The organism is Mycolicibacterium aurum, from assembly GCF_900637195.1.
Taxonomy (GTDB): domain Bacteria; phylum Actinomycetota; class Actinomycetes; order Mycobacteriales; family Mycobacteriaceae; genus Mycobacterium; species Mycobacterium aurum.
The window spans coordinates 5265269-5493958 of sequence record NZ_LR134356.1 but is presented as its reverse complement, the minus strand read 5'-3'; the positions used below and the strand labels follow the sequence as shown (position 1 = coordinate 5493958).

Here is a 228690-nt window from a genome sequence, read left to right as displayed (position 1 = left end):
ACAAGTCACTGAAATAAACCCGGGACTTTGTCGGTCTCCTCTGGAAGATGGGTACAGAGTCAGCGTCAGTTTCAGACCCGGAGGTGGTGGCCATGGCCCGCACCACGGCGTCGGGTAGTGCCGTCGAGGAACGTCTCGAGCCACTGCCCGGCGCGGAGGCCGCCGCGCAACACATCGTCGACGGCTGCCTGCGAGACGGGCCCGTCGGGTCCGTGGGGCTGGAGATCGAGGCCCACTGCTTCGACGTCGCCGATCCGCTCCGGCGACCCGATTGGGACGAACTGACCGAGGCCATTGCCGGCATCCCGCCGCTGCCGGGCGGTAGCCCGGTCACCATCGAGCCGGGCGGCGCGGTGGAACTCTCAGGACCGCCCTTCCCGGACCCGGGAGCGGCCATCGCCGCCATGGCGTCGGATCGGGCCGTACTGCGTGCCGCGTTCGCCCAGGCCGGGTTCGGGCTGGTGTCTCTGGGCGCCGACCCGCTGAGGCCGCAGGCCCGGGTCAATCCCGGTCCGCGGTACGGGGCGATGGAGCAGTTCTTCCGGGCCAGCGGCACCGCCGACGCCGGCGCGGCGATGATGACGTCCACAGCGTCGGTGCAGGTCAACCTGGAGGCCGGCCCGCGGGCCGGCTGGGCGGACCGGGTGAGGCTGGCGCATGCACTCGGGCCGACGATGGTCGCCATCGCCGCCAACTCGCCGGCACTCGGCCGCGAATTCACCGGCTGGCAGTCCACCCGGCAGCTGATCTGGAGCCAACTGGACTCGGCACGCTGCGGGCCGATCCTCGGCGCCGATGGCGACGACCCCGCCAGCGACTGGGCCCGTTACGCATTACGGGCTCCGGTCATGCTCGCTCACACCCCCACCCCCATGGCGGTCACCGAGTGGGTTCCGTTCGCAGACTGGGCCGACGGCCGCGTGCTGCTCGGCGATCGCAAACCCACGGTCACGGATCTGGAGTACCACCTGACCACGCTGTTCCCCCCGGTACGGCCGCGGGGATTCCTTGAGGTGCGCTATCTCGACAGCGTTCCCGACGCGGTGTGGCCCGCCGTGGTGTTCACACTGGCCACCCTCCTGGACGATGCCGCCGCCGCGGACATCGCGGCCGAGGCCACCGAGTCGGTGGCCACCGCATGGGACCGTGCAGCCCAGGTCGGTCTCAAGGACCGCAGGCTGCACGCCGCCGCCGTCCGCTGTGTGCAGGCCGCTGCCGAACGTGCGCCCGCCGCGCTCGAGGAATCGATGACGGTGCTCACGCGTTCGGTCGAACAAGGACGGAGCCCGGCTGACGACTTCGCCGACCGGGCAGAGAAGTATGGGATCGCGAACGCGGTGACCCAACTGGCGCAAGGATGAAGTGTGACTGATCGGGAGACGCTCGCCGGTGAATTGACCAGGGCGAGGAACCGCACCCTTGCACTGGTGGACTTCGACGACGCAGAGGTGCGGCGCCAGTACGACCCGCTGATGAGCCCGTTGATCTGGGATCTGGCCCACATCGGCCAGCAGGAGGAGCTGTGGCTGCTCCGCGGCGGTGACCCGGCGCGGCCCGGCATGCTCACCCCGCAGGTCGACCAGCTCTACGACGCGTTCGTCCACTCCCGCGCCAGCCGGGTGGACCTGCCGCTGCTTCCGCCGTCGGACGCGCGCAACTATTGCGCCACGGTGCGCGGCAAGGTGCTCGACGCGCTCGACGCGCTGCCCGACGGACATCCTGACGCGTTCACTTTCGGCCTGGTCATCAGCCACGAGAACCAGCACGACGAGACGATGCTGCAGGCGCTGAATCTGCGCTCCGGTGCACCGCTGCTCGATCGCGGGTCGCCACTGCCGCATGGCCGGCCCCAGCTGGCCGGGACGTCGGTGCTGGTTCCCGGCGGTGCGTTCGTCCTCGGTGTCGACGCCGCGGCGGAGCCGTACTCGCTGGACAACGAGCGGCCCGCCCATGTGGTCGACGTGCCCGCGTTTCGCATCGGGCGGGTGCCGGTCACCAACTCCGAGTGGCGACAATTCATCGACGACGGTGGCTACGACCGGCCGCTCTGGTGGTCGGATGTGGGCTGGGAGCACCGGCAGCAGGCCGGCCTGACGGCTCCTCTGTTCTGGAATGGCGGTGCGCTGGCGGGTACCCGGACGCGATTCGGCCACATCGAGGACATCCCCGGTGACGAGCCCGTGCAGCATGTCACCTACTACGAAGCCGAGGCCTACGCGGCGTGGGCAGGTGCTCGGCTGCCCACCGAAGCGGAATGGGAGAAGGCCTGCTCCTGGGACCCGGACACCCGATCCCGGCGTCGATACCCCTGGGGTGCAAGCGAACTCACCGATACGAAGGCCAACCTCGGTGGTGCGGCCTTACGCCCCGCGCCGGTCGGGGCGTACCCGGCGGGTGCATCGGCGTACGGGGCGGAACAGATGCTCGGCGATGTGTGGGAGTGGACCAGTTCGCCCCTGCGGCCGTGGCCGGGTTTCACCCCGATGGTCTACAAGCAGTATTCGGAGCCGTTCTTCGACGGTGTCGCGACCGGTGAGTATCGGGTGTTGCGCGGCGGTTCGTGGGCGGTGGCGCCGGGAATCCTGCGGCCGAGCTTCCGCAACTGGGACCACCCCATCCGCAGGCAGATCTTCTCGGGCGTTCGGCTGGCGTGGGATGTGTAGGCATCTGGCGTGGCTCGGGGCTCCCGTGTCGGTGGCTTCGCTCGTGCTCGATCCGCCCTCGGGGTTGCTGGTCCAGTCGTACTCGCCCCGACTGCAGAAGCACGGGCTGATGAACGCAGACGGTTGGGGCGTCGGCTTTTTCGACTCTGGGGTGACCCGCCGGTGGCGCAGCGCCGCACCGCTGTGGGGTGATGCGTCGTTCGCATCCGTGGCTCCCGCACTGGTCAGCGGGTGCGTGGTGGCGGCGGTGCGCTCGGCGAGCGTCGGCATGCCCATCGAGGCTTCAGCTTCGGCGCCGTTCACCGACGGGCACTGGCTGCTCTCCCACAACGGGGTGGTGGACCGCGCTGTCCTGCCCGCGGCCCGGCACGCCGAATCGACCAACGACAGCGCCCTGCTCGCGGCGCTGATCTTCGACCGCGACATGGACGCATTGGCCGACACCATCACCGGCGTCGCCGCCGACGATCCGAACGCGCGACTGAACATCCTGGCGGGCAACGGATCCCGACTCGTCGCCACCACCTGGGGCGACACTCTGTCGGCACTGACGCGCGACGACGGTGTCGTGCTGGCCAGCGAGCCCTACGACGATGACCCCGCCTGGGAAGAGATCCCGGATCGACACCTGGTCGAGGTCACCGAAGACCTGCGTGTGCACCTGACACCCTTGAGAGGATCGTGATGGCTTCGACGTCGTTGGCCCTGACCAACTACCTGGCTGAGGACGCAGCCGAAGAGGCGCTGCGCCGGGATGTGCGGCACGGGTTGGCGCAGACACCGAAAACGCTTCCGCCCAAATGGTTCTACGACTCCGTGGGCAGTGAGCTGTTCGACCAGATCACCCGGCTGCCCGAGTACTATCCGACACGCGCGGAGGCGCAGATCCTCAAGGCGCGCGCGGCCGAGATCGCGGCGGCGTCGGGGGCCGACACCCTGGTGGAACTGGGCAGTGGGACGTCGGAGAAGACGCGGATGCTGCTCGATGCTCTGCGGGACCAGGGCTCGCTGCGCCGCTTCATCCCGTTCGACGTGGACTCCACCGTGCTGCTGGCGGCCGGTGCGGCCATCGAGAAGGAGTATCCCGGCGTGGAGATCACGGCGGTGTGCGGAGATTTCGAGGAGCACCTCGGCAAGATCCCCACTGTGGGACGACGGCTGGTGGCGTTCCTCGGCTCGACGATCGGCAACCTGACGCCGGGCCCCCGTGCGCAGTTCCTGGCCTCTGTGTCGGAGTCCATGCAGCCCGGTGACACCCTGCTGCTGGGTACCGACCTGGTCAAGGACACCGACCGCCTGGTTCGCGCGTACGACGACGCCGCCGGGGTGACGGCGCGGTTCAACCGCAACGTGCTCGCCGTCGTGAACCGGGAACTGGCAGCGGACTTCGACCTGGACGCGTTCGACCATGTGGCGCGCTGGAACGCGGACGAGGAGCGCATCGAAATGTGGCTCAGATCGACGCGCGCGCAACGGGTCCACATCGCCGCCCTGGACCTGGAGGTCGAGTTCGCCGAGGGCGAGGAGATGATGACCGAGGTGTCGTCCAAGTTCCGCCGGTCCGGTGTCGACGAGGAGCTCGCGGCCGTCGGCCTGCGGCGCACCCACTGGTGGACCGACGAGGCGGGCGACTTCGGCCTGTCGCTGTCGGTGCGGTGATGCCGGGCGACGTGGAAACACTTGCCGGACAGTGGCGGTCGGCCCGGCCACCTGTGGCGGGGATCCACGCCGACAGCGCCGCGTGTTCACGGCAGAGCTTCGCCGTGATCGACGCGGCGTCGCGGCACGCCACCCACGAGGCGGAGGTCGGCGGCTACGTCGCCGCCGAGGCTGCCGCGCCCGCGCTGGACGCGGGACGGGCCGCAGTGCGGGCACTGACAGGAATGGTCGACGCCGAGGTCTACTTCACCACCGGCTCCAACCACGGCCTCGACATCCTGTTGAGCAGCTGGCCGGGGGAGCGGACGCTCGCCTGTCTGCCAGGAGAGTTCGGTCCGAACCTGAAGATCATGGCGCACCACGGATTCGAGATCCGCGAGCTTCCTGCCGACGAGTTCGGCCGCCTGGACCTGGGTGCGCTCGGCTCCGCGCTGACGTCCCATCTTCCGGCGCTCGTACACTTCACCGTGCTGGGGAGTCACAGCGGGATCGTGCAACCCGCGCACGCCGTCATCTCGGCCTGCCGGGCGCACGGCATTCCGGTGATCATCGACGCCGCGCAGGGCTTCGGACACCTCGATCTCGCTGATCTCGGTGCCGCCGACGCGGTGTACACATCATCGCGCAAGTGGACGGCAGGCCCGCGCGGCGTCGGCGTACTTGCGACACGGCCAGGGCTGCTGCCCGACTACCCACGGCAGCAGCTGGCCCACGCCGAAACCAATGTCGGCCTGCACGTGGGGTTTTCGGTCGCTCTCGGCGAGCATGTGGCCTTCGGGCCGGCTGCGATCCAGGCTCGGCTGCGCGAGGTGGGCGCCGCCACCCGCGCTGCGCTGGACCACGTCGCGGGCTGGCGGGTGCGCGAGCATGCCGACGAGCCCAGCGCCACCACCACACTGCGCCCACCCGACGGCGTCGACCCCATGCAGGTGCGGTCCCGGCTCCTCGCCGAGCACTCGATCCTCACGACGTACCTCGGGGTGGAGCGTGCGCCGCGCGAGATGCACCAACCGGCACTTCGGGTGTCGCCACACGTCGACGTCACCGACGAGGACCTGGCCGCGGTGGCCGCCGCGCTCGCCGCGGTTACGCGCTGACCGTCCTCGCGGACTTCCGCGGCTGAGCCGCTGCCACCAACCGGACCGGCATCTGTTTGACCCCGGGGACCATGGTCGCCTTCATGCGGGTGATCTCGCCGTCGAGCTCGATGCCGTCGAATCGCGCGAGCAACTCCTCGAACAACACCCGAGCTTCCAGACGGGCCAGTTGAGCGCCGAGGCAGGAATGCTCACCACAGCCGAACGTCAGGTGGGGGTTGGGATTACGCGTGATGTCGAGTTCCTCCGACGTCGGCCCGAAGACGTCCTCGTCGCGGTTGGCCGAGCCGTACAGCATCGTCACGTACTGGCCCTCCCGGATCGTGCGGCCCCGTATCTCGACGTCGCGCGTGGCGCACCGCGTCATGTTGGCGACCGGCGTGGTGAAGCGCAGCAGTTCTTCGACCGCCGACGGCATCAGCTCCGGTCGGTCGCGCAACAGCTGGAACTGATCCGGCCGTTCGATGAGGGCCAGTGTGCCCAGTGCGATCAGGTTGCGCGTCGTCTCGTTGCCCGCCACCAGAAGTAGCAGGCAGAACTGCAGCAGATCCTGGTCGTCGAGTCGCAGGCCGTCCACCTCCGCGGCGACGAGGATCGAGAGCAGGTCGTCGGCGTCGGTCATGCTGCCGTTGCGGCGCAACGCAATCAGTTCCTGAAAATACTGGAACAGCTCGCCCATCGCGGTGAACGTGTCCAGCTCGACGTCGGGGTCGTCCATGCCGACCGTGGCGTCCGACCATGTGCGGAACTGCTCCCAGTCGGTGTCGGGCGCGCCGAGTAGTTCGGCGATCATCCGCGTCGGCAGGGGCGCAGCGATCTGTTCGGCGAACTCGGTACCCGACGCCGGGTCGATCGCGTCGAGCGCGCTGCGGGCGAAGGCCCGCAGCTTCGGTTCCAGGATGGAGACCTGCCTGCGTGTGAAGCCGGCGTTGATCAGCTTGCGCAACTGGCGGTGCCGGGGCGGATCGGAGAAGATCAGGCTGCCGTCCATCACCGGGTTGCTGATGGCGGGGTCGGGGACGGTGATGCCCTTGGCCGACGAGAAGACGGCGGGATTGGTCGATACGTACCTGATGTCCTCGTATTTGAGCAGCGCCCAGAATTCGTGCTCGGCGTTCCAGGTCACCGGATCTGTGGCCCGCAGCTCCCGATACGCCGGATACGGGTCGCCCGCGTAAAAGTTCGGCGAATGCAGTGGATGGGCCACGGTGGTTCTCCTTCGGTCAGGTGGGCCGGCTGTGGCGCAGGCCGGTGAGGATCACCCGCAGCCCGCCCTGGAACAGCAGCTCGGCGTCCCGGTCGGCGCCGCTGAGGTTCAGGTGGTGCTGGAGCTGCACCGAGCCGAGCAGATGGATGTAGAGCACCACGTGAGCGGCGGCGACATCGTCGGCCGACCACCCTGATTCGGTGAGGATGTCCTTGGCGGTGCGGTCCATGGCATGGGCCGCACCGGTCAGCGGTCGCTGCTGCAGCAGCGCCGCGATTCCCGGCATCTGCACCATCACCTGCCAGGCGTTGGTGTAGAGCTCCGCGATGCGCTGTTCCCAGCCCCCGTCGGACGGGATCGCGATGCCGTCGAGCACCGACTCGGTCAGCAGGTCGAGCAGGGCCGCCTTGTCCTTGACGTGGTAGTAGACCGAGGACGCCGAGGTGCCCGCCTCCGCAGCCAGCCCGCGCATCGTGACGTTGTCCACGCCGACCCGGCGCGCCAGTTCGAGCAGGTGCTTGATCAGATGCTCGCGGTCGAGCGACCCGTACGGCAGTACCGAACCTGCCCTGCGGGTTCTCGCCATCCGCAGCCCTTTCGAACGCTGTTCGGATTCGAACGTTGTTCGGATCAAACCACCGCGACCATGCCGGGTCAAGGCCTGTGTGTGACCGGGCGCACGAACGGCTACTCCGCACTCACTTTGACCGGAGGGGGACGACCATGACGGCAGCCGAGGCCGAGCCACAGGACGCCGAGCCGAAGAAGGACAAGCGCGACCGCACCCACTGGCTCTACATCCTGGTGATCGTCGCGGTCGTGGCCGGCATCGTGGTGGGCCTGGTCGCACCGGAGACCGGATCGGCCCTCGGCGTCCTCGGCACGTTGTTCGTCAACCTGATCAAGATGATGATCAGCCCGGTCATCTTCTGCACCATCGTCATCGGTATCGGCTCGGTGCGCAAAGCTGCATCCGTCGGCAAGGTCGGCGGCCTGGCGCTGGGCTACTTCCTGGTGATGTCGACGTTCGCCCTGGCCATCGGCCTGGTGGTCGGCAACCTGATCAGTCCCGGAACAGGACTCAACCTTCGAGGAGATCCGGGCGCGGGGGCCGAGCTGGCCGGCGAGGCCGCGGCCGAGGGCGGGATGGTGGAGTTCTTCCAGAACATCATCCCGACATCGCTGCTGTCGTCGTTGACCGAGGGCAACGTGCTCCAGACCCTGTTCGTGGCGCTGCTGGTCGGATTCGCGATCCAGGCGATGGGCACCACCGGTGAGCCCCTGCTGCGCGGCGTCGCACTGATCCAGAAGCTCGTCTTCCGCATTCTGGCAGGCATCCTGTGGCTGGCGCCGATCGGTGCTTTCGGTGCCATCGCAAAGGTGGTGGGCGATACCGGATTCGACGCGGTCATCCAAATGGGTGTGTTGATGCTTGCCTTCTACATCACCTGCATCGTGTTCGTCTTCGGAGTGCTCGGCGCGTTGCTCCGCGTCGTGGCAAAGGTCTCGGTGTTCAAGCTCGCGCGCTACCTGGGCCGCGAATACCTGCTGATCGTCGCGACGTCGTCGTCGGAGTCGGCATTGCCGCGACTGATCGCCAAGATGGAGCACGCCGGCGTGCAGCCGGCCACGGTGGGCATCGTGGTGCCCACCGGATACTCGTTCAACCTCGACGGCACCGCGATCTACATGACGATGGCATCTCTGTTCATCGCCGACGCCATGGGCAATCCGCTGTCCATCACCGAGCAGCTCTCGCTGCTGGTGTTCATGATGGTCGCCTCCAAGGGTGCGGCCGGCGTCAGCGGCGCCGGATTGGCCACGCTGGCAGCGGGTCTGCAGAGCCACCGTCCTGAGCTGCTCGACGGTATCGGGTTGATCGTCGGCATCGACAAGTTCATGTCGGAGGCGCGCGCACTGACGAACTTCTCCGGTAACGCGGTCGCCACCGTGTTGATCGGGGCGTGGACCCAGACGCTGGAACACAAGCGACTGAACGAGGTGCTCGACGGGGACCGTCCGTTCGACGAGAGCACGATGGTCGACGACCACGCAGCCACCGGACCCGACGAGGCGGACCGCGAGCCCGCGAAGGCCTGAACATCCCCTGCATCAGCCCCACCTCTCCGATCGGGTAGGTCTCGCCCTGTCCGGTCGTGCGCAATCGCGCTACCCGACGATGCGGAAGTGACGCCAGGCTGTTCCCTGCGTCACACCGGCGTGCCTACGTTTGTGGCCGACACCGTGCCGCATCGCCGGAAGCACCCAGAGAGGACGCCACCATGAAGGTCGAGGACCTGCTCAAGCCCTTCCCCATCAAGGAGTTTCATCCGTTTCCCCGCGCGATGATGGGGCCGGGCGCCCACGAGATGGTCGGTCCGGAAGCTCTGAAGATGGGCTTCAAGCGGACGTTGTTGATGAGCTCGGGGCTGCGTGGCACCGACATCGTGCACAACATGGCCGAGTCGCTGAAGTGGCACGGTCTCGAGGTCGTCGTCTACGACAAGGTCGAGTCCAATCCCAAGGACTACAACGTCATGGACTCGGTGAAGCTCTACCAGGAGAACGAATGCGACAGCTTCGTCTCCATCGGCGGCGGGTCCACCCATGACGCCTGTAAGGGCGCGCGCATCTCGATTGCCCACGACGGCCGCAACGTCAACGACTTCGAGGGCTTCAACAAGAGCGAGAACCCCAAAAACCCTCCGCACATCGCGATTTCGACCACCGCGGGCACGGGTTCGGAGACGTCCTGGGCCTACGTCATCACCGACACCACAACCGATCCCGACAACCCGCACAAGTACGTCGCGTTCGACGACGCGTCGGTGGCGACGCTGGCCGTCGACGACCCGGTGCTGTACTTCGAGTGCCCCGTCGATTACACCGCCCAGTGCGGATTCGACGTTCTGGCACACGCTTCGGAGCCTTATGTGTCCCGGTTGAACTTCGAGCCCTCGCTCGGTAACGCCATCCGTGCCATCAAGCTGACCGCCGAGAACCTGCGCGAAGCCACCTGGAACGGAACAGATCTCAAGGGCCGTGAGGGCATGATGTACGCGCAGTACATCGCCGCCCAGGCGTTCAACTCCGGCGGTCTCGGCATCATCCACTCGATCTCGCACGCCGTGTCGGCGTTCTACGACACCCACCACGGGCTGAACAACGCCATCGCGTTGCCGCGGGTGTGGGCGTTCAACATGCCGGTGGCGTACAAGCGCTTCGCCGACATCGCCCAGGCCATGGGAGTGGACACCTACGGCATGACCGACGTGCAGGCCGCCGACGCCGCGCTGGCCGCCGCGATCCGGCTGCTGCGCGACGTGAACATCATCGAGAAGTTCGTCGACGTCAAGCAGGACAGCTACTCGAAGAACCGGCTGGGCCAGGGGCCGACCAAATTCTACGAGAACGCGCCGGTCATCAAGGGAGACAAGGCCGATGTCGACCGCATCACCAACCACGTGCTCGGTGATGCCTGCACGCCGGGCAACGCCAAGGAGTGCACGTTCGACACCGTCCGTCCTGTGGTCGAGCACTGCATGAACGGTGATCTCGACGAGCTGCTGCCCTGAGCTGATGTTCACTTCAGTAGAGGAGGTGCGCGAGGCGCTCGCCGGTGAAAGCTATATCGCCGACGAGCGGCTTGCGACAACAGTTTTCCTGCAGACCCGACTGGACAAGCCGCTGCTGATCGAAGGTCCGGCGGGCGTCGGGAAGACCGAGTTGGCCAAGGCGCTGGCAGCCGCCACCGGCCGCAGGCTGCTGCGCCTGCAGTGCTACGAGGGGCAGGACGAGACCAAGGCGCTCTACGAGTGGGATTACGGGAAGCAGCTGCTGTACACGCAGATCCTGCGCGAGAAGATCGGTCAGATCGTCGCCGATGCGAGCAGTCTTGACGAAGCGGTCGAGCGCATCGGTAAGCAGGAGAGCGTGTTCTTCTCCGACCGGTTCCTCGCGCCGCGGCCGCTGCTGGAGGCCGTGCGGTCCGAGGTTCCCGTAGTGCTGCTCATCGACGAGATCGACCGGGCCGACGAGTCATTGGAAGCCGTCCTGCTGGAACTGCTTGGCGAGTACCAGGTCTCGGTGCCGGAGATCGGCACCTTCACGGCCAAGCATGCGCCATACGTGATTCTCACGTCCAACAACACCCGCGACCTGGCCGCGGCGCTCAAACGCCGCTGCCTGCACATGTTCCTGGACTACCCGGCGGCCGAACGGGAGCTGGAGATCGTGCGCTCGAAGAACACCGGCCTGTCCGACGCGCTGGCCGCCCAGCTCGTCGACGTGGTACGCGGCCTTCGTGAGCTGGAACTGCGCAAGGCGCCCAGTATCTCGGAGACCATCGACTGGGCCCGCACCCTCGCTGTACTCGGCGTCGACGCATTGAACGCAAAGATTTTGTCGGACACGGTGTCCGTGGTGGTCAAATACGACAAGGACGTCCGCAGATCGCTGGACGCGTTGCCCCGGCTGGTGGATCCGAACGCGAAACTTCCTGACCGGGCGCACTCGTCGCACGGTCACGGTCACGGTCACGGGCACACCCACGACCACGATCACGGCCCACACGATCACGGTGATCATGACCACGGTGACGACGGTCGCGCGGTACGGGCGGCCAAGGACCAGCCCGGCCGCTTCACCGACGGGTACTACGGAACCCCGAAGAAGAGCGGGCAGACACCGGCTTCGACGCTCGGCCGGCGCCGGGCGCTGTAGGGAACACCGTGGAAGCGACACTGCACCGCTTCGTCCGGTTGCTGCGGCTGGCGGGGGTGCGCGTTTCGATCCCCGAGGCGCTCGACGCGATGCGGTGCGCAGGGCAGCCCGGTGTGTTGTCATCCCGGGCTGTCCTGCGCACCGCATTACGCGTCGCCCTGGTCAAAGACCAGCGTGACGAGCCGATATTCGACGAGATCTTCGACGCCTTCTTCGCGTTGGTGCGCGTCGGGCCCGGAGACGGAGCCGAGCACTCCCACTCCCACGCGCACGACGACCTCGTCGACACCGGCGAACTGGATTCGTTCACACTGTCCGAAGAGCCCAGCGAGACACCGGAACAGGGCCACGAGCACGGCAAGCCGTCCAGCATCCGGGAGTACTTCAAGCAGGAGGATCTGGCACAGCAGTACAACCTGCACCAGGAGGCCAACAAGATCGACCTCGCCGCGCTGACCGATGAGATCGCGTTCTCGAAGGACAGCCGTAACGGCGCGGACGATTCGTACCGGATTCAGCTGTCGACCGATCGCCTCAGCGGCGCGGGTACGGCGGGCGACCTTGCGACGTCGGCAGGCACCCCCGTCGACGCCGAGCTCACCATCGCCGAGCAGGAAGCGCTGCTGGGCTGGCTGGACGACGAACTGAACTCCGACGGGGACGAATCCGATGCGGCGGCGCTGCGCAAGCGGTTGGCCGGTGTGTTGGAGAACCTGCCGCAGGCGCTCAAGCGTCACCTCGAGGCACTGCTGGCGCTGGAGAACACGATCGTCGAGTCACGGGAGCAGCGGGAGGCGCGGGTCGATCGGATCGGGGAACACGAGCGCGCCGACCTCGAAGAATCGCTACGCCGGCTGGCGCACACGCTGCACGGCGCACTCACGCACCGGCGCCGGACCGCCGCCGCCGGGCGGGTGGACTCCGGCCAGACGATGCGGCGCAACATGCGCTTCGACGGGGTGCCGTTCATGCCCGTCACGGTGCGCCGGGCCGAGGATCGTCCGCGGCTGGTGGTGCTCGCCGACGTCAGCCTGTCGGTGCGGGCCACGTCGCGGTTCACGCTGAACCTGGTGCACGGTCTGCAGGACCTGTTCACCCAGGTGCGATCGTTCGCGTTCGTCGCCGCCATCGCCGAGACCACCGAGCTGTTCCGCGACCACCCGAGCGAGAAGGCGCTCGGGCTGATCTTCGGCGAGGGACGGTTCGCCGCCGAAATTGATCTAGCGGCGAACTCTGACTACGGCAGTGTGTTCGGCGAGTTCCTGGCCGAACACTCGTCGGCGGTGACCCGCAGGACCACGCTGCTGATCCTCGGCGACGGGCGCAACAACGCCAGGAGCCCGAACCTGCCCGCGTTCGAGGAGATCACCCGCCGCGCCCGCGAGACGGTGTGGCTGACGCCGGAGCCGCGCTACTCGTGGGGGCTCGGTAGCTGCGACCTGCCGTCGTACGCGGAGTTCTGCGACAGGGTGCGGGTGGTCCGGGATCTGTCCGGGCTGGAGTCCGCGGCGCACGATTTCGCGGCAGAAGCGGTCGGCCGGTAACTGTCATGACCCCCCGAAATGGAATTCCACGCGGCGAATCCCGGGCAGAGACCGCGGGGACTGCAATTTCGGCGGAAGGCGGTCGTACGCTGGACCGCATGGGAGCGCGGTATCCCACCCTCACCTCGGAGCACGACCGTGGATCCGCGGCGTCGGCGCCCCGGCTGCTGAAGTTCCACGCCCCCGAAATCGTGTTCGGCATCGACTCCATGGTCGAGGCGGCGCACGCGGCGATGCGGCTGGGGGCCCTGCGGCCGCTGCTGGTCACCGATCCCGGACTGATCGAAGCCGGATGGTCCGATGAGATGGTCGGGCACCTCGCTGGCGTCGGGGTTCAGGGTGCGATCTGGAGTGACCTGACGCCCAACCCGAAGGACCACGAGATCGCGGCCGGCTTCGAAAAGTACGCCGAACACGGCTGCGACGTGATCGTCGCCGTGGGCGGTGGCTCGGTGATCGACGCCGCCAAGGGGGTGGCGATCCTGGCCGCCAACGGTGGCGACATCCTCGACTACGAGGGCGTCGACAAGGCGCAGATGCCGATCCCGCCGCTGGTGGTGGTGCCGTCGACGTCGGGCACCGGTGCCGACGTGTCGCAGTTCTGCATCGTCACCGACACCACCCGCAACACCAAGATCACGATTCTCGGCCGCGCCCTGGTGCCCGACATCACCGTGATCGACCCGCGGCTCCTCACCACCATGCCGGAGTGGCTCAACGCCGCCACCGGGCTCGACGCGCTCACCCATGGCATCGAGGCGTTCGTGTCGCTCGGCCACAATCAGCTGACCGACCATCACGCCCTGCGCGCGGTGCAGATGGTGACCGACAACCTGGTCCACACGATGGAACGGCCCGGCGAGATGTCGGCGCGGGTGTTGATGGCCCAGGCCGCGCTGGAAGCGGGGCTGGCGTTCACCAACGCCATTCTCGGCGCCGCACACGCGATGAGCCATCAGGTCGGTGGTCTGCTCGACCTTCCGCACGGCGTGATCAACGGGATCCTGCTGCCGCACGTCATCCGATTCAACGCCGAGGCCGACCCCGAGCCCTTGACGAGACCGAAGGACCGCTTGACCGAGGTCAGGATGTCGCGGCGTTCCAGCACCAGGATCACCGGGGCGAACGTGAGGATGACGCCCACGTACACGAGCACCGCGATCCACAGGAGTACCAGCGGAGCGGCGACGAGGACCGCGATCGGCCCGTCGGCGACCGCGACGGCGAGAACCACGATGAGTGCCAGGATGCCGAACCACACCACGACCCCGAGCGTCTTGAGCACCGTGAAGCCGAGCAGCGCCCACAGTCGCGGGCGCAACCGCCGCCACGCCTCACCGATACCTATCCCGGCACCGAAGATCGAGCGTCCGATCACCACGGTGAGCAGCCCGCTGAGCAGCGTCGACGACAGCGCCGTGGTGATGCCCGCCGCCAGGGTCGAGCCCAGCCAGCTGACGATCATCCCGGCGGACGCCTCGTCGCCGCCGAGCGAGTCGGCGAACTCGCCGGTGAACGTCAGAGGCCACACCGACAACACCAGCGCAACGATCTGCGTGGCGACGACGACGATCGTCGTGAGGCCCAGTGTGGCCTTGGGATTGGCGCGGATGTAGGCCACCGCCCCGTTGAACATGTCCGACAGGGTCAGCGGACGCAGCGGGACGACGCCGGGCTTGTGAATCGGCGGGGAACCGTAGGGCGGTGGATATCCCGGTGCGCCGTACCCGGGACCGTAGCCCGGGGGCTGCCAGTACGGCGGCGCGCCGTATCCGGCGGGTGGTCCGCCCGGGTAACCCGGCGGGGGGTACCCAGGAGGTACCGGTCCGGGGGGTGGCGGCCCCGCCGGACCGTATCCGCCGGCGCTGTAGGTCATGCTCACCATCCTGTCGATCACCGTCGGAATTGACAACGTCGGCCGCTGCAGGACGGGCGACGTCGTGCCGGCACCGCACGGTCCGCGCAGTTCGCGGGCGTGGTCGTTTGTCCGCGGGGAGCCGGGGTATTCCGGAAGCATGACGCGTTTCGGCTACACCCTGATGACTGAACAGAACGGCCCCAAAGAGCTTGTCCACAACGCTGTTTCGGCAGAGCAGGTGGGCTTCGATTTCGAGGTGGCCAGCGACCACTACTCGCCCTGGCTCTCGTCCCAGGGGCACGCACCCTATGCGTGGTCGGTTCTCGGGGCGGTTGCGCACGCCACCGATCGCGTGGAGCTGATGACCTACGTCACCTGCCCCACCTTCCGGTATCACCCGGCGATCGTCGCGCAGAAGGCGGCCACGCTGCAGATTCTGGCCGACGGGCGCTTCACCCTTGGCCTGGGCAGCGGGGAGAACCTCAACGAGCACGTGGTGGGTGAAGGGTGGCCGACGGTCGCGCGGCGCCAGGACATGCTCGCGGAGGCGATTCAGATCATCCGTGAACTGCAGACCGGTGACATGGTCGATTGGAAGGGCGAGTACTTCGAGGTGGACTCCGCCCGACTCTGGGATGTACCGGAGGTTCCGCTGCCGATCGCGGCCGCGGTGTCCGGAGACCGCTCCGTGGAGCAGTTCGCCACGCTGGCCGACCACCTCATCGCCGTGGAGCCGAAGAAGGACCTTGTCGACGCGTGGCATGAGGCACGTCGGGGCACGGGATTGCCGGGTGAGGTGCGGGTTATCGGCCAGATCCCGATCTGCTGGGATCCGGACCGCGACGCCGCCGTCGACCGCGCCCACGATCAGTTCCGCTGGTTCGCGGGCGGATGGTCGGTGAATGCGGATCTGCCGACGACCGCCGGGTTCAGCGGCGCGACGCAATTCGTCCGCAAGGAGGATGTGGCCGAGTCCATCCCGTGCGGACCGGATCTCGATGCGATCGTCGACGCGGTGGCCGAATACTGGGAGGCAGGCTTCACCGACATCGCCCTGGTGCAGGTCGGTGGCGACAGCCAGGAGGCCTTCTTCAAAGAGGCAGCGGCGCCGCTGCTGGACAAACTTCGATCCGCATCGCAGTGAGAGAGATCAGATGACCAGCGGTACAGGCATTTACGACGACGACCAGGGTTCGGCAGCATCCAAGGAGGACGGTGCCGGGAAGGATCCGGAGCGGGAGACCCCGGACGTCGACAAGGACACCGAGGAGCCGACGGCCTGATCCGGCGTCACCGGGCGTTCACCCTGTCGCTGCGGCGTTTGGTTTCCAGCCGGTGCCACGTCCACCAGAACAGCAGCGCCGCGACGATCGAACCCGCTGCGGCCAGCCACTGCGCACTGAGGAACAGTTGCCACTCGGTGTCGGCGTTGATGCGCTGCGGCGGTGGCACCAGCGCCGTGAGACCCAGGACGAGGCTGACCACGCCTGCGGTAGCGACCAGCAGGACGAAGACGGTGCGGAGTGTGAAGCGGGCGGCACCGGGCGAGACCACGGCGCGAAGGCGGTCTGTGCGCGCGAGGAAATGCGATGCCGCACAGGCCACGAACAACGCAACCGCATCCGCTGCCAGCGTGTCCGACAATCGATGCCAGCGGGCGATGACGGTGTAGGCACCGATGCCCACCGCCCAGGTGAGCGTGAAGAACAGGGCGACCCCGCGGAACCGGTAGGGCATGACGATCACGGTGGCGAACAACACCGACATCGCCGCGGTGGTGTGGCCGCTGGGCAGCGTGTTCTCCAGGTACTCGCCGGTGTCGAGCAGCTCCGGGCGTTGCAGCACAACATATTTCATGATCTGTGTGAGCGCCTGGCTACCCAGGATGACACCGACCGCCGCGGCGGCGAGATTGACCTGGCGCCTCAGCAACCCGACGCCGCCGACGGCGAGGGTGGCCGCGGCCAACGACGAGTACGTGATGGTGTCCAGGGCGCGGTGGGCGACGACGAACGCTTGCGTGTCGACCTGCTCAGCGCCGTTGAGCGCCGCGTTCTCCACAGCCTGGCCCGTGTGGGTGCGCACCGCGAGTAGGTAGACGGCGACGAAGAACAGCGACGCGCCCGCGAGGATGAGTGTCCACCTGCGGCGCGCGCGCCCAAGTCTCAGGCGCGTCTCGTCCAGGTGGTTCGATTGGGGCTGCACGAGTGCACGATCCTCTCACGCCATCGCCGGTAGCGTGCGGGGGCCGCGACGGGCGAGTGCTACGCAGCGTCCTTGTCGGCTGCCGCGGCGCCCCTGGTTTTTCCGTGACCGGCAGAATCATCGCCGGGGCCGGCATCGGTGGCGGCACCGGAATCGGCTGACTGCCCGTCGCTTTCCGCGCCGTCGTCGGTCTCGGAGTCGTCCTCGGACGTCCCGGGCTCATCGCCGTCGACGACCGCGCCGTCGACCTCCGCGTCGTCGATCGCCGCCCCGGCGTCTGTCGCCGCGTCCTCGGCGTCGGAGGATTCGGTTCCGACGATGTCCGTCGTCACGTCTTCGGGAGCCGGATCGGCGACGGGTGCGGAGTCCGCCGTCAACGTGAAGATGGCCGCGTCCGGGTCCGGGACAGCGTCGAGCGCTCCCGACGATTCCCGCGGCGGTATGGCCGCACCCAACTCCTGGTCGAGATTGATGCCGACGGCGATGGGGCCGGCGGGAAGGTCGCTTTCCGGATCCGCCGGGCTCAGAAGTCCCGGCAGGTCGGCGAAAATTCCGAACGAGGCTCCTGGTACACCGTTGAGGACACCGTCAATGATGCGGGCAGGAATGTTCAGGACGGCGTTGACGGTACCGACGAGGTCGAGGCTGGTGAGCGCGTCGACCACCTCGCCGATCGCCTGCCCGGTCGCGACCAGGCCGCTGAGGACCGGGCTGATCGCGGTGATGAAGAAGCCTTCGAGGGCGAACGGCTGGCTGAGGATCGCGCCCAGATGGACCAGCGCCGCGCCCGCGCTCGCGCCGGGCTGCAGGACGATGTCGGCGGCCGCGGCGAAGAAATCGTCGACCCTGCCGGACTGCAACGCGGCCACGGCGTCGGCGAAAGCCACGGCCTGATTCTCCAGCGTTTTACCGATGATCGGGAACGGGTCGGCCAGGTACTGCTGCACCAGGGCTTCGGCGTTCGCTATCGACCGCAGCACCACCTGCGGGTAGAGCTGCAGCGGGCTGGGGACCGCGGCGAGTTGCACCGCGGAGTGAGCCGCGGGAGTGTCCGCGGCCAGGGGAGCGATCGGCGTCACCGCCACCAGGCCGGCCCCCACCAGGGCAACACCTGCAGTGACGTACGGACGCATGCCAGCCCTCATGATGATCCCCCTGTCGCGAGCCCCGTGTGATTGCTGAGAATGTACCGCACCAGCGGACGGGCGATGGGGGTTCTTTGTGGTGCGCGCCGGAATGTACCGGCATACAGCGATATTGACGGCCGCGACGGATTGTGCGCGGAGCACGCGGTGACACCGCGTGGGCGTTGCTCAGGGCAGGGGTGACGCGGTCTAACCGACCGCCTGGCTGCGCCGCAGGCGCGCCTCCTCGTGCTGTGTGATGTTCGAATTGTCGAACATGATCGTCAGCATCACCGCGAAAAATCGGGCCGGGCTCAGTTCGTCGGGCACCAGGTCGCTGCGCAGCGTCACCGTCGGCAGCGCAGCCAGCTGGGCCGACACATCGGTCGTCGGCTCCTCATCGACATCCTCGATGTCGACGTCGAAGAGGTCCAGGATCGCGTCGTCCGGTTCATGGACCGGGTCCGGGGGTGCGGCGCCATCCCATTCGGGGACGATGAGCGCGCAGGCGTCGTACGCGTCGTCTTCCCTGCCCAGCTTGATCAGCAGATCAACGATCCAGTCGAACTGTCGGCGCTCCTCGGTGTAGGCCGTCGACCGCAGCGAGTACATGAAGCCGAGGGCTGCCAGAGGGTGGCGCAGTGCGAGGTTCTTGGCGTCGCCGTAGGACTCTTCGACACGGTTGGCGGCGTTCTTGCCGAACGACGAGTCCATGCGCTTGGTCGAGATGAGCAGCTCGGGCCCCGTCTGCCAGGACGACATGATGACGTCGACCTGCTTGAAGTAGTTCTTGCCCGCGATGTTGGCCGATGCGGCACCGACGCCGCCCGTGCCCTTGGTGAGCCTCGACAGCAGCTCGTCGCGGCCTGCCGACTTCGGGATCGACCTCACGAACGCCAGCACGTCGCGGTCGACGACCCGTGGCGGCTCCGCGCGCGGCCACACCGCGTCCGGTTCCAGCCCGGCCCGCCGCAGTTCGTAGGCGACCCACACGTCGACAGCCAGCGCCGGAACGCCGGAACGGCTCTCGGCGCCCAGCAGGATCGGCACTGCCAGCAGCTTGCGGAGCGTGTCGTAGTCAGGGGCGAAGGACGCATCGGGCTGCCAGGGGTTGACGGCCGAGAGCGGGGACTGGTCGACGATTGCGTCGAACAGCGGCCACGCCAGTGCCTTCGCGCTGGGTTTACTTGGCACCGTTGGCTTTTCCCCTGGCGGTGCGACGCGCGGTCAGGCTGGCGTGGTCGCGGCGCACCGCGCGCAGCGCGCGTTCGGTCATGGTGGACGTGGCGGTGAGCAGCACGTCGTCGACGAGGGCGACCGCGTCGAGCAGCCGTCCTTCCCGTAACCGGGCCGCCACCGCGGGCCGTATCTGACGAAGCTGTTCGGCGTTGCGGCGCACCAGCTCCGGTGCGGGCACCGGCAGGACGTCGGCCTCTCGCGGCTCGATCTTCAGCATCCCGCCACCGTAGGCGCGACCGACGGTTTCCGCGCCGAGCAGGGTGACCGAGTTGAGGGCGGCCAGCGGCAGCAGGTTCATTCCGGTGTGCCGCAGGTCATCGCGCAGGTAGACCCCGTGCACCGAGTTGAGGTGGTGGGCGCGTGCGCGGTTGGTGGTCAGCCGCGGGGTATCGGCGTTCATGTAGGTGAGGAACAGGTCAGCCGGCCGCAAGTAGGGCACCCGCCACCACGGGTTGCGGACGCGGCACTTGTAGGCCTGGTGCACGTCGAGATCCTCGCCGGAGCGGATGTAGTGCCAGCCCGCCGGCGACGGTTCACCCGCCGGCCGGAACAGGTACGTCGACTGCCCGGCCGCCCCGAGGGCCTGCATGGCCTGGGCGGTGAGACCGAGGCCGCGCAGGTGGCGCGAGCCGGGCGGCGACAGCGCAACGACCTCGGAGTCGGTGAGCCCGAGCGCCTGGACCTTGGCGGGGGACAGCGTGAAGAAGCGGTTGCTGCCGGTGACCATGCCCAGGGTGGTGTCGCCCCAGGCTTCGAGGAACGTGAACGCGTCGCTGCGTACCACGCCGTCGAACGCCTGGAAACCGGAGGGCGACATCAGGCCTGCCGACCATTTGGCGCCGTTGCCGGGTGGGATCCACCGCCGCGACCCGGTCAGCTGGGCCAGCCCGTCGGCGTCGCGCACCTGGGACAACTGCATGTGTTCGGCGCCTCGGCCGCCCTCGGGGGCGTAGCCGTCGGCCAGCAGCAGCACGACTTCCTCCAGCACCCCGGGGAACACCCGCTCGTCGAAGAGCACCAGGCTGACTGCGCCGAAATGGTCCATCAGGAACTGCCGGACGCCGGCGGCGTAGTTGACGCTGAGCAGTTCGGCGGGGAGCACCAGGCCCAGCCGACCGCCAGGTCGCAGGTGCAGCGCCGAGTGCACGGTGAACGCCGCCCAGGAGGACGCCAGGTTGGACAGCGTGACGCCCGCCCGCAGCGCGGCCTCCCGGGCGCGGGCCCGCGATTCCCCGGCGAAGTCCTGGTAGCGGACGTAGGGCGGGTTGCCGACCACGGCGTCGTAGACGCCGAACTCGGCGTGGGAGAAAAAGTCCCTGGCGTGAATGGTGGCCTCGATGCCCCCCGCTCGGAGGCTGTTCTGGGCGTGCGCGGCGGACTCGGCGTGGATCTCGACCCCGACCAGCGGGCCGGCGTGACCGCCGCGGCGGCCGATCTCGTGCAGGAAGACGGCCTCGCCGCAGGACGGTTCGAGGACGGCGTGCTCGTGATGGCGGACCGCCCAGTCGGCCACGAAGCGCGCCACCGGTACCGGGGTGAAAAACGCCCCACGCGCCTTGCGCAGCGAGGAGGTGTCACCGGGGAGCATGCGCCAATCGTGCCGCAGCGCACCGACAGACCGAAGCTGACCCGCCGACCGTGAAATCTCCGCGCTCTACTGGTCCGCCGATCCCACAGAATGAACTCATGACGTACGGGCACGGTCTCGGGGAATCCTTCGAGCCGGTGGCCAGGGTTGCCGTGGTCGACCTGGAGTCGGTCTGCGAGCTGTACGGCCTCGACGTATTGCCGTTTCCCCTGGGCCGCAGCCGACCGGTGGGGTCGGTGTGGCTCGCCACCAGAGATGTAGCACCGATCGAGAGTCGGCTCGACGACGGGGATCTGCGTGACGTCCGGGGCTGGGTCGAAGCTCTTGTGCGGCCCGACGTGTGCATCGAATGCCACGTGCATCACCTCGACGGGAGCACGCCCGATCTTCGGTTGCACGGATTGCGGGCGGCGGAGGCAGGCTTTGCGGCGGTCCAGGAGAGAGATCGCGATGGCGTCGACGTGGTCGAGATCTACACTGTGCCGCCCGCGCTGCTAGGTGCGGTGGTAGCCGAATCGGTCGGGCTGGTCGGCGCCGGTGGTCATCCCCGCATCGCGGTGACGGGTGGCGGAGATCATCTTCCGGAGCCGCGCGGTGGTGCGGACGCGTACGACGACCTCGGTTTATCGATCACCCAGCTTGAGCCTCGACAGCCGGCAGTGCCTGTCGACGTCCGAGACATCGTGGCGACCGGGACCGTGCAGTCGCGGCACGAGCCGGCGCTGTACTGGGGTACCGATTCTGCGCGTCCGATCCTGCGGTGGGTCCAGGTTCGTGCCGATGGAGATTATCTCTATGAGGCTGACGACTCCGGATACCTTGAACCGCTGGATGTCCCGATGTTGAATGCCTGCATCGAGGGTCTGGTCGCCGACGTCAGTCGGTGGTGAACTGGTCGCTGAGACGTCTCAGGGCGCGGTCATCGACGAGCTCGTCTCGGTGCTCGGGGTGCTGCCAGTAGAATCTGACCCACTCGAGCAGGGCATCGCTGTCGTCGGTGACAGCGTCAGACATCAGTGTGGCGCTGCGTTTGCCGGCCAACACGAACACGACGACACCGTTGGGCGGCTTCCGGCCTCTGAGCGGCTGATCCAAGATCTGTTCGATGTCCTCCCATGAGCCGTGCCTGAAGGAGCCCCACTGGGCGTTCCAGACTTCAAAGCCGGCTGGACCGAGATGCAGATGCCCTGAGCCCCTGTGCTTGAGAGTCCGAAACAGGGTTGGCACCCCGAACAACAGCAGGACAATGCAACCGACGGGGGCACTTCGGCGTGGGGTCCCCGTCGGGACGTAGTCGATCATGCCGAGCGGAGAGAATATGAGATAGAGCGCCGCAACGATAGTTATCGCGACAGTTGAAACTATGAACACGGTGTCGACGAATGTGCCGGGACGAAGCAGAGTGCCTGCTTCGTCTACTTCTATCCGTGGCTTCGTTGCTCCCAAGGTCGTACAGAGAAAGAACAGGGCAAAACCGAACGCCCAAATAGCCAGCCCAAGAACGATCAATGCCGTTGGGTAGCTCCCGCGAAGTAGCCAAATGACGACCCACACGCTGGCGAAGGCCCCGAATCCCGCGAGTGCGACGGACAGAACGATGGGACGTGCAGAACGGTTCATCGCGGGCAAAACGTGTTGCCGATCCAGTTGCCGAGAGCCGTGCCGCCCTCGGAGGCACCAATGGCGGCCGTGATAGCCACCCACGGCCCCATCTCCGATGTTGCCAGGCCCGCAAGGGCGCCCGTCGTGAGAGACGTAACTCCCTCAGCTGTCGCGACACATCGCTGGAATCCGGAATCCGCAACGGCAACGTCCCACAGAGCGGTCGCAATGCCGAGGGCAGGGCCTCCGTACTTGGCGCCGATCCGCACACGCTCCGCCGCGTCGTCGCTGAGCATCGGAAAGCCTCTTGGGGCTTGCGACTCCAACCCCGTAATGGCAGCCTCGCCCGTCATAAGAGCAGGGTTGTCGAAGAGCTCCAGCGGGACGTCTGCTGGAGGACGACCCGGGACTTGGACGGTGGCACTTCTGCCGCCGCCCGGGTACTCGATAAGCGTGGTCACGGTGCCATTGGGAAACGTGACCGTGGTGACGTTCGCATTCTCCATCCCGTGGTCGCCGAAGTCGTTGAACGTGAACGAGCTGGTTTCCGAGATCTCGTCACCGTCTTTGTCGAAGTGGGTTTCGGTGGTGGTGGGCCCACGATCCGAGAAGGTGGGGCGGGCATTGACCGTCGTGACATGCCTGCTTCCGTCCTGCTTGTAAATCGTTGTCGTCGTGGATATCTCTTCGCCGGTAGCGGGGTCGTACTTCGTCTCGGTCTTGGTGTCGCGGACCGTCTGCGCCATGTCGGTATCTCGAATCACGGCCTGCTGCATCATGCCTACGGGGTTGGACGGATTGGGGACTTCGTCGCCCGGTCTCTGCGACCCCGACGTCGGAATGCGAAACGGGTCGTTGGGATCGGACGTGCCCGGCATGTCCACTCCGTACGGCATCGCCGCCGCGGCCAGACTGTCGGCTGTGTCGTCGTCGGCGGCGCCCACTTTCAGCAGCAGTCCGTTCACGGTCATCTGTTCGGCCTGGGCGCGCTTCTCCAGTGCGGCGGCCTCGTCGAGCGTCATCCTGGTACCGGCGATCAGGACCACCCACTGCTCGTTGACGTGCAGTTGGCCGGTCATGTCGATCTGATCGGCCCTGTCCAGCAGTGCCGTGCGGGCGTCGCCGATGGTGCCGGCACCCGCGATCAGGACGCCACTGAGCGCGGACGTGTACGCCGAGAATGCCTCCGTCTGTTTTGCTGCCCGGTCGAACATCGTGGTTGCCGCTGTGTGGGCATCGCCTGACCATGCCTTGGTATCCGGCATGGTTGTGACGTTGGTGCTCAGCGCGGTGACGGCATGGGCGACAGTCCGGCCACTGTCCTTCACCGCACGGCCGGTGAACCTCAGGGAGTCGGGATTCCAGCGTTCCAGCCGGGATCGGGTGGGCAACACTGTTCACAAGATCCCGTTGAAGCTGCCGGCCAGTTCCGAATCGGTCACCTCGTACGCGCTGCCCGCGCCACGCACCGCTGCGCCCATGGCGCCGACGCTGGTGGCGATCTCGTCGGCAACCGCTTTCACATGTGCGCCGACCAGTCGGGCCGCCCACTGCGTAGTCGCGCCGTCCAGATCGTCGGCGGCAGTGGCCACCGTGGTGCCGACATCAGCTTCGCGAATCAGCCCCGACGCGATATCCACCTGGCCGGCGAAGGCGCGCAGTATCTCGGGGTCAACGCGCACTGACAGGTCTCCATTCACGTGAGTGACCGGACATCGATGAAAAGCCTAAAGGAGGCACCGGGTGGGCCTGAGCACCAATTCGACGGCCGGCGACCAGCCGTGACCTCGGCGTCGACCTTGTGCGTTGAGTAGCATTTCCGCCGTTCACGCTCGAACAGGTGAACGCGGCTGCATGCTGATCGAGAAGCTTGTAGGTACCCGAAGTGGTGTTTTCAATGAGTCGAGTCCCGCGCTCAGTGACGTTGTACTTCGTGTTGCCCTTGGCGTATGCGCTTGCGACCGTTGCCGGTCGCGCCACCCGGCTGGGCGGCGGGGAGGTCGCGCTGGTGTGGCCCGCGGCCGCGGTGGCGGTGATCTGGTTGATCACCGTACGACCAGGTGGGACGCGCGAGCGCGCGGTTCATGTGTCGATGCTGGCCATCCTCACGTTCGTCATGAACATCCTGACGGGCGCGTCGCCGCTGCTCGGAGCTTGGTTCGTACTGGTCAACGTCACGCTGGCCGCGGTGGCGGTGGAGATACTGACATACCGCCGAGACGAGATCGTCCTTCGTGACCCCGCTGACCTGGCGCGCCTTGTCGCTGCGGTGACCGCCGGAAGTTGTTGCGCCGCAGTCCTGGCGACCGCCTTCCTCACAACGGTCACAGGAGCGCCCGTCTGGGAGACGTTCGCGCTCTTCGCTGTGCGCAACGGAGCGACGGCGCTTCTCGGAGTGGCGGTGTGGCTGCGGTTTCGCGACGTCAGATGGCGACGGCCACAGGTGTCGGCGCTGGGAGTCGTCGAAGCGCTGGTGGTGGGAAGCGGCACGGTGTTCGTCTACGTGTGGACCTTCTGGCTGAACATCGGTGTGCCGCTGGCCTTCCTCACCCTGGTTCCCGCAATGTGGCTGGCGCTGCGGTACAGCACCACGGTCAGCACGGTGTTCCTGACCGTGGCAGGCGCCTGGATCATTTTCGCAACCCTCTCGAACAGGGGGGTGTTCATCGTCCCCGACATTCAGGCGCGGGCGTTGCTGGCCCAAGCCATGGTGTGCAGCCTCACGCTGATCGTGTTGGCCCTCTCACTGTTTCGCGATTCTCGCGCGCGCCTGATCGCGCAGCTGGAGGACGCGCGTGATCAGGCGGACCAAGACTCCGAGCTTCTGGGCGCCGTGCTCGACAGCATCCATGACAGCGTGATCCTCGTCGACCCGGGCCGCGAGGTCGTCCTACAGAATGCGCGGGCCGCTGATTCGGGTGTGGCCCAACAGGTTGTCGCGGCGTCGCACGCGGACACGATGGTCGTCGGTGCCGGCGAGACGGCACCCAATCTGCCGCGCGACGTCGTCGTCGCCGACGAATCCCGCGTGGTGGAGCTCACCACGGCACCACTGTCACGCCATTCCAGATTCACCGTGATGGCGTTTCGCGACGTCACCGAGCAGCGCAAGAATGCGCAAGCACTTCGTCAGGCGCGCGACCTCTTTGCCGCAGTGCTGGAGGCGGCATCCGAGCAGGCGATCGTCGGGACCGACCCGGCAGGACACATCACGGTCTTCAACCACGGTGCGGAGCGACTGCTCGGGTGGACTGCGGCGGAGATGCTCGGCCGAACGCCGATGGATTTCCACTACTACCCCGAGGTGTGCGCCCGCGCGACGGAGATGGGCATACCCCCGGGCTTCGACGTCTTCGTCCGCGACGTCACCCCGGAGCGAGCTGAGATCAGCGAATGGACGTTCGTCCGACGCGACGGCACCCACGCGGCGGTGAGCCTTGCCGTCTCACAGATGACCGACGAGGACGGCGGATGCATCGGATACATCGAAGTGGCCATGGACATCACCGAGAGGAAGTCGGCCGAGAAAGCGTTGGCGGACAGTGAAGAGCGCTTCAGGCTCGCGTTCGACACCGCCCCGATGGGCATGTTCATGTTCGAGGTGATGCCCGGCCGCGCCGGCCGCATCACCCGCTGCAACCAGGCGCTGGGTGACCTCCTGGGTCGCGAGCCGACCGACGTGTTGGAGTTGGTTGTCACCGACCTGGGTAGCGACCAGGCGGGTGTGGGAGCAGGCGGATTACAACAGCTCCTCAGCCTCCAGATCGGCCAGCCCTGCGAAGCGGAGATGGCCTTCCAGCGCGCCGACGGCTGCACAGTCTGGGGTGCAGTGTCTGCGTCGATTGTCGCTCCGCCTGGGTCCAATCCCTACGGAATCTGTTTGGTCGAAGACATCACCGGTCGCAGGCGGGCCGAGGCCGAACTGCAGCATCTGGCCCTGCATGATCCACTGACGGGACTCGCCAATCGCGTGTTGCTGATGAACCGCATCGAGCACGCGCTCGCACACTCAGAGCGTGAAAAGTCCTGTGTGGGACTGATATTCCTCGACCTGGACGGTTTCAAAGCGGTCAACGACACCTGGGGGCATGCTCAAGGCGATGAGGTTCTGGCGATCGTCGCTCGGCGGATCCGGGATGCGATTCGACCTGGCGACACAGCAGCGCGGGTCGGCGGTGATGAGTTCGCCGTGCTCTGCCCTGGCGCCGCTGATGTCGCCCAGCTGCACAGCGTGGCCGAACGCATCCGCAGGGAAGTCCGTCGTCCGGTCACCCTGGCCGATGGGCGAACCTACGAACAACTCTCCATGAGCGCCGGGGTGGCCACGTCGCATCCAGGCACCACTGCGGAAGCTCTACTGCATCGCGCGGATCAGCTGATGTACCAGGCCAAGCGAGGCGGTAAGGACCAGGTGAACACTGGCAGGCCCTCGCAAGAGGCCGCCATGATGCGCGCGGTGCGGTTGGTCTCCGACTTGGATCGGGCGCTTGCCCGTGACGAGCTCGTCGTCCACGTCCAACCGATCGTGAATCTCTCGACCGGCGACTGCGTGGCAGCGGAAGCGCTTCTGCGCTGGGAACATCCGGAATGGGGGCTCCTGACCCCGGATCAGTTCTTGAATGTTGCCGAGGCGTCCCGACACATGCCGGCGATCGGACGTCATGTCCTCGTCGAAGCGTGCCGACAGGCCCGACATTGGACCGGCCCGTTGGCGACCGCTGCTGTGCACGTCAATGTGTCCTTCCGGCAACTGGAGGTAGGCGATCTCTACACCGATGTCCACGACGCACTGACCGCGACCGGGCTCGATCCCGGCAGGCTCGTGCTGGAAATGACCGAAACCTATGCGGGTCTGGTCGCGAATTCGGTCAAAGCCGACCTCGACCGGCTTCGTGACAAGGGCGTGCGCATCGCCATCGACGATGTCGGCACGGGGTTCAGCGGTCTGGTGAAGATCGTCGACCTCCCCGTCGACATCCTCAAGATCGACAAGCAGTTCATCGCCGGGTTGCAGCGGGATCCGCGCTGCGACGCAATAACAAAGGCGATCGTGAGTCTTGGTGCGAGTCTCGGCCTCACCGTCGTCGCCGAGGGGATCGAACGTGGCGACCAATGGGATCTTCTGGTCGAGTGGGGGTGCGAGCTCGGCCAAGGCTTCCTGTTCGGACGTGCCGTCAGCGAAGACCAGATGTCCACGACATTCGGCCGGGCCGACGGGAGTGGGTCCCGATCACCGGAGGGCGCCGGGCCCGAGTGATCCGCTGAATCGTCAGCCGCGACCGTCGGGCTGGTCGTTGTTCTTCTGCGCGCCCCACCCGTGCACGCGGTCGACCTCGATCAGCGCACTGACCCGCGGCCGGTCCCGCTGCGGGTACTCCTTGCCCTGATAGTGCTGGGAGAGGGCGTCGATGTCGGCCAGGCCCTCGTCGTCGTACATCTGCGTGACGCGTCCGATCACGGTGACGTGCGTGTACCAGTCGTCACCGTCGATGACCGTCAGGGAGACCCGCGGGTCCTTGCGGAGATGGTCGAGACGCTTGCGGGCGACGTCCATGTTCACGAGCACCTTGTCATCGCGCAGTAGGTACCACGTCGCCGCGGTGACGGGATGCCCGTCGCTGCGGACGGTGCTGATCACGGCGGGATTGGGCTTGGACAACATCTTCTTGGCGTCGTCGGACAATGGCGATGGCATCTGGTTCTCCTGAGTCTGGGGTGTCCGCGTGGGATGCCCAGGCTGCGCCGTCCCGAACCGCGCCCGTCGCAGCAAGAAGGCCCTGACCGAATCGATCGGATCAGGGCCTCTGCGAATCACTGCGAGTCGGGGTGGCGGGATTCGAACCCACGACCTCTTCGTCCCGAACCACGACACCAGCGCGTTTGATTGAGTCGGTTGCGTCGGACGAATGCATCCGCGCTGCTCAGGACTGTCGGCAGCGTTGGCTGCGTATGGGGTGCGGTTGTTCAACTGCGGACTGCGTGCGGACTGCCATCTTGAGAGTGATCAGGTGCGGCTAGACGGAAAACTGCGCCCCGCCGGCCACCTACGGCCAGACGGCCGCCGCGGCATCCACCGCCGCACCGACGAAGACGTACCTGAATACCGACTCTCCGACGTCCGGAAAGTAAGACGCTGCAACGACGAATCGCGAAGACTAGGCGCCTAGACTGTTCACTGCATCATGTTCCACGGATCCCACAGGTGTTCCAAGCCCGACGTAGGACCCATTGCCTCCAACCGCTCGGCTACTGATGAGCTGAACACATGCGGTAGGGCGTATTCGCGCCCCAAGATTGTTCCGGTAGCTGACACGCCCGCCATCCGGAAGTAGTCAGCGATAGGTCTAAGATCCCTGTCTTCCCAAGCGATTCGTTCGATCAGATCTGATACCAACACCGCGACCGGATTTGGCTCAGCCCCCGGTACCTGTTCAGTATTGTCGAGTCCCCAACGGCAAAAGCCAGTCATCGTGCCAGAATTCGGCGAATGCCCGCCAACAGCCCGTAGCTCCTGGATCTCAGCTGGATAGAGGTGCGGTACCTGCGTAAAGTGGTTCAACGTCCACGTTCCAAGGTCAGCGACGCACACAATGTTGATCAACTGAGACGGATGCTCAACGCTATCAACCGCCTCCAACATCTTCTTGTCGATGTTGTCTATCGGAGTCGACGCCACACCCTTCCAAGAATGGCTGTGCGCCAGCAGCCCATAGATCGGTAGCGAATGAAGTTCGTCGTAAGGTGTGCCGTAACGCTTCGCCGCTTTCGATTTCACCCACCGCGCAGTCTCCGTCGCGTCGGTGAAGTGGGCAGCTTTCAGGGTGTTCTTGCACTCAAAGGCGGCGATCACTCCCGTCGATAGGTAAAGCTTCTTGCTCACCAGTCTCGGAGGATACGTACCACGGAGCACCAAGATATCGACCTGCGGCGACGCCTCCTTGTCGGGAAAGATAATGCGGCCCTTGGTCACTACCTGATAATTCGGCGGCAACCAATTTCGTAGCAGGGCAGCCCAGTTCTCCTCGCCCTGATCGCCAGCAGTGCCCGGGTCCTCCGCGGTCCGCCGGTAAATCCGCTCATACTCAGCAGCGATCTCCGCGCGGTCCTGCGCAAGGAACTCTTGCAGCTCGTGCTGGACAGCATCATCGCTCGTCATCGAACCTAGACCTCCCCGTATCCCTTATCTCGGAGGATCTGGTCACCCATCTCAACAGTCTCAGCCATCCTCCGCGTATCGGCCGTTATGCCATTGTGCGCCGTTGTGGGCCGTCGAACCTTTTTGGGCTACGGAGATAAGTCACAGCCGAGGCACGGTACCGACCAGATCTTGGCCATAAGCTTCTCGAACGGCGTCCACAAACTCTCGAAGCAATAGGTTCTCGGCGTCTCTCCATAGAGTGGAACCATGGATTAAATTGTCCGGGTGCGAGACGCCAAGATATGCGCGCACATCCGGCGAAGATAACGGTATTCGATTGACAATCGACTGCATTTGCACCATCACGGACTCTTCGCCATGAAACAGATTAGTAAACTTCACCGCGGCTTCGACGACTTCCGTCGCTCCTACCATGTTGACAAATACGAGATCGTTTCTCACCTTTTGTAAGTTCTCAAGAAGATCGTATCGCAAAATTTCGAATTCTTTGATCAAGTACGTAGCTTCCGCGTGCGGATCCGACCACTGACTTTGCGGATCGGGAAGATCGCTGTGCACAAGAATAGAGAATTTTTGGTCCATCGATAAGAGTGCGCTGGCCGATGCGTGGAACGTCTGATATGCGAGCATCTGCTGGTCCCGCAGGAACGCGTCTCTTGCCTGGGTTGATGAGGCGTTATATCCCTGTTTCGCAATCACCCAAGCCGACAGGGGGCTTGCAATAGCGACTACGACGGATACGAGCAGGCTTCCAAACGCCAGCCGGTAACTTCGGTCCTTTCCCTTCGCCTCTGCCACCTTCGCGGTAGTCGCGTTAGGCAGCGTGGAACTTCCCGGCCTCAACCGCAGCCTCGCCCCCGACCGCGTCGGCCCCCTGGCCGGCACCTGACTCATGAGCGGAAATTATCAGCCCGCGACCCCCAGCGCACCGAGCACGCATCAAACTGTCCTGGCGAGCCAGGTGAACGTTGCGAACTCGAACAATCTCGTACCAGCGGACGCTGATCGCCTGTCGCTCACGGCGGCCGAAAGCTCAAACTTCGATCCGAATCGATGCATCAGATGCGACGCGGTGATGCTGGATCCTGATTTGGCTCCTCGACGCGGGCGTCCCCGCCGCTATCGTTCCGACACTTGCCGCAGGGATGCCTCGGCCGCGCGCACAGCCGCAGAGCGGTATGGAGAACCCATCCGCGTTGTAGAGGTCCCGCGCGCTGGCGCTGGCGGGGCAGAACCGCGCAACAAAACCGCGGTGCCTGCGCCAGACATCCGTTCCGCTTGCGATCCAGTCGAACTGGCTCTTCACAACGCCGACGCGATGAGAATTTTGTTGTCGAGTGTTGCTAAACGCGCTCGACGGAAAGAACTCGACCGCGCCACCTTCGAAGCTGCCCGAGACCTCGCGAAAGCCGTTTACCCGTATCGCGAATAGAGCCTCAGCGTGTGGGCTGGCCGATCCCGCTATCGGTGAAGTCGATGGTCGGGTCTTCAACGCGGCCGTCAAGCGTCTCCGGAGGAGGGACTCAGCGTTCCCCACCGTCACTCCACATCACCTTCGCCATACTGCGGCGTCCCTGTCGATTAGCGCGGGCGCCAACGTCAAGGCCGTTCAGACGATGCTCGGACACGCGTCGGCGGTCCTCACCCTGGACACCTACGCAGACTTGTTCCCGGACGACTTGGAGTATGTCTCTGCGGCCCTGGACGCCGCCCGAAGTAAGTCGCTCGCGAATTCGTCGAATCTGGTCGAATCTGCTGCGCACCAACTGCGGACTGAACAGCAAGAAGGCCCTGACCGAATCGATCGGATCAGGGCCTCTGCGAATCACTGCGAGTCGGGGTGGCGGGATTCGAACCCACGACCTCTTCGTCCCGAACGAAGCACGCTACCAAGCTGCGCCACACCCCGAGTGAAGCCACGACAGCCTATCGCACCGGGCACCGGTGAAGCCAAACGCGTAGCGGCCGCCAAATCCGTCCGGTGACACGCCGAGGGAAGGATCTGGGCTGTCGGTGGCGTTATGCACACTACAAAGACACATTCGAGCGAAATGAGGCGTGACATGACTGGGTTAGGCGCATCGATCTACCTGGGCTTCTTCGCGCTGGCCGCACTCTGGTTGTTCCTGACCTCCGACGGTCCGCTCACGCGGCGTTCCGACGGTCAGGACCAGCGTCCGGACCGTTCGAACTCGGCGAGTGAGCCGGCCGACTCCGTCGGCGCCAGGCCGTGGCTCGTCAGCCACTCGTCACAGAAGTAGGTGTCGGCGTAGCGGTCGCCACTGTCGGCCAGCAACGTCACCACCGAGCCGCTGCGCCCCTGGGCCACCATCTCGGCCAGAAGTCCGAACGCCCCCCAAATGTTGGTTCCGGTCGACGGTCCGACGCGTCGGCCCAGCACCTTGCTGACGTGATGCGCGACCGCCACCGAGGCGTTGTCCGGAACGCACATCATGCGGTCCACCACGCCGGGCAGGAACGACGGCTCGACACGCGGGCGCCCGATCCCCTCGATCCGCGAGGAGATACCCGTCACGACGTCGGAGTCGCCGCGTTCGTACGACGGGAAGAACGCCGAGTTCTCCGGGTCCACCACACATAGTCGCGTCGGGTAACGGCGATAGCGAAGGTAGCGGCCGATGGTCGCGCTCGTGCCGCCCGTGCCCGCTCCCACGACGATCCACTCCGGCACCGGATGGGTCTCCTCGGCAAGCTGATCGAAGATCGACTCGGCGATGTTGTTGTTGCCCCGCCAGTCGGTGGCGCGCTCGGCGTTGGTGAACTGATCCAGGTAATGGCCGCCGGTCTGCTCGGCCAGCCGCTGCGCCTCGTCGTAGACCTGAGCGGACTCGGTGACGAAATGGCAACGGCCGCCCTGGGATTCGATGAGAGCGATCTTGGACGGGCTGGTCGATGCCGGCATCACCGCGATGAACGGCAGGCCCAGCATCGCGGCGAAGTATGCCTCGGACACCGCTGTGGAACCCGACGAGGCCTCGATGACCGTGGTGTCCTCTGTGATCCACCCGTTGCACAGCGCGTACAGAAACAGCGACCGTGCCAACCGGTGCTTGAGGCTGCCGGTGATGTGGGTGGTCTCGTCCTTGAGGTAGAGCGCGACGTCGACATCGGTCGACCAGCTGGCCGGCAACGGATAGCGCAGCAGATGCGTGTCAGCGCTGCGGCGCGCGTCGGCCTCGATCAACCGAACCGCGTTGTCCACCCATGCCCGCGACTGGCGACACGGGCCCGACGAGTTCACCGCGCCGATACGGTCGGATGCGACTGCCCGGCCCGGAACTCCACCTCGGAGCCGCCGGTTGGCGCCGCAACCAACGTGAGCATGGTGGCCTCCGGCCTGCAGCAGAACCGCAGGGGGGCGAACGGCGAGGTGCCAAGGCCAGCCGACACGTGCAGCTGGGTGTGGGCGCCCCACCGCGAGGGTCCCTTGGCCCTGGACCTGTCGAGTTCGCAGTTGGTCACGAGTGCGCCGTAGAACGGCAGACACAGTTGCCCGCCGTGGGTGTGCCCGGCCATCACCAGCTGATAGCCGTCGGCGGCGAACCGGTCCAGCACCCGCGGCTCGGGGGAGTGGGTCAATCCCAGGGTGAGGTTCGCGGCCGGCGTCGCCGGCCCGGCGATCGTCTCGTAGCGGTCGCGCTTGAGGTGCGGATCGTCGACGCCCGCGGCCGCGATGTGCAGCCCGGCCACCTCGACCTCGCGCCGGGTATGGGTCATGTCCAGCCAGCCGCGCTCGGTGAACGCCGCCCGCAGGTCCTGCCACGGCAGGGGCTCGCCGTGGCTCCGGTGTGACGGATTCGTCAGGTAGTTGGCGGGGTTCTTCAGCTTCGGCGCGAAGTAGTCGTTGCTGCCGAAGACGAACATGCCCGGCACCGACAGCAGGTCACCGAGCGCCTGAATGACGGCCGGAACGGCCTTGGGATGAGCCAGGTTGTCGCCGGTGTTCACGACGAAGTCCGGCTCCCAGCCGGCCAGCTCGCGCAGCCACGCCTGCTTGCGGCGCTGCGAGGGGCGCATGTGGATGTCGCTGATGTGCAACACCTTCAGCGGAGACGACCCCGGAGAGAGCACCGGCATCGTCGTCTCGCGCACCACGAAGGCGTTGCGCTCGATCAGTGACGCATAACCGATCCCGGCAACCAGGGTGCCGGCCGAGGTGACGGCTGCCGTCTTGAGGATTGAACCGGGTGAACCAGAAGGCACAGCAGGCATCTGCCCAGCCTACTGCCACGACCTGTCGATCACAGGTCGTCGGGTCACCCCGGCGGCGGTGGTGGGGGAGGTGGCGGCGGCCCGAGCACCGGCACGGTGATCGGCGGCAGACCCGGAATCTGGATCACGGTCTCGCCCACTGGCGGTGGTGGCAGCCCCGGTGGCGGAGCGCCTGCCGGTGGTGGAGGTGGCGGCGGCGCGATGCCGTTGGAGATCTGGATCGTCACGATCGACCCCGGCACCGTCTGACCGGTCGGTGACGTCCCGACCACTGTGCCGTAGGACGACGAGCTGTTCACCGGTGTCGCCTGATCCGCGACCTGGAACCCGGCCTCGCGCAGCCGCTGCCGCGCGGTGTCCTGGTTCATACCCGCGACGCTTGGCACCCGCGAACCGGGTGCCCCCTCGACGTAGCGCGGGTCGGTCGGCGGCAGGGTGACGTCACCGAACGCCGTGGCGATCGGGCTCATCGCGGTGAACCACGTCCTGGCCGGCTCGTTGCCGCCGAACAGGTTTCCCGAACCACACTGACGCAGCGGGAACGAGCACAGCTCGGTCGGCGCCGTCGAGTCGTCATAGATGTAGCTGGCCGCGGCGTACCGGTTGGTGAAACCCAGGAACGCCGAGGAGCGGTTGGCTTCGGTGGTGCCGGTCTTGCCCGACATCGGCAGGCTCCATCCCACCGAACCCGCGGCGCCGGCCGCGGTTCCCGAACCGGTGTCGTCCTTACTCATCGCGTTGGCCAGCGTGTTGGCCAAACCCTCGGGAACCACCTGTTCGCACGTTTCGGTGGTGACCGACACCTGTTCGCCGTTGCGGTCCCACACCTCGGCGATCGGGTTCGGTGGACACCAGGTGCCGCCCGAGGCCAGCGTCGCGGCCACGTTGGACAGTTCCAACGCGTTGACCTCGATCGGTCCCAGCGTGAACGAACCGATGTTCTGGCGTTTCACGAAGTCGGCGAGGCTCTCGTTGCTTTCCGGGTCGTAGTCGCGCGCGGTGCCGGGCAGCGCGTAGGACCGCAGCCCCAGCCGCACCGCCATGTCCACCGTGCGCTGCACCCCGACCTGTGCGATCAGCTTCGCGAACGCCGTGTTCGGCGACGTCGCCAACGCGTCGGTGACGCTCATCGTGCCGCGGTAATTGCCGGCGTTCTGCACGCACCACGTCGCGGGCGGGCAGCCGCGGGCACCGCCGCTGCCCAGGCCCTTGGCCTCGAACCGCGATGGTGAATCGAGCTGGGCGTTGATGCCCATGCCCATCTCCATGGCCGCCGCGGTGGTGAAGATCTTGAACACCGAACCCGCACCGTTGCCGACCAGAGAGAACGGCTGCGGCTGCATCGTCTCGCCGGCGTCGAGGTTCAGGCCGTACGTGCGGTTGCTGGCCATCGCCAGCACCGGGTGGGACTCCTTGCCCGGCTTGATGACGCTCATGACGCTGGCCACGCCGGCGAGGTCCGGGCTTGCGAATTCGGTGATCGCGTTCTTCACCGACGCCTGTACGTCCGGCTCCAGCGTGGTCTTGATGAGGTAGCCACCCTTGGCGACCTGGTCCTTGCTGATCCCGGCGCGGGCCAGATAGTCCAGCGCATAGTCGCAGAAGAACGCGCGGTCACCGGCGGCGATGCAACCTCTGGGCAGTTCCTTGGGCTGGGGCAGTATCCCGAGCGGCTCCTGCTTGGCGGCGCGCAACTCGTCGGCGTACTCGGGCAGGTTGACGATCATGGTGTCGAGCACCACGTTGCGGCGGGCCAGGGCACCGTCGGGATTGGTGTACGGGTTCAGCGTGCTCGTCGACTGGACCATGCCCGCAAGGAGTGCGGCCTGCTGCCAGTTCAGCTCGGAGGCGTTGATGCCGAAGTACGTCTGTGAGGCGTCCTGCACCCCGAACGCGCCGTTGCCGAACGACACCAGGTTCAGATAGCGGGTGAGGATCTCCGGCTTGGTGAAAGTCTTGTCGAGCGTCAGCGCCATCCGGATCTCGCGCAGCTTGCGCGCCGGGGTGGTCTCGATGGCGGCCCGCTTCTCGGCATCGGTCTGCGCGATGACGAGCAATTGGTAGTTCTTCACGTACTGCTGCTCGATGGTCGAGCCGCCGCGGGTGTCGAGGTTGCCCGACAGGTAGCCGGAGAGACCGGTCAGTGTGCCCTGCCAGTCCACTCCGTTGTGGTCGGCAAATCTTTTGTCCTCGATGGAGACGATCGCCAGCTTCATCGTGTTGGCGATCTGGTCACTGGGAACTTCGAACCGTCGCTGGGAGTAGAGCCAGGCGATGATGTTGCCCTTCGCATCGACCATCGTCGACACCTGCGGTACTTCACCCTCGACGAGCTGGGCCGAGCCGTTGGCGACGACATCGGAGGCGCGGTTGGACATCAGGCCGAATCCGCCGACCACAGGGAACATCAGACCCGCGGCGACGACGCTGGCCAGAAGGCAGCACCAGACGAGCTTGATGACGGTGACCGCGCGGGGCGGCCGGATCGGGGGGTCCTCCGGCATGCGTACAGAGTAGCGACGACTTTCCGGCCAGCAGGTCTCGAGCAGCTCGAATGCGCTCGTGACAGGCCATGTCAAACGCCGGGGCTCGGCACTGTACCGGCCTGACGGCACGGTCGTCCCAAAAAAGTGGTCACGAACGTATTGCGCAGAACGCCCCTGACCACCTAAGTTGAGCTAGCAGTGCGATGCAGGTCACACCCAGTACTCGCAATGTGGCGTAGATCGCACTTGCAATCGACGCTTGAGTTAATAATCGTCTGCGTTGTCGGGGCGCGGCCAGAACGATAGGGGATCGCTGGTGTCATCAATCAAGCCCGCGGCTCGCAGTACCACCGCGAATGCATCGGACCATTCCATTGTGCAGGGTGCTGAAGCAGAAGCCCGTATTGCGTGGGTTTCTCAGGCCCGGTGTCGCCAAACGGACCCCGATGAACTCTTCGTCCGGGGGGCAGCTCAGCGCAAAGCCGCTGTGATCTGCCGCCATTGCCCCGTGATCGCCGAGTGCGGCGCCGACGCGCTGGACAACCGCGTCGAGTTCGGTGTGTGGGGAGGCATGACCGAACGGCAACGCCGGGCACTGCTCAAGCAGCATCCCGATGTGGTCTCTTGGGCCGACTTCTTCTCGGCCCAGCGCAAACACCGCACTGCCGGCTAACTCGTCTGACAGCTAAGTCGTCTGACAGCTGAGCCGCGATTGCCTGATTCGCGGGTTGGCTCCGACTAGCCCAAGCCGAGCAGCCCCTGTTGCGTGGTTACGCCGCGGTATCCCCGCCTGTGATCTGTTCTGCGATCGCGCGCAGCGCATCGAGGTCGGACACGTCGAACGGTAACGACGGCACACCGACGATCGCGACGCTCGGATTCGCGCCGGTGAACCGCGACAGCAGCCGCACCTCACGCTTCGCGGTGGACGCCCGCTCCGCGTGTATCTGCAACGCCGCGGCTGCCACCGAGCCGGGATCTTTCTCGGACAGCAGCTCCGCGGCCTCTGCTGCCTTGTCGGCGTGCAGGTCGCACAGGGTGGGATGGGTGCGGTTGAGGATCAGGCCGGCCAACGGCATGTGCTCGCCCGCCAGCCGGTCGACGAAGAACGAGGCCTCCCGCAGCGCATCGGGTTCGGCCGCCGACACCACGACGAATTGAGTGCCGCGCCGCTTGAGCAGCTCATAGGTGCGGTCGGCCTTCTCGCGGAATCCGCCGAACGTCGCATCGAGAGACTGGACGAAACCCGCTGCGTCGGAGAGCATCTGGGAGCCCAGAATCGTCGACATGCCCTTCATCGCGAGACCGACCGCGCCCGTCACCAGACGGCCGATGCCCCGTCCCGGCGCCAGAAGTATCCGCCAGAGCCGGCTGTCCATGAAACTGCCCAGGCGCTTCGGCGCATCGAGGAAGTCCAGGGCGTTGCGTGACGGTGGGGTGTCCACCACGATCAGATCCCATTTGTCTTCTGCCAGAAGCTGTCCCAGCTTCTCCATGGCCATGTACTCCTGCGTGCCCGCCAGTGACGTGGCCACGGTTTGGTAGAACTGGTTGTCCAGGATGGCGTCGGCGGCGCCGGGACCGGAGTACTGGAGCACCATTTCGTCGAAGGTGCGCCGCATGTCGAGCATCATCGCGTGCAACTCGCCGGTCACCTCGGGTGGCAGCGGCACCCGCTGGGGCGTGTTGCCCAGATCGCGAATACCCAGCGCCTGAGCCAGCCGCTTGGCGGGGTCGATCGTCAGGACGACGACGGTGCGCCCGTATTCTGCGGCGCGCAACGCCATCGCAGCAGCCGTCGTCGTCTTGCCGACACCGCCCGCCCCGCAGCAGACGATCACCCGGTTAGAGGTGTCGCGCAGGATCGTGGCCATGTCCAAGGCCGGGGGAGTGGTGCTCATCGTGTCCCTCCGCTCACCGCACGCCCTGATGGGCGAGCTCTTCCGCCAGTTCGTAGAGACTCCCGAGATCGACACCGTCCGCGATCGTGGGCAGGTCGAGGCGCGCCACGTCCAACTCGGCGAGTTGCTCGGCGCTCTCCGTGCGCGCCGCGATGCGGGTCGCATGCTGAATGGTCTCGGTCAGGAGGCCGGCCAAGTCGTCCTCCGACAGGGTGATTCCGGCGGTGGTCAACCCCGCCCGGACCGCGTCGGCGTCGATGACGCCGTCGGCCGCCTTGGCGAGGTCTTCCGCTGACAGATACGAGGGGATGTTGCGGTTGACGATCACGCTGCCGATCGGCAGGCCCATGTCGCGCAGCTCGTTGATCGCCTCCAGCGTCTCCTGGATCGGCAGTGCCTCCAACAGCGTCACCAGATGGATGGCGGTCAGATCGGAGTGCAGGAGCTTGACCACGCCGTCGGCCTGCGAATGTACCGGCCCGCCCTTGGCGAGATCGGACACCGCCTTGGTGACATCGAGGAAACGCGCGATCCGGCCGGTGGGCGGCGAATCGACGACCACCGCGTCGTACGTGCTTCCCCGGCCCTTCGGCTGACCCTTGTCGTTCCTGGTGACGATTTCCTTGATCTTGCCGGTGAGCAGCACGTCCCGCAGGCCCGGTGCGATCGTCGTCGCGAACTCGACAGCGCCGATCCGGCGCATCGCCCGGCCGGCCAGGCCGAGGTTGTAGAACATGTCCAGGTACTCCAGGAACGCGGCCTCGGTGTCGATGGCCAACGCGTTGACCACCCCGCCACGCTCGGCGGTCGCGATCTTGACCTCTTCGTACGGCAGTGGTGGCACATCGAATAGCTGCGCAATTCCTTGGCGCCCTTCGACTTCCACCAAAAGGACGCGTCGGCCGCCCGCAGCCAGCGCCAAGGCCAGCGCCGCGGCGATCGTCGACTTGCCGGTGCCGCCCTTGCCGGTGACGAAATGCAGACGCGCCTCGGTCAGCCGTGACGGCCAACCCAGAGGCTTGGGACCATCCGGTGCGCCGTCTGATCCAGATGAGGTGGTAGCCACCCCAGCATGCTAGCCATAGCGGGTCGACAGCCGGATAAGCTCAGCCGCATGAGCGAACCGACCCGCTGGGAGTACGCCACCGTCCCGCTGCTGACGCATGCCACCAAACAGATCCTCGATCAGTGGGGTGAGGACGGTTGGGAGCTGGTCTCGGTCCTGACCGGCCCGACGGGTGAGCAGCACGTCGCCTACCTGAAGCGGCCCAAATGACCTCAAGCTGGTCGGGCCGCCTGACCGAGCTCGGCATCGAGCTGCCGCAGGTCGTGGCGCCGCTGGCCGCCTACGTACCCGCCGTACGCACCGGGACCCTGGTCTACACGGCGGGGCAGCTGCCGATCAGCGAGGGTGAACTGCTGGCGACCGGCAAGGTCGGCGCCGAGGTGTCGGCCGACGAGGCCAAGACCCTGGCCCGCCAGTGCGCCCTGAACGCGTTGGCCGCGATCGACGCGCTCGTCGGCATCGACTCGGTGGTCAAGGTGGTCAAGGTCGTCGGCTTCGTGGCCTCGGCACCCGAGTTCGGCGGCCAGCCCGGCGTGATCAACGGCGCCTCGGAGTTGTTCGGGGAGGTGTTCGGCGATGCCGGCGCCCATGCGCGGTCCGCCGTCGGGGTCTCCGAGCTTCCGCGCAACGCGCCGGTGGAAGTGGAAGTCATCGTCGAGGTCGCGTAGGTGGAACACCCCGCGTACGGACTGCTGCGGCCGGTGACCGACGTCGCGTCGGTGCTGCTGTGCGAGAACCCGGGGTTGATGACACTGGACGGCACCAACACCTGGGTGCTGCGCGGCCCTGGCACCGACGAGATGGTGGTGATCGACCCCGGCCCCGATGACAAGGACGAGCACATCGAGCGCCTCGCGGCGCTCGGCCCGATACCGCTCGTGCTGATCAGCCACCGCCACAGCGACCACACCGGGGGCATCGACCGCCTCGTCGACCTCACCGGCGCCGTCGTCCGCTCGGTGGGCAGCGGCTTCCAGCGCGGCCTTGGCGGTTCACTGACCGACGGTGAGGTCATCGATGCCGCCGGCCTGAAGATCTCCGTCATGGCCACCCCCGGCCACACGGCCGACTCGGTGTCCTTCCTCGTCGACGACGCTGTGCTGACCGCCGACACCATCCTGGGACGCGGCACCACGGTGATCGACAAGGAGGACGGGTCGCTCGGGGACTACCTGGAGTCGCTTCGCCGGCTGCGCGGACTGGGTCACCGCACCGTTCTTCCGGGGCACGGTCCAGAACTCGACGACCTGGAAGGCGTCAGCGACACATACCTGGCCCACCGGGAAGACCGGCTGGAACAGGTGCGTGCGGCCGTCCGGGAGCTCGGAGAGGACGTGTCGGCTCGTCAGGTGGTCGAGCACGTCTATACCGACGTCGACGAAAAGCTTTGGGAGGCAGCCGAATCGTCGGTGCAGGCGCAGCTGGACTACCTGCGCCGCTGAGGCCTGGCGCGCTCGGCGCCGGATTCTCGCTCGTTACCTCGCTCGGCGCCGGATTCTCGCTCGTTACCTCGCTCGGCGCGCCAGCCGCTCGGAGTCCGAGATCAGCACGCTCTTGCCCTCCAGGCGGATCCAGCCGCGGTGGGCGAAGTCGGCGAGAGCCTTGTTGACGGTCTCGCGGGACGCCCCCACCAGCTGAGCGATCTCTTCCTGCGTCAGGTCGTGCGTCACACGCAGTGCGCCGCCCTCCTGGGTGCCGAAGCGCTGGGCCAGCTGCAGCAGCTGCTTGGCCACGCGACCGGGCACGTCGGTGAAGATGAGGTCGGCGAGATTGTTGTTGGTGCGCCGCAGGCGGCGGGCCAAGACCCGCAGCAGCTGCTCGGCGATCTCGGGACGGTCGGCGATCCACGCCCGCAGCGCCTCGCGATCCATCGAGACAGCGCGCACCTCAGTGATGGTGGTGGCGCTGGACGTTCGTGGGCCGGGATCGAAGATCGACAACTCGCCGAACATGTCCGAGGGGCCCATGATCGTGAGCAGATTCTCGCGACCGTCTGGTGACCGCCGCCCGATCTTCACCTTGCCGGAGATGATGATGTACAGGCGATCGCCAGGCTCACCCTCGGCGAACACGGTGTGTCCGCGGGGAAAGTCAACGGGCTGAAGCTGCTTGGTCAGCGCGGAAACAGCGCTGGGTTCGACCCCCTGGAAGATTCCGGCCCTGGCCAGGATCTCGTCCACGTTGCCCCTCTTGTTGCGTTCGGTGATCAGACATGCGTTAAGGCGACCTCTTCACGATCGTGAGATCAGTCTAGAGGTACGCCTTTTCGTGACCCGTTTACGCTACACACGATTGGCATGGCGGGTCTGCCGAAACTCAGTATTCGCCAGCTGCGCGAGGTACTCGCGTGTTGGCAAACCTGGCGCCGAGATGGCCTCGACGAGCGCCGCGGGTGGGGTGTCCTGCCCGCTGAGGCGCTGATGAATACCGTCCAGGGCGCCGTCCATCCCCACCCTCGCGAGGGTGTCGACGTCGCTGTCCTCGGCTTGCTCCAGGAACTCGTCGACGTCGGCGGTGGAGAGGCTCTCGCGGCCCAAGCTCGCCTCGAGGCGCTCCAAACCGAAGGTCGCCAACATGAGCAACCCCGGGATCAGCGCAACGAGCAACCACGACACAAGGCGAAGTAAACACGCCGAAGGTCTCAGCGGGATCACGAAAAGTCCACGTTAAGAACTGATCCACCATCCGGCGCGTCGGACCCCGTCAGTACGCTGGCCTGGTGACCGTGAGTGAAACGCCGACCGGCACTGCGGCCGCCGGTAAGCGGGCTGCGCGCGTGCCCGCGCGTAAATGGGACGAGGAAACCCACCGAGGCCTCGTCCGGCGCGCCCGCCGCATGAACCGCACTCTGGCACAAGCGTTTCCACACGTGTACTGCGAGCTCGACTTCACGAACCCCCTAGAGCTGGCGGTGGCCACCATCCTGTCGGCGCAGTGCACGGACGTTCGGGTCAACATGACGACACCGGCGCTGTTCGCCAAGTACCGCACGGCCCGGGACTACGCGACCGCCGATCGCACCGAGCTCGAAGAACTGATCCGTCCCACCGGCTTCTACCGGAACAAGACCAACTCGCTGATCGGCCTCGGGCAGGCGCTGGAGGAACGGTTCGACGGCGAGGTGCCCAACACGCTCGACGAGCTCGTCACGCTGCCGGGCATCGGCCGCAAGACCGCCAACGTCATCCTCGGCAACGCCTTCGACATCCCCGGCATCACCGTCGACACGCACTTCGGCAGGCTGGTGCGGCGTTGGCGCTGGACGGCCGAGGAAGACCCGGTCAAGGTCGAGCATGCCGTCGGCCAGCTGATCGAGCGCAAGGAGTGGACGCTGCTCAGCCACCGGGTCATCTTCCACGGCCGGCGTGTGTGCCACGCGCGCAAGCCGGCCTGCGGGGTCTGTGTCCTGGCCAAAGACTGCCCGTCCTACGGTGCCGGGCCCACCGACCCGCTGATCGCCGCACCGCTGGTCAAGGGCCCCGAGACCGAGCATCTGCTGGCGCTGGCCGGACTCTAGCCGCTGATGAGCGCGTCAGCCCGGTGGAGCGTCGTGGCGCTGGTGATCCTCGTCGCGCTCGGTGTCGCGCTGTGGTCGGAACTCGGCGCCCAGGACACCGGCGGTTCGGCGTACTCGGCGGGCCAGGAGACCGTGTCGGCGCGCGACCGGCGCGACGCCGACACTGCCGAGGCGCTGCAGGGTCCGCGCGCCGCCGCCGACCTCTCCCCGTGCCCTGTCCCCGGAGCGGGTCCGGGCCCCGAAGCACTGCGCGGGATCGTCCTCGAATGTGCCGGCGACGGCTCGCGGGTCGACGTCGCCGCCGCCCTGGCCGGCAGGCCGGCCGTGCTGAACCTCTGGGCGTACTGGTGCGGCCCCTGCGCCGATGAACTCCCGGCCATGGCCGAGTACCAGCGGCGTCTGGGGCCCGGGGTGGTCGTGCTGACCGTGCATCAGGACGAGAACGAGACCGCGGCGTTGCTCAGGCTCGCCGAGCTGGGCGTGCAACTGCCGACGGTGCAGGACGGACGCCGCAGCATCGCCGCAGCGCTGGGCGTTCCCAACGTGATGCCTGCGACGGTGGTGCTCCGCGCCGACGGTAGCGTTGCCGAGATCCTGCCCCGGTCGTTCGCGACCGCCGACGAGATCGCCGCCGCGGTCGACCCGAAGATTGGAGTGGCGTGAGCTGGGACAGCCGCGAGGGTGAGCTGACGCCGTCCGCCGCGCCGCCCTGGCTGGCGCCGCTGGTCGATCAGCCCGACGCCGTCAAGAAGGCCTACCGCCGCCGGATACCTGCCGAAGTGCTGGCCGCGTTGACGGCCGCCAACACGACGGCCGCCGTGTCGGGCACCCGGCGCGATGCTGCCGTGCTCGTGTTGTTCTCCGGTCCGCAGGGCGGTACAGAAGGCTCCCTGCCCGAGGACGCCGACCTCCTGGTCACCGTGCGCGCGTCGACGTTGCGCCACCACGCCGGCCAGGCGGCGTTTCCCGGTGGCGCGGCGGACCCCGGTGACCTGGGCCCGGTCCACACCGCGCTGCGCGAGGCCACTGAAGAGACCGGGCTCGAGCCAAGCAGGCTGCACCCACTGGCAACCCTGGAGAAGATGTTCATCCCGCCGTCGGGCTTCCACGTCGTCCCGGTCCTCGCCTACTCGCCCGACCCCGGTCCGGTGGCAGTGGTCGACGACGCCGAGACGGCGCTGGTGACCCGCGTGCCGGTACGGGCGTTCGTCAACCCGCAGAACCGGATCACGGTGTATCGCAGCCAGAACACCCGCCGCACGGCCGGGCCGGCGTTCCTGCTCAACGAGATGATGGTGTGGGGATTCACCGGCCAGATCATCTCGGCCATGCTCGACGTCGCAGGCTGGGCGGTGCCCTGGGAAAGCGACAAACTGTACGAACTCAACGACGCAATGGCGCTCCTGGACGCCCAGGGCAGTTACGGTGATGCGCAACAATGAACTCGTCACAATGGCTTGACATCGCGATTCTCGCTGTCGCCCTCCTCGCTGCCGTCTCGGGCTGGCGATCCGGTGCACCCGGATCTCTGCTGGCCCTGGTGGGCGTGGTCCTCGGCGCAGCGGCCGGTGTACTCCTGGCCCCCCACCTGGTCACCTACATCGACGGGCCGCGCACCAAGCTCTTCGCGACGCTGTTCCTGATCCTCGTGCTGGTGGTGATCGGTGAGATCGCCGGGGTGGTGCTGGGCAGGGCGGTTCGCGGGGCCATCCGTAATCCCGCCCTGCGTGTCGCCGACTCGGTCGTCGGCGTGGCTTTGCAGCTCGTACTCGTGCTCACGGCGTCATGGCTGCTGGGTACCGCGCTGATGTCCTCGCCGCAGCCCAATCTGGCGGCCGCCGTTGCCGGCTCGCGTGTGATCTCCGAGGTCGACACGGTGGCGCCGAGCTGGTTGCGGTCGGTGCCCGACCGGCTCTCGGCGCTGTGGGAGACCGCGGGCCTTCACGACGTCCTGAAACCGTTCGGCCCCACTCAGGTCGCCGATATCGAGGCGCCGGACCCCACGCTGGCCACCTCCGTCGTCGTCGGCACCACCCGGCCCAGCGTGGTCAAGGTCCGTGGCGTCGCCCAGAGCTGCCAGAAGGTGCTCGAAGGCACCGGCTTCGTCGTGGCCCCCAACCGGGTGATGTCCAACGCCCACGTCGTCGCCGGGTCCGACAGCGTGACCATCGAGGTCGACGGACAGTCCTACGAGGCAGGCGTGGTGTCCTACGACCCCGACGCCGACATCTCGATCCTCGACGTGCCGAACCTGCCCTCCGCGCCGTTGCAGTTCGTCGACACGGAGGCGCAGCCCGGCACCGACGGCATCGTCCTGGGCTACCCCGGCGGCGGCGACTTCACGGCGACGCCGGCGCGCATCCGGGAGGTCATCAAGCTCAACGGCCCCGACATCTACCGCAGCACCACCGTCACCCGCGAGGTGTACACCATCAGAGGGACTGTGCGGCAAGGTAATTCAGGTGGGCCGATGATCAACCGGCAGGGGAAAGTGCTCGGCGTGGTCTTCGGTGCCGCCGTCGACGACGTCGACACCGGGTTCGTGCTGACCGCCCAGGAGGTGGCCAGGCAGATGGCCAAGGTCGGCAACGTCGACCGCGTCCCGACCGGAACCTGCATCAGCGCCGGCTGATCACCCGTACACCTGCTTCAGGAAACGCAGCAGCTGCTCGTTGACCGCGTCGGGAGCTTCTTCGTGGGCGAAGTGCCCGGCAGCATCGATCGACACGTACCGTCCGTGCGGCGCGTAGCGCTGGGTTCGGTACACCGGGTCGGCCAGCACGTACGGATCCGCCTCGCCCCGCAGATGCAGCACCGGGACTCCCAGCGGGCCTTTCATCGATCGCATGAATCGTCGTCCCTCGCCGCGCAGTTGGCTGCGCGCCGCCCACCGCTGATACTCCAGTGCGCAGTGGGCCGCCGACGGAATCTGGATCGCGCGGCGCAGGTGCCCGATGGTCTCCGAGAAATCCTCACTGGCCTGCCATTTGGCGCTGGACCGGCTGCGCACCAGCCGCTCCAGCTCGGCGCCGTCATGACGGGTCAGCGAATGCTCCGGCCACACCGGCACCTGATAGCGCAGCATCCACGGCAGCAGCGCCCGGCCCTGATCCCGCCTCGTCAGCGCCGAGGACCGCAGCGCGGCGGGGTGCGGCGAGCTGACGACGGCGATCGCACGGACCACGCGGGGGTGCAGCACCGAGGTGGCCCAGCAGACCAGCCCGCCGTCGGCGTGGCCGACCAGCGTCGCGGTGCTGTGACCCAGCGCCCGCACCAGGCCTGCGGTGTCGCCTGCCAATGTCCAGCCGTCGTATCCGCGGGGCGGCTTGTCGCTGCCGCCGTAGCCACGCAGATCGACAGCCACCACTCGGGCCCCGGTCAGGCCTTTGAGCTGGTGGCGCCACGACCACCAGAACGAGCCGAAGCCATGCAGGAGGATGACCAGCGGACGATCCGTCAGAGGCCGCGACCGGTCGTCGGCACCGGCAGGTCCCTGGGCTTCGACAACGTGGAAGCGAATCCCGTTCGCGTGCACATCCAAGTGGCGCCACGGCCCGCCGATGCGCACAACCGACGGATCGGGTCGGCCCATTACCAGCCTGAAGGGTCTTTTTGCGCCACGGGTTCGCCGTTGGTGGTCGCGACGGCCTTGGTGTCCGGACCCGGGTTGAAGGCGCCCGGGATCTCCTTGACCGATTCGATCGTCTTCTGCGGTCCGCGGATCCGCCGGACCTTCAGGTAGCCGAACAACGCGAGCAACCCGGTGAGCACGACCATGATGCCGAACACGATGAGGTAGGCGGCCCACTTCCACAGCCAGGTGTCCAGCAGCTCCGCCACGAAGAAGAAGAAGAAGAACGTGGAGTAGAACAGCACGACCAGGGCCGCGATGAAGAAGATGCTGCCGGTCAGGCCCTTCTTGACGTCGCGGGTGATCTCCGCCTTCGCCAACTCGACCTCGGCACGTACGAGCGTCGAAACCTGGGCGGTGGCGTCCTTGACCAGATCGCCGATCGACGGATCCGGCTTCGGCGCGTGGGGGTCCACCAGCGGTATCGACGTAACGGTGCTCGGTACGCCGTTTCTGCGGTCGCTCACGGACTTCCTTCCCGACTCAGTGCTGGGTCGCGGTTGATATTCCGGTTCATGTTGCCACGTGGCGCGCCGTGAAACGATTCCGGCCGACGATAGACTGCCCGGGTTCCCTGCACGGCGGGTCGGGTGAGTCGATAGGAGTTTGATTCTTGAGGACCAGCGGCCTCTGCCTGGCAATTCGCGCCGTCATGTTCGGCGCCCTGATCATGGCCGGGCCGGTGGCCGTCGCGCACGCGCAGGCCCCGGTAGCCCTCGGCGGCGGTTCCGGCCTGGTGGTCGACGGTGAGACGCTGTGCACGCTGACCGCCATCGGCAACGACAACCAGGGCAACCTGATCGGTTTCACCTCCGCGCACTGCGGCGGCCCTGGCGCGGTCGTGGGCTCCGAAGCCGCTCAGAACGCCGGCGTGGTCGGCACGATGGTGGCAGGCAACGACTCGCTGGACTACGCGGTCATCAAGTTCGACCGTGCGAAGGTCACGCCCGTCAGCGAGGTCAACGGCTTCCGCATCGACGGGCTCGGCCCGGATCCCACGTTCGGCGAGGTCGCCTGCAAGCTCGGGCGCACCACCGGCTACTCGTGCGGTGTTACGTGGGGTCCCGGTGAGCAGCCGGGCACGATCGTCAACCAGGTCTGCGGCCAGCCCGGGGATTCCGGGGCGCCGGTGACCGTCAACAACCGCCTGGTCGGAATGATCCACGGCGCGTTCTCCGAGGAACTGCCGACGTGCGTGGTGAAGTTCATCCCGCTGCACACCCCGGCGGTGACGATGTCGATCAACACCCAGCTCGCCGACATCACCGCCAAGGGCAGGCCCGGCAGCGGATTCGTCCCCGTCGGGGCCTGACGCGCTACTTACTGGCCCGGATCGCTTCGAACACGCTCGGGTCCACCAGAGTCGACGTGTCGCCGAGCTCGCGCCCCTCGGCCACGTCGCGCAGCAGCCGGCGCATGATCTTGCCGCTGCGGGTCTTCGGTAGCTCGGGCACGACGTGGATCTCCCGCGGCTTGGCGATCGGCGAGATCTCCTTGGCCACCTCCGCGCGCAATTCGTCGATCATGTTCTCCTCGCCACCGTGGGCGCTGGACTTGAGGATGACGAACGCGCAGATCGCCTGACCGGTGTGCTCGTCGGTGGCACCGACGACCGCGGCCTCGGCCACGCCGGAATGGCCCACCAGGGCGGACTCCACCTCGGCAGTCGAGATGCGGTGGCCCGAGATGTTCATGACATCGTCGATACGCCCCAGCACCCAGATCTCGCCGTCGCTGCCGTACCGGGCGCCGTCACCGGCGAAGTACCAGCCCTGCTCGGCGAAGCGCGTCCAGTAGGTCTCCTTGAACCGTTCGTCGTCACCCCAGATGCCGCGCAGCATCGCCGGCCACGGCTTGTCGAGCACCAGGTAACCGGTGACGTGCTCGCCGTGGTCGGGGGTGTTCTCCAACTGGTTGCCGTCGTCGTCGACGATCTTGGCCGAGATTCCAGGAAGCGGGCGCATCGCCGAACCAGGCTTGCAGTCCGTCACCCCGGGAAGCGGGGAGATCATGATCGCACCGGTCTCGGTCTGCCACCAGGTGTCCACGATCGGCGTCTTGTCGCCGCCGAACGCCATCCGGTACCAACGCCACGCCTCGGGATTGATCGGCTCGCCGACCGATCCCAGCAGCCGCAGGCTGGACAGATCGTGCTCGGCCGGGATCTGGCGGCCCCACTTCATGAACGTGCGCACCAGTGTGGGAGCAGTGTAATAGATTGTGACGCCGTACTTTTCGATCACCTGGTAGTGGCGATGCTCGTCGGGTGAGGCGGGGGTGCCCTCGTAGACCACCTGGGTCACGCCGTTGGAGAGCGGCCCGTACACGATGTAGGTGTGGCCGGTGACCCAGCCGATATCCGCTGTGCACCAGTACACGTCGGTCTCGGGCTTGATGTCGAAGACGTTGAAGTGCGTATACGACGCCTGGGTGAGGTAGCCGCCCGAGGTGTGCATGATGCCCTTGGGCTTGCCCGTCGTGCCGGACGTGTACAGCAGGAAGAGTGGGTGCTCGGCGTCGAAGGCCTCCGGCGTGTGTTCGGTGGACGCCTTCGGGACCACCTCGTCCCACCACAGATCGCGGCCTTCGGTCCAGGGCGTGTCGATTCCGGTGCGGCGCACCACCAGAACGTGCTCGACGGGGCTGTCGTCCCCCAGTCCTTCGATGGCTTCGTCGACGCCGGTCTTCAGCGACACCGCCGACCCCCGCCGGTACTGGCCGTCGGTGGTGATGACGAGCTTGGCCTTGGCGTCATCGATGCGGGCCTTGAGTGCGGAGGCGGAGAAGCCGGCGAAAACCACGCTGTGCATGGCGCCCAAGCGGGCACACGCCAGCATCGCGACGATGGCCTCGGGCACCATCGGCATGTAGATCGCGACCCGGTCGCCGGACTCCAGGCCGAGCTCGGCCAACGCGTTGGCCGCCTGGGAGACCTCATCTTTGAGCTGCGAGTAGGTGATGTCGCGGGCATCACCGACCGGCTCACCCTCCCAGTGGATGGCGACGCGGTCACCGTTGCCCGCCTCGACATGGCGGTCCACGCAGTTGTAGGCCACGTTCAGCTTGCCGCCGACGAACCACTTGGCGAAGGGTGCCTCGGACCAGTCGAGCACCTCGGTGAACGGTGTCTCCCAGCTCAGCCGGTTGGCCTGCTCTCCCCAGAACGCGAGCCGGTCCGCCTCGGCCTGGTCGTAGAGTTCCGCCGTCGCGTTGGCGTTCTCGGCGAATTCGGGGGCCGGAGGATAGGACGAAGCGACGTCCACGTGCGTCTCGGTCATGGATGTGAGGGTAGTCACCCAACGTTGCATTGACGTTGGCAACTCACATCTCGGCTGCAGGCGGCGCCTACGACGCGACGAACGTAGTGGCTCGTGGGCCCAGCGGTATCTTCTCAGGCGTGACCGATCCACTCGCCCCGTTGGCCCAGCTGCCCGGAGTCGCCGCGGCCGGGGAGGAGGCGCGCGACGCGCTCGGCAGGGCGCACCGGCACCGCACCAATCTGCGCGGCTGGCCGAAGTCCGCCGCGGAGGCGTCGCTGCGTGCTGCGCGGGCGTCCTCGGTCCTCGACGGTGGACCGCTGCAATTCTCGACCGACGAGGGTGACCGTGATCCGGTGCTCGCCGGCGCGCTGCGCGTCGCCGAGGCACTCGAAGGTGGTGAGGGCGCGCTCGTGGGCGTGTGGCGCCGGGCGCCCCTGCAGGCGATCGCCCGACTGCACTCCCTCGCCGCCGCCGACCTGGTCGGTGACGACCTTCTGGGACGCCCCCGCGCCGACGAGGGTGTGGGCCGCCGACTCGAACTACTCGCCGACGTCGTGACCGGGTCCACGACAGTGCCCGCGGCGGTGCTGGCCGCGGTGGCCCACGGCGAGCTGCTGACGCTGGAGCCGTTCGGCAGCGCCGACGGAGTGGTGGCGCGCGCGGTGTCGCGTCTCATCACGATTGCCAGCGGCCTCGATCCACACGGGTTGGGCGTGCCGGAGGTGCACTGGATGCGACAGTCGGGCAGCTACCACGCGGCTGCGCGCGGGTTCGCGTCCGGCACTCCCGATGGCCTCGCGGCATGGCTGGTACTCAGTTGCGAGGCGTTGCATGCCGGTGCGCGGGAGGCCCTGTCCATCGCTCAGGCGGAATCGGCAGCAAAATGAAGCGGGCGGCGATCCGAGTGGTCTGTCGACCACATCGGCTCACCGCCCGCTAGCACGGACCTCCGGTTACCAAGCGTGCGTAAGGGGTTGCGTGGGTGACCTCGGCGTCCTTGCGATCCGCTGCGACCGTCGCCCTACCCAAAGGGCTCTCGTGGCCGCCCGATCTCCGCAATTACGCAGGCCCGCAACACTTCTACCTGTATGGCGGTATGTGCTCCGCGTGGGTACCGGGACCCGTGCTAGGGAGTCGAGATCGGGAGATCGAGCCTTCTCTTCCGGCTCGGCCTTGGCCTCACCCGACTTCCGTAGCTCCTTTGTACTCCGTGACTCCGGTCACATCAAGGGCCAATCGGCGCGCGTCCCGGATCGTTACCGAAGTCGCCCAGCAATCGATTCGGGCTACCCGTGGGTAGCGCCGGATCAGAATGCGAAGCGGCGCAGCAGCGAGTAGGTCAGGGCGCCGGCCGCCAGCGCACTCACGCCGACCGCCGCTGTCGTGGCGACAGCGGCGCCCGACGGGGCGGCGGGCAGTCGGTCGCGCAGTGAGACAGGGCGGGAGAACGTGCGGACCGGCCACCCGCGTTGGGACGCCTCCTTGCGCAGGGTGCGGTCCGGGTTGACGACGGTCGGGTGCCCGACGGCCTCGAGCATCGGAAGGTCGGTGATCGAGTCCGAGTAGGCGTAGCAATGTTCGAGGGCGTAACCCTCCCGGTCGGCGAGCGCGCGAATGGCTTCGACCTTGCCCTCGCCGAAGCAGTAGAACGCGATGTCTCCGGTGTACTTTCCGTCCTCGACGACCATCCGTGTCGCCATCGCGTGTGTCGCGCCGAGAGCGCGCGCGATGGGCGCAACGATCTCCTCGCCGGAGGCGGACACCACCACGACATCGCGGCCGCACAGCTTGTGGTCGGCGATGAGGTCGGCGGCCTCAGCGAACACCAGAGGGTTGACGATGTCGTGCAGAGTCTCGCCGACGATCGCTTTGACCTGCTCCACATCCCACCCGGTGCACATGTTGGCGATGTAGGTCCGCATCCGGTCCATCTGCTCGTGGTCGGCACCCGACATCAGGAAGAGGAACTGGGCATAGCTCGACTTCAGAACGGTCCGTCGGTTGATTAGACCTTGGCTGAAGAACGGTTTGCTGAAAGCCAATGTGCTTGATTTTGCGATGACTGTTTTGTCGAGATCGAAGAACGCTGCTGTGCGAATGGGGCGGTCCGGCGAGGCGGGCGCCGCAGGCGCGTAGCTACCCCCAGCCGCCGGGTCGGATGAGGTCACCCCGTCAGCATAGAGGCCGATCGCGTGACAGATCGTGGCCGATCGTACAAATTGGCAGATCACGACACGTGTCTGCGACTGTTATTTTTCCAGGTCTCGGCCAAGTTGTTCCCATTTCGATACTTGCGCTGGCCCAGTCCGCCGTGTGTATAGTGGGGATTACTCGGCTTATGCCGGGTGTGCATCAGCCCGACCCCCCGGGGCTGATACACGACGACCTCCGCCTCCTCCCCCCCTGGCGGGGGTCGTCCCTTTTCTGGGGTGTTTTCGTAAAGCGGATAGATTTCCTGCAAATCAATAAGTAGCGGAATGGTGTTTTCGTTGCCTCCGCGCCCGGATATCCACATATCCGAGTTGATCCCCAGATGCTTGCTGTGACTCTTCCGCCGTGCACAACTGCGCCGCACCCTGGCAGTCATGAACGCCACCGCGGGCATCCTCGCCCTCGTCGAGGACCCCGCCCTCAACTCTGATCTCGACCGCATCGCCGCGGCAGCCGGCCTGCAGATCGTGCGGACCAGCGACCCCTCCAGTCGCCGGGTCTGGACCAGCGCCGCGGCCATCCTGGTGGACGCGGCGGCTGCACTCCGGTGTGCCGCCCGCGGTCTACCGCGCCGCTCCCGCGTGCTGTTGATCAGCGGCGCTGTGCCAGGTCAAGCCGACTGGGAGGCTGCTGTTGCGGTCGGCGCGCAACAGATAGTGACGTTGCCGGCCCAGGCCCACGACCTGATGGCCGAGCTCGCCGATGCCGCCGAGGCCGGTCGCGAGACCGGCGCGCGCGGTCCCGTCGTGGCGGTGCTCGGCGGGCGTGGCGGTGCGGGAGCGTCGGTTTTCGCAACGGCGGTTGCCCAGGCGGCCCCCGAATCCCTACTCATAGACGGAGATCCGTGGGGAGGCGGACTGGATCTGGTGCTCGGCAGTGAGACCGAACCCGGTCTGCGGTGGCCGGATCTGTCGCTGGCTGGCGGACGCGTGAACTTCCCGGCGCTGCGTGACGCGTTGCCCCGTCGCCGCGGGGTCAGCGTCCTCTCGGGCAGTCGCGTGTTGTCTGGTGACGAAACCAGCAACGACGTCGACGCGGCTCCGCTCGGTGCCGTGATCGACGCCGGGAGCCGGGGCGGCGTGACGGTGGTGTGCGACGCGGCGCGGCGGCCGACGGCCGCAACCGAGTTGGCGCTCGCGGCGGCGGACCTCGTGGTCTTGGTCACGCCCGCCGATGTGCGGTCGTGCGCGGCGGCAGCGGCGACCGCCAAGTGGGTGACGGCGGGCAATCCGAACACCGGAGTCGTGGTGCGCGGACCGGCGCCCGGCGGTCTCCGGCCCGTCGACGTGGCGCGCATCGTGGGTCTGCCGGTGCTGGCAGCCATGCGGCCACAACCGGGGATCGAGACGCTGCTGGAGCGCGGCGGCCTGCCGTCACGGCCGCGGTCACCGCTGGCTCGTGCCGCGCGGGCGGTGCTCGCCGTACTCAGTCAGCACCCGCACCCCGAATACACCACAGGGACCGCGGCATGAACGCGCCGCTCATCGAGCGGGTGCGGGAAAGGCTGGCCGCCGAGGCGGCGCCGCTGAGGCCGAGCGTGGTTGCTGCGGCCATCCGCGCGGAGGCCGGTGGCGTGCTGGGCGATGCCGAGGTGCTGACAAGTCTGCGCGAGTTGCAGACCGAGCTTATCGGCGCCGGGATCCTCGAGCCGCTGCTGTCCGCACCGGGCACCACCGACGTGCTGGTGACCGCCCCGGACGAGGTGTGGGTCGATGACGGCAACGGTTTGCGAAGGACCTCGATACGGTTCGCCGACGACGCCGCCGTCCGCCGCCTCGCACAGCGCCTGGCGCTGAGCGCCGGGCGGCGCCTCGACGAGGCCCAGCCGTGGGTCGACGGGCATCTCAGCGGTCTCGATGCAGGTCGGCCGGGCGCACTGCTGACGGTCCGGCTGCACGCGGTCCTTCCGCCGATCGCGGCCGCGGGCACCTGCGTGTCGCTGCGGGTCCTGAGACCGGCAAACCAGAATCTGGACGCGCTGATCGCGGCGGGCGCTATCGGCCCCGACGCTGTCACCCTGGTTCGGGACGTCATCGCCGCCCGGGTGGCGTTCGTCGTGTCCGGCGGCACGGGTGCGGGCAAGACGACACTGCTCGCCGCCCTGCTCGCTGCGGTGCCCGGCACGGAGCGCATCGTCTGTGTGGAGGACGCGGCCGAGCTCGCCCCTGACCACCCGCACCTGGTCAAGCTGGTCGCCCGGTGCGCGAACGTCGAGGGTGCCGGCGAGGTCACCGTGCGTGATCTGGTCAGGCAGGCACTACGGATGCGACCCGATCGCATCGTGATCGGCGAGGTGCGCGGCGCCGAGGTGGTCGACCTGCTCGCCGCGCTCAACACCGGGCACGACGGAGGCGGCGGAACCGTCCACGCGAACAACCCCGCCGAGGTACCTGCGCGTTTCGAGGCGCTGGCCGCACTCGGCGGGCTTGACCGTGCCGCGTTGCACAGCCAGCTCGCCGCCGCCATCCAGGTGGTGCTGCACGTGTCCCGCGACCGCGCCGGACGGCGTCGGCTCAGCGAGATCGGGCTGCTCAGGAGGGCCGACGACGGCCGGGTGCGGGTGCTGCCGTGCTGGCACCACGACACCGGTTTCGGATGCGGTGCGGGCGAGCTGCACGACCTGGTGCGCACACGGAGCCGGTCATGATCGGCGCGGCGCTGGCACTGGCGCTGGCCGTGCTGGTCACCCCCGCCGACTCGCGCCGGCGCACGCGTGCGCTACGCGGTTCGCGCCCGAGGCGGCTGCGCATACCAGCTCCCGCGTGCGGAGTGTTTCTCTGCGCGGCTCTATCGGTGCTGCTCGGCCCAGCCGCAGGGGTCGCGAGCGGACTGCTGGTAGCCACGCTGCTGGCGCGACGGCGCATCGCGCGGCGGCGCCGCGTTCGTGTGGCGACCGCCGCCTCGTTGCAGGGCGCACTCGACGTTCTCGTCGGGGAACTCCGCGTCGGCGCACATCCGGTCGCCGCCATCAGCACCGCGGCGCACGAGTCAGACGATCGGGTGGCCCGATCCCTGGGCGCCGTGGCGGCGCGGGCACTGCTGGGCGCCGACGTCGCCGCAGGCCTGCGTGCAGAGGGGGCCCGGTCGCCGCTGCCTGGCCACTGGGAACGGCTGGCCGTGTGTTGGCATCTCGCCCAGGTGCACGGGCTGGCGATCGCCGCACTGATGCAGGCGGCCCAGCGCGACATCGCCGAACGTGAGCGTTTCGGCAGCCGCGTCGATGCGGGGATGGCCGGTGCGCGCGCCACGGCCACGATCCTGGCCGGCCTTCCGGTGCTCGGCGTTCTGCTCGGCCTCGCGATCGGCGCCGACCCGGTGCGCTTCCTGCTGTCCGGCGGCGCGGGTGGCTGGCTGCTTGTCGTGGGTACGGCGCTGGTCTGCTGCGGCCTGCTCTGGTCGGACCGCATCACCTCACAGGTCCTGACGTGATCTGGGCGGCGGTTCTTCTCGCGTGCGCGGTGCTCGCCGCGCCGCCTGCGTCATCGGGCCGGGTGCGGCATGGACCCGAGCCGATCGGTGAGCGACGTACGCGTGCGGGCGGCGACGAGGCGTTGGCCGTGGCAGCGAGCCTGGACGTCCTGGCCGCCTGCCTGCGTTCCGGGATGGCGGTGTCCACCGCGGCGTCGGCGGTGGCGGAGTCGGCTCCCGCCGGTTTGGCGGGCGTACTGCGGCGGGCCGCCGATCTTCTCGCGCTGGGAGCGGAACCGAGTCGCGCATGGTCGAGTCCTGTTGGCTCGCAGGACAGTTCGGCGCAGACCTTCCTGCGGATGGCGCGCCGCTCCGCGGCGTCGGGTGCAGCGTTGGCGCAGGGGGTCGAGGATCTCGCTGCTCACACGCGCAGCGAGGCCGCCGACGCGGCCAGTGCGCGGGCCGAACGCGCTTCGGTCCTGATGGCCGGCCCGCTGGGTCTGTGTTATCTCCCCGCGTTCCTGTGCCTGGGAATCGTGCCCGTCGTCGCCGGCCTCGCCGGTGAGGTCCTGCAGTCGGGACTTCTGTGAACACACAAGAAAGGGAAGAACGTCATGAGACAACGCCTCCGGGATCTTCGATTCCGGCTGACCCTCCTCGCCGTCGCCGAGGACGGTATGTCGACGGTCGAATACTCGAATGACTCGCTTTACACCGATGAGAGGATGCTCCTATGTCGTACCACTCCGAGGACCACGAGGTCGTCTCTGTGGCAGAGGCCGCCGCCGAGTTGGGCTTGTCGCTGAACGAGTTCATCGCGTTGCTTGTCCGTGACGGGATGCTCGTAGAGCACCCTGACGGCGGGTACGTCCCAAGTCCACACCCGGACATCACCGAACTCTGATGCGGGCTCTAATCGTCGTCAGACTGTCCCGCGTCACCGACGTCACGACGTCGCCCGAGCGTCAGCTACAGACTTGCCGGGAGCTATGCGCTCAGCGTGGTTACGAGGTCGTCGGGGTGGCCGAGGACCTGGACGTGTCGGCGGGGTCTACGGCCCCGTTCGACCGTCCGCAGCTCGGGAACTGGCTAGAGAACCGCCGCGGAGAGTTCGACGTCCTCGTCGTGTTCCGGATGGACCGTATCGTCCGCCGATTGTTGGATCTTGCGGACCTAATCCGTTGGTGCCAAGGTCATTCCGTCGCTCTGGTGAGCGCCACCGAGCAGTTTCTAGACCTCACAGCACCGTTCGGCGACATCATCGCCCTACTCGTCGCCAAGGTTGCCGAGATGGAGCTGTCCGCGATCTCGGAGCGCAACGCCTCGGCTGCCCGCTACAACATCCGGGCAGGTAAGTACCGGGGCGGACTGCCGCCGTGGGGTTATCTGCCAGAGCAGGACGAGACCGGGACTTGGAGGCTCGTCCAAGACCCCGAGCAGGTCCGGGTGATTACCGAGGTAGCCCGCCGCGTGTTGGACGGAGAGCCGCTCCGGGCTCTTGCCCACGAGCTGACAGAGCGCGGAGTCCCGACGCCAAAGGATCGGTTCGCGGCACATCAGGGCCGAGAGACCAAAGGCTATGGGTGGCACTCAGGACCGCTGAAACGGTCCCTGACGAGTCCGACGCTGCTCGGCCAGATAGTCGCCCGGGAGCCGCTGTTGGACGCTCTGGGGAGGCCACAGCACGACGCTAAAGGTAAGAAGCTCTACGGTCCGGAGACGGTCGTCAGAGCCGACGACGGTTCGCCCGTGGTCCGGGCTGACCCGATCCTCTCCCGAGAGGTATTCGAGCGGCTCGGCGCGGAGCTGGCCGACCGGGAGAACCGCAAGGAACCGACCAAGCGGAGCACGGGCCTGCTGCTTCAGGTGATCCACTGCGGGACGTGCGGTCGACCGGCCTACCGCCTGAAGGGCGGCAAGGGTCGGAACCCCCGCTACCGCTGTTCCTCGGCTCAGTACAAAGAGCCGTGTGGCAACAAGTCGATTCCGCTAGCGTTCGCCGACGACGCCATCGAACGGATGTTGCTGACGATGCTCGGAACGTCAGAACGCCTGGAACGCATGTGGGATTCGGGTTCGGACAACTCCGCTGAGCTGGCCGAGATCAACGAGACTCTGACCGACCTCACCGGCCTACTCGGCTCCGGCGTCTACCGCGCCGGTACTCCGCAGCGGCTCGCGCTCAACAAGCGAATAGCCGACCTCGCCGAACGACAAGCTGAGCTGTCCGCTGAGGCGGTGAAGCCTGCCGGGTGGACGTGGACCCCTACCGGGGAGCTGTTTGGCGACTGGTGGGATCGTCAGGACGTGACTGCGCGGAACGTGTGGCTCCGATCGATGGGAGTTCGACTCGATTACGAGTACACCCCCGGAGGCCAGGATCCTGCTATCCGCCTGGACCTCGGAGACCTGTTCGCACTCACCGAGCAGATGAACGCCAGCGGCCCGGTAGCCGACTGGCAGAAGGTTCTCCAGGCGATGAAACGGGAAGGCGTCCAGGGACTCGTCCTCGGCTCAGGTGAGCCCGAGATCGTCCGCAAGTAGTTCCAGCTTCCACTTCACGAGGTCTATCGCCGCCAGCTCGGCGGAGCTCAGGTCATCGTCCATACAGGGTAAGACGCAGCGAAGGTGGCAACGGTTCCGCCTCATCGAGATCCACCGGCTGGTCACCTCCCGGTTCGTGGAGTGAATAGAGAACGTCTCGCGCGTGTCGCGTCGCGATAGGGCTTAGGGATATAGCGCTACTCTGCGTTACGTGGCGGCAGACAATGCCCAGGGGAGCGTGACATTCCTCTCGCAGCGGCAACCGATCGACGAGCGAGGACGGGCGCTTTACGCCATTGCGCGTTCCATCTTGCGAGCCCAGCTCGACCAGCTCACGCAGGAGGATCTGGAGGATCTCCAGCGTGACCGGTCTGAGGTGACTCTCCGTCAGCTCTCGAAGCTTGCCCGACTGGACCGGGACAAGGGGATGCGGGGAGACGGCTTCGAGTGGGCGGTTCACGAGGCGGTGCTCGGCGAGGAACCATCGGTGATCGAACCCGTCGCCGACGCGATGACGCGTGCCTCGAAGAAGTTCGCTTCAATGAGCATGCCGACCTCGCTTCTGTTCGGCTACGAGCGCGCCAAATACCTCGGTTTCCTGGACGCGATAGTCGAGAACGCCGATTCGCAGGCCGTCCTGCTTCCGGACGGTAGTAGAGGACGTCCATACATCTTCGATGGTCCGTGGATGCGCCTTGCTGCCCGGGGACAGCGCTCAGAGCCGCTGCTCGGGGACCGAATAGCCAGAGTCTGGAAGACCGACCTATTCCTCTCCGATGAGTCGAGGCACCGTCACGTTGCTGCGACGATCAAGAGCAATCATCTGCTTTTGGAAAGCGGTCCCGGACTCAGGCTCGGGATAGTGCCGGAGGCGAAGGATCTTCCGGCAGGCGTCAGGTACAGAAATGGGCTATGGCTGGTGGTGCTCCCTGACCCGAACGGGTTTATGGGCCTGTTCAATGATGCCTACGAGAGCGTCGCCGAAGCGGTGTTCAAGCTCGGCAAGCACGATCGAGGGCTCTACATCTATAAGCCCACACCACAGGGCCAACGAATAACCGATCAACTCATCAAGTACGCGAACGTCAAGGTAGTCGAGATTGAGCACGCTCTGAACGAGGCGGCGCAGCAGGACCTGATAGGGATAACAACTCGGCTCGTTCCCGTTGATGCTCCGGGGTGGCTTCACCTGAACGCCGCACGCACTCCGGTGCTGGCGCCCAAGCCTGCGTTCGAGCGTCTAGACTAGCGAGAATGTGATCTCTATCACTATTGATTGACAGAACTTGACACTAGGTGTAATGACCCGTATCGTCAAGGTTAGGTCAAGTGTGCCCATGTGGCACCTGAGCCACCCCAGGCGGGTGGCAGGGCTGGACTGAGCAGCTACCTGACCCCGCGAGACCCTTACCGGGCTTGCAAAGCGCGCTCCGTGGTCGCGCTAGACAAATTTCCATTGCTCAGGAAACGCTGTGGGTAACCCCTACGCAAAATGTCGACCCGCTTGGACATCCGGTCCTGGCGGGTTTTTTGTTGTGCCGCAAAGAAATTGGAGCCAAACCATGCACGACGACTACCTATCGTCTCTCGGAGGCGATTACAAATCCGATGTTTCCCTGGTGGACGTCGAAGACGACTACACGGGAGAGGTGACGGCGAGGAAGTGGGTCGACGCCAAGACCGTCGACTACTCCGAACCAGACCAGATCCGCGTCAACCGCCCTCCGGACGCTGAACGCGTCCGCGCAGCCGAGGAGGTCCTAGGACTCACGCAGGCCGGACACGGGTTCGCGGTGCAGACAGTCACCCGCGATCCTGCCAAGACGGTCGTCACCCGGTGCAAGTATTGCGACCGCCCAATGGACAAGACGGCCACCGACTGGCTGTGCGAGCTGGGAGCCCAGCCCGGATCCCCCGATTGGGACACCTGCGGCTGCAACTGGTGCGTCTGCCGACGCCAGTACGAGGCAGGGACGTACCGGACCAAGGGCAGACCCCGTACGCAGTGCGGCTCCACGGCCTGCAAGCGCAAGCTCCGCAACGAACAGCAGCGAGAGCGCCGGGCGAAAGTGCTGGTAGCCGCCTGAGGCTTTTATTCACTAAGGGTGAGGACGTGCGGCTCCCGCCCTGGTTTGGCTCCCGGTCGTAGACGCCACCTCCGGGGTCGTCGTTTCAATCCTGCGGCGGCCCCCACAAACTTCCCGAAGGGCCGATGAGGCCCTGAGAGGTCAGTACCGCGATTACGCGGATACTTCCCGCGCCAGCGGGAGGCTCCCCGCCCAACCGGGCGCGGGAGAAGGAAACAACGCAGGGCGGTGGAGACCTAATGGGCCTCCCCGCTCCGTACAGTGTCAAGTCAACTCATTGACTGTGAAGTTGCTGATTTCCTTATCTCTGTTGTTGGTGGTTGAGAGCCCCCGGAGGCCGTGAGCCCCGGGGGTTTTCTCGTTGCACCCCAACCACGACCTTTGCCTCGGTGCTCTCACCGCCGGGGCTGTAGCCGGGGCTCCCCAAGTATGGGACCTCGCACCAAAACTATTGCTCGCCAATGAAAGTAGAACCAAATGAACGGACGCAGACACGGACGCTGCAAGACCGGGGAGCACGTCATCCGCTCGGGAGCGGACCTGAGAGGTAACGGACGCTGCGCCGAATGCTGCCGCAGGAACGAGCGGAACTATCGCCGGTCGTGCGTAGAGGCACGCCGCAAGCTGCGGGAGATGGAGAGCCAACCGGCGTAGCGCCGATAGGCGTTCTCCCTCAACCAAAGTCGGCCAGAAGGCCGACTGACAACACCCATAGGAAGGTGAAACACGCGATGATCGAAGACCAACGCGCAGAGCGCAGCGGGAAACCCGCTAGCGACATGACAGATCAGCACATGACGATCTACGAGCTGCCCGAGTTCTGGCAGGAGAAGATTAGGGGGCTGAAATCCGAGAATCGCAGCCTCCGAATGCGTCTCGGCAAGTTCAAGGGCTGCCACGAAGAGTTGCCGCCGAGCTGGGCAAAGAGGCTGGACACCCTGCGCCGCGAGAACGGTAAGTACCGGGCGCAGCGCAACGAGGCGAGAGCAGAAGTCGAGGCACTCCGCGCCGAGCTTGAGGCGCGTCGGTGACGAAGCGCAACAAGGTCAAGGATTGCGGAGACCTAGCGCTCTACGCCTCGGTGCCAGTGGCCCTCGCCCGGGATGGGGAGCTGTCGCACACGGCGCGCTCGGTGGCGCTCTACGTCTGGTCGCACGATGAGAGGTTCGGACAGTCACGAAATGACATTGCCGAGGCTCTGGGAGCCGGTCGCAACAACGTCGGCAGGGCGCTCGACGAGCTACAGCAGAGCGGATGGCTTGCCCGCAACACCGAGACTCGGACTTGGTACCGGCAGAGGTCGAACACGCCGTTCACCGATGACGAGATCCGGAGGCTATCCCGGGAGGAACCGGGTCCGGAGCGGACCCACTTGCCAGAATCCCAGGGGGGTACGGAACGGACCCACTTCGCACAAGGGGGGTACGGAACGGACCCACTTAGTGGGTCCGGAGCGGATCCAGTAACCGGGTCCGGAGCGGACCCCCGTAGTAGTACAGGGAGAAGTGCACCAGAAGTGCACTTCCCTAGAAGTGGAGCAGCGACCGGGTCCGGAATGGACCCGGGTCCGGAGCGGACCCAGTTCACCACACCGAGCCTTGAGGCTCGGAGTGGGTCTATGAACCAACCCACCGAAGACGAGTGCAGCTCGTCATCTGTCCAACCACCCACCGCAAGCGAAGCGTCTCCGAGTCTCACCGACGAGGAGATCGCAGAGCTGATGGATGAACTCCGCAACGAGGACGCCAGTCCAGAAGACCGGCTACTGGCAGCGATCCGCACCAACGGATCGGTACGCGCCAAGTCCGGGCTCGCCGCCCTGATGGGCGTCGACCAAGAAAACGTAAACGAAATCGTTCCGAGGCTCATCGCCCAGGGCGTCATCGTGCACGACAAGTCAGGAGAGCATCCGCTACTCACGCTCGCCTGACCACAACCGAATACCGATCACCGGGCCTCCAGCATCCGAGCTGGGGGCCTTTCGCATGTCCACACCGAAGGAGCCAACACATGCAACACGACCCACTCACAGAAGCTTTCGCGCGCTGCGCCGCGCAGGGAGGCGGCACCACCGAGACGTGGCACGCCGACCTTGACCACTCCACGGTCCTGCTCGGATTACCCGGGCTCTATGACGGACTCGTCCTGTCGCAGTGGAGCGACCGATGAGCGGCAAGACATTTGAGACATGGTGGGAGGAAAGCGGCCAGCATTGGGCCGCTGCCGTGGTCGAGAACGGCGGCACGCTCTGGACCGACGACATCGACGAGCGCCGCGAGTTGTTCGACAGGCGACACCAGCGGCCAGAGGCGCCCACCACGCCCACACTGACCCGCATCCCCCGGAGCCACGCCCCGGAGACAACCGCCGAGAGGACCGCAGAATGACCACAATCGACACCAACGCCACGGATACGGACGAAACCCCCGAGGGCGATACCTCGGGCACCCCGGACGCGGAGAACGGCTCTCAGGCCGATTCGCAGAATGCCGGTCTCGTGGAAGCGCGGGACCGCTACCGCACCGAGCGCGACACCGCACGCGAGGAGCTGCAGGCCGCTCAGACCCGGATTGACCGGATGCACCGCGCCGAGGTTGAACGGCTGGCCTCGGATGGCCTCAGCCATCCTGCCGACCTGTTCTCGCTGTCAGGCAACGACGTAGCCGACTACCTCGGAGACGACGGCATGGTTGACCCCGACAAAGTCGCCGCCGATGTCGTGGCGATCCTCGCTGAACGTCCCGGCCTCAAGCGGAACGTCCCGGCGTTCGACCAGTCGCAGGGCCGAGGTGGCGGCAAGCCTAAAGCACGCCCCGGTTGGGGCTCGATCCTCAACCCCGAGACCTGAGCATGGGCCGTCTGTGACGGCGCTCGCTCGCAGAAATGCGCCTGTGGCGCAACGTGACTCGGAGCCGGTGGCTTCGGGTCATTTTTGTATCTACATCTAGGAGAAATCGCATGACCATGCTCCACACCAACACCGCCGACGCCTTCACCCCCGAGGACTACGGCAACCTCGTTGACCTCGCAGTCAAGGCGCAGTCCGTCGCGGCCCGCACCGCGACTGTCGTCGCCACAAACAAGGTTGCGATCAACTTCCCGGTCTGGAAGGCCGACCCCGAGGTCGCTTGGTACAACGAGAACGACACCATCGCCGAAGACGACGGCGAGACCGAAGAGGTCTCGGTCACCCCGACCAAGACCGCTGGCATCGTCCCGCTGTCCAACGAGATCGCCTCGGACTCGACTCCCGACGTGGCCGACCTCGCAGGCAAGGGACTGGCGAACAAGATCATCCGCGCCACCGACGCGGCCTACCTCGGTAACACCACGCCGAAGGGACCGGACGGCCTGCTCAGCATCGCCTACACCGCCGTGGACACCGGCGCTGCGCTGACCAACCTCGATCCGTTCGTCGAAGCCCGGTTCGCCGCCGAGGCAGCCGGTTCCGAGCTGACCTCGTGGATCGTCTCCCCGGAGACCGCCGAGGCACTGAGCAAGCTCAAGGTCGGCAGCGGTTCCAACCAGTCGCTCATCCAGTTCGTGGAAGATGGACTCACCATCGCCGGCCTGCCGGTCGTTCGGTCCAACCAGGTGGACGCGGCAACCCTGTTCTGGGGCATCCCCAAGGATCACGTCGTGCTCGTCATGCGCGAAGGCACCCGCGTGGAGAAGTTCCCGAACGTCCACCAGGACGGCATCTGGCTGCGCGCCGTGTCCCGCCTGGGCGTCGGGTTCCTGAACGAGCCCGGTGTGGTGCGCGGCTACGACGCCACCTGATCGACAGTCCGAGGACGGGCTCCCGCGATTATCGCCACGGCGGGGGCCCACTCCCGGTCAGTCAGCGGTAGGCGAGTTCCTGACGACGTTCTCGATTGCGATCAGCACGCCCTTCCAGGTCGACCAGTTGGGCCAATCCGGCGCGGCGGGGTAGGTGTCGGGTTCGTCGTAGTCGGGGAGTTTCTCGCGGACGTCGGCCAGCAACACCTTCTTCTTATCCGCCTCATTCTGAATCCAGCTGAGCAGCATCTCTGACAGACGGGTGAGGCCGACAGCTACGGAGGCCAACCCGTCTGCATCGACGGACCCGCCAAACCTCTGAACCTGCTTCTTGACTTCCTCCAGGACCTCGGCTTGACCAAACTCGGGACCGTACTCCTCAGTCCCACCTTTCAGCTCTCGCACCACGTCGATCGCGGCAAGGGTGTAGTCGCGAGCGTCGCTGCTCCACGGCTGCTGTTGCTCGGTCGACTCAGAATCTTCCGACATCCCCGACCTCTTCTCTCGTGAACGATTCCCGTTCGTCGAACGACGGTATCCAGCCGCTCCGACAACCAACATATTAGGGACATCTCTCGCATGAATAGCCGTGGCAATTCCCGAAGCAGGGTGCAAGTCAGAGATTAGTGAGTCCGGGATGGGCGCTGCCGGTCCCACGCGTCAATCGTCTCCGGCAGCCATCCCCGCGTGGCGCCGATCATGGCGTCGGGCTCTGGCAGCTTGTACCGGCCCAGTGTGTCGGGCTTGACCCCGATACGTTCGGCGACCTCGGTACGCGATAGATAGCGGACGGCCATGCCTTGCAGTCTGCCAACGGGAAACGCCCCGCACGATGGCGGGGCGCTTGTGGGACAGGTGCGTAATCACTACGCACCCAAGCAGATGTCCTTGCACCAGGCGGGAACCTCGCTCAGCGCCCACGGGATGAGCACGCCGCCTTCGTCGTACTGACCAGCTGGTACACCGCGCGGATTGTCGGGTCCGCAGATGCGGTTCCCCATGTCGACGCAGCTCCATGCGTCGCTGTCCTCGGTGATGGGTTGAGCAAAGGCAGGAGCGGAAGCGCCTGCGACAGAAGCGAATGCGATGAGTGCCGATGCGGCGATGCGGGTGATGTTCATGTCGGCCAAAGTACACGCTTACCGTGTATAGCGCAAGCTATACCGCATGAGATGTGTTGATCTGCAACGTAACTGGACATAGGGAGTGAGGTAGGTAGGGGGTAGGTACCCCCTCCGGGGTAGGGAACCCCCTCCCCGGGTGCACACCCCCCTCCGCCGGGTGTGGGGCACCCCCGGCCTCACCTGGATGGCCTCCGGGGTGCGAGTTGGCAGGTGGCACGCCTGCCCGCGCTGGCCTGCCAGCCCCTCCCGGGTAGGTAGTCGCCCTCGCTCGCCCCTCCCCCTGCCTCGCCTGCGGGTAGGCACCCCGACTACCCCACGGGGGTTTACCCCTGCCCGGGGGCTCAGGACCGGCACGTAATGCGGTCGAGGGATCACACGCGACTTTCAGAACTTCAATTTTTCAGAGAGCCCCAGATCAGGGGCGATATTGCCCCGTCAGAAAGGGGGTCGAAATGCCCACGAAGCCACGCGGCCTCAAAGCCGCTGGAACACGGCTCTGGGAGACCGTGAACGACGAGTTCGACCTAGACAACGAGCCGCACAAGCTGGAGGTGCTTACGCACGCCTGCCGGGTCTCGGACGCCGTCGCCAAGCTGGAACGCGCAGCGGCCAAAGAGCCGCTGACCGCCAAGGGCAGCACCGGCCAGCTCGTAATCCATCCGCTCATCGGTGAGGTACGCGCTCAGCGGGCCCTACTCGCTCAACTCATCGCACGACTCAACTTCGAGGGACAGGAGGCCGACTGATGGCCCGAGGCACTGGCATGTCACCAACGCGACGGCGGAACCGTCGCTCTCAGACCATGAGCCCTGAGGCTCTGGCAGCCCGCCTCCCGAACGATTGCCGGTCGTTCGATGGATACGACACCCCGGCCGGATTCCAGGCCACAGCGGCCCGTGTTGCCGCGTGGCTGGACACCCAAGCACCCGGCACCGCAGAGACGCTCACCATCCCGGTGATGACCGCGGCGGGCGTTGGCCCCACCGATTGGTACCGGCCCGCTTTGGGGACGCAGTCCGACCGCAACTCTCCGGGCTGACCTGCGGCACCAACGGCAACATCCATCCGATACTCGAACTGTGGCGTGGGAATGGGTTAGTCCGGTCGCGACGGCGAGCGCTGGTGCCTTCGGCGTGTTCTTCACATGGCTATCGGGCAGGCAAGGCAGGACGCATGCGGAGACAGTAAGCAACAGTCAGCTCGCGAACTCGCGTCTACTTGCGACTGAGGCTCGTCAACAGCAACGCCTCGAAGCCGCCTACATTCAGGCTCTAGAGGAGGCGGAACGGGTAGGCAATTGGGCGCAGATGGCCTACCCAATTCTCGAAACAGAGCCGCCGCAACCTGAACCGGAACTGCCTTCCCTAGATGATCAGGCGAAGACCGCCGCTCTGGTGAACGCTTATGGATCCAATGAGGTCAAGACGAGATTAGAGGCTTGGCGCAAGATCGCATTGGCAATGACTGTTCAAGCACGGGTAATCGGAATGACCCAATCGGGTTCGGAGCAAAACATCAATGCACGTACGAAGCTGTACGAGCTGCGATCCAAGGAGAAGGAGGCGCGTTTGTTCGTCGCCGACCGGGTCGCTGTTGAACTGAAGGCTTCCGCCGGGCCGCTGACAATTGATCCAAGCAAATCCAGGATCCCGACGAAAGTGGGACAGGACGACTAGCCATCCGCGCCAAAGCCGGGCCGAGAATGTCCATATTAGCGAGCAGGGCACAGGCCCGAATGTGAAGCTTTGTCGGTGTGAGCTGCGATCATTTTGCTTATGACTCAGTGCCGGGTGCTGAAGTGCCCACACGAAGCAACTGAAAACCTCTCGGGCGCGGGACCTGTCTGCGCCGAACACAAACGCACTTTGCCTGACCAAGAATGGATTCTCATGGGCGGGGAAACAGGCGCGGACGGTGGGGTGGCCAATCCGCATGTCCTAGTGGGTGACTCCCTCATAGCGCTGGATGAATACATCCTGGTAGAAGTGCCGCACCGATGGGAGCGAGATGGTTCGCGCCAGTACAACCCGCCGGAGGCTATGTACTTCGCCGAAGACCGGGTCACGCTTAGCGTTCGTCGACGTGGTGACGCTGAGGAACGCGACTTCACATTGGTAGTTGCTCCGGACATGTTCGCCCCAATGGCTAAGTTCTTCGCGAGTCTGGCACCACCAGAGCAACCCGAGGACCCTTCGGTGTAATCTATGACTACCGAGTACGCCATCGGCACCATTGCCGCTGCCGCGTTCGGGGCCATCCTCTACACGGTTGTCACCGGCGACTCCATCGTCGGTGCGCTCACCAACATCATCAGCCGGGCGTTGACCACGAACATCTGAATGCCGAATCGGGATTCGCCACGGCGGAAGCGGCTTTCGCGATTGCCGCGCTGGTGGCGGTGCTCGCGGTCTGCGTGGCCGGGCTTGCCGCCGTGTCGATGCAGGTGCGCTGCATCGACGCCGCCAGGGAAGCCGCCAGGCTTGCCGCCCGAGGGGACGGCGGGTCCGCCACCGTCGCAGCGCGGGCGATCGCACCGGGGGAATCGGTCATCGACGTGCGACGCGACGGGCAGTTCGTCGTCGCACGGGTCACGACACGGTCGGTTCTTCTGCCCGGCCTCTCGATTGCCGGACAGGCGGTGGCCGTCGCCGAAGTCGACACGGGGTGAGCGCGGTTCGGCGACCGTGATCGCGGCCGCGATGTGCGGCGTGCTGGTCGCCGTGACCGTCGGTGGCGCCTATCTGGGTGCGGCCGTCATCGCGCGGCATCGGGCCCAGGCGTCGGCCGACCTCGCCGCGCTCGCCGCGGCCGCGTCCCTTGCCGGGGGCGCCGCCACGGCGTGCGCGCTGGCCACCGAGCTGGCTGCGGCGACGGGCACCACCGTGGTCGCCTGCTCGGTGCAGGACCTGGATGCCGTCGTCACCGTCGAGGCGGCGATCCGGCTGCGGGCCTTCGGGATGGGTGCGGCGCGCGCGGTGGCGCGCGCCGGGCCCGGCACCCCCTCGGGGTGACTCGGGACCAGCGGGCAGGACAATCGACGGGATGACCCGATCCGTCGCTGTTTACGCCGCTGCAAGTTCGGCTACGCAGACACAATGACCGGCCGCGAAATGCTTGCGGGCCGCTACGAGCTCAGAGATTTGCTGGGCTGTGGCGGCATGGCCGAGGTCCGCGACGGGTGGGACACGCGGTTGAGTCGCCCGGTAGCCGTCAAGCTGTTGCACCCTCACCTCGACAGTGACCCCGGCATCCGGGGCAGATTCGAGGACGAGGCGCGATCCGCCGCCGGACTATCGCATCCCAACATCGTGTCCGTGCACGACTCTGGTGTGCACGACGGCAGGCCGTTCATCATCATGGAACGCCTACCCGGACGCACTCTCGCCGACGTCATGGCGGACGGACCGATGCCTCCGGCGCAGGTTCGGTCCGTGCTCGACGACGTGCTGGCTGCCCTTTCCGCCGCGCACGCGGCGGGGGTGCTGCACCGCGACATCAAGCCGGCCAACATTCTGGTGTCGACGACCGGTGACTGCATGAAGGTCGCCGACTTCGGTATCGCCAAAACCGGCGGCGCTGCCCACACCACAACAGGACAAATAGTCGGCACGCTCTGTTACATGAGCCCGGAGCGGATCACCGGCGCTCCCGCGTCCGTCCGAGACGACCTCTACGCCGTCGGGATCATCGGCTACGAAGCGCTCTTGGGACGTCGGGCCTTCCCACAGGACAATCCCGCTGCGCTTGCGCGGGCGATCATCGATGCGCCACCGCCGCAGCCGGTCGGCGCGGTACGTAACGATGTCGATCCCGTCCTGGCCCAGGTCGTCGACCGCGCCATGAGCCGCGACCCCCGCCTACGCTTCGGCAGTGCCGCACAAATGCGTGCAGCGCTCGCCGGTGACGCCGTCGCGCTGCACGCGGGCATCGTCCCAGCGGCGCAGCCTCCACGTCCGGGGACGAAGGTGCTCGCGCAGCCATTGCCGCCATCGCGGGCATACCCGGCGCCGCCACCCGCACCCCCGCAGCGCAGGACACGTACACGCGGGTACCTGATCGCCGCCGCCGCGGTGGTCGCCTTCGTCGTCGCCGCGCTTGCGGTGGCCATGGATCCGTTCACGACGTCGCCGCCGCCGCAACCGGTCAGCACCAGCACGACCATGCCGCCACCCCCGCCGACCACGCCCCCGCCTCCTCCGCCATCGACCACCGTCGCCATCCCGGTGGTGCAGCCTCCGCCACCACCGGCGCCGGCGGAGAAGGGGCCGAAGGGCAACGGCAACGGTAAGGGCAACGGAAACGGGAAAAAACCGTGAGCACCCCGCAGTCAGGCTTGGGTGGCTTTGTCCTTGCGGGAGAACACTTTCCGGCCGGCCGGCGCCTTGGTGCCGTCGTCGAGATCCGCGGCGGTGAGCTCATCGGGGGTGGGTAACCGCAGCGACGCCAAGCCTGCGTAGATGCCGTTGCCGAGCTCGACGCGATGGACCGTGACATGCACCGGCGTCCACCCCCCATGGCGGGCGACCATGCGCAGCACACCGTGTGCGGCGCCGGACTCGAACGCTGCGGCCATGGCCTCCAGGGTCGGCTTGTCCTGCGGATGGGTGGCCAACCGGTTGACCACGCCGCCGCGCCAGTCGAAGAAGGGCGCGGGATCGTCGATCCACTTGAGCAAGGTCCAGTGCATCGGATCGACGAGCGCCCGGTGCACACCCGGCTCGGCCAGCCCGTCCAGAATCCGCTGTCCCAGCAGATCGTGCTGCAGACTCGCGCCGTCGCGCACGCTGCGCCAGTTCATCGCACGGCAGATCAGACGTTCGCTGCCGTCGTCCTGGATCTCCGGAAGCGACCGGGCGACGAACCCGACGGTGATCGGGTCGCCGCGATAGTCGGTGACATCCCAGGTGTTGCAGATGGTCATCCCCGCCTCGGGATTGATCACCATGCTGATCACCTCGGCCTCGTTGGGGTTGAGGTTGCGTCGCGGCAGATCGTCGGCGAAGACGCGGCCGTGGGTCGTCTGCTTGGCCGGATTCCACCCGCCGACCTGCAGCGACTCCGGGGTGTCGGTGGCCGTTCCCGCGGTGAGGTCCCACAGCAGCGGACCCACCATGGGCCTTTCCGGGGGTGTCTCGTCGGGCGCCCCCAGCCAGATCTGGACGCCGTGGATGCGGCCGTCGGACATCTGGACGACCTCGGTCTTGATCACCCGGTCGTTCTTCGGCGTGATGCTGCTCATCGCGCCCCCGGCGCGGACCGCTTCGCCGATCGCGGTCTGGATGGCCATCAGGTGGGGGTTGCGGCGCAGGTAGGCGCTGACGGGAACCAGGTCTTCGGTGCGGGAACCATGCGCGACCACGACGGGCTCGGTGCCAAGTGTTTCCACGAGCATCCAGTCGTGGGTCATGGCGATGATCCTACCGAGGGCGGGGCGACCCCCCGGACGGGAAGCCGGCGGTCAGCAGTCCGACGACCAGCCTCAACACCCGGACCGCGCCGTCTTTGTCCAGCGGATCGTTGCCGTTGCCGCATTTGGGGGACTGCACACACGACGGGCAGCCGCTGGGACATTCGCACGCCTCGATCGCCGACACGGTGGCGCCCCACCAGCGGTTCATGGTGCGGAATCCGCGGGCCGCGAAGCCCGCGCCACCCGGATAGCCGTCGTAGACGAAAATCGTGGGCAGGCCGCCCACCGGTCCGACCGCGGTGGACACCCCGCCGATGTCGCCGCGGTCGCAGCTGGCCACCAGGGGCAGCAGCCCGATGGCGGCGTGCTCGGCCGCGTGCAGCGATCCCGGAATCCGCAGCGGGTCGATTCCGCTGTCCTGCAGCGCTTCCGGCGTGATCGTGCACATCACCGCGACCGTGTCGAGTGTCCGGGTGGGCATGTCGAGTTCGACGAAATCGATGACCTCGCCGTCGAGCCGGCGACGCAGGTACCCGGTGACGGTGTTACTGACCGACACCGGCACCAGCCCCACCGTGACCGCGCCGTGCTCGGTGCGTTCGCCGTGGCCGGTGACGGCGATGTCGGTCAGCTCCCGCGCGAAGGTCGTGTATCCGGGATCCTCGGCGTGCACGAACGCGATCCCGTCCTCGAAGTCGAGCGAATCGACCACATACGTCTCACCCTGGTGCAGGTAGACCGCCCCGGGGTGTACCGACGCGGGCGCCTGCCCCGCCCCGGCGCTACCGAGCATACGGCCCGTGCCGTCCTCCAGGATCGCGATCTGACCACCCGTGGACCCCCGGATGTCCACGGCGGGGTGCGGATCGACGCCCGGGCTGGGGAAGTACCCGCTCGGCCTCCGGCGCAGCAGGCCGTCGTCGACCAGGGTCGCCGCCACCGATTCGGCGTCCCACATCCGCACTTCGGCCTCGGTCAGCGGCAATTCCGTTGCCGCACAAAGTAGCTGCGGTCCCAGCACATAGGGGTTCGCGGGGTCGATGACGACCCGTTCGATGGGGCGGTCCAGCAGCGCGGACGGGTGATGCACCAGATAGGTGTCCAGCGGATCGTCGCGCGCGATCAACACGATGAGCGCACCCTGCCCGCGCCGACCCGCCCGCCCGGCCTGCTGCCAGAACGACGCGACGGTGCCGGGGAATCCGGCCAGTACGACAGCGTCCAGGCCGGCGATGTCCACCCCGAGCTCGAGGGCGTTGGTGGTGGCCACGCCGCGCAGCTCGCCGTCGGCCAGCGCCCGTTCCAGCCTGCGCCGGTCCTCGGCGAGATAGCCGGCCCGGTAGGAGGCCACCTGCTGGGCCAGCTCGGGCGCGGTGTCGGCCAGCCGGGCCTGCGCACCCAGTGCCGTGAGCTCGGCGCCCCGCCGCGACCGCACGAAGGTCAGGGTGCGCGCACCCTCGGCCATCAGGTCGGCCATCACCCGCGAGGCCTCCGCGCCGGCCGACCTGCGCACCGGCGCTCCGTTCTCGCCGAGCAGATCGGGGATCAGCGCGGGTTCCCACAGCGCGACGGTCCGGGCGCCCTGCGGTGAGCCGTCGTCGGTGACCTCCACCACCGTCTGCCCTATCAGCTCCGACGCGGTCGCGGCGGCCTGCGAGGTGGTGGCGCTGGCGAAGATCACCGTCGGCCCGGCGAAGTCGGCGCCGTCCGGCGCGTATCTCGCGCACAGCCGGAGCAGCCGGCGGAGCACCATTGCCACGTTGGAGCCGAAAATCCCGCGGTAGTAGTGGCATTCGTCGACGACCAGATACCGCAGATTGCGCAGGAAGACGGCCCATCGGGCGTGGTTGCGCAGCATCGACAGGTGAATCATGTCGGGGTTGGAGAAGATCCAGCGCGAGCGTTCCCGCGCGAAGCGCCGCACTTCGGCGGGGCTGTCGCCGTCGTAGGCCGTCGGCCCGACATCCGAGAGTCCCGGCACCGCCGACGTGAGCGATGCGGCCGCACGCAGCTGATCGTGCCCGAGCGCCTTCGTGGGCGACAGGTACAGCATCCGGGACCGCGGATTCTCCTTGAGGGCGGTCAGTATCGGCAGCTGGTAGGCCAGCGACTTGCCCGAGGCGGTACCGGTGCTGAGGACCACATGCCGTCCGTCGTGCGCCAGATCGGCCGCCGCCAGCTGATGCGACCACAGCGATCCGACCCCGCGATCACCGAACGCGCGCACCACATCTGGGTCCGCCCAGTGCGGCCACGGGTGCGACCTGGCGCGCCGCGGCGCCAGGTCCGCCACATGGCGCAGCGGGTGCTCGTCGGCGGCGGTGCCCTCGACCGCGCAAGCGAGCAGCTCGCGGCCGAAATCCGGCACCGGATCTGTCACGTCGGACCCTCCCGGTCGACGCCTGGAGACTCCCGGGACCAGGCGCAGAAAACGTTGTGTGTGAATTGTTCACTACATGATGATTCGAAGGCCTTCTCGGACTGTCGCTGCAGCCCTGAACGTGATTGACTAATCGCGGTCGCAGCTTCTGTGTTCGCGTAACAGCACTCGCAGGAACGACGTTGCGGTCGCGGTTCCTGCGAGGGTTGTAGGTCGGGTCGAGTTCCGAGCACTCCACGAAGGTATGGCGGTCGGAACGGGCCCGGTCTGCCGAAGTGGCGGACCGCACCCGGTGAATTAAGAGAAGGAAAGTACGAAAGATGCCACAGGGAACTGTGAAGTGGTTCAACGCGGAGAAGGGCTTCGGCTTCATCGCACCCGAGGACGGATCCGCTGACGTTTTTGTCCACTACACGGAGATCCAGGGTTCCGGCTTCCGCACCCTGGAAGAGAACCAGAAGGTCGAGTTCGAGGTCGGCCAGAGCCCCAAGGGGCCTCAGGCCACCGGCGTCCGCGCCGTCTGAGCAGAACCACCAAGACCTCTGATCACCCCCGCGCCGTCCACCCCGGACGACGCGGGGGTGTTTCTTTTCCGGCGCGCGCGCCGATCGGGGCCTGCGGCCGGGTAACACGTCTGCGGGGTCGGGCTGGCTTAGTGTCAGGTGTGTGAGCCAGCTGTCCTTCTTCTCGGCGGAGTCGGTGCCCCCGGCGATCGCCGACCTGACGGGCATCCTGGCCGCCCACGGCCAGGTGGTGGTTGTCAGCGACGGCCAGCACCAGGGTGCCCGGTTGTCGGTGGTCGTCGACGCCCTGTGGCGGGCCGAGGCGCTCGCCGAGATGATCGACGACGCGGGGCTGGAACCGGAGATCGGCCGCACCGACGAGAACAACCCGCTGGTGCGCACCGCCGTGGACGCCCGTCTGGCCGTAATCGCCGCTCAGTGGACCAGGGGCGCCGTCAAGACGGTCCCGCCGCAGTGGCTGCCCGGCCCCCGTGAATTGCGGGCCTGGACGCTCGCGTCAGGCATGCCGGAGGCCGACCGCTACCTGCTCGGCCTCGACCCGCACGCTCCCGACACACATTCGGCGCTCGCATCGGCAATGATGAGGGTGGGGATCGCACCGACGCTGATCGGCACTCGGGGGTCGCACCCGGCTCTTCGGATCAGCGGACGACGACGGCTATCGCGCCTGGTAGAGAACGTGGGGGAACCCCCCGCGAGCGCCGACGCGTTGTCGCAGTGGCCGACGGTATAGAAGGTCTGCGACGCTCGGTCACGGGAGGCGCGGTTTGCGCTGGCAAGCCCAGAGTGCGAAATTGTCAGTTGCCGGAGCGGGTCGCGTGAGTAAATGCAAGCCGCAGGCAGCAGAAGAATGGTGGAGCTAGATCAGTGAATGGGTCACGTGGCTGACGACGACCGCGACAGCGGTGCAGACGGTGCGGAGTCCCGTGCGCGTAGGGCCAACGGCTCACCCGTGCGGCGGCTCGTCATAGTCGAGTCGCCCACCAAGGCGCGCAAAATCGCTGGTTACCTCGGGTCCAACTACGTCGTGGAGTCCTCCCGCGGCCACATCAGGGATCTGCCCCGCGCCGCCGCCGACGTCCCCGCCAAGTACAAGTCCGAGCCGTGGGCGCGCCTGGGCGTCAACGTCGACTCGGACTTCGAACCGCTCTATATCGTCAGCCCCGACAAGAAAAGCACCGTTGCCGAGCTGAAAGACCTGCTCAAGAACGTCGACGAGCTCTACCTGGCGACGGACGGTGACCGCGAGGGCGAGGCGATCGCCTGGCATCTGCTGGAGACGCTCAAGCCGCGCATCCCGGTCAAGCGGATGGTGTTCCACGAGATCACCGAGTCCGCGATCCGCGCCGCCGCCGAAGACCCCCGCGACCTCGACATCGACCTGGTCGACGCCCAGGAGACCCGCCGCATCCTGGACCGGCTGTACGGCTACGAGGTCAGCCCTGTGCTGTGGAAGAAGGTGGCGCCCAAGCTCTCGGCGGGCCGCGTGCAGTCGGTGGCGACGCGCATCATCGTCCAGCGCGAACGGGAACGGATGGCGTTCCGCAGCGCCGGGTACTGGGACGTCAGCGCCGAACTCGACGCCAGCGTCTCCGACGCCCAGGCCAGCCCGCCCACTTTCACCGCCAAGCTCAACTCCGTCGACGGACGGCGCGTGGCTGCCGGCCGTGACTTCGACTCCCTCGGCGCGGTCAAAAAGCCCGGCGAGGTGCTCGTGCTCGACGAGGCGGCGGCCAACACCCTGGCTGCGGGTCTGCGCGGTGCGCAACTGGCCGTGTCGTCGGTCGAGCAGAAGCCGTACACCCGCAAGCCCTACCCGCCGTTCATGACCTCGACGCTGCAGCAGGAGGCGGGCCGCAAGCTGCGGATGTCCTCCGAGCGCACGATGAGCATCGCGCAGCGGTTGTACGAGAACGGCTACATCACCTACATGCGCACCGACTCGACCACGCTGTCGCAGTCGGCGATCGACGCCGCGCGTAACCAGGCACGCCAGCTCTACGGCGAGGAGTACGTGCACCCGACGGCGCGCCAGTACACCCGCAAGGTCAAAAATGCCCAGGAGGCCCACGAGGCCATCCGCCCGTCCGGCGACGTGTTCCAGACCCCTGGCCAGCTGCACGCCCAGCTCGACACCGACGAGTTCCGGCTCTACGAACTGATCTGGCAGCGCACCGTCGCCTCCCAGATGGCCGACGCCCGCGGCACCACGCTCTCGCTGCGGATCGGCGGCGCCGCCTCCTCGGGCGAGCAGGTCGTGTTCAACGCCAGCGGCCGCACCATCACATTCGCCGGCTTCCTCAAGGCCTACGTCGAGAGCCTCGACGAGCAGGCAGGCGGAGAGGCCGACGACGCCGAGAGCCGGCTGCCGAACCTGACCGAAGGCCAGCGGGTCGACGCCAAGGACCTGACGGCCGACGGGCACACCACGTCGCCTCCGGCGCGCTACACCGAAGCCTCGCTGATCAAGGCGCTCGAAGAGCTCGGCATCGGCAGGCCGTCGACGTACTCGTCGATCATCAAGACCATCCAGGACCGCGGCTACGTGCACAAGAAGGGCAGCGCGCTGGTGCCCTCCTGGGTGGCGTTCGCCGTCATCGGACTGCTCGAACAGCACTTCGGCCGTCTGGTCGACTACGACTTCACCGCCGCGATGGAGGACGAACTCGACCAGATCGCGTCCGGCACCGAGCAGCGGACCAACTGGCTCAACAACTTCTACTTCGGCGGCGAGCACGGCGCCGACGGCTCGATCGCCCGTTCTGGCGGGCTGAAGAAGCTGGTCGGCGGCAACCTCGAAGAGATCGACGCCCGGCTTATCAACTCCATCAAGCTCTTTGACGACGCCGAAGGGCGTGCGGTCAACGTCCGCGTCGGCCGCAACGGTCCGTATCTCGAGCGGATGATCGTCGACCCGGACAGCCCCGACGGGGAACTGAAACCGCAGCGCGCCAACCTCAGTGACGATCTGACGCCAGATGAACTGACCCTGGAGCTTGCCGAAAAGGCTTTCGCCACACCGCAAGAGGGCCGTTCGCTGGGCGTGGACCCGGAGACGGGCCACGAGATCGTCGCCAAGGACGGACGGTACGGGCCCTACGTCACCGAGGTGCTGCCCGCGCCTCCCGACGAACCGGAAGACGGGGCTCCCGCCAAGAAGGGCAAGAAGCCGACCGGGCCCAAGCCGCGCACCGGCTCACTGCTGCGCACGATGGATCTCGAGACGATCACCCTCGAGGATGCGCTGCGGCTGCTGTCGCTGCCGCGCGTCGTCGGCGTCGACCCGGCCAACGGTGAGGAGATCACCGCGCAGAACGGTCGCTACGGCCCATACCTCAAGCGCGGCACCGACTCTCGCTCACTGGCCACCGAAGAGCAGATGTTCGACATCACCCTCGACGAGGCGCTGAAGATCTACGCGGAGCCCAAGCGGCGCGGCAGGCAGGGCGCCGCGACGCCGCCGCTGCGCGAGCTCGGCACCGACCCGGTGTCAGAGAAGCCGATGGTGATCAAGGACGGCCGCTTCGGGCCGTACGTCACCGATGGTGAGACCAACGCGAGCCTGCGCAAGGGCGACGACGTGCTGTCGATCACCGACGCGCGGGCCTCGGAGCTGCTCGCCGACCGCCGTGCCCGCGGCCCGGTGAAGAAGAAGGCCGCGAAGAAGACGCCCGCGAAGAAGGCGGCCAAGAAGACGCCCGCGAAGAAGGCGGCGAAGAAGGCCTAGCGGCCTTCCGAACTCATCCGCGGCACAGGCGCGCTTCCCTCCGCCGTCACCAGGTTGACCGGACGGCCGAGTTGGGTGGGCGCCGTCCGTCCCCGCAGCTCCACGACCTCACCGACGTCCCAGCACAGCGCTTCGGCGTCCAGTGCGTTCGACACGGCGATCGACGAGGCCAGCACGTGCCCGGGTTCCAGCTTGGCGAGCTCGGTCAGCCGGGCCGCCTCGTTGACCGGATCGCCGATCACGGTGTACTCGAAGCGGGCCTGTGCGCCGATGTGGCCCGCGATGGCACGACCCGCCGACACCCCGATGCCGAAGTCGGTTTCGCCGAGCACGTTGATCAGCTCGTCATGCAGTTCCCGCGAGGCGGCCAGCGCGGCGCCGGACGCGTCCGGGTGCTCGATGGGCGCGCCGAAGATCGCCAGCGCGGCGTCGCCCTGGAACTTGTTGACGAAGCCGCCGTGCCGGTTGACGGTGTCGACGACGACGCGGAAGAAGTCGTTGAGCAGGCTGACGACCTCGGAGGCGGGCCTGGTGGCCGCCAGATGCGTCGACCCGACGAGGTCGACGAACAGCACCGCGACGTCGCGTTCCTGCCCACCCAGCTCGGTGCCGCGCTCGAGCGCGCGCCGCGCCACGTCCTCGCCGACGTAGCGGCCGAACAGATCGCGAAGGCGTTGTCGTTCGGCCAGGTCGCGGACCATGTCGTTGAAACCGGCCTGCAGCAGCCCCAGCTCACTGGCGTCGTAGATCTGCATGTGGGCGTTGTAGTTGCCGCGTTGCACCTCGCCGAGGGCCCAGCGCAGCTGCCGCAGCGGGTCGGCGATGGACATCGCCACCAGGACGGTGCTGGACAGCCCGATCACCAGCCCGACGATCGCCAACAGCAGGATCGTGGTGATCAATCGGTCCGCCGGGGCGGTGAGCACTTCGAACATGCTGGCAACCAGTGCCAGCACGATGGCCAGCAGCGGCACTCCGGTGGCCAGTACCCAGGTCAGGACCTGGCGGAGGATGACCCCCGGGGCGCGGAAGTTCTCCGGCACGCCGCCGCGCAGCGCGGCCACGGCCACCGGCCGCAGTACCCGCTCGGACTGCAGATAGCCGATGATCGCGGTGGCGGTGGCACCGAGACCGGTCGCGACGGCGACCACCGGCGCGGACTTGCTGGCCACGGGCCAGCTGGCCACGATGAACACCACCGAGCCGAGCAGCCAGTTCGTGGCGCTGATCAGTGAGCGGTAGAAGGGCATCTTGAGCGCCCGCATGCGGGCGACCTCGGTGTCGGCGGGATCGCGGTCCCCGAGCAGCATGTCGCGACGCTGCCAGCGCATCACCGGGATCAGCATGCGCAGGGTGAAGTACGACGCGACGGTGAACGAGACGAACAGGTAGGTCAGGAAGACCGCCAGGTTGAAGGCGGGCAGGTCCTGCAGCTGGATGCGGTCCTCGGGCGGCAGCCCGAAGCGCAGAAAGCCGAGGACCAGCAGCGCGCCGATGATGTCGGCCTGCAGCATGCCCAGTGTGAACACCGGCCAAGGCGTGCGCGCGACCCAGCGGACGAATGCGCTGATTCGTCCGACCTCGATCGGTTCGGCGGCCATGGGATTACCGTATCGGGCTCTGCTGACGCGGAAGGGGCGTCTGAGACGGACGTGTCGGTTCGCAGCATTACTGTTATCGGCGATGTCCGGTGTTTTCTCGCGACTGGTGGGCCAGGACGCTGTCGAGAAGGAGCTGATCGCGGCCGCACGCGCGGCACGCGGTGATTCCGCTCACAGCGGGCCGTCCGCCGAGACGGGAATCATGACCCATGCCTGGCTGATCACCGGTCCGCCCGGGTCCGGGCGTTCGGTGGCGGCGCTCTGCTTCGCCGCGGCGCTGCAGTGTCTCGCCGACGGGACGCCGGGGTGCGGACAGTGCCGGGCCTGCACCACCACGATGGCGGGCACGCATGCCGATGTGCGGCGGATCATCCCCGAGGGCCTGTCCATCGGGGTCGACTCGATGCGCACCATCGTCCAGATCGCCTCCCGGCGGCCGGGCACCGGCCGCTGGCAGATCGTCGTGATCGAAGACGCCGACCGGCTCACCGAGGGTGCGGCCAACGCACTGCTGAAGGTCGTCGAGGAGCCGCCGCCGTCCACGGTGTTCCTGCTGTGCGCGCCGTCGGTGGATCCCGAGGACATCTCGATCACGCTGCGTTCGCGGTGCCGGCACGTCGCGCTGGTCACCCCGCCGGTGGACGCCATCGCCCGGGTGCTCATCGAATCGGACGGGTTACCGGAACGCGACGCCGTGTGGGCGGCCTCGGTCAGCGGGGGCCACGTGGGACGCGCCCGCAGGCTGGCCAACGACGAGCAGGCGCGGGAGCGTCGGCTGCGCGCGCTCGGGCTCGCGCGGGACGCCGCGACACCGTCCCGGGCGTATGCCGCCGCCGAGGAGCTGGTGGCCACCGCGGAAGCCGAGGCGAAGGCGCTGACCGGGGACCGCAACGAGGCCGAGGCCGAGGAGTTGCGCACGGCGATGGGCGCGGGCGGTACCGGCAAGGGCACGGCGGGCGCGGTGCGCGGTGCCGCCGGCGCGCTCAAGGACCTGGAGAAACGCCAGAAGTCCCGGCAGACGCGGGCCTCCCGCGACGCGCTGGACCGGGCACTGATCGACCTGGCCACGTACTTCCGCGACGCGCTCCTCGTGTCGTCGGGCGCCACCGGCGTCGTCCCCAACCATCCGGACATGGCCGACAAGGTGGCGGCGATGGCGGCCCACGCGCCGCCCGACAAGCTGCTGCGCTGCATCGAAGCCGTGCTGGAATGCCGCGAGGCGCTGGCGGTCAACGTCAAGCCCAAGTTTGCGGTCGACGCCATGGTCGGCACCGTCGGGCAGGCGCTGCGCGGCTGAGGTCCGGCGGGCTGGAGGAAGCGACCCGGGGATCAACTTGGGCCACCCGCGGGCCCTGTCGTAGACTCATGCCGCTGTTCGTCAGCACGCCGCCCTAGCTCAGTCGGTAGAGCATCTCACTCGTAATGAGAAGGTCAGGGGTTCGATTCCCCTGGGCGGCTCCGTTTTCTTTCCGTGGCGCCGGCCCGGTGCCCCCGCTAGCGCGGGGCGACGAAACCGACCGGCCCGGAGGCCACACACACCGACAGCGCCGAGGTGTTGGCGCTCACCGTGATCGCGTCCCCGGCGCCGGGCAGCCGCACATAGGTCCGGTTGAGTCCCGGCCGGACCGACACCTTGACCTCCTCGCCCTCGGACAGCGACATCGTCATCGAGCCGTCGCTGTTACCGAGGTAGTTGATCTCGACGGTCCAGTCGGCGGGCAGCAGCGGACCGTCCAACGGCATGCGCACGGGGAAGTCGGGCTGCACCAGGTATCCGCATCCCGGATCGGGACCCACCCGGATGCTGCGAACCCAGGTCACCAGGGCGTCCGTCAGCCTGCCCTGCACGTCGAGCATTCGCAGATCCGTTGTCGCTGAGGCAAATTCGGGCCGGTCGTCCAGCAGCGCGAACATGTGTGAGGCCAGGTTCTCCGGCCACGCCACCCGCTGCAGCACCAGCGGATCCACCTCTTGATCGAGCATCGGGGCGTCCGACGACGAGTGCGCCTGGGCGAGCCCCGCCTGCGCGTTCTGCAGGTACGTCTTGGTCGGGTTGTCGCGCCAACTGGTCAGGAACGTCGCCGTCGAGTACAGGCTGCTCGCCACGAAAGTGACTGCGAGAACGGCGGACACGGCCGTACGTCGCCTCGACGCGTTCAGCCACGCCGACCCGTCGCGGTTGGGTGCGCACAACCCGACCGCGGCCAGCAGCGCCAGCACGACGACAAGATCGGGCAGATACCGCAGGGTCTGCGCAAGTTCGAGCGCGGTGAACCGGGACGAGCGCATCAGGTAGATGGGAATCTGGCACGCCACCGCGTAGCCGAGGGCAGCCAGCCAGACCGGCCCGAGGCGTTCCTTGCGCGCCAGTGTCACCGCCAGCACACCCGCCAGCGCCACCCAGCCGAGGATCATCACGGCCGCGGGCGGAACCGCCCACGGCGAGGCAGGCGCCCATCGTTGCCACTCCCACGGACCGCCGACGAGGCCGGGGACGATGCCGTGGGTGACCGAGCGCCGCAACAGGTCCCACGTCATCGGCAGGTCGAAGCTCCACCGCTGCTGATCGACCACCAGCAGGTAGACGCCCACCCAGGCCGCGGTCAGGGCCAGGCTCGCTGTCCACAGCCGGACCCCTCGCCGCCACACCTGTGGCAGGCCTGCGCCGCCGGTGACGTAGCCGTGGAGCGCGACGACGGTGAACGCGACGACCGGGATGATCGCCGACTTCTCGAAGAACAGCAGCCCGCCGAAGTACGCCAGCGCGCCGGACAGTGCGTACCGCTGGTTGCCGGTGCGCACCATAAGGATCGCGTCGGCGCACACCCACGCCATCGCGGCCAGCATCGGCAGCGAATTCAATCCCGCAGCCCACCACGCGAATCCCGGCACCGCCAGCGGGCTGAACAACGCGAACGTCAACGGCACCAACAGGACCGGCCGCCAACCCAGAATCACGTGGAGTGCGCGCAGCAACGCCAGCGACGCCAGCAGGGCGAGCACGACCAGGCTCGCCGCGGGCCAGAACCAGTCCAGCGGGGCCAACCGGGTGATCGCGCCCGCGACCAGGAAGGCGCCCGGCATGACGTGCCCGTCGTGGTCGTCGAACAGGTACTCCGGCGACAGCAGGGATTGGGTGCCTGCCCGACCGACCAGAATCAGGTCGTCCCAATAGAAATAGCCGCCGAAGGCCAGCACCGCGCGGATGACCAGGTGCACGGCGATCAGTGCGACGGCGGCCCTGGCGACGGCAGATCTCACGGCACTAGCGGGGATAAGCGTCTCCGGCGTACTGGCGGGCGCGCCACGCAGAGGCCACCATCTCCTCAAGAGAGTGCCGGTTGTCCCAGTCCAGGTCGCGCGCCGCCAGGTCGCCGGTCGCCACGATCCTCGCGGAGTCGCCGGGCCGGCGCGGATTGACTGTGGGCTCGAAGTCGATGCCGGTGACCGTGCGGATCGTCGTCATGATCTCGCGCACCGACGTGCCCGCGCCGCTGCCCAGGTTGTAGACCGGTTCCATCGCGCCGCCGCTCTCCATCCGGCGCGCTGCCGCCACATGGGCGAGCGCGAGATCGGAGACGTGGACGTAGTCGCGGATGCACGTGCCGTCGTGGGTGGGGTAGTCGTCGCCGTTGATCTGTGGGGTTTCCCCGCGGTAGAGCATGTCGAACACTTTGGGGAACAGGTTGTGCGGGCTCACGTCGTAGATGTCGTCGAAGCCCGAACCCACGACGTTGAAGTAGCGCAGGCTGGTGTGCTCGAGGCCGGTGGCGCGACCGACGTCCCGCAGCAGCCATTCGCCGATGAGCTTGGACTCTCCGTAAGGAGACTCCGGCCGGGTCGCCGCCGCCTCGTCGACCACCTCGACCTGGGGTGCGCCGTAGGTGGCGGCGCTGGACGAGAAGACGAGCCGGCCGACCTCGGCGTCGGCCATCGCGTCGAGCAGCGACACCATGGCCGACACGTTCTCCCGGTAGGTGTGGACGGGTCGTTTCACCGATTCGCCGGCGTATTTGTACCCGGCGATGTGGATCACGCCGGTCACCGCGTGCTCTGTCAGTGCGCTCCGGACCACCGAGGTGTCGAGCAGATTCGCCTTGACCAGCGGCACGTCGGCGGGGACGAACTGCGTCAGCCCGGTCGAGAGATCGTCGATCACGACGACCGGTGTGCCCGCGTCGGCGAGTGCGCGAACGACGTGCGAACCGATGTAGCCGGCGCCGCCGGTCACCAGCCAGCTCATGTTGTCTCCTTTGTCATCGATCGCAGCATAGGTGGGGTCCGGCTCACCGCGGAGTCCTGGCAAGGGCCACCAGGTGGACGGCGATCCCGACCAGCGGCCCGCAGAGCAGAGCGACGACGGTGCGGACTTCGAGGTCGAGCGGCAACAACAGCAGCAGTGCCGCCGCCACCGTGGCGATGACCCAGCCCGTCGCGTAGGCACGGTGCAGCGCCGCGGCGACGGTCGCGGCGCCGGTCAGTGTCAGCAGCGCGATCGCCACCGCCGCGGCGGTGAGCCAGGCCAGCAGTTGGCCGTCGGCCCGATACTGCTCACCGAAGGCTTCCCGCAGCAGCCACGGTCCGAACACCCCGGCCAGCACCACCCCAATCACCCCGAGCGCACCCACCAGCGCAGACGGTGCGATGAGTGCCTTGAGCCGGTGGTGGCGCTGGTCGATGAAGTGCGCGATCAGATTGCCCTGCATGGCGGTCAGCGGCACCAGCAGCGGGGCACGCGTCAGCGTCACCGCGAGGATCACCACCCCGCCCGCGGCGCCGAGATCGTCGGAGGTCGCCTTGAGCAGTACGGGAAAGCCCATCACCAGCACGGCGCTGGCGCCCGCCGCCGCGATCGAATGGCCCGCGCCGCGCAGGAACGTCACGGTGTCTCCGGGGGTGACGACCCGGGCGGCCGCCCTGGCCGTCGGGGAGGCGACGATCATCAGCACCCAGGCCAGCGATCCCGCGACCGTCGCCCACAGGTAGCCGCCCAATCCCCAGCCGACGGCGAACGTCGCTGCGGCCACCGCGACCCGCAGGATGGCGTCGGCAACCATCAGCGCCCCGTACTCCGACCACCGGTTCATGCCGGCCAGCGCGCCCAGCAGCGTGGTGTGCAGGCAGAACCCGGCCAGCCCCGCGCAGAGCAGCGTGACGCTGAGCGCGCGGGCGTCGACGAACACGTGCGCCGACCACACCGGTGACGTCACGGCGATGACCGCAGCAGCGGTCAGACCGACCCCTGCCGCGACCCGCATCGGGTGCGTGCGGCCGGCACCCGGCCGTGCGGACGGGGTCCGCACCTCGCGGGTCGTCTCCTGCAACAGCCCGAAGGCGGCGCCGCTGGCCAGGCCGAACGCGCCCCAGAACACGCCGAACACCGAGAATCCCGCGGGTTCGAGGCCGCGGGCCGCCAGGTAGAGCACCGCGTAGCCGCACAGCGCCGTGATCGCCGTGGCCACTCCGACGCGGACCACGGTGGCCCGGGCGACCGCACCTGAGGGCCCCGCGGTCGCGTCGGTCACGGCCCGGCGTCCAGCCGGGGGACCCCGGGTGAGTACAGCCACGCTGCCCACAGCGGACGCAGCGAGTCGTCGGAGTACCGGGCGGCCAGATCGAGGAAGTCGTCGGTGACCACGCTGGCGTGGCGGTGGCGGTCGGTCCACTCCTTCAGCAGCGCGAAGAAATCGGTGTCGCCGAGGCGCTTGCGCAGCGCGTGCAGGGTGAGGGCGCCGCGTTTGTACACCCGGTCGTCGAACATGTCGCGCGGGCCCGGATCGGCGAGCACGAGGTTCTGCGGCGAGCCCGCCAGTCGCTGGTGGTAGTGCCGAGCCAGTTGGTCGGCGGTGCGCTCACCGCAGTGCTCCGACCAGAGCCACTCGGCGTAACAGGCGAAGCCCTCGTGCAGCCAGATGTGGCGCCAGCGTTGCGCTGTCACCGAATTGCCGAACCACTGGTGCGCCAGTTCGTGGGCGATCAGCCGCTCCGCTCCCCGCTTGCCATCGCAGTGGTTGGCTCCGAAGATCGAGATACCCTGTGCCTCAAGGGGAATCTCCAGGTCGTCATCGGTGACCACGACGGTGTAGCCGTCCGCGAGCGGGTAGGGGCCGAAAAGCTTGGTGAACAACTTCATCATCTGAGGCTGCCTGGCGAAGTCGTGGTCGAAGTTGTCGCGCAGCCGCTCCGGCAGGACCGCGAATATCTCGACGCCGTTCTTGGACATCCGGTGGCGCTGGTAGGCGCCGATCTGCAGCGTGATCAGATAGGTCGACGTGGGCTCGGACTGTTCGTACACCCAGGTGGTCATGCCCGCTCGCGCTCGGCGGGCCAGCAATCGTCCGTTGGCGAGGGCGAAATACGGACTCTCCGTGGAGATCTGGATGCGGAAGCTGGCCTTGGCGCTCGGGTGGTCGTCACAGGGGAACCACGACGCCGCACCGTTTGGTTGACCGGCGACCAGCACGCCCTCGGTGAGTTCCTCGAATCCGACCTCCCCCCAAAGGGATCGGATGGGTCGGGGAGTACCGCCGTAGCGCACCGCGATCGTCATCGCCGCGCCGGCAGGCAGTCGGTCCGCCAGCGTGATGTGCAGCTTGCCCGCCGCTGCCCGGTACTGGGCGGGACGTTTACCGTTGACCGTCACCTTCGTCACCGACAGGGCGTCGGACAGGTCGAGGGTGAATGTCTTGAGCTCGGCCAGGGTGGTGGCGGTGACGGTCGCCGCGCCGGCGAGCCGGTTGATCGCCACCTTGTACTCGAGCTCGAGTTCATAGCGCGACACCCGGTAGCCGAAGTTGCCGGTGCCCGGGAGGTACGGGTCGATGACGGGAGCGGAGGCCGACTTGGCCACCCTTTTGCGAGCGGTCACGCGGCGGCAGACTTCTTGCGCTTGGGATCCGATGTGTCACCGCGCTTTTTACGTGGCGGCAGCCACGGCGCGATCGGGTTGCCCTGCCACCGAGTGGACGCCGGGACCTCATCTCCGCGCATCACCAGCGATGCAGGCCCGATGGTGGCCGCCGCCCCGATCCGGGCCGCGGGCAGCGCCACACAGTGCGGACCGAGCGTCGCGCCCTTCTCCAGGACGACGGTGTCCATCCGCATGATCCGGTCGTGGAACAGGTGGGTCTGCACCACGCAGCCGCGGTTGACCGTGCTCGCCTCGTCGAGGGTCACCAGGTCGGCTTCGGGAAGCCAGTACGTCTCACACCACACACCGCGTCCGATCTTCGCGCCCAGGGCCCGCAGCCACAGGTTCATCACCGGCGTACCCGATGCGGCGCGCGCGAACCACGGTGCCGCGACGGTCTCGACGAACGTGTCGGACACCTCGTTGCGCCACACGAACGACGACCACAGCGGATGCTCGATCGCGGTGATACGGCCCACCACAAGCCATTTCGCGATCACTGCGATTCCGCCGGCGAGGGCTCCGGCGACCAGCAGAATCAGCCCGGCCGCCAGGGCGGCCCACACCCACCCGAACGCCACCGCCAGCGACTGGAGGCTGAACAGTACCGCCACCCCGATCGCGAAGGTCACCACGACGGGCACGAAGCGGAACGTTTCGACGGTGGCGCGCAACGCTTTCAGCCGCGGCGACGGGTGGAAGGTGCGCAGTACGTCGGCGGCGGTCGGCTGACGACGCAACCGCACCGGTGGGCTGCCCAGCCACGACGAGCCGGCTTTGGCCTTGTGCGGCGTGGCCGACAACACGGCCACCAGGCCGTCGTCGGGCACCCGCCGTCCGGGTTGGGTGATGCCCGAGTTGCCCAGGAAGGCACGCTTGCCGATGGTGGCGCGCGCGACGTGGATCCAGCCGCCGCCCAGCTCGTAGGACGCGACCATGGTGTCGTCGGCGAGGAACGCGCCGTCCTCCACCACGGTGAACTTGGGGATCAGCAACGCCGTGGAGATCTCGGTGCCGCGGCCCACCTTGGCGCCGAGAAGCCGCAACCACCACGGTGTCAGCAGCCCGGCGTAGATCGGGAAGAGGTAGTTGCGCGCGGCGTCCATCAGCCGCTCGGTGGCCCACAGCTGCCATCCGGACCGGCTGCGCACCGGGTGGTAGCCCTCGGTGAGACCGAGCGCGAGCACCCGGACGCCGAGCGCGGTGAGCAGCGCGTAGACGCCGAACGCCGCCGCGGTGGCAGGCACCAGCCACACCAGCGCGGGCACGATCGCCGAGGCCACCGACGCCGTGCCACGGATACCCCAGCCGATCACCGCCAGCCCGGTGGCCAGCGCTGCCAGCGGCAGCGCGCCCAGCAGCATGGACGTCAGGCCGTACACCGCCACCCATACCGGTGCCCGCGGCGGGCGGTGGTCCGGCCAGGGATGTTTGGCCTTGCCGGACTTCACCGCCGGTGAGCCCTTCCAGTACTGGCCGTTCTTGACCTTGCCGACCACCCCCGACCCGGGAGCCACGTCGGCGTTCTTGCCGACGATCGCCCCGGGCAGCAACGTCGTCCTGGCCCCGACGGTGGCGTCGTTGCCGACGGTGATCGGGCCGATGTGGAACGCATCGCCGTCGATCCAGTGCCCGGTCAGGTCGACTTCGGGTTCGATGGAGCAGCGGTGCCCGAGTGTCAGCATCCCGCTCACCGGAGGGGCCGAGTGCAGGTCGACGCCGTTGCCGACGTTGTTGCCGAGCGCGCGGGCGTAGTACACGAGCCATGGCGCTCCGGCCATGTTCTCGGCGCCACTCGCCTCGGCCAGGCGCTCGGCCAGCCACACCCTCAGGTGCACCGAACCGCCGCGTGGATAGGTCCCCGGCTGCAGGTCGCCGATCAGTACGCGGGCTCCGAACACCGCGATCCCCATGCGCCCGGGTGGCGTGACGAACATCAGGAAGCCGCCCAGGATCCACCACCAGCTGATCGGCGACACCCAGTCCACCAGCGACAGTTCGGAGGCGACGTTGTTGGCGATAGCCAGCCACACCACCCACTGCATTCCGGTCAGCATGGCCAGCGGCAGGGTCAGTGCGGTCTGGATCGCCTGCGTCAGCCGCGATACCGGCGCGACCACGCGGGTTTCCACCTCGGGCGGCGGGGCGAGTTCGTCGAGGTAGCCGGCGAGCGAGCCCAGGCGAGGGTGGTCGTACAGGTCGGCCACGGTCACCTGCGGATAGCGCTGCCGCAGCGCGGCGACCAGCTGGGCCGCCGACAGAGATCCGCCGCCGAGCGCATAGAAGTCGGCCTCCGGGCCGTCGATCTGTGCGGCGAGGACGTCGCGCCACAGTCCGGCCAGCCAGCCGAGGGTGCCGCCGAGGTCTGTCCCGTCGTCGGTGTCGTCGCCGGCTCCCCCCACCGGCCACGGGAGGGCGTCGCGGTCCACTTTCCCCGAGGTGCGGGTCGGCAGTTCCTCGACCACCACCAACCGGGGTACCAGGGCCGCGGGCAGCGCCTCCGAGAGCCGCGACCTGGCCTCGGACACGTCGAAGGTGGCTTCCGACCCGGGTGCGACGGCGATGTAGCCGACCAGCAGCGGGGTACCACTGGCGGTGCGCCGTACAGCCGCGGCGCCGCCACTGACGCCGGGCAGGTTCACCAGCGCGGTGTCCACCTCACCGAGCTCGATCCGGCGTCCGCCGACCTTGACCTGGTCGTCGGCGCGCCCCACGAAGTACAGGCCGTCGGACTCCAGCCGGACCAGGTCACCGCTTCGGTAGGCGCGGGTCCAGTGCGCGATGGCGCTCGGATAGGGCAGTGGGGCGTACTTCTCGGCGTCCTTCTCCGCATCGAGGTAGCGGGCCAGCCCGACTCCGCCGATCACGAGTTCGCCCACCTCGCCCAACCCCACCGGGCAGCCGTCCTTGTCGACGACGGCCAGATCCCAACCCGGCAGCGGCAACCCGATGCTGACCGCGGAGCGGCCGTCCAGGCGCGCTGCGCACGCCACCACGGTGGCCTCGGTGGGACCGTAGGTGTTCCACACTTCGCGGCCCGCGGAGTCAGGGCCGGCGGCCAGCCGTTCGGCCAGTTCGGGCGGGCAGGCCTCGCCGCCGAAGATCAGCAGCCGCACCGCCTCCAGCGCCTCGGCCGGCCACAGCGACGCCAGCGTCGGGACGGTGGAGACGACCGTGATGTCGCGGGAGACCAGCCACGGTCCCAGGTCCATCCCGCTGCGCACCAGCGACCGCGGGGCCGGCACCAGGCAGGCCCCGTGCCGCCAGGCCAGCCACATCTCCTCGCACGACGCGTCGAACGCCACCGACAGGCCCGCCAGCACCCGATCGCCGGGGCCGAGCGGATTGTCCTGCAGGAACATCTGGGCCTCGGCGTCGACGAACGCCGCCGCGTTGCGATGGGTGACGGCGACGCCCTTGGGTGTCCCCGTCGACCCGGAAGTGAAGATGATCCAGGCGTCGTCGCGGCTCAGCGGCGCGGCCGCGCGCCACCCGCGCGATGAGCCCGGCCCGCGCAGCAGACCCTTCTCGGTGATCACGGCGACGACGCCGGCCTCGGTGAAGACCAGTTCGGCCCGCTCCGGGGGATCGTCGGCGTCGACGGGGACATAGGCGGCCCCGGCTGCCAGGGTCGCCAGGATGGCGACATAGAGCGCGTAGCTGCCCGACGGCATCCGGATGCCGATGCGGTCGCCGCGGCCGATTCCGCGCGCGCCGAGCCAGGCGACGCTGTCCTCGACGTCGGAGAGAAGCTCGGCGTAGGTGAGCTGGACCGTGCCGTCGTCGAGCGCGGGCGCATCGGGATAGCGCCTGGCGGTGTCGGCGAGGATGTCGATCAGCGTGCGTGGCACGGGGGCCTGTGCCGAGAGCAGGAATTGGCTGGGGATCTCGGGGGTTCGATCCGCGGCTGTCACGGGTACAAACTACTCAGCGTCCGGACCTGCTTCTCGCCGTCGGCCGCTCATTTCGCGTGTCGGGCAGCCGACTGGCACAATGAGCGCCTTGGAGGGGAGTATTCCTTCGCCGCAGTGTCGTCATCACGTCGTCCGTCCTAGGACGACCGGTGCTGTGGGCCTACCGCCGGTGCGGTGGTGGAAGAGACCTCCGGCGTTGAATTGACGACCGGAGGTTTGATGAACGTAAGCGGACTCGAGTGGGGCATCACCCTCGGCGTGACGATCGGCATTCTGCTGTTCGACGTCCTGGTGATCGGCCGCCGGCCTCACGAACCGTCGAAGCGTGAAACCGGCACCGCGCTGACCATCTACGTCGGCCTCGCCGTCGCGTTCGGAGTCTGGACGTGGCTGTACCACGGCAGCCAGTTCGGCGTCGAGTTCTTTGCGGGCTGGCTCACCGAGTACAGCCTGTCGGTCGACAACCTGTTCATCTTCTTGATCATCATGGCCAGCTTCAAGGTGCCGCGGATCTATCAGCAGCAGGCGCTGCTCGTCGGCATCATCCTGGCGCTGATCTTCCGCGGCATCTTCATCGCGCTCGGCGCGGTGGCGATCGAGCAGTTCTCGTGGGTGTTCTACCTCTTCGGGGCGTTCCTGATCTACACGGCGGCCAAGCTGGTCAAGGACACCGACCACGACGACGACGCCGACAACGGCGTGGTCCGGTTCGCGCAGAAGCACCTCAAGTTCACCGATCAGTGGGACGGGCTGAGGCTGTGGGTGAAGGAGAACGGCAAGCGGGTGATGACCCCGATGTTCCTGGTCATCATCGCGCTGGGCACCACCGACCTGCTCTTCGCGCTGGACTCCATCCCGGCGATCTACGGTCTGACCCGCGAGCCGTATCTGGTGTTCACCGCCAACGTGTTCGCGCTGATGGGTCTGCGGCAGCTGTACTTCCTGCTGGGCGATCTGCTCAAGCGGCTCGTCTACCTGTCGCAGGGGCTGGCCTTCATCCTCGGCTTCATCGGCGTGAAGCTGCTGCTGCACGCGCTGCACGAGAACGAACTGCCGTTCATCAACGGCGGCGAGCCCGTGCCGGTGCCGGAGATCCCCACGCTGGCCAGCCTCGGCGTGATCATCGTCACGCTGCTGATCACGACGGCGGCCAGCCTCTACAAGACGCGGGTGCACGACGTGCGCAACGGCAGCGAGTCGAGCAGCGACAAAGCCGATCAGAAGGATGCGGCGCCGGACGAGACGCCGGCGGATCCGCAGAACGACCCGACCCGCTGAGCGGAATTCCCTTGCGCTCGCGCTGATCGCAACACTGCGCCGCACCCGGCACGCTCGATAGCGTGGCCGGGTGCGGCTTTTCGTGGCGGAAGACGGCGGAGTGAGTGAGCTCACGCACGGTGACCAGCAGATCGTGCGTGTCGCGGCGCCCGACCTGCAGCAGGCGCGGCGTGCGCGGGCGCGGATCAGGGCGGGTGCGGACGACGTGGCGGTGATTCTCGACGTCACGATCTCGGTGGCCGGTGACTTCCGTTCGGCTCGGGACCTGCCCGGGGGCTCTCGGGCTGAGGCCGACGCGGAGACGGTGCACTACGCAGGCACCGTTGACGGACTGGCCGGGCTGATCTCCGATATCGGCTCGGCGGAGGTGGCCGACGGCGTCACGCTGATCGCGGCATCGCCACGCCAGGACGTCGGGACGGTCGGTCGGGATGTCCTGGGCCGGCTCGCGCGCCGGGCTCAGCCTCGCGCGTCCTGAATTGCAGCGACGGGCCCGCGAACGTGGGCCTTGTGCACCGAATTCACCCGGCGGGTTCAAGGGATGGATGCAACACCCTTTGATTGAGGAGTGTTGCGATGGGGTCCCATGCGATTCAGCCGGCGACGGTGAAAGCGTTCTGGGCGCAGATTGGGTTGGGGCTCAATCCGGCTGAGGCTGCCTTCGCCGTCGGTGTGTCGCTGGGGGCGGCACGGAAGTGGCTGACCGACGCTGGTGGTGTGAAACAACGTGTGTACGAGGTGAAGATAGAGGGGCCCAAGCCCCGACTGACCCTCGAAGAGCGCATCCAAATTCAGGTCGGTGTGGGCCGTGATGAGTCACTGCGCTCGATCGGAGCGCGACTCGGGCGTGCGGCGTCGACGATCAAGCGTGAACTCGACAATAACGTCGAGAACCGCTACGACGGACGCAAGTCGGGTTACCGCCGCAAGAAGGCTTTCGGTGCGCGCCAGAGCGGTAGCACCTCGACGGTGCGCTATGACGCATTGGCTGGTGAGCGGTCGGCGGCGAGGCGGGCGCGACGCCCCAAGCGAGGAAAGCTCGCCGCCAATGACACCTTGCGCGACGAGGTGCAGACTCGGTTGAAGCTGCGTCATAGTCCGCGCCAGATCGCGCGCCGGTTGCGCAGCGACTTCCCCGACGATCTGGAGATGTGGGTGTCACACGAGGCCATCTACCAGTCCATCTACGTCCAAGGGCGCGGATCGCTGCGCCGTGAGCTGCACCAGTGCTTGCGGACCAAGCGGGCCATTCGCCGGCCTCGGCGCCAGCCCGAGACCCGCCGCGGTCGGATCCCGGGCATGGTTAACATCAGCGAACGCCCGGCCGAGGTCGCCGACCGTGCAGTGCCCGGGCACTGGGAGGGTGACCTGATCATCGGCAGCACCACATCCGGATCTGCGATCGGCACCTTGGTCGAGCGCGCCACCCGGTTCGTCATGCTGCTTCATCTGCCCGACAACCACGGTGCGGTCGCAGTCCAAGACGCCATCGTGGAGAAGATGACCGAGCTGCCAGAGCACCTACGGCGTTCTCTGACCTGGGATCAGGGCAAGGAAATGGCCAACCACATCGCCATCGCCGCCGCAGCCGATCTCGACATCTACTTCTGCGATCCGCACTCACCCTGGCAGCGTGGCACCAACGAGAACACCAATGGGCTACTGCGTCAGTACTTTCCGAAGGGGACCGACCTCTCGCTGCACGGTCCCGGCATCCTTGACAACGTCGCCGCCGAACTCAACGGCCGACCCCGCCAGACACTGAACTGGAGAACACCCGCCGAAGCCCTCAACGAACTACTCTCAAAACCGCCAGCTGTTGCATCCATCCCTTGAACCCGCCCCCGCATTCGCGTGCACAGCCCCCACGCTCGGCGTCCGGCTAGCTGCTGCTGTCCCAGCGTTCGTGCACCTTCGCCAGTCCGTCCGGGGTCAGCCGACCGAGCAACCGCAAGCGGGCCATGCCGCCGTCAGGGTAGATGTCCATGCGCGCCTCGGTGACCGGCCGGTCGCTCGTGAGCAGAAACCGGTGCCGTGTGTCGGGCTGCAACTCGGTCTGCTCCAGCAGGTCGAACCAGTCGCCGTCTCCGTCGCGGCCCCGCAGCCGCGCGGAACCCGGGGCGTTGCCGATGAAGTACGACGTGTCGAGTTCGGCAGCTGCCAGCACGCCCTGACCTGCCAAACGGACCTGGACCCAGTCGTTTCCGGTGTCGCGGCGGCGCGAGGTCTCCCAGCCGTCGCCCATCGTCCGCGGCGTTCCCGGCAGCAGCAGGTTGTTGGGTGAGCTGTAGAACATGTTGGAGCAGCCGGTGATTCGGCCGCCGTTCTCCAAAGCGGCCAGATCGAGCGGGAGTTCGGTGAACCGCGGATCCAGCAGCCCCTCGGCGTGGACGCGGAAGCGGGCCACCCCGCCGTCGGGATAAATGGACAGGCGCAGGTGCGTCCACCGCCGCGGCGAGTCGACCGAGCACGGATTCCGGGTGTCGCCGTTGATCGCATGGCGACCGACGATCGTCGTCCACTCGACTTTCTCGGCCAGCTCCTCGGGCGTCGGGTACCCCTCGACGAACGCGGCCTCCACCGACGCCTCGGGCGGGTAGTTGCCGGTGAACCAGGCGGTGTCGACGACCACCCCGCGGACGATGGCAGGGGCGCCGAGCCGCACGATGGCGAAGTCGTGGGAATCCGCTGTCGCGCCGCGCCTTCTGCGGGTCTCCCAGCCGTCGTAGATCTGACCCTTGTGGCCGAACGTGGCGGGCCGGTACTCGGCGGGGCCGGCCTTGATCAGGTTTTCCTTCTCGGCGAACACGTCGTCGTTGGCCCACAGCACCGCACCACCGGCGGACCTGGCTGCGAGGTCGGGGAGCGACAGGAAATGGGACTGGCCGGCCGGCCGGGTTGACGTGGTACTCACTCAGACGAGCCTAGGCGAGTGCGCCCGGACCCTCACCAGTTGTCGTATCCGCCTTCGGGTCCGAGCATCCGCTCGAGCCGGGTCCGGTTGATCCGGGCCAGCTCGTTGCGGACCACCTTGCGTTCGGTCTCGTAGTCGTTGTGCAGCCGGTCGCGCATCGACGCCAGCACGTCGTCGGCACAGTAGCCGTTGATGAACATCACGAAGCCGAAGCCGAAATGGTCCAGGTAGGCCTTGGACGCGGCGGCCAGCTCGGCCATCACGGCGGGCCGTTCGTCGACGATCGCGCACTGCTCGGCCTGGGACTTCTCGCTGCCGGGCCGCCGGCCGACGTCCGGGTAGGCCTGCAGGATCGAGTCGATGGACTCTTCGGCCAGCCCGAACAGCAGGGTGTCGGCGAAGCGGAACAGCCGGTCGTGGCTGTCGAACGGGCGGGCGCGCGCCAGGTCGGCGGCCAGCGGCACGCTGTAGCAGCACTCGAACACCGCGTGGACGGCGCGGCGCATCGGCATCGCGTTGAACGCGTCCAGTCCGATCCCTTGATGCAGCAGCACACCGTCATGATCGGTTCGTCAAGCGGCGCGCACGTTACGTCGTGTTACGGGCACGCTAAATCACGCCGACGGCGGCTAGTGCCCCTGCGTCTTCAACCGTTCGATCGACCGGTTCACCTCGGCCTCGGCCTCCTCGCGGCCCACCCAGTCGGCGGCCTTGACGAACTTGCCGGGCTCGAGGTCCTTGTAGTGCACGAAGAAGTGCTTGATCGCGTCCAGTTCGAACTCCGAGACGTCGCCGATGTCCTGGATGTGGTCCCAGCGCGGGTCTGCGAGCACGCAGAGCACCTTGTCGTCGCCGCCCTTCTCGTCGGTCATCCGGAACATGCCGACGGGGCGGGCCTCCACGATGCAACCGGGGAACACCGGCTCGGGCAGCAGCACCAGCGCGTCCAGCGGATCGCCGTCCTCGCCGAGCGTGTCCTCGATGTAGCCGTAATCCGTGGGGTAGCCGAACGCGGTGAACAGATAGCGATCCAGCTTCACCTTGCCGCTCTCGTGGTCCACCTCGTACTTGTTGCGTGAACCCTTTTGGATCTCGATGAGCACATCGAACTGCACGCCGTTACTCCTAGTGCGCTGGGACAGGGGCGTCGGCTGGCGACGCGGGTTAACCCTAAACGAGGGATACCCTGCTCTACAGGGGTGGCTCTGGGAAGTCGAGGGAGAGCGGGACATCATGCGGCCCAGCGGGTGGCGGCGATCCACGTACATCGTGGTGGGGGCGTCGGTGCTGCTGCTTGTCGTTGTCGTCGTCGCGGCCGCCGCGCTGGTCGCGGGCAGGCAGACCTCCGAGCAGCTGGCCGTCGAGCCTGCGCCCCCGCCCGCAACCGCCGCCCCGGCCGTGGTGCCCGTCTCGGATTCGGCGGACACCCCGACGCCCGACGGCCTCGCCGCGGCCCTGCGGGGGGTGGTCGCCGACCCCAACCTCGGACGGTTCACCGGACGCATCACCGACGCGCTGACCGGGCAGGAGCTGTGGGCGCAGGGGGCGGGTCTGCCGATGCAGCCGGCGTCGACGAACAAGGTGCTGACCGCCGCTGCTGCGTTGCTGACCCTCGACCGCGACGCCCGGTTGACGACGCGGGTGGTGTCCCCGTCGCCCGGCGTCGCCGTTCTGGTGGGCGGAGGGGACCAGACCCTGTCTGCGGCGCCGGCGAAGCAGGACACCTGGTACCGGGACGCGGCGCGGATCAGCGATCTGGCCGAGCAGATCCGTCGCAGCGGAGTCGCCGTGAAGACCGTGCAGGTGGACGTCAGCGCGTACTCGGGCCCGACGATGGCGCCGGGCTGGGATCCGCTCGACATCGACGGCGGCGACATCGCGCCGATGGAGGCGGTCATGCTCGACGGCGGCCGCACCCAGCCGGTGAGCGTGGAGTCGCGGCGGTCCAGGACGCCTGCACTGGACGCGGGCCGCGCACTCGCCGTCGCGCTGCGACTCGACCCGGCCAAGGTGACGGTGCGCCCGGGCGCGGCACGCGGGAAGGAGCTCGCGGCGGTGCAGTCGCCGCCGCTGATGCAGCGGCTGCGCGACATGATGAACGCCTCCGACAACGTGATGGCCGAATCGATCGGCCGCGAGGTCGCCGCGGCGCGGAACCGGCCGCAGAGTTTCGACGGCGCGTCGCGGGCCGTTCTTGGCGCCCTCGACGACGCGGGCATCGACACGGCCGGGGCGCGGATCTTCGACTCCAGCGGGTTGTCGGTCGACGACCGGCTGACGGCGGAAACCCTGGACGGCATCATGCAGGCCGCGGCAGGCGAGTCCATGCCTGCGCTGCGTCCGCTGGTCGATCTGCTGCCGATCGCCGGGGGCAGCGGCACCCTGTCCAATCGCTACCTCGACACCGACGGCGGACGCGCCGCCGCGGGCTATCTGCGCGCCAAGACCGGGTCCCTGACCGGAACCAACACGCTGGCCGGGATCGTCACCGACGAAAGCGGGAGAGTGCTGACCTTCGCCCTACTGTCCAACGACGCGGGCCCCACCGGGCGAACCTCGCTCGACGCCTTCGCCGCCACCCTCCGCAGCTGCGGGTGCAGTTCATGAGCGCCGCCGCCAAGCCCCGCTTCACCGTCGGCGGCGCGGTCGACTGGAATCTGGCCGCCACCCTCGGGGGCAAGCTGGCCCGCAAGGAGTCCCCGGTCACGCATTACACACGTGCCCAGGCGATCGACCAGCTCACCGAGTCGGCCCGGGCGTCCGAGCTGCCGGTGCGTGAGGTGACCGGGCTGATCGAGGGCGGTGAGATCCAAGAGGCCCGAATCGTCAACCGTCCGGACTGGATTCACGCAGCGGCCCGGTCGATGCGGGTGATGACCGGCGGCGGGGACGCCGAGGACGCAGCCAAGCCGCGCGCTGTCAGCGGACGCATCGCCGGCGCCCAGACCGGCGCGGTGCTGGCGTTCGTGTCGTCGGGCATCCTGGGCCAGTACGACCCGTTCGCCGACGGCGGCGGCGAGCTGCTGCTGGTGTACCCCAACGTGATCGCCGTCGAACGCCAGCTCAGGGTGGCGCCCAAGGACTTCCGGATGTGGGTGTGCCTGCACGAAGTCACCCACCGGGTGCAGTTCCGGGCCAATCCCTGGCTGGCCGGCCACATGAAGAATGCGCTGGCGGTCCTGACCGAGGATGCCGGCGACGACGTGACCAAGATGGTGGGCCGGCTGGCCGACTATGTGCGGGACCGTCAGGTGGTGGTGAAAAACGGTGTACCCGAGATTAATTCGACCGGTGTCGTCGGGTTGCTGCGGGCCATGCAGTCGGAACCGCAGCAGAAGGCACTCGATCAGTTGCTGGTGCTGGGCACCCTGCTCGAAGGTCATGCCGAGCATGTCATGGATGCGGTGGGACCCGCCGTGGTGCCGTCGGTGTCGTCGATCAGGCATCGGTTCGATCAACGGCGGCAACGTAAGCAGCCGCCGCTGCAGCGGCTTCTGCGGGCGCTGCTCGGGGTGGACGCCAAGATGAACCAGTACACGTTGGGCAAGGCGTTCGTCGACGACGTGGTGTCCAAGGTCGGCATGGAGCGTTTCAACACCATCTGGACCGATGCGCAGACTCTGCCTCTCCCAGCGGAAATCAACGAGCCGCAGCGATGGATCGACCGGGTGCTGTAGCGGCGTTGCGCGCCGCCGTCACCGACTTCGTCCGCGTTCATCCCGTCGGCGGGGACCCGTGGTGCGTGGCACTGTCCGGCGGGCCCGACTCGCTGGCCCTCGCAGCTGTGGCGGCCCCGCTGTTCCCGACGACCGCCCTGATCGTCGACCACGGCCTCCAGCCGGAGTCCCCGGCGGTGGCAGCCGCCGCACGGGAGCAGGCGCTCGCGCTGGGATGTTTTGCCGCAGAGGTGCTTTGCGTCGAGGTGGGATCTGTCGGAGGTCCGGAGGCAGCCGCCCGGGCAGCCCGATACCGGGCGCTCGACGAGGCACGCCGGGGCGCGCCGGTGCTGCTGGCGCACACACTCGACGACCAGGCCGAGACCGTGCTGCTCGGGCTGGGCCGCGGTTCCGGTGCCCGCTCGATCGCAGGTATGCGGCCGTACGCCCCCCCGTGGTGCCGGCCGCTGCTCGGGGTGCGGCGCGCGGTCACCCATCAGGCGTGCGCCGAGCTGGGGCTGACACCGTGGCACGACCCGCAGAACACCGATCCGCGCTTCACCCGGGTCCGGTTGCGCGCCGAAGTGCTGCCGTTGCTCGAAGACGTCCTCGGCGGCGGCGTGGCCGAGGCGCTGTCCCGCACGGCGGCAGCGCTGCGCGAGGACACCGATGCACTCGACGACACCGCCGCGCAGGTGCTGCCGGCGGGCGGTGAGCTGGATGTCGCCACCCTGGTGCCACTGCCCGACGCGGTGCGCCGCCGGGTCATCAGGGCCTGGCTGTTGGCCGGGGGAGCGTGCGCGCTGACCGACAGGCAGATCCGGGCGGTCGACGCGCTCGTCACCGACTGGCGGGGTCAGGGCGGGGTCGCCGTGCCCGGCGGGTTGGCGCGGGAGCGGCTGTTCGCCGGACGGCGGCGCGGTGTGCTGACGCTGTATCGCGAACCCGTCGGGGCGTAACGGTCGACTGTCCTACTAGGCTGGGCCCGTGCCAGCGCAGCCTGCGGACTTGTATCCCGGGGACATCAAATCGGTGTTGCTCTCCGAAGAACAGATCAAAGCCAAGACCGCCGAACTCGCCGCGGAGATCACCACCGCGTACCGGGACGCGCCGTCGGGGCAGGATCTGCTGCTCATCACCGTCCTCAAGGGCGCGGTCATGTTCGTCACCGACCTGGCCAGGGCCATCTCGGTGCCCACCCAGCTGGAGTTCATGGCGGTCAGCTCCTACGGGTCCTCGACCTCGTCGTCGGGTGTGGTGCGCATCCTCAAGGACCTCGACCGCGACATCAACGACCGTGACGTGCTGATCGTCGAGGACATCGTCGACTCCGGCCTCACGCTCAAGTGGCTGCTGCGCAACCTCGCCACCCGGCGGCCGCGGTCGCTGAAGGTGTGCACGCTGCTGCGCAAACCCGATGCGGTCCGCGTAGACCTGGACATCGACTACATCGGCTTCGACATCCCGAACGAGTTCGTCGTCGGCTACGGACTCGACTACGCCGAGCGCTACCGCGACCTGTCCTACATCGGCACGCTCGACCCCAAGGTGTACGAGGAGCAGTAAGCGGCGCATGATGCTGGCATGACCGAAACAGCCCTTCGGATCTGCCCGTTCTGCGAAGCCACCTGCGGTCTGACGCTGACCATCGACGTGAACATCGACGGTGGCCGCGTCACCGGCGCGCGCGGAGACCGCGACGACGTCTTCTCCGCCGGATTCATCTGCCCCAAAGGGGCGAGCTTCGGCGAACTCGACAACGATCCCGACCGGCTCACCGCGCCGCTGGTGCGCCGCGACGGGGTATTGACCGAGGCGACGTGGGACGAGGCGTTCGCCGCGATGGCAGCCGGCCTCGGTGCGACCCTCCGCGATCACGGCGGCGCGTCGGTCGGGGTGTACCTCGGCAACCCGAACGCGCACACCGTCGCCGGCGCGCTCTACCCGCCGCTGATCGTGCGCGGGCTCGGTACCCGTCAGGTGTTCTCGGCGAGCACGCTGGACCAGATGCCCAAGCACGTTGCGCTGGGGCTGATGTTCGGCAGCCCGATCGCGTTCTCGGTGCCGGACCTGGACCGCACCGACTACCTGGTGATCATCGGAGCCAATCCGGTGGTGTCCAACGGCAGCGTCACCACGGCCCCCGACTTCCCCGGCAAGCTGCGGAGCCTGCGCAAGCGCGGCGGCCGCCTCGTCGTCATCGACCCGGCCCGCACCCGCACCGCGGAACTGGCCGACCGCCATCTCGCACCGCGGCCGGGCACCGACGCCGCCCTGCTGTTCGCGATCGTGGCGGTGCTGTTCGAGGAAGGCCTTGTCGATCTCGGCTCGGTGTCCGAGTTGGTCGCCGGCGTCGACGAGGTACGCGACCTGGCGGCCGGGTTCACCCCTGACACCGTGGCCGCGTACTGCGGGATCGACGCGCAGGAGATCAGGACACTGGCTCGCGAGCTGGCCGCTGCCCCGTCGGCGGCGGTGTACGGGCGCATGGGCACCTCGACCGTGGAGTTCGGCACGCTGGGCAGCTGGCTCGTCGACGTGGTGAACATCCTGACCGGCAACCTGGACCGCCCCGGCGGGTCGATGTTTCCGTGCTCGCCGACCGCGCCGGCCTCCCGCGGGCATCGGCCCGGCCGCGGGTTCCGCACCGGACGGTGGCACAGCCGGGTCTCCGGCTACCCGGAGGCGCTCTCGGAACTGCCCACCGTCGCGCTCGCCGAGGAGATCGAGACGCCAGGCGACGGACAGATCAAGGCGCTGATCACCATCGCAGGCAACCCGGTGCTCTCGGCGCCGGACGGTGACCGGCTCGACCGCGCGCTGGCCGGCGTCGGCTTCATGGTGTCGGTGGACCCGTATCTCAACGAGACCACCCGGCACGCCGACGTCGTCCTGCCGCCCCCGCCGCCGTCGCGCAGCCCGCACTTCGACTTCGCGCTGAACAGCCTGGCGGTCCGCAACAACGCCCGCTACTCGCCGCCGGTGCTGCCCCTGCTGGGACGGCCCGACGAGGCCGAGATCCTGTCGCGAATCGCCCTGGTGATCTTCGGGATGGGCCACGACGCCGACGCCGCGCTCGTCGACGAACAGGTGATCGCGACGACGCTGACCAAAGAGACCGCCGACGACGGGTCCCCGGTGGCCGGGCGGGCGGTCGACGAGCTGATCGCGATGCTGCCCGCGGGTCCCGGCTACGAGCGCAGGCTCGACATGATGCTGCGCATCGGTGCCTACGGAGACGCGTTCGGCGCCAATCCGGACGGGCTGACGCTGGAGCGGCTCAAAGCCGCACCGCACGGCATCGACCTCGGCGAGCTGAAGCCGAGGCTGGCCGATGTGATGCGCACACCGTCGGGTCTGGTCGAGCTGGCACCGCCCCAGCTGGTTGCCGACGCGGAGCGGCTGCGCGACGCGCTCGGCCGGCCCGCCGAAGGATTCGTGCTGATCGGCCGTCGCCATCTGCGGTCGAACAACAGTTGGATGCACAACCTGCCCGCGCTGGCGGGCGGCACCAATCGGTGCACTCTGCAGATGCATCCCGCCGATGCGGCCGACCTCGGAGTCGAGGACACGGCGATCGTCAAGGGGCCCGGCGGCGAACTGGTGGTGCCCGTCGAGATGACCGAGGGCATCCGTCGTGGAGTCATGTCGCTGCCACACGGCTGGGGTCACGACCGGGGCGGCACCGGCCAGGTGCTCGCCGCCAGCTCACCGGGGGTGAACGCCAACCAGCTCAACGACGGTGCGCTGCTCGACCCGTTGTCGGGCACCGCCGTGCTCAACGGCATCCCCGTGGTGGTGAGCGGGGCGGTCGCCCCCGTCGCCGGCTAGGTGAGCTCCCAGATGACCGTCACCGAGAACGCGACGGTCTGCTGACCCGGCTCCAGCGGAACCGCGGCCTCCATGGCCCGTGGCGCCTGCATGGGGATCGGCGGGGGCAAGCCGGCCGATTCGGAGATCGAGATGACTTTGCCGAGGCCCAGTCCGGAGAGTTCGGCGTACTGTCCGGCACGGTCCTTGGCGTCCTCGAACGCCCGCGCCCTGGCGTCGCGGACCAGCTGTGAGTCGTCCTCGATGGAGTAGCTGATCGAGCCGATGCGTGTCGCGTTGCCGCCGGTGTTGACGATGAGGCCGATCGCGTCCGACGCCCGGTTGAGGTCGCGGATCTTCACATCGATCGAGTTCGTCGCCCGGTAGGCCGAGATCGCGGTGCCCGTGGCGCCGTACTGCGGCTGCAGATCCGCCGCGGTGGTGGCGATGTCGGAGCGGTCGATCCCGAGGCCGACCAGGCCGTCGATGACCGCCTGCTGACGTTCGTTTGTCTGGTTCATCGCCGACGTGGCATCGGGTTCGAGGAACTCCATCGATGCGTTGATCGTCAATGTGTCGGGGGTGCCCTGGACCTGGCCTTCGCCGACGACGGTCACCTGCCGGGTGTCGGCGCTCGGCTGCAACGTCGGACCGCTCTGTGCGTCGCAGGCGGTCAGCCCGGCGACCGTGACAACACCTGCGGCGACGGCGGCGAGCGTGTTCCGAAGTGTTCTGGCGCGCGCTGCGATCGGCATGCCTGGCACCCTAGCGCCTTCGCGTATTCGGTTGGCGCACATCGCCTGTCCCCGGTGTGTTCGTGATGACGAGGGGTGTCAGCGCAGAGGTGTGAGGAAGTCCACCAGTACCCGCGACACCTCGTCGGGCCGTTCCTCGGTCAGCCAGTGGCCGGCGCCGTCGATCATCACCTCGCGGTACTCGCCGGTGACGACCTCGCAGGCGCGGTCGCGCGGCGTGTACGCCAGCGTCGCGTCGTCGGTGCCGCCGATGAACAGCGCGGGCACCGTGATCGTCGGCGCGGGCGGGTTCGCGGTCAGCTCCCAGTTCAGGTCGAAGCAGCGGTACCAGTTCAGCGGCGCGGTGAATCCGCCGCGGGTGAACTCGTCGACGTAGACGTCGAAGTCCTCCTGGCTGATCCACGACGGCAGCGAGCCCGGCTCGGGGATGCGGTCCAGGAAGCCCTGCGGTCCCGCGTCGCCGACCATCTCGGCGCCCGTCGTCGTCATCGCGAACAGCCGCCGGAACGTCGTCGCCGGGTCGCGGTCGAGTTCGGCGTCGGCGGGCCCCTCCTCCTGGAAGTACAGGATGTACATGAACCGGTCGGCGAACACCCGGCGGAACGCCTGCGTCGTGGGCACCCTCGGCCGCGGCACGGGTGGCAGACTCAGCCCGCCGACCGCCCAGAACCGGTCCGGGTGCAGCAACGGCGCGCCCCATGCGACGACCGCGCCGAAGTCGTGGCCGATCAGCGCGGCGGTGTCGGCGCCTCCGCAGATTTCCGAGTCGAGGAGCCCGACCACGTCAGCGCTCAGCTCCGCGACGTTGTAGACGTCGACGGATTCGGGTCTGTCCGACCCGCCGTAGCCCCGCTGATCCGGCGCCAGCACGTGGAAGCCCGCGTCGGCGAGCGCCGTCACCTGGTGGCGCCACGTGTACGCCAACTCGGGGAAACCGTGACACAGCACCACGACGGGAGCCCCCGGCTCGCCGGCTTCGGTAACCCGAAGCGTCACCCCATTCGTCTGGACCATCCGCTCACGCACGCGCTCCAGTGTGCGCACAGATCCGCCAAATGGGCCGAATTCCCGCGCCGGATGCAGCCCGGGCGCACGCAGCACGGCCGCCGGGAACTCCGGCACGTTGGTCTAGCGGTAGCCTTGACTTTTCCAGCTGCGCATATTGGAAGGATTTGGCGGGAGCACCGAACTCCGGCCGCACACATCAATGAACCGCAAAAATGTGATCCGCACACTCACGGTTATTGCCGTGGTGCTGCTGCTGGGTTGGTCCTTCTTCTACTTCAGCGACGACACCCGCGGGTACAAGCCCGTCGACACGTCGGTCGCGATGGCTCAGATCACCGGCGACAACGTCAACAGCGCGCAGATCGACGACCGTGAGCAGCAACTTCGGCTCGAGCTGAAGAACGGCAACGGCGACACCGAGAACAGCAACAAGGTCATCTCCAAGTACCCCACCGGGTACGGGGTCACGCTGTTCGAGGCGCTGCAGGACAAGAACGTCAAGACCAACACCGTGGTCAATCAGAGCAGCGTGCTCGGCTCGCTGCTGATCTACATGCTGCCGCTGCTGCTCCTCGTCGGTCTGTTCGTGATGTTCTCCCGGATGCAGTCCGGTGGGCGGATGGGCTTCGGGTTCGGCAAGTCGAAGGCCAAACAGCTCTCTAAGGACATGCCCAAGACCACCTTCGCCGACGTCGCAGGCGTCGACGAGGCCGTCGAAGAGCTGTACGAGATCAAGGACTTCCTGCAGAACCCGAGCCGCTACCAGGCGCTGGGCGCGAAGATCCCGCGCGGCGTGCTGCTCTACGGCCCGCCCGGCACCGGCAAGACCCTGCTGGCCCGTGCGGTCGCCGGCGAGGCCGGGGTGCCGTTCTTCACCATCTCGGGTTCGGACTTCGTCGAGATGTTCGTCGGCGTCGGCGCCTCGCGGGTCCGCGACATGTTCGAGCAGGCCAAGCAGAACAGCCCGTGCATCATCTTCGTCGACGAGATCGACGCCGTCGGCCGCCAGCGTGGCGCCGGTATGGGTGGTGGTCACGACGAACGCGAGCAGACCCTCAATCAGCTGCTGGTCGAGATGGACGGCTTCGGTGACCGGCAGGGCGTCATCCTGATCGCGGCCACCAACCGCCCCGACATCCTCGACCCGGCGCTGCTGCGTCCCGGCCGTTTCGACCGCCAGATCCCGGTGTCCAGCCCCGACCTGGCCGGGCGGCGCGCGGTGCTGAAGGTGCATTCGCAGGGCAAGCCGATCGCCCCCGACGCCGACCTCGACGGTCTGGCCAAGCGCACCGTCGGGATGTCCGGTGCCGACCTGGCCAACGTCATCAACGAGTCGGCACTGCTGACTGCCCGCGAGAACGGCACCGTCATCACCGGCGCGGCCCTCGAGGAGGCGGTCGACCGCGTCGTCGGCGGGCCCCGCCGCAAGGGCCGGATCATCAGCGAGCACGAGAAGAAGATCACCGCCTACCACGAGGGCGGGCACACGCTGGCGGCGTGGGCGATGCCCGACATCGAGCCGATCTACAAGGTGACGATCCTGGCGCGGGGCCGCACCGGCGGTCATGCGATGTCGGTGCCCGAGGACGACAAGGGCCTGATGACGCGGTCGGAGATGATCGCCCGGCTGGTCTTCGCGATGGGTGGACGCGCGGCCGAGGAGCTGGTGTTCCGCGAGCCGACCACGGGCGCATCCTCGGACATCGACCAGGCCACCAAGATCGCGCGCGCGATGGTCACCGAATACGGGATGAGCTCGAAGCTGGGTGCGGTGCGGTACGGCACCGATCACGGTGACCCGTTCCTGGGCCGCACCATGGGCACTCAGGCCGACTACAGCCACGAGGTCGCCCAGATCATCGACGACGAGGTGCGCAAGCTCATCGAGGCCGCCCACACCGAAGCGTGGGAGATCCTCACCGAGTACCGCGACGTGCTCGACACTCTCGCCGGCGAGCTGCTGGACAAGGAGACGTTGCACCGCGTCGAGCTCCAGGCCATCTTCGGTGACGTGAAGAAGCGGCCCCGCCTGACGATGTTCGACGACTTCGGTGGCCGGGTGCCCTCGGACAAGCCGCCGATCAAGACACCGGGTGAGCTCGCCATCGAGCGCGGCGAGCCGTGGCCCAAGCCGGTGCCCGAGCCCGCCTTCAAGACGGCGATCGCGCAGGCGTCGGCGGCCGCGGCCGAGGCGGCCCACCGCAACGGCGGCAACGGTTCCAACGGTGCTCCCGCCGGGCCGACGCAGCCCGACTACGGCGCGCCCGCGGGTTGGCATGCACCCGGGTGGCCACCGCCGCACGGTGCGCCGAACCAGAACCCGAACCAGCAGCAGCCGCAGGGTGGCTGGTATCCACCCCCGCCGCCGCAGCAGGGGGGTTGGCAGGGGTCGCCGCCCCCGCAGGCCGCCCCATATCCGGGCTACCCGCCGTATCAGCCCTACCCCGCGCCCGGGCACCAGGGGCCGCACGGCGGTACGGCCCCGAACGACGAGCCTGGCCGCGACAATGGTAGGGAGAACGGGCGGACCAGTCCGCCGGCTGATGGCTGACACCCGAACGGAGACTTCGATGACGCGGTCGCCCAGCAATCACTCCACCACCCTCACCGACGAGGATTTCGATCAGGCCCGTGCGGAGGCGGCTGTCCGCGAGCTGCTGATCGCCGTCGGTGAAGATCCCGACCGGCACGGTCTGGCGGATACCCCTGCCCGGGTGGCCCGTGCCTACCGCGAGATGTTCGCCGGCCTGTACACCGACCCGGATACGGTGCTCAACACCACCTTCGACGAGCAGCACGACGAGCTGGTGTTGGTCAAGGAGATCCCGATGTACTCGACGTGCGAGCACCACCTGGTGGCGTTCCACGGCGTCGCGCACGTCGGCTACATCCCGGGGGTGGACGGACGCGTGACCGGGTTGTCGAAGATCGCACGGCTGGTGGATCTGTACGCCAAGCGCCCCCAGGTGCAGGAGCGGCTCACCGCGCAGATCGCCGACGCGTTGATGCGCAAGCTGGATCCGCGCGGCGCGATCGTGGTGATCGAGGCCGAGCACCTGTGCATGGCGATGCGTGGTGTCCGCAAACCTGGTGCGACGACGACGACGTCGGCGGTGCGCGGGCAGTTCAAGCACGACAATGCCTCTCGGGCCGAGGCTCTGGATCTGATCCTGCGCAGGTGAAGGCGCGCGTGCAAGTGATGGGGGTCGTCAATGTCACCGACGACTCGTTCTCCGACGGGGGCTTGTTCCTGGACCGCGACCGCGCGGTGACCCACGGCGTGGAACTGGTAGCGCAGGGTGCCGCCATCGTCGACGTCGGTGGGGAGTCGACGCGGCCAGGCGCCACTCGGGTAGACCCCGAGGTCGAGACGGCCCGAGTCCTGCCTGTAGTGAAAGAACTTGCCCAGCAAGGGATCACGGTGAGCATCGACACGATGCACGCTGCGGTCGCGCAGGCTGCGCTGGAGAACGGCGCCCAGATCGTCAACGACGTCTCCGGCGGACGGGCCGATCCGGACATGGTGCGGGTGGTCGCCGACGCCGGTGTCCCGTGGGTGCTGATGCACTGGCGTTCGGTGGGAGGTGACCGACCGCACGAGGTGCCGCCGTACGGTGACGTGGTCGTCGAGGTGCGCGACGAGCTGATGGCCGGAGTGGACGCCGCGGTCGCCGCCGGCGTGGATCCCGCCAAGGTGATCATCGATCCGGGGCTGGGATTCGCCAAGACGGCACAGCACAATTGGGCATTGCTGCACGCGCTGCCCGAGCTGGTGGGCACCGGCATCCCGGTGCTCGTCGGGGCGTCCCGCAAACGCTTCCTCGGTAGCCTCCTCGCCGGCGGCGATGGCGAACCACGGCCACCGGCGGGTCGCGAAACCGCCACCGCCGTCATCTCGGCCCTGGCGGGATGGCACGGAGTCTGGGGTGTCCGGGTGCATGACGTGCGCGCGTCGGTCGACGCGCTTTCGGTGGTGTCGGCATGGCAGGCGGGATCGAATGGCTGATCGAATCGAACTGCGCGGGCTGACGGTCCGCGGCAATCACGGCGTGTTCGACCACGAACGCCGCGACGGCCAGGACTTCGTGGTGGACATCACCGTGTGGATAGACCTGGCTGCGGCAGCGGCCAGCGATGATCTGGCCGACACCGTCGACTACGGTGTGCTGGCGCAGCGGGCGGCCGACATCGTGGCAGGGCCGCCCAAGCAACTCATCGAGACCGTGGCAGGCGAGATCGCCGACGACGTGATGGGCGATGAGCGGGTGCACGCGGTCGAGGTCGTGGTGCACAAGCCGTCCGCGCCAATTCCATTGCAGTTCAACGACGTCGCTGTGGTAGCGCGCAGGTCCCGGCGCGGCGGCAGGGGACCCGACCGGTGACGACGGCGGTCGTGCTGTCCATCGGGTCCAATCTCGGCGACCGGCTGGCAAATCTGCAGTCTGTGGTCGACGGGCTGGGTTCGGCGGTGACGGCGGTGTCGCCGGTGTACGAGACCGACGCATGGGGCAACGTCGAGCAGGGTCCGTTCCTCAATGCTGTTGTCCTCGCCGAGGATCCGGCGCTCGATGCCTACGGCTGGCTGCGGCTGGCCCACCATCTGGAGAACGCGGCCGGCCGGGTGCGCGAAACGCGCTGGGGCCCGCGCACACTGGACGTCGACATCATCCGCTGCGACGGCGCCGACGGTGAGGTGACGGTCGGTGACGACGTCCTGACGCTGCCTCATCCCTACGCGCACGAGCGCGCGTTCGTGCTGGTGCCCTGGCTCGCCGCCGACCCGAGCGCGACGTTGACGGTCGCGGGCCATGCCCGCGCCGTGGCAGCGCATCTGGATGCCCTCGCCCCGGCCGAGCGGGCCGGTGTGCGACGGACCGAGCTGACACTGCGGACCGGAAACCTGAGCTGATGGGTACGACGCGCACGCGGGAGCTGGCCATCGCCGTCGGCGCGACCGCGGTGGTCGGCTACCTGCTGATGTACGTCGTCTACCGGGCATTTCCCCCGATCACGCTGTGGACCGGGATGTCGCTGCTCGGTGTCGCCGTCGCGATCGCGGGCTGGGGCTTCTTCGTGCGCGCCAGGATCCGGGACGGCGAGATCGGGGTGGGTCGGGGCCGCCTGCATCCGCTTGCGGTGGCCCGCTCGGTGGTGATCGCCAAGGCGTCGGCATGGATGGGCAGCGTGGTTCTCGGATGGTGGCTGGCGGTGGTCGTGTACCTGCTGCCCCGGCGTAGCAGTTTGCGCGTTGCCGCAGAGGACACCTCAGGTGCCGTGGTGGCTGCGCTGTGTGCGCTCGCACTCGTGGTGGCGGCGCTGTGGCTGCAGCAGTGCTGCCGCTCGCCCGACGATCCGGCGCCCGATGCCGACCCGGCTCCCGGCTGACCGAAACGTCGGGGTGGGTAGGAAGAATCGCCGTGCAGGTCGACACGCCAGGGCACCGTTGGCAGGTACAGTCGGCCCATGACCGATCCGACCCGCGGCGGCCGCCTCAGACGCGGTGGCCGAAGGCCGGGTTGGATCCTGATGACAGTGTTGCTGGTGTTGGCCATCGCCGCCAGTTCGGCGCTGGTTTTCACCAATCGCGTCGAGTTGCTCAAGCTGGCAGTCATTCTCGCGCTGTGGGCCGCCGTGGTGGCTGCCTTCGTCTCGGTGATCTATCGCAGGCAGAGCGACACCGACCAGGCCAAGGTGCGCGATCTCAAGCTGGTGTACGACCTTCAACTCGAGCGGGAGATCTCGGCGCGGCGTGAGTACGAGCTGGCGGTGGAATCGCAGTTGCGGCGTGAGCTGGCATCCGAGGTCCGCGCGCAGTCCGCAGACGAGGTGGCGTCGCTGCGTGCCGAACTCGCCGCGCTGCGCGCCAACCTGGAGTATCTGTTCGACGCCGACCTCTCGCATCGCCCCGCGATTGAGACGGAACGCACCGCCGGACGGGTGAGCAGCAGCCGCATCGACACCGAGGACGACGCCAAGCCCGCCGAGGATCTCTTCGCACCCGAGACCGACGAGAGCCCGATCATCGACGTCCCCGCCGAGCCGCATCCGCCGGAGCACGAGTGGTCGCCGCAACCCAGCGAACCGGTCGGCGCGCACCGGCGCTCGGGTGCACCGACCCCCGAGCGCAGGCATGGCGCGCAAGCAGGCGCGGAACCCCGGTGGGCAGCGTCGCCACCGCCGTCCCCGCCGCAGGCGCCCCCGCCGCAGCCGCAAGCGCCCACCCCCCAGCCGCAAGCGCCCACCCCGCAACCGCAGGCTCCCCAGCAACGCCCGCCGGTTCAGCCCGCTCCACAGTTCCCGTGGCTGCCCCCACCGCCACAGCAGCCACCACCACAGAAGCCGCCGTCGCAGGCACCCGAACCCGCGCCCGAACCCAAGCCCGCACCCGCGCACACCCAGTGGCAGCCGGTTCCGGCTGAAGGGCAGTGGATTCCGCCGGGGCAACCGGGCAGCAACTGGGTGGCGCCGGCCAACGGCGCTCACGACGAGTACGTCGGCAGGCGCCGCGCACCGGATCCGCAGCCCTCGGCGCCGGAGGCGGCCCCGCCCCCGGCGGCCGAGCCGCCCCGTGGCAGGCATTCCGCGGCGGGCGAGCAGCAGACCGCAGCGGCTGACGAGCCCGAGCCTGAGCCCGAGGGCGAGCGCGGAGCCCATGAGGGCGGCCAGCCGGTGGCGGACCTCATGGCGCGATTGCAGGCATCCCCGTCGGGCGGCGGGCGGCGTAGGCGCCGCGAGGATTGAGCTAGGCTCATAGCGACCGTCCGGTACCCGTGCGACGAGACCGGAACGAAGCCATGAGAATCTGCGAGGTCGACTGCGATGGTGCAGCCCCCCGCCGGCGGGAGCGCTCCGCACGACGGACTACGTCCGGCCCGGCTGACGATCGGTGTGATCTCGGCGGGGCGGGTCGGTACCGCTCTGGGGGTGGCGCTCGAACGCGTCGAACACGTCGTCGTCGGTTGCAGTGCTGTCTCCCGCGCCTCGCGCGAGCGGGTGCGCCAGTGGCTCCCCGACACCCCGATCCTGCCGGTCGACGAAGTAGCGGCACGGGCTGAGCTGCTTCTGCTTGCCGTTCCCGACGCCGAACTGCCGGCGCTGATTGCCGGCCTCGCCGCCACCGGCGCGGTGCGCCCGGCCACCATCGTCGTCCACACGTCAGGGGCCAACGGGATCGGCCTGCTCGCGCCCCTTGCCGAGTTGGGCTGCATCACGCTCGCCATCCATCCGGCGATGACATTCGTCGGCACCGAGGAGGACGTGGACCGGCTGCGTGGCACCTGCTTCGGCATCACCGCGGGCGACGAGGTCGGCTATGCGATCGCGCAGTCGCTGGTGCTGGAGATCGGTGGCGAGCCGTTCCGGGTCCGCGAGGATGCCCGAAAGCTCTATCACGCGGCACTGGCGCACTCCAGCAACCACGTCGTGACGGTGCTTCTCGACGCGGTCGACGCGCTGCGGGCCGCGCTGTGGGGTCAGGAACTGTTGGGCCAGGAGACCGTCGCCGACACCCCCGGCGGCATCGCGGAGCGGATCGTGGGCCCGCTGGCCCGCGCGGCGCTCGACAATGCGCTGCAGCGTGGACAGGCTGCGCTCACCGGTCCGGTGGCGCGCGGCGACGCCGAGGCGGTGGCACGCCACCTGCATGCCCTCGGTGAAGTCAATCCCGATGTGGCCCAGGCCTATCGGGCGAATTCGTGGCGCACGGCGCAGCGCGCGCACGCTCCGGGTGCGGTGTTCGAGGTGTTGGCGGAAGCAGGACAGTGATGACCAGTCGCAATGCCCCCAAGTTCGTCGCGGGCCAGCTGAACGTGTATTCGCGGCCGCGGGAGGTGTCCGACGTGACGCGGGCATTGCGCGCCACGGGGCGGCGGATCGTGCTGGTACCCACGATGGGCGCTCTGCATGAGGGGCATCTGACGCTGATCCGGGCCGCCAAACGGGTGCCCGGTGCCGTTGTGGCGGTGTCGATCTTCGTGAACCCGTTGCAGTTCGGCGCGGGGGAGGACCTCGACGCCTACCCGCGCACGCTGGACGACGATCTCGCCGCTCTGCGCGCCGAGGGCGTCGAGATCGCGTTCACCCCTACCGCCGACGAGGTGTACCCGCACGGCATGCGTACCACCGTGCATCCGGGGCCGGCCGGCGCGGAGCTCGAGGGGGCATCTCGCCCAACGCATTTCGCGGGTGTCCTGACGGTCGTGCTGAAGCTGTTCAACACCGTGCACCCGGATCGGGCCTACTTCGGCGAGAAGGACTATCAGCAGCTGGTCCTGATCAGGCAGATGGTCGCGGATCTCGATGTCGGGGTCGAGGTCGTCGGGGTGCCGATCGTGCGGGAGCCCGACGGGTTGGCGATGTCGTCGCGCAACCGCTACCTCGACCCTGACGAGCGGGAGCAGGCCGGTGCGCTGTCGTCGGCGCTGTTGGCCGGAATGTATGCGGCCTCGAACGGCGTGGCGGCCGCGCTCGATGCGGCCCGCGCCGTGTTGGACGAGGTGCCGGCTGCCGTCGTCGATTACCTGGAAGTACGCGATCCGATGCTCGGACCCGCCCCTGCCGAGGGTGCTGCCCGGATGCTGATCGCCGCCAGACTGGGACGCACCCGGCTGCTCGACAACATCGCGATCGACGTGGGCGCCGGTGCCGGCATCGACGGACACCCGCGCCCCGCGTCCGGCCAGAGCCACGAACTTCCATGGAGGAATTGATGTTTCGGACTGAGGTCGTCGAGGTGATGTCGTGCTGCTCGCGATAGACGTCCGTAACGCCCACACCGTGGTCGGCCTGATCTCCGGTTCGGGCGATCACGCCAAGGTCGTGCACCACTGGCGGCTGCGCACCGAGTCAGAGGTGACAGCAGACGAGCTCGCCCTCACCCTCGACGGCCTGATCGGCGACGACGCCGAACAGCTCACCGGTGCCGCAGGCCTGTCGACGGTGCCGTCGGTGCTTCACGAGGTGCGGGTGATGCTGGAGCAGTACTGGCCGTCGGTGCCGCACGTACTGATCGAGCCGGGGGTGCGCACCGGGATCCCGCTGCTGGTCGACAACCCGAAAGAGGTCGGGGCCGACCGCATCGTGAATTGTCTTGCCGCATATCACAAATTCGGTACAGCGGCGATCGTGGTGGACTTCGGTTCGTCCATCTGTGTCGACGTGGTCTCGGCCAGGGGCGAGTTCCTCGGCGGTGCCATCGCGCCCGGCGTGCAGGTGTCGTCGGATGCCGCCGCCGCACGATCAGCGGCGTTGCGGCGCGTCGAGCTGACCCGCCCGCGTTCGGTGGTCGGCAAGAACACCGTCGAGTGCATGCAGGCCGGCGCGGTCTTCGGATTCGCCGGGCTGGTGGACGGATTGGTCAACCGGGTCCGCGAAGACGTCGACGGTTTCGGCGGCGACGACGTCAACGTGATCGCCACCGGACACGGCGCACCCCTGGTGCTCGACGATCTGCGCACCGTCGAGCATTACGATCGGCACCTCACCCTCGACGGGCTGCGTCTGGTGTTCGAACGCAACCGGGACAGTCAGCGCGGCAAGCTGAAACAGGCGCGTTAGCAGCCCTAGAAGAACGTGCGGATCATGTCGACCACGCGATCGTCGTCGTTGAGTACCGGGATCATCCGCCATTTGTCGAACGTGGTGCAGGGGTGCGAGATCCCGAATCGCAGCCACGTCCCGACGTCGGTGCCGTCCCCGGGTTCCAGTCGCAGGAAGGCGTGCTGGTCGTTGAGCTTGGTGACGAGACCGGTGACGAGATCGAGCGGAACCGGCATGCCCTGGTCGAAGGACACGTCGCGGCGGCCCATGCCCACGATCGCAAGATCGGGTTCGGGCCGCGACACCACCTGCGCGTGCACCTCCAGCGCCGGCCACAGGGCGCACCCTCCGGCCCGGGTGAGCGGTGATGTGCGCGCGTAGAGGCCGTGGTCGTGGGTCAGGTAGCAGCCGCTGCGCAACACGGTGCGCACCATCAGGTGCTCGGGCCAGTCGGTGAGCGCGTCGCAGACGACGTCGAAGTAGGTGCTGCCGCCCGCGCTGACGACCACCGTGTCGGTTTCGACGAGCGGGGCCACCCGGATGACCGTTGCCCGCAGGTGCGCGAGATGCGCCGCGACCCCGGCCACGGCATCGTCGGTCAACTCCTGGGACACCCCCGCCTCGTAGCCGGCCACCCCGACCAGCCGCAGCCGCGGTGACGCGACAGCGGCGCGGGCGACGTCGTCGACGTCGGCGTCGGAGCGGCATCCGGTGCGCCCGCCGGGCATCCCCAGTTCCACGCACACGTCGACCCGTCGGTGCGCGCCGGCCAGCGCCGCGGTCATCAGTTCGACGCCGCGTACCGAGTCCACCCAGCAGGTGAACCGCAGGTCGGGATCCCGTTCCAGCTCGGCGGAGAGCCAGCGCAGACCCGCGGCATCGACCAGTTCGTTGGCTAGGATCAGGTGGCGCACGCCGAACGCCCGGTACACGGCGGCCTGTGCCACGGTCGCGACGGTGATCGCGCAGGCGCCTGCCGCCAGCTGGCGTGCGGCGAGCTGCCCGGACATGTGCGTCTTGCCGTGGGGGGCGAGTTCGACGCCGCGGTCGCGGCACCACGCCGCCATCGTTTCGAGGTTGTGCGTCAGCGCCTCGTCGCGCAGGACGCACACGGGTCCGGTGGCGCCCGCGTCGAACAGGTTCGGCGCCCGCGCGACGAGATGCGCCGGGGTGTGCCCCCACCACTGCGCGGGCAGCCCTTTGAAACTCCAGTCCAGTGGTTGCTCGGCGAGCGCGCGCACCGCGTTCTCGTAGACGGCGGTGTCGATCGGCGCGCGGGCGGGGACGCTCATTTGTTCATTTAAGCTGGCACGTCGTGACGTCCCCAGATTCCCGCGGTCCCGCCGCAGCCGACGCGAGCCATGACGACATCCCTGAGCAGTACCGCATTCGTCAGGGTAAGCGTGACCGCCTGTTGGCCGAGGGTCGCGACCCCTATCCCGTCGCGGTCGCCCGCACCCACAGCCTGGGGGAGTTGCGCCGGGCGTACGCGGACCTGGTCGCCGACACGAAGACCGGCGAGCAGGTCGGGGTCACGGGCCGGGTGATCTTCGCGCGCAACTCCGGCAAGCTCTGCTTCGCCACGTTGCAGGAGGGCGACGGCACCCAGCTGCAGGCCATGATCAGCCTCGACCAGGTGGGACAGGAGTCGCTGGACGCCTGGAAGGCCGACGTCGATCTCGGGGACATCGTGTTCGTGCACGGCGAGGTGATCAGTTCGCGCCGCGGTGAGCTCTCGGTGCTGGCCGACTCGTGGCAGATCGCGTCCAAAGCGCTGCGGCCACTGCCCGTCGCGCACAAGGAGATGAGCGAGGAGACGCGGGTTCGGCAACGCTACGTCGACCTCATCGTGCGGCCGGAGGCGCGCACGATCGCGCGGCAGCGGGTGGCGGTGGTGCGGGCGGTGCGTTCGGCGCTGGAACGTCGCGACTTCCTCGAGGTGGAGACGCCGATGCTGCAGACCCTCGCCGGTGGCGCCGCGGCACGACCCTTCGTGACGCATTCCAATGCCCTCGATGCGGATCTGTATCTGCGCATCGCCCCCGAGCTGTTTCTCAAGCGCTGTGTGGTGGGGGGAATCGAGCGGGTCTTCGAGCTGAATCGCAACTTCAGAAACGAAGGGGCGGATTCCACGCATTCACCGGAATTCGCGATGCTGGAGACTTATCAGGCGTACGGCACATACGACGATTCCGCGGTCGTCACACGTGAGGTTATTCAAGAGGTCGCGGATGAGGCCATGGGTACCAGGCAGGTCACATTGGCCGACGGCACCGTCTACGACCTCGACGGTGAATGGGACTCCATTGAAATGTATCCGTCATTGTCATCGGCGCTGGGCGAAGAGATCACCCCGCACACCACTGCGGAGCGGCTTTGGCAGATCGCGGACTCCCTGGGTGTCGAGATAGCCCGCGACCGTGGTTATGGGCACGGGAAATTGGTCGAGGAACTCTGGGAATACACCGTCGGCGACAAGTTGTGGGCGCCGACGTTCGTCCGGGATTTCCCTGTCGAGACAACGCCGTTGACGCGGCCGCACCGCAGTGTCGAAGGTGTCACCGAGAAATGGGATCTTTACGTCCGTAATTTCGAACTCGCCACCGGCTACTCGGAGTTGATCGACCCCGTCATTCAACGCGAACGGTTCGAAGCGCAGGCGCGGGCCGCTGCAGCCGGGGACGACGAGGCAATGGCGCTCGACGAGGATTTCCTGGCGGCGCTGGAGTACGGGATGCCGCCCACCACGGGCACGGGAATGGGCATCGATCGGTTGTTGATGGCATTGACAGGTCTGTCGATTAGAGAGACGGTTTTGTTCCCGATTGTTCGTCGGCATGGCAACTGAAGCGTCGCGAATCGAGCGTTGTTGAATGGCCCGCTAATTTGTGGCACATTGGTGCCGGAGATGAGTGGATTTTCCGCTGGTCTGGCACTTGGGAAGGCAGTGGGTAATGGCGAAGAAGGTCACCGTCACGTTGGTCGACGATTTCGACGGTGAGGGCGCCGCCGACGAGACCGTGGAATTCGGTATCGACGGCGTGAGCTACGAGATTGATCTCTCAGCCAAAAATGCGACAAAGCTTCGTAATGATCTGAAGCAATGGGTTGAAGCAGGCCGCCGGGTCGGCGGTCGCCGGCGCGGTCGCGCGGTCGGTACCGGTCGGGGCCGCGCCGCCATCGATCGCGAGCAGAGTGCGGCAATCAGGGAGTGGGCGCGTCGCAACGGCCACAACGTGTCCACCCGCGGCCGGATTCCCGCCGACGTCATCGACGCCTTCCACGCGGCGACGTAGCGCCCCCGGTAGCCCGGGTCCGCACGTTCGCTGGAGGCGAACCCCTTCTGACCCTCTCCCGGAAACGTTTCGGGTCTGCCCCGCGTTACCTGTAGCAGCGCCGGGTAATTGCCATCCGCGGTTCATGTCGTAATTCCGACAGGAGCCGACAGGCGGGGCACCCGGAGCCGTCGCCCATTAGAGTGGACGGCGTAGGTGCATAGGACTAGGTATGGACCGCCATCATGACGGCCTTAGTGCGGGCACTTACCTATGCGATGGAGAGCAGGTAACCACGGATGTTCGAAAGATTCACCGACCGTGCGCGTCGGGTTGTCGTCCTGGCTCAAGAAGAAGCCCGGATGCTCAACCACAACTACATCGGCACCGAGCACATCCTGCTGGGACTCATTCACGAGGGTGAGGGCGTAGCCGCCAAGTCACTCGAGTCGCTGGGCATCTCACTGGAGGGTGTGCGCAGCCAGGTCGAGGAGATCATCGGCCAGGGACAGCAGGCGCCGTCCGGGCACATTCCCTTCACCCCGCGCGCCAAGAAGGTGCTTGAGCTGAGCCTGCGCGAGGCGCTGCAGCTGGGCCACAACTACATCGGCACCGAGCACATCCTGCTCGGCCTCATCCGTGAGGGTGAAGGCGTCGCCGCCCAGGTGCTCGTGAAGCTCGGAGCCGAGCTGACGCGCGTGCGCCAGCAGGTCATCCAGCTGCTGAGCGGATACCAGGGCAAGGAGACCGCCGAGGCGGGCACGGGCGGCCGGGGCGGCGAGGCGGGCAACCCGTCCACGTCACTGGTGCTCGACCAGTTCGGCCGCAACCTGACCGCCGCCGCGATGGAGGGCAAGCTCGACCCCGTCATCGGCCGCGAGAAGGAAATCGAGCGGGTCATGCAGGTGCTGAGCCGCCGCACCAAGAACAACCCTGTGCTGATCGGCGAGCCCGGCGTCGGCAAGACCGCCGTCGTCGAGGGCCTCGCGCAGGCGATCGTGCACGGCGAGGTGCCGGAGACGCTGAAGGACAAGCAGCTCTACACCCTCGACCTGGGCTCGCTGGTCGCCGGCAGCCGTTACCGCGGTGACTTCGAGGAGCGCCTGAAGAAGGTCCTCAAGGAGATCAACACCCGCGGCGACATCATCCTGTTCATCGACGAGCTGCACACGCTCGTCGGTGCGGGCGCTGCCGAGGGCGCGATCGACGCTGCCAGCATCCTGAAGCCGAAGCTGGCCCGCGGTGAGCTGCAGACCATCGGTGCGACCACCCTCGACGAGTACCGCAAGTACATCGAGAAGGACGCCGCGCTGGAGCGCCGGTTCCAGCCCGTCCAGGTGGGCGAGCCGACCGTTGAGCACACCATCGAGATCCTCAAGGGGCTGCGCGACCGCTACGAGGCGCACCACCGCGTCTCGATCACCGACTCCGCGATGGTCGCGGCGGCCACGCTGGCCGACCGTTACATCAACGACCGGTTCCTGCCGGACAAGGCGATCGACCTCATCGACGAGGCGGGCGCGCGGATGCGCATCCGCCGGATGACGGCGCCGCCGGACCTGCGCGAGTTCGACGAGAAGATCGCCGACGCCCGCCGGGAGAAGGAGTCCGCGATCGACGCGCAGGACTTCGAGAAGGCGGCGAGCCTGCGTGATAAGGAGAAGACCCTCGTCGCGCAGCGGGCTGAGCGTGAGAAGCAGTGGCGCTCAGGCGATCTCGACGTGGTCGCCGAGGTCGACGACGAGCAGATCGCCGAGGTGCTGGGCAACTGGACCGGTATCCCGGTGTTCAAGCTGACCGAGGAGGAGACCACCCGGCTGCTGCGCATGGAAGATGAGCTGCACAAGCGGATCATCGGCCAGGAGGACGCGGTGCGTGCTGTCTCCAAGGCCATCCGCCGCACCCGTGCCGGGTTGAAGGACCCCAAGCGCCCGTCGGGCTCGTTCATCTTCGCCGGCCCGTCCGGTGTCGGTAAGACCGAGCTGTCCAAGGCGCTGGCCAACTTCCTGTTCGGCGACGACGACGCGCTCATCCAGATCGACATGGGCGAGTTCCACGACCGGTTCACCGCGTCGCGGCTCTTCGGTGCTCCTCCGGGGTACGTCGGCTACGAAGAGGGCGGCCAGCTCACCGAGAAGGTGCGCCGCAAGCCGTTCTCCGTGGTGCTGTTCGACGAGATCGAGAAGGCCCACCAGGAGATCTACAACAGCCTCCTGCAGGTCCTCGAAGACGGCCGTCTCACCGACGGTCAGGGTCGCACGGTCGACTTCAAGAACACCGTGCTGATCTTCACGTCCAACCTCGGTACCTCCGACATCAGCAAGGCAGTCGGGCTCGGCTTCACCCAGGGTGGCGGCGAGAACAACTACGAGCGGATGAAGCAGAAGGTCAACGACGAGCTGAAGAAGCACTTCCGCCCGGAGTTCCTGAACCGTATCGACGACATCATCGTGTTCCACCAGCTGACGCAGGACGAGATCATCAAGATGGTCGACCTGATGATCGGCCGGGTCGGCAACCAGCTGCGGGCCAAGGACATGACGATGGAGCTGACGGACAAGGCCAAGTCCCTGCTGGCCAAGCGCGGCTTCGATCCCGTGTTGGGCGCGCGGCCGTTGCGCCGCACCATCCAGCGCGAGATCGAGGACCAGCTGTCGGAGAAGATCCTGTTCGAAGAGGTCGGACCCGGCCAGCTCGTCACGGTCGACGTCGAGAACTGGGACGGCGAAGGCCTGGGCGAGGACGCGGTCTTCACCTTCGTCGGGTCCAAGAAGCCGGCCAAGGTCGAGGAGCCGGACCTGGCTCAGGCCGGTGCCGGCGGCGGGCCGATCGCGGGCGAGTAAAACTCCAGCAAGACCACATGGGCGGTCACCATCCCGATTTCGAACCCCGGGGTGGTGACCGCCCTATTTGGGTTTACGATGCTCCTGTAATCGACGGGTACCGGAATCTGGTGGAATTCCAGAACGGTCGCGCCACTGAGACAGTCAGACCCGATGCCCGTCGCATCTCTGTATGGGACGCGACATCCCGGAAAGGAACCAGGAATGACTTCTCCTGAGGTGGGCAAGGCCCACGCAGGCGCCATCGACTTCTCGGGCACCAAGGCCGCGCTGTGGCTTTCGCTCACCGCGTTCTTCGCGCTGGTGGTGCTCTACTTCATCGGCATGGACCAGGGTGCGACGTCGGTGTTCGGCAGCAACACCTACATCCACGAGTTCGTGCACGACGCCCGCCACCTTCTCGGCTTCCCCTGCCACTGAGCCCAGAAGGACAGGACAAGAAAATATGGAGAAGCAGATCATCTGGCGCGGCCTGTTGGCCGGCGCCGTCGCCGGCGTGCTCGCGTTCCTTTTCGCGCGGGTCTTCGTCGAGCCGCAGATCGAGTTGGCCATCGGGTACGAAGAGGGCACCGGCGCCGCGCACGAGGCGATGGAGATGGCGGCCGGGACGGCCGGTCACAGCCACGGCGGTGAGGGCGGCGGCTTCACCCGCGCCGTCCAGATGAACATCGGCATGGGACTGGGTGTGCTGCTGTTCAGCCTGGCCATCGGCGCACTGTTCGCCGTGGTCTTCGCGGTCGCCTACGGCCGGGTCGGCAGCGTCTCGGCCCGGTTGCTGTCGGTCTACGTCGCAGGCGGCATGCTGCTGAGCCTGTACATCGTTCCGGCGCTGAAGTATCCGGCCAGTCCGCCGGCGCTGAGCCTGGACGAGACCATCCGGCAGCGGACGCTGCTGTACATCGCGGTGGTGGTGCTCTCGGCGGCGCTGCTGGTCGGCGCGGTCTACTTGGGCAGGCAGTGGGCAACCAGGCTCGGCACGTGGAACGCCACCATCGCTGCGGGCGGCAGCTACATCGTGGCGATGGCGGTGGTGTTCCTGATCCTGCCGACCATCGACGAGACTCCGGGTCCGCTGGTCGACGATGCAGGCGTCATCGTCTACGAGGGATTCCCGGCGGATGTCCTCTACGAGTTCCGGCTCTACTCGCTGGGCACCCAGGTGGTCGTCTACGCGACCATCGGGTTGGTGTTCGCGGCGCTGGTGTCGCGTCTGGTGGGCGAGCGGAAGCAGGCCGTTTCAGCGTGAACCTGGTCAGTACCGGTGAATGAGGTCGTCCGGCTGACCCTCGTGTCCCACGCCATGACGGATGCGATGGCGGCCGGACGGTTTCCCACCGACGAACCGGTCAACGCGCTCGGGCGCCGGCAGATCGAAGGCATCGATCTCGCCGGCGCCGAACGTGCGGTCTGTGGTCCGGAGGCGCGCACCCAGCAGACGGCGGCGCTTCTCGGGCTGGCGCCGACGATCGAGTCCGGGCTCGCCGATCTGGACTGCGGGCGGTGGCGCGGTGATTTCCTGGGCCGGGTGTCCCCGGCGGAGATGACCATCTGGCTCACCGATCCCACGCGGGCACCGCACGGAGGCGAGTCCGTCGTCGACCTCGTTGCGCGGGTGGGTCGCTGGATGGATTCGTTGACCGCTGGACGCATTGAACACGCCAAGATGGTCGCCGTCACTCATCCCGCCGTGGTCCGTGCCGCTGTGCTGGTGGCCCTCGATGCGCCGGCGAAATCGTTCTGGCGCATCGACATCGCCCCGGTGAGCCGGACGGTGCTGCACTTCCGCGGTCACGCGTGGACGCTGCGGTCCAGCGCGTAGGTCAGTTCTCGGGGATCAGGTCGAACGTCTGGCGGGCGATCGACATGAGCCACGCGGCCGCGGTCTGGCTGCGGAACTCCGGCCAGTTCGACTGCAGGCTCACCACCCACGGCTGACCCGAGGCGTCGACGGCGTACCAGCTGAACGTCAGATCACCGGGCAGGTTGCCGGCCTTGGCGCCGATGTAGGGCCACTTGGTGCGGTCGAGGTCGATGCCAGGGAGTGCGGACAGGATGTCCCGCACCGGCGCCGCTTCGCCCACGGCGCCCGCCTGAAGCGCGGCGTGCAGCCGGCAGATGTCGGCGGCGCTGCCGTACCACTCGGCGCCGATGTCGGACGCGGGCATGTGCGTCTTGTTCGGGTCGGGTTCGTAGGGTCGCGAATTGGTCTGCTGCAGCAGCTGCGCACGGCCTTCCCGGGATGCCGTCTTCCACTGCTCGCGGAGGTCGGGGGTGCCCCAGCCGACGGAGAACAGTTCGTGCATCGTCGGGAACGGTGTCATGCTCGCCGGGTCGTGGTGGCCGGCGGCCTTCAGTGCGCGCTCGACGGCACCCGGGCCGAGCCGGTTGATCAGCAGGTCGGTGGCCATGTTGTCGCTCGCCGAGATCATCTGCTGGGCCGCGTCGCGGACCGATACGGTGGCGCCCGGCTCGAGCTTGTCGAAACCCGACGAACCGACCGCCTTGGCCTCTTCGGTGATCGTCAGCGTGTCAGTCCACTCCAGCGTGCCTGCCTTCACCGCATCGGCGACGGCGAGGAGCACGTACAACTTGAAGATGGAGGCCAGCGGCAGCGACAGCTCGGTGTTGCTGCCGGCCACCTTGACGCACCTGCCGTCGTCCACCTTGGCCACCTGATACGAGTAGCGGGCGCCCGCGCTGGTGAGTTGTTCGTCGATGTCGGACCACGAATCAATCTGCGGTGCAACGAGTTCCACGTTGAATCGATCGATCATGCCCGCCTCGTCGGTGCGCAGCTGGATCGTCTGTCCCACCCCGTAGGAGGTGCGCACGTCGAGGGTGGCGTGCCCGGCGCCGACGTCGACGTTTGTCAGCGTGAACGGTCTGTCCCACCAGATCCGGTCGAGGGTCACCCCGACTTGCTCGACCTGATCGGGGACCGCCATGGTGCGGACGTTGGCCTCACCGATCGGCCAGTCGCTGTTGAGCATGTCCATGATCTGCTTGGCCCGCAGACCCTGCGGTGTGTTGATCTGTATCGGCGCGCCGTAGGCGGCGTCGGCGGGTGCCGGACGCGGAGCTGAGCATCCGCTGGCCAGGGCCACCACGGACAGGAGCGCGACCGCAATCGCGGCCGCGCTGCGCCGGGCCCCGGCCGCCCTAGGCGCCGGAGTCGGTTCCGGCAACGTCGAGCACGACCTCGAATTCGAGCAGTGATGCGCCGGTGGACACCGGGTTGGACCGCTCGCCCGCGTGCGCGGCGATGGCGGGTCCGGAAGCCCAGGCCTGGAACGCCTCTTCGGACTCCCACTGGGTGACCACGAAGTAGCGGGTCTCGCCCTTGACGGGGCGCAGCAGTTGGAAACCGAGGAAGCCGGGCTGGTTGTCGACGGCGTGGGCGCGGTGCGCGAACCGCTTCTCCAGTTCGGGGCCCGCGTCGGGCGGGACCTCGATGGCGTTGATCTTCACCACAGACATGGCGATCAGGCTACCGCGTGCACTCGGCATGATGGCCTGATGGATCTGCTGACGTGTCACGGCGGCACGGGCCCGCCACTGGTTCTGGTGCACGGCCTGATGGGGCGCGGAACCACGTGGTCGCGGCAGCTTCCGTGGCTGACCCGGTTCGGGCGGGTCTACACCTACGACGCGCCGTGGCATCGGGGTCGCGACGTCGACGACCCGCATCCGATCAGCACCGAGCGGTTCGTGGCCGATCTCGGCGGTGCCGTCGAACACGCCGTAGCGGCGGGCGGACCGGCGATCATGGTGGGCCACTCGATGGGGGCGTTGCATTCGTGGTGCCTGGCCGCCGCCCGCCCGGAGTTGGTCGCCGCGGTGGTCGTCGAGGACATGGCACCCGATTTCCGGGGCAGGACCACCGGTCCGTGGGAACCGTGGGTGTACGCGCTGCCCGTCGAGTTCGGCTCGGCGGCCCAGGTGTTCGAGGCGTTCGGGCCGGTCGCGGGGCAGTACTTCCTGGAGGCGTTCGACCGGACGGTGACGGGCTGGCGGCTCCACGGCCATCCCGACAAGTGGATCGAGATCGCCGCCGAATGGGGGAGGCGGGACTACTGGGAGCAGTGGCGGGCGGTGACGGCGCCGACGCTGCTCGTGGAGGCCGGCGCCGGCGTCACCCCGCCGGGACAGATGCGGACGATGGCCGAGACGGCGCGCCGGGCGGCGTATCTGCACGTGCCCGGCGCCGGCCATCTGGTCCACGACGACGCTCCGGGGAAATACCGGGACGCCGTCGAGGCGTTTCTAACGTCGTTCTCCTGACGCGGTCGTCGCCGGCCACGTGGGGTGCTGCTCGAATCGGGTGCGCACGGCGTCGAGGTCGTGTTGTTCGCGGTAGGAGTCACGGCCGCGACCTTCGGCGTCGTCGAACAACCGGCCGGTCATCGGTGCGGCCCAACGGAACTGGTCGAGGTGCAGCCGCAGCGAGCCGGAGCGATTCGCGGCCCAGCTGAGGATCGCCGCGAGGGCGAACGGAGACAGAAGGATCAGAAAGGCAAGTGCGGTACTCATGGCAGTAATGCTCCGCTTGGAGAACATCCCGCCAACAGTGGCAGAAGTGACATTGATCGATAAGATGCTGCCATGGCGATAAGAACTGTCTCGGCACTCGTGCTCGACGGCCTCGCGGTCTTCGAGTTCGGCGTCATCTGTGAGGTCTTCGGTATCGACAGATCAGCCGACGGGGTTCCCAACTTCGACTTCAAGGTGTGCGGGCCGGAGCCGGGCCTGCCGGTGCGGACCTCGGTCGGGGCGACCATCACCCCTGACCACGGGCTGGACGACCTGGTCGGCGCGGATCTGGTCGCCATCCCGGCCATCGCGAGCCAGGCCGGCAGCTACCTGCCCGAGGCGCTGGACGCGATCCGTCGCGCCGCCGAGTCGGGATCGATCATCCTGACCGTGTGCTCGGGCGCATTCGTCGCCGGTGCGGCCGGACTGCTGGACGGGCGGCCGTGCACCACGCACTGGATGCACGCCGACGAGCTGGCGAGCATGTATCCGACGGCGAAAGTCGACCGCAACGTGCTGTTCGTCGACGACGGCAACCTCATCACCAGCGCCGGTACCGCTGCGGGCATCGACGCGTGCCTGCACCTGGTGCGCCGGGAGCTCGGCAGCGAGGTCACCAACAAGATCGCCCGCAGGATGGTGGTGCCGCCGCAGCGCGACGGCGGTCAGCGTCAGTACATCGACCAGCCGATCCCGGTGAAGTGTTCGGAGCGGTTCGCGCCGCACCTCGACTGGATCCTGGCCAACCTGGACAAACCGCACACCGTCACGACGCTGTCTCGGCGGGCGCACATGTCGGGGCGTACGTTCGCCCGGCGCTTCGTCGAGGAGACGGGTCGCACGCCGATGCAGTGGGTCACCGATCAGCGGGTGCTGTTCGCCCGCCGAATGCTCGAGGAGTCGAACCTCGACATCGACCAGATCGCGGAGCGGTCCGGCTTCGGCACGGCGACGCTGCTGCGGCACCATTTCCGCCGGATCATCGGTGTCACGCCGTCGGACTATCGCAGGCGGTTCAACACCACCGAGGCCGAGGTGGAGGTCGGTGCCGCGACGGCGTGACGGTGGTGGCCTGGCTGTGCTGGCCTAGGTGTACTGACCTGAGAGGTTAGGTACGCGGCTGGCTGGTGGTTGACCGCCGAGTGCTGTGTGGCCGCGGTGGTGATTGTAGTTGTGCAGCCATCGCGGGTACTCCTGGCAGCGTTGTTGGTCGCTGGTGTACAGCCGGGCGTAGGCCCACTCATCGGCCAGGGTCCGGTGGAATCTCTCCACCTTCCCGTTGGTCTGCGGCCGATAGGGTCGAGTGCGCCGATGTTCGATGTCATCGCCTAGCGCCTTGCGGAATACATGCGACCGGTAGCAAGATCCGTTATCAGTCAACACCTTTCGAACAATGATTCCCTGTTCGACGAACCAGGCGTTGGCGCGTTCCCAGAACTCGGAGGCGGTCTCCTTGCGTTCATCGGCCAGCATCTCGGAGAAGACCAGACGGGAGTGCGCATCCAGCGCGGTGTGTAGGAAGTGATAGCCCCGCAACGGCTGTCGGTACTTATTGGTGGCTCCGGTCTTGTCGGCTTGGGCGTTGCGCTTACCTGCGGAGCGACCCAGCATCTTCCAGCCGCCGCCGGCGGGGATCTTTCCCAGCTTCTTGACATCGACGTGCACCAGATCACCGCACGCCGCAGATTCCATGCGGCGCACGACGCGGCCGGTGGCGCGGTCGAGCCAGCGCAGTCGGGCGATCCGGTAGCGGCGCAGCACGTTGTGCACCGTGGAGACGTTCAGTCGCAGCAGGTAGGCGATTCGGGCCGGTCCCCAACGGCGGGTGACGCGCACCCCGATGATGCGGCGTTCGGTCCGTGTCGGGGTGCGGTTGGGGCTGCGATGGGGTCGTGAGCTGCGGTCGGCCATTCCGGCCTCGCCCAGCTCGACGTAGCGGTCCCTCCAACGGACGGCGGTGCCTACCGATACCTGGAATCGTTCGGCCGCGCGGCGTAGCGACCAGCCATCATCGACGATGCACCGAGCCAGCCTCAAGCGACCCGTTTCGGACAAAGGGGCATTACGGTGAACCACGAAGACCTCCGAGGTGGGTTGGTGCGTTCCTAGACAGCTCGCACTTCACTCGGAGGTCTTCGCCTTGTCACCTCACCACGCCGTACCTAACGTCCGTGGTCAGTACACCTAGGTCTGCTCGCCCTCGCCGCACAGCGCGAACCGGCCATCGGCGGTCTGCTCGACCAGCCCGTCGACCAGCAGCGAATCCAGCGCACGGTCGCGCTGTGCGGTGTCCGTCGTCCATGCGACGTCCAGCTCTGCGCGGGTGACCGGAGACGCGGTGCCGCGCAACACATCCAACAGGCGCCCACGCACCTGGCGGTCGGTGCCCGCGAACTTCTGCACACGCTTGGCCGGGCCGGTGCCCGCCGGGAATCCCCGTGACCGCCATGCGCAGTGCGGTAGCGGGCACAGGCCGCAGCGGGGTGCCCGCGCCGTGCACACCGTCGCGCCGAACTCCATCAACGCCACCGAGAACTTGGGCGCGGTCTCATCGTCGGGCAGCAGCGCCTCGACGTCGGCGAGGTCCCGCGTCGACGACGGTGGTCCCGCGTCGTGGAGGCCGTGCACGGCGCGGGCCACCACCCGCCGCACGTTCGTGTCGACGACGGGAACCCGCTGGCGGTAGGCGAAACACGCGACGGCCCGCGCGGTGTAGGTGCCGACGCCGGGCAGGGTGAGCAGCGTGTCGACGTCGGCGGGCACGGTGTCGTCGTGTTCGGCGGCGATCACCGAGGCGCATTCGTGAAGGCGCTTGGCCCGCCGCGGATAGCCCAGCTTGCCCCACGCCCGCAGCACATCGGCCGCGCTGGCCGCCGCGGTCGCCGACGGCGTGGGCCAGCGAGCGATCCAGTCCAGCCAGATCGGCTGCACCCGCGCCACCGGAGTTTGCTGCAGCATGAACTCGCTGACCAGGATCTGCCACGCCGAAACGCCTGGTCGGCGCCACGGCAGGTCGCGCTGGGCACGGTCGTACCACTCGAGAAGCTCGTTCGTGTCGATCGGTGAGACCGGTTCGGGCACAATGTCGATCATGCCGAACACCAGCCCGTTGACCGCATGGAAAGCACTCAAGGAGGGTAACGAGCGTTTCGTTGCCGGCCAGCCGATGCACCCCAGTCAGAGCATCGAGCACCGGGCCAGCCTGGCCGCGGCGCAGAAGCCGACTGCGGTGGTGTTCGGGTGCGCTGACAGCCGCGTCGCCGCCGAGATCATCTTCGACCAGGGCCTGGGCGACATGTTCGTCGTGCGTACCGCGGGCCATGTGGTCGACAGCGCGGTGCTGGGGTCGATCGAATACGCCGTGACAGTTCTGGGTGTGCCGCTGGTCGTCGTGCTCGGCCACGACAGCTGTGGTGCGGTCGGAGCGGCGCTCGCCGCGCTCGACGGCGGCGCGGTTCCCGCGGGCTACGTCCGCGACGTCGTGGAACGGGTGACTCCGTCGATCCTCATGGGGCGCAGGGACGGGCTCACCCGCGTCGACGAGTTCGAGGCCAGGCACGTCATCGAAACCGGCCAGCAGCTCCTGAGCCGTTCGACGGCGATCACCGAGGCCGTGCGCGACGGGAAGCTGGGCGTCGTCGGGCTGACCTACCACCTGGCCGACGGAAAGGTCGATCTCCGCGACCATATCGGTGACATCGGCGAAGCCTGAGGCCCGACACGCCGGGCAACCTCGGACAACGCAGCTCGACCTGGCCTTACCGTGATGTGGTGCTGGATCTAGAACCGCATGGGCCGCTGCCCAGACAGATTTACTGGCGACGCAGGGCGCTCGCGGGCGGCATTGCGGCGCTGGTGATCGGCATTGTCGCTGTCATCGTCACGGTCGTCGTGCTGAACAGCACGAGCAACGAGCAGCCAACCGCCAACGAATCCACGGATCAGTCGGCTCAAGCGGCCCCGCCGCCGCTGCCCGGCGAGAATCCCGAGATCAAGTCGCCCATCCAGCCGCCGGCGCAGCAGGCCCCGCCGCCGACTCCCACCCCGACGGCCGCTGTCGTACCGCCGCCGATCCTCAAGGAGGGCGACGACTGCCCGGACTCCACCCTGGCGGTCAAGGGCATCACGAACCAGCCGCAGTACGTCGTCGGTGATCAGCCGAAGTTCACCATGGTCGTCACCAACATCGGGCTGGTCGCGTGCCAGCGTGACGTCGGTGCCGCCGTCCTCGCGGCGTACGTGTACACGCTGGACAACCAGCGGCTGTGGTCAAACCTCGACTGTGCGCCGTCTAACGAGACGCTGATCAAGACCTTCCAGCCGGGTGAGCAGGTCACCACCGAGGTGACGTGGACCGGGATGGGATCGGCGCCGAACTGCCCGCTGCCGCGTCAGCCCATCGGGGCCGGCATGTACAACCTGGTCGTCCAGCTGGGCAACCTCCGGTCGGCGACGGTGCCCTTCATGCTCGCCCAACCGGGCCAGGCGCCGCTGCCGGTCGACGGCGCGCCCCCGGTGCCGGCGCCCGCTCCCGCTCCGGTCGGCTGACCCGGCTCAGGCCAGCCGGTCGGCGATCGTCGACTCGGCCAGCTGGGACAGACCTTCCCTGATGTGGCGCGCCCACATCGAGCCGATACCCTCGACCGACTGAAGGTCGCTTGCGCTGGCGGCCAGCAGGCCCTGCAGCGAACCGAAGTTGCGGACCAGCAGGTCGACGTGCGCGAACTGCAGTCGCGGAATGCCCGACATGGCCCGGTAGCCCCGCGAGCTCATCGATGAATCCTGCGCCTCGGCCGTCGAGGGATAGCCGAAAACCCTTGCCAGCGTGGTGAAGTCGAGGAGTTCGCTGTCGGAAAGGCTGTCGAGTTCCTCCAGCGTCGCGGTCACCTGTGCCGATGTCGGTGGATCCGGATTGGCGTGGTAGTCGCGCACGATGAGCTCTCGGTCGGTGTCGTTGTCACCGACGAGTTCGTCGAGCTGAAGTTTCAGCTGCCTGCCGTCGGTGCCCAACTCGACGACGTCGGAGTCGAGCTCCAGGCTGATGCGGCGCACCATTTCCAGGCGCTGCACCACCGTCATCACGTCGCGCAAGGTGACAAAGTCTTCGATCTCGGCCGTCGAGAGCTGTCTGCTGACTTCCTCGAGGCGGGTCTTGTACCGCTCCAGGGTGTCGATGGTCTGGTTGGCCCGGGACAAGATGGTCGCCGACTCGGGCACCACGTGGCGTTCGCCGGCGACATAGACGGTCACGATGCTCATCGAGTGGCTCACCGAGATCACCGGATAACCGGTCTGGATCGCGGTGCGTTCAGCGGACCGGTGCCTGGTTCCGGACTCCTCGGTGGGGATCGACGGATCCGGCACCAGCTGCACGTTGGCGCGCAGGATGTGGCTGCCGTCGCTGGACAGCACCACGGCGCCGTCCATCTTGGACAGCTCGCGCAGGCGGGTGGGGGCGTAGCGCACGTCGAGGGAGAACCCGCCGTCGCAGATGGTCTCGACACTGTCGTCGTAGCCGATGAGTATCAGGGCGCCGGTCTTGCCCCGCAGAATGCGTTCCAGGCCGTCGCGCAGCGGCGTCCCGGGGGCCAGCCGGGCGATGGTCTCGCGCATGGTCGGGCGGGTCAACGGCACAACAGTGCGCGAATTGCGGCCCGTCGACTTCACGGCCACTGCTCGTCCACAATCCCCATGGTCTTCACCCCACCGATCGGTCCCCGGCTCTCGCGTCATTCTGGCTGATCCGCCGCAGCACCTGCAACGCCGAGGTGATGTTGTCGGCGGAGTGCACCTGCAGGCCCGGCGGCGCGGCCGTCACGCCGGACGGTACGACGGCGTAGGTGAACCCCAGCCGCGCGGCCTCGGCGAGCCGTTTGTCCATTCCGGTGACCCGCCGCAGGTCACCGGCCAGCCCGACCTCGCCGATCGCGATCGTCGTCGTCGGCAGCGCCAGGTCGGTGAATGCCGAGGCGATGGCCAGTGCCACCGCCAGATCCGACGACGAATCCGTCAGCCGCATGCCGCCCACCGTGGACAGGTAGATGTCGTTCATGCCGACCGGCAGCTTCGCGCGCTTCTCCAGCACCGCGGTGATCATTGCCGCCCGGGACGAGTCGATGCCGCTGACCGCGCGGCGCGGGCTGCCGCTGGCAGGTGAGCCGATGAGCGCCTGCACCTCGCCGATCATCGGGCGCTTGCCGTCGAGTGTGACCGTGACCGCGGTGCCGGACACGGGCTTGGGCCGCTGATCCAGGAACAGCCCGGACGGGTCGGACACACACTCGATCCCGTTGTCGTGCAACAGGAAACAACCGACCTCGTCGGCGGCGCCGAACCGGTTCTTGACGCCGCGCACCATGCGGAGCGCCGACGCGCGGTCGCCTTCGAAGTGCAGCACCACGTCGACGAGGTGTTCCAGCGAGCGGGGGCCTGCGATGGCACCGTCCTTGGTGACGTGGCCGACGAGCAGCATGGCCACGCCGGTGGTCTTGGCCGTCATCGTCAGCGCGGTGGTGACGGCGCGCACCTGGGTGACGCCGCCGGTGACGCCGTCGGCCTCGGTGGTGGACATGGTCTGAACCGAGTCGACCACCACGAGGCTGGGTTGCACGGCCTCGATGTGGCCGAGCGCGGTCTGCAGGTCGGACTCGGCGGCGAGGTAGACCTCGTCATGGCTGCAGCCGGTGCGTTCGGCGCGCAGCCGGATCTGCCCGGCCGACTCCTCACCGGACAGGTACAGCGCGCGGCGTCCGGTCAGCGCCCAGCGATGCGCCACCTCGAGCAGCAGCGTCGACTTGCCGACACCGGGATCACCGGCCAGCAACGTGACCGAGCCCGGAACCAGTCCGCCCCCGAGCACCCGGTCCAGCTCGCTGATCCCGGTGTGGAAATGCCGGGTGTTCCCCGGGTCGATCGAACTGATCGGGACCGCGGGCGACGTGGGTGCCACGATGCGCCGGGTGCCTGTGCCGCCCACCGCGGTGAGAGCGACTTCGTCGACGGTGCCCCACGTGCCGCATTCCGAGCAGCGCCCCACCCATTTCGGCGTGACGTGGTGGCATTCCGAACAGCGATACTGCGAACGTACTTTCGAATTCACCCGGGCCACGCGCTGACCGTAACCGCCGGGACCGACAGAACTCCGGTGATCAGCGGCCGTGTCGGGCTGCCGACGTCCTAGTGCCCGCCGCCGGAGTGGCTCTCGCTGCCGCCGGCCCCGGCCTCTTCGCGCCGAGGCTGCTCGCCGGCGGAGACGGGGACGGCGACCGTGGTCTCGCCCGCGTTCTCGAACGTGAACGTGAAGTCGTAGGTCAGGCCGTTGGTGATGGGCTTGGTGAGCTCGAGCTGGGCCTCGGCCGCGTCCGCCGGCTCGACCGCCGACAGCGCCGTCTCCTGACCGTCCGGGGAGCCGACGACCAGCACGCCGTTGACGGGCACCTCGCCGCCACCGGTCAGCGTCACGGTGCCGACGTCGGTGGTGATGGAGACGAGCTTGTCCTCGACGTCTGCCGAGTCGTTGGCCGCGACGAAGATCAGCTGCGCCTCGGCGCCCGGCCGGATGTAGTCGGAGGTCTGGTCGGCGGAGATGTGGACGTTGCGCAGCGCGATGGGTCCCGCTTTGCCGCTCGTGCCGTTGACCGCGGGCTCCTGGGTGGCGGTCTGGGACACCTGGCCGGCGCCGCACCCGCTCAACACGACAGATGCGGCCAACCCGCACGTCGCCATCGCGACGAAGACAGAAGAGCGCCGTTTCGAGGTGTTCACTGGGGCCTCCTGCTTGGCCGACTGGGCGACGTGTCGCGCCGGGCCCTCAGGGGATCCGGCGGTTCGACTATGCAGAGTAGTAGGTGATGAAAGCGGGCGGTAGCGGAGGGTTCGCACCCTCTCACAGCGCCCCCGTAGATGCACGGATTCGCCGGTGTGTCAACCCCCGCTGCACACCTACTGTGCCCCTGACCTGCATCGTTGATCCGCACCCTGTTGCGGGCCGTGTTAACATTGGGGGGTGAAAGGGGCTCGAAACTGATGATTTTTAAGGTCGGAGACACCGTCGTCTATCCACACCACGGTGCTGCGTTGATCGAGGCGATCGAAACCCGGACCATCAAAGGCGAGCAGAAGGAATACCTCGTCTTGAAGGTCGCACAGGGCGATCTCACCGTTCGGGTACCCGCAGACAACGCCGAATACGTGGGCGTGCGCGATGTCGTCGGACAGGAGGGCCTGGACAAGGTCTTCCAGGTGCTGCGTGCACCGCATACCGAAGAGCCGACCAACTGGTCGCGCCGGTACAAGGCAAATCTGGAGAAGCTGGCTTCCGGCGACGTGAACAAGGTCGCCGAGGTGGTTCGTGACCTGTGGCGCCGAGATCAGGAACGCGGCCTGTCCGCGGGCGAGAAGCGCATGCTGGCCAAGGCCCGGCAGATCCTGGTCGGCGAGCTCGCGCTCGCCGAGAACACCGATGACGAGAAGGCTGCAACCATTCTCGACGAGGCACTCGCCGCCGCCTCCTGAGGGCGGGCATGACGATTCGCGTCGGGCTCGGTACCGACGTTCATCCCATCGAAGTCGGTCGTCCGTGCTGGCTGCTGTGTCTGTTGTTCTCCGACGGCGACGGCTGCGCGGGACATTCCGACGGCGACGTCGCCGCCCATGCCCTCTGTGATGCGCTGCTGTCGGCAGCGGGCATGGGCGACATCGGCGAGGTGTTCGGCGTCGACCAGGTCCAGTGGCGCGGTGTCAGCGGCGCTGACATGCTCCGGCACGTGCACTCGCTGCTGACCGCGGAAGGCCTGCGCGTCGGCAACGCCGCGGTTCAGGTCATCGGCAATCGCCCGAAGATCGGTCCGCGCCGCGCCGAGGCGCAGAAGCTCCTCACCGAACTCCTCGACGCACCCGTGTCGGTATCCGCGACCACCACCGACGGCCTCGGTCTGACCGGGCGCGGAGAGGGCCTGGCGGCGATTGCCACCGCCCTAGTTGTCGGCGATGAGGGTCAGGCCTGAAAAGGCCGGTAAGCTGGCCCGTCGTGACCGACCACCCCGCAGCAGTCATGCGGCTGCATGACACCTTGTCTGGCGGTGTGCGCGATTTCGTGCCACTGCGGCCCGGTCACGTCTCCATCTATCTGTGCGGCGCGACGGTCCAGGGCCTGCCCCACATCGGCCACGTCCGCAGCGGCGTCGCGTTCGACGTGCTCCGTCGCTGGCTGACCGCCAAAGGCTTCGACGTCGCCTTCATCCGCAACGTCACCGACATCGACGACAAGATCCTCATCAAGGCGGCCGACGCCGGACGCCCGTGGTGGGAGTGGGCCGCGACCTACGAGCGCGCCTTCTCGGCCGCCTACGACGCGCTGGGAGTGCTTCCGCCGTCCGCCGAACCGCGCGCCACCGGGCACATCACCCAGATGGTCGAGCTGATCCAGCGGATGATCGACCGCGGTCACGCCTATACCGGTAATGGCGACGTCTACTTCGATGTGGCGACGCTGCCCGCGTACGGCAAGCTTTCCGGCCACCGGATCGACGACGTCCATCAGGGCGAGGGCGTGGCGACCGGCAAGCGCGATCAGCGCGACTTCACGTTGTGGAAGGGCGCCAAACCCGGTGAGCCGTCCTGGCCGACGCCGTGGGGTCGCGGCCGGCCGGGCTGGCACACCGAGTGTGTCGCGATGTGCGAGGCCTACCTGGGTGCGGAGTTCGACATCCACGCCGGCGGAATGGATCTGGTCTTCCCGCACCACGAGAACGAGATCGCACAGGCCGAGGCGGCCGGCGACGGCTTCGCGCAGTACTGGCTGCACAACGGCTGGGTCACCATGGGCGGCGAGAAGATGAGCAAGTCGCTGGGTAACGTGCTGGCGATTCCCGCTGTGCTGCAACGAGTTCGGGCCGCCGAGCTGCGTTACTACCTGGGCAGCGCGCACTACCGGTCGATGCTGGAGTTCTCCGAGAACGCGCTGCAGGACGCGGCGAAGGCCTACACCGGCATCGAGGATTTCCTGCACCGGGTCCGTATTCGGGTGGGCGCGGTGGTTCCCGGCGAGTGGACCCCGAAGTTCGGAGCTGCGCTCGACGACGACCTCGCGGTGCCGATCGCTCTGTCCGAGGTGCACGCCGCGCGCGCCGAGGGCAACCGGGCTCTCGATGCGGGCGACCATGACACGGCGCTGTCGCACGCGATGTCGATCCGCGCGATGATGGGCATCCTGGGGGCAGACCCCCTCGACGAACGGTGGGAGTCCCGCGACGAGACCTCCGCTGCTCTGGCCGCCGTCGACGTGCTGGTGCACGCCGAGGTGCGGCGGCGTGGAGAGGCCAGGGCCAGACGTGACTGGGCCGAGGCCGACGCCATTCGCGACCGCCTCAAGGAGGCGGGTATCGAGGTGACCGACACCGCCGACGGTCCTCAATGGTCACTGCTGGACGGGACGGACAAGTAATGGCGGGTAATTCGCAACGGCGTGGTGCCGTACGCAAGGCAGGGACCAAGAAGGGGCCGACGGTCGGTTCCGGCGGTGTTCGACGTCGCGGGCTCGAGGGCAGGGGAGCCACGCCACCCGCGCACGAGCGGCCGCACCACCCGGCGGGCAAACGGGCGGCCAAGGCTGCACGGTCGGCGCAGGGCCGGCACAAGAAGACCGACGAGACCGAGATCGTGCTCGGCCGCAACGCGGTGCTGGAATGTCTGCGCGCGGGTGCGCCCGCCACGGCGCTGTACGTGGCGCTCGGCGCCGACGCCGACGAGAAGCTCACCGAGTCCGTGCAGTTGGCCGCGGACAAGGGCATCTCGATCCTCGAGGTGCCGCGCTACGACCTCGACAAGATCGCGGCCAACGGCATGCACCAGGGCATCGCGCTGCAGGTGCCGCCCTACAGCTATGCTCATCCCGACGATCTGCTCGCCGACGCGAAATCCGATGCGACTGCGCCGCTTCTGGTCGCGCTGGACAACATCTCCGATCCGAGGAATCTCGGTGCCATCGTCCGTTCGGTCGCCGCGTTCGGCGGTCACGGTGTGCTCATCCCCCAGCGCCGGTCGGCTTCGGTGACCGCGGTGGCGTGGCGCACCAGCGCAGGCGCGGCTGCCCGGCTGCCGGTTGCACGGGCAACCAATCTGACCCGCACGCTCAAGCAGTGGGCCGATGCCGGCCTGCAGGTGGTCGGGCTGGACGCCGACGGCGACACGACGATCGACGAGATCGACGCCGAGGGGCCGATCGTGGTGGTGGTCGGTTCGGAGGGCAAGGGCCTGTCGCGGCTGGTGCGGGAGAACTGCGACGCCGTCGTCTCGATTCCGATGGCCGGTCCCACCGAGTCGCTGAACGCGTCGGTGGCCGCCGGCGTGGTGCTGGCCGAGATCGCGCGTAAGCGCCGCAGCTAGACCCCGAACAGCGCGAGCGCGGCCCACAGGCCGAGCACCGCGGCGACGAGGACGGCCGGCGTGGTCACCAGCCCGATCCGGCTGAACTCGCCGAAGCCGGCGTCGATGTCACGACGAACCACGCTGCGCCACAACAGGTTCGCCAATGAGCCGACGTAGGTGAGGTTCGGTCCGATGTTCACCCCGATCAGTACGGCGAGCACTGCGGCCGGTCCGGCCGGGGTCACCAGCGGCAGCAGTACCAGCACTGCGGGCAGGTTGTTGACGACGTTGGAGAGCACCGCGGCGACAGCGGCGATGCCGAGCAACGCCAGCAGCCCGTGCCCGTCGGGAATCATCCGGTGCATCGCGGCGTCCAGGCCGTTGTTCATCACCGCGACCACCACCACGCCGAGGCAGAGGACGAAGGCCAGGAACGGGATGTCCAGTGCGGCGACGATCTTGGTGGCCGTGGTGCGGCGCGTGGCGAGGGCGCGGATGCCGAGGACGAGCGTCCCGGCCAGAGCGGCCCAGGCGGGTGAGAATCCCAGCAGCGAGGTGACGGCGAAGCCGACAAGTGTCAGGCCCACGACGACCAGCGCGAACAGTGGCACATCGAGCGGTTCGGTGGTCTCCGGCCGCTGTGGCAGGACACGCAGGTCCTTGCGGAAAAGCCAACGCAGCAGTACGAATTCGACGAGGATCGCCGCCGCCCAGGGCAGCGACATCACCGCGGCGAAGTGCAGGAACGACAATCCGGCGGCGCTGAACGCCAGCAGGTTGGTGAGGTTGGACACCGGCAAGAGCAGCGACGCGCTGTTGGCCAGGTGCGCGGTGGCATACGCGTGCGGGCGGGCCGGGACGGCCAGGGTGCGTGCCGTCGCGAGGACCACCGGGGTCAGCAGCACCACGGTGGCATCAAGGCTCAGGATTGCGGTCACGGCGGCCGATATCGCGAACACCGAAGTGAGCAAACGGCTCTGGCCGCCCGACGTGGCCCGCGCCATCATCACCCCCGCGGCGTGGAACAGCCCCTCGTCGTCACACAGCCGCGCGAGCACCAGCACCGCCGCCAGGAATCCGACCACCGGCGCCAACTCGGCCACCTCGGTCACCGCGTCATGCCAGGACACCGCGCCTGTCGCGATCACCAACCCTGCCGCGGGCACCGCGACCACCGCCTCCGGCCAGCGGTGCGGCCGGAACAGCGCGAATCCGAGCACCGCCGCGAGTGCGGCGATCGAGAGTGTCAGCTCCATGGATCGGTCGGTTGCCAGAGTGTGGGCAGGTGCAGGCCGACGCCGTCCTCGGCGGCCAGGCGGGCCAGCACGCGCATCGAGGCGTCGAGGTCGTCGGCGGCGAAGGGCAAGGCACGCAGCGGCTTGTCGAGTGACCGGAAGAAGTCGTCCCAGTGGATCAGCACGACACGGCGCGCTCCGACGGTGCGCACGGTCTGCGTCCAGTAGTCGACGAGATAGCGCTCCGGCTGCAGCCCGAGCTGACCGACGCCCAGGTACACGACGTCGGCATGCCTGCCGTCGAGGGCGCCGGGGAGGTAGCCGGCACTGCCGACGATGAGCAGTCGCCTGCCGGTCGGTCGATGGTGCACCAGCGTCGACCAGGCCTCGCCGCAGCGGTATGCCGAGGCGCGGGCAGGGGGGATGACGGGCTCGGTGATGGTGCCGGGGAAGCGGTCCGGCGGGCAGTGCGACCCCTCGATGAGGGTGAGGTCGTACGCTCCCGCCCGCACGGCGACACCGGGGCTGACGACGTCGATGCCCGACAGGCCGTGACCGCGGCCGATCTGCGCCGCCGATGTCCCGCCGATCAGCCGGGCACCGGTGAGGTCGGCCACGACCGCGGAATCCATGGCATGGTCGAAATGCGTGTGCACCGGGGTCACCGCGTCGAGTTGCTGGACCCCGAGCCGGGTCAGCGCCGCGGAGATGCGTGGACGCGACGGCGTCAGCGGCCGGGCGGCGACGGTGAAAAGGCTTGGTCGGGAGAAGAAGCCGTCGGTCATGATCGCCGACGTGCCGTCATCGATGAGCAGCGTGGTGACGCCGCCCCACGACACCGTCAGCGGAACATCCGCGGCCGCAGGCGGCAGGTCGAAGTAGGCGGAGTAGGCCCCGAGGTCGGGCCGCCCGGTCTTCAGGCGCATCACGCCACCCTAGGCGTGCGTCCTGGCTTAGGTTCACCAGCACGCTGTGACCGCGGAATTCAGTCTTGTGGCAACGGACCTGAAAACAGATCGCCCCACAGGCGTGCCGCAGTTCCGCTGTGTGCTGTGGGTTCACGTTTCGCGTGGGCGATCAGAGATCTGGCCGTGGCGCCCAGGGGTACACCGGTCTGGTGCACGGCGGCGGCAATCTCCCGGAATGCCTCGTCCTCAGAACAGCGGCGGAGCGCCACGAGAATGCCGACGGCGACGTCAATCTGCTTTCGCGTAGCGAGATCTGAGGATGACAGGGGGTACATGTCTACCGGGTCTACCGGGCACCTCCTGCTCCCATGCCGGTGCCGAGGTCGAGGCCGGCCTTGGCTTGCCACTCTACGCGCGAACCGGTATTAATGGAAATGATTGTCAGTAAGATGTCGGAGAGTGAGGTCGGAGAGTGAGAAGGTGCGCATGAAGCCAGGAATCCATCCCGACTACCACCCGGTCGTCTTCCAGGACGCCAACACCGGCAAGCAGTTCCTCACCCGATCCACGATGACGAGCGAGAGGACCGTGGCCTGGGAGACTCCGGCTGGTGTGCGCGAGTATCCCCTCGTGGTCGTCGAGGTGACGTCGGACTCGCATCCGTTCTGGACGGGCAGCCGGCGGATCGTCGACGCGGCGGGACAGGTGGAGAAGTTCAGGCGCCGTTACGGATCCAGGAATGCCGGTGCCGAGTCCGATCGCTGACGGCGGCCGGTCTGGGTAAGGTGCCTGGATCAGGCTCTGAAAACAGCGGAGAAGCAAGGCATTTGGGGGCCGCTACTCCGCGAGACTGAACAGAGATGGCGATCACCCGCTGGGGGCGTCGCCACCTTCCGGCAGGGTCCAGGGCGCGTCTCGCGCGTCCTCGAAAGTCTCACACGGGTCCTCGTGCCATTCGCCGAACGGGTCGTCGAAGTCTGCCCAGACGTCGGGCCGCGAGAGTTCGTCGTCGGTCAGCAGCGCCCCGGACAGGACGTCGTGGATTACCTGGGGATCTGCGCCGCAGAGCAACGCGGTCAGCGAGATGTGGCGGTCGCCGAAACGATCGTTCCACCGCAGGCTCGCCAGTGCGAGGCGCTGAGCGTCGGACTCGACCGGCTCGCCGGAATCCGCGGCCACCAGCCAGGTGCCGGCATTGCCGACCTGGAGGCCGCCTCCCGCGGACTCGATCCACAGCACCGTGTCGGGCTGGCTCGCCAGCCATGCCCGTCCACGAACCCGGACGACGCCGTCCAGAAGATCGTCGATCGCGCGGTGTAGGCGCAGTGGGTGAAACGGCCGGTCCGCTTCGAACACGACGAGCGTGACGTCCCCGTCGGTGGACAGCGGCGGCTCGCCGGCCAACAGCGGTTCGTGGGGGTCGTGGTCGCGGCCGCGCCGTGAGCCCGAGTCCAGCTTGGACAGCGCGGCTTCCAATTCCTCTGGGTCAGTGATGATCTTGGCCCGCGGGGACAGCCGGCGCAGCACCGCGTGTGTTTCCGGGTCCGGCGCCGACAGCACGAGAACGTCGGCGAATTCCGCCTGCCCGACGACGACCTGCGCGACGGTGCGGTCGTCATGGAGTGTCTCCTCGCCAAGGGCCTGGGGCAGCCAGTCCTCGGTGGTCACACTGCTCACGGTCGCCTCGATGCGTACGTCGCGCGCGGCGGGGCCGTCGAGGTATCCAGGTCCGACGTGCACGTCGACGTTGTTGATTGCCCAGCAGACGGGTTCCGGCTCGAACCAGGGGGGCAGGTCGACGATGATGCGACGGACGTCGTCGCGGCGGTGTAGCCGGCGCAGCAGAATGAGCAGATCGTCGCGGATCGTGCAGTCGACGCAACAGTTGACGAGCTCCACGGGCCATTCGGACGTGTCGGCACTCGGGCCGCGGCCGATGGTCACCGAGCGGACTACTACCTGCCCATCGAAGCGGTGTCTGACCACGAGCGTTCCCAGGCTCTGGACCAGTCGGTCGCAGGCGGGCTGCGTCAGACGCTGGCCGGCCACCACGATTACTGGAGTGCGGTTCACGCGATCAAGGTTAATAGAAATCGTTTTCAATAAGCGAATCGCTGCCGTGTCCGGCGGGATGTCAGTAGCTGTAGGTGTTCGCGGGAGGTTCGATCTGCGCGACGTCCAGAACGTCGATGCGCGGGATGGTGGAACGGGACGAATCAGATTGTCCCGCGGGCACTTTTCCCTCGATGCGCACCCATGTCCCGTCAGGAAGGCGGGACGCCGTGTCCGCGGCGGGGCCCGTCAGCGTGATCCGGGCCAGCTGGGCATCCGCGGCACAGCACAGGATGACCACGCGCCCGAGGTCGGTACGGTCGCCGTCCTTGATGGTGAATCCGGTGACGCTGACGAGCCGGTTGTCGAGTGTCCCCGCTGAATCCTGGGCGTTCCGGATCAGCAGATCGGGCAGTGAGAGTTCTGCGGCCCGTTCGTCGGGTAACGGTGGAAACGGCCGCCGGAGTACGTCGGTGGAGACCTCCGCGACGGCTGGACGAGCCGTCTGCGGACCGATGGCCGGGGGTACCACGAACGCCAGCAGGGCGATCGGGATCAGCAGCAGCCACACGACGCCGGCGCGGTGTCCGTGATCATCGTGGCTGCCCGAGCTTCCGCCGCGTCGGACGTCGCGTGCGATCGACACCAGTGCCAGCCCGATCAGCAGGACCGCCGACGCGATGAGCCAGGGCTCCAAAGATGGCTTGACATAGCGGGTGAAGGAACCGCTCATCGTGACGATCACGGTGCTCAGGCCGACGAGCAACAGCAGCGCATTCTCGGTCTCGCGGCTCATCGATTCCCCAGCACCACGAGGCCGACGCCCGTCGCGACCACCGTCGCGACGACGAACGTGACCGGAGCGAACCGCACGGCAAAAGCGCGGCCGAACATCCCCGCCTGCATGGCGAACAGCTTGATGTCGATGGCGGGGCCCACAACCAGGAAAACCAGTCGCGGCAACAGCGGCAGCATCGACAGGCTGGCGGCCACGAACGCATCGGCTTCCGAACACAACGCGAGGATGACCGCGAGCACAGCCATCACCAGGATTCCCAGGAACAACTGCCCCGCCAGATGCTCGTACACCCACGTCGGCACCAGGACGTGCAGTGCCGCCGCTGCTGCCGCCCCGAGCACCAGGTAGGACGCCGCCTGTAGGAAGTCGTGGCGCGCGGCTTCGGAGAACACCGTCCAGCGGGCATCGTCAGCGCCGTGCGAATGCGGCGTCTGCCGGGTGATCCATCGGCGCTCACCGAACCGAGACCACAAGGCGCCCATGATGAGTGCGGTGATCAACGAGGCCACGCACCGGGCCAGCACCATGCCCGGTTCCCCCGGGAATGCCACCGCGGTGGCCACCAGTACGACGGGATTAATCGCGGGCGCGGCAAGCATGAAGGTCAGCGCCGCCGCCCCCACCGAGCCCTCCCCGAACAGCCGCCGCGCGATCGGTACCGAGCCGCACTCGCATCCGGGCAGCGCAGCGCCACTGACACCGGCCGCCAGGATGGCCGCGGCGGGGCGCCGTGGCACCCATCGCGCCAGCCGCTCCGGTGTGGCGAAGGCCGCCACCGCGCCGCTGATGACGACTCCGAGAGCAAGAAAGGGCAGAGCCTGCACGAAGATTCCGCAGAACACCGTGGCCGCGGTGGCGACGTCGGGTGTGCCGGCGACGAAGCTCCGCAGCGTTCCGCCGACGAGCGCCAGTGCGATTACGGCCGCGACGAGGACGTGCATCGAGCCGATTCGCCGACCTGTCGACGGTGTCACGGCGGCTGCCACGGCGGCCATTGTGCCACCCGCCCTTGCCCGCAACGCTGAACTGGACATCGCGTTCGACAGCTAAGGTGGGCCCATGGCACTCCATCTGTTGTTGGCGAAGGCAGCGTCGACAGTCGTGACCGGTGCGGTGGGCGTGGCCGCCTACCAGGGCGTCCGGAAGGCCGTCGCGAAGGCTCCGATCCGCGAGGCGTCGGTCACGGCGACCGCCTGGGCCCTGCGTGGTGTCCGCAAGGCCGAGGAAGGCGCGGAGTCGGCGCGGCTGAAGGCCGCCGACGTCGTCGCGGAGGCCCGTGAGCGGATCGGCGAGGAAAGCCCACCCCCTGCGGTCGCCGATGCCGCGCACACCCACGACCACTGACGGTGGTGGCCCTGACCGTCCTATCGGACGCTGCGGGCCGGATGCGCCTGCACGCGCCGTGGCTGCGCAACGACCCGACCCGCGCCGTCGCGATCGAGGACGCCGTCGAACAGGTAGCGGGCGTACGTGCCGTGCACGCCTATCCCCGTACTGCGTCGGTGGTCGTGTGGTACTCGCCGAAACGCTGTGAACGGGCATCGGTTCTGGCGTCCATCGAGTCGGCCGCGCACGTCGCCAGGCAACTGGTCCCCAAGCGCGCGCCTCACTCGGCTGACGTCACCAATGCCGACGTGCTGCGCATGGCGGTCGGCGGCACCGCTCTCGTCCTGCTGGGGGCGCGGCGATATGTATTCGCTCGCCCGCCGCTGCTGGGGCCGACCAGCCGACTTGCGGCGACCGGCGTCACGATCTTCACCGGCTATCCCTTTCTGCGAGGTGCGTTGCGCACTTTGCGCGGTGGCCGGTCGGCGGGCACTGACGTCCTGGTGAGTGCCGCGACGATCGCCAGCCTGGTGCTGCGCGAGAACGTCGTCGCGCTCACGGTGCTGTGGCTGCTGAACATCGGTGAGTACCTTCAGGACCTGACATTGCGACGGACCAGGAGGGCGATCGCGAACCTGCTGCAGGGCAACCAGGACACCGCGTGGGTCCGGCTGGCCGACGGCACGGAGGTCGAGGTCGCCACCGATGAACTCCGGATCGGCGACGAGGTGGTTATTCACGATCAGGTCGGGCTTCCCGTCGACGGCGTCGTCGTCGACGGCGAGGCGATCGTGGACCAGTCGGCGATCACCGGGGAGAATCTGCCCGTCGCCGTCACGTCGGGCGCCCGGGTGTTCGCCGGGTCCGTCGTGGTGCGCGGCCGCCTCGTGGTGCGCGCCGAGGCGGTCGGTCGGGAGACGACGATCGGACGCATCATCTCCCGCGTCGAGGAGGCACAGGAAGACCGCGCGCCGATACAGACGATCGGGGAGAGCTTCTCCCGCAGGTTCGTTCCCGCGTCGTTCCTGCTGTCTGCCGCCACGCTGATCGTGACCCGGGATGTGCGGCGTGCCATGACGATGCTGTTGGTCGCCTGCCCGTGTGCAGTGGGACTGTCGACCCCCACCGCGATCAGTGCCGCGATCGGCAACGGGGCCCGCCGGGGCATCCTGATCAAGGGTGGCTCGCATCTCGAGCAAGCCGGACGGGTCGATGCCGTGGTCTTCGACAAGACCGGAACTCTCACGGTCGGACGTCCAATTGTCACCAATGTAGTTGCTTTCCATAAAGATTGGGAGCCGGAGCAGGTACTGGCGTACGCCGCGAGCTCGGAGATCCACTCCAGGCACCCACTGGCCGAGGCCGTGATCCGATCGACGCAGGAGCGGCACATCGAGATCCCGCCGCACGAGGAGTGCGAGGTGCTCGTCGGTCTGGGGATGCGCACCCGGGCCGACGGACGCACCCTGCTGCTGGGCAGCCCGTCTCTGCTGCGACAGGAGAAGGTGCGCGTCACCAAGAAGGCCACGGAGTGGGTGGACACCCTGCGCAAGCAGTCGGAGACGCCTCTGCTGTTGGCGGTGGACGGCAAACTGGTCGGGCTGATCAGCCTTCGCGACGAGGTCCGGCCGGAAGCAGTCGGAGTGCTGGAACGCCTGCGCGCCAATGGTGTTCGGCGAATCATCATGCTGACCGGGGATCATCCCGATGTCGCCGCGGTGGTGGCCCACCAGCTCGGGATCACTGAATGGCAGGCCGAGGTGCTGCCGGACGACAAGCTCGACACAGTTCGCAGGCTTCGTGCCGAGGGGCACACCGTGGCGATGGTTGGCGACGGCGTCAACGACGCGCCCGCGCTCGCCGAGGCCGACATCGGCATCGCCATGGGCCTGGGAGGCACCGACGTCGCGGTCGAGACCGCGGATGTCGCACTCGCGAGCGATGATCTGACGCGCCTGCTGGACGTCCGCGATCTCGGGGCCAGGGCGGTCGACGTGATCCGGCAGAACTACGCGATGTCGATCGCGGTCAACGCGCTGGGTCTGCTGATCGGAGCCGGTGGAGCGCTGTCACCGGTGCTCGCCGCGGTACTGCACAACGCGTCGTCGGTTGCCGTGGTGGCCAACAGCTCCCGGCTCATCCGCTATGAGCTGACCGCGTCGGAGTCAGGCGCTCGCTGACGCTGCGGCCCGCGAGTTGAGGAGACCGGCGATCGCGGCCCCCAGGCAGGCTGCGGCCACGGTTGCGGCGAACCAGGGGAACACCGCCGCCAGATCCCATCGGGTTGCGGCCCAGCCGGCGATCAGCGTCGGCACGGCCATCGCCGAGTACGCGAGCAGATAGAACGCCGACATCGTCTCACCCCGCCTGCCGGCAGGGACCACGTCGGACAGGTGCCGTAGTGAGCCGCCGAAGCCCAGGCCGAACGTGGCGCCGAGCAGCGCGGCAGCGACGAACACCAACTGCCACTGGTGGGTGAGCAGCACCGGGATCGTCAGGAGCAACGACACCGCCATCCCCACGTCGCCGATGATCGCCGAGTACCGCGCCGGCAGCCGAGTGGCGGCCAGTTGCGCGAGAGCGGCGGCGAAGGCGGTGGTGCCGACGACACCGCCGCCGAAGACCAGATTGTCGATGTGGGTCTGCTGTGCCGCCAGCGACGGGTACAGCGACAGCAGCACACCGAGCACGGACCAGGACGCCATGGCGCCCAGCGCCGAGAACCAGAAGTCGCTACGGATCTCCTTGGGTACGGCGGGTCGGGCGATCCGGATCGGACCGCGGGTGCGCGCGGTGTGCGGTTCGCGCAGCGCCAGCACCCCGGCGCCGACCACCAGGCAGATCACCGCGACGACGGCGTAGGGAGTGCGCAGCGGATGGGGCGCGTACTGGGCCAGCAGCGCGGACCCGAAGATCGCGACGGTCATGCCGATGTTGAATGCCACGCCGCTGAGTTGTCCCGAGCGCCGGCCGTGATCAGGCCGCAGGTCCAGCAGGGCCGCCGCACCGGCGACGACGATCGAGCCGACAGCGGCGCCGTGGATGGTGCGGGCGAGCAGCAGCATCGCCATGCTGTCGGCGATCAGAAAGACCCCGAGCCCGACGAGGAGGGCGACGAGTGCGCCGAGCAGTACAGGCTTGCGACCGACGACGTCGGAGATCTTGCCCGACACCAACACCGCGCCGAGGGCGGCGACGGCGTACACCGCGAACACGATGGTGGTGGCCAGCGGCGACAGATGCCAGTTCGACTCATAGATGCCGTACAGCGGTGCGGGCAGACCGGACACCCCCAGGGCCACGCCGCTGAGGACGAGCAACAGCGGGTAGGCCCACCGCTGCGTCTCGGTGATCGGCCGGTCGAACGCCACCATGCGGTGTGACACCCCCGATGTGAGTAAGTTTGACAGTCATCGAACCTGATCGAGCGTACGTTGGGTACGACGAACATCAAACCGAATGTGACGAAGGATATTCCCGTGCCGAAGGACGCGCCGGTCGCCGGCCTACCACCGCACCCGGTCGGATCGGTGCAGCAGGTCCTGAGCGCGATCCACGACCCGGTCCGCTTGGAGATCGTGCGACGGCTGTACAACGCGGGCACTCCGCTGCAGTGTGGCGCCCTCTACGACGGCATCAACAAGTCGACGGCGACGCACCACTTCAAGATTCTGCGCGAGGCGGGCGTGACCGAGCGCCTCGTGATCGATGGACTCATCCATCAACTGCTGCGCCGCGATGCGATGGACGTTGCCCTCCCGGGCCTGCTCGACAGCATCGTGGGCGGCGCCAACAGGGACGCACGCGTCAGCGAAACGCCCTGACGGCGACGCCCTCGGCGATCAGTCGTTTGCGCACCGCTGTCGCGATCTGCACCGCACCCGGTGAATCGCCGTGCACGCACACGGATTCGACGGTGATGGGAATGGTCGAGCCGTCCACCGCGGTGACCCGGCCCGTGGTCACCATGGTGAGCACGCGGTCGGCGATCTCGTCGACGTCGTGCAGCACCGCGTTGCGCTCACGCCGGGAGACCAGCTGGCCGTCGGGCCGGTAGGCGCGGTCGGCGAACGCCTCGGCCACGGTGGTCAGCCCGACGTCCTTGGCGGCCGTGAAGAACACCGAGCCGGCCAGGCCGAGGACGGGAAGTCCGGGGTCGACGGCGTGCACGGCTTCAGCGACGGCGTGCGCCTGCTGGCGGTTCGTGACAATGGAGTTGTACAGCGCCCCATGGGGTTTGACGTACGCCACCGAGGAGCCGGCGGCGCTGGCCAGGGCGGAGAGCGCTCCGATCTGGTACATCACGTCGGCGATCAGGTCTTCGGTGCTGACATCGATGAAGCGCCGCCCGAACCCGGCGAGGTCGCGGTAACTGACCTGCGCACCGATCTGCACTCCGCGCTCGACTGCGGATCGGCAGACCCGCCTCAGCGTTGCCGGGTCGCCTGCGTGGAAGCCGCAGGCGACGTTGGCGGACGTGACGATGTCCAACATCGCGTCGTCGTCACCGAGCGTCCACACGCCGAAGCCCTCGCCCAGATCTGCATTGAGGTCCACAGCGCCCGTGGTCATGGCCCTCAGCCTAGTGGGCCGACATCGCGGTCGAGGTTGATGCGGTGGTCGGCGGCCCGCACCAGGCCGGTGTCGTGCGTTGCGGCAACCACAGTCGTGCCTGCTGCGGCGAGCTGCTCCAAGTGGGCGATGACGTGGGTGGCGGAGGCCGCGTCCAGCCCGGTGGTGGGCTCGTCGAGCAGGAGCAACGGCGCTTCCTGCGCAACGGCCTGTGCCAGTAGCACCCGCTGCCGCTGGCCGCCGGAGAGCTCGCCGAGCGTTCGATGCCGCAGATCGCAGAGGCCGAGCTCCGCCAGCCAGTGCTCGACCGCCGCCCGGTCGGCAGGCTTCGGCCGGCGCAGCAACCCCAGTCGCCGCCAACGGCCCATCATGACCGCCTCGGCCACTGTGACCGGAAAGGAGTCGGTGACCTGGCTGCGCTGCACCGCGAGCGCGACATCACCGGTGCCGGCCAGCACCTGACCTCGTGCGGGCCGTTCCACGCCGGCCAGCAGGCCCAGGAGCGTGGACTTGCCGGACCCGTTGGGGCCGACGATCGCGGTGATCGCGCCGGGCGTGACGGTCATCGACAGGTCTCGGAAGACCTCGGTTCCGGGGTAGCCGAAATCGACACCGACGAGCTCGATCGGAGTCGTGACGCGACCCGCTTTATTGAAAATGATGTTCATTACTGATAAGAGTTTACGGCATGGTGCACTGGCTGAGCGACCCGTTCGAGGCGGACATGGTCTTGCGGGCGTTGGTGGCCGGAGTCATCGCCGCCTGCTTGTGTTCGCTGGTCGGTTGCTGGGTGCTGTTGCGCGGCAACGTTTTTCTCGGCGACGCGATGACCCACGGCATGCTGCCCGGGGTCGCCCTTGCGGCGCTGCTCGGCGTCAGCCTGATGGCGGGCGGACTGATCGCGGCTCTAATCATGGCGGTCGGCGTGGCGGCCATCGGGCGTTCGACCAGGTTGTCGTCCGACACCGCCATCGGGCTGCTGCTGGTCGGCATGCTGGCCCTTGGTGTGATCATCGTGTCCCGATCGCAGAGTTTCGCCGTTGACCTGACAGGGTTCCTGTTCGGGGACGTGTTCGCCGTGCGCACAGCCGATCTCGCGGTACTCGGCGTGGCATTGCTGCTCACCCTCGTCGCGGTGATCGTCGGACACCGCGCCTTTGTCGCGGTGACGTTCGATCCCCGCAAGGCAGCCACACTCGGTCTCCATCCGCGGCTGGCAGTCCCCGCGCTCACGGTGCTCATGGCCGTGGCAATGGTCGCCTCGTTCCATGTGGTGGGCACACTTCTGGTGCTCGGTCTACTGGTTGCGCCGCCCGCGGCCGCACTGGTCTGGGCCAGATCTGTTCCCGCGGTCATGGTGCTCTCAGCCGTGATCGGTTCGCTTGCGGTGTATTTCGGTCTCCTGATCTCGTGGTATGCCGCAACTGCGGGTGGAGCCACGATCGCGGGTGTCGCTGTGCTGCTGTTCTTCATCTCGACGGTGCTCTCCCGGCTGCGCCCGAAGTGGAAGCCGGCCGCAGCCGTGGCGGCTACGGCCTGCGCGGTCGCCGGGTGCGCGGGCGGCGGGACATCGTCGCCCCCGCCCGAGGAGTCGACGGGCGCCGGTCACGATGAGGTGATCGTCGACGGGGCGCGTGAGCTCGACGGACCACTGACGAAACTGGTGATCGCCGACCCCGCGACCGGCGACACCGCGGTGTACGACGCCGTAGCGGAAACCGAAACCCAGGTGGGCTCGTACGGTCCCGTGAACGGCATCGACGGCGACGGACGCTTCGCCTACCTGCAGACGGGTGGACGCACGACCATCGTGGACGCGGGAGCGTGGACCTTCGACCACGGCGACCACTACCACTACTTCGAGACGGAGCCGGCTGAAGTGGCCACCCTCGAGGTGCCTGTGGCGTCGGTCAGTGCGAGCAACTCCATCGCGGTCATCGAAACCGAAACGGGCACAGTCGAACTACTCGATCGCGAACAGCTGGGCCGCAAGGTCGTCGAGGCGCCGGCCGGACTTCCCGTCGGTGTCGACGTCGACGGCGCGGTGCCCTACGGCAGCCGGCTTGTCACCGTCGCCCCCACGGGCCGCATGCAGGTGATCGACGACACCGGTGCTCAGGACCTGCACGGGGAGTGCCCAAACCCGTCCTGGTCGTCGCCGACCCGGCGTGCTGTGGTGTTCGGTTGCGGCACAGGCGCCGTGCGGGTCACGGGGGGCACAGGCGATCTCGCAGTCACCGCGATGCCCTATCCCGCCGATGCGCCCGCGCCAGGCCCGCAACGGATGGAGCACCGCGACAGGGCCGATGTGTTCGCCGGCGTCTCGGACGCGGCGGTGTGGGTACTGGACAGTCGACAGCGCAGGTGGACCGTCATCGCGGCGCCCGACGCTGTGGCGGCCAACACCGCAGGCGACGGCACTGTGCTGGCACTGCGCCGCGACGGGACGTTGAGTGCCTTCGACGTCAACACGTCGGCCGAGACCGCCCGTGTGCCATTGTTCCCCGGCGGAGTGCCACGCGACGGTCATCAGCCGGTGATCGACATCGATTCTGACCGCGCGTATGTCAACAATGCGGCGAGCCGGGAGATCTACGAGATCGACTACGCCGACGGTCTGCGCGTCGCGCGGACGCTGCGGACCGAGGTGTCACCCGGGCTCATGGTGGAGGCCGGCCGGTGAACCGGCGCCCGCTCGTCTGGATCGTCGCCCTCGTCGGCGCCGTGGTGACGGCCTGCGGCGGATCGAATGCCGGCGGCGAGATCGTGGTCACCACCAACATTCTCGGGGATGTCGTCCGCAGCGTCGTCGGTGATACCGCCGACGTGCGCGTGCTGATGAAACCGAATGCGGACCCGCACTCGTTCGGCGTCTCCGCCCAGGACGCGGCGGCGATGAACGGCGCCGGCCTCATCGTCTACAACGGACTCGGGTTGGAGGAAAACGTCCTCCGCAATGTCGAAAGTGCGTCGGAGGAGGGGGTTTTCGCACTGTCTGTGGGGGATCACATCAACCCGATCGACTATGCCGAAGGCGACAGCGCGGGAATGCCGGACCCACACTTCTGGACCGACCCGGGCCGGATGATCACCGCCGTCGACGTCATCGAAGAAGCCCTCATCCGTGAGGTGGACGGGATCGACGCCGATACGGTGTCGCGCAACGCGGACGAGTACCGCGGCCGACTCCGTCGACTCGATCAGTCGATGGCCGAGAGCTTCGCCACCATCGAACCTCAACGGCGCAAGCTGGTGACCAATCACCATGTGCTGGGTTACCTGGCGCAGCGGTTCGGCTTCAGCGTGATCGGAGCGGTGGTGCCCAGCGGAACCACGCTCGCGGCGCCGAGCCCGTCGGATCTCCAGTCGCTCGTCGGTGCCATCGACGCTACCGGTGTCCCGGCGATCTTCGTGGACTCATCGCAGCCGGAGAAGCTCGCCACGGTGTTGGCCGAGCAGGCCGGCGTCGCGGTGCGGATCGTCCCGCTCTACAGCGAATCGCTCAGTCCGCCAGGAACACCCGGTGCGACGTATCTCGACATGATGCGTGCCAACACCGACTCCATCGTCACCGGTCTGCAATAAGCGCGGACCACCATCTCAACTGCTCGGAAGGAGCGAACATGTCGAAATCACGGTGGCTGTACCGCGTCGGAGCCATGTCGTGCACGGTCGCGCTGGCGGCCTGTTCATCAGGCAACGACAACGCGGAAGGCACTGGGACTCCCGAGGCGTCGTCCGAGACTCAGACGGCGAGCCCACCGATCGTCGAGCCGCTGGTCGTCACCTACGACGGTGGTGTCTATGTCCTCGACGGCGAGACGCTCGACGTGAAGCAGGACATTCCGATGGACGGGTTCCTGCGCGTCAATCCCGCGGGCGACCAAGGCCACGTGCTGATCACCACCGCCGACGGTTTCCGGGTGCTCGATGCAGCGGGTGGCCGACTGACCGACGAGACGTTCCCGGCCGTCGAGCCCGGACATGCCGTCGCGCACGGTGAGCACACAGTGCTGTTCGCCGACGGCACCGGCGACATCACGGCCTTCGACCCGCACGCGCTGGCCGGCGGCATGCCCGCGACCGAGCAGTTCAAGACCCCGCAGCCGCATCATGGCGTCGCCGTGATCCTCGCCGACGGCACGCTGGTGCACAGCCTCGGCGATCCAGAAGTGCGTACCGGGGCGGTTGCGCTACAGGGCGACCGCGAGGTGGCTCGCAGTGAGGAGTGTCCGGGTATCCACGGTGAATCCGTTGCCGCCGACGAGGTTGTCATCCTGGGTTGCGAGAACGGGGTCTTGGAGTACGCGAACGGAACGTTCACCAAGATCGCCAGTCCGACGCCCTACGGCCGGATCGGAAACACCCGCGGTCACGAGGACTCGCCCGTCATTCTCGGCGATATGAAGATCGATCCGGACGCCGAGCTGGAACGGCCCCAACAGTTCTCGCTGATCGACACCACGACCGATCAGCTGAAGATCGTGCAACTTCCTCCATCGGTGAGCTACTGGTTCCGTTCACTCGGGCGCGGTCCGCAGGCGGAGGCACTGATTCTGGGCACCGACGGCAATCTGCACGTGTTCGATCCGGTGACCGGTGACGCGGTCAAGTCGATCCAGGTGACCGCGCCGTGGACCGAGCCCGACGACTGGCAGCAGCCGGGCCCGGCGGTGTTCACCCGGGAGAATGCCGTCTATGTCAGCGATCCGGTGGCAAAGCAGATCCACCTGGTCGACCTCCGGGCAGGAGAGGTGACGGCGTCCGGGTCGCTGGAGCAGACGCCGAACGAGCTGAGCGGGGCTGTCGGCCACGAACACTGACCTCGGTCCGAGGTAGCTTCGTCAGTTCAGGCGGCTCGACCGGGCGAGGTTCCTGTCGGCCTGCAGGCCCGACGGCAAGCCGACGCTGTCCCACACGCCGGCAGCGATCCAGGTGCAGACAGCCTCTGCGTCCGTCTTCGACCGAAGGGGTCCGACCAGCCGCATGGGTGAGACCGGCACCCGCTCGGCTGTGCACGGCTGCAGCACGAGCATGACGCCTGGGTCGGAACTCATTGCCGCGCAGGCGAACTTGCCCAACAGGCACTGAGTCACCACCAGCACGGCGTGCGGGCAGTGACGTATCACCTGGCGAAGTTCCGACACCACGGTGTCGGTGACCTCGTGCGAGCAGGCCACGCACGCCGCGACGGTGAACGGATGGCTGGTGTAGCGATCGGCTCTCAACTCGACTCCCCGCCCTGATGGCTGTGCGTCACACCCCAGGCCGGCAGCGGATCCGGAAGGCCGACCCAGCTCTGCTCACCCGCGGCCAGCTCCGCATCGGTCAACAGTGCGGCGCTCAGAAGCTGCTGCACACGCTCACGGTCCAGCTGCACTCCGATGATGACGATCTCCTGGCCGGGCGCGAGGTCGGTGCTCGACCAGTACTGGGCCGGTTCGATCACCAGATTGGGGCCGGCCTGTGACCAGATGGCGGCGATCGTCGGCCGGCTGGCGATCCAGCAGAATCCCTTGCTGCGCAACACCCGCGTCATCTGTCCCAACGACTCGGCGAGGCGCGCAGGGTGGAAGGGTCGGTCCGCCCGGAACGTCATGGAGCTGATGCCGTACTCCTCGGTTTCGGGTGTATGCCCGTCCGCAATCTCCTCGTCCCAGCCCGGGGTCTCGGCCGCCAGCACCGGATCGAACAGGCCGGTGTCGAGTACCTCACCGAGATCGACGACACCATGGTCGGTTCTGATGAGCTTCGCGCTCGGATTGAGGCGGCGAAGCAATGTCTCGACGGTGGCGAGCTGAGCCGGGTTCACCAGGTCGGTCTTGTTGAGCAACAGCACATCTGCGAACTCGACCTGATCGGTGAGCAGGTCGGCGATGCTACGGCCATCGCCCTCGCCGGCAGCCATCTGGCGGTCTGCCAGCGCCTCGCCGCGAGCCAGCTCGACGAGGAAGGTGGACGCGTCCACCACCGTCACCAAGGTGTCGAGCCTGGCGAGCCGGCCCAACTGAAAGCCGTCCTCGAACTCCCACTCGAACGTCGCCGCGACAGGCATCGGCTCGGAGATCCCGGTGGACTCGATCACCAACTGATCGAATCTGCCCTGGCGGGCCAGCGCCCCGACGGCATCGATGAGGTCTTCACGCAGCGTGCAGCAGATGCAACCGTTGGTCAGCTCGACCAGCTTCTCGTCGGTTCGATCCAGGTGGCCTTGCCCCGCGACCAGCGCGGCGTCGATGTTCACCTCACTCATGTCGTTGACGATCACCGCCACGCGGCGGCCCTCTCGGTTGGCCAGGATGTGGTTGAGCAGCGTGGTCTTGCCGGCGCCGAGGAAGCCGGAAAGGACCGTGACAGGCAGGAGCGATGGTGGGATCACAGCTTAATGATAATCATTATCAATAAAGGTGTGGCAACCGATTGGCCCGTCATGGTGCAAACGGTTATCGTTACCAAGTGCCTCTCGCTACAGTTGTCCGCCGCTCGCGCCTCCGTCTGCCCGCTGCGGTAACGGTCATCGCCGTCGCCACGGCGCTTTCTGCGTGTTCTTCGGGAAACCAGGAGGCTGCGCCTTCCGGCGACGCCCAAGCCGGCGGCGAATGCCCGACCGCGCCGGTGTCGGTGGTGGTGAGCGTCGACCAGTGGGGCGACATCGTGTCCCAGTTGGGTGGCGGGTGCGCAACAGTCGAGACCGTCGTCGCCAGCTCCGCCGTCGACCCCCACGACTTCGAACCGGCGCCGAAAGACGCCGCGCTCTTCGACAATGCCCAGCTGGTGGTGGTCAACGGCGGCCACTATGACGAGTGGGCCACCAAGCTGGCGGCGAGCTCTGCCCCCGACGCACCCGTCGTCAACGCGCTGCAGGTCAGCGGAGCGGAGGAGCCGGGTCACGAGGGTGAGGAGCACGCCCACGAGGGTGAGGAGCACGCCCACGAGGGTGAGCCGAACCCGCACGCCTGGTACAGCCCGAGCGCGGTCACCGCAGTCGCCGACGCGGTGTCCTCTGAGCTCGGCAAGCTCGCCCCCGATGCCGCAGACTATTTCAGTGAGCGCAGAACGGCGTTCGCCGAGTCGCTCAAGCCTTACGATGACGCCATCAGCACCATCAAGGCCAATGCCTCGGGCAAGTCGTACGCCGCCACCGAAAGCGTCTTCGACGACATGGCCGCCGCCGTCGGGCTGCAGAATCGCACGCCGGCCGGGTACCAGACCGCCTCGGCCAACGAATCCGAGCCCACTCCGGCAGATCTGGACGCCTTTCTCCGTCTGCTCGGCGACAAGGGCGTCGACGTGCTGATCTACAACGTGCAGACGGAAGGGTCCGTGCCGCAACAGATTCGGACAGCGGCGGAACAGGCGGGCGTCGCGGTGGTGGACGTGACAGAGACCGTCCCGCCCGGGAGCACCTCGTTCGAGACGTGGCAGGTGGATCAGCTCGACGCACTGGCCAAGGCGCTGGGTGTCAGCTCCTGAAACAGCGCTGACGTTCCATGACGTCAGTGTCGTCCGAGGCGGTCGCACCATCTGGTCGGACGCGTCGTTCGAGGTGCCCGCCGGCGGAGTGATCGCGGTCATCGGCTCCAACGGCACCGGGAAGACGACGCTGCTGCAGATGGTTCTCGGGCTGATTCCGCCCGCGTCCGGCCGGATCGAGGTCTTCGGCAGGCCACCCGGCTCACTCAACGGCGAGATCGGTTATGTACCGCAGCATTACACGGCGCTGGGCGGGGAGGCCATCCGCGCACGAGACGCCGTCACGCTGGGACTGACCGGTCACCGGTGGGGATTCGGGCGGACCAGCCGCGACGAGCGGCTCCGCGTCGACGAAGCGCTCGCCGCCGTCGCCGCCACCGACATCGCCGACAAGCGCCTGTCACAATTGTCCGGCGGTCAGCGGCAGCGCGTGGCGCTGGCCGAAGCCCTGGTGGGACGGCCCAAGCTGGTGATCCTCGACGAACCACTCGCGTCGCTCGACCTGCGCAGCCAGCACGAACTGGTCGCGCTGGTGAAGAACATCAACGCCGAGTTCGGAGTCACTGTGCTGCTGGTGGCGCACGATCTCAACCCACTGCTGACGATTCTCACCGGCGCGATCTACCTGCTCGACGGCCATCCGCACTACGACACCGTCGACGGTGTCGTCGACGCGACGCTGCTCACCCACCTGTACGGAACCCAGGTCGAGGTGGTCCATACCCCCCAGGGAGACCTCTACGTGCGGAAGCCGCAATGACGACGACGGTGCTGGCACTCGGCTACCAGGACAACTGGTGGCAGATTCTCATGTCGAGCTTCATGCGCAACGCGCTGGTCGGCGGCACCATCGTCGCACTGGCCGCCGGACTCATCGGCTATTTCGTCGTCGTCCGCAACACCGCGTTCGCCGCCCACGCGCTGGCCCACATCGGCCTGCCCGGCGCCACGGGCGCGGTGCTTGTCGGCATGCCGGTCGCGATCGGGCTCGGCGTCTTCTGTGTCGGGGGCGCCCTGGTCATCGGTGCGCTGGGCAGGAGGGCGGCCGATCGTGAGGTGGCGACGGGCACGGTTCTGGCGATGGCGACCGCCCTCGGGCTGCTGTTCAACTCGCTGGCCACCCGCAGCTCCAGCACGATGACCAACGTGCTGTTCGGCAATCTCCTGGCCATCACCAACGAACAGATCATCTCGTTCGCGGGTCTGCTGGCGGTGTTGGCCGCCAGCATCGCGGTGATCTACCGTCCGCTGTTGTTCACTTCGGTCAATGCGCAAGTGGCAGACGCCAAAGGCGTTCCGGTACGGGCGTTGTCCATCGTCTTCATGATTCTGCTCGGCCTGACCGTGACCATGGCTGTGCAGGCGGTCGGGACTCTCCTGCTGTTCGCGTTGGTCGTCACGCCCGCCGCCGCCGCGATCATGCTCACCCCCCGGCCCTCACTGGCGATCGCTATCTCCACCGTGATCAACCTGGTGGCGGTGTGGCTCGGGTTGGGTCTGTCCGCGATGTTCAACATGCCGCCGAGCTTCCTCATCGTCACGATCGCCTGCGGAGTATGGGCCGTGGTGTGGGCGATGGAGCGCGGTCTGCGCTCGTCGACGGACCGCGTCCTGGTCACATAGTGCGTGGCGCGTGTTGCTGTCCCCATGAGAGACGCCTGATCCACTAACCTCGGGGAGCATGTCCAGGAGCCCGACGCCCAGACGGCGTGCGACCCTGGCTTCGCTTGCCGCCGAACTCAAGGTCTCGCGCACCACCGTCTCCAACGCCTACAACCGGCCGGATCAGTTGTCGGCTGAGCTGCGGGAGCGAGTGCTGTCCACGGCCAAGCAGCTCGGCTATCCGGGGCCGGACCCGGTGGCGCGGTCGCTGCGCACCCGCAGGGCCGGCGCGGTCGGACTGGTGATCACCGAGCCCCTCAACTACTCGTTCAGCGATCCCGCGGCCCGTGATTTCGTTGCGGGACTTGCCGAATCGTGCGAGGCGGTCGGCCAGGGACTGCTGCTGGTGGCGGTCGGGCCGAATCGCAGTGTCGCCGACGGATCTGCGGCGGTGCTGGCTGCCGGGGTGGACGGCTTCGTGGTGTACTCCGCCTCAGACGACGACCCGTACCTGCCGGTGGCGCTGCAGCGGCAACTTCCGGTCGTGGTGGTCGATCAGCCCAAGGACGTCCCCGGCGCCTCGCGCGTCGGCATCGACGACCGCGCTGCAATGCGTGGCCTCACCGAGCACGTCCTCGAGCTCGGTCATCGCGAGATCGGGCTGCTGACGATGCGGTTGGGGCGCGACTGGCCACACGGCGGTCCCGGACCGGGGCTGGCTGATCCGGAGCGAATGCGGACGCCGCATTTCCACGTGCAGGGTGAACGTATCCGCGGCGTGTACGACGCGATGTCGGCAGCTGGGCTGGATCCGGAGTCGCTGACCGTGGTGGAGAGTTACGAGCACCTCCCGACGTCGGGCGGTAAGGGTGCCGAGGTGGCCCTGGGCGCCAACCCGCGCATCACGGCGCTGATGTGCACCGCCGATGTGCTGGCACTCTCGGCGATGGACCACCTGCGCGCGCGGGGCATCTATGTTCCCGGTCAGATCACGGTGACCGGCTTCGACGGCGTGCCCGAGGCGCGTCAGCGCGGTCTGACCACCGTCGTGCAGTCCAGCATCGAAAAGGGCCGTCGCGCAGGAGAACTCCTACACAGTCCGCCGCGCTCGGGCCTCCCGGTCGTCGAGATGCTCGACACGGAGCTGGTGCGGGGTCGCACCTCGGGGCCGCCCGCGTAGTCAGCGCAGCCGGCGGGCGCGCACCACGTCGTCGTGGGTGTGCTGACCGTCCAGCCCCGCCGGTACATCGCGCGCCCGTCGCTTCTCGACGGTGACGTCCCAGTCCTCGCCCAGCACGGCGACGATGTCGTCGTGCAGGACGTAGTCAGCCGGATCGAACCCGTGTGCCTTAGCCCTCTCGACCTCGACATCGGCGTGGTGCACGACCAGCAGCGTGCCTCCCGGAGCGACTGTGGCAAGTAGGGCGCGCTCGGCGTCGCGGCCGGGGGAGCTGCGCAGCGCGGGATAGTGCGCCGTGACGAGGTCGAAGCCGGTCGGCGGCAGGGAGAAATCTTCGAGGCGGGTGCATACCCAGTCCACCCGAACCCCCGCTCGGCTCGCACGTGCCGCGGCGTGGTCGAGCGCCACCTGCGAGACGTCCAGCGCGGTCACGGTCCAGCCCGCGGTGGCGAGCCAGACGGCGTCGGCACCCATCCCGCAGCCGATGTCCAGCGCGGCACCGGCATCCAGCGCCCCGGCATGACCGATCAGCACCTCGTTCGGTGCGCTGTCGGGTACCTGATCGGCCCAGGTGGTGTAGCGCTGGTCCCATTCTTCGGCGAGGGCGACCCCGGGATTCGATGAATCAGTCATGACCACAGCGTGATTCGGCGCCGCCAGGGGCGCAAACACAATTGCCGATCAGGCAAGTCCGGCGCGTGTCCTGGCATCGGCGAGATACTGCAGCGCCTCCGCGACATCCTCGGGGGAATCGATGCGGTAGGTCGCGGCCGTCTCGCCGGGGCCGACTTTCACCCCGACGTCGGAGCCGCCCAGCCGGACGAAAGCCTTCTCGTCGGTGACGTCGTCGCCGAAGAAGACCACTGCCGACGCATCGTGTTCGCGGCGCAGGATGTCAACAGCCTCACCCTTGTCGGTGGAGATCACCGCGAACTCCAGAACCGCCTTGCCGGTCGTCACATGTGCGTCCCACCCGGCCGCGGCATCCCACGCGGCGGCCAGGGCGGCCTCGCCGTCGGCAGGTCCCGCGTTGCGCACGTGCAGTGCCACGCTTGCGGGTTTCGTCTCGACGGTCACGCCCGGCTTCCCCTCGGCGATGGCGGCCAGCCTGTCGGTGATCCGCTGCAGCAGGTCGCGGTCGATGTGGTGGGCGAACCCCGAAGCGAACTCGGCGCCGTGGCTGCCCACCAGCTGCACCGCCGCGGGCAACGCGGACAACTCGCGAAGCGTCGCCAATGCGCGTCCCGAGATCAGCGCCGTCGTGGTGGACGGCAGTCCGGCGAGGGCGACCAGTGCGTCCCCCGCCTCGGGCAGCGGCCGCGCGTCGGCAGGATTGTTCACGATCGGCGCGAGTGTGCCGTCGAAATCGGAGGTGACCAGCAGTCGCGGGGTTGCTGCTACGGCGTCGAGGGCCTGCGACAACTCGGGCGGGAGGCTCACGGCCTAGATCTTAGGCTGGTCGCCGTCTCCGATGAGCAGACGCACGGCCAGGTCCAGCCGCTTGCTGACGTCGGTGGCCGAGGCGCGGCGGGTGAGCCAGGCCAGCAGGTTGGATAGCCACACGTCGGAGATCACGCGGGCGATGTGGTACTGGTCCTCGGTGGGTTCGCCTTCGCTCATCGCCCTGGCGAACATCGAGTCCATCAGCTTGCCCACGTGGTCGACCTCGCCGGCGGCCGACGCGTCGGCGAACACGAACGCCCGCGTCATCGCCTCGGTGAGCAGCGGATTCCGCTGCATGGCCCGGTTGAGCTTGCCGACCATGATGTTGAGCCGCTGATACGCGGTGGCGCCCGCGGAGAGCGCCGCCCGGTCGGTCTTGGCGTCGATACGCTCGAACTCCCGGCCCAGCGCGGACACCAGCAGGTGGACCTTGGAGGGGAAGTACCGGTACAGGGTGCCGACCGCGACGTCGGCACGTTCGGCCACGGCCCGCATCTGGACGGCTTCGTAGCCGCCCTTCGACGCGATCGCCAACGTGGCGTCCAGGATGCGCTTGCGCCGTTCCCGCTGAGCCTCGGATCCCAGCTCCGATTCGGCAAGGACCGCCACGTTCATCACCCGCCGGGGACGCGACTCAACCCCGGGGCTGGTCGCGGCGCGAGCTGACGGCTGCGGCTTCTCAGCTGACAACTCAGAGGTCCCGGACATTCGGTAGGTGGCTCCTTCGTGATGCGTTCTCGGTGAAAACGATACGCATGCCGGACACGAAATTCTCCCCTCCGTGTCGGGGAGACCCCGGCGTGCCTGCTGTAATGGCGGTCGACTTGACGGTCGGACGCTGGCACTATTAGAACACGTTCTAGTGGGAAGCACCGTCTTCTCGCCCAAACGCTAGGAGTCCCGGTGTCAGCTGGAACCTCGAATGCCACGGCTCTGACCACCGACGAGCAGTCGGCGGCGCGCGAACTGGTCCGGAGCTGGGCCGCAGGGTCCGGATGCCGGGAGGCGGCGCGCGACGTCGAGCAGGGCGACGCCGACGCCTGGCGTGCGCCCTACGGTCGGCTGGCCGAACTAGGGATCTTCGGCGTGGCGCTGCCCGAGGAGCACGGCGGAGCCGACGGCACCGTCTCCGACCTTGCGGCGATGATCGACGAGGCGGCCGCCGCCCTGGTGCCCGGGCCGGTGGCCACGACCGCGCTGGCCACCCTGGTGCTGTCCGGTTCGCACCCCGAACTGCTGGAAGCGCTCGCGACCGGCGAGCGCACCGCAGGTATCTCGCTCGCCGCGGACGTGGACTACGCCGACGGCCGGGTATCGGGAAATGCGCCGTTCGTGCTCGGCGCCGACGCCGAGGGCGTGCTGCTGTTACCGGCAGGCGAGCGCTGGGTGCTGGTCGACGGCACAGCCGACGGCGTCACGGTCGAACCGCTGAGAGCCACCGACTTCTCCCGGCCACTCGCTCGGGTGACGCTCGACGCCGCCGCCGCCGAGGTGCTGGAGGTGTCCGCGCAGCGCGTCGTCGACCTGGCCGCGACACTGCTGGCCGCCGAAGCGGCGGGCATGGCGCGGTGGTTGCTGCAGACCGCCACCGACTACGCGAAGGTCCGCGAACAGTTCGGCAAGCCGATCGGCAGCTTCCAAGCCATCAAGCACATGTGCGCGGAGATGCTGCTGCGCTCCGAGCAGGCCTCGGTCGCCGCCGACGACGCCGCGCGCGCAGCGTCAGATCCCGATGCCGACGACTCCCAGCTCTCGATCGCGGCAGCGTTGGCGGCGTCGGTGGGCATCGAGGCTGCCAAGGCCAACGCGAAAGACTGCATCCAGGTGCTCGGCGGAATCGGCATCACGTGGGAACACGATGCGCACCTCTACCTGCGGCGGGCGTACGGCATCGCGCAGTTCCTGGGGGGTCATTCGGACTGGCTGCGCCGGGTGGCGGCACTGACCCTGCGGGGGGTGCGTAGGGAGCTGCACATCGACCTGGCGTCGGTTGCCGATCTGCGGCCCGACATCACAGCCGCCGTCCGCGAGATCAGTTCGGCCCCGGAGAGCCGGCGACAGATCGCGTTCGCCGAGACCGGTCTGCTGGCCCCGCACTGGCCCCGGCCGTACGGGCGTGCGGCCGGCCCGGCGGAGCAGTTGCTCATCGACCAGGAGCTGGCGGCTGCGGGACTGGTGCGGCCCGATCTGGTGATCGGGTGGTGGGCCGTGCCGACCATCCTCGAGCACGGCAGCCCTGAGCAGGTCGAGCAGTTCGTGCCGCCGACGCTGCGCGGCGAGTTGACGTGGTGCCAGTTGTTCAGCGAACCCGGCGCGGGCTCCGATCTTGCCGCACTGCGAATGAAAGCCGTTCGCGCCGAAGGTGGTTGGAAGCTCACCGGGCAGAAGGTGTGGACGTCGGCCGCGCAGAAGGCGCACTGGGGCGTCTGCCTGGCTCGAACCGATGCCGATGTCCCGAAGCACAAGGGCATCACCTACTTCCTCGTCGACATGAAGGCACCGGGGATCGTGATCCGGCCGCTGCGGGAGATCACCGGTGACGAACTGTTCAACGAGGTGTTCTTCGACGACGTGTTCGTGCCCGACGAGATGGTGGTCGGCGAGGTGAACGAAGGGTGGCGGCTGGCGCGGACCACCCTTGCCAACGAGCGCGTCGCGATGGCGCAGGGCACCGCGCTGGGCAACCCGATGGAGGAGCTGCTGCGCGTCGTCTCCGAACTGGAAGTTGATGGCGCGCTTCAGGATCGGCTCGGGCATCTGATCGGTGTCGCCCAGGTGGGGTCGCTGCTGGATCAGCGGATCGCCCAGCTCGCCGTCGAGGGTCAGGACCCCGGCTCGCAGGCCAGCGCCCGCAAGCTGATCGGCGTGCGCTACCGGCAGGCGCTGGCCGAGTTCCGGATGGATCTCTGCGAAGGTGCGGGTGTCATCGAGAACCCACAGGTGCACGACTTCCTCAACACGCGCTGCCTGACCATCGCCGGTGGTACCGAGCAGATCCTGCTGACGATGGCGGGCGAACGTCTGCTCGGCCTGCCCCGCTGAGCGGGCCTAGCCGAAGGTGGTCTGCGCGCAGGCCGTGGGCGTGGTGAGGTTCACCCCGGGGTAGACCACCTGGATCTGTGAGCACGCGATGAAGTCGGAACCGGTCGCGGGCAGGCCGGTGGACCAGTTCAGCGGCGCGGAATCGCCGTCGGTGCGGAAACGCTCCAGCGGTCCGCCGCCGAAGTAGGTGACCGAGATCTCGACGTCGCGCAGACCCTTGTACAGCTTGGACAGCACGTTGTCGTGGTTGGCGCCCTTGAGTTCTCGCGGCATGCCTGCCGGCGCGCTGTACCAGGCTTCCTGATACGCGTCGCGGTCCATGCTGCGCAGCGTGATCGTCTGTCGCGCCCAGGTGTCCTGAGGGAAGCCGGCGGCGGTGCCCGCGGTCAGCAGATTGGCCGCGGTGTCGAAGTAGCACCGGTTCTGTGCGGCCACGCAGTTGGCGTTCACGTGCATCTGGATCTGGGTGGCGGGGTCCACGGCGATGGACGAGATGCCGGTGTTGGACGCGGCGACGACGGGTGGCGCGCTCGTGAGCGCCACTGCCGTCAGCGCAGTCGCGCATGCCACAGCTAGCCGGTTCATCGTCACGAACCTAATCCCCTCGTCACTCGTCATAGGTGACTTCGACCGAATCCGATGTCGGATGCGCCTGGCAGGCCAGGATCAGCCCCTCGTCGAGGTCCTGCTGCTCGAGCACGTCGTTGATCTCCATCTCGGTGCTGCCGGACTTCTGCAGCACCGCGCAGGCGCCACAGTGGCCTTCGCGGCACGAGAACGGCGCGTCCAGGCCCTTGTCGAGCAGCACGTCGAGAAGCTTCGCCCGGCGCGGCCAGGACACCTCGTGGGTCTGGCCGTCGAGCGTCACGACGGCGGTCGCGGGGCCCTCTTCGCTGTCGTCTTCTTCGACGGTGACCGCCGCGAACGGGTCCGATTCCAGTGACTTGAAGACCTCGATGTGGATGCGGTCGGCGGGCAGCCCGGCGGCTTTCAGCGCTTCTTCCGCGGCCGCCATGAATGGTCCGGGTCCGCAGATGAACGCCTCGCGCGACCCGAACGGCGCGAACAGCTCTGCCAGCGCGGGCACCGTGGGCAGCCCCTGCACCGACTCCAGCCAGTGGATCGCGGTCAGGCGGTCGGGGTATTTGGCGGTGAGGCCGCGAAGTGTCTCGCCGAAGATGACCGACGTCTCGTCGCGATTGGCGTAGACGAGCGTGACCTTGCCGCTGCCCTCGGACAGTGCCGATTTGAGAATCGCCAGCATCGGGGTGATGCCGCTTCCCGCCGCCAGCAGCAGGAAGTCGTTGTCCAGGTTCTTCGGGACGAATGTGCCCGACGGGGCGAGCACGTGCATCTTCATGCCCGGGTGGGCGTGGTCGCACAGCCAGTTCGAGGCGTAGCCGTCCGCGGTGCGTTTGACGGTGACCGTCAGCGGATCGCCGGTGAACGGCGAGCTGCACAGCGAGTAGCACCGTGCCACCGAGCCGGTGCGCTCGCTGGGTACCCGCAGCGTCAGGAATTGGCCCGGCGCGTAGTGCAGTTTCTCGGGCGGAACCGGGGCGTCGGCGGGAGACGTGAACACCAGGGAGCGCGCGTCTGCGGTCTCGTCGATGACGTCGGCGATCTCGAGTTCCAGCACGTGGCTGCCCAGCGGCTCGTCCGCTGCAACGTCGGTCACGACAGGACCACTCCTCACGCTCGCTCCGGGCCAATAACTAGAACAGGTTACAGAAATACATGTCCGCAGGTCCAACGGCTACAACAACGCGCTACTCGACACAAATCGTAACGTGTTCTAATCTTGCCCAAGTGACCTGCACTCCGCGCAAGCGCTCATCGCCAGGTCCCAGTCTCCGGGAGGTAAATCCGTGACGTCCATTGAACAGCGTGACGTGGCTTCGGTCCTAGCCGGGATCGACGATCTGCTGCCGCTCATCGCCAAGCGTGCCCAGGCCGCCGAAGAACTGCGGCGCCTACCCGACGAGACCGTCCAAGAGCTCGACGAGGTCGGCTTCTTCAAGCTGCTCCAGCCCGAGCAGTGGGGCGGCCTGCAGTGCGACCCGACGGACTTCTACGAAGCCGTCCGCCGTCTCGCGAGCGCGTGCGGTTCCACCGGTTGGGTGTCGTCGATCATCGGCGTGCACAACTGGCATCTGGCGCTGTTCGATCAGCAGGCCCAGGACGAGGTCTGGGGTGAGGACACCAGCGTGCGGGTGTCCTCGTCGTACGCGCCGATGGGTGCGGGCACCGTGGTCGACGGCGGCTATCTGGTCAGCGGCGCCTGGCAGTGGTCCTCGGGCTGCGACCACGCCACGTGGGCGTTCCTCGGCGGCCCGGTCATCAAGGACGGCAGGCCGGTGGACTTCGGCAGCTTCCTGATCCCGCGCACCGAGTACCGCATCGATGACGTGTGGAACGTCGTCGGCCTGAAGGCGACCGGCAGTAACACTGTCGTCGTCAAGGACGTCTTCGTGCCCCGGCATCGATTCCTGTCCTACAAGTCGATGAACGACGGCACTGCAGGCGGCTACGAGAACAACACCGCGCCGGTGTACAAGATGCCCTGGGGCACCATGCATCCCACCACCATCAGCGCGCCCATCATGGGCATGGCCTACGGGGCCTACGACGCCCACGTCGAGCACCAGGGCAAGCGGGTGCGCGCCGCGTTCGCAGGCGAGAAGTCGAAGGACGACCCGTTCGCGAAGATCCGCATCGCGGAGGCGGCCAGCGACATCGATGCCGGCTGGCGGCAGCTGATCGGCAACGTCGGCGAGGAGTACCAGCTTCTGAAGTCCGGTCAGGAGATCCCGTTCTCCTTGCGGGCGCGGGCTCGCCGCGACCAGGTGCGCGCTACCAAGCGGGCCATCGAGTCCATCGACCTGCTGTTCGAGGCGTCGGGTGCCACCGCCCTGAACTCCGACCAGCCTGTGCAGCGCTTCTGGCGCGATGCCCACGCCGGCCGGGTCCACGCGGCCAACGAGCCCGAGCGGGCGTACCTGATCTTCGGCAACGATGCGTTCGGTCTTCCGCCCCAGGACACGATGGTTTGATGATTAGTAGGCTCGAATGACTTCTTTCGCCGCTGAAGCTGCCCAGCAGCAGGAGATCACGTTCGACTCGACCTCGCGCTACGCGCAGGTGCGCGATGACATGCGCCTGCACTATCACGAGGCGGGCGACCCGTCCGCGCAGACGATCGTCCTTCTGCACGGCGGTGGACCCGGTGCGTCGAGCTGGTCCAATTTCGGCCGCAACATCGCGGTGCTCGCCGAGCACTTCCACGTGCTTGCGGTCGATCAGCCCGGCTACGGACACTCGGACAAGCACACCGAGCACGAGCAGTACAACCGCTACAGCGCCACCGCGCTGCTGAACCTGTTCGACCATCTCGGCATCGAACGCGCTGCGCTGGTGGGCAATTCGCTCGGCGGCGGCACTGCGGTGCGATTCGCGCTGGACAATCCGAAGCGTGCCGGGCGTCTGGTCCTGATGGGCCCGGGTGGGTTGAGCGTCAACCTGTTCGCGCCCGATCCGACCGAGGGTGTCAAGCTGCTGGGCCGGTTCGCGGCCGACCCGACGCGCGAGAACATCGAGAAGTTCCTGCGCATCATGGTGTTCGATCAGAGCCTGATCACCCCCGAGTTGGTCGAGGAGCGGTTCCAGATCGCCAGCACCCCCGAATCGCTGGCCGCCACGAAGGCGATGGGTAAGTCCTTCGCTGGAGCGGATTTCGAGCTCGGCATGATGTGGCGCGACGTCTACAAGCTACGTCAGCCGGTACTGCTGATCTGGGGCCGCGAGGACAGGGTCAACCCGCTCGATGGTGCGCTTGTGGCGATCAAGCAGATTCCCCGCGTGCAACTCCACGTCTTCGGGCAGTGCGGACACTGGGCACAGGTCGAGAAGTTCGATGAGTTCAACAAGCTGACAGTTGATTTTCTGACAGACGTTCCGAGGAATGCTTCATCATGACCATCAAATCGCTTGGCTACCTGCGCATCGAGGCCACCGACGTCGGCGCATGGCGTGAGTACGGGCTGAAGGTGCTCGGCATGGTCGAAGGGTCCGGCCCGACCGACGGCGCACTGTATCTGCGGATGGACGAGTTCCCCGCACGCCTGATCATCGTGCCGGGCGAGCACGACCGTCTACTGGAATCCGGCTGGGAAACCGCCAATGCGGCTCAGCTGCAAGATATCCGGCAGCGCCTCGACGGTGAGGGCACGCCCTACAAGGAAGCCACCGCCACCGAGTTGGCCGACCGTCGCGTGGACGAGATGATCGTGTTCGACGACCCGTCGGGCAACACGCTCGAGGTCTTCCACGGCGTCGCTCTCGAACACCGCCGGGTGGTCAGCCCGTACGGCCACAAATTCGTCACCGAGGAACAGGGCCTCGGTCACGTGGTGCTCACCACCCGCGACGACGCCGAGACGCTGCACTTCTACCGCGACGTGCTGGGCTTCTTCCTGCGCGACTCCATGAAACTGCCTCCTGAACTGGTCGGTCGGCCCGCTGACGGTGCACCCGCCTGGCTGCGCTTCCTCGGGGTGAACCCGCGACACCACAGCCTTGCGTTCATGCCCGGCGAAACCCCCAGCGGCATCGTGCATCTGATGGTCGAGGTGGGCGAGGCCGACGACGTCGGTCTGTGCCTGGACCGCGCGCTGCGGCGCAAGGTGAAGATGTCGGCGACGCTGGGGCGGCACGTCAACGACAAGATGCTGTCCTTCTACATGAAGACGCCGGGCGGTTTCGACATCGAGTTCGGTTGCGAGGGTCTCGAAGTCGAGGACGACGACTGGGTGGCCCGGGAGAGCACCGCAGTGTCGCTGTGGGGCCATGACTTCAGCGTGGGCTTCAAGGGCTAGTGAGTAGCGCCCCGATCGATCCGCGCACCTTCCGGAATGTACTGGGACAGTTCTGCACCGGTATCACCGTGATCACGACCGTGCACGAGGACGTCCCGGTCGGCTTCGCCTGTCAGTCCTTCGCGGCGTTGTCGCTGGACCCGCCATTGGTCCTGTTCTGCCCGACCAAGGCCTCGCGGTCATGGGCCGCCATCGAGGCCAGTGGCAGCTTCTGCGTCAACATCCTGCACGAGAACCAGAAGGACGTCTCGGCGCGATTCGGCTCCCGCGAGCCCGACAAGTTCGCCGGGATCGATTGGACGCTGTCGGAACTGGGCTCGCCGATCATCGACGGATCGCTGGCCCACATCGACTGCACGGTGAACTCGGTGCACGACGGCGGTGATCACTTCGTGGTGTTCGGCGCGGTGCATTCGCTCTCGGATGTGCCGAAGAAGAAGCCGCGGCCGCTGCTCTTCTATCACGGGCAGTACACCGGCATCGAGCCCGACAAGAACACACCGGCCGACTGGCGCAACGACCTCGAGGCGTTCCTCACCGCCACCACCGACGACACCTGGCTCTGATCGGCGCTGCGCGCCCAATCAGGCTGGGGACTCGATCACACGTAGTGCGGCGACCTGACCGTCTCGAAGGAAATCGATCATTCCTGCCGCCACGGCGCGCAGTCCCTTCTGATTGGGCCGCTGCGGTCCGAGCAGGGCGGTGACAGCGGCGCCGAACACCCTCAATCGGTCGTCGGTGGACACCGGATCTGCGAGCAGCGACAGCAGGACACCCGAGATGAGTGCCTGCACAGCAAATGTCTGGTCGGCGATGTCCCAGTCGGTTCGGGCCATTCCGTGCTCTCGCCACAGCGGAATTGCCGCGTTCAGGACGGCGTCGGGCCCGAGCGCCTCGGTGAGCGCGATGGATCGGGGATGGTCGACGAGGATGCCGAGGAGATCGTCGTCGTGGCGCTGCAATGCCGCGATGAGCGGCTGGCCGGTGGCGACCTGCAGCATGGCCGGGCAGAAGCGCGACGGGCGCACCAGATCGACGTCGCTGCCGAACCTCGTGATCAGCTCGTCGAGGATGCGCAGGAAACCCCGCCCGACCAGTCCGATCAGCAGGTCCTCCTTCGTCGGCCAGTACAGGTACACGGTTCCTTTTCCGACGTGTGCCCGCGCGGCGACATCCGCGACGGTGAATCCCTTGGCGCCGCGGGCGAGCAGCAGGTCGTTGGCCGCTGTCAGAACCCGCGCTGCGGTGGCGGAGTTCTGTTCCGGCAGTCCGTCGAACGGTGACGTCATCGAAGGCACTGTAGTTGACTGACTGACCATTTTGGCCATTTGGTCAGATCGCGCGCTACAGTCGGAGGTGGTGGAACCCGACGGTGCCGAGGCGGGAGTGGACATGACGAAGACGCAGCAGCGGCCTTTCCGGTCAGTCTCGAACGATGTGGACGTGGACCGGCTGGTCGACGAACCGAGCCGGGTGCGGGCGTTCGCCAGGGGCATCTTCGCGGTTGCCGACGCGTTGGCTCCCGCCTTCGATCTCGCGCGGATCTACGTGGACGGCCTGGAGAATCTGCCCCGCGACGGCAGATTCCTGCTCGTCGGCAACCACACCGTCTCCGGGCTCGCCGAGGTGGTCCTGATTCCCTACGTGGTGCACCGTGAACTCGGTGTGCGGGTGCGCGGCCTCGCCAACCTGCAGATGACCGGGACGACAGGCGTTGTCCGCGACGCGTTGGAAGCGGCCGGCGCAGTACCGGGTAGGCCGGAGACGTGCGCGGAGTTGATGCGACAGGGGGAGTCCATCCTGGTGTTTCCCGGCGGCGGTCGGGACATGCTGAAGTTCAAGGGGGAGGAGTACACGCTGCAGTGGGAACGGCGCAGCGGCTTTGCTCGCCTGGCCGTGGAACACGAGTATCCGATCGTGCCCGTCGGACTGGTCGGCGGTGACGACGTCTATCGCAGCGTCGTGGAACGCGACGGTGCGTGGGAGACGAGAAGTCGGAAGCTCGGCGAGCGTGTGCACGGGCTCCCTGGCGTGGGGATACCGATCGTGCGGGGATTGGGGCCGACATTGATACCCCGACCTCAACGCATGTATCTGCGATTCGAACCGCCGATGGCCACGTCGCGGCCACCGCGCGTGACTGTGGATACGTGGGTCACCACCGTCAAGGAAGATGCGCGGACGGCGCTGGAGCGAACCCTGGCAGACCTGCAGGAACTGCGGGCGACCGACCCGTTCCGAAACCTGAACCCGCTGGCCTGGCATCGAGCTGCGCAGGCACGGTCGCGTTAGCCGACGCGCTCCGCGGCGTCGTGCAGGAGTGAGCGCACGATCGTCAGATGGGTCGGCAGCACCGCCGACCACAGCGCCCGGGCCACCGGGTTGCCCAGGTGCACGACCGTGGCGAACACGATGCCGTCGGCGGTCACCCGGGTGATCAGCTGGCCGGTCAGCCCGAGGCGGGAATCACCTTGTAGCCGAACGTATTCGGCGGAACTGTGAGCGATCGGCCAGCCTGCCACCGTGTTGGCGTCGCTGTGGCGCAGGCCGATCCCGAGCATCGTCCATCCCGCGCGGAGGCGGACGCGCATCGCCGCGGTGGTGCCCTCGAGGATCTCGCGCGCCCACCATTCCGGCGACGCGAGAGCACCGGACTCCACGTGCATCAGGTGCGCATCGATGTGGTCGATGCGCGCAAGGGTGCTACATCTGCGCACGTCGTCGCCGGCCTCGATGGGATCGATCGTGCCTCGTCGGCTGGTGGTCATGGGGAGCCTCCCTCGATTGATACAGAACAGTACTGTATCTATCGTAGGCTGGGCAGCGTGCCGCCGCCAGTACGCACACCCCGCGAGGTGTGGATCGACACCGCGCTGGAGATGCTTGCCGCCGAGGGACCCGATTCGGTGCGGGTGGAGGTCCTCGCCCAGCGGCTCGGGGTGACGCGTGGCGGCTTCTACCGGCAATTCGGTGGCAGGGACGACCTGGTGGACGCCATGTTGCACGTGTGGGAGCAGCGCAGCATCGACGACGTGCGCGAGCGGGTCGAGGCGGAGGGCGGCGACGCACGACGGAAAGTCCGCAAGGCCGGGGTGCTGACGTTCTCGGCTCAGCTGCTCCCGCTCGATCTGGCGGTGCGGGAGTGGGCCAGGCGGGACCCGGACGTCGAGGCACGTCTGCGGCGGGTGGACAACCGCAGGATGGCGTATCTGCGCGAACTCATCTCGAGCATCTGCGACGGCGACGCCGCCGAGGTGGAGGCGAGGGCGCTACTCGCGTTCTCCCTGGTCATCGGCGACAACCTGATCGCTGCGGAGCATCCGGACAGCACCCGTGCCCGGGTTCTGCGGGACGCCACCCGTCTGCTGCTCGGTTGACTTACACGGGTGTGATTCATCCACACTGTGCACAACTTCTGGGGATAACCTGCTCAGCGCACCTGTGCCGCGATGAACTCGGTGATCGACGCCGCGACATCGCGGTGGACGGCCTCGTTGAGGATGTCGTGCCCCGCGCCGGGGAACTCGACGAGCCGCAACGGGCCGACCTGCTCGGCGTAGGCGCGCACCGCGCCGATGGGTGCGATCGGGTCGTTGCCGCCGTGCACGGCCAGCGTCGGCACGGACAGTGTCGGCAGGTCGGCTCCGAAGCGGTCCCACCCCCTGTCCAGTTCCCGCGTGAGCGCTGCGCCGTCGGCGCCGACGAACGCCAGTGGGTCGTTCTCGAGCGAATCCAGGTAGAACGGGTCCGCGGACAGCCAGCTCGGATCGAGGTCCAATGAGGTGTCGACATCGACCAGTGCCGGGACCGCTATCAGCGGCGCGCCCGAGATGATCGCGGCGCGGTATCGGCCGGGCTCGTCGAGGAGGCCGAACAAGGTGGCGATCGCTCCGAACGAATGTCCTTGCGCCAGTAGCGGCAGGCCGGGACGCTCGGCCTCGGCAATCGCGGTCAGGGTTTCCGCCAGAGCTCTGGAGTCCTCGATGGTCCCGAAGTCACCGCGGTCGCCCGGGCTCAGGCCGTGTCCGAACTGGTCGACCGCCCAGAGGTCGATACCCGCGGCGTTGAGCGCGAATCCGTATCGGTGGTACAGCCCGGTGTGCTCGCCGAAGCCGTGCAGGAAGATCACCGCTGCCATGGGCTCGGCCGCCGCCCAGTGGCGGTAGTAGGCACGTCCGCGGTCGTGGTCGAGAAAGGGCATGCCGCCTACGCTAGCCCCGGCGGCCGCCTCCGAGCAGCACGTCTTGCTGCTCGGTCACGCGCGCACAGATCGCGTCGACGACGGCGGCCACCTCGGGCCTGCGCAAAGTCTCGGCGCGGGCGACAAGCCAGTACGTCAGCTGGATCGAGACGTCGTCGGCGAGGACGCGGACCAGATCCTGGTGACGGTCGGCCATGAAGCAGGGCAGCAGGCCCAGTCCGGCCGAGGCCCTGGTGGCTTCGACGTGGACGAACACGTTGGTCGACGTCACGGATTCCCGCATCGCCGGAGCGAAGCTCGTCGCCAGGTCGAGGTCGTCGACCTGGAGCATCGAGTCGATGAAGTAGACGAGCGGAAAGCGCTGCAGGTCGGCGACATCGGCGGGCGCGCCATGCCCGGCAAGGTAGTGCGTGGACCCGTACAGGCCCAGGCAGTAGTCGCCGAGCCGCAGTGCCTTGGCGCGCAGCACCTTGGGTTCACCGACGACGACCTCGATGTCCAGGCCCGAGCGCTGCTGAGTGGCGCGCCGCGTGGCGGCGACGATCTCCACCGCCACCCGAGGGTGCCTGCGCTGTACGTCAGCGGCGGCGGGCGCGGCGATGTAGGCGGAGAAACCGTCGGTCGCCGAGATCCGCACCACGCCTTCCAGTGCGCGGTGCCCGGCGTCGTCGGTGGTGAGCGAGCGGACGGCGGACTCCACCGCCTCGGCGGCGGTGAGCGCGCCACGGCCGAGATCGGTGAGCTCCCAGCCGCCGGCCACCCGCGCGAGCACCCGGCCGCCCATCGCGCGTTCCAGTGCGGCGATGCGACGGCTGATCGTGGTGTGGTTGAGTCCCAGTTCGTCGGCGGCCGTGGTGTATCGGCCGGTCCGGCCGACTGCCAGCAGTACCAGGAGGTCGTCGGCGCTGGGGCGGCCTGGCGCAGTCATATGTGCATTTTTGCAGACACGTCCTGCAGTTTTGGGCATTGCTGCAGCGGGTAGCTGCAGGAATACTCACGGCTATATGTGGTGGGCATCACAACGGAGGGGTGTGCGATGAGTACGCAACAAGACGTGGGTTCGGACGGGCCGGGGTCGATCACGAAAGGACTGAAGAGGGTCGTCGTCGCCTCGATGGCGGGCACCGTCGTGGAGTGGTACGAGTTCTTCCTCTACGGCACGGCCGCGACCCTGGTGTTCAACAAGATCTTCTTCTCGGAGACCACCAGCGAGCTCAACGCGATCTTCCTGGCCTTCGCCACCTACGCGGTGGGCTTCGTCGCTCGCCCGGTCGGAGGCGTGGTGTTCGGACACTACGGCGACAAGTACGGCCGCAAGAAGCTCCTCCAGTTCAGCCTGCTGCTCGTCGGTGTCGCGACGTTCTTGATGGGGTGCCTGCCCACGTTCGGTCAGATCGGATACTGGGCGCCGGGGCTCCTCGTCACGTTGCGGTTCATCCAGGGCTTCGCCGTCGGCGGCGAGTGGGGCGGTGCGGTGTTGCTGGTCGCCGAGCACAGCCCGGACCGTCAGCGCGGCTTCTGGGCGAGTTGGCCGCAAGCCGGTGTACCGGTGGGCAACCTGCTCGCGACCGTCGTCCTGCTGATACTCACGGGCGTACTGACCGAGGACGCCTTCCTGTCCTGGGGCTGGCGAGTCGCGTTCTGGCTGTCCGCAGTCGTCGTGCTGATCGGCTACTACATCCGCACCAAGGTCACGGACGCACCGATCTTCGTTGCGGCGCAACAGGAAGCCGAGCGCATCAAGGCATCGTCGTACAGTGTCGTCGAGGTGCTCAAGCGGTACCCGCGCGGTGTCTTCACCGCCATGGGCCTGCGGTTCGGCGAGAACATCATGTACTACCTGGTCGTCACGTTCACCATCACGTACCTGAAGGTGCAGGTGGGTGCCGACACCAACTCGATCCTGCGGTACCTGCTCGTCGCGCACGCGGTGCACTTCGCGATCGTCCCGTTCGTCGGGTATCTCGCCGACCGCTTCGGGCGACGCCCGGTCTACATGATCGGGGCGATCCTCGGCGCCACCTGGGGTTTCTTCGCCTTCCCGATGATGAACAGTGGCAACTACGTCGTCATCACGGCAGCTGTCACGCTCGGCCTGATGATCCACGCGTTCATGTATGCGCCGCAGCCGGCGATCATGGCCGAGATGTTCCCGACGCGCATGCGCTATTCCGGTGTCTCCCTTGGCTATCAGGTCACCTCGATCGTGGCCGGGTCGCTGGCGCCACTGATCGCGGTGAAGCTGCTCGACATCTACGACTCCGCGGTACCGGTGGCGATCTACCTGGCCATCGCCTGTGCTGTCACGTTCATCGCCGTGCTGTTCACGCGCGAGACCAACGGCATCGACCTCACGTCGCTCGACATCGCCGACGCCGAGGACGTGGCGCGGGCCGAGCGCCGTGCAGGCGTCGTATGAGCGAGCTCAGTGGCCGGACGGCGCTTGTCACCGGCGGTGCCGGAGGCATCGGCGCGGCATGTGCCCGCGCCCTCGCCGAGCGTGGGGCGACGGTCACCGTTGCCGACATCGACGCCGCCGGCGCGACATCCCTGGCCGAGGAGATCGGCGGCACCGCATGGACGGTGGATCTGTTCGACGTCGCAGCCCTGGAAGACCTGCGCCTGGAGACGGACATCCTGGTCAACAACGCGGGGATCCAGAGCATCAGCGAGATCGCCGAGTTTCCGCCCGACAAGTTCCGGTCGATGATGGCGCTGATGGTCGAAGCGCCCTTCCTGTTGATCCGCGCCGCACTACCGCACATGTACCGCAACGGTTTCGGCCGGGTGATCAACATCTCGTCCATCCACGGGCTGCGCGCGTCCCCGTTCAAGGTCGCGTACGTCACCGCCAAGCACGCGATGGAGGGGCTCTCGAAGGTGACCGCACTCGAAGGCGGCCCGCACGGCGTCACCAGCAACTGCATCAACCCCGGTTATGTTCGAACCCCGCTGGTGACCAAGCAGATCGCCGACCAGGCCAGGACCCACAGCATCTCCGAGGATAAGGTGCTGTCCGACGTGCTGCTCAAGGAGAGTGCGGTCAAGCGGCTCGTCGAACCCGAGGAGGTGGGCGCGTTGGCCACGTGGCTGGCATCGCCGGTCGCCGGCATGGTGACGGGCGCTTCGTACACGATGGACGGCGGATGGAGCGCTCGGTGACAGTGGGCGCACAACCCCAGTGGGTGCCCACCGACGCGGATGTCGCCGACGCCAGGGTCACCGCTTTCGCCCGCTTCGTCGAGAGGCGCACCGGGGCGTCGTTGCCGGACTACCAGACACTGTGGCAGTGGTCGGTGGACGACATCGAGGGATTCTGGGCAGCGCTGTGGGACTACTTCGATCTCGGTGAACGCGCTGAGCCAGTACTGGCTCATCCCGAAATGCCGGGCGCCCAATGGTTTCCGGGGACCACCCTGAACTACGCCGACCAGGTGGTGCGCCACGCCCGGACCGACCGGCCGGCGATCATCCACGTCGGCGAGGGCGCGCCCGACCGCGAGATCTCGTGGGACGAGATGCTGGGCCGCGCCGCCGCGTTCGCGGACAAGCTGCGTGCCTGCGGCGTGCAGCCCGGCGATCGGGTCGTCGGCTACCTGCCCAACATTCCCGAGGCCGTGATCGCGTTCCTGGCCACTGCCAGCGTCGGTGCGGTGTGGAGTGCCTGCGGCCAGGACTATTCGGCAAAGGCCGCTCTGGACCGACTCGGACAGCTCGAGCCGAAGGTGCTGGTATGCGCCGATGGCTACACCTTCGCGGGCACGTACCGCGACAAGCGCGACGATGTCGCCGCCCTGGCGGCGGGTCTACCGACGCTGACGGCGTCGTTCTCCGTCGCCGATCTCGCCGATCGCACCGAGACCGGTCTGCAGACGGTTCCGGTGCCGTTCTCGCACCCGCTGTGGATCCTGTTCTCCTCCGGCACGACCGGCCTGCCCAAGGGGATCGTCCACGGCCACGGGGGTGTCGTGCTTGAGCACATCAAAGCCGCTGCGCTGCAATCCGACCTGGGCCGTGATGACACGTTCTTCTGGTTCACCAGCCCCAGCTGGATGATGTGGAACTTCCAGGTCGCCGGACTTCTGGTCGGCTCGACCATCGTCTGCTACGACGGCAGTCCGTCGGCCGGAACCCCGGATGCCCTGTGGGAGATCGCGGCCCGGGTGCATGCGACGGTACTCGGCACCAGTCCCGGGTACGTCCTCGGCTGCATGAAGGCCGAGGCGGATCCCGGCGCGACACACGACCTTTCGGCGCTGCGAACAGTGGGGATCACAGGTTCGTCGCTGCCGGCCACGTCGTCGCTGTGGTTGCGGGATCACGTGGGTGTCCAAGTCGCCTCCATCAGCGGCGGCACCGACGTGGTGTCGGCCTTCATCGGCGGCGTCCGCACGGTTCCGGTGTGGCCCGGTGAGCTCTCCGCGCCCTTCCTGGGGTGCGCGCTCGACGCGTGGGACGAGTCGGGTAAACCTGTGCGCGGCGAGGTGGGCGAGCTCGTGATCACCAAGCCGTTGCCGTCGATGCCCGTCGGATTCTGGAACGATCCGGACGGAACGCGTTACCGTGAGGCATATTTCGAGATGTTCCCGGGTGTCTGGCGACACGGCGACTGGATCACGATCACCGATCACGGCAGTGTCATCGTGCACGGCCGCTCGGATTCCACCCTCAACCGCCACGGCATCCGGATGGGCAGCGCCGACATCTATCAGGCGGTGGAGAGTCTGCCGGAAGTAGTCGAGGCGTTGGTGATCGGTGCCGAGCAGCCTGACGGCGACTACTGGATGCCGCTGTTCGTGGTGCTCGCCGAGGGAGTCGAACTCGACGACGCGCTGCGTGACCGCATCAACGGCGCCATCCGGTCCGAGGTGTCCCCGCGCCACGTTCCCGACGAGATCATCGTTGCCCCGGGCGTTCCGCACACCCGAACCGGGAAGAAGCTCGAGGTGCCGATCAAGAAGCTGTTCCAGGGCGGCGACGCGGCCAAGGTGGTGGAACGCAGCGCGGTCGACGATCCGGCGCTGCTCGACTGGTACGTCACCCAGCGCCGGACATGACTCAGCGCAGTGTCAGCTGCGCTGCGCTGCGGTACCGCTCGACGACCTGCGGTGTGGCGTCGGCCTCGTAGCGGGCCGCCGCATCGACTGACCACTGCGGTGCCTCGTCTTCTCCGGAGAGCACCCACGCCGCCTGGCGCGCCGCCCCGAGTGCGACGTATTCGGCGGACGGCGGCACCTGCACGGTCGTGCCGAAGACGGCGGGCGCGATTCGGCGGACCGCCTCCGATCGCGCGCCACCACCCACGAGGATGATCTGTTCGGCGTCGATTCCCTGTTCGCCGATCTTGTCCACGCAGTAGGCCATGGAGCTGAGCAGACCCTCGACCGCGGCACGAGCGATGTTCGCGGAGTTCAGATTTCGCATCGTCATCCCGTGCAGTGCGCCGGCGGCATGCGGCAGGTTGGGTGACCGCTCACCCTCGAAGTACGGCACCAGGACCAGGCCGTCGGCGCCCGCAGGCGCCGACAGGGCGAGGCGGTCGAATTCGCCGAAGTCCACCCCGAGCATCTCGGCGACCGCGGCGAGCACCGGTGCGCCGTTGAGCGTGCACACCAGGGGCAGCTGGCGCCCGGTGGCGTCGGCGAATCCGGCGACGATTCCATCCGGGTCGTGCGGCGCGGCCTCGCCGACCGCGCTCACCACCCCCGACGTCCCGAGCGAGACCACACAGTCGCCGGCTCCCGCGGACAGCCCCAACGCGGCCGCGGCGTTGTCGCCCGCACCGGGGCCGAGGATGATCCCGCCCGCCGTCTCGCCCGCCGAGTCACGCGGACCGAGCACCCGAGGCAGCGCAGGAGACCTCCCCCTGAAGGCGAGTTCGAGCAGATCGGTCTGGTAGCTGTTGCTCTCTGCCGAGAAGTACCCCGTACCGCTGGCGTCGCTGCGGTCGGTGCAGAGGTCACCGATGGCGGAGGATCCGCGCAGGCGCCATGTCAGCCAGTCGTGGGGAAGGCACACCGCGGCGGTCGCGTCGGCATGCTGCGGCTCGTGGTCGGCCAGCCATCGCAGCTTGGTGGCGGTGAAGGACGCGACCGGTACGACGCCCACCCGCCGCGCCCACTGATCGGGACCGCCGAGCTCACCGACAAGATCGGTGGCGGCCGCGCTGGAGCGGGTGTCGTTCCACAGCAAAGCATCTCTGATCACGCGGCCGGCGGAGTCCAGGCACACCATGCCGTGCTGCTGAGCGCCCACCGAGATGGCGGAGACGTCGTCGACGCCGCCGGCCTTCGCGATGGCCTGCTGCAACGCGTCCCACCACAGCCCGGGATCGACCTCTGTGCCGTCGGGATGCGGCGCGGCCGCCGAACGCAGGGTCCGTCCGGTCTCCGCGTCGCAGATCACCACCTTGCACGACTGGGTGGAGGAGTCGATTCCCGCGACCAGTGTCATATCAGTACCTTCCCGGATCTGTGAGTACGGGCGCGAAGGCGAGCTCGGCCGCCCCGATCATCAATGTGTCCCCACCCAGGGTCGCAGGCACGACACGGACCAGGTCGCGCGGCGCACCCATGCTGCGGCGCGTGAGCTCCTCGTGCAGCGTCGCCGCCGCGAAGGCCGGGAAGACCCGCAGGAAGCCGCCGAGCACGATCAGTCCCGGATTGAGCATGTTGACCGCATTTCCCAACGCGATCGCCAGCGACCGGGCCTGCCGGGCCAGCACGTCACGTTCGGCATGGGTGTGGGCAGCTGGGTCGCCGCCGGCGGTGCCGTCCAGTTCGGCGAGCAGACGTGCCAGCGGTGCCTGCGTCACCTCGGTTTCCAGACAGCCGACACTTCCGCAGTGGCACTGTTCGCCGCCGCCGACGTAGGTGTGGCCCAGTTCGCCCGCATAGCCTGCGATTCCGCCCAGCAGTCCACCGGCGACCACGAAGCCGGCGCCGATTCCGCTGGGCCCGCCGTTGACGTAGATCAGATGCTCGGCATCGTGGTGCCTACCGAACAGGTGCTCGGCGATCGCTCCGGTGTTGGCATCGTTGGCCGCAAAGACGGGCAATCCTGTTGCCGCACTGAGCATCTGCCCGATTGCGACGTCATGCCAGTCCAGGTTGGGTGCCAGCTGCACCACGGACTCGGGCCCGTGCACCAGCCCGGGTACCGCCACGCCGACTCCCGCCACGGTCTGTCCGTCGGCCAACGTGGCGCGGATGCGTTCGATCGCCTCGGTGGCCAGCGCCACGGTGTCCTCGGCGGAGGGGACACGATCGGTCGGACGGCGCACGACGTCGAGGACGGCCCCGCCCATCGACACCACCCCCACGGTCACGGCGTTGACCTCGGGAGTGACCGCGATCGCCAATACGCGCCCGCCCGGCCGCACGATGGGGCTGGGCCTGCCGACCTGCGACACCGACGGTGCGGGTGACTCCTCGGCCAGCCCACGGGCGACGAGTTCCTCGACGAGATCCTTCGTGGTGGATCGCGACAACCCGGTGTGTCGGGTGAGTTCCGCGCGGCTGAGTGCCCGGTGGCGGTGTACCAGTGTCAGAACGCTCGACAGATTGCGCCGCCGAACGTCGTCGGTGCTGGTTCCCACCCGCGCCGACCGGCGGTCATCAGTCCGCATCCTCCGAAACCTGCCCCTCGCTTGGCCTTGACAGTGGCGCGCGCCACATTTTATGTTCGCACGGAGAACAAAACCATATTTCTCCGCAGATGACCCAGTTTTCCGGTGTCATGATCCCCGAGGAGTACCAATGACCGTCCTGGAGTCCGCTGCCGCTGCATCGGCGGACCTGACACCCAAACCTTCCGACAAGTTCTCCTTCGGGCTGTGGACGGTCGGTTGGCCGGGCACCGACCCGTTCGGCGTCGCCACCCGGCCCGCACTCGATGTGGTGGAAGCAGTAGAGCGACTGGCCGAACTGGGTGCGTACGGGTTGACCCTGCACGACGATGACCTCTTCCCCTTCGGCAGCTCCGACGCCGAGCGGCGGAAGGCGATCGACCGGCTGAGTGCGGCGATGGCCGCCTCGGGTCTCGTCGTGCCGATGGTGACCACCAACCTGTTCACCCAGCCGGTGTTCAAGGACGGCGGATTCACCAGCAACGATCGCGCAGTCCGTCGGTTTGCCCTGCGCAAGGTCCTGCGCAACCTCGATCTGGCAGCTGAGCTCGGCGCCGAGACTTTCGTGATGTGGGGCGGCAGGGACGGAAGCGAGTACGACTCGGCCAAGGACGTCCAAGCCGCGCTGGAGAGGTATCGCGAGGCGTTGAATCTGTTGTGCCAGTACCTGATCGACCAGGGCAGCAGTCTGCGCTTCGCCATCGAGCCGAAGCCCAACGAGCCCCGCGGTGACATCCTGTTGCCCACGGTCGGACATGCGCTCGCGTTCATCGACACGCTGGAACACCCCGAGATGGTGGGCGTCAACCCCGAGACGGGCCACGAACAGATGGCAGGCCTGAACTTCGTGCACGGCATCAGCCAGGCGCTCTACAGCGGCAAGCTGTTTCACATCGACCTCAATGGGCAGCGCGGCATCAAATTCGACCAGGATCTGGTGTTCGGACACGGCGACCTGGCCAACGCGTTCGCGTTGGTCGACCTGCTCGAACACGGCGGGCCCGCCGGCGGAGCCGCCTACGAAGGGCCGCGACACTTCGACTACAAGCCCAGCCGCACAGAGGACATCACCGGTGTCTGGGCCTCGGCGGCAGCCAACATGCGGATGTATCTCCTGCTGCGCCAGCGTGCCGCCGCGTTCCGTGCGGACCCGGATGTCCAGGAGGCGATGGCGGCAGCCAAGGTGGCCGATCTGCGCACGCCCACCCTGGGCGATGGCGAGACCTATACCGACCTGCTGTCCGACCCCACCGCCCACGAAGAGTTCGACACCGATGCGTACTTCGGTGGAAAGGGTTGTGGCTTCGTCACTCTCAACCAGCTCGCGATCGAACACCTTTTGGGTGCCAGGTAACGGACCTGCTGTGTTCCTAAACAGGCAATCGCGCACTATCGTGACCCAGATCACGTTATATGTGGTACCGCGCAACAAAATGAACGCCCGCTCGGCGCCACGGCCGTACCACCACCACCACCACGATCTGTTCGGAGGATTTTCGTGAAACGAACCAGCACCCTGCTCGTCACCGCAGTCGTCGGTGTCGGCATGACCCTGACCGCATGCAGTTCCAACTCGGATTCGCAGTCGGCCGACGGAGGCGCCGGAAAGGTCGGCGTCATCCTGCCCGACACGAAGTCGTCGGTGCGCTGGGAGACCAAGGACCGGCCCGCGCTGGAGGCTGCGTTCAAGAACGCCGGTGTCGATTACACGATCCAGAATGCAGAGGGCTCGGCCGACACGATGGCCACCATCGCCGACGCGATGATCGCCGACGGCGTGACTGTCCTGGCGATCGTCAACCTCGACTCCGACAGCGGCGCCTCGATCCAGGAGAAGGCGGCGTCGCAGGGCGTCAAGACCATCGACTACGACCGGCTGACCCTCGGCGGCTCCGCGGATGTGTACGTCTCGTTCGACAACAACACCGTGGGTGAGCTGCAAGGCCAAGGTCTGGTCGATTGCCTGGGCGGCAGGCCGGCAAACGTGGTGTTCCTCAACGGTTCCCCCACCGACAACAATGCGACGCTGTTCAGCGCGGGAGCGCACTCGGTGGTCGACGCGACGCCGTCGATCACGATCGTCGGCGAGCAGGCGGTGCCGGACTGGGACAACGACGCAGCGGTGACGATCTTCGAACAGCTCTACACCGCCGCCGACGGTCGGGTCGACGGCGTCTACGCGGCCAACGACGGGCTGGCGGGTTCGGTGATCTCGATCCTGGAGAAGAACAAGCGCGCCGGACAGGTTCCGGTCACCGGTCAGGACGCCACGGTGGAGGGCCTGCAGAACATCCTCGCCGGCACGCAGTGCATGACCGTGTACAAGTCGGCTGCCGAAGAGGCGAACGCCCTCGCCGAGGTGGCGATTGCCCTGGCCAAGGGGGAGGAGCCGCAGGCGACCAGCACGTCGCGGGACGACACCGGCGGGCGCGACGTGCCGTCGGTGCTCCTCACGCCGAAATCGATCACCAAGGACAACGTCGACGTCGTCTTCGAAGACGGCGGGCAGTCCAAGGAAGAGGTGTGCGCGGGTCAGTTTGCCGCCATGTGCTCTGCGGCGGGAGCCTGAGCGCCGATGACCGACGACGTCGAGCCTGAGCCGCACGTAGCGCCGATCCTCGAATTACAGGGTGTGAACAAGAGTTTCGGCGTGGTGCACGTGCTCCATGACGTCGACTTCCGCGTCTATCCCGGCCAGGTGACCGCGCTGGTGGGGGACAACGGCGCCGGAAAGTCGACCCTGGTCAAGGCGATCGCGGGAATCCATCCGATCGACTCCGGCACCTATCTGTTCGAAGGCAAGCCGGTGACCGTCCGCAGTCCTAACGAGGTGTCAGCGCTCGGCGTCGAGGTCGTCTATCAGGATCTCGCGCTGTGCGACAACCTCGACATCGTCGAGAACATGTTTCTGGGGCGCGAACTCAAGAGCGGTGGAATGCTCGACGAGGCTCGGATGGAGACCATGGCCCGCCAGGCTCTCACCTCACTGTCGGTGCGGACGGTCAAGTCCGTGCGTCAGGCGGTGTCGAGCCTGTCGGGTGGCCAGCGTCAGACCGTGGCCATCGCGAAGTCGGTGCTGTGGAATTCGAAAGTGGTGCTGCTCGACGAACCCACGGCGGCGCTCGGCGTCGCGCAGACCCGTCAGGTGATCGACCTCGTCCGCAGACTCGCGCAGCAGGGTCTCGGCGTCGTGTTGATCTCGCACAACATGGTCGACGTGTTCGAGGTGGCGGATCGGATCTGCGCGCTGTACCTCGGCCGGGTGGCCGCCGACGTCAAGGCATCGGATGTCACGCATGGTCAGGTGGTCGAGCTGATCACCGCCGGGCGGTCCGGCTCGCTGGGCCTGGCGCCGGCACAGGCCGCCGAGTCGATGTGAACCCCGGCCGTGGATGACCAAGAGACCAACCCGAGGACAACTCAGATGGCCACCAAAACAAACACTCTCGCAACACAATCCGATGAGGCACCGGCCGACGACGGCTTCACCGGTGACGTGCGGGACGATCAGACGTTCGGCCAAGCCGTCCGCGCCTACTTTCGTCGGGTCCGTGGCGGCGACATGGGGTCGTTGCCTGCCGTCTTGGGCCTCATCGTGTTGTTCGTCGTGTTCGGGCTCGCCAACGATCGCTTCCTGTCGGCGCTGAATCTGGCCAACCTCATCACCCAGGCTGGTGCGATCTGTGTGCTGGCGATGGGCCTGGTGTTCGTGCTGCTGCTCGGCGACATCGACCTGTCGGCCGGGGTGGCCGGCGGTGTGTCCGCCTGCGTGATGGGGCTAACGGTCGTCAACGTGGGCTGGCCGTGGTGGGCGGCCATGCTGGCCGGAATCGCCTGCGGCGCTGTGATCGGACTCGCGATCGGCATGCTGCGGGCCAGGCTCGGCATCCCGTCGTTCGTCGTCACCTTGGCGTTCTTCCTCGGTCTGCAGGGAGTGACGCTCAAGCTGATCGGTGAGGGCGGCTCGGTCCGCGTCGATGATCCGGTGATCCGCGGCCTGACGATCAGCAACCTTCCGGTGACCGTCGGCTGGTCCATCGCGTTCGTCGTGGTGATCGGGTTCGGTGCCTTGGAGATCCTTCAGTACCGTCGTAAAACGGCGCTGGATCTGGCGCATCCACCGCTCGGCGTGGTGCTCGCACGGGTATCGGCCGTCGCGGTGGTCGTTCTCGGTGTCACCTTCGTGCTCAGCCTCGATCGCAGCGTCGGCCGCGGTGCCGAGATTCGCGGCATTCCGTATGTGTTGCCGCTGATCCTGGTTCTGCTCATCGCGCTGACGGTGGTCCTCAAGCGCACCGCGTACGGCAGACACATCTACGCCGTCGGTGGGAATGCGGAAGCGGCTCGGCGCGCGGGGATTTCGGTGGAACGCATCCGGGTGTCGGTCTTCATCGTCTGCTCCTCGCTGGCGGCTCTGAGCGGAATCATCGCCGCGTCGTATGCAGGTAAGGTGTCGGCGTCCTCCGGCGCAGGCAACACGCTGCTATATGCCGTGGGCGCCGCGGTCATCGGCGGCACCAGCCTGTTCGGAGGCAAGGGCCGTGCCCTCGACGCCGTGATCGGTGGCGTGGTCGTGGCGACGATCGCCAACGGCCTCGGACTGCTGAACCAGTCGTCCTACATCAACTTCCTGGTCACCGGCGGCGTGCTGCTGCTCGCCGCCAGCGTCGACGCGATATCTCGGCGACGCCGCTCGTCCACCGGGCTGAGCTGACGGCATCATCGGACCGCAGCGTCAGGCCGTGTAGCTATGCCGCGGCGCGTGGTTCGAAGGTGACCAGGTCGATGCTGAATTGGTCTTCGGTGATGCTGCGGCGGATGATGCGGGTGCCGGGTGGTGGTGGGGCGATGGAGTGGTAGACCGCGTGGGTGGGGGTGCGAAATTCGGCGGTGTGTTCGCCGTCGCGGTCGGTGGTGGTGACGGTCCAGTCGGGGGCTTCTTTGGTGTAGTTGCAGGCTTGGCACATGCCGAGTCCGTTGCGGGCGGTGGTGTGTCCGCCGTGGCGGTCGGGGGTGGCGTGGTCGTGGTGGCGGATGGGGGCGTTGCAGAACGGGGTGCGGCAGGTTTGGTCGCGCAGCCCGATGAACATCGCGAGGCCCTTCGGGAAGATCCGGGCGCGGGATTCCATCGCGACCAGTTGTCCGGATTTGGGGTGGCGGTAGAGGCGGCGCAACGTCGCCTTGGCCTGGGCATCGGCGACCGCAACACCGAGGAGGTGGCGGACCACCGGTGCGGGGACGGGGCCGTAGCCCTGGAGGTAGCCGGGGCAGTCGTCCCCGCCGAACAGGGTGGTGTCGGCCATCACCAGGTTCAGTGCCACCGACACCGGTTCGGTGACCGCGCGTCCGGTGATCCGTTCGCAGGCGGTGTCGGCCATGATCTGGTTGCGGGAGCGGCCGTCACCGGTGGTGTCGGCGTGGCGCTTCAATGCGGCGTAGGCACCGACACCCTGGGATAGGGGCACCAGCAGGCTGAGGTAGATCATGCCGTCGGCGGCGGGCCGGATGGTGACGCAGCGGTCCTGTTCGGCTTTGGTGTTGCGCTCCACCACCGCGGCGACATCGAGGCGGGCGGCGATCTTCTTGGCCTCGGCGGTCACCCGGTTGGTGCCCCAGTGGTCGAATTTCGCGGTGTCGGCGCATAGTTCGGCGTCGAGCTGCCGGCGGTGCTCCACGCTCAGGCACGCCGATTCCCGCACGATCAGGGTGGCCCGCCACTCCGAGAGGGCCCCGCACTCCAGGGCGGCCAGCGTGTGCGGCATCTCCTCGACCAACGCCCGCGCGAACCCCAGATGCTGATTGCCCTTCACCGGTGCGTCCCGGCGCGCCAATGCAACCTCCGAGGCCAGCCCTTTGCCGCGTTTTGCCGCCGGCACCCCCGCGGCGATCTCAGCAGCCCGGCGTTGGGCGGCCCACAGTGCGGTGGCTCGGGCTTGCGCCGCGGCCGCCGCGGATTTGAGTCGTTCGCAGCGCTCGACGACGGCGCGCAACTCGGCCTGCGAGGCACCCTCATCGACGTCGAACATACTTTCGAACACAACATCGACGCTACCCCGACGGTCCGACAAATTCGGCCGAAGCTCGACGAGTCGATTCAGCTGTGGCCCCGGGTTCGGTTCGCCCCGGCGGTAGCCAACCCGCCGACCGTCACGATTCCCGCCAGCGCGAGGAATCCCAGAGGCACAGTCGAGGCCGCCGCGACCGCCGCGACCAGCAACGGGCCGGCAGCGTCCCCGCATTCACGCCCGATTTCGGCGGCTCCCATCGTCTGGCCGAGTCGTTCTTGTGGCGCGGACCTCGCAAGCATCGCGAACCCGAGCGGGGTTGTAATGCCGCAACCGGTGCCGATGAGCACAGCCGCACAGACAATGCCCACGAGGCCTGGCAACGCTGCGGACGTCAAACCCACTGCAGTGAGCACGATTCCGAGGACGAGTCCAGATGGCAGAGTGATCTTGCCCGCGTCGAGCGCGTGTCCTGCCACGGGCTGGGCGATCACCGTGACGAGCGCGAGAATCGACACGACGGCGCCTGTGACGATCGGGGTCAAGCCGGCCTGGGTGCCGAGCACAGGGAGGAAGCCGACGCCGACGGACAACGCCGCGGTCGATGCGGCGAGCGCAAGCGTCGGCGTGACGAAGGATGACTCCGTGAAACGGCGCACTGTGTCGAGCACCGTCTGACGTCGCCGCGGCAGAGTGCTCAGCGCAGGTACGGATATCGCGGCCCACACAGCCACGACCACTGCGAGTGCAGCAGTCACTGCGAAAAGCGTTCGCATACCGCCGAAGGTGACTATTGCCCCACCCAGCAGCGGTCCCAACGTGTAGCCGATGGATTTGTAGGACCCGTAGGTACCGAACGCGCGTCCATGCGCCTCGGGCGGAGTCAGCCGGGCCACCAACGCAGATGCGGCGGGGGAGAAGGCCGCTGCGCCGACACCTTGACCGAACCGCCCCGCCCACAGCAGCGCCTGATCGTCGGCTAGTGCGTACGCAGCCGAGGCCACAGCGAAGATCAGCAGCCCGGCGAGGAGGACGGTGCGAGCCCCGATTCGGTCGGCCAACGTCCCGAAGACGGGTTTCAGGACGACTTCCGCGCCATCGTAGATCGCCAGCAGTGCACCCAGTGTCAGCAGCGAGGCGGCGGTACCAGTGGTGGTGGTGCCCAGCGTTCCTGCCACGGCGTGCGCCCCGAATGCGGTGGTGAAGCCCGCCGCCAGCAGTGGCGCCCGCTGGGCGGCGGGCGTCAGGCCAGCCATCCTCCGATGCGGCCCAACGCCTCCTCGATGTCGGACGTCGGGCCTGCGAAGGACAACCGCACGTTCGCCCCGCCGCGCACGGTGTCGAAATCCACGCCCGGTGCGATCGCAACTCCGGTGTCGTCCAACAACTTCGAGCAGAACGACAGCGAGTCAGTGGTCAGGTGGGACACGTCGGCGTAGACGTAGAACGCCCCATCGGTGGGCGCCAGCCGGTCGATGCCGATCGCGCGCAGCCCGTCCAGCAGCAGTGTCCGGTTCGCCGCGTAGCCGTGCAGCAGCGATTCGGCCTCTGCAATGGACTCGGGCGTGAACGCGGCGACGGCGGCCACCTGTGGCAGAACCGGGGGACAGATGGTGAAGTTTCCGGTCAGGCAGTCGACCGCACGCTTGAGCTCCTGCGGCACCAGCATCCACCCCAGCCGCCACCCGGTCATTGCGAAGTACTTGGAAAAGCTGTTCACCACAACGGCATCCCGTGACGTTTCCCACGCGCAGCTGGTGGCCGGCGCGCCGGGATACACCAACCCGTGGTACACCTCATCGCTGATCAGCCGCACCCCCGACGATTCGCACCACGATGCGATCGCCGCGAGTTCCTCAGGCGGGATGACCGTTCCGGTCGGGTTGGCCGGACTGGCCACGATCACGCCCGACACCGGCGGATCCAGCTCGGCCAGCATCTGCAGCGTGGGCTGGAACCGGGTCTCGGGTCCGCAGGGCAGTTCCACCACCTCGCAGCCCAGCGCCGAGAGGATGTTGCGGTAACACGGGTAACCGGGGCTGGCGATCGCGACCCGATCGCCGGCGTCGAAACACGCCAGGAACGCAAGCAGGAATCCGCCCGATGACCCGGTTGTGACAACGACATCCTGAGGGTCGACCGTGAGCCCGTGGCGGGCCTGGTAGGCGCCGGCTATCGCCGCGCGCAATTCCGGGATGCCGAGGGCGACGGTGTAGCCGAGCTGGTTACGGCTCAACGCCGCGATGGCCTCGTCCCTGACGGCGGACGGAGCCCCCGCACTCGGTTGTCCCGCGGACAGATTGACCAGATCGCCGTGAGTGCGCTGGCGTTCGGCTGCGGCCAGCCACACGTCCATCACATAGAACGGCGGGATACCGGCGCGCAGTGAGACCGTCACAAGCTCAGGCTAGAACACCTCTGCTTCGAGCCGACGCAGCTGCTCCCGCGGCGGCCCCAGCAGTTGGGCGCTGTTGTGGGCGCGTTTGAAGTACAGCTGGATGGCACTCTCCCAGGTGATCGCGATACCGCCGTGCATCTGCACCGCCTCGGCGGCCACCTTCGAGAACGCTTCGCTCGCAGCCAGCCGTGCCAGGCCCGCGGAGGTCGGCGTCGGATCCGCCACGGCGTCGTCGACGACGGCCTTGGCGGATTGCACAGCGACGTACAGATCGGCCATCCGGTGCTTGAGTGCCTGGAAGCTCCCGATAGGCCTTCCGAACTGCACGCGGTCCTTCGTGTACTGCACCGTCAGGTCGAGGCATTTCGACGCGGCGCCGACCTGCTCGGCCGCCATCAGAACCGCAGCGAGGTCGGCCAGTCCCGGGTCAGCGCCGAGCGGGGACGTCTCGGTGGCGCCGACGGCGGCCAGTGGCCGCGTGATGTCCATCGACACGGCAGGATTCGCGGTGAACGACGTCCACCGAGTCAAGTTCTCGCCATCCGCGGCGATGACGACGTCGGCGATGTTGCCGTTGACGACGTAACCGGGGTCGAAAACCACGGTGCCTATCGACGTTCCCTCGGCCAGCGCCTCGAGCGTCTCGGAGTCCGGCTCCGACACCGACAGCAGGGCGAGCTCGGCCAGCGTCGTGCCGAGCAACGGCGTCGGCACCAGGGCCTTGCCGAGTTCCTCAAGCACGACTGCGGCGTCGGCCAACTCGCCGCCCGCGCCGCCGAGGTCCTCCGGAATCACCAGCGCCGCGGCGCCGACCTGCTCGCACAGCATCTTCCACAGTGCCTCGTCGTATCCCCGCTCGGAGGCCGCTGCCGTACGGACCGCCTCGGGTGACGCGTGCTTCTCGACGAGTGCAGCGACGGTGTCGCGCAACAGGTCCCGCTCTTCACTCATCTAGAGAGCCTCCAACACTCGTCGCCGGTGCCACGTCGGGTCGCCCCAGGCGGGGCGCAGTGCCTGTACCCGCAAAAGCAGCAGTGACAGGTCGTGTTCCTGCGTGAAACCGATAGCACCATGCGTTTGTAACGACGATCGTGCGGCCAGTAGCGCCGCGTCGGCCGCCGCCACCTTGGCCGCGCTGACGTCCCGCGCGGTGTCCGCCGATCTTTCGGCGAGCGAAAGCGCTGCGCCGTACACCAGTGGACGAGCCAGCTCGACGGCGATCAGCACGTCGGCCAGCTTGTGTTTGATGGCCTGGTAGGTGCCGATGATCGTGCCGAACTGGCTGCGCTGTTTGGCGTATTCCACCGCCGCGTCCAGCATCGCCTGGGCGGCGCCGACCAGCTGTGCCGCGGTGGCCAGGGCGCCGTACTCGAAGGCCAGCGCCACGTCGGCCGGCTTGGTGCCACCGGACGCGGTGACCTCGAACAGCTTGCGGCTCGGGTCGACGGACTCGTGTTCGACGCCCCTGTCGGCGTCACCGACGGAGCCGTCGCCGGCGAGCAGGATCAGGCCCGCGGTATCGGCATCCACCGCACGCGGGACCAGGGGAGGCGCCGCGACGGTGGCGATCAGTTCGCCCGAGGCCAGGGCGCCAACCCGCTCGTCGTCACCCAACAGGATCGGGGCCACCGCAATGGATTCGGTGACCGGTCCGGGAACGTTCCATCGCCCGAGCCGCTCGAGTGCGACGACGAGGTCGACCGGATGAGCCTGGATACCGTCGAACTTCTCCGGCACCATCAACGCGGTGACGCCGAGGTCGCTCAGCTGCGCCCACACCTTGCGGCCGGGCGCGGTGTCACCGCCGGCCCAGGCTCGCACGGCGGCAGGCAGGTTCGCGGCGCCCAGCGCGGCGTCGATGCTGGCCGCGAAGTCCCGCTGCTGTTCGTCGATCTCAAAGTTCACGTTCGTCTACTTTCGGGGCAGGCCCAGGAGTCGCTCGGCGATGATGTTGCGCTGAATTTCGTTGGTGCCGGCGTAGATCGGCCCACCGAGGGCGAACAGCAGGCCGTCGGTCACCTGATCGACGAGTTCACCGTCGGCGCCGCGCAGGTCCAGTGCGGTCTGGTGCAGCGCCACGTCGAGGTCGGACCAGAACACCTTGGTGATCGACGACTCGGCGCCCAGCTCACCGCCGTTGGATACCCGGGTGACCGTCCCGAACGTGTGCAGGCGATACGCCTGGGCCTTGATCCAGGCGTCGGCCACGCGGTCGGTGAACGCCGGGTCCGGGTTGTCCTTCCATTGCGCGACAAGCCGTTCCGCGGGGGCGAGAAACCGCGCCGGGCTGCGCAGTGACATGCCGCGCTCGTTGCTCGTCGTGCTCATCGCTGCGCGCCAGCCCTCGTGCACGCCGCCGATGACATCGGCGTCGGGGACGAAGACGTCATCGAGGAAGATCTCGCCGAACCCGGTGTCACCACCGAGCTGGGCGATGGGGCGGACGGTGACGCCGTCGGCCTTCAGATCGAACATGAAGTAGGTCAGGCCTTTGTGACGCGATGCCTCCGGATCGGAGCGGAACAGCCCGAAGGCGCGCTCCCCGAACACCGCCCGTGATGACCAGATCTTCTGACCGTTCAGCAACCAGCCGCCGTCGGTCTTCGTTGCCGTCGACCGCAGCGATGCCAGGTCGCTACCCGACTCCGGTTCGGACCAGGCCTGAGCCCAGATCTCCTCGCCACTGGCCATTTTCGGCAGGACGCGGTCGAGCTGTTCGTCGGTGCCGTGCGCGAAGAGTGTCGGCGCCAGCATCGACGTGCCGTTGGCGCTGGCCCGGCCGGGAGCGCCCGCGCGGAAGTACTCCTCCTCGTAGACGATCCACTGCAGCAGTGTCGCGTCGCGGCCGCCGTACTTCTCCGGCCAGGTGATCACCGAGAGCCCGGCGTCGAACAGCACCTTGTCCCACTCGCGGTGCTGCGCGAATCCCTCCGCGGTGTCATAGGACTTCGTCGGGAACGCGCCGGTGTTCGCGGCCAGGAAGTCGCGCACCTCCGCCCGGAATTCGGACGTGGCATCGTCGAAGGTGAGGTCCAACTCAGGCTCTTTCGGTAAGGGAACGAAGTTGCGGCTTGACCACTTTGCCGCCCGGATTGCGCGGCAGCGCGTCGAGGAACACCACCGCGCGTGGCGCCTTGAAGTTCGCCAGATGTTCTCGGGTGTGGTCGATCACGGATTTCTCGTCGAGGTCGGCACCGGGCAGCCTGACCACGAACGCCTTCCCGACTTCGCCCAGTCGCTCGTCGGGCACCCCGATCACGGCCGCCTCGGCCACGCCGGGCAGGCGCGCGAGCACCTGTTCGATCTCGGCCGGATACACGTTGAATCCGCCACAGATGTACATGTCCTTCAGGCGATCGGTGATCTTCAGATTTCCGGCCTGGTCGAGTTCGCCGACGTCGCCGGTGTGCAGCCAGCCGTCGTCGTCGATGGCCGCCGTGGTGGCGTCCGGGTCGTCGAGGTAGCCCAGCATCACGTTGGGGCCACGCAGCAGCACCTCGCCCTGGTGGCCGATGCGCAGCTCGAAGTCGGCGATCGGACGACCCGAGGTGGTTGCCACGGTGACGGCGTCGTCGTCGGCACGGCACATGGTGCCGAACCCGGCCGCCTCCGTCAGCCCGTACGCGGTCAGCACGATGTCGATGTCGAGCTCGTTCTGCATGCGCTCGATGAGCACGACCGGAATGGTCGCCGCGCCGGTGACCGCGAAACGTAGTGAGCTCAAGTCGAAGTCGGAACGCTTGGGGTGGTCGAGCAGCGTCTGGTAGATCGTCGGGGGGCCGGGCAGCACTGTGATGCCGTGCTCCTGCACGGCGCGCATCGTCTTCTCGGGGTCGAACGTCAACTCGGGGAACAGGGTGGCCCCGGTCTGCAGGCAGGCCAGGATTCCGGCCTTGTACCCGAAGTTGTGGAAGAACGGGTTGATGCAGAGGTAGCGGTCGTCACTCGTGAGCTGACCGCATGCCGCCCACGCAGCCGACGCGTCGAGCGACTGCCGGTGGGCACACCGCACGCCCTTGCTGCGTCCGGTGGTCCCGGACGTGAACAGGATGTCGGAGACGTCGTCCGCGGATACCGCCGCAGCCCGCGCGTCGACCTCGTCGAGGTCCGTACCCCGGGCGACGAACTCGTCCCATGTCCCGTCGTCCTTGTCGACGGGTATGCGCACGATGTGGCGTAGCGCTGGGAGGGCAGCCCTGGATTCGGGGTTGTCGACACTCGCAGCCTTGTCGGCACCGAGGAATTCGCCGGAGGCGAACAGGAGCGGCGCCGCGGTGCGGCTCAGGATGTCCGTCGCTTCGCTGGCCGTGTATCGGGTGTTCAACGGCACCAGCACGCCGCCGGCGTGGTGGATCGCCAGGCACGCAACCACCCAGTGCCAGGTGTTGGGTGACCAGATCGCCACGCGGTCGCCAGGCGCGACACCCAGGTCGATCATCGCCGCGGCCGCCTGCCGGACCTCGGCGCGCAGCTCGGCGAACGTCAGCGTCCTGGCCTGGCTCACGACCGCGTCGTGGTCGGGGAGCTCGCTCGCGATCCGGTCGAGAACCGCGGGAGTGGTTCTGCGCTGTGACATTCCCGCGTCCGTCCCTACTGTCCCTACTAACAAAGCAAGTGCTTGGTAGGTTAGCCTACAAGGGTGATAGAGGTCCAGGAGTTCAGGGCTGAGGTCCGCGACTGGCTCGCCGAGAATCTCGTCGGCGACTACGCCGCGTTGAAGGGTCTGGGTGGACCCGGCCGCGAGCACGAAGCGTTCGAAGAGCGGCTGGCGTGGAACCAGCATCTGGCCGCTGCCGGGCTCACATGCCTGGGTTGGCCGGAGGAGCACGGCGGCCGCGGGCTGACCGTCGCGCACCGCGTCGCGTTCTACGAGGAGTACGCCAAGGCCAACGCGCCGGACAAGGTCAATCACCTCGGCGAGGAGCTGGTGGGCCCGACGCTGATCGCCTTCGGGACCCCCGAGCAGCAGAAGCGGTTTCTGCCCAAGATCCTCGACGTGACCGAGCTGTGGTCCCAGGGCTACTCCGAGCCGGGGGCGGGCAGTGACCTCGCCAACGTGTCGACGACGGCCGTACTGGACGGCGACCACTGGGTTCTCAACGGTCAGAAGGTGTGGACATCCCTGGCCCACTGGGCGCAGTGGTGCTTTGTGGTGGCGCGTTCGGAGAAGGGTTCCAAGCGACACGCCGGCCTGTCGTATCTGCTGGTGCCGCTGGACCAGCCGGGTGTGGAGATCCGCCCGATCATTCAGCTGACCGGCGACTCGGAGTTCAACGAGGTCTTCTTCGACGATGCCCGCACCGACGCCGACCTCGTGGTCGGTGAACCGGGCGACGGCTGGCGCGTCGCGATGGGGACGCTGACCTTCGAGCGGGGCGTGTCGACGCTTGGTCAGCAGATCCGCTACGCCCGCGAACATTCCAACCTCGTCGAGCTCGCCAAGAAGACCGGTGCCGCCGACGACCCGCTGATCCGCGAGCGCCTCACCAGGTCGTGGGCGGGCCTGAAGACGATGCGCCTGTACGCACTGGCCACCATGGACGTGGAACAACCGGGTCAAGACTCGGTGTCGAAGCTGTTGTGGGCCAACTGGCATCGCGAGCTCGGTGAGATCGCGATGGATGTCGAGGGAATGGCCGGTCTGACCCTGCCCGACGGCGAGTTCAGCGAGTGGCAGCGGCTGTACCTGTTCTCCCGATCGGACACCATCTACGGCGGATCGAACGAGATTCAGCGCAACATCATCGCCGAGCGCGTGCTCGGCCTGCCGCGAGAAGCCAAAGGATAAAGCATGACGGATCTGTCAGTTGCGCCGAAAGAGATTGACGGCCACGGACTTCTGGCCGGCAAGGTGGTGCTGGTGACGGCCGCCGCGGGCACCGGTATCGGGTCGACCACCGCGCGCCGCGCGCTGATGGAGGGCGCCGACGTCGTCGTCTCCGACTACCACGAGCGCAGACTCGGTGAGACCCGGGATGAGCTCGCCTCCCTCGGTCTCGGCAAGGTCGACGCCGTCGTCTGTGACGTCACCTCCACGGAAGCCGTCGACGCATTGATCACGTCGACCGTCGAGAAGGCGGGACGCCTGGACGTCCTCGTCAACAATGCGGGCCTCGGCGGGCAGACCCCGGTTGTCGACATGAGCGACGACGAATGGGATCGCGTCCTCAACGTCACGCTGACCTCGGTCATGCGGGCGACCCGCGCCGCGCTGCGGTACTTCCGCGACGCACCGCATGGCGGCGTGATCGTCAACAACGCAAGCGTGCTCGGCTGGCGCGCACAGCATTCTCAGTCGCACTACGCGGCGGCCAAGGCGGGCGTGATGGCGCTGACCCGGTGCAGTGCGATCGAAGCGGTCGAATACGGCGTGCGGATCAACGCCGTGTCACCGAGCATCGCCCGGCACAAGTTCCTGGAGAAGACCAGCAGCTCTGAACTGCTCGACCGGCTGTCCGAGGGCGAGGCGTTCGGCCGCGCCGCCGAGCCGTGGGAGATCGCGACCACCATCGCGTTCCTTGCCAGTGACTACTCCAGCTATCTGACCGGCGAGATCATCTCGGTGTCCAGCCAGCGGGCCTGACCATCGCGGGTCGCGTGACCGACAGGGTTCTCCCTGCACGGGAATCTGCCTCTGCTGTCTGGTCGGTTCGACCGATCGCCGGGTCTGACCATCTCATGATTGCATCGGCCTGCCCAGCCGCCGTGTCGTAACTCGCGTCGTCTGTCACAATTCGCCCGTGCAGAGAGACAGTGCGATCGATGCTGTTCGCGGGCTCTGCATCATCAGCATGGTGATCGGGCACATCTGCCACGGTTCATCTCTTGATCGCATGGTCCACGTCGTGCCGTGGGTCGACGGCGCCTCGGGATTCATCCTGATCTCCGGTCTTGTGCTCGGCATCATCTGCCGCAGACGAACCGACGATGGCGGCGTGGCGAGTGCGGAGGGTCGTCTGGCGCGCCGCACTGCCCTGCTGTACGTATCGCACGTTGCCGTCACCGCGCTGAGTGTTGTTGTGTCGCGAGCGACTACCGCAACCAATCCAGCTCCGCCCGGTAACACCGACGCCGGCGCGGCGCAGGTCGCCGCTTGGCTCCTGACCTTGCAGATCAACCCTGGGTCTCTCGACATCTTGTCCATTTATGTCGTGTTGCTGGCACTCGCGATGGCGTGGGTGCCGCTGTTTCGACGGGGGTGGTGGCCGGCGGTGGCGGTGCTGTCGGCATCGCTGTATGTGGTGGCACTGACGACGGATTGGGGCCGACTTCCGGACAGACCGGACGGCTGGGCTTATTTCAACACGGCAGCGTGGCAGGCAGTGTTCTGTTCGGCGTTCATCGTCGGGTGGTACTGGTCACGATGGCGCGATTGGTTGCGCGGCACAACGGGTCTCGCGATCGCAGTTGGTGGCGGATTCCTGACGGCCGGAGGCGGAATCGTGCTGCATCACGCCGGCGCAGGTGACTGGCTTTTCGACAAACCCAACTGTGGGCTCGGCCGGATCGTCCTGGCATGGGCCGCGTTCGTGGTCCTCTATCAGCTGATGCGACTGCTGATCGCCCGCGTGCCGGCGATGGTGATGCCGGTCGCGGTGGTGGGGTCGCGGAGCCTCGCATGCTTCATCGCGCTGTGTGTGATCGGGACGCTGTTGCCCCTAGCCATCGGCTACGACCGGACATCGCTGACCGCCGAGATTGCGGGGGTCGTGGTGGCGGCCGCCATGTATCCCGTCGCTCGCACGCGAGGAATGGCCTCCGGTGTACTCAGTCGTCGGCGTGTACGTCCGAGTGCGGCGTGAACCAGTTGTGGGAACCCGGCGATAGCTGGCTCATGGCGGCAGCTGCCCGCCGCATTCCTTTCGCCAGTCGGCGAAGGCCTCGGTAAGCGAATACTGCTGGGTGAAACCGATATCGGCCAAGCGGGCCGAGCTGATGTTCGTATCGAATTGCAGCTTCTGGATGCGCCGCGGATGGACACCGAAACGTGTGCCCGCTGGATCAATCACCGCAAAAGGTGTCGCTGCGGCGTAGGCGAACCGATAGGGAACCGTCGGCGGACGGCGGTCCCAGCCCCACGCCGCGTTGATGGCATCGACGTGGTCGCGGATGGTCGTGGGCTCCGGATAGACGGCGTGGTAGACGTCGTGCGGCCCGTCGTCGTCGATGAGCAGTGTCAGCAGTCGCACCATGTCCTTGAGGTAGATGCAGCTCTTGACTGTGTCCTGACGACCGATATAGCCGAAGCGCTTACGGCTGAGGCCATGGATCAGGCGCCGCATGTTGCCCTGATCGCCCGGCCCGAAGACGACACCGGGCCGGACGATGCGCAGCCGGCGACCGGGCTTCTCGGCCTGCCAGGTTCGCAGAATCTCCTCGGCCTGCAGCTTGCTGGCCCCGTACGCGGTGTCCGCGTCGCCGAAGTCGGTCTCCGAGCGTCGCCACGGTCCGGATGCGAAGGCCATCATGGAACTGGTGAAGACGATGTTCTGCACTCCTGCCTGGTCGGCAGCGTGGCATAGCCGACGGGTGGCCTCGGCGTTGTTGGCGAAATAGTCCCGCCACGGGAAACCGGGCTCCTTCGACAGGGCGGCGAGGTGGATGATCGTCGGCGGGCAGGGCTGGGGCAGATCCTCGGCCGTGAGGGTTGTCAGGTCGACGCGGAGCGAGTCTGCGGATGACTCCGCGACACGGTCGAGACCCACGACGGGCCGACCCGCCTCGCGTAGGTGCTTCACCAACGCGCTACCGATGAAACCGGCACTGCCTGTGACGAGAACCGCATCGGCCGTGCTCATCAGGACACCTTCTGAATTGACGTCGTCACGAATCGCCGTTCGATCACCGGCATGGAACTCGCCTCCCAATATCCCAATGACGCAATTTTCACTGTCGTGCCTTCGACGCCGGGGTCGGCGGCTCGGTACGTCCACACGTTCGCCGCAGATGTGGGTAACCGCTACCCGCGCGATCCGGACTGGAATCGAAAAGTGCTTGCCGGCTGCGGTTTTCGCACGCGCACTGCAGCGAGGTCGCTGAACTTGTCCATGACGCGCGGTGGCGCACCACGTCGATGTCCGGAGCCGGGAGCAGCTCTCGATCCTCAGCCAACAGTCCCCCCAAGAATGGCTCCCCGATGCGAACGGAGCGTATCACCCGCCAGTGGTCAGGACCTCCCGGAAACAGACGTTCCATCAGTCCTTCGAGACTTCGCCAGGTGCTCGGCCAACCGAACTCCGAGCGCGATCCCGACGAGGGTCGGATTGGCCTGACTCGACGTCGGCAGCACGGAGGTGCTTGCGACGTACAGTCCGCGTACCCCGTGGACCTGAAGGTCGGGGTCAACGACACCGCCGTCTGGATCAGCGGACATCCGCGTGGTCCCGCTCTGGTGGAAGCCGGCCCACCCGCGCATGAATGTCCGTACCGAAGTCTTTGCGTCGTCGGTCAGCCACTCCACGTTGCCGACGCCGTTGTCGCGCAGGTAGGCATCGATGAGTTCTACTGTCTTATAGGCGTACTCGTAGTCAGCGTCCGAGAAATGCAGATGGGTGCGAACCTTTCGCATCCCCAGCGCGTCGCGCTCGTCGGTGAGTTCGATTCGACTCTCCCAATGGGGTAGCTGCTCGCCGTGGTAGTGGAGCAGATATCTGTTCTCGGCGCTCTTGACGAAGAAGCCTGGTGCCTTGCGGCCCTTACGGATGAGGCGGGCGTACGAGAAGGAGATGGCGAACCAGATCGACGGAAGCAGGTCGCGCACGACGTTTCGGAGATGCTGCCTGATCTGTGGTGGGCCGTCGATCTTGGTGTGCGTCTCCCGAATGGCCTCGGCGAGCAGGAAACGCCCGACAGGGGAGATCAAGGTCAGATAGACCGCCGACAGGATTCCGCTTCCGTGCGACGGGTCGCTGATCGGCGGATTGACCAGCCAGACCGCGACATTGGGCATGTTCAGGCTGCGTTGCACCTCGGGGCTGAGGGTGAAGCGACGACGGACGTACACACCGTCGCGGTCGCGTTCGTGTTGGTGGATGACCTTGTCGGTGTTGAACTTCACGCGCGCGAACCGGCCTTCGACATGGGTCATGTACCAGCGTCCCAGGTGTCCACCGGCGTTCCCCAGCCCTCCCGGGTGATGCAGGTCCGAAGCCAGCAGCAGCCGGGTTGCCTCGATGCCACCCGTCGCGACGACGTAATCGGTCGCGACGACCTTTCCTTCGCGGCCGTCGAGTGCCCTGACGACCAGGTGGTCGACGGCGTCACCGCCTTCGACGGTCACGATCTCCGTGCACGTCAGACCGGTCCACAGCGAAAGGGACGGCGCGTCGCGCAAGTCGCTGTGGTACTCGCGCCCAAAACGTGTCGGCAATGCCCAACGCTCGAGGTCGGTCGTGCGCACGTCACCATCAGCTAGTCCGGCGACCAGATCGCGTTGCGCCAGCTCCGGAACATCGCGCGCGTTGAAAGCGGCTCGGCCGCATTGGGCCCAATCGCACGCTCGTTGCAGATACGGCTCCACGTCCTCGTAGCGGATCGGCCACGGCGACTGTGCGGTGAGCGGCCGGTCCTCGAAGTCGATCGGGTCGTAGGCGACGCAACGTCCACCCCACAGTGCCGACGCGCCCCCCAATGCCCGGCGGAGCGCAAGGTCGCTGCGGGTGTGGAAGTAGTCGTCCTGCCGCGAGTCGAACGCGGCGAGATCCTGAGCTGTGTGGTCCGTGCGCTCGAGACCGCTTTCGACAAGCGCCACCTGGACACCCGATTTAGCGAGCTCCAGCGCCGTGGAAATGCCGATGGGGCCGGCGCCGACGATCACGACATCCGTCGTGATCGTCATGCCCGCGGTGAACTCCTCTGGACGCCGGATCATGGGGCCCCCTTGCGAAACTCTTCGGCGAGGGCGAGGAACCGTGTCAATATGTCCGCGTCGAGCGGCGAGGCAACAGCGCTTGCTGCTTCCGCGACGCGTTCCGGTTGGGTGGTGCTGTACAAGATCGCGCGGGAATCCGTTGCCTTCGAAGCCGATCCAAGGATCAGCTTCGCGAGCACACCGGGGGCCAGTGGATCGATCTCGAGAGTGTCGCGCCAACGAGCCGACATCTGCGCGTCGGTCCGCAGGGCAGCGGAAAGAATCCCGTACGGCCGGTTCAGCACACCGAACGTGATGTCCGCCGAGCGCGGCGACGGATGGAGTACATCGCTGCGTAGCTGATCGACGCCCTCGGGCGCGAACGGTCGCGCAAAGTCCACCTCGAGGCCCTCGTCCTGCGACACCCCCCATGCGCGGATCTTGCCCTGCTGGCGGGCGCTCTCGAAGAACGCGCGAAGCTCATCGGTTGCCACGGTGTCCGACGGCTCGGGGCCGTGAACGAACAGGATGTCGACGTAATCGACACCCAGCGCAGTGAGGCTTTGGTCGAGACTGCGTGCCGCGACGGTGGCGTCGTACACCCGAGCGGTCGCGGCCGGCTTCTGGCGGCTCTTGACGGCGGCCCGCAGGGCCGGCGCCTTCCGAAGGAGTGCCCTCGCCGGAGCCTGAAACCTGGCCAGTCGCCTGGCTGCACCGCCGACCTCGATGCCGAACTTCGTGGCGATCGTCACGCTGGCGCGGTCGACGGTACGCACGAACGCACCCAACTCGGCTTCCGCCATTCCCAGTCCGTACATGCGTGCCGTGTCGAAGTGGGTCATCCCGTTGTCGAACGCGCTGCCGAGCACGGCCATCCGCTCTCTGCGCGAGGGTGACTGCATCAAACCGCCGCACCCGAAACCGACCGCGCTCACGGTCAGCTGCGGCCCCTGGAGGTCAATCCTCCCCAACATTGCAGCCCCCGTGGATTCGGCGAGGCTCACCAGAAATGCTCGGTTGCGCCGCTCGGCCGAGTGTCATAGGTCTGGATCGTCTTCGGCGCTATGAGCAGGGGCCGGTCTGCGGGTTCGGCCGGCTCTGCGACGCCGCAAATACAGGATCGCTGCCACCACCGCGATGACCGCGAGAATTGCCGCTACCACGGCGGCCACAGCGGGGGCGCTGAGCCATGAACCCGGTGCGCTGACAACCGTCGGCTCGACGACGTCGTCGGCTGTCCTGATCGCGGTGTTGGTGGGTGTGCCGCCCGCGCCTGCCGCGAGCACGTCACCCGTCAGTTGTGACCAGTCGCCTGCGGGCCCGTCGATGTAGCTGAACAGCGGGTCCACCAGAGTCCAGTCGGCAGTCGTCGTGACGAGGACGACAGAACGGTTGTGTGGCGGATCCGCGAAGGCCTGGATGGATCCCAGCCCGTCGTTGACGTTGATCTGCAGTTCGGTGGGCAGCGCAAAGTTGACGACCGCCCCATCGCCGCTCACTGGTGGTGTGAGCGATGTTTGTGCGACCGACTCGGAATTGGCCACGATCAGCGCTCCCGAAGTGGCATCAGCCGCTGTTTGAAGACCCACGAGCCGCGGTGTGATCGCGCTCTTGCTGAGTCTCGCAATCGCGGCGACGACTCGGGCGGCGTAGGTGAGCTGATTCGGGCCGCTACCGTCCAGCGCCACCAGGAAATCCGGGCTGAATTCGGACGGAAATGCGTCGAAGCCGCCGAGCGGGGGGCCGCCGCGGTGCATCGTCACCGTCGACCGCGGATCGATCTCGAATGTCATCGGCGCCAACAACGGCCCGCACGGTTGAGCCGGGGTGTAGGTGAGAGCGATTTCCAGGTCGATGTATTGGCCGTCGAGTTCGGACGTATCGAGGTCGAACGTCGTGTCCAGAAGTCCGGAATCGTCGAGCGGGGCTCGATAGACGACGATGTTCTCGGCACGAACCACGACCGATGCCGCATCCTGGGCCGGCACAGGGGTGTAGTCGGCGACCAGGTGCACCTGAACGTTGTCGAATCGAGGGCCCAACGATGTTCGCTGGATACCGACCTGAAGATTGCTCGTCCCGAGCGTATCCGTCTTCCCGCCGCCGACCTCCAACTGCTTGAAGGTCAGCGTGTCCCCGTCCACGGTGGCGGCAGATCCTGCCTGGTCGACGCGAGCGGCGCTCGACTGCGCCAGAGGCTGCAGCTGAGTGGCGATCAGTGACACCTGCTTGGACAGATCCTCGCCGTCACCGGATACCCGGAGGTATGCGTTTGGCGCGCCGGGGTTTTCGACGGTCAGACCGGGATCGCCGGTCTCGACGACGATTGCACGGTCGAGCCCGAGGGCGGGCGGCGGTACCGCGCCGCGCGGTTGGCTGACGACCGTGATCGACAGCGGCCGGGAAGCATAGAATCGCGCCACCGCCGATGCCAACGTCAGCACCGCTTGCTGTTCGGAGGAATCGGCATCGGTGGCGGTGTAGATCGTGACCCTCTCGACCACCGGTGCAAAGAAGTTCGCGATGGTGGTCACGGGAAGCTGCGTTCCGGCGAAGACCGTGGACAGATTGCTCAACTGCAGTCGCGGGAGCGGGTCGCAGACTTCGTCGCGATCGTCACGTGCGCGAATCGAGAAAGACAGTTCGGTCGAGGAGCCTCTGACACCTGCCGCTGATATGTCGACGTCGAACGGGGCCATGACCATTCCGGGTGCCGCGGGAGGCACTTCAACCGCCGCCAGGAACTTGCCGTCGCCGTCGGCGATCTCGACGTAGCCGGTGTCGAAGTTCACGGGGGTGTGAATCATGCCCTGCAATCGCGAAGCGCTCAGGCCGGCGGGCACCGCCACCGTAAAACTGTTGCCACCCTCGCCATACAAATCGACCGTTGATGGCAAACCCAGGGTGGACCACGGCAGGGTGACGCCCACCGGGGTGCCGGCGTCGCTCGGCTGCGCCTGCGCCGACCCTGCGAGCGATCCCGTAAGCGTAATCGGCAGGATGAACAAGAGCACCGCCGCAAGCGCGCGTGCCACAACGCTGGGAGTCATGCCGTTCCTCGGAGCAGGAGTTGGTGCTCGGATCGTGAACGACCACCTTCGTCAGGGTCGCCTTGCGTCGGTAGTTGCTGCGGGGCCGGAAGCCGGACCGAACCGATCGAATTCACGCAGTTCCACTTTCGAGAGTCTTCACAGGCCCCAGCAAAGCTGGCCGGATTAGTACCCTAGCAGGGCAAGTGCGACAATTCTGTCTGTTCTGAGTCATGCCCGGACTCGCGAATGGCGCATGAAAACAGGTGATCGACGGTACGTGTTCACAACGCGGGCGGACACCCGCAACGAGGCAGTCAGCGAACCTCGAACTCCCCGCAGTGGGGACCGAACGCAGGCTCACCCTGTCGCGCTCGGACCATTGATATCCGCGCCCCCGTGATGGGATCCCGCGTCGCTGCGGACTCTCCCGTTTGTCACCAGCCGGTACGAGCTATGACGACGAGAGCGACGTGAATCTGTGGCAAACTCCGTCCGTGACATTCGTGTAGTCCATGCGTTCGGCGCGCATTCCTCGCGCTATTGTCAGACGAAGGGAGCAGGCCACCGCTGACGCGCAGGCTCGCGTTTTCTGGTGCCGACAAGTCTGGTGGAATATGGACCTTCGTAGCTACTGCCGCAGGCTGATACGGCGTTGGCCGGTATTCGTTTCCGTCTTCGTCTTGGTCGGTGCCGCGATAGCGGGCGCGGGATTCCTCATGCCGGTGGCCTACACCACGGACGTTCGAATGGTGTTCACGCCCAACCTATCCGCGCAGACAGAGATAGCAACTCGCCAAGTCGGAGAGGTGTACGTCTCGGATCGCATGAACACCTATGCGCAAGTGGTGACCACCAACCAGGTTCTGCAACCGGTCATCGACTCGCTGGGCTTGGGTGTCACAGTGCACGAGCTGGTCGAACGGATAGAAGTCACGATCCCGTCGAGCACGTCGGTGATCAACCTGTCGGTATCGGCGCCGACGGCCGAGGAAGCTGCCTCCACTGCCAATCGCATCGCCGCTGTGATGCCGGCAGCGATAGCCGGCCTGGAAGGCACCGCCACGGTCGCGGAGTCGCCGGTCAAGGTTTCCGTGCTACAGCCTGCCGATATCCCAGACAAGGCGTCGTCCCCGAAAGTCCTGCTGAACCTGGTCGTCGCGGTTGGACTGGCATTCTTCGCCGCGATATTCGCCGCACTGGTCGCAGACAACTTCGACACACGAGTGCGTGGGCGCCGCGACGTGACCGCTTTGGGCGTTCCGTATCTGGGCGGAACACCGACGATACGTGGCGCCACCGCGCGGACTCTGCTGCAATTCACGGAACAGCGACCCGATCTGCAGACCATCCTCCGTCGGATTGCCATCGACGTTCTCTACGCGGTCGACGGGACGCCGGCATCGGTGGTCTTCACCTCTCCGCGGGCTGGTGCAGGCAAGACGATGGTGGCGTCCAACATCGCCGGCGCGCTCGCCGAAGCCGGCAACCGGGTGGTCTTCATCGACGCCGATGTGCGAGGGGGCCGTCTGGCTGCTCAGCTCGGTATCCCTCAGACCCGGGGGATCACCGATGTGATTTCGGGCCGCATCGAGCTCGACGATTCGGTGCTCCACACCAACTGGGGCGGTTTCACCATTGTCCCGTGCGGCGGAAGCGCCATCGACGTGGGTGAGATGCTCGCCGGCGAGAAGTTCGGCGCCTTGATGAGGGATCTCGCCGACCATTTCGATGTGGTCATCGTGGACGCCCCGCCGATCACGAACTTGAGCGAGGCTTCGCGCTTCACCCAGAACATCGCCAACGTGGTCGTGGTCGCGGAGGCGGCGACCACGCGACGCGCGGAGCTGCTCCTTGCCACTGACTCGTTGCGGCACGCCGGAGCCAAGATCCTCGGTGTGGTGTTGTCACGGGTTCGCAAGGTCGAGCCCCCCGCGCCGGCCGACGAAGAGGACCGAAACATTGAGGCGACATCTTCTCGATAGCCTTTCGCTCACGGCTCATTTCCGTTTAGGTGGAGTCGGGTGTCGACGGGGCGAAGCGCCCGCCCATCGGTCACCCGCAGTTTCGCAATCTTGAGGGCCGATGGGGAAATGTGATGTCGCGACCGATTGTCACACGGTATGCCCGCTTCAACGTGTCGCAGATAAGCGAGCCGGACGTCATCGAAGCCGTCCTGACCCGCAGCGCTCCGCTCACCGCGGGAACACCCCACCTTGTCGTGACTCCGAACATGAATCATATTGCGAGGCTTCAGTCTTCAGCTGAGTTGGGCTCGATTTACGGACGGGCAGGACTCATTCTCGCGGATGGCTGGCCGGTGGTAAGGCTCGCGAAAAGCCTGGGTGCTGAGATTTCGGGCCGATCCACCGGAAGTGGGATCACGCAAACCCTGTCCCGTACGCCCGGCGGAGGACGCCGCATTTTCCTCGTCGGTGGCTCAACGCCGTCGTCGCTTGCAGCTGCGTCGGCGGTCTTCCGCGAAAGTGGTTGGCTTGTCGAGTCGGAACAAGCTCCGGTGGGATGGCTCGGTTCAGCCGACAACGTCCGTGCGCTCGCTCAGCGGGTGGCCGCATTCAAGGCGGATATCGTGCTGGTAGGTGTCGGTTCTCCGCTACAGGAGCGGGTCGCGGTAAGTCTGCTTGATGCCGACGGCGTAACCGCTGTGCTGATGGGCGTCGGCGCGTCCATCGACTTCGTCGCAGGCGAGGCGGCCCGCCGCGCGCCGATGTGGATGCAGCGTCTCGGAATCGAGTGGTTGCACCGCATCCTGACCGACCCCGCCCGACTCTTGAAGCGTTACGTCGGTGACGTGGTTCCATTTCTGAAGGTTGTCCGGCAGTCTCACGCCGGTTCGGGCACACGGGGGGAAAATTCATGACGCTGCTGATCGTCACGCCGATGTACAACGAAGCCGACAACGTGTCGGGTCTCGTCGCCACCCTTCAAGCGCAGCGATTCCGGGACTTCGACTGGGTAGTGGTCGACGACGGGAGTACCGACGGGACCGCCGAACGTCTCGCGGAGGCGGACACCGAAAACCTGGCTACGGTGCTGTCGAAGACCAACGACGGCGGGCTGCTCGGCGGATCGGAGTTCAAAGCGTGGCGTTTCGGCGTTGACAAAACGCTACCGCTGAAACCGTATTCGCACGTGATGAAGCTGGACGCGGATGCGCGACTGGCCCCCGACTACCTCGAACGAGTAATCGAACTTGCGCAAGGCCGAGTCGGCGTAGCGGGCGGCGTCATCGCCACCAGGGGCATGGCCGAGCAGAAGTTTCACGTGCCCGGACCGGTGAAGTTGTACACGATAGACGCGTACCGGGCGACCGAGTCGCTGGTGGCGGCGCACGGCTTCGATGCGATCGACGAGATCGCGGTGAGCTACTACGCGGGTCTGGAAACCCGCGTGGACACCGGCGCCCATTTCGAACTGGCGCGAGCCATCGGCGCGAGCGCGGGCGAGATCCAGGGGCGATACCGCAACGGTCGGACTAGTCGGTGGATCGGCTACTCCTTTCCCTACTTCCTCGTGCATTGCCTCCGATACATAGCTCGGCGTCCGTACGTGATCGGCGCGTTCGCGTTGCTGTGGGGCTACCTCACCGCGGGCCCCGGCCCGTTCGCGCCGGAGTTGAAGAAGGACCATGCCCGGATGCAGCGTGCGAAGCTCGCACGCGCAATCCGCAATCCGGTGGGATTCTGGCGTGAGGCTTACAAGATCTGAAGGCATTGCGAGGGAGTGATTACGGCGTCGAAGTTGCCGGAACCGCGAGCTGTCCGAAGTCATCAGCGGCCGCCTCGAAATGTTCGGATCCTCGCGGCGCCGGTCAGCACCGAAACCGGCGGATTCTGCCCCAACTACACCCTCAATCATGAAGAGCCCCTAGACTTTGACGATGAACACCCCGGCCAAACAGCCCCTCTCGTATGCGCTGGTGACGCCTAGCTTTCGCCTGGATTTTGACCGATGCGCCCTGCTGGTCGAGAGCGTCGAGCGTTGGGCTGCACCTTATTTGCGGCACTACCTGGTAGTCGACCGGCGCGACGTGCCGATGTTCAAACCCTTGGAATCGGCGCGCACCCGGATACTCATCGTCGAGGACATCGTTCCGAACTGGCTGATACGGATTCCCGGTGTACGCCGATTTTGGTTCAGTTTCCGGACGCGTCCGGTCAAGAACTGGATCCTGCAGCAGATCGTCAAAATCTCCATTCCCAACGCGGTCGACGATGACGTCCTGCTCTACACCGATTCCGATGTCTTCTTCGTTGCGCCCTACGATCCTCGGGCCTACGAGCGCGACGGCAGGGTGCCGTTGTTCGTCGAAACCGGGCAGCGCGGAAAGATCGCCAACAACGATCGTTGGCATGCCATCGCTGCGCGCATACTCGGGCTACCCGAGGAGCAGGAGTACGACACGAATTACATTGGCAACGCCATCTGCTGGCGGCGCGACAATGTTCTGAGCATGCAGCGGCGGCTGGAGAGCGTCGGCCATCGGAAGTGGGAGCGAACCGTGGCGCCCCTGTACAGGTTTTCCGAGTACATCCTCTACGGCCTCTACGTGACAGAGGTGCTGGGCGAAGATTCGGGACATTGGAACGACGACACAATCCGCACCCTGAACCACTGGGATCCGGTGCCTCTGGATGTGGCAGGACTCGAGCAGCTCAAAGCAAAGCTGTCGCCCGAACATCACTCCGTGATGGTGTCGGCGAAATCCCGCACTGCGGTCGCCGATATCCGCAAAGTGTTCTTGCAGTAGGTGTCTGGCCGGTTTTCGAGTGCCGGCTCCTGAGCTGCCTAGAGCCCGAGCAGGCTCAGGGCGGCGGATGCCCAGAACCCGATGATCGGTGCCCCCTGGCACACCCCGTCGGTCTCTCCAGGATTTTTCACCCACAGAAGGCCATCAAGGGCCCCACCGCGGAACAGCTGCGGTGCCTGTCCCAACCGAGCGCCCGGCGCGTTGCAGTAGTGGTCCTGCGGGCCTGCCCCATTCCGGCTGGTGTCGATCACGTAGTGCGGGTCGGTGACGCCGAGCTCGTTGAGGTGGAACCGCACGCTCTCGGCGAACAGCACCTCACCCTCTGTCGTGTTGTAGTTGGACACGTTGAGGCTGAACCCCGCAACCTTGTCGATGCCCACGCTTTTCAGCCGGTTCGCGGTTTCCGCTGCAGTCACCCAGTTTTCATGTCCAGCGTCAATATAGATCCGCGCGCCCGTCGCCGAAAGCGCGTCGACCGCGTGACGCAGTAGACCCACGCGGTCGCCCTGCTCGCAGTGTCCCAGCTGGGGCAGTGCGTCAGGTTCGAGGATGACGATCGCGTCGCCGTGCCCCGTCAACGCTTCGGCAGCGCCGTCTACCCAGTCCTTGTACTCCTGCTCAGTGGGCGCACCCTTGTACACCTGCTCGTCGCGCGCACCCCCGCCGCAGTCGAGCGCAGGGATGCGGTAGAGCACCATAGTCGGGACTGCATTCGCCGCTGCCGCGCCTGCCAGGTAGTCGCCCACATCGCTGCGGACCGTCGCGGAGGTGGACCAGTCGCTGAACCACTTGGCCTGCGGCGTGTCCGCGATCGGGGCGAGACGCGGATCCTCCCGCGCCGCCGCAGCTGCCAGCACATCGGGATCGGTATACAACTTGGTGTCGATCGGCGAGCTGCCGGCCACCATGCCCGGGCTTGGGGCGTTAGGGCGTTGCCCCGCATGTGTTGCTGCGCCGATGGCCACCAGGAGGACGGTGACGACCACCACGGCTGCCATCGCGAATATGAAGCGCCCTTCTCGTCGCGCGACCCGCTGCCACCGCGACGAAGCCGCACCCTTTCTGCCGCCGCTCATCGACTACTGCGTTCGGGATCCACATTGCTCGGTGGGGCCAAGAACAACACCGCAAGTGGGACGAATGTGACGGTCCAGTACATCGACCAGTTCACGTAACCCAACGGCACCTCGAGCCAACCGCTGAGGGCGATCCCCGTGACCACCATCGCCCCCGGTACGAGGTAGCGGCTTCGGGGCATGGTGACGCCATACGCCTGGACGAGCAGCGACCCGATCGCGAGAAACGCGAGCATGATTCCGCCTGTGGCAAGCAGGTGCACGAACTCGTTGTGACCCGAATAGGCACCGGAGATCAACGGAGACGTGTCGCTTTCCGCGATACGCTCATACCAATCCCTTCCGCCGCCGAACCAGAATTCCCGCGAGGACCACTGCGTCAGCGAGCCATTCCAGATGACGCCGCGGCCCGTGTACGCGTCGTCATCCCATCCTCCATGTGACAGCCACCCCGTCAATGGCAGCGCACACATCCCCGCGACGGCGGTCACGATGGACGCGCGGGCCACCGCCGACGCGGAGCGGCGCCATCCCAACTCCGCGATGATCCAGATCACGGCGCCCAGGGCCAGCATTGACGCTGCCGCAAACATGGAATTCCGAGCCGAGGACCAGCAGATTGCGAACCCCACGATCCCCAGCCCGGGGATCCGCAGCCACCAGCGCGGCAGCATTGCCACTGCTGCGATCCCGATCGACAGGTACACGCCCAGACTGTTCTCGGCCGTGAACATCCCTTGCAGCAGTCCCAGTGACGGGAATACCGCCTTGTCGGGACGTTCCTGCAAGACCCCTTCCGCAGCGTGCACGCGGCCCGCATCCGGTTGCAGCAAACCGAGCGCGATTGCGATGACGGCCGTAGCCACCACCAGGGCGCCCAGTGCGATGAGCACACGAGCGTGGGGACGTAACGCGGCCAGCGCCACGACCACGACCAGGTAGAGCACACCCTCGGCATTTGGCCTGGTGCCGAGATACAGGTCGCGCGTCAGAAGGAACAGCCACGGCGCCAGCAGGACAACGAGGCGCCACAGTCCCGGGCGCGTGATGTCGTTGAGGCGAAACAGGATGACGCCGACGCTGATACCTACCGCCAGCAGGTAGAACCCCTTCGAGACCACGTTCGCGGCAGGCGACCAGATCGGATCGGTGCCGATCGGGACAAACACCTTCTCGGCTGTCAGGGACAACACAGTGAACGAGCCGATTGTCCGACACCACAAGACGACGATGAGCAACACGGCTGCAGCATCACGGCTGATGAACAGCCGGCTTCGCTGATGCATCGGCTCTCCGCTCGCACGGCAAGGGCAAAGGCGCCGACATGACGGCACACGGGTACGGTGTGGATGCTACCGGCGGGGCGCCAGGTAATCCGCTACTGCCGTCGAGTGACCAGTGGAACAATTGCGCAGTGGCCGACCACTACCTGATCGCTATCGCTACATACCTTCGCCCTGCGGGGCTGCAGCGACTACTCGACAGTGTGCAGGCGGCCATCTCGTCGACGAACGTGGATGTCGTCGTCGTCGACAACGATGCCGAGGAATCTGCGCGTTCGGTCGCAGTCAACCATTCGCTGAGCCCAACCTATGTCGTTGAGCCCGAGCCCGGTATCTCGGCAGCCCGGAACCGCGCACTCGATCACTTCAGCGATCGATACAAAGGCGTCATCTTCGTTGATGACGACGAGTGGGTGCACCCGGATTGGCTGACCACCCTCACCACGTTCGCAGCCCAGACGGGAGCGGACGTGGTGGTGGGCCCAGTGGTCAGCGCCTTTCTTCAACCCGCACCGGATTGGGTGCAGCGTGGCGGCTTCTTCAAGGCCCGGTCCCATGCAAGCGGCGAGCGACTGCGCCACGCACCGACGCACAACACGCTGTTGCTCCGTCACATGTGGGAGCGGGCCGGCTCGCCCCGATTCGACCCGTCGTTCTCGGCGACGGGCGGTGAGGACACGGACTTCTTCTACGGAATACGAATGGCGGGGGCTGTCACGCTTTTCTGCGCCGACGCGGTGGTGTACGAAGAGGTGCCCGCTGACAGACAGTCCTTGCGTTGGGTGCGTCGCCGCGCGATTCGAGAGGGTGCCAACGAGACCCGTGTGCTGCGCAAGCACCATGATTCTTTGTTGGCTTCGCTGGGAAGAGCCGTCAGGAGCGGTGTGTACGGCGTCGTGTTTCTCGGAATTGGCTTCGCAACCCGTCGCCCCGTTCAGGCACGGCCGTACTTCAGCCTTTTCTATGCGTGTGGGCAGTTTGCCGGGCTTCTCAATTACCGGGTTGAGGGATACTCGCGAATCAGCAACTCGCAGAACACCCGGTAACCGCAACGGCATCGAAATCGGTCACCCGTTCGGTGCTCAGATGCGGGACGAATCTGTCCATCATCCGAGTGCCGGACGCACACCAGCGATATGTTGTGGAAGCTGGCCGGGCCTCTAGTTCCAGCACGACCGGAACCGAGGACATCGTCAAGGGGGCGATCCGCGACGTCGCGGACAAAGCGAGGACGCACGATGGTCGCTGTGCATCTGTAAGTATGCAGCCGGTCTCGTCGAGGGAAGAAGGTTGATGGCGCCGAACTTCGCCCGCAATACACTCCTCGGCTTCATCTCAGGCGCCGCCGTCACGTTCTCCGGGTTCGTCGGTAGCGCAATCGCCGCAAGATTATTGGGGCCCGACGATTTCGGCGTCGTGGCCTACGTCGTGTGGTGCGTGACGGTCGCTGTGGCGGTCGCGAACGTGGGCAGCGACGTTGTGCAGCAGCGATTCATCCCGAACCTGCGTGCCGCGGACAAGAACGAGCAAGTAGATGGCCTCGTCGGGGCAATCGTGCGGCTGTCCATGTCGGCCGCGATCGTGGTCGGCGTGGTGCTGTTCGCCTATCTCTACGGGTCGGGGAGCGGCGCGCTGGGCGGGCTTTCTCGGGACTCTCAACTGGTCGTGGTCGCGGTCGCTCTGGTCTGGTTCGTCTGCTGGAGAATGGGCGATCTGTATCTGTTCAATCTCAGGGGCGAGCAGCGATTCGACACACTCGCTCGCGTCTCTACCGTCTCGGCACTGATGCGGGTCGCGACTACGGTGCTGGGCGCCTTGCTCTTCGGAATTCCTGGCGCTCTGGCCGGCTACGTGGCCGCGACCGTCCTGCCGGCGAGTCGACTCTTCCCGCTACTGCGGCTCAAGCCCAAGGTCGACAGGTCACTTCGGCAGGAAGTCGTCGGGTTCGCACTGATGAGCTGGACGATCGGCGTGATCGGCAACCTCCTGTTCGGCCGAACGCAGATCATCTTCCTGGAGCACTACACCGACATCGGTACCGTCGGCGTATTCGCGGTAGCACTCACAGTGGCCGAAATGGCGGCGCAGTTGCCGCCCCTCCTACTCTCTGCCCTGTTGCCGCGTTTCAGTGAGCAGCGCGGTCAGGGCGCACACGACCCGATGAAGCGTTTGTACCGGACGATGACAGCACTCATAGCGATGGTGATGTTGCCGCTCTGCCTCTGTCTGGCGGCGATCACGCCGGTTGTGGTGCCGCTGATTTTCGGTCCTGATTTCAGCGACGCCGCCGGGGTGGCTTCGATTCTGTTGATCGCGATAGCGATCAACAGTCTTGGCGGAACCAGCCTCTCCCTGATCCTGAGCATGGGGAAGAACAGCATCCTGTGGATATCCAACGCCGTCGGCCTTGTCGGGGTGATCGGGCTCGGCTTTCTCCTGATACCCCAGTACGGGCTGATGGGAGCCGCATGGTCACGCGCGATCATCCAGGTGGTCGTCATACTCATCGAGATAGTTTGTGCAGCAATGCAATTGGGATTCTCGATGCCCTATCGCGCCCTGGGGTCGATAGCGCTCGCCGCGGTGGCTCAGGGTGCCGTCGCCTACGCGATCGTGCTCAACGTGGATGGCGCTGCATCGTTGCTGGTCGCCATTCCCGCCGCGATCCTGACCTACCTGATTGCCATCCGCGTGTTCGCGGTGATGCCCCTGGTGGACCCGGAACTGGCGAGCCGGCTCGTTGCGCATACGCCTACCAGACTGAAACCGCTGGCTTCTCGTATTCTGCGGCTTCTGGCGCCGCCCGGGACAGGACGCGCAGAGCCGGAATGATCGTTTGCCAGCGACCGAAAGGCATTAGGGTTGACGCGACAAAGAACCTGAGAGGCTGTCGATGATAAGTGTCCTCTTGATCGGCGCTGGAGCAGTGGTGGGGGAGCACTATCGGCCCCCGCTTCGCCGACTGGAGAAAGCCAAGGCCATCGAAGTCCGGGGTGTCGTCGATCCCAACGAGTCACGGAGACGCGAGATCGCGTCTCGGTTCAGGCGGGCGCGTTCGTATTCAGACTGCGACGCAGCGTTTCAGGATGGCTCGTACGATCTCGCGATCATCGCCTCACCGCCCGCCTTGCACGCCGAGCATGCATGCGTGGCTTTCGAATACGGTTGCCATGTGTTGTGTGAGAAGCCCATGACGACGACGGTGGCCGACGCGGGTCGCATGAACGCTGCAGCGGCGAAAGCCGGTCGCGTGCTGGGGGTCGCATATCCCCGGCGGTTCTATTCGAATTTTGCCGACGTCGCACAACTCGTCGCCGCCGGCGAGCTCGGCGATGAACTCGAGTTCACCTACCGTGAAGGAAACACATACGGCTGGCAGGCGGCCACCGACGCAGCATTCCGGCGGGAACGATCAGGAGGCGGCGCCCTGTTGGATATCGGCGTCCACATGCTTGACCACTTGACCTGGATTTTCGGGGATCCTAAAGTCACCCGGTCCTTTGATGACAGCCTGGCCGATGGGGTAGAGACCAACTCGCTGCTGGAGCTGACGTTTCCGCGAGCCCGCGGCATCATGCAAGTCAGCTGGGAGTACCCGTTGAACAACGGCCTGTGGATACGTGGCGCGCTGGGTGAGGTGATGCTCGATGGCGGAGACCTTCGCACCTACCGCCGCAAGACCCCACGGGGGTGGTCGCTGATGCCGACCACGACATCCTGGCCCACAGACCTCACGCCTGGTGGCGGCCCGCGGATACGGCCTGGCAACCTCCGCCCGTGCTTTGACGCCGAATTGGTCGCGATGCTGCGGTGCATTCGTTACGGCGAGGCATTTCCTGTGACCGGAGCGCAGGCCGCAAGTGTGCAAGCCGCGGTCGAGCAGGCCTACGAGAGCGCTGAACCGCTGGATTGTCCCTGGCTTCCTGAAGACGAGCAGGTAGCCGCGCGATCCCGGCACTGGAAGGCGGGCCGTCAGTGATGAAGCCCATCGCAATCATCGGAGCGGCGAGCTTCGTCGGCGCGCGTTTCGTCGAGCGTGCAGAACTGCTCGGCGACTTTTCGATCGTCCCCATCGTCCGATCCCCGCGCAGCCAAGGGAGATTGGCGCGGTTCGGCACGCGCCTCGCGCTGGGCGACGCCGGCGATCCGGCGTCGCTGGTTCCGCTCCTGCGGGGATGCGGAATGGTGGTGAACCTGACTCTTGGAGACGATCGGCGCATTGTCGGCGACGTGCAAGCCATTCACGCCGCATGCGAGGAGGCGGAAGTTCCCCTCTTTGTCCACATGAGTTCCGCCGAGGTTTTCGGAAGAGCCGAAGATCCGGGCTTGAGCGATGATTCCGTAGCCGACAGCCCGCACTGGATGGAGTACGCCCATGGGAAACGGGCTGCCGAGGCGTGGCTGCGGTCCCAAGCCGACGGTCCTGTGCGGGTGGTCATCCTACGGCCGGGGCTGATCTGGGGGCCGGGGGCCGGATGGTTGGTGGATCCGGCGAAGGCGCTGGTCGAGGGCACCGCCTACCTGTTCAACGAGGGGCGTGGGATCTGCAATCTGATCCACGTGGACAACCTCGTGGAGCACGTCCTCCAACTGGCGACGGCTCCCGATCCCCGCTCCGGCGTCTTCAACATCTCCGACAAGGAGACGCACTGCTGGGCCGATTTCTACGGCGCCATTGCCCGGGAGGTGGGGGTTGATCCGTCGACGATACGGATGCTTCCCGACGCCGCGTTCCGGGAGAGTCGAATTCAGCAGGCGCGGCAGAAGATCTTCAACATCGCAGCTGCCCGCGCTGTCAAACGGCGGATGAGCGGTGACACCAAAGGCAGGATCAAGCAGCAGTTGAGAGATCGGTTCTCGCCACCGATATCCGAAGCTCGACCGATCGAGCCCGAACCGACTGTCAGCAAGCAACTTTGGTGGCTTCAGGGCACAGTGCGGAAACTGCCGTCGACGAAGTTCGCCGAGCACTACCCCGACTTGCAGCTTCGACCATTCACCGACTTGATGTCGGCCAGCGGCCGATGGCTGCGCTATGCCGGTTTCGAGCAACCGACCGCTCTCCGGTGAGTTACGACCACAGAACCGACACCCGGGTAGCCAGATGGGCGGAACGGCGGACGGTTGCGTCTGCGGGCATCCGTAGTACCCGACTTACCTAGCAAGCGCTTGGTTGCTACTCTGGTCAGGTGGAGAAGGCGCTGCCCAGTCGGCGCGACGAGTTGCTTGCACTCGCCGCGACGATGTTCGCCGAGCGCGGCCTGCGGGCCACCACCGTACGAGACATCGCCGATTCGGCCGGAATCCTGTCCGGCAGCCTCTACCACCACTTCTCTTCCAAGGAGGAGATGGTCGACGAGGTGCTGCGCAACTTTCTCGACTGGCTGTTCGCGCGGTATCAGGAGATCGTCGCAACCGAACCGAACCCGCTGGAACGTCTCAAGGGCCTGTTCATGTCGTCGTTCGAGGCGATCGAGACCCGGCACGCCGAGGTCGTGATCTACCAGGACGAGGCCAAGCGGCTGTCGTCGCAGGAGCGGTTCGCCTACGTCGACGAGCGCAACAGAGAACAGCGCAAGATGTGGGTCGACGTCCTGAACCAGGGCATCAAAGAGGGCTATTTCCGCCCCGATGTCGACGTCGACCTGGTGTACCGATTCATCCGTGACACCACGTGGGTTTCGGTCCGCTGGTACCAGCCGGGTGGACCGCTGACCGCCGAAGAGGTTGGTCGGCAATATCTTTCGATCGTACTTGGCGGCATAGTCGCCTCGACAAAAGGAGTCTGACAATGGCCGAAGCGTATGTCATCGACGCTGTACGCACCGCGATCGGCAAGCGGAACGGTTCGCTGGCCGGCGTGCATCCGATCGACCTCGGCGCCGCCGGTTGGCGCGGACTGTTCGCACGCAACGACGTCGATCCCGGGGCGGTTGACGACGTGATCGCCGGCTGTGTCGATGCGATCGGTCCGCAGGCAGGCAACATCGCCCGGCTGTCCTGGCTGGCGGCCGGGTACCCCGAGGAGGTTCCGGGTGTCACCGTCGACCGGCAGTGTGGCTCCAGCCAGCAGGCCATCTCGTTCGGCGCGCAGGCGATCCTCTCCGGGACGGCGGACCTGATCGTCGCCGGCGGCATGCAGAACATGAGCCAGATCCCGATCAGCTCCGCGATGACCGTCGCGGAGCAGTTCGGGTTCACCTCTCCCACAAACGAATCCAAGAGCTGGCTGCACCGCTACGGCGACCAGGAGATCTCGCAGTTCCGCGGCTCGGAACTGATCGCCGAGAAATGGGAGCTGTCACGCGAGGAGATGGAGCAGTACGCCCTGACCAGCCACCAGCGGGCGCAAGCCGCCATCAGGGCGGGGCATTTCGAGAACGAGATCATCGAGGTGGACGGCTTCGCGATCGACGAAGGTCCCCGCGACACGTCGCTGGAGAAGATGGCCGGCCTGAAAACCCTTGTGGAGGGCGGCAGGCTGACGGCCGCGATGGCCAGTCAGATCTCCGATGGTGCCAGCGCGGTGCTGCTCGCGTCGGAGCAGGCGGTCAAGGACCACGGGCTGAAGCCGCGGGCGCGCATCCACCATGTCAGCGCACGCGGTGCTGACCCGGTGTTCATGCTCACCGGGCCGATTCCCGCGACCCGCTACGCCCTGGACAAGACCGGGCTGTCGATCGAGGACATCGACACAGTGGAGATCAACGAGGCATTCGCACCCGTCGTGCAGGCATGGCTCAAGGAGACCAAGGCCGACCCGGAGAAGGTCAACCCGAACGGCGGCGCGATCGCGCTCGGACATCCGCTCGGTGCCACCGGCGCAAAGCTTTTCGCGACGATGCTGAACACACTGGAGCGCACCGGCGGCCGCTACGGCCTCCAGACGATGTGTGAGGGCGGCGGCACCGCCAACGTCACCATCATCGAAAGGCTCTGACGCGGCCTAGTGGTCGTGCAGGATCACGCCGCGGATGTTGCGGCCGTCGCGCATGTCCGAATAGCCCTCGTTGACCTCGGCGAGCTTGTACTCGTGGGTGACGGTCTCGTCGAGCAGTAGCTTGCCTTCGCGATACAGCGACAGCAGGCGCGGGATGTCTGCGCGCGGGTTGGCTTCGCCGTAGAGGCTGCCCAGCAGCCGCTTCTGGAACAGCGTGAACATCATCAGCCCGAGTGTCGGTGAGTTCTCGGCCATCGTGGACAGTGCCGTCATGACGACCGCGCCACCCTTGCGGATGATGTTGGCCGCATCCTCGAGCATCGACCCCTCGAGCAGGCCGACAGTGAGGATCGCCGAATCGGCCATCACGCCCCGGGTCAGCTCGGCGACAAGCGCTGTGGCCTCGGCCAGCGACGTGACGAAGTGGGTGGCACCGAACTGAAAAGCCTGCTGCCGCTTTGCTTCTACAGGTTCGACAACGACGATCTTCTCGGCCCCCGCCAGCCGGGCGCCCTGGACCGCGCCGCTGCCGATCCCGCCGAACCCGATGACGACGACCGTGTCGCCCGGTTGGACGTCGGCGGTATTCACCGCCGACCCCCAACCGGTCGTGACGCCGCAGCCGAGCAGGCACGCCCGCGACAGCGGCAGGTCGTCGTCGATCTTGACGATCGACGCCTCGGGAACGGTGCCGTACTGGGAGAACGTCCCGACGAGCGCCATCACGCCGACATCCTGTCCGCGGACGTGGCGTCGGTAGGTGCCGTCCAACTGGGTGCCGGCCATGATCATCGCGCCGAGATCACACAGGTTCTGGTGGCCGGTCGAGCAGAACCTGCAGCGCCCGCACGCGGGCAGGAACGAGGCGACCACGTGGTCGCCGGGCGCGAGACCGATGACCCCCGGACCGACCTCCCGCACGATTCCGGCTCCCTCGTGGCCACCCACGAGGGGGAGCGGCGCAGGCAGGTCTCCGGTGCGGATGTGCTCGTCGGAATGGCACAGACCGGTGGCCTCCCAGGACACCAGCACCTCGCCGTCCCCGGGCGGATCGAGGTCGATCTCTTCGACGGTCCAGTCGGACCCGTACTCCCACAGGATGGCGGCGTTGGTCTTCATCCGTCGGAGTCTAGGAACGGCCGCCTCCGCGCACGGCGGAATCGACTAGACGCGCGTCAAGGAAATCGGTCAGACGATGAAGCCGGTGGCCTTCTGCAGATGCTCGACAGCCTCGGCGACGATCGACGGCACCAGCTCCGCGCAGGACGGCAGATCGTCGATGATGCCGGCCACCTGGCCCGACGCCAGCACGCCTGCCTCGGTGTTGCCCTCGACGAGTCCGGCTTTGAGCAGCATCGGGGTGTTGGCCGCCATCACGACCTGGGACCACGTCAGGTCCTTGCCGTGGCGCATGGCCAGGCCGTCGGTGATCATCGACTTCCACGTCATGCCGGACATCTTCTTGAACTTCTGCGCGTTGAGGACCGCGGCGGACAAGCCCCGGACCGGGGATCCGCTCTCCAGCTTCTCGACGAGGCCGGTGCGCAACACCCGGTGCGGCATGCCGTCGACCTTGGTCGACACCACGGTGCCGTCCAGGGCTGCCTGTAGGTAGCGCTGCTTGACCGAGTCGGGGACGGTGGAGTCCTTGGTCAGCAGGAACCGCGTCCCCATGGCGACGCCGGCCGCGCCGTACGACAGCGCAGCGGCCAGCCCGCGCCCGTCGAAGAAGCCGCCCGCCGCGATCACCGGCATGCCGGTGTCGGCAACGGCGTCGAGCACCGACGGCAGCAGCAGTGTGGTGGCGATCGGACCGGTGTGCCCGCCCCCTTCGCCGCCCTGCACGATGACGGCGTCGGCGCCCCAGCCCGCGACCTTCTTGGCGTGCTTGGCCAGGCCGACCGACGGGATCACCACGACGCCGGCATCTTTGAGCCTGGCGATGAGGTCGGGTTTGGGAGCCAGAGCGAAGGAGGCGACTTTGACTCCTTCGCGGATCAGGAGGTCGACGCGGTCACCTGCGTCGCCGGCGTCGGCACGGATGTTGATGCCGAACGGTTTGTCGGTGGCGGACTTCACCTTCGCCACGGCGGTGGTGAGCTCCTCGAGCGTCATGGTTGCCGAGGCGAGAATTCCCAGGCCGCCCGCGTTGGATGTCGCGGCGACCAGTCGCGCGCCGGCCACCCAACCCATTCCGGTCTGCACCACGGGATGTTCGATGCCGACCAGCTCGGTCAGCGGAGTCTTGAGACTGCCCATGAACTAGGCCTTCACTTCTTTGTCCCGCAGCGATTTCGGGTCGAGGACCTCGCGCAACAGCCTCTGCTCCTCCTCGGACGGAAGCCGCGTCGTCTCGGCCTCGCCCAGTCCGTGCACCTCGAACGACGTATTCTCGGCCACCTGGTCGGCCTCCACACCGGGGTGCAGTGACAGCGCGCGCATCTGGTGGTCCGGGCCGTTGAAGTCGAACACGCCGAGGTTCGTGACGACGCGGTAGACGTTGACGAAGCGGTAGGCCGGGTTGGCGGGATCTACCTTGTCCCAGCCGATTCCGGAGACGATGTCGACCGATTCACCGAAGACCCGCTTGGAGTGGTTGCCCACGAAGTAACTGGTGGCGTGGTTGATGGTGTTGCCGGGTGCGCCGCGCACGCCGAACATCTGCCGGGTGGGGTGCTGCAGCGGGCCGAAGGCCGACAAATTCTGGTTGCCGTACCGGTCGATCTGGTTGGCACCCATGACGACATGTCTGCGGCCCCAGGCCAGTGTCTCGAAGACCCGGCCGAACGGCATCCAGCCCTCGATGGCGGCGGGCGCTCCGATGGCCGGAGTGTCGGCGATCAGCCGAGCTTCACCGTCGGACAACACGATGTCGGGTGAGAAGGTCAGACGGGCCAGTCTGGCACCGATCGACACGATCGTCGTCATCGGGCTGACCATGATCTCGCCTGCGTCACGGAACAATTCGGAACAGGCGACGGCGCACACCTCGGCGCGGGTCACGGAGATCATTTGGCGGCCTCCTTCGCGGCGGCTTGCTCTTTCTTGGCATGCTCTTCGCGCAAGCGCTCATCGGTGAACTTACGCACCGCAGCCTGGTAGTCGGCTTCACTGCCGGACAGATAGGTCTTGACGAACTCGGCCCACGTCTCGTCGGAGGCAGCGGCCTCCGCGTAGTGCCGCTGGAACTTCTCGTCGCGACGATAGTCGGGCTCGTTGACCGTGAAGTGGGCGCCGTTCGGTGCCTCGACCACCGAATCGACCATCATGCGGTTGATGAGCAGCGCTTGTGGTGGAACGGATTTGACGAGTTCTTCGGTGGAGACCACCTTCTCCACGGACAGGAAGCGGCGCTCGGCCGACATCAGGAAAAGGTCGTCGAAGTAGGGGTCGATCCCGGTGTAGGCCGCGTTGCCCCGTTCGTCGCCGAGGTTCATGTGGACGAACGCCGCGTCCAGATTGAGGGCGGGCATCGCGATGAGTTCTTCGTAGCCTGAGCCCGTCGAATACGGGGACTGCACCGTCTTGAGTTCGTCACCCCAGAACGCGCGGACATCACTGCCGAGCCCGGCGCGGATCGGCAGGAACGGAAGGCGTTGTGCGGCAGCCTGAAGACCGCAGCGCAGCATGCCCTCGTCCATCTCCCGGGACTCGATGGCTCCTGAGGTGCGGGCCTTGGCGAACCACGGGTCGTAGAACGGGGGCGAATCCAGCGACACGAAGCCGTAGTACACCCGCTTGACTTTGCCCGCCGAGCACAGCAGTCCGAGGTCCGGGCCGCCGTAGGTCACGACCGTGAGGTCGGTGACGTCGGTGCGCAGCAGCGCGCGTACGAAGGCCATCGGCTTGCGGCGTGAGCCCCAGCCGCCGAGGCCGATGGTCATACCGCTCTCGAGTGACGAGACAGCCTCGTCGAGAGTCGTTCTCTTGTCTGTCACTTCTTCGATTCCTTCTTCGAGGTACCCGCGAACGCATCCCGGTGCTCGTCAGAGACGCCGGCCAGGTTCAGCTCGAATGTGAAGCCCTGCTCCATGCGATATCTGGCGTTGACCGGCTGGACGTCGATGAGGTTGAGAGCTTCCTTCGCGGCGCGGATCACCCGGGTGTCCTTGGATGCGATGTCCCGCGCGACGCGCAGAGCCGACTCGTCGAGGTCCGCGCGCGGAACCACTTCGTGCACCGAGCCGAAGTGATGCAGGGTGTGCGCGTCCACCGTGGCCGCGGTGAAGAACAGCCGGCGCATCATGTGCTGCGGCACCAGCCGCGACAGGTGAGTGGCCGCACCGAGCGCACCGCGCTCGACTTCGGGGAGGCCGAACTTCGCGTCGTCGGAGGCGACGATCACATCTGAGTTACCGACCAGCCCGATGCCGCCGCCGACACAGAAGCCGTTGACGGCGGCCACGACCGGCACCTCGCACTCGTACACCGCCCGAAAGGCATGGAAGCAACCACGATTGGCATCGATGAGAGCGGTGAATCCGTCGGTGTTCTGCATCTCCTTGATGTCGACGCCCGCGTTGAACCCACGCCCCTCGGCGCGCAGGATCACGACGTGGGTCTCGCGGTCTCGGCCCGCGGCGGTGATCGCGTCGCCGAGCTCGAACCAGCCCCGCGACGGGATCGCGTTGACGGGTGGGTAGTCGACGGTGACCGAGACGATGCCCGGTTCCACGGTCTTTGTGGTGATCGGCATGCAAACTCCTGGGTCGCTACCTAAGCAAGCACTTGCTTGGTACGCTAGCACAGTGACTGACGCCGTCGACAGTGCTGTGCCCGGCCCCCACGGAGACGGTGCCATCCGACTCGGGCTCGCCCGCCGCGTGGTGCTCGTCACCGGCGGCGTGCGCGGCGTCGGCGCGGGCATCAGCAAGGTGTTCGCCGACCAGGGCGCCACCGTCATCACCTGTGCGCGCCGACCGGTCGAGCAGTCGCCCTACGAATTCCGGGCCTGCGACATCCGCGACGACGATGCGGTCAAGGCGCTGATCGACGGAGTGGCCGCCGACCACGGCCGGCTCGACGTCGTCGTCAACAACGCGGGCGGCTCGCCGTACGTGCCCGCCGCCGAGGCATCCGCGAAGTTCAGCACGAAGATTCTTCAGCTGAACCTCCTCGGCGCGCTCTCCGTGTCCACCCACGCGAATGCCGTGATGCAGAACCAGGACTCGGGCGGATCGATCGTCAACATTTCCAGCGTGAGTGGCCACCGTCCCACGCCCGGTACTGCGGCCTACGGCGCAGCCAAAGCCGGTATCGACAACCTGACCGCGACGCTGGCCGTCGAGTGGGCTCCCAAGGTCCGGGTCAATTCCGTCGTCGTGGGCATGGTGGAGACCGAGCAGGCCGAACTCTTCTACGGAGATGCCGATTCCATCGCGGCCATCTCGAAAAACGTGCCGCTGGGCAGGCTCGCAAAACCCGACGACATCGGCTGGGCCACGGCGTTTCTCGCGTCTGACGCAGCGTCCTACATCAGTGGCGCGTCGCTGGAGGTGCACGGTGGCGGGGAGCCGCCGCACTATCTGTCGACCACCACTGCCGACATCAAGAAATAAGGAGACAACATCATGGGATTGCTCGACGGCCGCGTGGTCATCGTGACGGGTGCAGGTGGCGGAATCGGTCGGGCGCATGCCATGGCGTTCGCCGCCGAAGGCGCACGCGTCGTCGTTAACGACATCGGCGTCGGGCTCGACGGGTCGCCGGCCGGCGGCGGCAGCGCGGCTCAGAACGTCGTGGATGAAATCGTTGCAGCCGGTGGTGAAGCCGTGACCAGCGGTGCCAACGTCGCCGACTGGACGCAGGCGGAGGGCCTCATCCAGACCGCGGTGGACAGCTTCGGTGGCCTGGACGTGTTGGTCAACAATGCGGGGATCGTGCGCGACCGCATGTTCGCCAACACCAGCGAGGAGGAGTTCGACGCCGTCACCGCGGTGCACCTCAAGGGCCACTTCGCGACGATGAAGCACGCCGCGGCCTACTGGCGCGCCAAAGTGAAAAGCGGTGAGGCGGGTCCGGACACCCTTCACGCCCGCATCATCAACACCAGCTCGGGTGCCGGTCTTCAGGGCAGCGTCGGCCAGGCGAACTACAGTGCGGCCAAGGCTGGTATCGCGGCGTTGACCCTGGTTGCGGCCGCTGAGATGGGCCGCTACGGCGTGAATGTCAATGCGATCGCGCCGTCGGCGCGCACGCGGATGACCGAGACCGTGTTCGCCGACATGATGTCGACACAGGATCAGGCATTCGACGCGATGGCGCCGGAGAACATCTCACCGCTTGTGGTGTGGCTGGGCAGCGTCGAGTCCCGGGACGTTACCGGCAAGATGTTCGAGGTCGAAGGCGGCAAGATCCGGGTCGCCGAAGGATGGAGCCACGGTCCGGAGACCGACAAGGGTGCACAGTGGGACCCGGCGGAACTCGGTCCCGTCGTCACCGAGCTTCTCGCGAAGGCGCGGCCGGCCGTTCCGGTTTACGGAGCCTGAGCCGCGACGGCGAACAACACCACGCCGCAGTCGAATTCCCCGACCAACTCTGCGCTACTGGTCGAAAATGCGGTCAGACGCCAACTTCGCCAGATCGCGCAGTGTGGTCACGTGGCCGGATGTCCATTCACGAGGATTCGCATCCCACACGCAGAGCGTGCCGATGGCATGATCCGCCGAATCAACCAACGGGATTCCGAGATAGGACACGACGGTCCCATCGGTGACAGCGGGGTTGTATTTCAGTACCGGATCGTCGCGCGCGTCGGCGATCACCAGGGGCTCCCCGGAGGCGACCGCGTACTGACACACCGAACGATCGATCGACGTCTCCCTCGAACCTGGCGAGTCACCGGCCGGGCCGTGCAGGCTGACAAAGAACTGCCGGTCCCGGTCCACGAGCGAAATGGCGGCTCCCGGCGTTGCCAGAGCGGTCGCGGCCATATCGGCGATCCGGTCGTACGCCTTCTCCCGTGGTGCGTCGAGCAGACCCGTGTCGTACAGAGCCTGGAGTCGGCCCGGGTCTGTTATGACATCGGGCGGCGGTAGCGGAGAGCTCTCAGAGAGCTGAACATTGGCGGAGGAAAAGTGCGTCAGGAAATCCAGAGGATTTTCTTTGTGGCGGTTGACGTCGAGCATCAGTCGCATCGCTACAGCTTGGGCAACGTAGACCTCCACCGACTGATCCGCCTTGGCGGCCTGCTCGACCAGCGCGCGGTCGAGCCACTCGTTGAAGCCCGGTAAGGAGATCACCTGTCAACGATAATCGAAGAGCCGGTGCGTCGTGAGGTCGTTGCCGAGGTCCAACCCGGTGGTGATTCAGACCGGGTCGCAGATCAAGATCGGGATCTTGCGGTCGGTGTAGCTCCGGTAGTTCTGGAAGTCGGGGTAGATCGCGTCGAGCTTGGGCCAGTACTCGTCACGCTCCGAGTCCGAAGCGTCGCGGGCGGTGAGTCTCAGCTTCTCGTTCTTGAACTGGAACGTCACCTGCGGATTGGCCTGAATGTTCAAGTACCACATCGGGTTTGTCGCACGACCGCCCTGCGAGGCGACCAGCACGATTCGATTGCCTTCGCGCAGGAAAAGCAGCGGGCTTTCCCTGGGCTCGCCGGACTTGCGGCCGATCGTCGTCAGGATCCCCACCGGTGGCGGTGCCGAGAAGCGGTTGGACCCGCCGCGCCATTTCGCGCCCAGGCGACCGCCGGTGGCCTTGTAGGCCCATGTGTTGAGCTTCGACATCCACTTGATGCCGGTGCCGACCGCCTTGGAATTGAGGCCTTCGACCTGTTTGGGACTCAGTGGCTTCGGAGGTTTCGGAGGGGTGGCCATGGCCGGAGATCCTATCGGGCGAGGAACGGGCGGATGGAAGCGTTGATGTGGTGGATCTGCGCTCGCCCGGAGGGGTCGTCGGCGGGGATCAGAAACGTCTCGTCGACGCGGGCGCCGACACTGCGGCCCAGGAGGTTCGGCTTGGTCGACAGCTCGAACCGCGCTCGCACGGTGTCACCGTCAACGGTGAACTCCGGCGTGCTCACCGTCCTGATCACTCTGTACTGCAGCCCCCGATTCAGGCTGCGGCGCAGGTGGTTTCCGGAGAACCCTGTCTTGAGTCCCACCTCGACGCGGGTGCAGCCCGGCGCGAACGGCACGGCATCGGCCTGATGGCTGGCCAGCGCACTGATGTAGGCCTGCGCGGCGGCAATACGTTCGGCCTCCGAGATCATGAGCGGATCACGGACACTAGATCCGCTCGATGATGGTTCCGGTGGACAACGCGCCGCCGGCGCACATCGTGATCAGCGCCGTGCTCTTGTCCGTCCGCTCCAGTTCGTGCAGCGCCGTGGTGATGAGCCTGGCGCCGGTGCTACCGACCGGATGGCCAAGTGCGATCGCACCGCCGTTGACGTTGACGCGATCCATGTCGGGCTCGTGCACACGCGCCCACGACAGCACGACCGACGCGAAGGCCTCGTTGATCTCGATGACGTCGACGTCACCGATCTTCATACCGGCCTTCTCCAGCACCTTCGCGGTCGACTGCACCGGTCCGTCGAGGTGGTAGTACGCCTCGGCGCCGACGTTGGCCTGGCTGACGATGCGGGCACGGGGCTTCAGCCCGAGCGCCTTGGCCTTGTCCTCATCCATCCACAGCACCGCGGCGGCGCCGTCGGAGATCTGCGACGACGTTCCGGCCGTGTGAATGGCGCCTTCCATCACGGGTTTCAGCGAGGCGAGGCCTTCGAGGGTGGTGTCGCGCAGACCTTGGTCGCGCGAGACGAAGGCCCGCTCGGAGATCGGCTGTTTGTTCTCGTCGAGCACGGGCGCCTCGACGGGTGAGATCTCGCGATCGAACCGACCCTCGGCCCAGGCCTGCTTGGCCTTGCGCTGGGAGTCGAACCCGAATTGGTCGAGGTCCTCCCGGGTGATGCCGCGGCGCTTGGCGATACGTTCGGCCGCGGTGAACTGGTCGGGCATGTCGATGTCCCACGACGAAGCGCGAATGATGCTGCGGTCGGGACCTGCGTTGGCTCCCAGGCCTACGCGGCTCATCGCCTCGATGCCGCAGGCGATGCCGATGTCGATGGCGCCCACGGAGATGAGTCCGGCGATCAGGTGGTTGGCCTGCTGAGCGCTGCCGCACTGGCAGTCGACCGTGGTGGCGCCGACATGCTCGGGGAGGCCTGCCGTCAGCCACGACACCCGGGTGATGTTGTTGGACTGCTCGCCGAACTGCGTGACGCAGCCGCCGATCAGCTGTTCGACGTCTGCGGCGTCGATGCCGGCCTTCTCCACGACGGCCTTCTGTACTGCGCCGAGGAGCTCCGTGGCATGCAGGCCGGACAGCCATCCATTCCGTTTGCCGATGGGGCTACGGGTGGCTTCGACGATGACGGGGTTGCCCATTCCGACAGGCTAGAACACGTTTCATTAGTCTGACAAGCGGCGATGCCCCCGTGCCTTTCATCTGCGGTGGAGGCATGTTTTACTGGAACTAGAACACGTTGCATTTGAGGAGCGCACATCTATGTCAGGCCCCACTTCCTGCCCTATCTCGTCAGAGTTCGATTTCCTCGACGCGACGCTGAACCTGGAGCGTCTGCCCGTAGAAGAGCTTGCCGAGTTGCGCAAATCCGAGCCTATCCACTGGGTCGACGTGCCAGGCGGCACGGGTGGCTTCGGTGACAAGGGCTACTGGTTGATCACCAAGCACGCCGACGTCAAAGAGGTGTCCAAGCGCAACGACGTTTTCGGCAGTTCCCCCGACGGCGCCATCCCGACGTGGCCGCAGGGGATGACCCGCGACGCGATCGAACTGCAGAAGGCCGTCCTGCTCAACATGGATGCCCCGCAGCACACCCGGCTGCGCAAGATCATCTCGCGCGGCTTCACCCCACGGGCCGTCGGGCGGCTGGAGGATGAACTCCGCACTCGCGCGCAGAAGATCGCCGAGACCGCTGCCGCCGAGGGCACCGGAGACTTCGTCGAGCAGGTGTCCTGCGAGTTGCCGCTGCAGGCGATCGCCGGACTGCTGGGCGTACCGCAGGAGGATCGCGACAAGCTCTTCCGCTGGTCCAACGAGATGACTGCGGGGGAGGACCCGGAGTACGCCGACGTGGACCCGGCCATGTCCTCTTTCGAGCTCATCACCTACGCGATGAAGATGGCCGAGGAGCGGGCGAAGAATCCGACCGAGGACATCGTCACGACCCTCATCGAGGCCGACATCGACGGCGAGAAGCTGTCCGACGATGAATTCGGCTTCTTCGTGGTGATGCTCGCGGTGGCAGGTAACGAGACCACCCGCAACTCGATCACCCACGGCATGATCGCGTTCTCGCAGAATCCCGAGCAGTGGGAGCTCTACAAGAAGGAGCGGCCGGAGACCGCCGCCGACGAGATCGTCCGCTGGGCCACTCCGGTCTCGGCGTTCCAGCGCACCGCGCTGGAGGACACCGAGCTCAGCGGTGTGAAGATCAAAAAGGGCGAGCGTGTCGTGATGTCCTACCGCTCGGCCAATTTCGACGAAGACGTGTTCGAACTCCCCGAGTCGTTCAACATCATGCGCAACCCGAATCCCCATGTCGGGTTCGGCGGTACGGGTGCGCACTACTGCATCGGCGCCAACCTGGCCAAGATGACCATCAACCTGATCTTCAACGCCGTCGCCGACGCGATGCCCGACATCACCCCGATCGGCGAGCCGGAGCGGTTGATGTCAGGCTGGCTGAACGGGATCAAGCACTGGCAGGTCGACTACACCGGCAAGTGCCCGGTCAGTCACTGACGCGCTGACGAATCAAGGAGGATTCGGGTGGACTTCAGTCTCGACGAAGGGCAGCACGCTGTCGCCGATGTGGTGACCTCGGTGCTGGGCCGCGACAACAGCTGGGATGCTCTGGTTTCCGGCGGCGTCACCGCACTGGCGGTACCGGAACGGCTCGGCGGTGACGGGCTCGGTCTGGCCGAGATCGCCACCGCGCTGACCGAGATCGGCAGGCACGGCACCGTCAGCCCGGCGCTGGTCACCCTCGGCGGCACGGCAGTGCTGCTCGACCTCGCCACCGACGCGCAGCTGGACCGATACCTCGTCGGCGTGCCCAAGGGTGCGGTGGTGACGCTGGCGCTGAACGAGCCGGGCGCCCAGCTTCCCGACCGACCTGCGGTCACCCTCGACGGAGGCAGGCTCAACGGCACCAAGATCGCCGTAGGCTATGCCGCCCAGGCAGATTGGCTTGTCGTCACCACGAGTTCCGGCGTGGCCGTGGTGTCCGGTAAGGCCGACGGGCTGACGTTCACCAAGACCCCGGCGTCGAACGGATCCGACGAGTACGTCGTGACGTTCGCCGACGTCGCGGTCGCGGACGAGGACGTGCTGGACGGTGCGACCCCGGTCCGCGTCAACCAGCTGACGCTCGCGGTGATCGGGGCATTCGCGGCAGGTCTGGTTGCCGGTGCGCTGCGCCTGACGGCCGACTACACCGCCACCCGCGAACAGTTCGGCAGGCCGCTGTCGACCTTCCAGACTGTGGCCGCCCAGTTGTCTGAGGTCTACATCGCCTCCCGCACAATCGCTCTCGTGGCCACCTCCGCGGTGTGGCTGCTGTCGGAGGGCCGGGACGCCGGCTCGGATGTCGACGGCGAACTGGCGATACTCGGTTACTGGGTCGCCTCGCAGGCCGCGCCCGCGATGCGGCTCTGTCACCACCTGCACGGCGGAATGGGGATGGACATCACCTACCCCATGGACCGCTACTACTCGTCGATCAAGGATCTGACCCGGGTGCTCGGTGGTCCGTCGCACCGTCTGGAACTGGTGGGAGTGTAGATGTACATCGAACTGACGCCCGAGCAGCGGCAGCTGCAAGCCGAACTGCGGCAATACTTCTCGACTTTGATCACGCCGGACGAGGCGGCGGCGATGGAGACGAATCGGCACAACGAGGCTTATCGTGCGGTGATCAAGCGCATGGGCTCCGACGGCAAGCTCGGCGTGGGGTGGCCGAAGGAGTACGGCGGCCTCGGCTTCGGCCCCATCGAGCAGCAGATCTTCGTCAACGAGGCCAACCGGGCCGACGTCCCGCTGCCGCTGGTGACCCTGCAGACCGTCGGCCCCACCCTGCAGGTGTACGGCACCGAAGAGCAGAAGAAGAAGTTCCTGCCCGGAATCCTCTCTGGTGACATTCATTTCGCGATCGGCTACTCAGAACCCGATGCCGGCACCGACCTGGCCTCACTGCGGACCACGGCGGTTCGCCATGGTGACGAATACATCGTGAACGGCCAGAAGATGTGGACCACAGGCGCCCACGACGCCGACTACATCTGGCTGGCCTGCCGCACCGACCCGGAGGCTGCCAAACACAAGGGCATCTCGATCCTGATCGTCGACACCAAGGACCCGGGGTACTCCTGGACTCCGATCATCCTCTCCGACGGGGCCCATCACACCAACGCGTCCTACTACCAGGACGTGCGCGTCCCCGCCGACATGGTCGTCGGTGAGGAGAATGGCGGCTGGAAGCTCATCACCACCCAGCTGAACCACGAGCGTGTCGGTCTGGGTCCGGCCGGGCGCGTCGCCGGCATCTACGATCAGGTTCATGCCTGGGCGTCCAAGCCGGGTTCGGACGGTGTGACGCCAATCGAACACGGTGACGTGAAGCGGTTGCTCGGTCAGATCAGGGCGATCTGGCGGGTCAACGAACTGCTGAATTGGCAGGTGGCCGCGTCGGGCGAGACGATCGCCGTCGCCGACGCCGCCGCAACGAAAGTCTTCTCTACAGAACGCATTCAGGACGTCGGCCGGCTCGCCGAAGAGATCGTCGGCAAGTACGGAAATCCCGCGGATCCGGAGACCGGTGAGCTGCTCGACTGGCTGGACAAGATGAGCAAGCGCAACCTGGTGATCACCTTCGGCGGCGGGGTCAATGAGGTGATGCGCGAGATGATCGCTGCGGCGGGGCTGAAGGTTCCGAGGGTCCCGCGGTGATGTGGGGGTACCGCCCGCTGGCGATGAGCGCCTGCGCGAAGAACAGAGAAGTCAGATGAGCGCCGTCGACGACATCAAGGCAGCCGCCGACCGTGTCAAGGCCGAGGGAAAGAGCAAGCCCCGCACCGGCCGTCATCCGGTGAACCAGCCGATGGTCGACCACTGGCTGGACGCGATGGGCGACAAAAACCCCATCTATGTGGACGACGCCGCCGCCAAGGCTGCCGGTCACCCGGGCGTCGTCGCTCCGCCGGCGATGATCCAGGTGTGGACGATGATGGGGCTCGGCGGTGTCCGTCCCGACGATGACCCGCTCGGCAAGATCCTCGAATTGTTCGACGAGGCAGGCTATGTCGGGGTCGTCGCCACCAACTGCGAGCAGGTCTACCACCGCTATCTGCGACCCGGCGAGGACGTCAGCGTGTCCGCCGAGTTGACCGACGTCATCGGGCCCAAGCGGACGGCGCTCGGCGAGGGCTTCTTCATCACACAGAAGATCACCTGGCACTGTGGCGATGACGAAGACAATCCGGTCGCCGAGATGATGTGGCGCATCATGAAGTTCCGGCCGGCCGACCAGGATCAGTCGCCGACCACCGCGGCCACGATTCCCGACGACCTCGACCCAGACAAACTGATGCGCCCCGCGTCGTCGAGGGACACCAAGTTCTTCTGGGACGGGATCAATGCCCACGAACTGCGCATCCAGCGGCGCCCGGACGGGGCACTGCAGCATCCCCCTGTTCCTGCGGTCTGGCAGAAAAAGGATGCCGAAGTCGATTACGTCGTCGCATCGGGCGAGGGCACCGTGTTCAGCTACGTCGTGCACCACGCGCCGAAGGTCCCGGGCCGAACGCTTCCTTTCGTCATCGCGCTGGTGGAACTCGACGAAGGGGTGCGCATGCTCGGCGAACTGCGGGGCGTCGACTGCGCAGACGTGCAGATCGGATTGCGGGTGCGCGCAACGTATATCGATTTTCCTGACAGTGACATCAGCCCCGCCTGGACGCTGTACGCATGGGAGCCGCAAGCATGAGCGCACCGACAGCGCCGTCACCGCAAGTGGGCACGAAGCTGCCCGAACTCAAGCTCTACGGTGATCCGACCTTCATCGTCTCCACCGCCATCGCGACACGCGACTACCAGGACGTGCATCACGACCGGGACAAGGCCCAGGCGAAGGGGTCCAAGGACATCTTCGTCAACATCCTCACCGACACCGGTCTGGTGCAGCGCTTCATCACCGACTGGGCCGGGCCCACCGCCGTCGTCAGATCGATCGGACTGCGGCTCGGCGTGCCCTGGTACGCGTACGACACCGTGACGTTCACCGGTGAGGTGACCGCGGTCGAGGACGGTCTGGTCACGGTGAAGGTCACCGGAAGCAACAGCCTCGGAGATCACGTGATCGCCAACGCCACGTTGACCATCGGGGGCGCGGCATGACCGACGGACTGTCCGGCAAGGCGGCGATCGCGGGCATCGGCGCCACCGACTTCTCGAAGAACTCCGGTCGCAGCGAGCTGAGGCTGGCCGCCGAGGCGGTGCTCGACGCCCTCGACGACGCGGGGTTGGCTCCGGCGGACGTCGACGGTCTGGTGACGTTCACCATGGACTCGAACCTGGAGACCGCCGTCGCGCGTGCCACCGGCATCGGCGATCTGACGTTCTTCAGCCAGATCGGCTACGGCGGCGGTGCGGCGGCGGCAACGGTGCAACAGGCGGCGCTGGCGGTGGCGACCGGTGTCGCCGAAGTCGTCGTCGCCTACCGCGCCTTCAACGAACGCTCGGAGTTCCGCTTCGGGCAGGTGATGACCGGTTTGACCGTCAACGCCGATTCCCGCGGCGTCGAGTACAGCTGGTCCTACCCGCACGGACTGAGCACTCCCGCCGCCTCGGTGGCGATGATCGCCCAGCGGTACATGCACGAATACGGCGCGACGAGTGCAGATTTCGGCGCGGTGTCGGTCGCCGACCGCAAGCACGCCGCGAACAATCCGAAGGCGCATTTCTACGGTAAGCCGATCACCATCGAAGACCACCAGAACTCCCGGTGGATTGCCGAACCACTGCGGCTGCTGGACTGCTGCCAGGAGACCGACGGCGGGGTGGCGATCGTGGTGACCACCCCGGAGCGGGCCAAGGACCTCAAGCACCGACCCGCGGTCATCGAGGCCGCGGCGCAGGCTGCCGGGGCGGACCAGTTCACGATGTATTCGTACTATCGCGAAGAGCTCGGGCTGCCCGAGATGGGCTTGGTGGGGCGTCAACTCTGGGAGCAGTCGGGACTGAATCCGTCTGACATCCAGACCGCGATCCTCTACGACCACTTCACCCCGTACACGTTGATCCAGCTCGAGGAGCTGGGGTTCTGCGGTAAGGGTGAAGCGAAGGACTTCATCGCGAACGGGGCGATCGAGCTCGGCGGCAGACTGCCGATCAACACCCATGGCGGCCAGCTCGGCGAGGCGTACATCCACGGGATGAACGGGATCGCCGAAGGTGTGCGGCAATTGCGCGGCACGTCGGTCAACCCGGTTCCGAACGTGGAACACGTGCTGGTCACCGCGGGAACCGGAGTCCCGACCTCCGGGCTCATCCTCGGGTGAGCCCGGCGCAGGTCCACCGCCGTGGCGTGTGCCTCGCACGATCCGCCCGACGGGCCTACTA

The 228690-nt window shown here is 67.2% G+C and carries 217 protein-coding genes, 2 tRNA genes and 4 pseudogenes; 130 read left to right on the top strand and 93 right to left on the bottom strand.

The genetic code is table 11. The features are described 5' to 3' along the window. Positions 1-92: 92 nt before the first annotated feature. Genes egtA through egtE form a run of 5 tightly spaced genes read left to right on the top strand, consistent with a single transcriptional unit; the run spans position 93 to position 5419 of the window. Positions 93-1361, top strand: coding sequence for an ergothioneine biosynthesis glutamate--cysteine ligase EgtA (gene egtA, locus EL337_RS26005; protein WP_083443182.1), 1269 nt, complete (start codon positions 93-95; stop codon positions 1359-1361). A 3-nt stretch (positions 1362-1364) separates the two neighbouring features. Then, positions 1365-2663: an ergothioneine biosynthesis protein EgtB gene (gene egtB, locus EL337_RS26000; protein ID WP_048633987.1), complete on the top strand. Its 1299-nt coding sequence runs from the start codon at positions 1365-1367 to the stop codon at positions 2661-2663. After that, positions 2656-3348 carry an ergothioneine biosynthesis protein EgtC gene (gene egtC, locus EL337_RS25995; RefSeq protein ID WP_048633986.1) on the top strand — a complete coding sequence of 231 codons (693 nt, stop codon included), beginning with the start codon at positions 2656-2658 and terminating at the stop codon, positions 3346-3348. The genes egtB and egtC overlap by 8 nt, the downstream gene beginning before the upstream one ends. Continuing rightward, entirely contained in the window at positions 3348-4322 is a 975-nt protein-coding gene (gene egtD / locus EL337_RS25990; protein ID WP_048633985.1) for an L-histidine N(alpha)-methyltransferase, read from the top strand. Before egtC ends, egtD begins: the two co-directional genes overlap by 1 nt. Continuing rightward, a complete protein-coding gene (egtE, locus tag EL337_RS25985) occupies positions 4322-5419 on the top strand; it encodes an ergothioneine biosynthesis PLP-dependent enzyme EgtE (RefSeq protein WP_048633984.1) in 1098 nt (365 codons plus the stop codon). Before egtD ends, egtE begins: the two co-directional genes overlap by 1 nt. Here the strand turns inward: egtE and EL337_RS25980 are convergent. Then, the gene (locus EL337_RS25980) at positions 5409-6614 is read right to left on the bottom strand and encodes a cytochrome P450 (RefSeq protein ID WP_048634034.1); all 1206 of its coding nucleotides are present in this window, start codon (positions 6612-6614) and stop codon (positions 5409-5411) included. The genes egtE and EL337_RS25980 overlap by 11 nt on opposite strands. A 28-nt stretch (positions 6615-6642) precedes the next feature. Continuing rightward, the gene (locus EL337_RS25975) at positions 6643-7212 is read right to left on the bottom strand and encodes a TetR/AcrR family transcriptional regulator (RefSeq protein WP_048633983.1); all 570 of its coding nucleotides are present in this window, start codon (positions 7210-7212) and stop codon (positions 6643-6645) included. 137 nt (positions 7213-7349) lie between these two features. Between EL337_RS25975 and EL337_RS25970 the strand changes: the two genes are divergently transcribed. The 7 genes and pseudogenes from EL337_RS25970 (at position 7350) to EL337_RS29215 (ending at position 16033) form a co-directional block, all read left to right on the top strand. Then, positions 7350-8726, top strand: coding sequence for a cation:dicarboxylate symporter family transporter (locus EL337_RS25970; protein ID WP_048633982.1), 1377 nt, complete (start codon positions 7350-7352; stop codon positions 8724-8726). A gap of 182 nt (positions 8727-8908) precedes the next feature. Further along, the gene (gene mdo, locus EL337_RS25965) at positions 8909-10201 is read left to right on the top strand and encodes an NDMA-dependent methanol dehydrogenase (protein ID WP_048633981.1); all 1293 of its coding nucleotides are present in this window, start codon (positions 8909-8911) and stop codon (positions 10199-10201) included. A 4-nt stretch (positions 10202-10205) separates the two neighbouring features. Further along, on the top strand, positions 10206-11348 hold the full coding sequence (locus tag EL337_RS25960) for an AAA family ATPase (protein WP_048634033.1): 1143 nt from the start codon (positions 10206-10208) through the stop codon (positions 11346-11348). Positions 11349-11356: 8 nt separating this feature from the next. Continuing rightward, positions 11357-12892, top strand: coding sequence for a VWA domain-containing protein (locus tag EL337_RS25955; RefSeq protein WP_048633980.1), 1536 nt, complete (start codon positions 11357-11359; stop codon positions 12890-12892). 98 nt (positions 12893-12990) lie between these two features. Further along, positions 12991-13944, top strand: a pseudogene (locus EL337_RS25950) (iron-containing alcohol dehydrogenase); the annotation flags it as partial. Positions 13945-14907: 963 nt separating this feature from the next. Continuing rightward, positions 14908-15894 carry an LLM class F420-dependent oxidoreductase gene (locus tag EL337_RS25940; RefSeq protein WP_048634031.1) on the top strand — a complete coding sequence of 329 codons (987 nt, stop codon included), beginning with the start codon at positions 14908-14910 and terminating at the stop codon, positions 15892-15894. 10 nt (positions 15895-15904) lie between these two features. Next, positions 15905-16033: a hypothetical protein gene (locus tag EL337_RS29215; protein ID WP_264035247.1), complete on the top strand. Its 129-nt coding sequence runs from the start codon at positions 15905-15907 to the stop codon at positions 16031-16033. A 7-nt stretch (positions 16034-16040) separates the two neighbouring features. Here the strand turns inward: EL337_RS29215 and EL337_RS25935 are convergent, their stop codons facing one another. The 4 genes from EL337_RS25935 to EL337_RS25920 form a co-directional block, all read right to left on the bottom strand. Next, entirely contained in the window at positions 16041-16955 is a 915-nt protein-coding gene (locus EL337_RS25935; protein WP_048633979.1) for a phosphatase PAP2 family protein, read from the bottom strand. A 59-nt stretch (positions 16956-17014) separates the two neighbouring features. After that, positions 17015-18100, bottom strand: a complete 1086-nt coding sequence (locus tag EL337_RS25930) for a hypothetical protein (RefSeq protein WP_126316692.1) — start codon at positions 18098-18100, stop codon at positions 17015-17017. A gap of 189 nt (positions 18101-18289) precedes the next feature. Further along, on the bottom strand, positions 18290-19273 hold the full coding sequence (locus EL337_RS25925) for a hypothetical protein (RefSeq protein WP_048633978.1): 984 nt from the start codon (positions 19271-19273) through the stop codon (positions 18290-18292). Further along, a complete protein-coding gene (locus EL337_RS25920) occupies positions 19263-20906 on the bottom strand; it encodes an N-6 DNA methylase (protein ID WP_048633977.1) in 1644 nt (547 codons plus the stop codon). The genes EL337_RS25925 and EL337_RS25920 overlap by 11 nt, the downstream gene beginning before the upstream one ends. 98 nt (positions 20907-21004) lie before the next feature. On the opposite strand from EL337_RS25920, the gene EL337_RS25915 reads away from it, so the two are divergent. Beyond that, positions 21005-21796: a hypothetical protein gene (locus EL337_RS25915; protein ID WP_048633976.1), complete on the top strand. Its 792-nt coding sequence runs from the start codon at positions 21005-21007 to the stop codon at positions 21794-21796. Here the strand turns inward: EL337_RS25915 and EL337_RS25910 are convergent. The 3 genes from EL337_RS25910 to EL337_RS25900 all read right to left on the bottom strand — a co-directional run bounded on the left by EL337_RS25910 (position 21783) and on the right by EL337_RS25900 (position 24190). Next, positions 21783-22415: a hypothetical protein gene (locus tag EL337_RS25910; RefSeq protein ID WP_232786861.1), complete on the bottom strand. Its 633-nt coding sequence runs from the start codon at positions 22413-22415 to the stop codon at positions 21783-21785. The two genes, EL337_RS25915 and EL337_RS25910, sit on opposite strands and share 14 nt — an antisense overlap. Before the next feature lie 107 nt (positions 22416-22522). After that, positions 22523-23902: a hypothetical protein gene (locus EL337_RS25905; protein ID WP_232786860.1), complete on the bottom strand. Its 1380-nt coding sequence runs from the start codon at positions 23900-23902 to the stop codon at positions 22523-22525. A 3-nt stretch (positions 23903-23905) separates the two neighbouring features. Beyond that, complete coding sequence (locus EL337_RS25900; RefSeq protein WP_083443180.1) at positions 23906-24190, bottom strand: hypothetical protein; 285 nt, start codon at positions 24188-24190, stop codon at positions 23906-23908. Positions 24191-24405: 215 nt separating this feature from the next. On the opposite strand from EL337_RS25900, the gene EL337_RS25895 reads away from it, so the two are divergent. Beyond that, positions 24406-27765, top strand: coding sequence for a bifunctional diguanylate cyclase/phosphodiesterase (locus EL337_RS25895; protein WP_083443179.1), 3360 nt, complete (start codon positions 24406-24408; stop codon positions 27763-27765). A gap of 12 nt (positions 27766-27777) precedes the next feature. On the opposite strand, the gene EL337_RS25890 is transcribed toward EL337_RS25895, so the two are convergent. The 3 genes from EL337_RS25890 to EL337_RS25880 all read right to left on the bottom strand — a co-directional run bounded on the left by EL337_RS25890 (position 27778) and on the right by EL337_RS25880 (position 30561). Beyond that, entirely contained in the window at positions 27778-28203 is a 426-nt protein-coding gene (locus tag EL337_RS25890; protein ID WP_048634025.1) for a PPOX class F420-dependent oxidoreductase, read from the bottom strand. A 477-nt stretch (positions 28204-28680) separates the two neighbouring features. Continuing rightward, the gene (locus EL337_RS25885; protein WP_053086849.1) at positions 28681-29664 is read right to left on the bottom strand and encodes a DUF6602 domain-containing protein; all 984 of its coding nucleotides are present in this window, start codon (positions 29662-29664) and stop codon (positions 28681-28683) included. Positions 29665-29805: 141 nt separating this feature from the next. Further along, entirely contained in the window at positions 29806-30561 is a 756-nt protein-coding gene (locus EL337_RS25880; protein WP_126316690.1) for a hypothetical protein, read from the bottom strand. A 443-nt stretch (positions 30562-31004) separates the two neighbouring features. Between EL337_RS25880 and EL337_RS29335 the strand changes: the two are divergent. Next, a pseudogene (locus EL337_RS29335) lies at positions 31005-31274 on the top strand (site-specific integrase); the annotation flags it as partial. Positions 31275-31502: 228 nt separating this feature from the next. On the opposite strand, the gene EL337_RS25865 reads toward EL337_RS29335, so the two are convergent. The 4 genes from EL337_RS25865 to ponA2 all read right to left on the bottom strand — a co-directional run bounded on the left by EL337_RS25865 (position 31503) and on the right by ponA2 (position 36404). Continuing rightward, positions 31503-31576, bottom strand: a tRNA-Pro gene (locus tag EL337_RS25865). 255 nt (positions 31577-31831) lie between these two features. Continuing rightward, positions 31832-32929 carry an L-cysteine desulfhydrase Cds1 gene (gene cds1, locus EL337_RS25855; protein WP_197724152.1) on the bottom strand — a complete coding sequence of 366 codons (1098 nt, stop codon included), beginning with the start codon at positions 32927-32929 and terminating at the stop codon, positions 31832-31834. Next, the gene (locus EL337_RS25850) at positions 32926-33900 is read right to left on the bottom strand and encodes a metallophosphoesterase (protein WP_048633975.1); all 975 of its coding nucleotides are present in this window, start codon (positions 33898-33900) and stop codon (positions 32926-32928) included. Before EL337_RS25850 ends, cds1 begins: the two co-directional genes overlap by 4 nt. 44 nt (positions 33901-33944) lie before the next feature. Beyond that, a complete protein-coding gene (ponA2, locus tag EL337_RS25845) occupies positions 33945-36404 on the bottom strand; it encodes a transglycosylase/D,D-transpeptidase PonA2 (RefSeq protein WP_048633974.1) in 2460 nt (819 codons plus the stop codon). A 298-nt stretch (positions 36405-36702) separates the two neighbouring features. On the opposite strand from ponA2, the gene EL337_RS25840 reads away from it, so the two are divergent. Further along, complete coding sequence (locus EL337_RS25840) at positions 36703-37059, top strand: WhiB family transcriptional regulator (RefSeq protein ID WP_048633973.1); 357 nt, start codon at positions 36703-36705, stop codon at positions 37057-37059. A gap of 97 nt (positions 37060-37156) precedes the next feature. Here the strand turns inward: EL337_RS25840 and EL337_RS25835 are convergent, their stop codons facing one another. Continuing rightward, a complete protein-coding gene (locus EL337_RS25835; protein WP_048633972.1) occupies positions 37157-38287 on the bottom strand; it encodes an ATPase BagB in 1131 nt (376 codons plus the stop codon). Between the two features lie 13 nt (positions 38288-38300). Further along, on the bottom strand, positions 38301-39353 hold the full coding sequence (locus tag EL337_RS25830) for an ATPase BagA (RefSeq protein ID WP_048633971.1): 1053 nt from the start codon (positions 39351-39353) through the stop codon (positions 38301-38303). A 48-nt stretch (positions 39354-39401) separates the two neighbouring features. On the opposite strand from EL337_RS25830, the gene EL337_RS25825 reads away from it, so the two are divergent. From EL337_RS25825 to EL337_RS28915, 3 genes are read left to right on the top strand one after another with little or no spacing between them, the layout of a single operon-like run. Further along, positions 39402-39563, top strand: a complete 162-nt coding sequence (locus EL337_RS25825; protein WP_109860180.1) for a Sp36 family protein — start codon at positions 39402-39404, stop codon at positions 39561-39563. Beyond that, positions 39560-40021, top strand: coding sequence for a RidA family protein (locus EL337_RS28920; protein ID WP_048633970.1), 462 nt, complete (start codon positions 39560-39562; stop codon positions 40019-40021). The genes EL337_RS25825 and EL337_RS28920 overlap by 4 nt, the downstream gene beginning before the upstream one ends. Beyond that, positions 40022-40795: an MBL fold metallo-hydrolase gene (locus EL337_RS28915; RefSeq protein ID WP_048633969.1), complete on the top strand. Its 774-nt coding sequence runs from the start codon at positions 40022-40024 to the stop codon at positions 40793-40795. Positions 40796-40858: 63 nt separating this feature from the next. Here the strand turns inward: EL337_RS28915 and crp are convergent, their stop codons facing one another. Together crp and EL337_RS25805 are read right to left on the bottom strand one after the other, a co-directional pair. Then, positions 40859-41533 carry a cAMP-activated global transcriptional regulator CRP gene (gene crp / locus EL337_RS25810; RefSeq protein WP_003931718.1) on the bottom strand — a complete coding sequence of 225 codons (675 nt, stop codon included), beginning with the start codon at positions 41531-41533 and terminating at the stop codon, positions 40859-40861. Between the two features lie 102 nt (positions 41534-41635). Continuing rightward, positions 41636-41968 (bottom strand): hypothetical protein, encoded by a 333-nt coding sequence (locus tag EL337_RS25805; protein ID WP_048633968.1) that lies wholly within the window; start codon positions 41966-41968, stop codon positions 41636-41638. Between the two features lie 104 nt (positions 41969-42072). Between EL337_RS25805 and nth the strand changes: the two genes are divergently transcribed. The 4 genes from nth to marP are packed head-to-tail and all read left to right on the top strand — an operon-like array spanning position 42073 to position 45502. Beyond that, positions 42073-42870: an endonuclease III gene (gene nth / locus EL337_RS25800; RefSeq protein ID WP_083443177.1), complete on the top strand. Its 798-nt coding sequence runs from the start codon at positions 42073-42075 to the stop codon at positions 42868-42870. 6 nt (positions 42871-42876) lie between these two features. After that, positions 42877-43533 (top strand): TlpA family protein disulfide reductase, encoded by a 657-nt coding sequence (locus EL337_RS25795; RefSeq protein WP_048633966.1) that lies wholly within the window; start codon positions 42877-42879, stop codon positions 43531-43533. Beyond that, positions 43530-44312, top strand: a complete 783-nt coding sequence (locus EL337_RS25790) for an NUDIX hydrolase (protein ID WP_048633965.1) — start codon at positions 43530-43532, stop codon at positions 44310-44312. The genes EL337_RS25795 and EL337_RS25790 overlap by 4 nt, the downstream gene beginning before the upstream one ends. Next, a complete protein-coding gene (gene marP / locus EL337_RS25785) occupies positions 44309-45502 on the top strand; it encodes an acid resistance serine protease MarP (RefSeq protein ID WP_048633964.1) in 1194 nt (397 codons plus the stop codon). Before EL337_RS25790 ends, marP begins: the two co-directional genes overlap by 4 nt. Here marP and EL337_RS25780 read toward each other — a convergent pair whose 3' ends face one another. Next, entirely contained in the window at positions 45503-46462 is a 960-nt protein-coding gene (locus tag EL337_RS25780; protein ID WP_048633963.1) for an alpha/beta fold hydrolase, read from the bottom strand. It lies immediately after the preceding gene. Continuing rightward, the gene (locus EL337_RS25775; protein ID WP_048633962.1) at positions 46462-46968 is read right to left on the bottom strand and encodes a phage holin family protein; all 507 of its coding nucleotides are present in this window, start codon (positions 46966-46968) and stop codon (positions 46462-46464) included. Before EL337_RS25775 ends, EL337_RS25780 begins: the two co-directional genes overlap by 1 nt. 185 nt (positions 46969-47153) lie before the next feature. Between EL337_RS25775 and EL337_RS25770 the strand changes: the two genes are divergently transcribed. Then, a complete protein-coding gene (locus EL337_RS25770) occupies positions 47154-47813 on the top strand; it encodes a S1 family peptidase (protein ID WP_048633961.1) in 660 nt (219 codons plus the stop codon). Positions 47814-47817: 4 nt separating this feature from the next. Here the strand turns inward: EL337_RS25770 and acs are convergent, their stop codons facing one another. After that, entirely contained in the window at positions 47818-49779 is a 1962-nt protein-coding gene (acs, locus tag EL337_RS25765; protein WP_048633960.1) for an acetate--CoA ligase, read from the bottom strand. Between the two features lie 119 nt (positions 49780-49898). On the opposite strand from acs, the gene EL337_RS25760 reads away from it, so the two are divergent. Continuing rightward, positions 49899-50648, top strand: coding sequence for a hypothetical protein (locus EL337_RS25760; RefSeq protein ID WP_048633959.1), 750 nt, complete (start codon positions 49899-49901; stop codon positions 50646-50648). A gap of 420 nt (positions 50649-51068) precedes the next feature. On the opposite strand, the gene EL337_RS25755 is transcribed toward EL337_RS25760, so the two are convergent. Continuing rightward, positions 51069-51929: an HAD-IB family hydrolase gene (locus tag EL337_RS25755; RefSeq protein WP_048633958.1), complete on the bottom strand. Its 861-nt coding sequence runs from the start codon at positions 51927-51929 to the stop codon at positions 51069-51071. A gap of 417 nt (positions 51930-52346) precedes the next feature. Here EL337_RS25755 and ssd point away from each other — a divergent pair, with 417 nt between their 5' ends. From ssd to EL337_RS25690, 15 genes and pseudogenes are all read left to right on the top strand, one after another. Beyond that, positions 52347-53444 (top strand): septum site-determining protein Ssd, encoded by a 1098-nt coding sequence (gene ssd / locus EL337_RS25750; protein WP_048633957.1) that lies wholly within the window; start codon positions 52347-52349, stop codon positions 53442-53444. Next, positions 53441-54619, top strand: a complete 1179-nt coding sequence (locus EL337_RS25745) for a TadA family conjugal transfer-associated ATPase (protein WP_048633956.1) — start codon at positions 53441-53443, stop codon at positions 54617-54619. The genes ssd and EL337_RS25745 overlap by 4 nt, the downstream gene beginning before the upstream one ends. Then, positions 54616-55401 (top strand): type II secretion system F family protein, encoded by a 786-nt coding sequence (locus EL337_RS25740; RefSeq protein WP_048633955.1) that lies wholly within the window; start codon positions 54616-54618, stop codon positions 55399-55401. The genes EL337_RS25745 and EL337_RS25740 overlap by 4 nt, the downstream gene beginning before the upstream one ends. Continuing rightward, positions 55398-55970 carry a type II secretion system F family protein gene (locus tag EL337_RS25735; protein WP_048633954.1) on the top strand — a complete coding sequence of 191 codons (573 nt, stop codon included), beginning with the start codon at positions 55398-55400 and terminating at the stop codon, positions 55968-55970. The genes EL337_RS25740 and EL337_RS25735 overlap by 4 nt, the downstream gene beginning before the upstream one ends. Positions 55971-56113: 143 nt before the next feature. Continuing rightward, positions 56114-56284 carry a hypothetical protein gene (locus tag EL337_RS28830; RefSeq protein WP_157866332.1) on the top strand — a complete coding sequence of 57 codons (171 nt, stop codon included), beginning with the start codon at positions 56114-56116 and terminating at the stop codon, positions 56282-56284. Further along, the gene (locus EL337_RS25725) at positions 56284-57924 is read left to right on the top strand and encodes a recombinase family protein (RefSeq protein WP_048633953.1); all 1641 of its coding nucleotides are present in this window, start codon (positions 56284-56286) and stop codon (positions 57922-57924) included. The genes EL337_RS28830 and EL337_RS25725 overlap by 1 nt, the downstream gene beginning before the upstream one ends. A gap of 211 nt (positions 57925-58135) precedes the next feature. After that, entirely contained in the window at positions 58136-59173 is a 1038-nt protein-coding gene (locus EL337_RS25720) for a hypothetical protein (protein ID WP_048633952.1), read from the top strand. Positions 59174-59543: 370 nt separating this feature from the next. After that, the gene (locus EL337_RS25715; RefSeq protein ID WP_126316688.1) at positions 59544-60011 is read left to right on the top strand and encodes a single stranded DNA-binding domain-containing protein; all 468 of its coding nucleotides are present in this window, start codon (positions 59544-59546) and stop codon (positions 60009-60011) included. Positions 60012-60790: 779 nt separating this feature from the next. Then, positions 60791-61042 (top strand): hypothetical protein, encoded by a 252-nt coding sequence (locus EL337_RS25710; RefSeq protein WP_126316686.1) that lies wholly within the window; start codon positions 60791-60793, stop codon positions 61040-61042. Further along, positions 61039-61230, top strand: a pseudogene (locus EL337_RS29330) (hypothetical protein); the annotation flags it as partial. The gene EL337_RS25710 and the pseudogene EL337_RS29330, both read left to right, overlap by 4 nt. Positions 61231-61629: 399 nt before the next feature. Beyond that, a complete protein-coding gene (locus tag EL337_RS29120) occupies positions 61630-61941 on the top strand; it encodes a MarR family transcriptional regulator (RefSeq protein WP_048633949.1) in 312 nt (103 codons plus the stop codon). Between the two features lie 80 nt (positions 61942-62021). Next, positions 62022-62180 (top strand): hypothetical protein, encoded by a 159-nt coding sequence (locus EL337_RS28825; protein ID WP_157866330.1) that lies wholly within the window; start codon positions 62022-62024, stop codon positions 62178-62180. Then, positions 62177-62398, top strand: a complete 222-nt coding sequence (locus tag EL337_RS25700; protein WP_048633948.1) for a hypothetical protein — start codon at positions 62177-62179, stop codon at positions 62396-62398. Before EL337_RS28825 ends, EL337_RS25700 begins: the two co-directional genes overlap by 4 nt. After that, the gene (locus tag EL337_RS25695) at positions 62395-62859 is read left to right on the top strand and encodes a hypothetical protein (RefSeq protein ID WP_048633947.1); all 465 of its coding nucleotides are present in this window, start codon (positions 62395-62397) and stop codon (positions 62857-62859) included. The genes EL337_RS25700 and EL337_RS25695 overlap by 4 nt, the downstream gene beginning before the upstream one ends. A 110-nt stretch (positions 62860-62969) precedes the next feature. After that, positions 62970-63791, top strand: coding sequence for a phage major capsid protein (locus tag EL337_RS25690; protein ID WP_048633946.1), 822 nt, complete (start codon positions 62970-62972; stop codon positions 63789-63791). 57 nt (positions 63792-63848) lie between these two features. Here the strand turns inward: EL337_RS25690 and EL337_RS25685 are convergent, their stop codons facing one another. The 3 genes from EL337_RS25685 to EL337_RS25675 form a co-directional block, all read right to left on the bottom strand. Continuing rightward, complete coding sequence (locus EL337_RS25685; RefSeq protein ID WP_048633945.1) at positions 63849-64280, bottom strand: hypothetical protein; 432 nt, start codon at positions 64278-64280, stop codon at positions 63849-63851. Positions 64281-64414: 134 nt separating this feature from the next. After that, positions 64415-64588 carry an XRE family transcriptional regulator gene (locus EL337_RS25680; protein ID WP_126316684.1) on the bottom strand — a complete coding sequence of 58 codons (174 nt, stop codon included), beginning with the start codon at positions 64586-64588 and terminating at the stop codon, positions 64415-64417. Between the two features lie 69 nt (positions 64589-64657). Then, positions 64658-64912: a hypothetical protein gene (locus tag EL337_RS25675; RefSeq protein WP_048633944.1), complete on the bottom strand. Its 255-nt coding sequence runs from the start codon at positions 64910-64912 to the stop codon at positions 64658-64660. A 455-nt stretch (positions 64913-65367) separates the two neighbouring features. Between EL337_RS25675 and EL337_RS25670 the strand changes: the two genes are divergently transcribed. The 7 genes and pseudogenes from EL337_RS25670 (at position 65368) to EL337_RS25640 (ending at position 69231) form a co-directional block, all read left to right on the top strand. Continuing rightward, positions 65368-65661, top strand: coding sequence for a hypothetical protein (locus EL337_RS25670; RefSeq protein WP_048633943.1), 294 nt, complete (start codon positions 65368-65370; stop codon positions 65659-65661). A 56-nt stretch (positions 65662-65717) separates the two neighbouring features. After that, positions 65718-65954 carry a hypothetical protein gene (locus EL337_RS25665; RefSeq protein ID WP_126316682.1) on the top strand — a complete coding sequence of 79 codons (237 nt, stop codon included), beginning with the start codon at positions 65718-65720 and terminating at the stop codon, positions 65952-65954. Positions 65955-65994: 40 nt separating this feature from the next. Next, complete coding sequence (locus EL337_RS25660) at positions 65995-66591, top strand: hypothetical protein (RefSeq protein WP_126316680.1); 597 nt, start codon at positions 65995-65997, stop codon at positions 66589-66591. Positions 66592-67122: 531 nt separating this feature from the next. Then, a pseudogene (locus EL337_RS29245) lies at positions 67123-67254 on the top strand (DUF4244 domain-containing protein); the annotation flags it as partial. Between the two features lie 53 nt (positions 67255-67307). Next, positions 67308-67583, top strand: a complete 276-nt coding sequence (locus EL337_RS29110) for a TadE family type IV pilus minor pilin (protein WP_327405533.1) — start codon at positions 67308-67310, stop codon at positions 67581-67583. A gap of 16 nt (positions 67584-67599) precedes the next feature. Beyond that, positions 67600-67926 carry an Rv3654c family TadE-like protein gene (locus EL337_RS29105; protein ID WP_048633940.1) on the top strand — a complete coding sequence of 109 codons (327 nt, stop codon included), beginning with the start codon at positions 67600-67602 and terminating at the stop codon, positions 67924-67926. Between the two features lie 84 nt (positions 67927-68010). Continuing rightward, positions 68011-69231 carry a serine/threonine-protein kinase gene (locus EL337_RS25640; protein ID WP_048633939.1) on the top strand — a complete coding sequence of 407 codons (1221 nt, stop codon included), beginning with the start codon at positions 68011-68013 and terminating at the stop codon, positions 69229-69231. Between the two features lie 11 nt (positions 69232-69242). Here EL337_RS25640 and EL337_RS25635 read toward each other — a convergent pair whose 3' ends face one another. Next, positions 69243-70322 (bottom strand): PAS domain-containing protein, encoded by a 1080-nt coding sequence (locus tag EL337_RS25635; protein ID WP_048633938.1) that lies wholly within the window; start codon positions 70320-70322, stop codon positions 69243-69245. Positions 70323-70332: 10 nt separating this feature from the next. Next, positions 70333-72705 (bottom strand): DNA 3'-5' helicase SftH, encoded by a 2373-nt coding sequence (locus EL337_RS25630; protein WP_048633937.1) that lies wholly within the window; start codon positions 72703-72705, stop codon positions 70333-70335. Positions 72706-73025: 320 nt separating this feature from the next. On the opposite strand from EL337_RS25630, the gene EL337_RS25625 reads away from it, so the two are divergent. From EL337_RS25625 to topA, 3 genes are all read left to right on the top strand, one after another. After that, a complete protein-coding gene (locus EL337_RS25625) occupies positions 73026-73229 on the top strand; it encodes a cold-shock protein (protein WP_006243848.1) in 204 nt (67 codons plus the stop codon). 142 nt (positions 73230-73371) lie between these two features. Then, on the top strand, positions 73372-73962 hold the full coding sequence (locus tag EL337_RS25620; protein WP_048633936.1) for a hypothetical protein: 591 nt from the start codon (positions 73372-73374) through the stop codon (positions 73960-73962). Between the two features lie 147 nt (positions 73963-74109). Then, on the top strand, positions 74110-76956 hold the full coding sequence (gene topA, locus EL337_RS25615; protein ID WP_370737191.1) for a type I DNA topoisomerase: 2847 nt from the start codon (positions 74110-74112) through the stop codon (positions 76954-76956). Here topA and EL337_RS25610 read toward each other — a convergent pair. After that, a complete protein-coding gene (locus tag EL337_RS25610) occupies positions 76953-78557 on the bottom strand; it encodes an adenylate/guanylate cyclase domain-containing protein (protein WP_048633934.1) in 1605 nt (534 codons plus the stop codon). The two genes, topA and EL337_RS25610, sit on opposite strands and share 4 nt — an antisense overlap. Positions 78558-78639: 82 nt before the next feature. Here EL337_RS25610 and EL337_RS25605 point away from each other — a divergent pair, with 82 nt between their 5' ends. Together EL337_RS25605 and EL337_RS25600 are read left to right on the top strand one after the other, a co-directional pair. Beyond that, complete coding sequence (locus tag EL337_RS25605; protein WP_048633933.1) at positions 78640-79854, top strand: DNA polymerase III subunit delta'; 1215 nt, start codon at positions 78640-78642, stop codon at positions 79852-79854. A gap of 88 nt (positions 79855-79942) precedes the next feature. Then, positions 79943-80015, top strand: a tRNA-Thr gene (locus EL337_RS25600). A gap of 36 nt (positions 80016-80051) precedes the next feature. Here EL337_RS25600 and EL337_RS25595 read toward each other — a convergent pair. The 5 genes from EL337_RS25595 to EL337_RS25575 are packed head-to-tail and all read right to left on the bottom strand — an operon-like array spanning position 80052 to position 89381. Beyond that, entirely contained in the window at positions 80052-81818 is a 1767-nt protein-coding gene (locus tag EL337_RS25595) for a hypothetical protein (RefSeq protein ID WP_048633932.1), read from the bottom strand. Between the two features lie 4 nt (positions 81819-81822). Continuing rightward, complete coding sequence (galE, locus tag EL337_RS25590; protein ID WP_048633931.1) at positions 81823-82800, bottom strand: UDP-glucose 4-epimerase GalE; 978 nt, start codon at positions 82798-82800, stop codon at positions 81823-81825. Positions 82801-82843: 43 nt separating this feature from the next. After that, positions 82844-84082, bottom strand: coding sequence for a lipopolysaccharide biosynthesis protein (locus tag EL337_RS25585; protein ID WP_048634022.1), 1239 nt, complete (start codon positions 84080-84082; stop codon positions 82844-82846). Beyond that, the gene (locus tag EL337_RS25580) at positions 84079-85425 is read right to left on the bottom strand and encodes a M1 family metallopeptidase (RefSeq protein WP_048633930.1); all 1347 of its coding nucleotides are present in this window, start codon (positions 85423-85425) and stop codon (positions 84079-84081) included. Before EL337_RS25580 ends, EL337_RS25585 begins: the two co-directional genes overlap by 4 nt. Further along, a complete protein-coding gene (locus EL337_RS25575) occupies positions 85422-89381 on the bottom strand; it encodes a Pls/PosA family non-ribosomal peptide synthetase (RefSeq protein ID WP_048633929.1) in 3960 nt (1319 codons plus the stop codon). The genes EL337_RS25580 and EL337_RS25575 overlap by 4 nt, the downstream gene beginning before the upstream one ends. A gap of 219 nt (positions 89382-89600) precedes the next feature. Here EL337_RS25575 and EL337_RS25570 point away from each other — a divergent pair, with 219 nt between their 5' ends. The 3 genes from EL337_RS25570 (at position 89601) to EL337_RS25560 (ending at position 92495) form a co-directional block, all read left to right on the top strand. Further along, positions 89601-90659, top strand: a complete 1059-nt coding sequence (locus EL337_RS25570; RefSeq protein WP_048633928.1) for a TerC family protein — start codon at positions 89601-89603, stop codon at positions 90657-90659. Between the two features lie 70 nt (positions 90660-90729). Continuing rightward, positions 90730-91137, top strand: a complete 408-nt coding sequence (locus tag EL337_RS25565; RefSeq protein WP_083443172.1) for a hypothetical protein — start codon at positions 90730-90732, stop codon at positions 91135-91137. Between the two features lie 98 nt (positions 91138-91235). After that, on the top strand, positions 91236-92495 hold the full coding sequence (locus tag EL337_RS25560) for an IS30 family transposase (protein ID WP_235666604.1): 1260 nt from the start codon (positions 91236-91238) through the stop codon (positions 92493-92495). 46 nt (positions 92496-92541) lie between these two features. Here EL337_RS25560 and alc read toward each other — a convergent pair whose 3' ends face one another. The 3 genes from alc to EL337_RS25545 all read right to left on the bottom strand — a co-directional run bounded on the left by alc (position 92542) and on the right by EL337_RS25545 (position 94688). Further along, the gene (gene alc / locus EL337_RS25555; protein WP_048635524.1) at positions 92542-93573 is read right to left on the bottom strand and encodes an allantoicase; all 1032 of its coding nucleotides are present in this window, start codon (positions 93571-93573) and stop codon (positions 92542-92544) included. Positions 93574-93605: 32 nt separating this feature from the next. After that, positions 93606-94127 carry a 2-oxo-4-hydroxy-4-carboxy-5-ureidoimidazoline decarboxylase gene (locus tag EL337_RS25550; RefSeq protein ID WP_048635523.1) on the bottom strand — a complete coding sequence of 174 codons (522 nt, stop codon included), beginning with the start codon at positions 94125-94127 and terminating at the stop codon, positions 93606-93608. 75 nt (positions 94128-94202) lie between these two features. Further along, positions 94203-94688, bottom strand: a complete 486-nt coding sequence (locus EL337_RS25545; RefSeq protein ID WP_048635522.1) for an inorganic diphosphatase — start codon at positions 94686-94688, stop codon at positions 94203-94205. A gap of 118 nt (positions 94689-94806) precedes the next feature. On the opposite strand from EL337_RS25545, the gene dacB reads away from it, so the two are divergent. From dacB to EL337_RS25520, 5 genes are read left to right on the top strand one after another with little or no spacing between them, the layout of a single operon-like run. Then, on the top strand, positions 94807-96180 hold the full coding sequence (gene dacB, locus EL337_RS25540; protein ID WP_048635521.1) for a D-alanyl-D-alanine carboxypeptidase/D-alanyl-D-alanine endopeptidase: 1374 nt from the start codon (positions 94807-94809) through the stop codon (positions 96178-96180). Next, on the top strand, positions 96177-97250 hold the full coding sequence (locus EL337_RS25535) for an Rv3626c family coenzyme F420 biosynthesis-associated protein (protein ID WP_048635527.1): 1074 nt from the start codon (positions 96177-96179) through the stop codon (positions 97248-97250). Before dacB ends, EL337_RS25535 begins: the two co-directional genes overlap by 4 nt. Continuing rightward, the gene (gene tilS / locus EL337_RS25530) at positions 97229-98188 is read left to right on the top strand and encodes a tRNA lysidine(34) synthetase TilS (RefSeq protein ID WP_048635520.1); all 960 of its coding nucleotides are present in this window, start codon (positions 97229-97231) and stop codon (positions 98186-98188) included. Before EL337_RS25535 ends, tilS begins: the two co-directional genes overlap by 22 nt. Before the next feature lie 28 nt (positions 98189-98216). Beyond that, the gene (gene hpt / locus EL337_RS25525) at positions 98217-98795 is read left to right on the top strand and encodes a hypoxanthine phosphoribosyltransferase (protein ID WP_048635519.1); all 579 of its coding nucleotides are present in this window, start codon (positions 98217-98219) and stop codon (positions 98793-98795) included. Positions 98796-98813: 18 nt separating this feature from the next. Then, a complete protein-coding gene (locus tag EL337_RS25520; protein WP_048635518.1) occupies positions 98814-101060 on the top strand; it encodes a molybdopterin-dependent oxidoreductase in 2247 nt (748 codons plus the stop codon). On the opposite strand, the gene EL337_RS25515 is transcribed toward EL337_RS25520, so the two are convergent. Both EL337_RS25515 and EL337_RS25510 read right to left on the bottom strand, forming a co-directional pair. Continuing rightward, the gene (locus EL337_RS25515; protein WP_048635517.1) at positions 101057-101794 is read right to left on the bottom strand and encodes an SIMPL domain-containing protein; all 738 of its coding nucleotides are present in this window, start codon (positions 101792-101794) and stop codon (positions 101057-101059) included. The two genes, EL337_RS25520 and EL337_RS25515, sit on opposite strands and share 4 nt — an antisense overlap. A 78-nt stretch (positions 101795-101872) precedes the next feature. Next, a complete protein-coding gene (locus EL337_RS25510; RefSeq protein ID WP_370737232.1) occupies positions 101873-102829 on the bottom strand; it encodes an alpha/beta fold hydrolase in 957 nt (318 codons plus the stop codon). Positions 102830-103001: 172 nt separating this feature from the next. Here EL337_RS25510 and ftsH point away from each other — a divergent pair, with 172 nt between their 5' ends. The 10 genes from ftsH (at position 103002) to EL337_RS25460 (ending at position 112357) form a co-directional block, all read left to right on the top strand. Continuing rightward, complete coding sequence (gene ftsH / locus EL337_RS25505) at positions 103002-105353, top strand: ATP-dependent zinc metalloprotease FtsH (protein WP_048635516.1); 2352 nt, start codon at positions 103002-103004, stop codon at positions 105351-105353. A 19-nt stretch (positions 105354-105372) separates the two neighbouring features. Continuing rightward, the gene (gene folE / locus EL337_RS25500; protein WP_048635515.1) at positions 105373-105984 is read left to right on the top strand and encodes a GTP cyclohydrolase I FolE; all 612 of its coding nucleotides are present in this window, start codon (positions 105373-105375) and stop codon (positions 105982-105984) included. Between the two features lie 17 nt (positions 105985-106001). Next, entirely contained in the window at positions 106002-106808 is an 807-nt protein-coding gene (gene folP, locus EL337_RS25495) for a dihydropteroate synthase (RefSeq protein ID WP_048635525.1), read from the top strand. Then, positions 106801-107184, top strand: a complete 384-nt coding sequence (folB, locus tag EL337_RS25490; RefSeq protein WP_048635514.1) for a dihydroneopterin aldolase — start codon at positions 106801-106803, stop codon at positions 107182-107184. Before folP ends, folB begins: the two co-directional genes overlap by 8 nt. Next, the gene (folK, locus tag EL337_RS25485) at positions 107181-107711 is read left to right on the top strand and encodes a 2-amino-4-hydroxy-6-hydroxymethyldihydropteridine diphosphokinase (protein ID WP_048635513.1); all 531 of its coding nucleotides are present in this window, start codon (positions 107181-107183) and stop codon (positions 107709-107711) included. Before folB ends, folK begins: the two co-directional genes overlap by 4 nt. Further along, positions 107711-108187: a DUF3180 domain-containing protein gene (locus EL337_RS25480; RefSeq protein WP_048635512.1), complete on the top strand. Its 477-nt coding sequence runs from the start codon at positions 107711-107713 to the stop codon at positions 108185-108187. The genes folK and EL337_RS25480 overlap by 1 nt, the downstream gene beginning before the upstream one ends. A gap of 78 nt (positions 108188-108265) precedes the next feature. Beyond that, positions 108266-109543, top strand: coding sequence for a DUF6779 domain-containing protein (locus tag EL337_RS25475; RefSeq protein ID WP_126316678.1), 1278 nt, complete (start codon positions 108266-108268; stop codon positions 109541-109543). Between the two features lie 78 nt (positions 109544-109621). Further along, the gene (locus EL337_RS25470; RefSeq protein WP_048632990.1) at positions 109622-110566 is read left to right on the top strand and encodes a Rossmann-like and DUF2520 domain-containing protein; all 945 of its coding nucleotides are present in this window, start codon (positions 109622-109624) and stop codon (positions 110564-110566) included. Beyond that, a complete protein-coding gene (gene panC, locus EL337_RS25465; protein WP_048632991.1) occupies positions 110566-111510 on the top strand; it encodes a pantoate--beta-alanine ligase in 945 nt (314 codons plus the stop codon). The genes EL337_RS25470 and panC overlap by 1 nt, the downstream gene beginning before the upstream one ends. Positions 111511-111541: 31 nt before the next feature. Next, on the top strand, positions 111542-112357 hold the full coding sequence (locus EL337_RS25460) for a type III pantothenate kinase (RefSeq protein WP_048632992.1): 816 nt from the start codon (positions 111542-111544) through the stop codon (positions 112355-112357). 5 nt (positions 112358-112362) lie between these two features. Here EL337_RS25460 and EL337_RS25455 read toward each other — a convergent pair whose 3' ends face one another. Continuing rightward, entirely contained in the window at positions 112363-113631 is a 1269-nt protein-coding gene (locus tag EL337_RS25455) for an amino acid deaminase (RefSeq protein ID WP_048632993.1), read from the bottom strand. A gap of 23 nt (positions 113632-113654) precedes the next feature. Between EL337_RS25455 and lysS the strand changes: the two genes are divergently transcribed. The 6 genes from lysS (at position 113655) to EL337_RS25425 (ending at position 120276) form a co-directional block, all read left to right on the top strand. Beyond that, on the top strand, positions 113655-115187 hold the full coding sequence (gene lysS / locus EL337_RS25450; protein WP_048632994.1) for a lysine--tRNA ligase: 1533 nt from the start codon (positions 113655-113657) through the stop codon (positions 115185-115187). Positions 115188-115293: 106 nt separating this feature from the next. Next, positions 115294-115635 carry a histone-like nucleoid-structuring protein Lsr2 gene (gene lsr2 / locus EL337_RS25445; protein WP_048632995.1) on the top strand — a complete coding sequence of 114 codons (342 nt, stop codon included), beginning with the start codon at positions 115294-115296 and terminating at the stop codon, positions 115633-115635. A gap of 278 nt (positions 115636-115913) precedes the next feature. Then, on the top strand, positions 115914-118457 hold the full coding sequence (gene clpC1, locus EL337_RS25440; protein ID WP_048632996.1) for an ATP-dependent protease ATP-binding subunit ClpC: 2544 nt from the start codon (positions 115914-115916) through the stop codon (positions 118455-118457). 204 nt (positions 118458-118661) lie between these two features. After that, a complete protein-coding gene (locus tag EL337_RS25435; protein ID WP_048632997.1) occupies positions 118662-118877 on the top strand; it encodes a CbtB domain-containing protein in 216 nt (71 codons plus the stop codon). Between the two features lie 25 nt (positions 118878-118902). Beyond that, positions 118903-119703 carry a CbtA family protein gene (locus EL337_RS25430; protein WP_048632998.1) on the top strand — a complete coding sequence of 267 codons (801 nt, stop codon included), beginning with the start codon at positions 118903-118905 and terminating at the stop codon, positions 119701-119703. Between the two features lie 15 nt (positions 119704-119718). Then, complete coding sequence (locus EL337_RS25425) at positions 119719-120276, top strand: histidine phosphatase family protein (RefSeq protein ID WP_048632999.1); 558 nt, start codon at positions 119719-119721, stop codon at positions 120274-120276. Position 120277: 1 nt separating this feature from the next. Here EL337_RS25425 and EL337_RS25420 read toward each other — a convergent pair whose 3' ends face one another. Then, positions 120278-121642, bottom strand: a complete 1365-nt coding sequence (locus EL337_RS25420) for a serine hydrolase (protein ID WP_083443105.1) — start codon at positions 121640-121642, stop codon at positions 120278-120280. Continuing rightward, positions 121617-121934, bottom strand: coding sequence for a mycobilin-forming heme oxygenase MhuD (gene mhuD, locus EL337_RS25415; protein ID WP_048633142.1), 318 nt, complete (start codon positions 121932-121934; stop codon positions 121617-121619). The genes EL337_RS25420 and mhuD overlap by 26 nt, the downstream gene beginning before the upstream one ends. Before the next feature lie 39 nt (positions 121935-121973). Between mhuD and EL337_RS25410 the strand changes: the two genes are divergently transcribed. Continuing rightward, positions 121974-122738: an alpha/beta fold hydrolase gene (locus EL337_RS25410; RefSeq protein ID WP_048633000.1), complete on the top strand. Its 765-nt coding sequence runs from the start codon at positions 121974-121976 to the stop codon at positions 122736-122738. On the opposite strand, the gene EL337_RS25405 is transcribed toward EL337_RS25410, so the two are convergent. Beyond that, positions 122721-122987, bottom strand: coding sequence for a hypothetical protein (locus EL337_RS25405; RefSeq protein ID WP_048633001.1), 267 nt, complete (start codon positions 122985-122987; stop codon positions 122721-122723). The genes EL337_RS25410 and EL337_RS25405 overlap by 18 nt on opposite strands. Before the next feature lie 72 nt (positions 122988-123059). On the opposite strand from EL337_RS25405, the gene EL337_RS25400 reads away from it, so the two are divergent. After that, positions 123060-124049 (top strand): GlxA family transcriptional regulator, encoded by a 990-nt coding sequence (locus tag EL337_RS25400; RefSeq protein WP_048633002.1) that lies wholly within the window; start codon positions 123060-123062, stop codon positions 124047-124049. A gap of 24 nt (positions 124050-124073) precedes the next feature. Here EL337_RS25400 and EL337_RS25395 read toward each other — a convergent pair whose 3' ends face one another. Both EL337_RS25395 and EL337_RS25390 read right to left on the bottom strand, forming a co-directional pair. After that, positions 124074-125063, bottom strand: a complete 990-nt coding sequence (locus EL337_RS25395) for an IS481 family transposase (protein WP_126316644.1) — start codon at positions 125061-125063, stop codon at positions 124074-124076. A gap of 108 nt (positions 125064-125171) precedes the next feature. Then, positions 125172-126080, bottom strand: a complete 909-nt coding sequence (locus tag EL337_RS25390) for an HhH-GPD family protein (RefSeq protein ID WP_048634247.1) — start codon at positions 126078-126080, stop codon at positions 125172-125174. Between EL337_RS25390 and EL337_RS25385 the strand changes: the two genes are divergently transcribed. Together EL337_RS25385 and EL337_RS25380 are read left to right on the top strand one after the other, a co-directional pair. Next, complete coding sequence (locus EL337_RS25385) at positions 126079-126699, top strand: carbonic anhydrase (RefSeq protein WP_048634232.1); 621 nt, start codon at positions 126079-126081, stop codon at positions 126697-126699. The two genes, EL337_RS25390 and EL337_RS25385, sit on opposite strands and share 2 nt — an antisense overlap. Before the next feature lie 59 nt (positions 126700-126758). Continuing rightward, complete coding sequence (locus tag EL337_RS25380; protein ID WP_048634246.1) at positions 126759-127535, top strand: hypothetical protein; 777 nt, start codon at positions 126759-126761, stop codon at positions 127533-127535. Positions 127536-127541: 6 nt separating this feature from the next. Here the strand turns inward: EL337_RS25380 and disA are convergent, their stop codons facing one another. The 3 genes from disA to EL337_RS25365 form a co-directional block, all read right to left on the bottom strand. Continuing rightward, positions 127542-128660: a DNA integrity scanning diadenylate cyclase DisA gene (gene disA, locus EL337_RS25375; protein WP_048634231.1), complete on the bottom strand. Its 1119-nt coding sequence runs from the start codon at positions 128658-128660 to the stop codon at positions 127542-127544. A 25-nt stretch (positions 128661-128685) separates the two neighbouring features. Continuing rightward, on the bottom strand, positions 128686-130095 hold the full coding sequence (gene radA / locus EL337_RS25370) for a DNA repair protein RadA (protein ID WP_048634230.1): 1410 nt from the start codon (positions 130093-130095) through the stop codon (positions 128686-128688). A 68-nt stretch (positions 130096-130163) separates the two neighbouring features. After that, the gene (locus tag EL337_RS25365; protein WP_048634229.1) at positions 130164-130712 is read right to left on the bottom strand and encodes a copper chaperone PCu(A)C domain-containing protein; all 549 of its coding nucleotides are present in this window, start codon (positions 130710-130712) and stop codon (positions 130164-130166) included. A 300-nt stretch (positions 130713-131012) separates the two neighbouring features. On the opposite strand from EL337_RS25365, the gene carD reads away from it, so the two are divergent. The 4 genes from carD to rlmB are packed head-to-tail and all read left to right on the top strand — an operon-like array spanning position 131013 to position 134372. After that, positions 131013-131501 (top strand): RNA polymerase-binding transcription factor CarD, encoded by a 489-nt coding sequence (gene carD / locus EL337_RS25360; RefSeq protein WP_043412998.1) that lies wholly within the window; start codon positions 131013-131015, stop codon positions 131499-131501. Between the two features lie 8 nt (positions 131502-131509). Then, positions 131510-131992 (top strand): 2-C-methyl-D-erythritol 2,4-cyclodiphosphate synthase, encoded by a 483-nt coding sequence (ispF, locus tag EL337_RS25355; protein ID WP_048634228.1) that lies wholly within the window; start codon positions 131510-131512, stop codon positions 131990-131992. A 47-nt stretch (positions 131993-132039) separates the two neighbouring features. Beyond that, the gene (gene cysS / locus EL337_RS25350; protein ID WP_048634227.1) at positions 132040-133431 is read left to right on the top strand and encodes a cysteine--tRNA ligase; all 1392 of its coding nucleotides are present in this window, start codon (positions 132040-132042) and stop codon (positions 133429-133431) included. Next, positions 133431-134372 carry a 23S rRNA (guanosine(2251)-2'-O)-methyltransferase RlmB gene (gene rlmB, locus EL337_RS25345; RefSeq protein WP_048634226.1) on the top strand — a complete coding sequence of 314 codons (942 nt, stop codon included), beginning with the start codon at positions 133431-133433 and terminating at the stop codon, positions 134370-134372. Before cysS ends, rlmB begins: the two co-directional genes overlap by 1 nt. Here the strand turns inward: rlmB and EL337_RS25340 are convergent. From EL337_RS25340 to EL337_RS29325, 3 genes are read right to left on the bottom strand one after another with little or no spacing between them, the layout of a single operon-like run. Next, a complete protein-coding gene (locus tag EL337_RS25340) occupies positions 134369-135610 on the bottom strand; it encodes an SLC13 family permease (protein WP_048634225.1) in 1242 nt (413 codons plus the stop codon). The two genes, rlmB and EL337_RS25340, sit on opposite strands and share 4 nt — an antisense overlap. Then, the gene (locus tag EL337_RS25335) at positions 135601-136515 is read right to left on the bottom strand and encodes an MBL fold metallo-hydrolase (protein WP_048634224.1); all 915 of its coding nucleotides are present in this window, start codon (positions 136513-136515) and stop codon (positions 135601-135603) included. The genes EL337_RS25340 and EL337_RS25335 overlap by 10 nt, the downstream gene beginning before the upstream one ends. A 59-nt stretch (positions 136516-136574) precedes the next feature. After that, positions 136575-136832, bottom strand: coding sequence for an ANTAR domain-containing protein (locus EL337_RS29325; RefSeq protein ID WP_083443203.1), 258 nt, complete (start codon positions 136830-136832; stop codon positions 136575-136577). Between the two features lie 151 nt (positions 136833-136983). Between EL337_RS29325 and EL337_RS25325 the strand changes: the two genes are divergently transcribed. Next, complete coding sequence (locus tag EL337_RS25325) at positions 136984-137262, top strand: type B 50S ribosomal protein L31 (protein WP_048634245.1); 279 nt, start codon at positions 136984-136986, stop codon at positions 137260-137262. Between the two features lie 102 nt (positions 137263-137364). Here the strand turns inward: EL337_RS25325 and mrf are convergent, their stop codons facing one another. From mrf to EL337_RS25310, 3 genes are all read right to left on the bottom strand, one after another. After that, on the bottom strand, positions 137365-138570 hold the full coding sequence (gene mrf / locus EL337_RS25320) for a ribosome hibernation factor-recruiting GTPase MRF (RefSeq protein ID WP_109860191.1): 1206 nt from the start codon (positions 138568-138570) through the stop codon (positions 137365-137367). 61 nt (positions 138571-138631) lie between these two features. Then, positions 138632-139345: a TIGR03943 family putative permease subunit gene (locus EL337_RS25315; protein WP_048634223.1), complete on the bottom strand. Its 714-nt coding sequence runs from the start codon at positions 139343-139345 to the stop codon at positions 138632-138634. Next, complete coding sequence (locus EL337_RS25310) at positions 139342-140343, bottom strand: permease (RefSeq protein ID WP_048634222.1); 1002 nt, start codon at positions 140341-140343, stop codon at positions 139342-139344. Before EL337_RS25310 ends, EL337_RS25315 begins: the two co-directional genes overlap by 4 nt. Positions 140344-140407: 64 nt before the next feature. Between EL337_RS25310 and EL337_RS25305 the strand changes: the two genes are divergently transcribed. Together EL337_RS25305 and EL337_RS25300 are read left to right on the top strand one after the other, a co-directional pair. Beyond that, the gene (locus EL337_RS25305; RefSeq protein ID WP_048634221.1) at positions 140408-140692 is read left to right on the top strand and encodes a DUF1490 family protein; all 285 of its coding nucleotides are present in this window, start codon (positions 140408-140410) and stop codon (positions 140690-140692) included. Positions 140693-140733: 41 nt separating this feature from the next. Continuing rightward, the gene (locus tag EL337_RS25300) at positions 140734-142854 is read left to right on the top strand and encodes a heavy metal translocating P-type ATPase (RefSeq protein WP_083443206.1); all 2121 of its coding nucleotides are present in this window, start codon (positions 140734-140736) and stop codon (positions 142852-142854) included. On the opposite strand, the gene EL337_RS25295 is transcribed toward EL337_RS25300, so the two are convergent. Next, on the bottom strand, positions 142840-144048 hold the full coding sequence (locus tag EL337_RS25295; RefSeq protein ID WP_048634219.1) for an MFS transporter: 1209 nt from the start codon (positions 144046-144048) through the stop codon (positions 142840-142842). The genes EL337_RS25300 and EL337_RS25295 overlap by 15 nt on opposite strands. A 105-nt stretch (positions 144049-144153) precedes the next feature. Here EL337_RS25295 and EL337_RS25290 point away from each other — a divergent pair, with 105 nt between their 5' ends. After that, the gene (locus EL337_RS25290; protein WP_048634243.1) at positions 144154-144498 is read left to right on the top strand and encodes an ArsR/SmtB family transcription factor; all 345 of its coding nucleotides are present in this window, start codon (positions 144154-144156) and stop codon (positions 144496-144498) included. On the opposite strand, the gene EL337_RS25285 is transcribed toward EL337_RS25290, so the two are convergent. Further along, positions 144482-145246, bottom strand: coding sequence for a LamB/YcsF family protein (locus tag EL337_RS25285; protein WP_048634218.1), 765 nt, complete (start codon positions 145244-145246; stop codon positions 144482-144484). The genes EL337_RS25290 and EL337_RS25285 overlap by 17 nt on opposite strands. A 5-nt stretch (positions 145247-145251) precedes the next feature. Beyond that, the gene (gene aztA, locus EL337_RS25280; RefSeq protein WP_048634217.1) at positions 145252-145914 is read right to left on the bottom strand and encodes a zinc ABC transporter ATP-binding protein AztA; all 663 of its coding nucleotides are present in this window, start codon (positions 145912-145914) and stop codon (positions 145252-145254) included. A gap of 20 nt (positions 145915-145934) precedes the next feature. On the opposite strand from aztA, the gene aztB reads away from it, so the two are divergent. Genes aztB through aztD form a run of 3 tightly spaced genes read left to right on the top strand, consistent with a single transcriptional unit; the run spans position 145935 to position 150069 of the window. Next, a complete protein-coding gene (aztB, locus tag EL337_RS25275) occupies positions 145935-147929 on the top strand; it encodes a zinc ABC transporter permease AztB (protein ID WP_048634216.1) in 1995 nt (664 codons plus the stop codon). Next, positions 147926-148831, top strand: coding sequence for a zinc ABC transporter substrate-binding protein AztC (aztC, locus tag EL337_RS25270; protein WP_048634215.1), 906 nt, complete (start codon positions 147926-147928; stop codon positions 148829-148831). Before aztB ends, aztC begins: the two co-directional genes overlap by 4 nt. 38 nt (positions 148832-148869) lie before the next feature. After that, positions 148870-150069 (top strand): zinc metallochaperone AztD, encoded by a 1200-nt coding sequence (gene aztD / locus EL337_RS25265; protein ID WP_048634214.1) that lies wholly within the window; start codon positions 148870-148872, stop codon positions 150067-150069. Between the two features lie 21 nt (positions 150070-150090). On the opposite strand, the gene EL337_RS25260 is transcribed toward aztD, so the two are convergent. Together EL337_RS25260 and EL337_RS25255 are read right to left on the bottom strand one after the other, a co-directional pair. Beyond that, positions 150091-150474, bottom strand: a complete 384-nt coding sequence (locus EL337_RS25260; protein ID WP_048634213.1) for a hypothetical protein — start codon at positions 150472-150474, stop codon at positions 150091-150093. Next, the gene (locus EL337_RS25255) at positions 150471-151625 is read right to left on the bottom strand and encodes a GTP-binding protein (protein ID WP_083443202.1); all 1155 of its coding nucleotides are present in this window, start codon (positions 151623-151625) and stop codon (positions 150471-150473) included. Before EL337_RS25255 ends, EL337_RS25260 begins: the two co-directional genes overlap by 4 nt. 137 nt (positions 151626-151762) lie before the next feature. Between EL337_RS25255 and EL337_RS25250 the strand changes: the two genes are divergently transcribed. From EL337_RS25250 to EL337_RS25235, 4 genes are read left to right on the top strand one after another with little or no spacing between them, the layout of a single operon-like run. After that, entirely contained in the window at positions 151763-152719 is a 957-nt protein-coding gene (locus tag EL337_RS25250; protein WP_083443204.1) for a metal ABC transporter solute-binding protein, Zn/Mn family, read from the top strand. After that, a complete protein-coding gene (locus EL337_RS25245) occupies positions 152706-153479 on the top strand; it encodes a metal ABC transporter ATP-binding protein (RefSeq protein WP_048634212.1) in 774 nt (257 codons plus the stop codon). The genes EL337_RS25250 and EL337_RS25245 overlap by 14 nt, the downstream gene beginning before the upstream one ends. Beyond that, positions 153476-154342 (top strand): metal ABC transporter permease, encoded by an 867-nt coding sequence (locus EL337_RS25240; protein ID WP_048634211.1) that lies wholly within the window; start codon positions 153476-153478, stop codon positions 154340-154342. Before EL337_RS25245 ends, EL337_RS25240 begins: the two co-directional genes overlap by 4 nt. 58 nt (positions 154343-154400) lie before the next feature. Further along, a complete protein-coding gene (locus EL337_RS25235; RefSeq protein WP_048634210.1) occupies positions 154401-155501 on the top strand; it encodes an Rv3575c family transcriptional regulator in 1101 nt (366 codons plus the stop codon). On the opposite strand, the gene EL337_RS25230 is transcribed toward EL337_RS25235, so the two are convergent. The 3 genes from EL337_RS25230 to kstR are packed head-to-tail and all read right to left on the bottom strand — an operon-like array spanning position 155502 to position 157559. Beyond that, on the bottom strand, positions 155502-156134 hold the full coding sequence (locus EL337_RS25230; RefSeq protein WP_048634240.1) for a class I SAM-dependent methyltransferase: 633 nt from the start codon (positions 156132-156134) through the stop codon (positions 155502-155504). A gap of 48 nt (positions 156135-156182) precedes the next feature. After that, positions 156183-156941: a trehalose-phosphatase gene (gene otsB, locus EL337_RS25225; protein ID WP_048634209.1), complete on the bottom strand. Its 759-nt coding sequence runs from the start codon at positions 156939-156941 to the stop codon at positions 156183-156185. A 3-nt stretch (positions 156942-156944) separates the two neighbouring features. After that, positions 156945-157559 (bottom strand): cholesterol catabolism transcriptional regulator KstR, encoded by a 615-nt coding sequence (gene kstR / locus EL337_RS25220; RefSeq protein ID WP_232786876.1) that lies wholly within the window; start codon positions 157557-157559, stop codon positions 156945-156947. Between the two features lie 288 nt (positions 157560-157847). Between kstR and EL337_RS25215 the strand changes: the two genes are divergently transcribed. Beyond that, the gene (locus EL337_RS25215) at positions 157848-159986 is read left to right on the top strand and encodes an acyl-CoA dehydrogenase family protein (protein ID WP_048634207.1); all 2139 of its coding nucleotides are present in this window, start codon (positions 157848-157850) and stop codon (positions 159984-159986) included. A gap of 6 nt (positions 159987-159992) precedes the next feature. On the opposite strand, the gene EL337_RS25210 is transcribed toward EL337_RS25215, so the two are convergent. Continuing rightward, complete coding sequence (locus EL337_RS25210; protein ID WP_048634206.1) at positions 159993-160571, bottom strand: hypothetical protein; 579 nt, start codon at positions 160569-160571, stop codon at positions 159993-159995. Between the two features lie 22 nt (positions 160572-160593). After that, a complete protein-coding gene (locus EL337_RS25205) occupies positions 160594-161664 on the bottom strand; it encodes a ferredoxin--NADP reductase (RefSeq protein WP_048634205.1) in 1071 nt (356 codons plus the stop codon). Between the two features lie 190 nt (positions 161665-161854). On the opposite strand from EL337_RS25205, the gene hsaA reads away from it, so the two are divergent. Genes hsaA through hsaB form a run of 4 tightly spaced genes read left to right on the top strand, consistent with a single transcriptional unit; the run spans position 161855 to position 165426 of the window. Continuing rightward, entirely contained in the window at positions 161855-163039 is a 1185-nt protein-coding gene (hsaA, locus tag EL337_RS25200) for a 3-hydroxy-9,10-secoandrosta-1,3,5(10)-triene-9,17-dione monooxygenase oxygenase subunit (protein WP_048634204.1), read from the top strand. Positions 163040-163055: 16 nt separating this feature from the next. Next, positions 163056-163961, top strand: a complete 906-nt coding sequence (gene hsaD, locus EL337_RS25195) for a 4,5:9,10-diseco-3-hydroxy-5,9,17-trioxoandrosta-1(10),2-diene-4-oate hydrolase (RefSeq protein WP_048634203.1) — start codon at positions 163056-163058, stop codon at positions 163959-163961. Continuing rightward, positions 163958-164860: an iron-dependent extradiol dioxygenase HsaC gene (hsaC, locus tag EL337_RS25190; RefSeq protein WP_048634202.1), complete on the top strand. Its 903-nt coding sequence runs from the start codon at positions 163958-163960 to the stop codon at positions 164858-164860. Before hsaD ends, hsaC begins: the two co-directional genes overlap by 4 nt. After that, positions 164860-165426: a 3-hydroxy-9,10-secoandrosta-1,3,5(10)-triene-9,17-dione monooxygenase reductase subunit gene (gene hsaB / locus EL337_RS25185; RefSeq protein ID WP_048634201.1), complete on the top strand. Its 567-nt coding sequence runs from the start codon at positions 164860-164862 to the stop codon at positions 165424-165426. Before hsaC ends, hsaB begins: the two co-directional genes overlap by 1 nt. Before the next feature lie 18 nt (positions 165427-165444). On the opposite strand, the gene EL337_RS25180 is transcribed toward hsaB, so the two are convergent. Beyond that, entirely contained in the window at positions 165445-166152 is a 708-nt protein-coding gene (locus tag EL337_RS25180; protein WP_048634200.1) for a TetR/AcrR family transcriptional regulator, read from the bottom strand. Positions 166153-166255: 103 nt separating this feature from the next. Here EL337_RS25180 and EL337_RS25175 point away from each other — a divergent pair, with 103 nt between their 5' ends. Continuing rightward, positions 166256-167155, top strand: coding sequence for a lysophospholipid acyltransferase family protein (locus EL337_RS25175; protein WP_048634239.1), 900 nt, complete (start codon positions 166256-166258; stop codon positions 167153-167155). Here the strand turns inward: EL337_RS25175 and EL337_RS25170 are convergent. Then, complete coding sequence (locus EL337_RS25170; protein WP_048634199.1) at positions 167152-167631, bottom strand: hypothetical protein; 480 nt, start codon at positions 167629-167631, stop codon at positions 167152-167154. The two genes, EL337_RS25175 and EL337_RS25170, sit on opposite strands and share 4 nt — an antisense overlap. Before the next feature lie 57 nt (positions 167632-167688). Here EL337_RS25170 and EL337_RS25165 point away from each other — a divergent pair, with 57 nt between their 5' ends. Further along, entirely contained in the window at positions 167689-168240 is a 552-nt protein-coding gene (locus EL337_RS25165; protein WP_048634198.1) for a TetR/AcrR family transcriptional regulator, read from the top strand. Positions 168241-168293: 53 nt separating this feature from the next. Here the strand turns inward: EL337_RS25165 and EL337_RS25160 are convergent, their stop codons facing one another. After that, on the bottom strand, positions 168294-169064 hold the full coding sequence (locus EL337_RS25160) for an alpha/beta fold hydrolase (RefSeq protein WP_048634197.1): 771 nt from the start codon (positions 169062-169064) through the stop codon (positions 168294-168296). 10 nt (positions 169065-169074) lie between these two features. Continuing rightward, positions 169075-169992 carry a LysR family transcriptional regulator gene (locus EL337_RS25155; protein WP_232786875.1) on the bottom strand — a complete coding sequence of 306 codons (918 nt, stop codon included), beginning with the start codon at positions 169990-169992 and terminating at the stop codon, positions 169075-169077. Between the two features lie 108 nt (positions 169993-170100). On the opposite strand from EL337_RS25155, the gene EL337_RS25150 reads away from it, so the two are divergent. Genes EL337_RS25150 through EL337_RS25140 form a run of 3 tightly spaced genes read left to right on the top strand, consistent with a single transcriptional unit; the run spans position 170101 to position 174121 of the window. Continuing rightward, positions 170101-171483 carry an MFS transporter gene (locus EL337_RS25150; RefSeq protein WP_048634195.1) on the top strand — a complete coding sequence of 461 codons (1383 nt, stop codon included), beginning with the start codon at positions 170101-170103 and terminating at the stop codon, positions 171481-171483. Continuing rightward, the gene (locus EL337_RS25145) at positions 171480-172226 is read left to right on the top strand and encodes a 3-hydroxybutyrate dehydrogenase (RefSeq protein ID WP_048634194.1); all 747 of its coding nucleotides are present in this window, start codon (positions 171480-171482) and stop codon (positions 172224-172226) included. The genes EL337_RS25150 and EL337_RS25145 overlap by 4 nt, the downstream gene beginning before the upstream one ends. Then, positions 172211-174121, top strand: a complete 1911-nt coding sequence (locus EL337_RS25140; protein WP_048634193.1) for an acetoacetate--CoA ligase — start codon at positions 172211-172213, stop codon at positions 174119-174121. Before EL337_RS25145 ends, EL337_RS25140 begins: the two co-directional genes overlap by 16 nt. Position 174122: 1 nt before the next feature. Here EL337_RS25140 and xylB read toward each other — a convergent pair whose 3' ends face one another. Both xylB and EL337_RS25130 read right to left on the bottom strand, forming a co-directional pair. Next, positions 174123-175517, bottom strand: coding sequence for a xylulokinase (gene xylB, locus EL337_RS25135; RefSeq protein WP_048634192.1), 1395 nt, complete (start codon positions 175515-175517; stop codon positions 174123-174125). Position 175518: 1 nt separating this feature from the next. Then, positions 175519-176691 (bottom strand): ROK family transcriptional regulator, encoded by a 1173-nt coding sequence (locus tag EL337_RS25130; RefSeq protein WP_048634191.1) that lies wholly within the window; start codon positions 176689-176691, stop codon positions 175519-175521. Positions 176692-176821: 130 nt separating this feature from the next. Here EL337_RS25130 and xylA point away from each other — a divergent pair, with 130 nt between their 5' ends. The 4 genes from xylA (at position 176822) to EL337_RS25110 (ending at position 181405) form a co-directional block, all read left to right on the top strand. Continuing rightward, a complete protein-coding gene (gene xylA, locus EL337_RS25125; protein ID WP_048634190.1) occupies positions 176822-178045 on the top strand; it encodes a xylose isomerase in 1224 nt (407 codons plus the stop codon). A gap of 144 nt (positions 178046-178189) precedes the next feature. Further along, positions 178190-179260, top strand: coding sequence for a sugar ABC transporter substrate-binding protein (locus EL337_RS25120; RefSeq protein WP_048634189.1), 1071 nt, complete (start codon positions 178190-178192; stop codon positions 179258-179260). Between the two features lie 6 nt (positions 179261-179266). Beyond that, a complete protein-coding gene (locus EL337_RS25115; RefSeq protein ID WP_048634188.1) occupies positions 179267-180070 on the top strand; it encodes an ATP-binding cassette domain-containing protein in 804 nt (267 codons plus the stop codon). 45 nt (positions 180071-180115) lie between these two features. Continuing rightward, on the top strand, positions 180116-181405 hold the full coding sequence (locus EL337_RS25110) for a sugar ABC transporter permease (protein ID WP_048634187.1): 1290 nt from the start codon (positions 180116-180118) through the stop codon (positions 181403-181405). A 34-nt stretch (positions 181406-181439) separates the two neighbouring features. On the opposite strand, the gene EL337_RS25105 is transcribed toward EL337_RS25110, so the two are convergent. From EL337_RS25105 to fadD3, 7 genes are read right to left on the bottom strand one after another with little or no spacing between them, the layout of a single operon-like run. Continuing rightward, complete coding sequence (locus EL337_RS25105; RefSeq protein ID WP_197724150.1) at positions 181440-182729, bottom strand: 13E12 repeat family protein; 1290 nt, start codon at positions 182727-182729, stop codon at positions 181440-181442. Positions 182730-182785: 56 nt separating this feature from the next. Then, the gene (locus EL337_RS25100; RefSeq protein ID WP_048634186.1) at positions 182786-183952 is read right to left on the bottom strand and encodes an MFS transporter; all 1167 of its coding nucleotides are present in this window, start codon (positions 183950-183952) and stop codon (positions 182786-182788) included. Further along, a complete protein-coding gene (locus EL337_RS25095; protein ID WP_275992318.1) occupies positions 183940-185052 on the bottom strand; it encodes a pyridoxal phosphate-dependent aminotransferase in 1113 nt (370 codons plus the stop codon). The genes EL337_RS25100 and EL337_RS25095 overlap by 13 nt, the downstream gene beginning before the upstream one ends. A gap of 51 nt (positions 185053-185103) precedes the next feature. Beyond that, complete coding sequence (ipdE2, locus tag EL337_RS25090; RefSeq protein WP_048634184.1) at positions 185104-186045, bottom strand: acyl-CoA dehydrogenase IpdE2; 942 nt, start codon at positions 186043-186045, stop codon at positions 185104-185106. Next, positions 186046-186999 carry an acyl-CoA dehydrogenase family protein gene (locus EL337_RS25085; protein WP_048634183.1) on the bottom strand — a complete coding sequence of 318 codons (954 nt, stop codon included), beginning with the start codon at positions 186997-186999 and terminating at the stop codon, positions 186046-186048. Positions 187000-187005: 6 nt separating this feature from the next. Continuing rightward, entirely contained in the window at positions 187006-188130 is a 1125-nt protein-coding gene (locus EL337_RS25080) for an acyl-CoA dehydrogenase family protein (protein ID WP_048634182.1), read from the bottom strand. A gap of 1 nt (position 188131) precedes the next feature. Then, a complete protein-coding gene (gene fadD3 / locus EL337_RS25075) occupies positions 188132-189670 on the bottom strand; it encodes a 3-((3aS,4S,7aS)-7a-methyl-1,5-dioxo-octahydro-1H-inden-4-yl)propanoate--CoA ligase FadD3 (protein WP_048634181.1) in 1539 nt (512 codons plus the stop codon). A gap of 63 nt (positions 189671-189733) precedes the next feature. Between fadD3 and ipdE1 the strand changes: the two genes are divergently transcribed. From ipdE1 to opgC, 3 genes are all read left to right on the top strand, one after another. After that, complete coding sequence (ipdE1, locus tag EL337_RS25070; RefSeq protein WP_048634180.1) at positions 189734-190882, top strand: acyl-CoA dehydrogenase IpdE1; 1149 nt, start codon at positions 189734-189736, stop codon at positions 190880-190882. Between the two features lie 3 nt (positions 190883-190885). Then, entirely contained in the window at positions 190886-191677 is a 792-nt protein-coding gene (ipdF, locus tag EL337_RS25065; protein ID WP_048634179.1) for a (5R,7aS)-5-hydroxy-7a-methyl-1-oxo-2,3,5,6,7,7a-hexahydro-1H-indene-carboxyl-CoA reductase, read from the top strand. A 157-nt stretch (positions 191678-191834) separates the two neighbouring features. After that, the gene (gene opgC / locus EL337_RS25060; RefSeq protein ID WP_126316676.1) at positions 191835-192896 is read left to right on the top strand and encodes an OpgC domain-containing protein; all 1062 of its coding nucleotides are present in this window, start codon (positions 191835-191837) and stop codon (positions 192894-192896) included. Positions 192897-192926: 30 nt separating this feature from the next. On the opposite strand, the gene EL337_RS25055 is transcribed toward opgC, so the two are convergent. The 4 genes from EL337_RS25055 to EL337_RS25040 form a co-directional block, all read right to left on the bottom strand. After that, a complete protein-coding gene (locus tag EL337_RS25055; RefSeq protein WP_048634237.1) occupies positions 192927-193892 on the bottom strand; it encodes an NAD-dependent epimerase/dehydratase family protein in 966 nt (321 codons plus the stop codon). Positions 193893-194260: 368 nt separating this feature from the next. After that, positions 194261-195964 carry an FAD-dependent oxidoreductase gene (locus EL337_RS25050; protein ID WP_048634177.1) on the bottom strand — a complete coding sequence of 568 codons (1704 nt, stop codon included), beginning with the start codon at positions 195962-195964 and terminating at the stop codon, positions 194261-194263. Beyond that, entirely contained in the window at positions 195961-196884 is a 924-nt protein-coding gene (locus tag EL337_RS25045; RefSeq protein WP_048634236.1) for an aldo/keto reductase, read from the bottom strand. Before EL337_RS25045 ends, EL337_RS25050 begins: the two co-directional genes overlap by 4 nt. A 96-nt stretch (positions 196885-196980) precedes the next feature. After that, positions 196981-198993 carry a hypothetical protein gene (locus EL337_RS25040; protein WP_048634176.1) on the bottom strand — a complete coding sequence of 671 codons (2013 nt, stop codon included), beginning with the start codon at positions 198991-198993 and terminating at the stop codon, positions 196981-196983. A 494-nt stretch (positions 198994-199487) separates the two neighbouring features. On the opposite strand from EL337_RS25040, the gene EL337_RS25035 reads away from it, so the two are divergent. From EL337_RS25035 to EL337_RS25020, 4 genes are all read left to right on the top strand, one after another. Beyond that, positions 199488-200957, top strand: a complete 1470-nt coding sequence (locus tag EL337_RS25035) for a tyrosine-protein kinase domain-containing protein (RefSeq protein ID WP_083443201.1) — start codon at positions 199488-199490, stop codon at positions 200955-200957. A 113-nt stretch (positions 200958-201070) separates the two neighbouring features. Then, positions 201071-201853, top strand: coding sequence for a WecB/TagA/CpsF family glycosyltransferase (locus EL337_RS25030; protein WP_126316674.1), 783 nt, complete (start codon positions 201071-201073; stop codon positions 201851-201853). After that, on the top strand, positions 201850-202701 hold the full coding sequence (locus tag EL337_RS25025; RefSeq protein WP_048634173.1) for a glycosyltransferase family 2 protein: 852 nt from the start codon (positions 201850-201852) through the stop codon (positions 202699-202701). The genes EL337_RS25030 and EL337_RS25025 overlap by 4 nt, the downstream gene beginning before the upstream one ends. A gap of 172 nt (positions 202702-202873) precedes the next feature. Next, a complete protein-coding gene (locus tag EL337_RS25020) occupies positions 202874-203743 on the top strand; it encodes a DUF6492 family protein (protein ID WP_048634172.1) in 870 nt (289 codons plus the stop codon). Positions 203744-203781: 38 nt separating this feature from the next. Here the strand turns inward: EL337_RS25020 and EL337_RS25015 are convergent, their stop codons facing one another. Further along, positions 203782-204741: a glycoside hydrolase family 6 protein gene (locus tag EL337_RS25015; protein WP_157866338.1), complete on the bottom strand. Its 960-nt coding sequence runs from the start codon at positions 204739-204741 to the stop codon at positions 203782-203784. Between the two features lie 74 nt (positions 204742-204815). Continuing rightward, positions 204816-206012 (bottom strand): O-antigen ligase family protein, encoded by a 1197-nt coding sequence (locus tag EL337_RS25010; protein ID WP_126316672.1) that lies wholly within the window; start codon positions 206010-206012, stop codon positions 204816-204818. 221 nt (positions 206013-206233) lie between these two features. Between EL337_RS25010 and EL337_RS25005 the strand changes: the two genes are divergently transcribed. From EL337_RS25005 to fadA6, 6 genes are all read left to right on the top strand, one after another. Then, positions 206234-207148 (top strand): glycosyltransferase family 2 protein, encoded by a 915-nt coding sequence (locus tag EL337_RS25005; protein ID WP_048634169.1) that lies wholly within the window; start codon positions 206234-206236, stop codon positions 207146-207148. A gap of 247 nt (positions 207149-207395) precedes the next feature. Further along, positions 207396-208934, top strand: coding sequence for a lipopolysaccharide biosynthesis protein (locus EL337_RS25000; RefSeq protein ID WP_048634168.1), 1539 nt, complete (start codon positions 207396-207398; stop codon positions 208932-208934). 61 nt (positions 208935-208995) lie between these two features. Then, a complete protein-coding gene (locus EL337_RS24995) occupies positions 208996-210081 on the top strand; it encodes a Gfo/Idh/MocA family protein (protein WP_083443197.1) in 1086 nt (361 codons plus the stop codon). Beyond that, positions 210081-211172 carry an NAD-dependent epimerase/dehydratase family protein gene (locus tag EL337_RS24990; RefSeq protein WP_048634166.1) on the top strand — a complete coding sequence of 364 codons (1092 nt, stop codon included), beginning with the start codon at positions 210081-210083 and terminating at the stop codon, positions 211170-211172. Before EL337_RS24995 ends, EL337_RS24990 begins: the two co-directional genes overlap by 1 nt. A 173-nt stretch (positions 211173-211345) precedes the next feature. Then, positions 211346-211891, top strand: coding sequence for a TetR/AcrR family transcriptional regulator (locus EL337_RS24985; protein WP_048634235.1), 546 nt, complete (start codon positions 211346-211348; stop codon positions 211889-211891). Between the two features lie 2 nt (positions 211892-211893). Continuing rightward, positions 211894-213042 (top strand): steroid 3-ketoacyl-CoA thiolase FadA6, encoded by a 1149-nt coding sequence (gene fadA6, locus EL337_RS24980; protein WP_048634165.1) that lies wholly within the window; start codon positions 211894-211896, stop codon positions 213040-213042. 6 nt (positions 213043-213048) lie between these two features. Here fadA6 and EL337_RS24975 read toward each other — a convergent pair whose 3' ends face one another. The 5 genes from EL337_RS24975 to echA20 all read right to left on the bottom strand — a co-directional run bounded on the left by EL337_RS24975 (position 213049) and on the right by echA20 (position 217738). After that, complete coding sequence (locus tag EL337_RS24975) at positions 213049-214161, bottom strand: NDMA-dependent alcohol dehydrogenase (protein ID WP_048634164.1); 1113 nt, start codon at positions 214159-214161, stop codon at positions 213049-213051. 69 nt (positions 214162-214230) lie between these two features. Continuing rightward, positions 214231-215301 (bottom strand): (3aS,4S,5R,7aS)-5-hydroxy-7a-methyl-1-oxo-octahydro-1H-indene-4-carboxyl-CoA dehydrogenase, encoded by a 1071-nt coding sequence (ipdC, locus tag EL337_RS24970; RefSeq protein WP_048634163.1) that lies wholly within the window; start codon positions 215299-215301, stop codon positions 214231-214233. 3 nt (positions 215302-215304) lie between these two features. Beyond that, positions 215305-216054, bottom strand: coding sequence for a cholesterol ring-cleaving hydrolase subunit IpdB (gene ipdB, locus EL337_RS24965; protein ID WP_048634162.1), 750 nt, complete (start codon positions 216052-216054; stop codon positions 215305-215307). Beyond that, on the bottom strand, positions 216051-216980 hold the full coding sequence (ipdA, locus tag EL337_RS24960) for a cholesterol ring-cleaving hydrolase subunit IpdA (RefSeq protein ID WP_048634161.1): 930 nt from the start codon (positions 216978-216980) through the stop codon (positions 216051-216053). Before ipdA ends, ipdB begins: the two co-directional genes overlap by 4 nt. Beyond that, positions 216977-217738 (bottom strand): (7aS)-7a-methyl-1,5-dioxo-2,3,5,6,7,7a-hexahydro-1H-indene-carboxyl-CoA hydrolase, encoded by a 762-nt coding sequence (gene echA20 / locus EL337_RS24955; protein ID WP_048634160.1) that lies wholly within the window; start codon positions 217736-217738, stop codon positions 216977-216979. Before echA20 ends, ipdA begins: the two co-directional genes overlap by 4 nt. Before the next feature lie 52 nt (positions 217739-217790). Between echA20 and EL337_RS24950 the strand changes: the two genes are divergently transcribed. Then, positions 217791-218600, top strand: a complete 810-nt coding sequence (locus EL337_RS24950; protein ID WP_048634159.1) for an SDR family oxidoreductase — start codon at positions 217791-217793, stop codon at positions 218598-218600. A 12-nt stretch (positions 218601-218612) separates the two neighbouring features. Further along, a complete protein-coding gene (locus EL337_RS24945; protein WP_048634158.1) occupies positions 218613-219530 on the top strand; it encodes an SDR family oxidoreductase in 918 nt (305 codons plus the stop codon). A gap of 54 nt (positions 219531-219584) precedes the next feature. Here EL337_RS24945 and EL337_RS24940 read toward each other — a convergent pair whose 3' ends face one another. The 4 genes from EL337_RS24940 to EL337_RS24925 form a co-directional block, all read right to left on the bottom strand. Continuing rightward, positions 219585-220283, bottom strand: coding sequence for a GAF domain-containing protein (locus tag EL337_RS24940; RefSeq protein ID WP_048634157.1), 699 nt, complete (start codon positions 220281-220283; stop codon positions 219585-219587). Between the two features lie 66 nt (positions 220284-220349). Further along, complete coding sequence (locus EL337_RS24935) at positions 220350-220859, bottom strand: nitroreductase family deazaflavin-dependent oxidoreductase (protein ID WP_048634156.1); 510 nt, start codon at positions 220857-220859, stop codon at positions 220350-220352. 11 nt (positions 220860-220870) lie between these two features. Next, positions 220871-221254: a DUF8021 domain-containing protein gene (locus tag EL337_RS24930; protein ID WP_048634155.1), complete on the bottom strand. Its 384-nt coding sequence runs from the start codon at positions 221252-221254 to the stop codon at positions 220871-220873. Between the two features lie 16 nt (positions 221255-221270). After that, positions 221271-222434 (bottom strand): steroid 3-ketoacyl-CoA thiolase, encoded by a 1164-nt coding sequence (locus EL337_RS24925; protein WP_048634154.1) that lies wholly within the window; start codon positions 222432-222434, stop codon positions 221271-221273. A gap of 121 nt (positions 222435-222555) precedes the next feature. On the opposite strand from EL337_RS24925, the gene EL337_RS24920 reads away from it, so the two are divergent. From EL337_RS24920 to EL337_RS24895, 6 genes are read left to right on the top strand one after another with little or no spacing between them, the layout of a single operon-like run. Then, positions 222556-223815: a cytochrome P450 gene (locus tag EL337_RS24920; RefSeq protein ID WP_048634153.1), complete on the top strand. Its 1260-nt coding sequence runs from the start codon at positions 222556-222558 to the stop codon at positions 223813-223815. A gap of 27 nt (positions 223816-223842) precedes the next feature. Then, positions 223843-224856 (top strand): acyl-CoA dehydrogenase family protein, encoded by a 1014-nt coding sequence (locus EL337_RS24915; RefSeq protein ID WP_048634152.1) that lies wholly within the window; start codon positions 223843-223845, stop codon positions 224854-224856. Continuing rightward, positions 224857-226020, top strand: a complete 1164-nt coding sequence (gene fadE29 / locus EL337_RS24910; RefSeq protein ID WP_048634151.1) for an acyl-CoA dehydrogenase FadE29 — start codon at positions 224857-224859, stop codon at positions 226018-226020. 55 nt (positions 226021-226075) lie between these two features. Next, positions 226076-227056 carry a bifunctional MaoC family dehydratase N-terminal/OB-fold nucleic acid binding domain-containing protein gene (locus EL337_RS24905; protein ID WP_048634150.1) on the top strand — a complete coding sequence of 327 codons (981 nt, stop codon included), beginning with the start codon at positions 226076-226078 and terminating at the stop codon, positions 227054-227056. Next, positions 227053-227466, top strand: coding sequence for a MaoC family dehydratase (locus EL337_RS24900; protein ID WP_048634234.1), 414 nt, complete (start codon positions 227053-227055; stop codon positions 227464-227466). The genes EL337_RS24905 and EL337_RS24900 overlap by 4 nt, the downstream gene beginning before the upstream one ends. After that, positions 227463-228629, top strand: a complete 1167-nt coding sequence (locus EL337_RS24895) for a 17-hydroxy-3-oxo-4-pregnene-20-carboxyl-CoA lyase (RefSeq protein ID WP_048634149.1) — start codon at positions 227463-227465, stop codon at positions 228627-228629. The genes EL337_RS24900 and EL337_RS24895 overlap by 4 nt, the downstream gene beginning before the upstream one ends. Positions 228630-228690 lie beyond the last annotated feature (61 nt).

Coding starts and splice junctions, on each gene's coding strand:
- egtA (WP_083443182.1), top strand. CDS start 93: ATGGCCCGCACCACGGCGTCGGGTAGTGCCGTCGAGGAACGTCTCGAG.
- egtC (WP_048633986.1), top strand. CDS start 2,656: ATGTGTAGGCATCTGGCGTGGCTCGGGGCTCCCGTGTCGGTGGCTTCG.
- egtD (WP_048633985.1), top strand. CDS start 3,348: ATGGCTTCGACGTCGTTGGCCCTGACCAACTACCTGGCTGAGGACGCA.
- egtE (WP_048633984.1), top strand. CDS start 4,322: ATGCCGGGCGACGTGGAAACACTTGCCGGACAGTGGCGGTCGGCCCGG.
- EL337_RS25975 (WP_048633983.1), bottom strand. CDS start 7,212: ATGGCGAGAACCCGCAGGGCAGGTTCGGTACTGCCGTACGGGTCGCTC.
- EL337_RS25970 (WP_048633982.1), top strand. CDS start 7,350: ATGACGGCAGCCGAGGCCGAGCCACAGGACGCCGAGCCGAAGAAGGAC.
- mdo (WP_048633981.1), top strand. CDS start 8,909: ATGAAGGTCGAGGACCTGCTCAAGCCCTTCCCCATCAAGGAGTTTCAT.
- EL337_RS25960 (WP_048634033.1), top strand. CDS start 10,206: ATGTTCACTTCAGTAGAGGAGGTGCGCGAGGCGCTCGCCGGTGAAAGC.
- EL337_RS25940 (WP_048634031.1), top strand. CDS start 14,908: ATGACGCGTTTCGGCTACACCCTGATGACTGAACAGAACGGCCCCAAA.
- EL337_RS29215 (WP_264035247.1), top strand. CDS start 15,905: ATGACCAGCGGTACAGGCATTTACGACGACGACCAGGGTTCGGCAGCA.
- EL337_RS25930 (WP_126316692.1), bottom strand. CDS start 18,100: ATGAGGGCTGGCATGCGTCCGTACGTCACTGCAGGTGTTGCCCTGGTG.
- EL337_RS25920 (WP_048633977.1), bottom strand. CDS start 20,906: ATGCTCCCCGGTGACACCTCCTCGCTGCGCAAGGCGCGTGGGGCGTTT.
- EL337_RS25915 (WP_048633976.1), top strand. CDS start 21,005: ATGACGTACGGGCACGGTCTCGGGGAATCCTTCGAGCCGGTGGCCAGG.
- EL337_RS25895 (WP_083443179.1), top strand. CDS start 24,406: ATGAGTCGAGTCCCGCGCTCAGTGACGTTGTACTTCGTGTTGCCCTTG.
- EL337_RS25890 (WP_048634025.1), bottom strand. CDS start 28,203: ATGCCATCGCCATTGTCCGACGACGCCAAGAAGATGTTGTCCAAGCCC.
- EL337_RS25885 (WP_053086849.1), bottom strand. CDS start 29,664: ATGACGAGCGATGATGCTGTCCAGCACGAGCTGCAAGAGTTCCTTGCG.
- EL337_RS25880 (WP_126316690.1), bottom strand. CDS start 30,561: ATGAGTCAGGTGCCGGCCAGGGGGCCGACGCGGTCGGGGGCGAGGCTG.
- EL337_RS25850 (WP_048633975.1), bottom strand. CDS start 33,900: ATGCCTGCTGTGCCTTCTGGTTCACCCGGTTCAATCCTCAAGACGGCA.
- ponA2 (WP_048633974.1), bottom strand. CDS start 36,404: ATGCCGGAGGACCCCCCGATCCGGCCGCCCCGCGCGGTCACCGTCATC.
- EL337_RS25835 (WP_048633972.1), bottom strand. CDS start 38,287: ATGAGCACCACTCCCCCGGCCTTGGACATGGCCACGATCCTGCGCGAC.
- EL337_RS25825 (WP_109860180.1), top strand. CDS start 39,402: ATGAGCGAACCGACCCGCTGGGAGTACGCCACCGTCCCGCTGCTGACG.
- EL337_RS28920 (WP_048633970.1), top strand. CDS start 39,560: ATGACCTCAAGCTGGTCGGGCCGCCTGACCGAGCTCGGCATCGAGCTG.
- EL337_RS25795 (WP_048633966.1), top strand. CDS start 42,877: ATGAGCGCGTCAGCCCGGTGGAGCGTCGTGGCGCTGGTGATCCTCGTC.
- marP (WP_048633964.1), top strand. CDS start 44,309: ATGAACTCGTCACAATGGCTTGACATCGCGATTCTCGCTGTCGCCCTC.
- EL337_RS25780 (WP_048633963.1), bottom strand. CDS start 46,462: ATGGGCCGACCCGATCCGTCGGTTGTGCGCATCGGCGGGCCGTGGCGC.
- EL337_RS25770 (WP_048633961.1), top strand. CDS start 47,154: ATGTTCGGCGCCCTGATCATGGCCGGGCCGGTGGCCGTCGCGCACGCG.
- acs (WP_048633960.1), bottom strand. CDS start 49,779: ATGACCGAGACGCACGTGGACGTCGCTTCGTCCTATCCTCCGGCCCCC.
- ssd (WP_048633957.1), top strand. CDS start 52,347: ATGAACGCCACCGCGGGCATCCTCGCCCTCGTCGAGGACCCCGCCCTC.
- EL337_RS25745 (WP_048633956.1), top strand. CDS start 53,441: ATGAACGCGCCGCTCATCGAGCGGGTGCGGGAAAGGCTGGCCGCCGAG.
- EL337_RS25740 (WP_048633955.1), top strand. CDS start 54,616: ATGATCGGCGCGGCGCTGGCACTGGCGCTGGCCGTGCTGGTCACCCCC.
- EL337_RS28830 (WP_157866332.1), top strand. CDS start 56,114: ATGTCGTACCACTCCGAGGACCACGAGGTCGTCTCTGTGGCAGAGGCC.
- EL337_RS25725 (WP_048633953.1), top strand. CDS start 56,284: ATGCGGGCTCTAATCGTCGTCAGACTGTCCCGCGTCACCGACGTCACG.
- EL337_RS25710 (WP_126316686.1), top strand. CDS start 60,791: ATGACAGATCAGCACATGACGATCTACGAGCTGCCCGAGTTCTGGCAG.
- EL337_RS29120 (WP_048633949.1), top strand. CDS start 61,630: ATGAACCAACCCACCGAAGACGAGTGCAGCTCGTCATCTGTCCAACCA.
- EL337_RS28825 (WP_157866330.1), top strand. CDS start 62,022: ATGCAACACGACCCACTCACAGAAGCTTTCGCGCGCTGCGCCGCGCAG.
- EL337_RS25700 (WP_048633948.1), top strand. CDS start 62,177: ATGAGCGGCAAGACATTTGAGACATGGTGGGAGGAAAGCGGCCAGCAT.
- EL337_RS25695 (WP_048633947.1), top strand. CDS start 62,395: ATGACCACAATCGACACCAACGCCACGGATACGGACGAAACCCCCGAG.
- EL337_RS25690 (WP_048633946.1), top strand. CDS start 62,970: ATGACCATGCTCCACACCAACACCGCCGACGCCTTCACCCCCGAGGAC.
- EL337_RS25685 (WP_048633945.1), bottom strand. CDS start 64,280: ATGTCGGAAGATTCTGAGTCGACCGAGCAACAGCAGCCGTGGAGCAGC.
- EL337_RS25680 (WP_126316684.1), bottom strand. CDS start 64,588: ATGGCCGTCCGCTATCTATCGCGTACCGAGGTCGCCGAACGTATCGGG.
- EL337_RS25675 (WP_048633944.1), bottom strand. CDS start 64,912: ATGAACATCACCCGCATCGCCGCATCGGCACTCATCGCATTCGCTTCT.
- EL337_RS25670 (WP_048633943.1), top strand. CDS start 65,368: ATGCCCACGAAGCCACGCGGCCTCAAAGCCGCTGGAACACGGCTCTGG.
- EL337_RS25665 (WP_126316682.1), top strand. CDS start 65,718: ATGAGCCCTGAGGCTCTGGCAGCCCGCCTCCCGAACGATTGCCGGTCG.
- EL337_RS25640 (WP_048633939.1), top strand. CDS start 68,011: ATGACCGGCCGCGAAATGCTTGCGGGCCGCTACGAGCTCAGAGATTTG.
- EL337_RS25635 (WP_048633938.1), bottom strand. CDS start 70,322: ATGACCCACGACTGGATGCTCGTGGAAACACTTGGCACCGAGCCCGTC.
- EL337_RS25625 (WP_006243848.1), top strand. CDS start 73,026: ATGCCACAGGGAACTGTGAAGTGGTTCAACGCGGAGAAGGGCTTCGGC.
- EL337_RS25610 (WP_048633934.1), bottom strand. CDS start 78,557: ATGGCCGCCGAACCGATCGAGGTCGGACGAATCAGCGCATTCGTCCGC.
- EL337_RS25605 (WP_048633933.1), top strand. CDS start 78,640: ATGTCCGGTGTTTTCTCGCGACTGGTGGGCCAGGACGCTGTCGAGAAG.
- galE (WP_048633931.1), bottom strand. CDS start 82,800: ATGAGCTGGCTGGTGACCGGCGGCGCCGGCTACATCGGTTCGCACGTC.
- EL337_RS25570 (WP_048633928.1), top strand. CDS start 89,601: ATGAACGTAAGCGGACTCGAGTGGGGCATCACCCTCGGCGTGACGATC.
- EL337_RS25560 (WP_235666604.1), top strand. CDS start 91,236: ATGGGGTCCCATGCGATTCAGCCGGCGACGGTGAAAGCGTTCTGGGCG.
- dacB (WP_048635521.1), top strand. CDS start 94,807: ATGCGGCCCAGCGGGTGGCGGCGATCCACGTACATCGTGGTGGGGGCG.
- EL337_RS25535 (WP_048635527.1), top strand. CDS start 96,177: ATGAGCGCCGCCGCCAAGCCCCGCTTCACCGTCGGCGGCGCGGTCGAC.
- tilS (WP_048635520.1), top strand. CDS start 97,229: ATGGATCGACCGGGTGCTGTAGCGGCGTTGCGCGCCGCCGTCACCGAC.
- EL337_RS25520 (WP_048635518.1), top strand. CDS start 98,814: ATGACCGAAACAGCCCTTCGGATCTGCCCGTTCTGCGAAGCCACCTGC.
- EL337_RS25515 (WP_048635517.1), bottom strand. CDS start 101,794: ATGCCGATCGCAGCGCGCGCCAGAACACTTCGGAACACGCTCGCCGCC.
- ftsH (WP_048635516.1), top strand. CDS start 103,002: ATGAACCGCAAAAATGTGATCCGCACACTCACGGTTATTGCCGTGGTG.
- folE (WP_048635515.1), top strand. CDS start 105,373: ATGACGCGGTCGCCCAGCAATCACTCCACCACCCTCACCGACGAGGAT.
- folP (WP_048635525.1), top strand. CDS start 106,002: ATGGGGGTCGTCAATGTCACCGACGACTCGTTCTCCGACGGGGGCTTG.
- folB (WP_048635514.1), top strand. CDS start 106,801: ATGGCTGATCGAATCGAACTGCGCGGGCTGACGGTCCGCGGCAATCAC.
- EL337_RS25480 (WP_048635512.1), top strand. CDS start 107,711: ATGGGTACGACGCGCACGCGGGAGCTGGCCATCGCCGTCGGCGCGACC.
- EL337_RS25475 (WP_126316678.1), top strand. CDS start 108,266: ATGACCGATCCGACCCGCGGCGGCCGCCTCAGACGCGGTGGCCGAAGG.
- EL337_RS25470 (WP_048632990.1), top strand. CDS start 109,622: ATGGTGCAGCCCCCCGCCGGCGGGAGCGCTCCGCACGACGGACTACGT.
- panC (WP_048632991.1), top strand. CDS start 110,566: ATGACCAGTCGCAATGCCCCCAAGTTCGTCGCGGGCCAGCTGAACGTG.
- EL337_RS25455 (WP_048632993.1), bottom strand. CDS start 113,631: ATGAGCGTCCCCGCCCGCGCGCCGATCGACACCGCCGTCTACGAGAAC.
- lsr2 (WP_048632995.1), top strand. CDS start 115,294: ATGGCGAAGAAGGTCACCGTCACGTTGGTCGACGATTTCGACGGTGAG.
- clpC1 (WP_048632996.1), top strand. CDS start 115,914: ATGTTCGAAAGATTCACCGACCGTGCGCGTCGGGTTGTCGTCCTGGCT.
- EL337_RS25435 (WP_048632997.1), top strand. CDS start 118,662: ATGACTTCTCCTGAGGTGGGCAAGGCCCACGCAGGCGCCATCGACTTC.
- EL337_RS25430 (WP_048632998.1), top strand. CDS start 118,903: ATGGAGAAGCAGATCATCTGGCGCGGCCTGTTGGCCGGCGCCGTCGCC.
- mhuD (WP_048633142.1), bottom strand. CDS start 121,934: ATGTCTGTGGTGAAGATCAACGCCATCGAGGTCCCGCCCGACGCGGGC.
- EL337_RS25410 (WP_048633000.1), top strand. CDS start 121,974: ATGGATCTGCTGACGTGTCACGGCGGCACGGGCCCGCCACTGGTTCTG.
- EL337_RS25405 (WP_048633001.1), bottom strand. CDS start 122,987: ATGAGTACCGCACTTGCCTTTCTGATCCTTCTGTCTCCGTTCGCCCTC.
- EL337_RS25400 (WP_048633002.1), top strand. CDS start 123,060: ATGGCGATAAGAACTGTCTCGGCACTCGTGCTCGACGGCCTCGCGGTC.
- EL337_RS25385 (WP_048634232.1), top strand. CDS start 126,079: ATGCCGAACACCAGCCCGTTGACCGCATGGAAAGCACTCAAGGAGGGT.
- EL337_RS25390 (WP_048634247.1), bottom strand. CDS start 126,080: ATGATCGACATTGTGCCCGAACCGGTCTCACCGATCGACACGAACGAG.
- EL337_RS25365 (WP_048634229.1), bottom strand. CDS start 130,712: ATGGCGACGTGCGGGTTGGCCGCATCTGTCGTGTTGAGCGGGTGCGGC.
- carD (WP_043412998.1), top strand. CDS start 131,013: ATGATTTTTAAGGTCGGAGACACCGTCGTCTATCCACACCACGGTGCT.
- ispF (WP_048634228.1), top strand. CDS start 131,510: ATGACGATTCGCGTCGGGCTCGGTACCGACGTTCATCCCATCGAAGTC.
- cysS (WP_048634227.1), top strand. CDS start 132,040: ATGCGGCTGCATGACACCTTGTCTGGCGGTGTGCGCGATTTCGTGCCA.
- rlmB (WP_048634226.1), top strand. CDS start 133,431: ATGGCGGGTAATTCGCAACGGCGTGGTGCCGTACGCAAGGCAGGGACC.
- EL337_RS25340 (WP_048634225.1), bottom strand. CDS start 135,610: ATGGAGCTGACACTCTCGATCGCCGCACTCGCGGCGGTGCTCGGATTC.
- EL337_RS25335 (WP_048634224.1), bottom strand. CDS start 136,515: ATGCGCCTGAAGACCGGGCGGCCCGACCTCGGGGCCTACTCCGCCTAC.
- EL337_RS29325 (WP_083443203.1), bottom strand. CDS start 136,832: ATGTACCCCCTGTCATCCTCAGATCTCGCTACGCGAAAGCAGATTGAC.
- EL337_RS25325 (WP_048634245.1), top strand. CDS start 136,984: ATGAAGCCAGGAATCCATCCCGACTACCACCCGGTCGTCTTCCAGGAC.
- EL337_RS25315 (WP_048634223.1), bottom strand. CDS start 139,345: ATGAGCCGCGAGACCGAGAATGCGCTGCTGTTGCTCGTCGGCCTGAGC.
- EL337_RS25310 (WP_048634222.1), bottom strand. CDS start 140,343: ATGGCCGCCGTGGCAGCCGCCGTGACACCGTCGACAGGTCGGCGAATC.
- EL337_RS25305 (WP_048634221.1), top strand. CDS start 140,408: ATGGCACTCCATCTGTTGTTGGCGAAGGCAGCGTCGACAGTCGTGACC.
- EL337_RS25300 (WP_083443206.1), top strand. CDS start 140,734: ATGCGCCTGCACGCGCCGTGGCTGCGCAACGACCCGACCCGCGCCGTC.
- EL337_RS25295 (WP_048634219.1), bottom strand. CDS start 144,048: ATGGTGGCGTTCGACCGGCCGATCACCGAGACGCAGCGGTGGGCCTAC.
- EL337_RS25285 (WP_048634218.1), bottom strand. CDS start 145,246: ATGACCACGGGCGCTGTGGACCTCAATGCAGATCTGGGCGAGGGCTTC.
- aztA (WP_048634217.1), bottom strand. CDS start 145,914: ATGAACATCATTTTCAATAAAGCGGGTCGCGTCACGACTCCGATCGAG.
- aztB (WP_048634216.1), top strand. CDS start 145,935: ATGGTGCACTGGCTGAGCGACCCGTTCGAGGCGGACATGGTCTTGCGG.
- aztD (WP_048634214.1), top strand. CDS start 148,870: ATGTCGAAATCACGGTGGCTGTACCGCGTCGGAGCCATGTCGTGCACG.
- EL337_RS25240 (WP_048634211.1), top strand. CDS start 153,476: ATGACGACGACGGTGCTGGCACTCGGCTACCAGGACAACTGGTGGCAG.
- EL337_RS25235 (WP_048634210.1), top strand. CDS start 154,401: ATGTCCAGGAGCCCGACGCCCAGACGGCGTGCGACCCTGGCTTCGCTT.
- EL337_RS25230 (WP_048634240.1), bottom strand. CDS start 156,134: ATGACTGATTCATCGAATCCCGGGGTCGCCCTCGCCGAAGAATGGGAC.
- kstR (WP_232786876.1), bottom strand. CDS start 157,559: ATGAACGTGGCGGTCCTTGCCGAATCGGAGCTGGGATCCGAGGCTCAG.
- EL337_RS25210 (WP_048634206.1), bottom strand. CDS start 160,571: ATGAACCGGCTAGCTGTGGCATGCGCGACTGCGCTGACGGCAGTGGCG.
- hsaD (WP_048634203.1), top strand. CDS start 163,056: ATGACTTCTTTCGCCGCTGAAGCTGCCCAGCAGCAGGAGATCACGTTC.
- hsaC (WP_048634202.1), top strand. CDS start 163,958: ATGACCATCAAATCGCTTGGCTACCTGCGCATCGAGGCCACCGACGTC.
- EL337_RS25180 (WP_048634200.1), bottom strand. CDS start 166,152: ATGACGTCACCGTTCGACGGACTGCCGGAACAGAACTCCGCCACCGCA.
- EL337_RS25175 (WP_048634239.1), top strand. CDS start 166,256: ATGACGAAGACGCAGCAGCGGCCTTTCCGGTCAGTCTCGAACGATGTG.
- EL337_RS25170 (WP_048634199.1), bottom strand. CDS start 167,631: ATGACCACCAGCCGACGAGGCACGATCGATCCCATCGAGGCCGGCGAC.
- EL337_RS25160 (WP_048634197.1), bottom strand. CDS start 169,064: ATGCCCTTTCTCGACCACGACCGCGGACGTGCCTACTACCGCCACTGG.
- EL337_RS25155 (WP_232786875.1), bottom strand. CDS start 169,992: ATGACTGCGCCAGGCCGCCCCAGCGCCGACGACCTCCTGGTACTGCTG.
- EL337_RS25150 (WP_048634195.1), top strand. CDS start 170,101: ATGAGTACGCAACAAGACGTGGGTTCGGACGGGCCGGGGTCGATCACG.
- EL337_RS25145 (WP_048634194.1), top strand. CDS start 171,480: ATGAGCGAGCTCAGTGGCCGGACGGCGCTTGTCACCGGCGGTGCCGGA.
- EL337_RS25140 (WP_048634193.1), top strand. CDS start 172,211: ATGGAGCGCTCGGTGACAGTGGGCGCACAACCCCAGTGGGTGCCCACC.
- xylB (WP_048634192.1), bottom strand. CDS start 175,517: ATGACACTGGTCGCGGGAATCGACTCCTCCACCCAGTCGTGCAAGGTG.
- EL337_RS25130 (WP_048634191.1), bottom strand. CDS start 176,691: ATGCGGACTGATGACCGCCGGTCGGCGCGGGTGGGAACCAGCACCGAC.
- xylA (WP_048634190.1), top strand. CDS start 176,822: ATGACCGTCCTGGAGTCCGCTGCCGCTGCATCGGCGGACCTGACACCC.
- EL337_RS25115 (WP_048634188.1), top strand. CDS start 179,267: ATGACCGACGACGTCGAGCCTGAGCCGCACGTAGCGCCGATCCTCGAA.
- EL337_RS25110 (WP_048634187.1), top strand. CDS start 180,116: ATGGCCACCAAAACAAACACTCTCGCAACACAATCCGATGAGGCACCG.
- EL337_RS25100 (WP_048634186.1), bottom strand. CDS start 183,952: ATGGCTGGCCTGACGCCCGCCGCCCAGCGGGCGCCACTGCTGGCGGCG.
- EL337_RS25095 (WP_275992318.1), bottom strand. CDS start 185,052: ATGGACGTGTGGCTGGCCGCAGCCGAACGCCAGCGCACTCACGGCGAT.
- ipdE2 (WP_048634184.1), bottom strand. CDS start 186,045: ATGAGTGAAGAGCGGGACCTGTTGCGCGACACCGTCGCTGCACTCGTC.
- fadD3 (WP_048634181.1), bottom strand. CDS start 189,670: ATGTCACAGCGCAGAACCACTCCCGCGGTTCTCGACCGGATCGCGAGC.
- ipdF (WP_048634179.1), top strand. CDS start 190,886: ATGACGGATCTGTCAGTTGCGCCGAAAGAGATTGACGGCCACGGACTT.
- EL337_RS25055 (WP_048634237.1), bottom strand. CDS start 193,892: ATGAGCACGGCCGATGCGGTTCTCGTCACAGGCAGTGCCGGTTTCATC.
- EL337_RS25050 (WP_048634177.1), bottom strand. CDS start 195,964: ATGATCCGGCGTCCAGAGGAGTTCACCGCGGGCATGACGATCACGACG.
- EL337_RS25040 (WP_048634176.1), bottom strand. CDS start 198,993: ATGACTCCCAGCGTTGTGGCACGCGCGCTTGCGGCGGTGCTCTTGTTC.
- EL337_RS25035 (WP_083443201.1), top strand. CDS start 199,488: ATGCGTTCGGCGCGCATTCCTCGCGCTATTGTCAGACGAAGGGAGCAG.
- EL337_RS25030 (WP_126316674.1), top strand. CDS start 201,071: ATGTCGCGACCGATTGTCACACGGTATGCCCGCTTCAACGTGTCGCAG.
- EL337_RS25025 (WP_048634173.1), top strand. CDS start 201,850: ATGACGCTGCTGATCGTCACGCCGATGTACAACGAAGCCGACAACGTG.
- EL337_RS25020 (WP_048634172.1), top strand. CDS start 202,874: ATGAACACCCCGGCCAAACAGCCCCTCTCGTATGCGCTGGTGACGCCT.
- EL337_RS25015 (WP_157866338.1), bottom strand. CDS start 204,741: ATGGCAGCCGTGGTGGTCGTCACCGTCCTCCTGGTGGCCATCGGCGCA.
- EL337_RS25000 (WP_048634168.1), top strand. CDS start 207,396: ATGGCGCCGAACTTCGCCCGCAATACACTCCTCGGCTTCATCTCAGGC.
- EL337_RS24995 (WP_083443197.1), top strand. CDS start 208,996: ATGATAAGTGTCCTCTTGATCGGCGCTGGAGCAGTGGTGGGGGAGCAC.
- EL337_RS24990 (WP_048634166.1), top strand. CDS start 210,081: ATGAAGCCCATCGCAATCATCGGAGCGGCGAGCTTCGTCGGCGCGCGT.
- EL337_RS24985 (WP_048634235.1), top strand. CDS start 211,346: ATGTTCGCCGAGCGCGGCCTGCGGGCCACCACCGTACGAGACATCGCC.
- fadA6 (WP_048634165.1), top strand. CDS start 211,894: ATGGCCGAAGCGTATGTCATCGACGCTGTACGCACCGCGATCGGCAAG.
- EL337_RS24975 (WP_048634164.1), bottom strand. CDS start 214,161: ATGAAGACCAACGCCGCCATCCTGTGGGAGTACGGGTCCGACTGGACC.
- ipdC (WP_048634163.1), bottom strand. CDS start 215,301: ATGGGCAGTCTCAAGACTCCGCTGACCGAGCTGGTCGGCATCGAACAT.
- ipdB (WP_048634162.1), bottom strand. CDS start 216,054: ATGATCTCCGTGACCCGCGCCGAGGTGTGCGCCGTCGCCTGTTCCGAA.
- echA20 (WP_048634160.1), bottom strand. CDS start 217,738: ATGCCGATCACCACAAAGACCGTGGAACCGGGCATCGTCTCGGTCACC.
- EL337_RS24945 (WP_048634158.1), top strand. CDS start 218,613: ATGGGATTGCTCGACGGCCGCGTGGTCATCGTGACGGGTGCAGGTGGC.
- EL337_RS24935 (WP_048634156.1), bottom strand. CDS start 220,859: ATGGCCACCCCTCCGAAACCTCCGAAGCCACTGAGTCCCAAACAGGTC.
- EL337_RS24930 (WP_048634155.1), bottom strand. CDS start 221,254: ATGATCTCGGAGGCCGAACGTATTGCCGCCGCGCAGGCCTACATCAGT.
- EL337_RS24925 (WP_048634154.1), bottom strand. CDS start 222,434: ATGGGCAACCCCGTCATCGTCGAAGCCACCCGTAGCCCCATCGGCAAA.
- EL337_RS24920 (WP_048634153.1), top strand. CDS start 222,556: ATGTCAGGCCCCACTTCCTGCCCTATCTCGTCAGAGTTCGATTTCCTC.
- fadE29 (WP_048634151.1), top strand. CDS start 224,857: ATGTACATCGAACTGACGCCCGAGCAGCGGCAGCTGCAAGCCGAACTG.
- EL337_RS24905 (WP_048634150.1), top strand. CDS start 226,076: ATGAGCGCCGTCGACGACATCAAGGCAGCCGCCGACCGTGTCAAGGCC.
- EL337_RS24900 (WP_048634234.1), top strand. CDS start 227,053: ATGAGCGCACCGACAGCGCCGTCACCGCAAGTGGGCACGAAGCTGCCC.
- EL337_RS24895 (WP_048634149.1), top strand. CDS start 227,463: ATGACCGACGGACTGTCCGGCAAGGCGGCGATCGCGGGCATCGGCGCC.